A 230,686-nucleotide genomic window follows, 5' to 3' on the forward strand; every position below is an offset into this window, starting at 1 on the left:
TGTAGACGTAACGACCGAGATGCATAAATTAGCATTACCAATTGAAGAATCGATTGTACTCGTGAATATTGAAGATATTATATATGTAGGACTTGTGGACGGAAAGGTGACAGTAAAAACGACGAGAGAAACATATGTAACACACGATACACTTGTAATTTTGGAAAAGAAGTTGCCGCAAGCAAGTTTTATGCGTGTCCATCGCAGTTTTATTGCAAATATTAATCATATTACAGAAATACAACCATGGTTCAATTCTACATATAATTTAATTATGAAAGAAGGATCGAAAGTACCTGTTAGCCGTACATATGCAAAAGAACTCAAAAAGCTGCTTCGTATTTAAGAAGTAGCTTTTTGTATTTCATCTGCCTATTTTTGTAACTAATTTTGTATATTTGACGTTCTATTGTGTAAACGCTTACAAATTTGTTTGTATCTTATACAATTAAGGTACCAAATCGAAAGAGGTGGCCAAAATGAGTACGAAAAAAGTATATAGTTTCTTATCACAAGCATTCATATTTTCAGCTATTATGTTAGTTTCTAATATTATTGCAACGCATTTACCAATTCCGATGCCTTCATCGGTGATCGGATTAGTTATTTTATTTAGCCTATTATGTTTAAAAGTTATTAAATTGGAACAAGTTGAATCACTCGGAACGGCTTTAACAGGTATTATCGGATTCCTTTTCGTTCCATCAGGTATTTCAGTTATTAATTCTCTCGGTGTAATGGGACAATATTTTGTACAAATTCTAACTGTAATCGTTGTAGCAACAATTATTTTACTCGCTGTAACAGGGTTATTTGCACAATTCATTTTAGGAAAAGATGACAAAGAAACAAAAGATACAAAAGAATTGAAAGTAGTAAATAAAGGACGCAAGCACGGAAAAGTTGCGTAACTAATTTAGTATATATTGTTAGGAGGGAATGAACATGGCAAGTACAATGACTCCATATTTCGGAATCGTCGTTTCATTAGTCGCATACGGAATCGGAACATTATTATTTAAGCATTCAAAAGGATTCTTCTTATTCACACCATTATTCGTAGCGATGGTATTAGGGATTGTCTTTCTAAAAGTAGGTAAATTTACTTTTGAAGAATATAATACTGGCGGAAAAATGATTAGCTTCTTCTTAGAACCAGCAACAATCGCCTTTGCTATTCCATTATATAAACAAGTGGATAAGTTGAAAAAATATTGGTGGCAAATTTTATCGGCTATCGTGGTTGGATCTATTTGCTCAGTAATTGTCGTGTTCATTGTTGCAAAAGCAATTGGTCTAGATACAGCGGTAATGAATTCAATGTTACCACAAGCAGCAACAACAGCAATCGCGTTACCGATCTCTGAAAGTATTGGTGGTATACCAGCAATTACATCGTTTGCAGTTATTTTTAACGCGGTTATTGTATACGCATTAGGAGCATTATTCTTAAAAACATTTAGAGTAAAACATCCAATTGCAAAAGGTTTAGCACTTGGAACAGCAGGTCACGCATTAGGAGTGGCAGTAGGAATTGAAATGGGTGAAGTAGAGGCAGCTATGGCAAGTATTGCTGTAACAGTAGTGGGAGTTGTAACTGTAGTTGTCATACCGATGTTTATGCCATTCATTGGCTAGTAAAACTTACTTAAAAAATGAGAAAAGCAAGCTATTTGTAGGACAGATTTCTACTGATAGCTTGCTTTTTATGTTACAGTAGTGGTAAGACCTATCTTAACAAAATGTAAGTTTCCTTAAATCTTCATTAATACTGTGTAGAATACGTTTTGAATTAGGTCATTGTATTGTAAAATAAGAAGTAAGCTACTATAGGATCTGCTAAGGGAGACATATAATAAGCTTATAAAAATCTTCATATGAATGAATAATTAAAAGTAGAAAAGAGAGAAAAATCTACTTATTAACGTTTTACTTTATAGGACAGGAGAGAGTACTCGTCGATTATGCAAATAAAAAACCTGTTTCAAAGCAAAGGATTTCAGAGGTTTCTCGTATTAGTAATACTTGCTCTCGTGTTATACGGGCTGCAAAGTATGTTGAATTTAATTTTAATTACGTTTATTCTCACATATTTAATGGATCGATTCCAAAAGTTTATTTCTCGCAAATTAGATCATTTCATGCCCATTAACCGAAAAATTATTATAGCGTTTCTATATGTAATGTTAATTGGTGGAATTGCCATTACGCTATTTAAATATTTACCAGTATTAACGATACAAATTTCACAATTAATTTATCAATTTAACGTATTTTTAAGAAACCCACCAGATAGTGAATTAATTAAATATGCAGTTAATGCTGTCAATCATATGGAACTTTCGAAATATGTAGGACAAGGCGTTGACATTTTGTATAAATCGATTACGAATGTTGGGAAATTTGGCCTTCAAGTGTTACTTTCTTTAATTTTGAGTTTATTTTTCTTATTGGAGAAAGCTCGGATCGTTGCTTTTACTGCAAAATTTAAAGAAAGCCGACTTGCAATTTTCTATACTGAAATTGAGTACTTCGGTAAGAAATTTGCACGTTCATTTGGAAAAGTAATCGAAGCACAATTTTTAATTGCAGTTGTTAACTGTGTTTTATCCGTTATTGCACTATGGATATTAGGATTCCCGCAATTATTAGGTTTAGCGTTAATGATCTTCTTACTCGGTTTAATTCCAGTAGCTGGGGTTATCATTTCGTTATTCCCGCTTTGTATGATTGCTTACAATATTGGCGGTATTATGTACGTTGTTTATATTTTAATTATCGTAACAGTAATTCATGCGCTTGAAAGTTACGTGTTAAATCCGAAGTTCATGTCGCAAAAAACAAACTTACCGATTTTCTATACATTTATGGTATTAATCTTCTCAGAACACTTCTTAGGTGTATGGGGGTTAATTATCGGTATTCCAATCTTCATTTTCTTATTAGATGTCTTAGATGTGACAAGTGATGAAATGGAGCATGAAGCCAGAAAAAATAAGGTGAAGTAAAGAAAAAGCATCGATGTTCGATGCTTTTTCTTTTATAACATGATGTTTTTTATGCCATACTGTAAGCAGAAGATAAAATAGGGGTGAAATAATGGCTGTAAATGAAAAGGTAGAGTTAGCTACATTTGCTGGAGGGTGCTTCTGGTGTATGGTTTCGCCATTTGAAGAGATGGAAGGAATTATAAAGGTTGTTTCTGGTTATACAGGTGGTCATAAAGAGAGTCCAACATATAAAGAAGTATGTTCAGAAACGACGGGACATTATGAGGCAGTACAAATTACATTTGATGCAAATAAAATGCCGTATGAGGAGTTATTAAATATATATTGGAGACAAATTGATCCGACTGATATAGGTGGGCAATTCCACGACCGCGGACAGTCTTACGAAACAGTGATTTTTTATCATAATGAAGAACAACATAAAAAAGCAAATGCTTCAAAAGAAGAGCTTGCAAAGAGTGGACGCTTTTCAAAACCAATTGCGACAAAAATATTACCAGCAGCTACGTTTTATCCAGCTGAAGACTATCACCAAGGATATCATAAGAAAAATACATTCCGCTATGAGTTATACCGTAAAGGGTCAGGGCGAGATGCGTTTATTAAACAACATTGGCAAAAAGATAATGCTCATTTAAAAGAAAAACTAAATGAGATGCAATTTTATGTAACACAGGAAAATGGAACTGAGCCACCCTTTCAAAATGAATATTGGAATCATAAAGAAGAAGGACTTTATGTAGATATCGTCTCAGGTGAACCATTATTTACTTCTTTAGATAAATTTGATAGCGGGTGTGGATGGCCTAGCTTTACGAAGCCAGTTATGTCAGCAAGTGTGAAAGAAAAAATGGATGTCAGTCATAATATGACGCGTACGGAAGTGAGAAGTAAAGAGGGAGATTCACATCTAGGCCATGTATTCCCGGATGGCCCAGGACCAAATGGTCTTCGTTACTGTATTAATTCCGCAGCCCTTCGATTTATCCGAAAAGAGGAATTAGAGAAAGAAGGATATGGTGATTTTTTAGTCGTATTTGGGAATAAAAAATAACCTCGCAATTAGCGAGGTTATTTTTTTATTTTACTTTTTTCTTTTTGAACTTGCTTAATACTTCATAAACGATTGGAACAATAAGAAGTGTTAATAGCGTTGAACTTGTTAATCCACCAATTACTGTTACACCAAGTCCTTTAGAAATTAAGCCGCTACCTTCAAATCCTAATGCAAGCGGGATAAGAGCCCCAATTGTTGCAATTGCAGTCATTAAAATAGGACGAAGGCGTGTTGCACCGGCTTCCAATAAGGCTTCACGTGTTGATAGCCCTTCATTTTCCTTATGAATAACGCGGTCGATAAGTACGATAGCGTTTGTTACAACGATACCGATTAACATAAGTGCACCAATCATTGCAGAGACACTTAACGTTTCACCAGAGATTAATAAGGCAACAAGAGCTCCGATAATTGTGAATGGTAGCGAGAATAAAATTGCGAATGGTGCAAGGGCACCGCCAAATGTAACGACAAGAACGAAGTATACAATGGCAATTGCAGCTAACATCGCTAAGCCAAGTTGCTTGAATGATTCTTCAATATCTTTTGTCACGCCGCCCATAGAAACATCTACGCCAGAAGGAAGATCCATTTTATCTACTTCTTTTTGAACCGCGGCAGATGCTTTTGAAACGTCATCAGATGTTAGTTTTGCACTTACTTCCGCATAAACACGGCCATCGCGGTGTTTCACTGTATTCGAAGTTTCCCCTTCTTTTACAGTCATAACATCTTTCACAGCCACTTCAGTACCAAGTGGCGTTGTAATTTTACGATTTGTTAAGTCATCGATTGTTTCATAATTTTGTTTTTCAGCTTCGACATATACATTGATATCTTTACCGTCTTTTTTAATTGTTGTCAGAACAGGTCGATCATGTTGATTAGAAAGTCCCATTCCGATTTGTGCAGCCGTTAGACCCATTTTACTTAGTTTTTCCTGATCTGCGACTAAAGTATACTCTGCATACGTTTTTGCAATACTAGAGTCTATATCCTTTAAGTCTTTATTTTTCTTCATGATATTTTGAATATCTTTTACAATAGGTTTAATGTCTTCCGAGCTATCTCCGTAAACGTATAGTTTAATTTCATTACTACCGCCACTCGCTCCGAAGTCTTGGTTTTTCCATTCGCCTTTTCCAGACATCTTCTGTAAATCTTTAACGACTTGCTCTTTTTCTTTTTCGAAGTTTTTCGTGTCGTTATCATATTGCACGAAGAACATTGCTTGATTTGATTGACCAGGACTCATTGGGTTTTCGCCACCTAATGAGAATTGAATTGTTTTGACGTCTTTATTATCTTGGAAGTGCTTCTCAGCTTTCGTTGCAATTTTTTCAACGTCTTCTAACGTTTGACCTGGTTCAGGGTTGTACGTTGTAATGATCATTTTTTCTTCTTCAGATGGTAAGAAACTTACGCCGATAATTGGAACAAGTGCAAGACTACCAACTAATAGAAGGAGAGCGATACTTGATGTAATGATTTTATGATTTAAAGCCCATGCAAGTATGCGTTTATACCGGTTTGCTAATTTACTTGGTTTTTCTTCATGATGTACTTCTTTTTCCCTCATGCTCTCTTTTTTAAATAAAGAGTGAGCTAACATCGGCACGATTGTAACAGCTACTAGTAACGATGCTAATAAAGCGAAGACGATAGTTAAGGCAAATGGTAAGAACATTTCACCAATCATACCTTTTACTAGTCCAAGCGGTAAGAATACAGCAATTGTTACAATGGTAGAAGACATAATTGGGATAAACATTTCCTTCGTAGCTTCACGAATTAAATCTTTTCCGCGCAGTTTCTCTTCTGATAACGACATTCGTCGGTAAATATTTTCAATAACAACAATGGAGTCATCAACAACGCGTCCAATAGCGACTGTCATTGCTCCAAGTGTCATAATGTTAAGCGTAATATCCATTTGCTTTATGACTAATACAGCAATTAATAAAGAAAGTGGTATGGAAACGACAGAGATTAATGTTGTTCGGATATTTCGTAGGAACAGCATAATAATAACAATCGCAAAGATAGCGCCAAAAATGGCTTTGCTCAGCATTGTTTCTACTGATTTCTCAATTGGTGCACCTTGGTCGAATGTTGAAATAATCTCTAAGTCTTTATATTTTTTCTCAAGGTCTTTTACTTTATCTTTCACTGCATTTACAACATCAACAGTATTCGCGTCAGCAGCTTTTACAATTTGAATTCCAATTGCTTCTTTTCCATTTGTTCGAGAAATAGATTCTGCTTTTCCGACTTCTTTAATGTCAGCAATTTCGTCTAATGTAACTGTTGGAATCCCGTTCATAGCCGCTGGATTCATTTGCGGTGTTTGTGTACCGGATCCAGCATTTTGACTACCTTGACCGCTCGGTGATGAAGGTATAGCCGGGATTTTTAACTCTTTTAATGCTTTAATTGTTGTAATATTTCCATCTACAACAACTGATTTTTCTGTGTCTTTAAATGTATATAAGCCAAGTGGTAAAGATACGTCCGATCCTTTAATTACATTTTTTACAGTATCTTCACTTAAACCTAATTCTTTCATCTTATCTTTCTTGAAGACAAGTTGTACTTCATCTACTTGTTGACCTGAAATTTGAACAGATGCAACACCATCAAGTCCTTTTAATCCTGGAACAACATTTTTTTCTACATTTTCAGTTAAGGTAGCTAAAGATTCATTTTTACTTGCTACGCTTAATGAAATAACAGGAAAGGCATTGAAGTTTACACGTGAAACTTTCGGGTCTTTTACACCTTCTGGAAATTTCACATTTGCGAGAGCTTCTTTAATTTCTGTTTCAGCCTTTTCCATATTTTTATCAAAATCATATTCTACCTGAATAGAAGATGCGTTTTGAAAAGATGATGAACTAACAACGTTTACACCACTTAAATTTTGCAGTTGCTCTTCCATCGGTTTTGAAACTTTGTCAGCTACTTCTTCTGGTGTAGCACCAGGATAAACCGTGGTTACCGTTACAATCGGTGTTGTAATATCAGGAATTGTTTCCAGCTTCATGTTCAGCCCAGAATAAATACCTGCAATGGTAACAATAATGGTTAGTAGCCAAACTGCGAACTTATTTTTTAACGAGAAATTAATGAATTTGTTCATGTTTGCGCTCCCTTTTGTATTGTATTGACCAACTGGTCAGTCTAATACATAATATAACTGACTGATTGGTCAGTCGTCAATGAAAAGGGATGGTATAATAAATTCATAATAAGATGCGAGATTAAATTTAGGAGAGACATGATATGAAAGAAAAAGAGCGTTTAATTATAGAGATGGCTATGAAGTTATTTGCGACTAAGGGTGTAAATGCGACATCAGTACAGGAAATTGTTACAGCTTGTGGCATATCTAAGGGAGCTTTCTATTTATACTTTAAATCGAAAGAGGAGCTTTTATTAGCAACACTTCGATATTACTATGACAAGATTCAAAATAAAATGATGGATATTGAAAAAGAATCATTATTACCGCGTGAAAAATTTGCAAAACAATTGCATTGCCAGTTTAACGATATAAAAAAGCATAAAGAATTTATTATTATGCATGCGAGGGAAAATGCTATACCTTTTAATAAAGAAGTAGAAGAGTTTATGATGCGGATGAAGTTAGAGTCTCACGCATTTTATCGGAATAGTTTACTGTCTATTTATGGTGAGAAGGTTATGCCTTATTTATTAGATTTAGTCATTATGGTAGAAGGCATATGCCGTGGATATTTAGAGTTAATTATTTTACAAGCGTCAGAAATTGAATTATCTTATGTTTCTGCTTTTATTTTGAAAAGAGTAGATGATTTAGTAGATGGATTGGTAGGATCTTCGGAAGAACCTGTGTTACATGAAGAAAAGCTTGGAGAATTTCTTTGCAAATCAGAGCTTATTAAGGAGCAGGTTAAGGAACACCTTTTAAAAGAAATTATCATTTTTAAACGTACATTAGCTGATCAATTAGAAGATGAGGAATTGCTTGTGACATTAGATGTTTTGGAGGCAGAAATGAGGTTGCAAAATCCAAGAATCCCGGTCATTCAAGGGATGTTATCTAATTTAGAGATATATCCAAATTTAAAAGAATTTCGTTTGAGGCTTATGGGGTATTACAATATAAAAAGGTAACAATGAGAGTTTTCATTGTTACCTTTTTATTATGCATTCACTTTTTCTTTTGTTTGTGTAGTCTCTTCTTGCTCAATATTGATTGTTTCTTTTACGATATAAATCGGACGGTTTTTACTCTCGTCATAAATACGAGCAATATATTGGCCAACGATTCCAAGACCAAGTAACTGAATACCGCTAAAGAATGTAATAGCAACCATAATAGATGCCCAACCTGTTTGCGTACCAGTACCAATAATTTTTACAGTAATTGTATATAGTAAGACGATTATTGAAATAAGAACTGATAATAAACCTAAAGTCATAACGATACGTAATGGTTTTGTTGAAAATGCAATAATGCCATCTGATGCAAATTTAATCATTTTCTTTAATGGATATTTTGTTTCACCAGCAAAGCGCTCATCGCGTTCATATTCAACATACGTTTGACGGAAGCCAACCCAAGACATCATACCGCGGATGAAGCGATTTCGTTCAGTCATTTGATTGAAAACATCAGCTACTTTGCGATCGATGATTCGGAAATCACCAGTATCTTTTGGGATATCGATATCAGACATGTAGTTTAAGAATTTATAGAAATATTTAGCTGTTAAAAGTTTAAACCAAGTCTCACCTTTACGTTGTTTACGTTTCGCATAAACAACTTCATATCCTTCTTCCCATTTTGCAATAAGTTCAGGAATAACTTCAGGTGGATCTTGTAAGTCTGCATCGATAATTACAATAGCGTCACCTTTTGCAGCAGCAATACCAGCTGTAACAGCTATTTGGTGTCCAAAGTTACGTGCGAAATTAACGATTTTTGTACGGTAATCATTTGCTGCAATCTCAGATAAGATTTCCATTGTACGGTCTGTGCTACCGTCGTTTACAAAGACAAACTCGTAATTAATATCATTTTGAAGCATAACGGACTTTAAACGGTTATAACATTCCTGTGCTACTTCTTCCTCGAAGTACATAGGAACTACAACCGAAATTAATTTTTGCATGTTGTATCCTCCGTATTTTTAATAAGTTGTTCAAGTTTAATTAGTAGCCTTTTCAGTTTGGTTGAATGTCCAAATTTTATTAAGGACAAAGTTTATAACCATTCCGACACCAATTGCGAAGATCTGTGCAATTAATGCATTAAAAGTAAGTTTATCTACCAATATAAATAAACATAATGTATTAAAAGCCAATACAATTAAATTTACAGTTAGAAATTTAAAGAACATTGACGTGCTTTTATTATTAGGTTTAAACACCCAATTTTTATTCCAATAATAGCTATTGGCAACACCAATTAAATAGGCAATGGTATTCGCAATCAGGTAGTTCATCCCGAATTTTAATAATATCCAAAAGCTAATAATTGTAATGAGTGTATTAAAGATCCCTACTAAACCAAACTTTAAGAGTTTCTCCATAATAGTATCCTCAACTTTATAAAATGTATAAATAAAACAGGAATGTAAAAAGGTTATTCGTACATAACAACTATCAATTATATCATAGTTTATGCTAAGATGTTATATGTTTTGGGTAGATATCATTTTAGGATATAAAATAAATCTGTTCATAATAAAATGATTATTTTAAATTGGTATACTAGGAAATATAAAAGCAAACATAGAAATCATGATAATATTAATGTATAGTAGCTGGTAGTGTGATTTTTTTAGGAAATATAATGTTTTCCCATATAAATATGTTAAGGAGTGAGTTTTTTTGGAACGTTTTTCTGGATTGTTTTCAACCTTTTCTACACGTGCCATATACGGCATTTATAGCTTTTTCGTTGCAATATTAATTTTTGATTATTTTTCAGATACTCAAAAATATAATTATGTAATGATATTAGTTGGAGTTTTATTATTATGTACAATTGGAAACTTTATACTTAGCAGTGGATCGCTATACCTTGAAAGAGTAAATGAAAAAATATGTTTTTTTGTACTGCTAATTATTTGTGTAGCAGTGAAAACAGCGTGGATTCTTACATACAAGATTGATCCGATTGGTGATTATGAAGCGTTTTTTAATACGGCAAAAGCATTAGGTGACAACTTTGTTATTCATGATAGATATGTTGCATTATTTCCACATATTTTTGGGTATGCTTCATTCTTAAGTATCTTCCTAAAAATATTTGGGGCAAACTTTATGATTCCACCAATTATTAATGTTGTTTTAACTACAATATCGATGGGATTAATATATTTTATAGCTAGAAGAATTGGTGGAGTGAGAACAGCGATAACAGCAAGTGTTTTATGGATTCTCTTGCCATCACAAACGATGTATAACATGTTTGCACTTTCAGAACCGTTGTATTGTACAATACTGTTATTAGCCTGGGCAATTATGATAATTGTTTATGATAAAATTGCAAATATAACGATTGCAAAGGTTCTTATGTATTCAATTCTAGTAGCTGCATTACTTGTATTAATAAATATGGCAAGGCCAATTGCAGCAGTGCCAATTATAGCCCTAGCAATATGGATGTTTATTATAGATACAAAGCATATTGGGAATAAAAAGCTACTTATTAACAAGGTGGCATATGTAGGGGTTATCATTATTGGATACTTAATGATGTCTTCGGCGGTAAATCATTATGTAACATTACGTTTAGGTGAAGAGATAGCAACAGTGCCGGGATACAATATTCATGTAGGATTTAATAAGGGAGCTTCAGGAACATGGAATCCAGGGGATTCAGCATTACTATATCATTATAGTGGTCAACCAGGATGGAGTGCTCAGGACGTTCAAAAGCAAATGCTTGAAGAAGCGAAAAAGAGAATAAAAAACGATGATATAGATTTCGGGAAACTAATGTATGATAAATTTATTATCTTTTTAGGGAACGATGATCAAGCTGTTAAATATGCAGATCCAATTATGGATCATAAAGTACGATATACTATAATTTCTAATGTTTTCTATTACTTTTTACTAGCTACTTCACTGTTCGGGGCGTTAGTAGCTATAAAAAATAAAAATAAATCTTCACTTCTCATTATTTGTTTATACACGATTGGGCTAACAATGGCACAAATGATAGTAGAAGTAGCACCGAGATATCATTATTCGGCTACAATACCTATGATCTTTTTAGCTGCTTTTGGCATTAATCATATTTACAATAAAAAAGAATATAAATAAAAAGGCATGAGCTCGGTATTGCATCGAGCTCATGCCTTTTTTATTTGGCCTTATCTTATATTTTTGTAGTCTTTCTTTTAGACATGAGACGATAAACTACATATAGTCCAGAACTTTGAATGATTGTAAAGCTAGGGATGATAAAGTATCGGTATCTTGTTTGATATTCGATTAAGAAGTGAATCGTTATATATCCAATTATTAATAATAAAAATAGTGTGTAATGTGTGTTGTTTTGCTTGGTTAGTATGAGATAAAAAGTTGCTAACGTACCAAATAACATAGTTGTAATATATATATATTTATCGTATGTCTTAAGGTCGTCTTGTAAGGTAACCATATCATTCTCTGTGTTACTTAGTGTTGCCAGACTCCATACTGGGGCGGAATCATAATCTGCCCACATAATCGTGAATTTATCACTAAATAAAGATAAAACCTTTTGTGGATCAGCTAGTCGCTCTTGAATCAATTTCTTCTCAACGGCTTCTCGTTCTTTTCCAAGCTTAAAGGACATAACATATTCTACATCTGCTGAAGAATATCCACCTCTTGTTTCGTGATTAAGTCCTACGGTGAATTTCCAGAGAGGATCCCTGTTAGATAGCGGATATTGGGTAATTCCGGCAGATATAAATGAAGAACTTATAATGTAATGAACAAGGTAAAAAATGATGAAAATCCCAGATAATTTTTTTATAGAAGTTAAAATATCCTGTTTTGATTTTCCTAATATACCTTGTAAAAAGACATAAAGAGCTACTGCAATCAAAACTAAAGCGCCAAGTGGACGCATAATATCTCCTAAAGCTAGGGAGATCCCTATAAAAATCCACATATATTTATGGGTTAGGCCTTTTGTAATTAATAAATAAAACCCAAGATAAAATAGGAATGTGGCAATATGTTGATTCGTTAGTAATGAGCTCATTACAATGCTTGGAATATATAATGCATATAGTAATCCAGCCATTCTTCCAGACCATTCATTAAAAACATATGAAGTTATTTTGTAAATTAGCAAGGTTGTTCCTGTGCAATACATTATATTTAAAAGTTTTAGAAGGAAAGGCCCTTCACCGAATAAATTAATAATGAGGGCTTGGTACATTGTAAATCCAAGTTGATAAACCCATGAAGTATAATAGTCATCTTGTGCAAAACTAAAATCGCCTTTAGTAGCTTGAATAGCACTATTGTACATCACTGAAAAATCTGATTCGATAGGAGTTGGAACGTAGAGAACCCAAATTAATCGAACAGAAAAAGCTAAAACAATAAGTGAAACGGTAAATGTAAATGTAGACATATACTTATTAGAAATATAGCCAATAAGCAAAAATAGAAGGCCTATTAGAATAATAATCGGGATGATAATAAAGGAATGTGTGTCAGTTTTTTCTTGAATTACGACTATTGATTGCCACGTTATAGCAGCAGAAATAATTAGACATAGTACTAATAAGCACTTTACAAAAAATATATTAAGCTTTAGGGGGAATGTACGTTGCATTACTAAAAACTCCTTATCAAACTGTATGGTTATTTTAAATCGAAATCCCTTTACACGCTAAATAGTAGTGTAAAGGGATTTTTTTTAGGGGATTAAGAATTTTCTTGGGCCCATTTCTCTACATCCCAAGTTTTTGTTATCCACTCTTCATAAAAGTCTGGTTCGTGGCATACAAGAAGAATTGTTCCTTTGTATGCTTTCATCGCTTTTTTCAACTCTTCTTTTGCTGTAACATCAAGGTGGTTTGTTGGCTCATCAAAGAGTAGCCAGTTACTTTCTTCACCCATTAGTTTACATAAACGAACTTTTGCTTGTTCGCCACCGCTTAATTGATTCAGTGGACGAGAGATGTGTTCGTTTTTTAAACCGCATTTCGCTAACATTGCACGTACTTGATGCTGGTCTAAGCTAGGGAATGTATTCCAAACATCATCAATCGGTGTTATATTATCAGCTTTTACTTCTTGCTCGAAGTATGATGGGTTTAAGAAGTCACCAAGACTTGTTTTTCCGCTTAATGGTTTAATCTTACCTAAAATCGTTTTTAACAGTGTTGACTTACCGACACCATTACATCCAACAATTGCAATTTTTTCACCACGTTCAATTGTCATCGTTAATTTTGGTAATAACGGATGTGTATATCCAATCTCTACATTTTCTCCTTCGAAGACGAATCGACTACTCGCACGACTTTCTTTAAACGAGAATTCAGGTTTAATAGCTGTTTCAGGACGATCGATACGTTCCATACGATCAAGTTGTTTTTGACGACTCTTTGCACGGCCAGTCGTTGAGTAACGAGCTTTATTTTTCGCAATAAAATCTTCCTGCTTTTTAATAAACTCTCGTTGCTTTTCATAAGCGTTTATATGTTGGTTCTTATTCATCTCCGCTAGTTCTAAGAATTTTTCATATGTCGCTGTATAACGCGTCATTTTTGTAAATTCGAGATGGAAAATAATATCAACACATTTATTCATAAACTCCGTATCATGGGAAATTAATAGGAATGCGTGTGGATATTCTTTTAAATAAGTTGTTAACCAATGAATATGTTCAACGTCTAAATAGTTGGTCGGCTCATCTAATAGTAATACTTCTGGTTGCTCAAGTAGTAACTTTGCAAGTAATACTTTTGTACGTTGTCCACCACTTAATGCAGCAACATCACGATCTAGACCGATTGCGTCAATTCCAAGTCCACGTGCTGCTTCTTCAATTTTAATATCTAATAAATAGAAACCGCCGGCTTCAAGAGCATCTTGAATTTCTGCCATTTGTTCAAGAAGTTCTTCTAATTCTTCTGGTGTAGCAGTTCCCATTTTTTCTGCAACTTCATTTAATGCTTTTTCTTTTTCAAATAAAGGTAAAAATGCATCTGCTAATACATCACGAATTGTGCGACCGGGTGTTAAAATTGTATGTTGGTCTAAGTAACCGTAATTTGTGCCAGGTGTCCATTCAACACGACCTTCATCATGGATAAGCTGACCAGTAATTATATTCATAAATGTTGATTTCCCAACACCGTTTGCTCCAACTAATCCAACGTGCTCTCCTGCGAGTAAGCGCATGGATACATCTTTAAATAATGTTCGATCACCAAATGTATGACCTAATTTTTCAACAGTTAATAAGCTCATAATGTCCTCCGTTCATTTCTAAATAGTGTCTTGAATCATGATACTAAATTCTTGGATATAATGCTATCATTTCAAAAATATATAATATAATTGACCAGTGAGGGATGCGATTATAAAAGAATGATGGGTTACTTTGCAAGAAATAAGAGATGCAAGAGAAATAAAAAAACAAGGTGTAACCATTTAATAAAAGTGGTTACACCTTGTTTTTTATTTTAAATATCCACGAACAATTCCGCGTAAGCGATTTGCGTGGAATTTGCGCTTATCATTAGAAATATTTTGTGTCATACGGAATGTTGCCGCAGCGACAGCACGTAAGAAATAAGGGAATCCATAGTGTAGGCGAATAACCCTACCAAAACCACCAGCATAAGAAATGGCACGTTTTAATGATTGTTCATTAATAATTTCCTCTTTTACAGGATGGTATACGAACAGATCTTTTCTAAATAAACCAGTATAATTTTGTTTCATACCACGTAGTACAAAGTCAGTTTCTTCACCAGCTCCATAAATCGTGCCAGAACCAACACCTAAATCTTCATCAAATGTACCTACATCTTGTACAAATTGCTTTGTGAAGAATAGTGTGAAAGAAGGTCCCATGAATCCATACTTATTATTTAAAATAATGTCTGTATTCGGTGCGTGTATTAAAGAACCTGTTCCTTCAACATTTGTAGTGTTTGTTGAGATGAAATGAACATCTTTATTAGAGTTGAAAGTTTCTAATATACTCTCTAAAACATTTGTTTCATAAATACAATCATCATCTGGAAAAGCGATGACATCGCCATCCGCTACTTTTAATCCTGCATTTCGCGCTCTCGATAGTCCTTTAATAGGTGTATAAATGTAATGAATAGAAAATTTTTCTTTATATTCATCAAATAAATCAGAGATTGGTGTATCATTTTGATCTACTACGATAAGTTCGAAGTTTTTGTAAGTTTGTTGTTCAAGTGATTTTAGTAAGTCAAGAATATCATCACGTCTGCCACAAGTAGCCATGATTAAAGAAAATTTCAAGTTTAACAGCTCCTTTTAGAGATTGCGTTTAAGCTTTTTTGAATCGTGCCAGTATCTTTTCAAGTAGTGAAAATAGAATTTCATCCTTTGTTATAAAGAGGATAAGGGCATATGTTAATCCACATGTCATTATTACTAGGATAACTTGTAGTATTTGCCCAGATACGAGCATATCAATAACGAATGCTATTGGTACAAATGTTAGTGAATAAAATAGATATTTAAGTTTGTGTATATCGAATAACGTATAATTCACTTTTAGTTTCTTTTTCACATAAATATATTCAAATGTGATTAAGAAACAATTCGCAATTGTTGTTGTGAAAATTGCGGTTGTTGGTGTAAGCACATGTAAGTATATTAGTGCAATATTGGATGTTAAGTTGATAAATCCGCAAATAAATAAAAATCGCACTAAAATGCTTTCTTTCTTTTTCACATAGATAATTTGATTCGATAAAATGGACTCAATACCGACTGTAATCATATAAAAAGCAAAAACAATTAGTGTATTACCAGCCCCAGCGAATTCTTGTCCACCGTAAATAACAACAGCTCCATGAGCAATGAGCATTAAACCAATTGCAGCAGGGAATAGGGTAATGAAATATACTTTTGAAATTTTGTTTAATAATGATTCGTATTCCATTTCAGATGCGTTCCCTGATAAATAAGACAGTCTTGGAACGGTTACTTGTACAACACTTAACATAAGTGTATTAATAATCATCATAATTTGAAAAGCCATTACGTAATATGCAACTTCTATCTTTCCAACATATACCCCTAAAACAAGACGATCTAATTGAGTATATAAAATATTAGCATTTGAAAAAATCACGACTAATAGTAACGGTTTTAAATGAGGAATAATAGTTAAGTCCGAAAAATCAAATTTAACTTGGCGTTTCACATATACAAAGCTAATAGAGTGGTTTAAAAATGTTGATAATACTAATAAACCAGCAAATGTTTTGTAATCGTCGGCCCCATGAATGAAAGAGAAAAGAAGCACAACATAGATTAATCGAACGATAACTGTTTTTTTAGTGATGAAGTCATAATTTTCATATGCTTCATTGAACCATTCCACATAAAACATGTTAGAAATAAAATTGAAACCGAAAATAAGAAGAACAGGAAATAGACTTTCATGTCCATACCCAATATAACTAAAGAGCACAAAGGCTGATAAAGCCAAAATACTAGTTGTGAAATTAATTACATAGAGACTTGTAAATAACTTAGAAACTTTCTTTTTATCATTTTTAATTAAGCTAATTTCACGTAAACCATATTGATATACACCAAATACGGCGAACACGAAGAAGTAATTGAAAAAAGTTTCAGCAACGTTAACGGTTCCAATTGAATTTGCTCCTAATGTTCGATATGCGTAAGGACCAACTAAAATTGGCAGTATAATATTAAACGTGTTGAGTAGTATTTTATAAAAAATATTTGAAGCAATTGATTTCTGCATAATTTCACCTTTCCATTAAAATAATCCAGTTTCATTAAAACACTTGCTATGTCATAGTAAGTGTTTTTACTAGAGTTAATTCTCTCAATATAATGGAAGTGTAAGGTGTTTTCTACACTGTTTACAAATCCTTAAATTGTTTTGTTAACCACCCGTATAAGTGTACCCTACATAAACTTTGTAAAGCAACTGTTGATGGGATCGAACCGTATTATAAAGTGAAACTTTTATCAGTGGGGGATGTACATTCCCGATTGATTATCAGTCCTCATCAATCGGGCGTTTACGGGAAACAAGGCTCCCGCCTAACGTCTTTGCTCCAGACGAATTTTGACGCGGGAGTTTTACAGCCCGTAAATAGCAGGATAAATGAGATTTTATTAATTAGAAGAAGTTAATAGTGAACGGATATGTATAAAAATATTACATAATATGTATGAAAAGGGGTAATGGTTGTATGAAGGTGTGAAATTGTTTATAAAAAATGAGCGAATATGTGATAGCTATTCGCTCAAAAGATGTTTTAATGGTGAAGGTCTATATACTCCAAGGTTTACTTAAAGTTAGAACTTCAGCCATTTCCTTGCTTTTTATACGCCCCTTTTTTCTACTTTCTGCACGCTCAGAACCAGTTGTGTGTAGCCAATGTTCTTCTTCCGTTTCAGGTAGTACTTGTGGAACAGATGAAGGTTTTCCATCTTTTAATGCAACGAATGTAATGAAACATGTTGCAGCTATTCTACGTTCGCCTGCTAATAAATTCTCTGCAATTACTTTTACGAACACTTCCATTGAAGATTTTCCTGTATAACATACGAATGCTTCGTAACAAACGGAATCTGCTTGGTGAATTGGAGTTAAAAAATCAACAGAATCGATAGATGCCGTTACGCAATGTTTACGGCTATGTCTTGCAGCTGCAATTGAAGCGATACTATCAATTTCCGCTAATAATTTTCCTCCGAAAAGTGTTTGATGATTATTTAAATCATTCGGAAAAACACGTGTTGTTTTAATTGCTTTGGATTCTCGCATGAATTTCTTTTCCATATGGTCAGCCCCTATTTTCTGTTTTCAATCAGAATGACATGTATTGTAAGTGGAGTACAAAAAATTAAAAATCGATAGATATTTAATGAAGTAAAGAATTCCAGAAGAGGGTTAGTAAAACTTCTGTATTTGTATTCATGTAACTGAAAGAAAATTTATTACTATATAAAGTGTAGTGTAAAAGAGGATTCGCTTACATTGCAAGTGAAAAAATTAGGACCCTGTATTTGTCATAGAAATTCCCTATCAGCTGTGTACCTATTCATGATAGAATCGTTTTGTTATGAATGGAAATAGAGGTGCAATGGACATATGAATCATATACAAACAAATTTTTCGTCTTTTTTTAGTAAAATAATGATTGGTGCGATGCTCGCATTTTTTGTTTATAGTTGTTGGTCAGCGTTTGAAACCAGTAAACAATTTTTTGGCGACAGTACGACAAGTGTACCAATCGTATTAGTTATTTTTGTTATTCTCATGCTGTTAGTGGCATCGATTTTACAGTATCGTTTTACAGATAAACAATTTCTTGTTTTTCTTATAAGTACATCTATAATTGTGAGACTTAGTATGGTTCTATTTGTAGACGTTCCGATAATTGGTGATATGAAAGCTATGTTTGAGTCTGCAAAGCAGATTGCAATTGGTAATAACGTAGAGAACATAGCGCAGTTACCTTTTATTATTTATGAATCAATTATTATTCGTGTATTTGGTGATACAGTATTGGTATTGCAGTTATTCAATATTTTATTTTGCACAGGGACTGCATTTTTCATTTATCGTATTGCAGCAATGGTTTTCGGAGAAGAATGCGGCCGTATTGCGTCTGTATTTTACGCTTTATATATTCCGAATATATTTATGAGTTCCTTATTAACATCAGAATCGCTCGCAATATTTTTATTTTATTTGGCTTGCTACATACTTTTATATAAAGGTTTAGATCATCCTTATATGTGGGTACTTTCAGCAATTTTATTTGCATGCAGTAATATGATTTTCCCAATGGGATTATTTCTTCCTATTTTTATTGCTGTATATGTGTTGTTAATTGAACTCTTTCAATCAGCAATGAAGCAAAAAGTATTATTAAAGATGATAGGGATACTTATTCTATTTTATAGTGCTCATTTTGGTGTGAGTTATGGAATTCAGACAATGGGAATGTCACAATATACAATTTCAAATGAGACGTATGTTCAATCTGTTTTAATTGGAAAAGGTAAAAATGAGGAAAAAGTAACAAAGAATCAAAACGTAACAGAGCATATTGATCAAAAGCTAAAAGAGATTGAAGAAGAAAGATTTAAACTTTTAAAGCCAGTAATTAATCAATTCTCAGGTGAGGGAATACATTCTATTCTATTTAAATGTGAAAAACTTATATACATAGCGGTAACATTATTTATGTCGATAGCTTTATTACACTTTCTTATTAAGAAACAACAAAACGAAGGATATATGTTGTTCGTTTTGTTAATTGGCGGATACGTATTGTTAAGGCTCTTCCAAGTAGATATGGCATATTACAATCTTATAGTGCCAGCTTTGTTTATTTTGCAAAGCTTTGGTGTTTATATGAGTTATGTGTATTGTCAAAAAATATTCTTCAGAAAATAAAAAGAATCCAGTTTGGATTCTTTTTTTATGGGTGGAAGATGAGGACTATGAGTCAGCGGAGATGAAGAACCTCTACTGACATAAGCTTCACCTTAGCGGTTCAGTTCTAGTTGTAAACTATCAGCTGTTAGAGCCATTTTTGAGGAATCGTCTTGAATTCCTTTCACTACTTGTGAAATGGTTTCTAACTCATTTTCAATTTTTTTATTCTGTTCTTTCGAGTTAGACATGTCTTTTACAATTTCTTGGAAGTATTGATCTGTCTCAGACATACCATCCGTTCCTTCAGATACGAGGGAGCTAATTTGTTTCACGGAAGAAGAGACACGAATAATTTGTTCATTTGTTTTTTCAACGAGCTTTGTAACGTTAAATATAGATTCTTTCGTTTGCTCTGATAACTTGCGAATTTCTCCAGCTACAACAGAAAAGCCTTTGCCAAATTCCCCAGCACGTGCAGATTCAATAGCCGCATTTAGTGCGAGCAAATTTGTTTGCTCTGCAATTGATTTTACAATATCTATAATCTCGTTAATTTTGTTAGAAATATCGAGAAGTTCATGAGTATCTGTAATAATCGTTTCCATGTTTGTTTGAATATATTCCATTCGTTTATTTTGCTGATTTAATTGTTCTTTCCCTTTATTCGCTTTTTCTTCTGATTTTGTAGCTAATGATGTACCTGTTTTGGCAATTTCTACAATCGTTTCAGATTTAGCGGTTAACTGTTGAATAGAAGCGCTCGTTTTTTCAGATACAGATGCTAGTTCTGTTGCAATATGCGTAATGGTCATAGCTGTTATTTCTTTTTCTTTTTCATGTTCTTTTTGTATTCTTTCATATTCAGATTCATAAGCCGCAATAACGAGTTCTTGTTCAAGAGTAAATAATTTGTTTATTACGTTTATAGAATAAGAAAAATCGTCAATTGTTGTAATTTTTGTTTGCAAAATCTTCATGATAGAGCGGAATAATTCTTGATAAGCGGCAGTATACCATTTTCTATGTAAACCAATTTGTACATGTCTTTTGGCAATTCTAACACGTTGTTCAATAAAATCTTCATGCATATCGCCGCTGAATAATTCTTTTATATGTGTTTTTAAAGTTTGCTTTAGTTTTGGAATAGAGCTATAACGTTCAATAATAGTAGTTAAATTAGGCTGCTTTGTAATATTGGCATAGAATTTTTCCGTAATCCAATCAATTTCTTCATAAATAAAGGGCTGTAGTACCTTTACGATTTGTAAATCTTCTTTTGAAATATGTAGCATATCCATTTGAATTTTCAGTTCAGAATTAGTAGGCACGTTAAAAGTGATTTTTTGATCCTTACTTAATTCAAGTATACTGGCGTTTGTTTTATTTGTATGTTTTTTAAAAACCCCAAGCATCGTTCTTCCCCCCTGTGTATAAAGCGTTTTCATTTTTAGTCCTAATATAATTATATATTTTTATATACAATTACTCTATATTAGTGTGTAGAATAGTATATAAATTAAGAGAATTCTATGTAGAATTCTCTTAATGGCCTTTATTAATTTTAGCATGTGTTTTAAAGAAAACTGGGAAATGTACATTATATATTACAGTGACAACACGAATAATGAATGTTACTAATAAACAAACATAGAAAGCTAATACGTGTGCCCCCATTGCATATGTGATTAGGAAACTAATTGCTCCTAAGATAGAAGCGATTGCGTAAATCTCTTTTCGGAATACGTAAGGGATATCTTGAGCGCAAATGTCACGCAAAATACCGCCTCCAATACCTGTAATGACTCCCATTGAAACAACTAAAAATGAGGCGTCAACATGATGTGACATTGCCGCATTTGCACCAATAGCTGTAAAAACACCTAAGCCAACAGCATCAGAAAGCATGATAACGACTTGCAGTTTATTGATACGCTCAAAAAACATACAAGTAAATAATGCTGATAATACACTTACGAAAAAGTAAATGGGTTTAACAAATGCGACAGGAGGCAGGTTACCGATCATAATATCACGAATAATACCGCCGCCGAGCGCAGTGGCTACAGCTAAACAAAGGACACCAAATAAATCTAAATCTTTTTTTAAACCAACTAATGTACCAGAAATAGCAGCGGCGATAATGCCAAGAAACGTAAATATGTCGATTAATAACATTGCTGTAATCCCTTCCTCCTAAAGATGTTCCAGAGAAAAAATATACACTAAAGTTATGTAAATAACAATGCATTTTCTTTACATGTAGAAAAAAAGAAAAAATGAGGAAAGAAAGCGCTTGAAAATGCAAATATGCTTTTTTCTATAAGGTAAGGTTGGGGAGAAATGTGAGGCGTTTAATTAAAAAATATATGTTATAATAAATATTTGAGATAAGAAAAAAATATTAACAGTATAGATTGAAATTAGGTAATAGTTATGGAGGTTCTAGATGTTAAGCGAAAATAGTAAAAGTAATAAATTTGAAAATTTTCTATTAATCTTTATTTTGTTGCAACCAATTTTAGATTTGCTCACGGCATTCTGTATAATGGTTTTAAAAATTGATACGACCATTGGAGTTATTACACGCTTATTCGTTATGTTCCTAAGCGGGATATATATTTTAATTCAAACGAAGAAACAAGGAAATATAAAATATATATTGTATATAATCTTAGTAGGAATAGTCTTCACCATCGGATTGGTAAATAACAAGCTTACAAAAGATCCTATGGTACTTTCAGAGGAAATTAAGTTTATAGCAAAAGCATTATATCCGTTTGTTATGCTTACTTGTTATGTGTTTGTATTTAAGTCTTTAAAAGAGAAAAGCCATTCAAATTCAAAAATGCGTGACTATATTACGTATGCATCGCTAATTATAGGAGTAGTCATGGTAGCTTCGATTACTACTGGAACAGATTATAATAGTTATGAATGGGTAAAGTTAGGATCACGCGGTTGGTTTTATGCAGGTAACGAGCTAGGATCTATTTTAGCCATCATGTGTCCAATTGTTATTTTGTATTCAATTGAAAGAACAAAAAGTATAGGTAAAGCGTACTATTGGATTCCTTCAATTTTAGTTGTTTATTCACTATTTGCAATTGGGACAAAGGTTGGCGTAGGAGCAATCTTTGGATCAATGGCTATCGCAGTTGTTATGTGCTTTATTCAGGCATTTACACAGCGTAAAGATAAAAAGAAACATGCCTATTTATTAAATGGTTTTCTTGCAATAACTGTATTTGTAGGCATATTGGCATATACACCTTTTTCACCGTTTATGAAAAATATGGGATTTCATTTCCAATTAATTGAACAAGAGCAGAGTGCGAAAAAGGAAGAGAAAAAGAAGGAGGAAGCTAAAGAGCACAAACCTCCTGTGACAGAGCAAGAAAAAGAGAAAGAAAAAGCAAAAGAAAAAGTAGCGGAGAAGAAAGAAGAAACGCAAGCTCTTATTTTTAGTGGGCGTCAATTATTTGAACAGATGTATAAAGATTTCTATAATGAAGCCCCAATGTCTCAAAAATTATTAGGAATGGGTTATGCTGGTAACTATAAAGAACAGCCGAAATTAATTGAACGTGACTTCCACGATTGGTTCTATTCTTTCGGAATCATAGGGTTCATTTTACTTGTAATTCCATTCTTATACTTTGGTATTAAATTTATTGCATGTATATTTACTAAATTTAAACAAATATTCACAGTGAAATATGCAATGATGATTGCAGCAATATTTCTCGGATTAGGTATCTCATTCATGGCTGGTCATATTTTAATTGCACCTGGAGTGAGTTTCTACTTAGTATTAATCATGGCATATTTAATAGTTGACTTGGAAATTGAATGATAGAAAAATAAAAGCTAGCATATGTTAGCTTTTATTTTGTTATAGTAAATAAAAAGAAAAAAAATGGGGGATGTAAGAAATGAAAGTGTTGCATATGAATGCTGGTGCAGAAGAAGGTGGGGGGAAAACGCATATTATTTCACTTTTATCTCAATTTTCAAAGGAAGAAGTGGAATTAATGGTATTTGAAGAAGGTGCGATTGCTAGAGAGGCGAGAAACCTTGGTATTCAAGTGCATGTTTTTACCCAATCATCTCGGTACGACCTATCAATTCTTTCAAAAATAAAAGCATTTATTAATGAAAATCAATTTGACATTGTGCATACACATGGCGCACGAGCAAATTTCTATCTCTCCCTCTTGAAAAAAGGTATAAAAGCGAAATGGATAATGACTGTCCACAGTGATCCAACTTTGGATTTTATGAAGAGGGGATTAAAAGGATGGGTATTTACAAAGTTAAATTTACGTTCTTTCAGGAAGGTAGATTTATTCTTTGCAATTACAGAGAATTTTAAGAGAAACATAATAAAACTAGGTGTACCAGAAGAGAAAATTTGTACGGTTTATAATGGAATTGAGTATGATAGTACTCCAGTAAAACCTTATGATAAGAGTGAATTTGGCATCGATGAAGGAGTATTTACAGCCATTCAAGTAGCACGTCTTCATCCTGTTAAAGGTCATGATATTTTATTTGAAGCGTTACAAAAAATTAAAATTCAAAATATAAAGGTGCTCTTGCTTGGTGATGGACCTATAGAAGCAGAATTAAAAGAGATGGTGAAACAAAAGGGCTTAGAGGATAAGGTGATGTTTCTAGGTTTTCGTACAGATTCCAAAGAATTATATGCATCTGCAAACATTAATTTGTTAACCTCTTATAGCGAAAGCTTTCCTCTTGTTTTATTAGAAGCGGCTAATCAGCGCTTAACATCTATTGCAACAAATGTAGGTGATATGAGAAAGTTAATAGTTGATGATACGTATGGATGGGTTGTACCAATTGGTGATGCAGACTCGTTAGCAAACGCGTTAGAAAATGCTTATGAAAAATGGTTGAATGGTGAATTAGAAGCGATGGGAAATCGTTTATATAATCATGCATCTACTCATTTCTCGCTAAAAAATTTGTATGAAGATACTTATAATGCATATAAAAAACTTTTACTGAAATAGAGAGGATAGTTAATCATGGAAGTAAAAACGGTTGATATTCTAGGTGTTCCTTTTTCTACAATGACAATGGATGAAACAATCCAATATTTGAAGGGACAACTAGAATTGGAGCGAACTCATACTTTTCAGGTAGTAACAGCAAATCCTGAAATTGTTATGTGTGCAAAAAAGGATGAAGCATTCCATAAAACATTATTAAATACAGATTTAATTACACCTGATGGTATTGGAGTTGTAAAAGCAAGCGGTATACTTGGTACACCTGTAAAGGAACGTGTAGCAGGTTTTGATTTAATGTGTAATCTACTTGCAAAGTTATCAGAGGAGAATAAACCGGTATCTGTTTTCTTACTTGGTGCAAAACCGCATGTTGTACAAGCTGCAGCAGAGCATTTAACGAAGACATATTCAGCTGTATCTATTGTAGGTACACAAGATGGGTACTTTAAACAAGAAGAAGAAGAGAGTATCGTTTCTCGTATTCAAGAAGCAAAACCAGATTTATTACTTGTCGCGCTTGGTTTCCCAAGACAAGAGAACTTTATCCAAACTAATAAGCGTCGTTTAGAAACGAAGATGGCTGTTGGAGTGGGCGGAAGTTTAGATGTATGGGCTGGAGAGGTAAAACGTGCACCAAAATGGATTCAAGCGATTAACTTAGAGTGGTTTTATAGATTGTGTAGTAATCCAACGCGCTGGCGTCGTCAGTTAGTATTAGCGGAATTTTTAAAAGAAGTCATGCGTTCGAAAAAGTAGCGGAATATCGCTACTTTTTTATTTGGTCATTTTTAATAAAGTGAGGTTTTACTCATCCACCACTGATGGTTAATCCTCACCAATCGGACGTTTAACGGCAGTTGATTTTCCATCTAACCTCTTTGCTTCAGCTGAATTTTGAGGTGAGAGTCTTACTGCCCTCAAATAGTGGGATGAGTATTTTACTTTTTGGGCATGATGAAGGAGAATTTTTTGTACGAAAGTATTTTACTTATACAATTCACACATGTAAAATGATGTGTAAAGACAGCTGTGTAAGGAGGACTTCTTATGGGCAAGGGGAAAGAAATTTCGAAGCGAAAGCTACTTGGTATAGCAGGGCTTGGATGGTTATTTGATGCAATGGATGTTGGAATGCTTTCATTCGTAATGGTAGCATTGCAAAAAGATTGGGGATTAAGTACGCAAGAAATGGGCTGGATAGGCAGCATTAATTCAATTGGTATGGCAGTCGGAGCACTTGTTTTTGGAATACTATCAGATAAAATAGGACGTAAATCAGTCTTTATTATTACATTATTACTATTTTCTATCGGTAGTGGTTTAACTGCTTTAACGACAACACTTGCGATGTTCCTTGTTTTACGATTTTTAATTGGTATGGGGCTTGGCGGAGAACTTCCAGTTGCTTCTACATTAGTATCAGAGAGCGTTGAAGCGCATGAACGTGGCAAAATAGTTGTGCTATTAGAAAGCTTTTGGGCAGGTGGATGGTTAATTGCAGCTCTTATCTCGTATTTTGTTATTCCGAAATATGGTTGGGAAGTTGCAATGGTATTGAGCGCGGTTCCGGCACTATATGCTTTATATTTAAGATGGAATTTACCGGATTCTCCGAGATTTCAAAAGGCTGAAAAAAGACCATCTGTTATCGAAAATGTAAAGTTGGTTTGGTCTGGTGAATATCGTAAGGCAACAATTATGTTATGGATTCTATGGTTTTCTGTTGTCTTTTCTTACTATGGGATGTTCCTTTGGTTACCTAGTGTAATGGTATTAAAAGGATTTAGTTTAATAAAAAGTTTCCAGTACGTACTTATTATGACGTTAGCTCAATTGCCAGGATATTTCACGGCTGCTTGGTTTATTGAACGACTTGGTCGTAAGTTCGTTTTAGTTACGTATTTGATCGGTACAGCATGTAGTGCTTACTTGTTTGGAGTGGCGGAGTCATTAACCGTATTAATCGTAGCAGGCATGTTACTATCCTTCTTTAATTTAGGTGCTTGGGGTGCATTATACGCTTATACACCGGAACAGTATCCAACGGTTATTCGTGGTACAGGTGCAGGGATGGCAGCAGCATTCGGCCGTATTGGTGGTATTCTTGGTCCGCTATTAGTAGGATATTTAGTTACTTCACAGGCTTCACTATCACTAATATTTACGATTTTCTGTGGATCAATTTTGATTGGCGTAGTTGCTGTAATTGTACTTGGGCAAGAAACGAAGCAACGAGAATTAGTATAAGGTGAAACTTTAATCGGTGAGGGATTTATCCCCCACTGATTATTAGCCAGCACCAATTGCGTTTTCGGGGAAGTAACAATTCAGTGAGTGTTACTTCCTACAAATAATGGAATAAAAGGGCAGGGGAACCGTCGTGGTTTCCTTTTTTCTGTTTTTTTAGATAAATAATGGTATAGTAAGAAAAAGGGAATGTTTCTTATAAAAGCGAATGTATACAACAAGACATATGGACAAAAGAATTAGGTGGTTGAAGAAATGAAAATTTTACTGATCATGGAAGAAGCAGAAGAGCGAAGAAGTTTAGCGGACAAATTTACTGAAAATATAAGGAATGTAGAATGTTTTGAAGCGAATACGGGAACAGAATCATTATTTATTATGAAAAAGCATACACCAGATTTTGTTTTCTTGAATTCAAAATTACTAGATGGAACTGGTTTTGAATATGCGAGTTTATTACGGGAAGTAAATTGTTATACGAAATTGATTTTTATGGGTGAAGATATAGAAGAGTCGATTACGGCATTTCGTTTTCAAGCATTCTATTATTTACTACGCCCATTTCGTGAAGAAGATTTGCAATTCCTTTTATATAGAATGTGTAAAGAGCAAGGCGAGAAAGCAAAGAGTTATTTGCGAAAGCTACCAATAGAAGGTCAAGAGGGAATTCGGTATATTTTCCCTGAAGATATTGTATATGTAAGCAAAAATAAGGAAAACAAAACGGTTTCAATTTATACAACAAATAATCAGTATATTTCAACATATACACTTCAGGAGCTGGAAAATAAGCTAAATGCATATGATTTTTTACGTGTGCATAAAAGTTATTTAATTAATATGTCATATGTACAAGAACTAAAACCCTATTATAATGGCACATATAATCTGTATTTAGATAAATATGATGAGCAACCGATTCCAGTTAGTCGTAATTATGTGAAACGACTTCGAAATAAGATTGAATTATAGTAGGTAATGCGAGTTTTTTAACATGATAAACTAAAAATCCTTCATGATAAGGAGGATTCAAATTAAATATTCAGAAAATTTAGTACAATCCCACTAAGCAATAGTATTGGGGGGATTGTATGTGAAAACATTGAAGTCGATTTTACTATGGGGGGTTATTGCAGCAGTAGGCGCAGGTGCATTTGGTGTAATAGCTTTATCACAAGGTGAAACTATTAATGCCGTGTGGCTCTTAGTAGCTGCGGTATGTGTGTATGCAGTTGCTTACCGCTTTTATAGTAAATTTATAGCGAGAAAGGTATTTGGTTTAGATAATAATCGGCAAACGCCAGCCCATACATTAAACGATGGAAAAGATTATGTTCCGACAAATAAGTGGGTATTATTTGGGCACCATTTTGCAGCAATTGCTGGGGCAGGCCCTTTAGTAGGACCGATTTTGGCAGCGCAAATGGGATATTTACCAGGGACAATATGGATTATTGTTGGGGTAGTTGTCGCTGGAGCTGTACAAGATTTTGTAATTTTATTTGCTTCGATGAGACGGAATGGTAAATCTTTAGGAGAAATGATTAAAGATGAGATCGGTCCTGTTACAGGGCTTATTGCAATGATAGGCATTTTAGGTATTATGATTATTTTATTAGCAGTATTAGCATTAGTAGTAGTAAAGGCGCTTGTCGGAAGTCCTTGGGGAATGTTTACAATAGCAGCAACGATTCCTATCGCTATTTTAATGGGAGTGTACATGCGCTACATTAGACCTGGCCGGGTTGGTGAAGGGTCAGTGATCGGAATTATTCTACTTATACTGTCTCTTATTGGAGGACAGTATGTAGCAGAACATCCAACGCTTGCAAGCATGTTCACGTTTAGCGGTGAAACGATTGCTATTATGCTTATTGTATATGGATTTATCGCATCGGCCTTACCAGTTTGGATGCTTTTAGCACCACGTGATTATTTAAGCACATTTTTAAAAGTCGGAACAATTGTTGGATTAGCAATTGGTATTTTAATTGTAGCACCAGATTTACAAATGCCAGCAGTTTCGAAATTTATCGATGGAACAGGTCCTGTTTTCTCTGGAAACCTATTCCCATTCTTATTTATTACAATTGCTTGTGGTGCGGTGTCAGGATTCCATGCTCTCGTTTCATCAGGTACGACGCCAAAAATGATTGAACAAGAGGGACACGCACAGCCAATCGGTTATGGGGCAATGTTAATGGAATCATTTGTAGCGGCGATGGCGATGATTGCAGCTTGTGTATTAACACCAGGAACGTATTTTGCGATTAATAGTCCCGCAGCACTTATCGGTACGGATGTCTCGCAGGCAGCTCAAGTTATTTCTTCATGGGGATTTGCTATTACACCAAATGAACTAAAAGATCTTGCTGTAAACGTTGGAGAGCAAACGATTTTATCACGTACAGGTGGTGCACCAACGTTAGCGATAGGTATGGCATATATTTTCTCACAAGTAATAGGTGGAACGGCCATGATGGCCTTTTGGTATCATTTTGCGATTCTCTTTGAAGCGCTATTTATTTTAACAACGATTGATGCTGGAACACGTGTAGGCCGATTTATGATTCAAGATATTTTAGGACATGTATATAAGCCATTTGGGAAAACGGATTCTACATTAGCGAATGTGATAGCTACAACGTTATGCGTATTAGGATGGGGTTATTTCTTATACCAAGGGGTAGTAGATCCGCTTGGTGGAATTAATACGTTATGGCCACTTTTCGGTATTGCAAATCAAATGTTAGCAGGTATTGCATTATTACTTGGAACGACAATTTTGTTCAAAATGGGGAAAAAGGCATATGTTTGGGTCACAATTATTCCAACTGTTGGATTGCTTATTGTAACGATGACGGCGGGTTATCAAAAGTTATTTCATGAAAACCCTAAAATAGGATTTCTATCTCACGCAAAGGTGTTCCAAGGAGCATTAGATGAGGGGAAAGTGTTAGCACCAGCTAAAAATGTTGCTCAAATGAAGCAAATTATTTTCAATGATTATATTGATGCAGCGCTTTGCGGGATTTTTATGATAGTTGTAATCGCTGTATTAATTTCTGCAATTCGAATTTGGATTCAAGTATTAAGAAATAAGCCGATGCCGCTAAAAGAGGCGCCATATATTTCTAGAGATGAAAGTGAGTCGAGGAACTATTATGCTTAAACGACTACGGAAAGTATGGGGACAAAGAAAACACTTTATTAGTTTACTGGTTGGGGTACCAAGTTATGAAACATATGTAGAGCATATGAAAAAGCATCATCCAGAAGAAGAGGTTGTATGTCAAAAACAATTTTTTGCAGAAGCGCAAGAGGCTAGATTTAATGCAAAGGGCGGAAAGATATCACGCTGTTGTTAATGAAAAGGGCGAATTTTCGTCCTTTTTTATTTTTGCTGTTTCACGTGGAACAGCAAAAATAAATAAAAAACTTTGGGAATTATAGGTATCTCGTATACAATAAAATAAGGAAAGGGATAGATAGACAAGTTGGGAGATTATTTTATGTTAAGGGACTTATTTGTAAACACAACCATTATTCTTTCCTTTATTTTTGTTGGAGGTCAGCTTTTAAGAGATAGGCCGTTAAAAGAAGAGTTTTCTCTTTGGCAGAAATGTGTAGTAGGTATTCTTACTGGAATATTAAGTGTACTGTTGATGCATTTTGGTGTACATATTGAAGATATTATGTTGGATCTACGTTATTTAGCTGTTATTTTGGCAATTATAATTGGAGGTCCGATAGCTAGTAGCATAACAGTTACTATTATATTAATTACCCGATTATTTCTTACTGAGTACTCTTTAGCCTCTGAATTGGCTTGTTATACAATTGTATTGATAGGTTTTGGAATTATTTTCATTTGGCGGATGAAAGCTTCTATATTTAAAAGGTGGATCTGGTTTAATGTATATAGTTTATCTATTTTAACGGTGCCACTTTCTATTTTATTTAAGGATATTTCTATAGTAGCATTATATTTAGTTTGTAGTGGTGTTGCAGCATATATCACATTTATAAGCGCAAATTATGTATTACAATCCAATGAGTTATTTCAAACGATGAAGCAATACGCAACGATAGATGCACTGACAGGTTTAGGGAACGTAAGACAGTTTGATTTAGAGATGAATCGTCATATTGGTAATAAGCGCATGAAAAATGATTCACTTTGTTTACTACTTATAGATATTGATCATTTTAAGTGTGTAAATGATACGTATGGGCATCCTGCGGGAGATGAAGTATTAAAACAAATGGGGCATATTTTACGAGAAGTTTCAACGTTTCCAGATTTGGCTTTTCGAAAGGGTGGGGAAGAGTTCGCGCTTTTGATACCGCAGAAAGAATTAGCTTGTGGAATGCGTATGGGGGAACAAGTTCGCACGGCTGTTGAAAACCATCCATTTCAATTGCTAAATGGAACAAAAATAAAAATTACAGTTTCAGTAGGAATTTCAGTGTATGAAGAATCACCAGAGCGATTTATTCAAGCTGCTGATGATGCATTATATTACTCCAAAAGAAATGGTAGAAATCAGGTTAGTTCTGCATCTTAAAGATAAGATGACCAGAAGAGCTTATAAAAAACACCCACAGAGAGGTAATATATATACTCTGTGGGTGTTTTCATTTATATGTTAGACAAGTTCTTTTGATGCAACGAATTTACGATATGCACCGTGATGTGTTGGGCCTACGTATTCGTTGATCTTGAATGAATAACGGATAGCAGCTGTGATAAATTCTTTAGCAGTTTTTACTGCTTCTTTCACAGTTTTTCCTTTTGCAAGTTCTGCTGTAATTGCAGCAGAATATGTGCAACCTGCGCCGTGTGTATTTGTCGTATCAATTTTTTCTGATTCTAGAAGATCGAATGTTTTTCCATCATATAGGACGTCGATTGCAGTTTCCGTACCAAGCTTGCTACCGCCTTTAATTAGGACGTATTTCGCACCTAAAGCGTGGATTTTTTTTGCTGCTTCTTTCATGTCTTCAAGAGAATTAATCTTTACGCCACTTAATTGGTAAGCTTCAAATAAGTTGGGTGTTACAACTAATGCCTTTGGAACAAGAACGTCACGTAAGCAATCGTTCGTTTCAGGATGTAATGCTTCATCAGCACCTTTACATACCATAACAGGGTCAACTACTACATTTTTGAAATTATGTTTTTCGATTGTTTCAGCAACCATTTCAATAATTTCTACTGATCCAAGCATACCTGTTTTTAAAGCATCTACTCCAACACCTTCAATTGTCGTTTCTAATTGTGGTTTTAATGTAGAAGCTGGGATTGGGAATACGTTATGTGCCCAACCGTTATGTGGATCCATCGTTACGATTGTCGTAAGAGATGTCATTCCGTATACACCAAGTTCTTGGAATGTTTTTAAATCTGCTTGTATACCAGCACCGCCACTTGTGTCAGAACCAGCGATAGTAAGTGCTTTATTTAATGTCATTATGAAGTCCCCCTCAAGTGATATAATGAAAACTATGTTTTCACCATTATATCAATGTTACGAATAAGTACAAAGTGAAAAGTAGATGATTTACTTTAGGGGCGATTTAAAATCTTGTATGTAGGAGACGAATTATGTTTCAAGAGAATCGTACGAATGAATTAGTTATATTAAAAGAGATTGCAGAGACGTTGAACACCTCAAATGATACATATCATGTGCTGCAAGCTGTGTTGGAAAAACTGTTGAATGTAACAGGTTTAACGACAGGATGGATATTTCTTGCGGATGAAAATGGTAGATATACAAAATTAATTGATTATCAATTACCAGAGGGATTAAGATTTGAAAATAAACGACCGATGTGTGAGGGGAATTGTTGGTGTTTACACCGATTTGTGGAAGGGAAACTAGAGAAAGCCGTTAATATTATTGAATGTAAGAGAATTAATAATGCGATTGAATATAACTGGGGAGATACAGAAGGGATTGTGCATCATGCGACAGTGCCACTAAAAGCGGGTGGAGATGAATTTGGCGTATTAAATGTGGCTAGTCCAGGTAAAACGCATTTTTCTGAAGAAGAGTTAGTGCTATTACAATCAGTTGCTTTCCAAATTGGAACAGCATTAAAACGCACAAAATTGTATGAAAATGAAAAGAGAAGGGCTCATTATTATGTAAAGTTAGACCGCTTTATTCAAGCTTTAAGGACGATTCATAAATTTAATGAATTGCCTGAGGAGATTGTAAAGCAAATTGGGAAGTTATTTCTATGGGAGCAAGTTGTATTCTTTATTAGAGAAGAAAATGAACTTGCTGTAAGGGCCTCATATAAGATAGATGAGCTACAAGAGGATTTGAAGTCAGCGGCACAGGAAGCTCTGAAAAAAGAAGAGTCTGTTTTGTTAAAGAGTCAGGTTGGGAATATCGTACATCCTAATCGTGCAGTTATTGCCATTCCCATACATATTCAAGATCATATATTTGGCGTACTAAGTGTAAGTTCGAATAATGGAGAATTTGATATAAATACGATAGATGTAGTACAGGCGTTAGCCAATCATATATCGTTAATGATAGAGAACTTAAGGTTAAATGAAAAGCGCCGAGAACTTGTACGAATGGAAGAACGTAATCGTTTAGCTAGAGATTTGCATGATTCTGTTTCACAAAAGTTGTTTTCATTAACTTTCATGACGAAAGGTGCCGAAGCCGTCTTAAAGGGGAAAAACGAAAAGGTAGATCAGTCTTTGCATGAGATACGTGAGTTATCGCAAGGTGCTTTAAAAGAAATGAGGACGTTAATTTGGCAACTACGTCCAGCAGGATTAGAGAAAGGACTATTACCAGCTTTAAAACAATATGGTGAAAGTTTGGGATTGAAAATTCGGGAACAAGTTACAGGTGTGCGTGATTTACCGCGCGTAGTAGAGGAAGCACTATGGCGAATTGGACAAGAAGCTTTAAATAACGTAAGTAAACATGCGAATGTCAGAGAAGCGGCGATTTATTTCAAAGTGACGGAGAAGAATGTATCATTAGAAATAGTCGATCAAGGAAACGGCTTTGTAGAAAAGGATATAAAAGAGAAGAAATCACTCGGTATGACTACGATGCGAGAAAGAGTAGAATTAGTCGGTGGAACAATTAAAATTGTAAGTGATAAGAAAAGAACAAGTGTAAAAGTAAAAGTACCATTATGATGTGAAAATGAGGGAAGTTTGTGAAAATAAAAGTATTGTTAGTTGATGACCATACAGTCGTTTTAAAAGGATTAGCATTTTTCTTAAGTACACAGGAAGATTTAGCGTTAGTTGGAGAAGCAAATAATGGGAAAGAAGCGTTAGTGAAAGTAGGGGAAACGAATCCTGATGTTGTATTAATGGATTTATATATGCCCGAAATGGATGGTGTCGAGGCGACGGCGTGCATCAAAAAAGAATATCCGAATGTGAAAGTAATTGTATTAACTAGCTTTTCTGATCAGGCGCATGTTTTACCAGCGTTAAGGGCGGGGGCAAGTGGGTATATTTTAAAAGATGTAGAACCGGATCAGCTTGTTGAAGCTATTCGAAGCGCATATAAAGGTAATATTCAATTACATCCGGATATAGCAAATACTCTTCTCTCTCAAACATTACCTGTGGAAGAAAAGGAAGAAGAACCTTCTATTCAAGTGGATGTGCTAACGGCGAGAGAAAATGAAGTGTTGCAGCTATTAGCGAAAGGGATGAGTAATAAAGAGATCGCTTCTGTTTTAGTTATTACAGAAAAAACGGTAAAAGCGCATGTAAGTAGTATTTTGAGTAAGTTGAATTTATCTGATCGCACGCAAGCAGCATTATATGCAGTGAAAAATGGAATTGTATAAGACAAAAGTCGTAAGACTAGTTCGCCTTTAGAAGGTGGACTTTTTTTATAGAAAAATACGTCTATGTGAGGACGAAATTGTCTTGATATAAAGATAAAATATGTTTGTAAGCAACAAAACAACAATTACAAGGGATACCTTTTTTGAAAGCATATAACAACAGAAGAGTGAGTACTAGGAGGAAAAACAATGGCAACAGTTTTATTTGTAAAAGCAAACAACCGCCCAGCGGAACAAGCAGTTAGTGTGAAATTATACGAGGCATTTTTAGCAAACTATAAAGAAGCACATCCAAATGATACAGTAGTAGAACTTGATTTATATAAAGAAGAATTACCATATGTAGGCGTAGATATGATTAATGGTACATTCAAAGCAGGTAAAGGGTTTGATTTAACGGAAGAGGAAGCAAAAGCAGTAGCAGTTGCTGATAAGTATTTAAATCAATTTTTAGAAGCTGATAAAGTCGTTTTCGGTTTCCCATTATGGAACTTAACGATTCCAGCAGTGCTACACACATATATTGATTATTTAAACCGAGCTGGCAAAACGTTTAAATATACGCCAGAAGGTCCAGTTGGTCTAATTGGAGATAAGAAGATTGCATTATTAAACGCGCGCGGCGGCGTATATTCTGAAGGTCCAGCAGCTGAAGTAGAAATGGCTGTTAAATATGTAGCAAGCATGATGGGCTTCTTCGGTGCAACAAATATGGAAACAGTAGTTATTGAAGGACATAACCAATTCCCAGATAAAGCAGAAGAGATCATTACAGCTGGTCTTGAAGAAGCAGCTAAAGTAGCAAGCAAATTTTAATTGAAAATAGAATCGTCACTCGAAAAAAAGTAGCATTAACAGGTAAACGTTAATGCTACTTTTTTTATATTTTAAGTTCGTCAGCCAGTTTTTCTAATTGAATTCGATCTAGTATGTAATAGGTTCTTCCGTCTTTTTTTAAGTAATTTTGCTGGCAAAACTGGTTTAATACATATAAAAGATGGCGGTAGCTGACATTTAGGTATTCCGAAGCTTCGGTATGTTTTTCTGTATAACTGTTATTTTGTCCTGTTAATAGAATAAACGCCGCTAATCGATTTTCGAACGGATAACTATTGTTTTTGGCGTAACTTTCTGTTCGGGTAATTGTTTTTTCACCGATAAATTTGCATAGTTTCTGTAGAAAGGTAGCATCTTGCAATAAAAGATGCTGACAATTTTTAAGGGGGAGCGCCAAGCACATACAATCTTCAAGTACTTCCACCGTTTTCGTAACGGATTCAACGCCGATTAAGCCTAATTCCCCAATGAACGAAGGGGCTTGAATAAAGTTAATTAAGGAGACCCTCCCATTTTTGTGGCTCATATATATTTTTGCTTTTCCGGAAATTAAGTAATAAAGATAAGGAACATCAACGCCTTCATTACATATCCTTTCTTTCTTTTGAAAAGAATGTAGTTCAGCATATGATAAGACATCAAAAGAAAAAAGAGTATGGAAGTTGGAAGTTTGCACGTAATGAGAGATTTCCTTGCTATTTTTGCTAACTTTCATGTTTTCACCTCATGTTTAGTATGAGATATCTCCTATTATGTTTACAAGAAGGAATGATACGATTTACGTAAATTTATTTTGTAGAAAAGAGAGTGTGAAGGGATTATGAAAAAATATAAAACATTGTTATTTGATGTAGATGATACATTGTTAGATTTTCAAAAAGCGGAGAAAATGGCGTTACGTATGCTGTTCGAAGAGAACGAGATCCCTCTAACTAGAGAGGTTGAAGCGCAGTATAAAAAAATTAATAAACACCTTTGGGAGGCTTTTGAAGAAGGGGAAATAAATCGTGATGAAGTCTTAAATACACGATTTTCGATTTTGTTTAAAGAATACGGGGAAGAGGTAGATGGGATATTATTCGAAAATAATTATCGTAGTTACTTAGAAGAAGGAAATCAGCTCATGCAAGGTGCATTTGAATTCATAAGTCAAATTCAAAGTGAGTACGATTTATATATAGTGACAAACGGTATTTCTCAGACGCAAGATAAACGTTTACGTAATGCAGGATTACATGCCTTGTTTCAAGATATTTTCGTTTCTGAAGATACAGGATTCCAAAAGCCGATGAAAGAGTACTTTGATTATGTTTTTGAACGAATTCCTAATTTTGCTCCTGAAGAAGGGCTTATTATTGGAGATTCGTTAAGTGCTGATATGAAAGGCGGATATGTAGCAGGAATTGATACTTGTTGGTTTAATCCAGAAATGAAATCAAATCATAGCGAGATTGTGCCAACATATGAAGTGCAAAATTTTGAAGAGTTATATGCATTATTGAAGCAACGTGTGTAATAAAAATAGGCAGTGGAACTTTTGTCCCTACTGCCTATTTTTATTCGTTTGTAGCTTCGTTGTTTTTAGGAAGTGGAAATGCATTACCAATCGCTGCTGCTCCAAGCATCGGTAATAGTAAATTGAGCGGGAAAAACATGAGTAATAGTAATGTGATAGCAATTGGTTTTCTTAATGCATAGCTTGAAATTGCTGTCGTGACGATGGCTACCGAAGCGATTGGATCTATCGGGATAATGGAAGCTATAGCATATCCGATACTAGATCCGGCAAATATAATTGGGAAAATATGTCCACCGCGCCAACCTGTATTTAAACAAACGGCAGTAATACATAATTTTAAAACACCTGAAAGAAGTAGTACCCAGAAGGATAAATGACTCCATTCAACGACTAAATCTTTTAATTGGTGTTCTCCTGAGAATAACGTGTACGGGAGAACAGTTCCTGTAATTCCTAATAAAATACCACCGATAATTCCAAGTGATAGTTTGTATTCCCTGAAGGGATGGATTAATTTCTCTAATGTGAATTCAAATTTGAAATAAAAGAAACCAACTATAGCACCAATACTAGCAAGTGGTAGAAAGGCAATCCATTCATTAAGAGAAAGGGAACCTTCCCCAAAATCAACGATAAAGGATCCGCGATTATCGAATTTACTAAGTAATAAATAAATGGAAAAGCCAGCGAAAGTAGTAGCTAAATATACAATTGCTTTTTTTCCTTTAGAAAATTCGTTAATTTGCTCACCCTCATTTTCATTTGGAGCTAAATAACCGAATAATGGCGCGTTAAAAATTACACTTAAAGTAGCACCAATTCCAACCTCTGTTAGTTCATTCATTCCTTTTAATGCGAATGTAAAGCGATCCCCTACCCATGTACAAAGTCCACCGATAATTCCAACAAGTGCTGCTTCGGGACCTAAGCTAGCTCCAAATATTAAAACGATAATTGCAGTTAAAGTAGCTTTATGTACAAAACGGTATTCAATTCTACCTGTTTTTTTATATTCACTCATCACTTCCGGCATAAGACGTGGATATGTGCCGAAGTATTTTTGGGTTAAACCAACGAGAATACCACCGATAGTTGTTACACAAATAGTGTAATACGGGGGAGAAGAGAAAATAGTAGGTAAGTATCCCCAAATAAAGTGAATGCCGATATTTATTGTAACTAAAAATAGCCAGACTGTAGCTCCCACTATAGAGCCTAAAAGAATGCCGTATAGGACGAGTATATAGTGCATGTCCTTTGTGTTTGTCATGTTATACCTCCGTTATGTAAGTTTCAATGTCGAAAGGATTAAATATGCTACTGTGAAAGGAATATGTATAGTATCTTTTTGAGAGGTGGGCTTATTCAATATATTGAGGTCTCGTGAGAATTTGAAATGTATACAGTTAAACTACGTACTTAATTTTATATAGTAATCGTGGGTTTTAAAAGGTCTTTTTCAAATGAATATGGAATATATTTCTTTTGTTATGCATGTTGAATTTTTTTGTATTTAATTTAGAACATTCAGAAAAACTGATTGACATTAGGAAATTATTGCTATAAAATCAACGGTAATTGCATAGTCTTATCAAGAAAAGGTGGAGGGACAGGCCCGATGAAACCTTGGCAACAGCCGTATAACGGAATTGTGCCAAATCCTGCAGGTAATAATCCTGAAAGATAAGAAAGAGCCTTTAGAGCGTGTTTTCAAACTGCTCCTTTCTTGTTTTCAGGAAAGGAGCAGTTTTTTTATTTTGTATAAAAGAAAGGAGAATGAGAGATGGGAGAATCATGGGGAAAAGGAACAATTTGTGTGCAAGGTGGCTATACACCAAAGAATGGTGAACCGCGTGTTTTGCCACTTTATCAAAGTACAACGTATAAATACGATACTTCAGATGATTTAGCAGCGCTATTTAATTTAGAGGCAGAAGGATATATATATACGCGTATTGGAAATCCTACTTTAGCTGCATTTGAGCAAAAGTTAGCGGATTTAGAGGGTGGTGTAGGAGCTGTTGCAACGGCTTCTGGGCAGGCTGCTATTATGCTTGCTGTTTTAAATATTTGTAGTAGCGGAGACCACTTGCTTTGTTCTTCCACAGTTTATGGCGGAACGTTTAATTTATTTGGAGTGAGTTTGCGTAAGCTTGGTATTGACGTTACGTTCTTTAATCCGAATTTAAGTGCTGATGAAATTGTGGCCCTTGCTAATGATAAGACGAAACTTGTTTATGCAGAGTCGTTAGGAAATCCAGCGATGAACGTTTTAAATTTCAAAGAATTTTCAGATGCAGCGAAAGAGTTAGAAGTACCTTTTATCGTGGATAATACATTAGCAACTCCTTATTTATGCCAAGCATTTGAGCACGGAGCAAATATTATCGTTCATTCTACGACGAAATATATTGATGGTCATGCAAGCTCTTTAGGCGGCATTGTCATTGACGGAGGGAACTTCGATTGGACAAATGGGAAATATCCTGAACTTGTTGAACCGGATCCAAGTTATCACGGCGTAAGTTACGTTCAAAATTTTGGTGCAGCAGCTTATATTGTGAAGGCGCGTGTTCAATTATTAAGAGACTACGGAAATTGTATGAGCCCATTCAATGCGTATATTAGCAATATCGGCTTAGAAACGCTGCATTTAAGAATGGAGCGTCATAGTGAAAATGCTCTCGCAGTTGCTAAGTGGCTTGCTAACCATGAACGTATTGAATGGGTGAATTATCCTGGATTAGATAGCAATGAAAATTACTCGTTAGCACAAACGTATTTGAAAAAAGGTGCTAGTGGTGTTTTAACATTCGGCATTAAGGGCGGATTAGAAGCAGCGAAAGAATTTATCGCAAATGTAAAACTAGCAACTCTCGTAACGCATGTAGCGGATGCACGAACTTGCGTTATACATCCTGCTAGCACAACGCATAGACAATTAAGTGCTGAAGATCAGCGTCTAGCTGGCGTTACATCAGATTTAATTCGTTTATCGGTTGGTATAGAAGATGTTTCTGATATTATTGCAGATTTAGAAGCAGCGCTAGTCGGAGGCAAAGAACATGCCGATCATAATTGATAAAGATTTACCAGCTCGCAAAGTGTTGCAGAAGGAAAATATTTTTGTAATGACGAAGGAGCGAGCAGAAACACAAGATATCCGGGCATTGAAAATTGCTATCTTAAATTTAATGCCTACAAAGCAAGAAACAGAAGCGCAATTACTTCGTTTAATTGGCAACACACCGTTGCAATTAGATGTTCACTTACTTCATATGGAATCACATTTGTCTCGCAATGTAGCGCAGGACCATTTAACGAGTTTCTATAAAACATTTCGTGATATTGAGAATGAGAAATTTGATGGACTTATTATTACAGGAGCACCAGTTGAAACTCTTTCTTTTGAAGAGGTAGATTATTGGGAAGAGCTTAAACGTATTATGGAGTATTCAAAAAAGAATGTAACATCTACGCTTCATATTTGCTGGGGGGCACAGGCTGGCTTGTATCATCATTATGGTGTTCCAAAGCATCCTCTTAAGGAAAAAATGTTCGGTGTATTTGAACATGAAGTCTGTGAGCAACATGTGAAATTGTTACAAGGGTTTGATGAATTGTTTTTTGCCCCGCATTCTCGTCATACAGAAGTACGAGAGAGTGATATTAGAGAGGTGACAGACTTAACATTATTAGCAAATTCTGAGGAAGCGGGTGTTCACCTTGTCATTGGGCAAGAAGGAAGGCAAGTGTTTGCGCTCGGGCATAGTGAATATAGTTGTGATACGTTAAAGCAAGAATACGAACGGGACCGCCAAAAAGGGTTAAATATTGATGTGCCGAAAAATTATTTTAAGCATAATAATCCAAATGAGAAACCACTTGTAAGGTGGAGAAGCCATGGGAATCTATTATTCTCTAATTGGCTGAATTATTACGTGTATCAAGAAACCCCTTATGTATTATAAAAAAAGATTGTGTAACACGTGGCAACGTTTTCTTTGTAAAGATTAACTTATATTTTTCCGAATGTTCAAAAAACATTGTTTTTCAGATTTTTTACTCATATAATTTCATCTAAACACAATTTTTGAGGGGTGGACAGGATTATGAAAGAAATTCAAATTGGTTTATTAGGTCTTGGGACAGTTGGTAGCGGTGTAGTTCGTATCATTACAGATCATCAAGAGCGACTTATCCACCAAGTAGGTTGTCCTGTAAAAGTAACGAAAGTACTAGTACAAAATATTGAAAAAGAGAGAGAAGTAGAGGTACCTTCTACTCTATTAACACAAGATGCAAATGAAATTTTAGATAATCCAAATATTGACGTTGTCATCGAAGTGATGGGTGGCATTGATGATGCAAAAGCATATATTTTGCAAGCCTTACAAAGTGGGAAGCATGTTGTGACTGCCAATAAAGATTTAATGGCGTTACATGGGGCGGAACTGTTAGCGGTAGCAAAAGATAATAAAGCAGATTTGTTTTATGAAGCGAGTGTAGCCGGAGGGATTCCGATTTTACGAAGTATCGTAGAAGGACTTTCTTCAGATCTTATTACGAAAGTAATGGGAATTGTAAATGGAACGACAAATTTTATTTTGACGAAAATGTCAGATGAAGGGAGAGCATATAACGAAGTGTTAAAAGAAGCCCAACAACTTGGATTTGCAGAAGCAGATCCAACATCAGATGTGGAAGGTTTAGATGCAGCGAGAAAAATGACGATTTTGGCTACCCTTGGTTTTTCTACAAATGTAGAGCTTGGAGATGTAAAGGTAAAAGGGATTACTTCTATTACAGAAGAAGATATTGAATACAGTAAGAGTTTAGGATACACGATTAAATTAATCGGTCTTGCGAAGCGAGATGGTGAAAAATTAGAGGTGACAGTTGAACCGACACTACTTCCAAATACACATCCTCTTGCGGCTGTGCAAAACGAATATAACGCTGTATATGTGTATGGTGAAGCGGTCGGAGAAACGATGTTTTATGGGCCAGGTGCAGGAAGTTTACCGACAGCAACAGCTGTTGTTTCAGATTTAGTAGCTGTAATGCAAAATATTCGATTAGGTGTAAACGGAAATAGTGCGGTATCCCCGCAGTATAAAAAAGTATTAAAAGAGCCAGACGAAATTGTTGTGAAGAAATTTTTAAGACTTCATGTAAAAGATGAAATTGGTGTATTTGCAAAAATTACTTCATTATTCTCTGAGCGTGGCGTTAGCTTTGAAAAGATTATTCAAATGCCGCTTGAAGAGAAAGGGAAGGCTGAAATTGTAATCGTGACGCATCGTGCGTCTCTTGCTGATTATGATTATATTCTACATACGTTGCAAGGGTATGAAGAAATAGATTGTTTGAAAGCAAACTATCGAATTGAAGGGGATGCTAAGTAGTATCCCTTATCATAAAACAGAAAGAGCCTGTTAAGCAGCTTGCTTAACAGGCTCTTTTCTATTTAAAATCTGCGTACCAATTTGAATAAATGCTTGGATAATCCAGCCTGTTGTAAAGGATAAGATGATTGTTCCAAAATAGATAGGTCCATCTAATAAAAAACTTAATGTTAAAAATAAAAACGCTAATGAAATTTCTGTTCTTCTAAATGTCCATTTCTTTTTCTCAGCAACGGTTAAAACGAAAGCTTCTTGAGGTGCTGCGCAAAGGTTTGTAGAGACGTAAAGACCAATCCCAGCTCCAACGAATAGATTTCCGCAAATAAGTGTTATATATTTTGGAAGAGAACGGATAGTGTCCATAATAGTTGTAATGGAACCAATCCAATCAACAAAAAGAGAAATAAGAACCATCGTTACGATTGTACCAATTGTTATTTGTTTTTTATTCCAAAAGAGAACGATAAGGGTAAAAGCAAAATTAATCATGAAAATCCAAAAACCGATACTTACCCCGAAATTTTGATATAGTGCAATAAAGAAGGAATCATAAGGGCTAAGTCCAAAAGAAGTAATTGTCGTCATCATATTAATACCGATGGCGAGAATGAGTAGACCGCCAATGAAAAATATATATTCTAATTTGAATCGAAGCATAGTTGTATATCCTTTCAAAATGTATTTGCTAGGAAAGGATATATTGTGGAAAGCTTACCAGGTCAAGGGAGAATTTTTTCGAGAAGGGGAAAATGAGATGACGAATATAAGGAAGATTGCTGAACTTGCTGGAGTATCTGTTTCAACTGTTTCACGTGTATTGAATAATCATCCATATGTGAATGAACAGAAACGAAAAGAAATTTTAACAATTATAGAAGAATTAAATTATACGCAAAATGTGAATGCAATTCATTTAGTGAAAGGAAAAACGAATGTCATTGGTGTTTTATTACCGCACGTAAATGATCAATATTATAGCGCTATTATCGAGGGAATATCAAAGGAAACAGCAAAGAATAACTATAATATGATGCTTTGTCAGACGAATTATAGTGAGGAAAGAGAATTAGAAATTTTGAATATGTTAAAAATGAAAAAGCTTGATGGGGTTATTATATGTTCCCGAGCAAATAGTAAGGAAAAGCTTGAAGAATATACGAAATTTGGTCCAATTGTTATGTGTGAAGAAATAGACTCGAATTTCATTTCGAGTGTGCATATTGATTACTATAAAGTCTTTTCGCGCGGCATGAAGAGCTTAATAGATGCCGGCCATACAAGTATTGGGTATTGCATTGGAAGAAGTAATAGCATTAATAGTCAGAGAAGAAAACAAGCGTATGAGGATTCGCTTCAACAGATTGCTGTAACACCGATAGAGGCCTGGAAGTTTAAGGGCTGTTTTACAGTGGAAGATGGACGTAATGTAATCAGGGAATGGGTCTGTATGTCAGTGAAACCAACTGCGTTTCTTGTATCTTGCAACCATATTGCAGCGGGAATGGTAACGGAAGCAAAAAAACAAGGAATTCGTATTCCAGAAGATATTACGATTATCGGTTGTGATGATCAAGATGTCGCAGATATTTTAGGCATTACGACGATTTCGTATTCTAGTAAAAATGTTGGCGTGAAGGCATTTGAATTATTATATGAAAAGATTAATGATGAGAAAATAGATGTAAAGCACGTAGAGTTATTGCCAGAACTAGTACATAGGGAAACAACATAATAGATAAGGTGTGAAAATCGCTTTTCAAAATTGCGTTTGGTATAATTATGGACAATCTATGAGGGCTAAAAGGGGTTTTGATATGAGATCAAAAGTAGTAAAAGTAATTCTACTCATTACAATTGCATCTTTCTGTTTATTTGCATATGGCTTTGTTTCAGGTGTAAATGATATGTTAAATCCGAAAGCTTCAAATTTAATTAAAAAGACCGATGTAGTGGCAAAAGAGAAAAAGAAAACGGGAACGTTACAAATCGTTAGTTTAGGTGATTCATTAACACGTGGTGTTGGTGATAAAGAAGGAATTGGCTATATTGGGCGTATGAAAGAGGATTTACAAAAAGATTATAAGCAAAAGGTTGCATTAACAAACTTAGCTGTTAGTGGTGCAAAAATGCCCGATCTATTAAAACAAATTGAGAGTAGTGGCGCTCAATATTCAATTAAGCAAGCAGATGTAATCGTTTTAACAATTGGAGGAAATGATTTATTTCCAGGTTGGGAATCGCTTGGAAAGATAGATTTAGAAACATACCGTCCGGATACGGCGACGTTCCAAAATGAAGCGAAGAAAATAATAGAAGAAATTCGTAAGTTAAATACAGGTAGCCCTATTTTTTGGCTTGGTTTATACAATCCTTTTGAAGATGTAGAAGATTTAAAAGGTTCTTCAAACATCGTTGTAGACTGGAATGCATCTTTAGAAAAATTAGCGCTAAATGATAAAAATGTGTATATTACACCGACATTTGATTTATTCCAAAATCGTGGGAAAGAATTATTATACTCCGATCATTTTCATCCGAATGAAGTAGGGTATACATATATGGCAGACCGATTAGTTCAAAATGTTGTGAGTAAATTAAAACTAGAACAAGGAGGGGTAAAATGACGACGATACTTTCCGTACGAGACGTGAAGAAGGTAATTGGAAAGAAGACAATTGTAGAGAATATTTCCTTCGATGTAAAACAAGGGGAAGTGTTTGGCTTCCTAGGGCCGAATGGTGCCGGAAAAACAACTACAATTCGAATGTTAGTTGGATTGATTAAAGAAACAGAAGGTACGATTTCTATCGGTGGTTATTCAATTAAGGAAAATTTCAGAGAAGCGATGCGTCAAATAGGGAGTATCGTTGAAAACCCAGAACTGTATACATATTTAACTGGATGGGAAAATTTAAAGCAATTTGCCCGTATGCTAGGTGATATATCAGATGAACGTATTATTGAAATTGCTCAAATGGTTCATTTAGATGAAAGAATTCACGATAAGGTAAAAACGTACTCACTTGGTATGAAACAGCGCCTCGGCATTGCGCAAGCGCTTCTTGGAAATCCAAAATTGCTCATATTAGATGAGCCGACAAATGGTTTAGACCCAGCTGGAATTAGAGAACTTAGGGAATTTATACATAAGCTTGTGAAAGAAGAAAATATGAGTGTGTTTATTTCAAGTCACTTGCTAAGTGAAGTACAAATGATATGCGATCGGGTTGCGATTATTCATAAAGGAAAAATGATAACAGTTGCCAAGATTGAGGATTTAATTAAAACAGCAAGTGATCGTGTAGAATGGATTGTTACACCGATTTCTAAAGCGAAAGATATGCTAGAAGATGCTAAGGAAGTAAGAGAAGTGAGTATAGAAGATAATCGATTACTATGCCGCATGGATATTGCATCTATAAGTAGTTGGAATAAAAACTTTGTAGAAAATGGGATAGATGTGCATAGCGTTAAGGAGCTTGTATTTACGCTAGAAGATTTATTTATTGAACTCACAAGGGGTGAGCAGCATGCGTGAATTTGCGAATCTAGTTTTAAATGAATCGGAGAAAATTTATCGTAAGAAACGTATTTTTGTTGTCATGCTTATTTTAGCAATCTTGATCCCACTTTTTGTGTATGCGCAGTATCGTGAAGTAGAAACGACACAAAAAAGGCTAGGTACAACGGATTGGAAAGTTTCGCTGCAACAACAAATTGTTGATTCTCAAAACCGCTTGAACAATTCTAGACTACCAGAAGAATGGCGTGATTGGCTAAAGGTAAGAGTGGAGCAGCAACAATATTATTTAGATCATGATATTAACCCGATGGCACCGGGCGCACCCACTTTTGTAAGGGCGTTTATTGAGCAAGGAATTACATTGTTTATTCCGCTTCTTGTAATGATTGTAGCTATTGATATTGTTTCAGGAGAACGAAGTGATGGAACGATGAAGATGTTACTTACGCGGCCGATTCGGCGCTGGAAAATACTCCTTAGTAAGTACTTGACGATGTTATTTTTCATTTCACTCATACTGCTCCTTGTCGGTTTGTTTGCTTACGTATTATCAGGGCTTGTATTTGGATACTCAGGATGGAATTTACCCGTTTTAACTGGGTTTGTTATTGATAAGGAAACGTTAAATACGAATTTTGTACATCTTATTCCGCAGTGGCAATATATTTTGATGGCGTATGGATTAGCTTGGTTTGTTGCTATCGTTGTCGGAACTATATCATTTATGGTTTCCGTTTTAATTCGAAATACACCAGCTGGTATGGGCGTTATGTTAGCCGCACTAATTGCAGGTGGTATTTTAAGCTCATTCGCAACATCTTGGGAAGGTGCGAAATATATTTTTAGTGTGAATTTATCATTAACAGATTATCTATCAGGAAAATTACCTGCATTACAAGGGTTATCGATGGGGTTTTCTTTAATGAATTTAACTGTATGGGCCGTTGTGTCCCTTATTATTTCGTTTGTAGTATTTACAAAGCAGGATATGGTGAATTAATTGGACGGGAAGTGAAAGCATGAAAAATGTTTTAAAAAATGATTGGGGGCCATTATTGGCACTGGAATTTGAGAAAGAATACTATCGCAAACTAGCTGATTTTTTGAAAGAAGAGTACAGCACACATGTTGTTTATCCGAAAGTAGAAGATATTTTTAATGCTCTAGAATATACAAGTTATGAAAATGCAAAGGTCGTTATTTTAGGACAAGACCCATATCACGGACCGGATCAAGCGCATGGTTTAAGCTTTTCAGTACAACCTGGTATTAAAACGCCGCCGTCATTGCTAAATATGTATAAAGAACTTCGGGATGAATATGGTTATGAAATCCCGAATAACGGTTATTTAGTAAAGTGGGCAGAGCAAGGAGTTTTATTATTAAATACTGTACTAACAGTTCGACAAGGTGAAGCAAATTCTCATAAAGGGAAAGGATGGGAGCATTTCACAGATCGCGTAATTGAGCTATTAAATGAACGTGAAAAGCCGGTTATTTTCATATTGTGGGGACGCCATGCACAGGCGAAGAAAAAGTTAATTACGAATAAGAAGCACCATATTATCGAATCTGTACATCCAAGTCCACTATCAGCAAGACGTGGTTTCTTTGGTAGTAAACCATATTCTAAAGTAAATACGATTTTAGCTAATATGGGCGAGAGAGAAATTGATTGGGAAATTCCAAATCTATAAATAGAAAAGGTAGTTAACAGTCGTTAACTACCTTTTTGTTATTATTGTTGTTCGTTCTTTAATTTTGCATCTAGTACAAACGTACCGAATGGGATAATTGATGAAACGAATGCTCCAAGTGCCCATAAAATTGATTTACGGTGTACGATTGTTACTTGAATTACCGCAAAGATGAATAGAATAAATAAAACACCATGAGCCATGCCTGTAATTTTAACGGCTGTAGCAAATCCTGCAAAATATTTTAATGGCATTGCTACAAATAATAGTAGTAGGAAAGAAATCCCCTCAACAAGTCCAATTGCTCTTAATCGTCCGATTGGTGTAGATAACATGAAGTAGCCTCCTTTAATGTATGCTTGTATATAGTAAATTTGTATTCTTTTTCAAAATAAAATAGTTTATTTTGTTTCATTATATACAAAAAGAAAGTTTACACTACGAGAATAGTGCAAAGTTCAAAATATAGTCACAAAAGCGTGGTAATTTAAATAAAAACCTATTTGAAGTATTTGACTTCAAATAGGTTTTGTGAATGAAAATATTAAACAAGTACTTCGTTTTTTAGTACAAATTTCTCTACGACTTTTGCAACGCCATCGTTCATATTTGTATCTGTTACGTAGTTGGCAATTTCCTTAATATCATCTGGTGCATTGCCCATTGCAATGCCAAGACCAGCAAATTCAATCATTGCTTGGTCGTTATAGCTATCGCCCATTGCGATAACTTCTTCACGCTTAATGCCAAGCTTTTGGATCAGTTTGTTTAAGCTCGTTCCTTTTGTAACACCGGCTTCAGTAAATTCTAAGAAGAATGGTTTCGAACGCATCACGCTTAATTGACCTTCTAGTTGTTGTTGTAGTTTTGATTCTACCGTTTGTAAATGTTCTGGATTTTCTACCATTAACACTTTTACAACTGGTTGTTGTACAGATTCTTTCAGGTTATTTACTTCTACGATTGGCATACCCGTAATTTGACCTTCAATTTCTGTATAAGAGTTGTTTTTTTCAGTGATAATATCGTCACCAATGTATGTGTGAATCCATACATTTTCTTCTTTACTAATATCGTAAAGACTGTGAACGATTTCAGGGGATAATGTACTACTGAATAACTCTTCATCTGTTTTACAGTTAATAATTTTTGCACCATTAAATGAAAGAATAAAGCTACCGTACTCCTCTAATTGCAATTCTTTTGCGATTGCACGCATTGCGAATGTTGGACGCCCAGAAGCAAGTACAACTTTTACACCTTGCTCTTGTGCAGTCATTAGAGCCTCTTTCGTACGGGGTGAAATAGTATGGTCGTCACGTAATAAAGTATCATCTAAATCTAAAACAATCATTTTATAAGTCATATTGAAAATTCCTCTCTTTGTTGAAATAGAAATAAAGTTTTATGAAGATATTGGGGAATATATAGTAAGACATCGAACTTCTTTATGTGAAGTTAGGAAAATTCCTATATTGTTAGTATAAATTACCATGAGCGTGTTGCCCACGATAATTTATACCGCTAACGCCTGATTAGCTTGCACTTTATCATTATCGTAACAACTCTAAAGGTAGAGTGCAATAATGGAAGTTTTCCAATTTACGATGGTTGTTTTTCTGTTGAACGAGAAAATAGTATTTCGAGCAAAATTGCCATTACAGATCCAAGAACGAGACCGTTACTTAAAAACGATGCTAAAAATGGTGGGAGCGTAGAAAATGCTTCTGCTGGAACAAACATAACCCCGACTCCTGTAAAGATCGAAAGACCCGCCACTTTAAATAATCGTTCTTTATCTTGTACTGTTTCGTATTCGCGAAAGGCAAGACCAATCATGCTTGCAAATACAGGATAAATGGCAGCATATCCGACTGCGACAGGTATCGCCGCAAAGAATGAAGTAATCTTTGGGAATATACTAACGAAAATAATAAAGCTTGAACCTAACATAAATGGGAGTCGTTTATAAATATTAGTCGTTGCAATAAATCCTGCTGATCCAGAAATCGCGACAGGTCCAATAGCTGAAAAAAGGCCTCCTAGCAATTGATTGATTCCTGTTATAATGCCGGCTTGTTTAAAACGATCTGGTGCTGCATTCTTTTCATACTTAGAGACAATCCTTTGCACAACGCGAATACTTGCTAACATATTTGTTAGAAGTAATAGTGTAACGAAAACGACTGTAATTGCCATGTTCCATTCAATACGAGGCATTCCGAAAACAAATAGAGACGGAAAACGGATTATATCTGTCACAGGCGTTACTGGATTTGATAATCCGAAGCATGCGAATAATATCCAGCCGCAGACGATACTGAAAAGAACGGAATATTGTCCAATAATAGGTAGCTTCATGATGAAAAAGGATAGTAAAATAACAATGAGTGAAAGAATAAATACGTCAGCTTGTACTTCTGTATGTTGTCCGTCAAGGCCGAACATTCCCTTTAAGAAGGACCCGCTAAGTTGCGCGACAAGAAGAAATAAATATATTCCAATGACTGTCGGTGTAAAATAGCGAACTAGTTTATCGATGATTCCAAAAATGCTAAGAATAATACAAATGATACCACTTAATAGGAAAGCATACTGAAGGACTTTAAGCGTTTCATTGCTGGATCCAAATAATACGACACCTAAACTTGCATAAAGGGAGAAAATCCCCCACCAAAGTCCAGCAGGACCTTCTTGAATAGGAAGTTTATGCCCAAATATGGCTTGCAGTAGGCCAGCAAAGCCAAGAACAAATAATGTTCTTTGTACAAATGCAATAGCTTCAGCGCCATCGAGACCATAACTAGTTGCGACGCTAATTGGTACGATAAGGCTTCCAGCTAAAATAAATAGCGCCCATTGTAAGGCGGAAAGAAATGTTTTCATTATATCAACCTCTTTCATAGATTCCGTATCTAGTATATATGTATTTCATTTCCGCTGGCAAAGATTGTAGATAGAGAAAAGAGTTGAAACACGATATGAATGCACGTAAGCAATTATGGATAGCAGTTATATGTATGACCTTTGTTGTAATTCTAGGAACGGTAGGATTTATGACGATTGAAGAGATTAGTTTGTTTCAAGCATTTTGGATGACGATGATTACTGTATTAACTGTTGGATACGGAGATGCCGTTCCTGTAACACAGGCAGGAAAAGTTTTTGCGCTTCTTATCATACCGGTCGGGGTCGGTATCGTTACGTATGCAATTGGTGTAGTGGCAGCTATGATTATTGAAGGGAATTTATTTCATGCAGTGCGGAGGAAGAAGATGGATAAACAAATAGCGCAGTTACAAAATCATATTATCGTATGTGGTTGTGGTAGAGTAGGGCTTCAAGTTGTACATGAATTGCAAGAAAAGAAAATTCCATTTGTCGTTGTGGATAAAGATGAAAGCATATTAGAGAAGGAAAAACTTTTGTATATACACGGAGATGCAACGGAAGACCAAGTGTTACATCATGCTGGAATTTCAAAGGCAGCTGGTTTAGTTGCCATCGTAGCAAATGATGCTGAAAATGTATTTATTACATTAACGGCTAGAGGATTAAACGATGCAATTAAAATTGTGGCAAGAGCAGAAAAACCAGAAACTGAAGACAAATTAAAGCGGGCTGGGGCGAATAAGGTGATTAATCCATCTAGCATGGCAGGAATTCATATTGCAAAAGGTATTGCGAATCCGCTAACAGTTCATTATATTGATACAGTACTGTATGGCGTGGAGCAGTCATTTGTAATTGAAGAGATTGCAGTAGGAAAGGGCTCTATTTTAGCTAGTAAATCATTACTCGAGAGTGATGTGAGAAATCAATTTGATGTAACAATTTTAGCGATTTTGAGAAATGGGAATGTTATACATAATCCAACGGGGCAGGAAAAACTACAAGAACATGATATGATAATAGTGTTTGGTTCAGTAGAGAAGCTAGGACAATTTGAGAAAGAACTACAAAGTAAGAGGTGACAAGGAATGCAAATATCGAGCGATAAGATTTTAAATAAAATGGCGAATGAAATTGCAAAGGCAAAAAGCAGTGAAGGGCAACAATCAAAAGCGCATTTATTAGTTGTGCGAGCGTTATGTGATTTATTATTAGATGAACAAGCTGAGCCTTCTATGTATAGAGAACCTGAGATTCCATCACAAGTAATTGGATCTCAGCCTATGACGACAGTTCAACCAGTTATGCCGGTTTCTGGAGAACCTGTTTATATAAAAGAAGAAGGCGCAAACGGTAATTCTTTATTTGATTTTTAGAAGATAAATCGTTTGGCTTATATGAAAAAATTGCTTATGATAAAGGTAAAAAAAGGGGAATTAAGATGAAAATTTTCTTTTTACTAGGTTGTATTGCGGCAGGGCTATCTGTTGCGCTAGGGGCTTTTGGAGCACACGGTTTAGAAAATAAAGTTTCTGCAAAAATGTTAGAAGTTTGGAAAACAGGCGTTACATATCAAATGTTTCATGCAGGTGGACTATTCGTAGTTGCTTTATTAATGGATAAAATTCAATCATCACTTTTAACTACTGCTGGCTGGCTTATGGTAGCTGGGATTATTATGTTTTCAGGTAGTTTGTATGCATTAAGTACGACAGGTATTAAGTTCTTTGGCCCAATTACACCTCTTGGTGGTGTAGCGTTTATCGTGGCATGGATCTTAGTCGGAACTGCAGTTGTAAAAGGGTTATAAAAAACAAAAGCTGGCATATGCCAGCTTTTTTTTATGGTCTTGGAGCATAAGTTGCTTGTTGACTAGGTAAATACGTAATTTCTTCTGGGAATTCTACATAATCTAAGTAAATCATTAATAGTAAATAGCGTTTCCCAGATTGGGGCTCACTAATTACGATATGGTCACGGCCAGCTGCCTCAATAATACCTGTATAAGATTGTGTACCGAGTGAACTACCACGCTCATAAGTCATTACAACGGTGGCTTGCTTGCCTTTGTTCAAGCGAAGAATATTTTCAATATACGACTGTTCTAATGGTAACATGCCTTGAGAAACGGCATATTGAGCTTGCGCAGCTTGTTGTTGCATCGCTTGCTGTTGTTGCTGTTGTTGTTGGGTCATTTGTTGCGGTTGTACATAAGTTCCAGATGGTTGATAGAAACCTGTTCCGTAATACGGGTTTTGTTGCTGTGCCATCCAAAAATCCCTCCTCATTATCAATCCTTAATATACGCCAGGACAATCCTCGCCAGATGGCTGGAAGAAGCAGTGCTTTTTGAAGCGACCAGAGTTTTGTTGATTATACCAAGTTGGTGGACAAGGGCCTTCCGGTCTAAAAAACCATAAGGAAAAGTTGGCGGGCCAAAAACGTTGTCCTTGAATCGTTCGCCTTGCTAATGCGATATCTTGTTCTCTTGCACGCTGATAAAAATACCCTTTTTGCGTTGCTTCAAAACCGCCAGGATTTTGATAAACCATTTGACGTAAATTACGTATTTTTTTAAAATCTAAACAATTTCCGCGGACACGATTTACTCCTACGTTTCCGACCATTAACATTCCTTGTTGTCCTTCTCCTTCGGCTTCAGCACGCATCAGTCTAGCTAATAACTTTACATCTTCTTCGTTATAAGCAATAACACCCATTATGTGTCACCTCTCTTTTTGGAATACCTTGTGGAAAGAGGTTTATTTCTAGATGAAGTGTGTAACGATTACTAGTTCATACGTATGAGAAAAAGGACTCAGATATGACAACCAAACGAAGTTTTACATGGAGAGAGGAAAATAAAAAAGCTAGCGTGAGCTAGCTTTCCATCATTAAAATACTTTAGACCATAAGTTTGAGAAGAAATCTCCGATAGAGCGCATTGTTAATACGAACCAATTTGCCTTTTCAACTTCTTCTGTCGTTTTTGCAGTAACTTTCATGTTTTTATTTCCATCTAAAAATCCATATTTATCAGTTGGTTCTAGAACGATGGAACCTACCTTTGCATCCTTTTTAACAGGAGCGACTAAATGTCCATCTTCAGCAAGGGATTTATCTACTTCAGTCCCAATTTTATAAGGATCTTTGCTACCTTTTTTCGCAATTACTGTTATTTCTTTTTCAGGTGCAATAGTTACTTGATCTTCTTTACCTTTTACTACAGAGATTGTGTTGTTTTTATCTACTTTTAATTTTTGTTTTTCAAAGTTATTAAATCCATATTCAATTAATGCACGAGATTCAGTGAAACGCTCGTCCATTGATTTTGTTTTAATAATTACTGAAATAAGGCGTAAGTCACCACGTTTTGCTGTAATGGTGAATCCGTATCCAGCCGTATCAGAACTACCAGTTTTTAAACCATCTGTTCCTTCATAAGAAAAAGCAGCACCTGGTAACATCCAGTTCCAGTTTTCCATACGAATTGGTTTCGGATGATTATCTGGGAAGTTTCTAAATCTTTGTTTTGTATCCTCTAGCATTTCTGGATACTTTGTAATCATTGCTTTTGAAAGCATACCCATATCGCGAGCTGACATGGAATTTTCTCCATTCGGATCCGTTCCCTCAGGGTGTTTTCCCTTTAAGTCAGCGTTATTTAACCCAGTAGCGTTTACAAATTTATATTTCTTTAACCCTAGTTTTTTTGCATGTTCATTTGCAAGATTTAAGAAGTTTTTCTCACTTCCTGCAAGAAGTTCTGCTAAGGCAATACTAGATCCGTTTGCAGAGAAGATAACGATAGAATGATATAATTCTCTTACAGTATATTGACGTCCCTTTTCAAACGGAACGTTAGAGAATTCATTATTACGTGAAACTTCATAAGCGTAATCAGAAATGTTTACCTTTGTATCCCAAGTGATTTTTCCTTCTTTAATTGCTTCTAATACAGCATAAACAACAATTAGTTTTGACATACTAGCGATAGCTAGTAATTCATCTGGATTTTGTTCATGCAGTATTTTTCCTGTATCTGCATCAAATAGAAGTGCAGCAGCTGCCTCAATGTGTATTTTTTCTTCCGCATGGGATGTTGTTACTCCTAAGGAAGAAATTGACAATAAAAGCACTAGTAAAATAGACAAGATTTTCTTCATATAGATTATCACCTTCGCATCGTTATTAGCATGTAGCTCGTACCATTTTAGCATAAATTTGGATATAGAAAGGTTACAATTTTGTAAGGGATTTGAAAGGAATTTGTCGATTTTTGTTCAAATTTGCGGAGAAAAGAAGTTTTTTGAAGAGAAATATAGAGGGTAATAAAAAAAAAGAACGAATTTCGTTCCTTTTTCACGATTTGCCCCGCTATTTGCCGGGCAGTAAGATCCCCACCTCAAAATTAAGCGAAAGCAAAGAAGTTAGGTGGGCGATCAACTGCTCGTAAAAGCCCGATTGGTGAGGGCTGATTAAAGTTTCACTTTATATGTGTAAAAATTTCTCTACCTTTTCGTCTGGTAAAATGTTTCCAACGAAAAATGTTCCGAATTCACCATAACGAGCACTTACTTCATCGAAGCGCATTTCATATATAAGTTTTTTAAATTGAAGAACATCGTCAGCGAATAATGTTACGCCCCACTCAAAATCGTCGAATCCAACTGATCCTGAAATAACTTGGCGTACTTTACCTGCGTACTGGCGACCGATTTTACTATGACTGTACATCATTTTTTTGCGTTCTTCCATAGGAAGCATGTACCAGTTGTCATCACCTTGGCGACGCTTGTCCATTGGGTAGAAGCAAATGTGATTTGCTTTTGGTAGTTCTGGATATAAGCGAGCTAAGATTTGTGGGTTTTGATATGGATCTTCATCAGCTGGAAGGTAGTTGCTTAGTTCAACAACAGATACGTAAGAGTATGCAGGAACCATATATTCAGCTAATGTTGTTTTATTCAATTCTGTCTCAATTTCATTCAACTCTTCCATTGTTGGACGTAAAATCATAAGCATGATATCAGCTTTTTGGCCAACAACTGTATACATTGCATGACTACCTTTTTTCCCGGTAGCTACTTCATTCCATTTTTCAACGACATTTAAAAATTCAGACACAGCTTGTCCGCGTTCGTCGCTAGATAATGTTTTCCATGCAGCCCAATCAATAGAACGTAAATCATGTAAACAATACCAGCCATCTAACGTTGTTGTTGCTTCACTCATTCTATTCACCTCAGTTAATGATAGTTTTACACGTTAACTATAGCATATATAGTTTTAAAATCATCTATATAAAGCCTTAGCGCATAAAATTGTCACATTTAAATTTACTTGAAAATAGGAGAAGATAAGGCTTAAAGGGGATTTATTTCTAGGCTGAATTTTATGAAAATATAATCATTTTCATTTTATCTATTTTTTGGGAGCTATAAGTTTAAAATATAGAGGAAAAGCAGTATTCTTAAAGATAGAGTTTTTTAACATATGTAGGAGGGTTTATTCGTGAGCAACTTATTTACAACAGTAAAAGAAAAAGTTCAAGGAAAAGGCATTTCTATCGTACTTCCTGAAGGAACTGATGAAAGAATTTTAGGCGCTGCAGAGCGTTTAGCAAAAGAAGAGTTAGTACAACCAATTTTAGTTGGTAATAAAGAAGAAATTAGCGCAAAAGCTGCTAGCATGAATTTAACATTAGCAGGCGTTGATATTTATGACCCAGCTACATACGAAGAAATGGATGCAATGGTAGCATCTTTCGTTGAACGCCGTAAAGGTAAAGCAACTGAAGAAGACGCTCGTAAAATCCTTAAAGACGAAAACTACTTCGGTACAATGCTTGTATACATGGGTAAAGCACACGGCTTAGTAAGTGGTGCAGCTCACTCTACAGCTGATACAGTTCGTCCAGCACTTCAAATTATCAAAACAAAACCAGGCGTTACAAAAACTTCTGGCGTATTCATCATGGTACGTGAAGAAGAGAAATATGTATTCGCTGATTGCGCAATTAACATTGCACCAAACAGCCAAGATTTAGCTGAAATTGGTATCGAGAGTGCGAAAACTGCTGAACTATTCGGTATTGATCCACGCGTTGCTATGTTAAGCTTCTCTACAAAAGGTTCTGCGAAATCTCCAGAAACAGAAAAAGTTGTAGAAGCAACTCGCATTGCGAAAGAAATGGCTCCTGAATTAACTTTAGATGGAGAATTCCAATTCGATGCTGCATTCGTACCGTCTGTAGCTGAGAAAAAAGCTCCAGGTTCTACAATTAAAGGTGATGCTAACGTATTCGTATTCCCAAGCTTAGAAGCTGGTAATATTGGCTACAAAATCGCTCAACGTTTAGGTAACTTCGAAGCAGTAGGACCAATCTTACAAGGTTTAAATATGCCTGTAAATGATCTATCTCGCGGATGTAACGAAGAAGAAGTGTACAAGTTAGCTTTAATTACAGCAGCTCAAGCACTTTAATTCTATAATGAATTGAAATAAAGACCGTCGCTATTATAGCGACGGTCTTTATTTTTCTAAGCCAAGTGCTTTATTGTTACGATCAATAATACGTTGTAAATTCGTCTCATATAAAGGTATTTCATCTATTGTTAATTGAGATGGTGTTAACTTTGGAGCGAATTGCTGCAATGTTTTTAAAAGGCGCATCATTAAATCTTGTACTGTAATGGTTTCGCCAAGTAATTCTGAAAGTGAAGCCATCGTACTCGGTACAATTTCAGGATACGTAAAGCGTGTTTCTTCTCCTTGAATGGCTAGGTTGTAGAAATCACGAACGAGTGCGGCACGCTCAGAGCCACTTCCTGTAGCGCAGAGATAAATTTGGACAGCGACACCACCGCGAATACGGCGCTGTGAAATGCCAGCAAATTTTTGATTGCGAATACTTAAGTCATAGCTACCAGGACAGTAAGAACCAACAATTTCTTTTGCCTCGATTGTAACATCGTAATCGTTTAACATTTCCTTAATTAAATGCCACATTGTATCGTATCCAAGATCAATATCGATACCTTTTTCGGTCTCTTGGAATAAAAGTGATACGTTTAAAACACCTTCATCAAGTACGACTGCAAGTCCACCGGAATTACGAACGATAACATTGAAGTTGTTTTCTTGTAAAAAGGAAATACCTTCTTCCAAGTGTGGTAGGCGTGAATCTTGAATGCCAAGAACAATTGTATTGTGATGAACCCAAGAACGCATTGTTGCAGCTGATTGACCATTTCCAATGCTTGTGCACAGTGTGTCATCCATTGCGAATGACTGCAATGCATGGAATGTTGGTCCCAAACTAGACTGATCTACAATACGCCACTCTGGCTGAGATAAAATGGAACGGGAATTGCTCATATAACTAACCCCTTATCTTTAAAATGACAATCTCTATTATAGCAAAAAATGTAGAAAGTAGTTTTAGGAAGAAATCTTACTAAATTGTAATATTGTTGTAAGGAAAGTGAATTGGTTAAACGAGCTGCAATAGTTAAACTAAGAGATGCAATTATGCTTTTAGGAGGAATACAAATGAAAAAAGTTAAATTAGGAATCGTAGCAATTATGTCCGCTGCTGTATTTAGCGGTTGTTCTATTATGGATATAATCGCACCACAAGCAACAGGAGTTGTTATGTACGGAGATGAAGCAGGCGTTCAAAAAACAATGGATCAATATAAAGATAAAATTGAATCCCAAAATACATTTGAAGCAAAATTAGGAACTGTTAATGAGAAAAAGGTTTTAATTATGAATAAAACAACAGCTGAAAAGATGATAAAAGAAAACATGCTGAAAAAAGTAGTGAAAGAAGATGTAGAACCTATTAAAGTATTGCCGTCTGTTTCAGGTGAAGTGGGAATAGTGTTTGCTAAAGATACACAAAATGATGTAGTAATTGATGGAAAGAAAATGAAGTATGAGGGTAATATAGTAATCGGTGATGCTCGTAAATATGCGGATATGTATGCAGTTGTTAGTGATGCCGAATATACAAAGATAAATGAACCGGTAAAAACGATTGGATTAGCAGCTTTTAAAGAGAATCCAAAGGAAAAGATTTTCCCAGATATAAAGAAAGGTTCTAACGTAGAAGAAGTGCATATGGTGGAAGTGAAATAATAAAAAAGGATGCATTGCATGCATCCTTTTTATTCTGCAATCTTTTCTAAATTACCATTTCGATCCATTCGGAAAGATGTTTGTGAGCGTTCCTCATCATCCATTACTGCTAATTTACGAGCACGGTTCATAATATTCATAAGTGTTTCGTAATCCTCTTGTACAGTATGAGATTGTTGTTCTAATTTTTCTAGTTTCTTTTCTAGTTCTTCATTTCGCAAGATTTGCGCTTTAATTTCTTGCTTCAATCTCGTATTCTCGTTTTCAAGAGCTGTTACTTTTATATTTGAAGATCCGACTGTTTGTAAAAAATAAATAACATCTTGCATGGTCATAGAGCTTTTTGCAGCAGGAACAGTAGATTCTTGATATGGAATAACTTCTTTATATTGTACAATTGATTCTTCTTGTACGAATTCTTCGTAATCAGTTATCGAATCTGAAGCTGGTGGTGTATAAAGTAAACGTTTTTTCGCTTGTTCACCGCTTGCAGCGCGCATTTTATCTTTACGATGTTTTTTTGCTAGTTGAAGAGCTTGTTCATAACTATAGCGAACAACAGCATTCCAACGGAAACCACAGGCAGCCGATGTACGATTTAATTGATCACCCACTTCTTCAAATGCATTTAATTGAGTACTTCCTTCTCGAACGTGACGAAGTACAGTTTCAGCAAGTAATAAATCATCCTCATCCGTCCAAGCATCTTGTCTTACTTTCATAGATTCAACTCCCTTTCTTTTTATGAACTTCCTATTTTTATAATGGGCAAAAAAATGAGCTTTTATACAAAGCTTTTAAAAATATGGTAGATTTCGATGAAAGGTATAAATTTTGCCAAGAATGACGTAAGCTTCTGTAGGAGAACATATAAATATGTAGCATTAATATGAAGAAAGAGCTTTATAGGGAAACTTGCAACGAGCTTCAAAGAGCGGTAAAATACCATTTAGTGTTTATTTTTAAATGTACTTGAGAAAAGTTTAAAATAGAGGAAGTGTTATATAATGGGGAACGAATTTCGTGTGTGTGATGATTGTCAGGCAACGAACGTTAAAACGTTGATTCCAAAGTTAAAAAAAGTAGATTCATGTGCAACGATTGAAGTTGCGTGTCAGTCTTACTGTGGCCCTGGCCGTAAAAAATCATTCGCATTTGTAAATAATCGTCCAGTCGCGGCTCCAACAGAAGATGAATTAATTATAAAAATTGAAGCAAAGTTAAATAAGTAAGAAAAAGAAGAGTGAATAGATTACTCTTCTTTTTTATGCCCATAAGAGGAATGAGTTATTCTACGAAAATACAATTGAGTAGATTAACATTCAATGAAGGAGAGGCATCATCTGTTCATTCAAATTTCAATTTATATAAATTTGTATTTCAAAATAATGGTTGACAGTCTTTTGAAGCGATAGGTAGAATAGAAAGTGTCTGATTCTGAGAATCATTATCAGGAAAAGATCAATTAACCTAATTTTTTTATTACTATTTGAGAATAAATTTCATTTTATTAAATATATGTTGTTGGTTAGGATGGTTGAGGTATGGAAGCGAGCGCAAGGAGTATAGAACATCAAGATGTGAATGTTAAAGAGATTAAGAGCAGACCGCTCGTTGCTTCTATTATTTTAGTAGCAGGTACAGTTTTGTTAGCTTTAAGCATGGCAGTTTCTATTTCGTTTGGTGCTGCAGATATTAGTTTAAAGACTGTATGGCAAGCTGTGTTTCAGTTTGACGGTTCTATTACGCATCATAACGTAATTCAAGAACTTCGCATGCCTAGAGCAATAGGGGGCGTAGTTGCAGGTGCCTTTTTAGCGGTATCAGGGGCAATTATGCAAGGTATGACGCGAAATCCACTTGCTTCACCATCGTTAATGGGAATTACAGATGGAGCTGTATTTGGAATTGCAATTATGTATGCATTCTTCCCTAATTCACCTTATTTAATGTTCGTTATCGCATCTTTTATTGGAGCTGCGTTTGGAGCGAGCATTGTATATGGAATTGGGTCTTCTTCACCAGGTGGATTAACACCTGTGAAGTTAGCTTTAGCCGGTGCAGCAATTAGTGCTTTATTAGGGGCCATTTCATCTGGAATTGCGCTATATTTCAACCTTGCCCAAGAGGTGAGTATGTGGAATGCAGGCGGAGTTGCGGGAGTGAAATGGGAAAGTATTAATATGTTAGTACCGATTGGCCTTGTTTGTCTCTTTATTGCAATTATGATGTCGAGGTATATTACAATTTTAAGCTTCGGTGAAGAAATTGCGATTGGACTTGGTCAAAATACGACATTAATTAAATTTATCGGAACAGTACTTGTTCTCGTGTTAACAGGTTCTGCGGTTTCTATGGCAGGATCGGTTGGATTTGTTGGTCTTGTAATCCCGCATATGACTCGTTTCCTCGTAGGCTCAGACTATAGATGGGTTATTCCATGTTCTGCGGTCTTAGGTGGGCTGTTAATTGAATGTGCAGATATGTTATCTCGCGTTATTAATCCACCGTTTGAAACGCCAATTGGAGCAATTACAGCGCTAATTGGGGTCCCATTCTTCCTCTACTTAGCACGTAACGAAGGGAGAGGGAAAATGTGAGGACAAGTGTCTTAACAAAAAAGAACGTTTCTGTTTTAACAATCTTAGTAGGATTAATCATTACTGTATTTTTAGTAAGTTTAAATACAGGGACATTTAAAATCCCGCCAATGGACGTATTAAAGTCATTGGTTGGACTTGGGGCTGAAGATCAGTCTGTTATTTTATTTGAATTCCGTATGCCGCGTATGGTTATTGCTATATTAGTCGGATCTGCTTTAGCGATGTCAGGTGCGATTTTGCAAGGATTATCACGAAATCCACTTGCTGATCCAGGTATTATCGGTATTAACGCTGGAGCGGGATTAACAGTTGTTATATTCGTCTACTTTTTCTTCGGAAAAGTTGGGACTGGTACATTTTTATCTGTATTTATCCTTCCATTCTTCGCGTTAGTTGGTGCAATATTAGCGGCGGTTATTATTTATTTACTAGCATGGAAAGACGGCGTTTCATCAACGAGATTAATACTAGTTGGTATCGCTGTTGCAGCCGGGTTTGGTGCTGTTAGTTTAATTTTTTCTATGAAGATGACATCTAACGATTTCCGTTTTGCTACGATTTGGTTAGCAGGAAGTCTGTGGGGCACAGATTGGAAGTTCGTGCTAAGTGTACTTCCATGGATGGTTATTTTCTTGCCACTTGCTATTAGTAAGGCGCACATATTAAATGTAATGAACCTAGGCGACTCGACAGCTGTTGGTCTTGGTTTAAATGTAGAAAAAGAAAGACGTAAATTATTATTTATTGCAGTGTGTTTAGCTGGCGCATCTGTCGCTGTTGCCGGAGGAATTGGTTTTATCGGTTTAATGGCTCCGCATTTAGCGAGGCGCCTTGTTGGTGGTAAACATCAAATTATGCTGCCTACTGCTGCACTAATAGGGACGTTTTTACTTTTATTCGCAGATGTAATTTCAAGAAGTGTGTTAACAACTTCAGAAATACCGGTCGGTCTTGTTATTTCTGTAATTGGTGCACCATATTTCATATACTTACTTATGAGGACAAAATAAAGGGAGGCTTTTTGTATGGCAACTTTAGCAGTTGATGCGGTATCTGTTGGATATAATGAAGGGTTAATTATTGATGGATTAACAGTTGAAATTCCGGAAGGGAAAATTACAACAATTATTGGACCAAATGGTTGTGGGAAGTCCACATTATTAAAAACGGCTTCTCGTATTTTGAAGGCGAAAAAAGGTACTGTTTATCTTGACGGAAAAGCAATCGAGAAACAACCAACGAAAGAAATCGCAAAGAAAATGGCGATTTTACCACAGACTGCAGAAGTGCCAACTGGCCTTACTGTGTTTGAACTTGTTTCATATGGACGTTTTCCTCATCAAAAAGGATTTGGAACGTTGAAAGAAGAGGATTATCGTTACATTCATTGGGCACTTGAAGTGACTGGAATGACAGAATTCGCAAATCGTTCAGCGGAGGCGTTATCAGGCGGGCAACGTCAACGTGTATGGATTGCGATGGCCCTTGCACAAGGAACAGAATTACTCGTATTAGATGAACCAACAACGTACTTAGATATGGCGCATCAATTAGAAGTATTAAATTTATTGAAAAAGTTAAATGAAGAAGAAGGTAGAACGATTGTTATGGTTATCCATGACTTAAACCATGCTTCTCGTTTCTCAGATCATATGATTGCATTAAAAGCAGGTAAGTTAATGAAACAAGGAACGCCAGATGAAGTGATGACAAGTGAAACACTTCGTAACGTATTTGAGATTGAAGCTCAAATCGTTCCATGTCCAGTAAACTGTAAACCGATTTGTTTAACATACGATCTAATGATGATTAATAATCAATTACGTAAAAAAGCATAAATAGAACCCCCTCTAGAGAGGGGGGACTTCTAATGGACGTTGAGCTTCTTATATATGAATGGGAAGTTGAACGCCCGTTAGAATGGGTTATTAACAACAGTTAATAAACATATATTGATTGATTGTTATACTCGTTTCTTATAGTTCATTGTAACTTATAAGAGAAATACAGCTAGAAGGAGTGGGAACATGAAGAATTTTAAAATGGCACTATTAGCAATGGTACTAGTCGTTACTTCTGTACTATTTGCAGCTTGTTCTAACAAAGAAGAAGAGAAGAAAGCAGATGCGAAGGATGCGAAGACTGAAGAGCGCACTGTACAACACGCAAAAGGGGAAATTAAAATCCCTGCAAATCCAAAGAAAATTGCTGACCTTAGTGGTTCAACAGAAGAATTATTAATTTTTGGTATGAAACCAATTATTACTGCTAATACATCTCAAGAAAAAATTGATACACATATTGAAAAGAAATTAAAAGACGTAAAACCAGTTGGTTCTGCTTGGGGCGATAAAATTAACATCGAAGCAGTGGCTGCTGCAAAACCAGACTTAATTCTTGTAAACAATCGTCAAGAAAAGATTTATGATCAATTATCTAAAATTGCACCAACAGTTATGTTAAAAACTCCATTAGATCAATGGCGTCCAAAATTCGAAGAAGTAGGTCAAATCTTCGGTAAAGAGAAAGAAACAAAAGAATGGTTCAAACAGTATGATGAAAAAGCAAGCAAATTACATGATAAAATCGTTGCGAAAACTGGCGATGCTAAATTTATGAAAATGGCTGCATATCCAAATGCTTTCCGCGTATACGGTGACTACGGTTACGGTAGCGTAATCTTTAATGATTTAAAATTACCAGCAGTTAAAGGTACACCAACGGATAAACCACTAGTACAAGTACAAAAAGAAGCTTTAATCGATTACAACCCGGATTACTTATTCGTATTTACAACTGGTGACGGTTCTCAACGTCTAAAAGAATTCCAAGAAGAATCAATTTGGAAAAACATGAACGCTGTTAAAAACAACCACGTATTTACAATTAAAAACGAAGACGTAAACAAAGGTTACTTCCCTCTAGGTAAAGAAATGATCTTAGATGAAGTTGCTGAATTCGTTTTAGGGAAATAATGTATAAACAGAAATCACTTTTACTTCGGTAAAAGTGATTTTTTCTTTATATAAGGGCAATTAATATAGTCTTTCATTTCTTTCTGTTTCCTATTTCGTTTATAATATATAGTAAGAATGCAGTAAAGAAAGGGGGATGTCGGAAGGTGGTATATTTAAACGACAAACTCAGCGAAACAAAAGTGTTTAAAGACCCGGTACATAAATATGTGCACGTACGCGATCGTGTTATTTGGGATTTAATCGGAACGAAAGAATTTCAACGCTTGCGCCGTATTAAGCAGCTTGGAACGACATTTTTTACATTTCACGGTGCAGAGCATAGTCGCTTTACTCATTCGTTAGGTGTATATGAAATTATTCGTCGTATGATTGATGATGTGTTTGATGGCAGACCGAACTGGAATGCTGAAGATAGATTGTTATGTTTATGTGCGTCATTACTTCATGATGTCGGTCACGGCCCATTTTCTCACTCGTTTGAAAAAGTATTTTCATTAGATCATGAGAAATTTACGCAAAAGATTATCGTTGGAGATACGGAAATTAATCGCATATTAAGTCGTGTGGATAAAGACTTTCCGCAAAAGGTAGCCGATGTAATCGCGAAAACATCTACTAATAAATTAGCGATTAGCATGATTTCCAGTCAAATTGATGCAGATCGTATGGACTATTTATTAAGAGATGCGTATTTCACTGGCGTAAAGTATGGAAACTTTGATATGGAACGTATACTACGTGTCATGCGTCCATATGGAAATCAAGTAGTCATTAAAAATAGTGGTATGCATGCTGTTGAGCATTATATTATGAGTCGTTATCAAATGTATTGGCAAGTATATTTCCATCCGGTAACGCGCAGTGCCGAAGTTATTTTAACGAAGATTTTACACCGTGCAAAATCATTGCATGAGAAGTATTATACATTTAAAAATCATCCGGTTCATTTCTATTCTTTATTTGAAGAAGAAGTAACAGTAGAGGATTATTTAAAGTTAGACGAGAACGTTATGTATTATTACTTCCAAGTATGGCAAGACGAAGAAGATCCAATTTTAAGTGATTTATGCCGTCGTTTTATGAATCGAAACCTATTTAAATATGTAGAGTTTACAGATAAGCACGGTTTAGATAATTGGATGGAATTAAGTAGCTTATTTAAAAAGATTGGACTTGATCCAGAATACTATTTAGTAGTTGATTCAACATCAGACTTGCCGTACGACTTTTACCGTGCTGGTGAAGAAGAAGAGCGTCTGCCAATCTTACTCCTTATGCCAAATGGAGAGCTTAGAGAGCTTTCGCGTGAATCGGATATTGTTGAGGCAATTACTGGTAAGAAGAGAAGGGATCAAAAACTATTCTATCCGCATGATTTAATCTATGAAGATGGAAGAAAAGGAAAATATAAAGAGAGAATCATCGAGTTACTAGAAGGAAAAAAATAAGAAGCAGCTAAGAGCTGCTTCTTATGAAAGAACTTGAAATTATTTGTCGCTTAAGCGTTTTCCGCCAACTGCATAATGGTTTTTAGACATTTCTTCGATGAAAACAACGATGTTTTCTTCAGGAGCACCAGTTGTTTCGCTTACTGCTGCTGTTACTTTCTCAGCAAGAGCTTTCTTTTGTTCCTCTGTGCGTCCTTCTAGCATTTTCACTGTTACGTATGGCATATATAATCGCTCCTTTTATGTAAGTTACACTCTTATTATAGCGGATTATGGGGAAGAACAATCGAAAAAACAAATATTTTCTTTTTTGACAGATTGAAGAGGAGATGAATCATGGATCAGTTATTTAGATACCCATTGCAACAAATTCCGTTGGTAGCAATGGCCATTATTATTGCGTTATCAGTGCATGAATTTGCGCATGCATATGTTGCATATAAATTTGGAGACGATACAGCAAAGAAGCAAGGCCGTTTAACATTATCACCGATGGCGCACTTAGACCCTATTGGGATGATCGCTGTATTAATTCTTGGTTTTGGTTGGGCAAGACCTGTTCCTGTTAACCCATATAACTTTAAACGGCCGCGTCTTGCAGGTATATTAGTTTCAATTGCAGGCCCAATTAGTAACTTAATTTTAAGTGCAATTGGTTTAATTATTTGGTATAGCCTATTAACATTTGGTGTATTAGACTCAATTCCATTTGCAGTAGCAGATACATTGGCTCAATTCTTCCGGATTTTTATTATGCTTAATATCGTATTACTTGTATTTAACTTATTGCCAATTCCGCCACTTGATGGGTATCGAGTTGTGGAAGATCTAGCACCAACAAATATTCGTGCGAAAATGACACAGTATGAAAAGTATGGAGCAATAGCGTTATTAATTCTTGTTATTACACCGCTTAGCAATTATACAATTCAACCTATTTTTAATGTTGTCATTCCATATGTATTTGTATTTTTAGACAGTATCATTGCGCCTATTTTTGGCCTTTTATAATCATTAAGTGAGGAGGAATTTTCATATGACAGAGAAAAAGAAAAAAATCGGTTTTAATATCGTGAAAAATGATTCAACAGATGGACATGGTGGTTTTGGTGTTGGAGCATTAAGTCTAGAAAACATTTCACCTGTATTTGTCGATGTACTAGAGAAAACAGCATTTGTCGATATCGGTGCAATGCATGCACGTAGTACAGTCGAAAAAGGTATTAAGTTTTTAACAAATAAAGATGAAGTTCCAAACGGAAAACCATTTTGGCTTGTGTGGGTAACGATTGAAAGAACGGCGACAGGTGCTTATTATGCAGGTGTAACAGCTTGTGAAATGACAGTTGACCGTGAAATTCGTCGCGGATATAAATCACTTCCAGAGCACGTAAACAAAATGGATAAATCAATGAAGCGTTACATTATGGTTGACCATATGGATGAAGTATCTAAAAAAGTACTTGGTACGTTCTTGAAAGAACATAATGAAGCGATTTGGAACGAATCTAGTGAAGAATTGCGCCGTGCATTATTAAGTGAATAAAAAATAGCTGACGGATGCCCGTCAGCTATTTTTTTTACCAAGGAAGATATTTTTTCCACCAACTTGTTTTTTTCTTTTCTTCAGTTGTCTTTTCAAATTCTTCTTTATCATCAACATGATCCATACAATATTCAGTCGGTTCTGTACCTTTTGCGAAATACATTTTCACTGAAATTGGACAATTTTTTGTAGCGATTTTTCCGTTTTCAGGGTTAATATCGACTGCAACGACGTCACTTGGTTGTTTAAACTCTTTTTTAGGCTGTCCATCTAATCCCTTTTCCATCGTATCGGTCCATATTCTTTTTGCATATCCTTGTTCTGCTACGTTTGAAATCGATTTAGGTTGATCGTATCCAACCCATACACCCGTTACGATTTGCGGGGTAAATCCAATCATCCAACTATCTGTTTCAGTAGAACCGGATTTTCCGGCATATGTTCTTGATAGTTTAGATAACATCGATTGACCAGTTACAGCAGCATAGCTGCTCAGTTTTTTATTAAACATGCCCGTCATCATTTCTTCCATCACAAACGCTTTGCTTTTATCGAGAACTTGTTTACTCTCCAGATGAGCATCGTATAACATGTTTCCTTCCTGGTCCATAATGCGGCGAATAAACATCGGTTTTACTTCTTTTCCACCGTTTGCGAACATGCTATAAGCATTCGCCATTTCAATTGGTTTTACAGGAGATGTGCCAAGAGCAAGAGATGGAACATCTTTTAATGCGCTCGTAATTCCGAATTGTTTCGCTGTTTTTGTAAGGATATCTTCACCTAAAAACAAATTCGTTTTCACAGCATATATGTTATCAGAAACTGCGAGAGCTTGTGCCATCGTTACGAAATCATCTGCATAATAATCTTTATAGTTTTTTGGTTTATACTTTGAAACACCGTCGCCTAAAGTAAATACCGTATATTCGCTTTTTAAGCGCGTAGCAGGGGTGAATCCTCGTTCTAGTGCCGCATAGTATAGAAATGGCTTAAATGTAGAACCAGGCTGACGAACGGCTTGTGTAGCCCTGTTAAATTGACTCTTATTATAATCGGTTCCTCCCACAAGGGCAGCCACTTCACCTGTTTTTGGATTCATAGAGACGAGTGCGGTTTGTATGTTTGTTGTGTCAGGTATGTGATCTTTTACAGCTTGCTCTGCAACAGATTGTAATTTAGGGTCTAGTGTTGTATAAATACGCAGGCCACCCTTTTGTAAGGCTTGTTCATCTAATCCGATATCACGAAGAAGAGAAGCTTGTACAGCATCTTGAAAATAAGGTGCAATCTCTGCCACTTTTTTTGTATCTAATGAGGCAAAAGTTAGTGGCTCTTTTTTTGCTGATATTGCTTGTTGCTTCGTAATATAACCTTGTTCTACCATTTCGTCTAATATGAGAGATTGTCGTCCTTTCGCACGATCCTCTTTTAAAAAGGGAGAGTAGACACTAGGTCCTTTCGGAATGCCTGCGAGCATACTAGCTTCCGCTAATGTTAATTCTTTTGCTGTTTTATCGAAATATAGACGGGACGCAGCTTCGATACCATAAGCACCATGTCCGTAATAAATTGTATTTAAATATCCTTCTAAAATATGATTTTTATTATAGTTCACTTCAAGGCGGATTGTGTACATCGCTTCTAATAGTTTACGTTTCCACGTTTTATCATGATCTAAGTATAGGTTACGAGCATACTGTTGTGTAATCGTACTAGCACCTTGGACTTTTGCCATCGCTTTTAAATCGGCAACAATAGCACCAGCAATACGTTTCATATCAAAGCCATGATGTTTGTAGAATCGTTGATCTTCTATAGATAGTGTCGCCTCTTTTACATAAGGAGAGATTTCATTGAGAGATACATTGTAACGTTTTTGCATTTCATTATTTTGTCCGATAACAGTGTCATCATTAGCGTAAAAGACACTCGTTTGCGGGACAGCAACAGGAGGAGGTCCCATAATTTTTGCAACTATAATAATAACAAAAAAGGAAAAAACGAAAAAAAGAACAGAAGAAAACATTACGGTGAAGAAAAGACGTTTATATTTTTTAAGTTTCGGATTCATAGTTTGATCCATCTTTTTCAGCCCCTCAATACTAATACAAACATTATTGTATTAGTATTGAGGGTTTTCGGTTATTTTAAACAATGAAATTTCGAAAACAAAAAGCTCCTTCAATTAAGAAAGGAGCTCAAAGGCACGTGCTGGCCAATCGGTAATAATAACATCTACGCCATAGTCAATCATAATTTGTAAATCTTTGTATTCGTTAATTGTATAAGGGCGGAAAGCGTACCCTTGATTTTGTGCAAATTGGACAAATTCTTTTGTTAATAATTGAAAGTTTGGGTGTAAACCAGTTGCGTTTCTATTTTTTGCTTCAGCAATCGGATCAGCAAGTGGTGTGTCATATAAAATTGCTCTTGGGATTTCAGGAGCTATTTCTGCTAATAATGAAATAGAGTCGTGGTTAAATGATGAGAATACAATTTGATTAGATAGATGATATTCACGAACGAGAGCGATAGCTTTTTCTTCAATAGTTGGATAGTGAATGACATCTGTTTTTAACTCAATGTTGAGCTGTAACTTTGTTGTAGATAGCCAAATGAATACTTCGCGTAACGTTGGGATTTTTGCTTCATGGAAAGAAGGGTCTTTATGGCTGCCAGCATCTAAAGCTTGTAATTCCGCTACCGTTTTTTCAGAAACAAGACCGATACCATTTGTTGTGCGATCTACTGTTTCATCGTGAATCACGACAAGTTCACCATCTTTTGATAGGTGGACATCAAGCTCGATGCCATGGGCTCCAATGCGTTCGGCTTCTTGGAAAGCAATCATCGTATTTTCAGGATGTGTTCCTTTTACCCCGCGGTGGGCGAAAATAAGTGGTTTATTCATAGGGAAATCTCCTTATCGTTTCTTTTCTTTCATTATGAAACTGCTTTTGGAAAAATACAATTGAATGGGAAAAACATTTACAAAAGTCTAACAGTTGCACAAAAGTTAACGTTAACGTAAAATGTAATAATTGAGTGAAGGGAGGAATAAACATGTATAAAATTGATGAAGTCACAAAGCAAGTTGGTTTAACAAAACGTACACTTCGTTATTATGAGGAAATTGGTTTAATTCATCCCCCTGAACGTAGTGAGGGGAACATTCGCCTGTATACAGACGAGGATATCGCCAGAATTAAAAGAATTGTGGAAGCGAAAGAAGTGTTAGGAATTACGCTTCAAGAAATGCAACATTTCTTATCGTTAAAAGAACGAATGGAGCAAAGAAGAAATAGTGAGAACCCTCGTGACCGCGAAGTGATTCAAGAAATTAAAGAGATGCTTGAAAAACAAGTGCAAACGCTAGACGAGAAAATGGAGCAAATGCAGCGCGTAAAGGCGGAACTCGAGGATAGTTTACATCGCGCAGCGACATTTTTAGAGAATACAAAAGGAGAGTAATCAAAATGGAGAGCAAACAAAAACTAGGGAGATTGATTACAGTGGTGGCTACCTTTCTTGCCTTTTCGGGTATAGGGGTAGTCGATCCAATCTTGCCAAGCATCGCTGAGCAAATTGGTGCATCGCATTGGCAAGTAGAGATGTTATTTACAGCATATATTTTAACGATGGCAATTATGATGTTACCAGCTGGAATATTCGCATCGAGATTTGGTGATAAACGAATGATGACGATCGGTCTTGCGATCGTGACTGTATTTGCGTTTATATGCGGTATATCGCAAACGATTGCTCAATTATCTCTTTTCCGCGCTGGATGGGGATTAGGAAATGCGATGTTCTTTGCAACGGCGATGACATTATTGATTGCATTAAGTAAAGAAGTTCATGAAGCGGTAGGGTTATATGAAGCAGCTATCGGTTTAGGGATGGCAGGCGGACCGTTATTAGGCGGTATATTAGGTGGACATTCTTGGCGTTACCCATTTTTTGCGACGAGTATTTTAATTTTCTTAGCATTTATTTTAGTTTTCTTTTTTGTAAAAGAACCGGAGCGAAAAGTGAAGCGTAAAGCGGCAGGCGTAGGAGAATTACTTAACCTAGTGAAATATAAACCGTTTATGCAAGGTGCGATTTCAGGAATGTTATACTACTACGGATTTTTCGTTGTATTGGCATATTCACCACTTATTATGCATTTATCTGCTATTCAATTAGGGTTTGTATTTTGCGGATGGGGATTAGCGTTAGCTTACGGTTCAGCAATTTTAGCTCATAAGCTGGAAGGTAAATATGAGCCGAAAGCATTGTTGAAAGGCAGTTTACTCGTATTTGCGCTTTTCTTAATCGCGCTATTCTTCGTGAAAGTTATGTGGTTACAAATTGTATTAATTGTTCTATCAGGATTAGCATCTGGATTAAATAATGCATTATTTACAAGTTATGTAATGGATATTTCACCTTATGAAAGATCTGTTACATCAGGTGTTTATAACTTCGTTCGTTGGTTGGGTGGCGCAATTGCTCCAATCTTATCAGGAATCATCGGCCACACTGTTTCACCACAAAGTCCGTTTTTAGTCGGTGGAATTGTTGTGTTAGTCGGTTGTGTAATGATTTTAATTCCGGTTCGAAAACCGGTAGAAGTAGAGAGAAAAGCCCTTTCTTAAGAAAGGGTTTTCTTTCCTATTACAGGGCAATCCCTTTTCGTATATATGTTAGAACCCTCTGACTAAAATATATTTTCGGTATTTTTGTACTTTTAACTATACTTTTTGGATGTTTTGTTTTATTTTTGTTAGGGGACATTAATGATGTCCCTATTATAAATTTGCATTGAAAGGCGTGATTGTACGATGGAACTATGGTTCACTGAAAAACAAACAAAACATTTTGGGATTACGGCGCGTATTAACCGCACATTACATACGGAGCAAACAGAATTCCAAAAACTTGATATGGTTGAAACGGAAGAGTTCGGAAACATGCTTATTTTAGATGGCATGGTTATGACAACAGAAAAAGATGAGTTCGTTTATCATGAAATGGTAGCGCACGTACCTTTATTTACACATCCAAACCCTGAAAACGTATTAGTTGTAGGTGGTGGCGATGGTGGTGTTATTCGTGAAGTGTTAAAACACCCAAGTGTAAAGAAAGCAACTCTTGTTGAAATCGATGGAAAAGTAATTGAGTACTCTAAACAATACTTACCATCAATTGCAGGTGCATTAGATAATGAGCGTGTAGAAGTAAAAGTAGGAGACGGTTTCCTACACATCGCAGAAAGCGAAAATGAATATGACGTAATTATGGTAGATTCTACTGAGCCAGTAGGACCAGCAGTAAACCTATTTACAAAAGGCTTCTACGCTGGAATTTCAAAAGCGTTAAAAGAAGATGGTATTTTCGTTGCACAAACGGACAACCCTTGGTTCACACCAGAACTAATTACAACTGTGTTTAAAGACGTAAAAGAAATCTTCCCAATTACTCGTTTATACACAGCGAACATTCCAACTTACCCAAGTGGACTTTGGACATTCACAATCGGATCTAAACAACATGATCCACTAGAAGTAAGTGAAGAGCGTTTCCACGAAATCGAAACGAAATACTACACAAAAGAATTACACAATGCAGCATTCGCATTACCGAAATTTGTTGGCGATTTAATTAAGTAAGAAATCGAGTTTGAACAAATAAAGTGTAGGTAGCTCATTTAAGGTGTTTGTCCAGAAGACTTGAACATGCTAGCTACTTACACTCCTGTAAAGAAAATCGTCTTCTTATTGTTAAAAAAGAAGACACCGGTAAATCGAGAAAGAGGAGCAGCTCGCTCCAAATTTGAGAAATAATGAAAGGTTGGGATACCTTAAGTTCCACATAAGGAGGAAAAGAGTATGCGTTTTGATGAAGCTTATTCAGGTAAAGTATTTATTAAAAGTCATCCAAGTTTTGAAGAGTCAGAGGCAGTTATTTACGGGATGCCAATGGATTGGACAGTAAGCTACCGTCCAGGTTCTCGTTTTGGCCCTGCACGTATTCGTGAAGTATCAATTGGTCTTGAAGAATATAGCCCATATTTAGATCGTGAACTAGAAGAGGTAAAATATTTTGATGCGGGTGATATTCCATTACCATTTGGAAATCCACAGCGTAGCATAGACATGATTGAAGAGTATGTATCAAAACTTTTAGATGCCGATAAGTTTCCACTAGGTCTCGGCGGTGAGCACTTAGTGTCTTGGCCAATTTTTAAGGCAATGGCAAAAAAATATCCGGATTTAGCAATCATCCATATGGATGCTCATACTGATTTACGTGAATCGTATGAAGGGGAGCCTTTATCGCACTCTACACCTATTCGTAAAGTGTGCGATTTAATTGGTCCGGAAAACGTATATTCTTTCGGTATTCGTTCTGGAATGAAGGAAGAATTCGAATGGGCAAAAGAAGTAGGTATGAACTTATATAAATTTGACGTATTAGAACCGTTAAAAGAAGTATTACCGAAACTTGCAGGACGCCCAGTTTATGTCACAATCGACATTGACGTATTAGACCCAGCTCACGCTCCAGGAACAGGAACGTTAGAAGCTGGAGGTATCACATCTAAAGAATTATTAGATTCCATCGTGGCAATTGCAAATTCAAATATAAATGTAGTTGGAGCAGACTTAGTAGAAGTAGCTCCTGTCTACGACCATAGTGATCAAACACCAGTCGCAGCAAGCAAATTCGTGCGGGAAATGCTGCTCGGTTGGGTGAAGTAAAAGTGAAGCCGACTGTTTAGATCCGGTGAATAAGGTTCTTAGACGCAAGGGTCTAGGAGGCGTAACTGGATAAAAAAAGAGCTATTCTCATCGTTTGAGAATAGCTCTTTTTCTTATGCAACCTTCTCTTCCGAAGTAATGCCGCGAATTTCATCAGCAGAACGAATTGGATATTTGCGGAATACGATTGATCCGATGTATCCAACAATAGTGGTAACGATTCCACATAATACAGCAGCAATTGTTACTTTTACAACGTCATTAAATCCGAATAAGACAAGAAGTCCTGGGATTGGTGATGCTGTTCCTGGCGCATTATTAACGAGCTGGAACAGAGATGTAATAATACCAGCAAGCGCACCGCCAACGAAGTTTGTCGCATAAATTGGAATTGGATTTGCTGAAACAACATCGGCTTGTGTTAAAGGCTCGATTGCTACAGCAATTGTATCTTTCTTTGAACAAATCTTTAGTCGTTTAAAGAAAATAAAGTTCATTGGGGCTGAGGCTGCTACGGCAAGACTACCAATTGCCATTGGTAAACCTGTTAATCCAAGCATTGCAGTTAGTGCCATAGAACTTAATGGAGAGGTAGAAATAACTGTTATTAATCCACCAAGCATAATACCCATAATGATAGGACTTTCTGTAGTTGCAACTGAAATCATAGAACCGATTTTACCGAGTGTTGCGTTCACGAGCGGATCCATAAGCATGGCCATGCCGCGCGAGATTGGTGCAGCAATAAATAAAATTGCTAAGAATTCTACACCAGCCGGTAATTTCTTTTCGAGAAATTTCACGACGAAAGCGCAAATGTATCCAGCGAAAAATCCTGGTAAAATACCGAATCCACTAGTAGCGATACCGATTAAAACAGCATATACGGGTGAAACACCGATTGCTAATGCGACTAAAATTGCCGCTGCGACACCGCTCATACTACCAGAAGCTTCTCCTACTGATTGTAAAAAGTCATTATGAAACATTTCTCCACCGATATAACGGTGAAATGCTTCAATAAGAAAACTTGCGATTGCTGCATTAGCTAAAGCACCCATTGCTTTCATGCCGTAAGGAGCACGGTAACTAAAAAGTGTAAATAGACAAAGTACAACAAGTAATAGTGCTAAACCTTGCAAGATAGCCATTTGAAAACTGTCTCCTTTGATTTTTGTAATAAAAATTCGTATCATTCAATAATAATATAAAAGTTTGGTAAACGGAAAATTTTTTTGATGGGAATTTGCTATAAAGGGAAAAACTCTTACAATAATGTAAGGAAAGTGTAAGGCGTTTCGATAGAGTATAGTATGTTGTTTTTCGTATAATACATGTATAGACATAAGGTTAGTGAGAAAGAAGTGCAAACAGGAGGCGCATTTATGAAATTGGTAATTAAAGTTTTAGCTGTGTTCGCCATTATTTTAGGGGGAACAGCATATTATTTAAACACAAAAACAGAAGGTGTACATGCTTTTGTAGACAACTTCTTTTCAAATAAAGAAATACAAGATTATTATGCGGTTATAGATAAAGGTGAGAAAAAAGCCGGTGAATACTTGTATACATTTAAAGGGTATACAGAAGACGGAAAGTTACAAGTTGTGAAAAGAATGATGAACCGTGAATTGCATACGGGGGAATTTATAAAAATTTATGCAAAAGGTACGCAAGGAAAAGGATGGGCTGAAATCTCAAAAGAATCAATTCCGCAAAAAGCATTGGAGAAAATAGAAAAACCATAAAAGGAGCGACTCATTCGCTCCTTTTATGGTGCGTTAAAATGGTGATCGATGTCTTTTCTTTGTTAGAAATGATTTTTGCACGTCCACCAATTGGGAAAGTGAAAATCGGGGTTGTATGCCCGAAACTTGCGTTTGCAATGATAGGGGTATGTGCAAGTTCAGGTTTTGAAGCGATCATTTCTTGAATGTCTTCTATCGTACATTGTGCACCTTTTTGCATCTTTCCTATGACGATGCCTTTTATATGTTCAAAGTTAGGTTGCTGCATAAGAGAATGTAAATAACGATCAAAAGTGTTAAGGGTAGCTTTTCCAGTTAAACTATCCTCCTCAAGAAATAATATTTTATCCTGTAAGTTTGGCATATATGGTGTACCTTGTAGTAAATTCAATGTGCTCATATTACCACCGATAATCTCTCCAGTTGCTTCGCCTTCATGAATTGAAACATAACCTTCATTTTTAATAAATTCTCGATTTTCTTGATCGATGTACCAAGAATCATCGCTCCATGTTTCAGATGGCAGGACTTCAATAGGTTCATTAGAAGTTAAGCATTTTAAAAAATAATCAGTCGTATATTCGAGACCTTTCTCCATTCCAAATGAAGAGAAATGGGGGCCTGAATATGTAACAAGTCCTGTTTTTGTGTAAATTGCATTATTTAAAGCGGTAATATCAGAATAGCCACAGAAAAACTTCGGGTTTTCTCGAATTAAGTCATAATCGAGATGTTTCAATAAACCATTAGAGTTATATCCGCCAAGTGTCGTCAAAACGGCTTTTACATTAGGGTCTCTAAATGCATCATGAAGATCTTGAACACGTGAAGAAATAGAAGAGGAAGCAAATCGATCGATCTCATCAGCATATGTTGAGAATGTAACTTGAAAGCCCATGTCGGTTAATCTTTTTATTGCAAGCTCTTGGTTCGTATTTGAGACAATACTTAAACTACAAGAGGGTGAAATAACTCTAATTTCATCACCTTTTTTCAATTTTGTCGGTAGCACATAACTCACCTCTTTAAATAAAAGAATATTTAGATTTAAAAAACATTTTATCATATGAAATAAAGTGGAAGTGAATTATTTTTTGAAATAGAGTTTTCCTGATTTTTCAGCAGACAGACAGAGGTTTTTTTTGATATGATAGGAAAAGTGATTTATTATAAGTAGTATTTAATATCTATAACATTTGAAAGGTGTGCAAGACGTGGAGAAACAACTTGCAGGCTTGCCGGTACACGTTCATTTCGTAACAGAAATCCGTGAAGGGGCGAGGAAGGAAACCGTTGCTTTTGAAGCAAATGGTCAATACTATGTAAAAGGTCAAGGTACATATGTAACATTCCAAGAGCCGAACGAACAGGGCGAAGTGAAAACAATTATTAAAATTCAAGGTGAACAAGTTCTCATTATGCGTTCAGGTGCTGTTTCAATGCGTCAAACGCATGTGAAAGGTGAATGGACAACTGGTACGTATACGAGTGAACTTGGTACGTTTGCATTGCAAACGAAAACTGATAACGTTCTTTTTAAATGGTCGGATGAAAAGAAAAAAGGACAACTCTTCTTAACGTACGCATTGCTTCTAAGTGAACAAGAAGCTGGCAGATATACAATTACACTTAATTTGAAGGAGGCAAAATAATGAATTCTTTAGAACAAGTAAAAGGATTAATTAAAGAAGAAATTCAAGCTGCTGTATTAAAGGCAGAATTAGCGACAGAAGAACAGATTCCAAACGTTGTATTAGAATCTCCAAAAGATAAAACAAATGGTGACTTCTCTACAAATATGGCAATGCAACTTGCACGTGTTGCGAAAAAAGCACCTCGTATGATTGCAGAAGAATTAGTTGCAAACTTCGATAAAGCAAAAGCTTCTATTGAAAAAATTGAAATCGCAGGACCTGGTTTCATTAACTTCTACATGGATAATAGCTATTTAATAGACTTAATCCCAACAATCGTTAACGCTGGCGAAGCTTACGGTGAAACGAATACTGGTAAAGGTGAAAAAGTACAAATTGAGTTCGTATCTGCGAATCCAACAGGTGACCTTCACTTAGGACATGCACGTGGTGCGGCAGTAGGTGACACTTTATGTAACGTATTAGCAAAAGCAGGATACGATGTATCTCGTGAATACTACATTAATGACGCTGGTAACCAAATTCATAACTTAGCTCTTTCTGTTGAAGCTCGTTACATGCAAGCTTTAGGCCTAGAGAAAGAAATGCCAGAAGACGGATACCATGGTGCGGACATCATTGGAATCGGTAAGCGTTTAGCTGAAGAGTTTGGCGATCGTTATGCAAAAGCTGATGCTGAAGAAAGCTATGAGTTCTATCGTTCATACGGTTTAAAATATGAGTTAGCAAAACTTCAAAAAGACTTAGAAAGCTTCCGTGTTAAATTCGATGTATGGTTCTCAGAAACATCATTATATAAAAACGGAAAAATCGATGCTGCACTTGCAGTATTAAAAGAGCGTGACGAGATCTTTGAAGAAGGCGGTGCAACTTGGTTCCGTTCTATGACTTACGGTGACGACAAAAACCGTGTATTAATTAAAAACGACGGTTCTTACACATACTTAACGCCAGATATCGCTTACCACCGTGATAAATTAGAGCGTGGTTTCGATAAGTTAATCAACATTTGGGGTGCTGATCACCACGGTTACATTCCTCGTATGAAAGCTGCTATTCAAGCACTTGGTTACGATAAAGAAACACTTGAAGTAGAAATCATCCAAATGGTACAACTGTACCAAAATGGTGAAAAAATGAAGATGAGTAAGCGTACAGGTAAAGCAGTTACACTTCGTGAGCTTATGGAAGAAGTAGGCGTGGACGCAATGCGTTACTTCTTCGCAATGCGTAGCGGTGATTCTCATTTAGACTTTGATATGGACTTAGCCGTATCAAAATCTAATGAAAATCCAGTATACTATGCACAGTATGCTCATGCTCGCGTATGCAGTATCCTTCGTCAAGGTGAAGAGTTAGGATTAGCTGCAGGCGGAGACGTGAATTACAAGCTTGTTACTTCGGAGAAAGAAGTAGAGTTACTGAAAAAACTTGGTGAATTCCCAGCTGTAGTTGCGGATGCAGCACAAAAACGTCTGCCACACCGCATTACAAGCTATGCATTTGAATTAGCAGCAGCATTACACAGCTTCTACAATGCAGAAAAAGTATTAAACCAAGATAACTTAGAATTAAGTAAAGCTCGCTATGAGTTAATGAAAGCAGTACGCACTACACTTCAAAATGCATTAGCAATCGTAGGAGTATCTGCACCAGAAAAAATGTAATAAAGAAAAGCGGAAGCGACTCGTTCAGAATAGGAGGGGGATGGAGCTCCTGACAGAGAGGCGTACTTTACCTCGGAGGAAGGCGCGAAGCCACCGAGTATTCTAGCCGATTTTTCGTTTTCAGTAAAAGGCAATCACACGATGTTGTGATTGCCTTTTTGTATGGAGATAATAAAAAAATAAAATTTTATCAAACAAAGGGAGAAATTGCGTCGTCTTATATAAATGACAGGAGGTTTAAGATGGAAGAAAAGGTAGAAGAATTAATTGATATATATAAGCAGCAAATATATTCCTTATGCTATAAATTAGCGAAAACGAAAGAAGATGCAGAAGATATTTTTCAAGAGACTTGGATAAAAGTTTTTTCCTCTAGGCACCAACTTTCTTGTGTGGAAAATTATAAAAAATGGATTACTACAATTTGTGTTCGTACATTTTATGACTTTTATCGTAAGAAGAAAAGGTGGAAAGATCGCGTATTGGATTTATTTCATAAAGAGGATGGGAGAGAAATAGATTTCGCAGATGAAGTGAATATATCAGAAGAATTTATTCAAAAAGTGGAAGTGGAAATGATACGGGAAGTTATACAGCTATTGAATGAAAAATATAAAACCGTGCTCGTACTCTACTATTATGAACAATACTCTTATAAAGAAATGAGCGAAATATTAAATATACCGATTGGTACGGTGAAATACCGCCTTAATTATGCGAAGAAGCAAATGCGGGAACATTTGGAGGGGTTCGTTTATGACAGAAGATAAGTTTGATCAGAAGATAAGGAGCAGCTTAGCTGAAGACACGATTCCAAGCGAAGAGCTGATAAATAATACGAAACAGAGCGTACGAAATGCTCGAAAATTAGAGAAGAGATGGGTTATTTGTATTCATGTTATTTGGATTATTTTATTAACAGTTGTTATGGAGCAGTTTGTCACTCATTTGAATCATAAAGTCCCTATGTTGATAGCAAGTGTGATTATGATGCATCTATACGTTCCTATATATGTTGTCATACAGTCATTTTTAAAGAAGGAGTATAAATTACATGATAGAGTTCGCTAATCCATTTGTAGTATTTGAGATAGCTGGGATTACAATGCTTTTGACTTTTATAGCACTTTTAGTATGTGTAGCATCATGGGTGTATACAGATGCGAAAACGCGTGGAATAAGTAAGTGGTGGAGTGTTATAGCGATTGTATTGCCATTTTTTATTGGAGTTTTGTTATATATGATAAGAAGAAGTACCAAGAAAATAGAAGGACAACATACGATGAAGGCTATGAAAAAACAAAAGATAACATTAGTTGTCATATTTGCAAGTGCGATGTTTGTATTACTGAGCGGCTTTGCTTTCGTTCAAACGTTAGATGATATGTGGAGAGCTGGTGATATATATTTAGAAAATGAGAAGAAAGGGGAGACCAGTTACGAGGCAAAATTTTCATCATGGGATATCGCTGGGAAAGATATTGAACTTGAGTATGCAAAAGATACAGAAGTAACATTTTCTTATGAGACAGATGCAAAACGTGGGAGTTTATGTTTTAGCTTGTATGAAAGGCAAGGAGAAGGTATAAGAGAATTAAAAGAGATCTGTGAATCGAAAAAAGGTACTTTCAAAGCTACATTAAAAGCAAATGAAAAGTATGTATTTAATATAAGTGGTTTAATGGTGAAAGATGGTTTTGTAAAAGTGAATTGGGAAATAAAATAAAGGGCCTTGAGAAAGGCCCTTTATTTTATCCCGCTTTAATGGGCAGTAAGACCCCCACCTCAAAATTTAGCGAAAGCAAAGAATTTAGGTGGGGGATCAACTGCCCATAAAAGTCCGATTGGTTCAACTAATAATCAGTGGGGGATGAAGAAAACCCCCACTGATTAAAGTTTCACTTTATTGGATTGTATACGTAACGGAAAAGCTAACAGGACTATAGTAAACGAAAGGTGCATGAAATTGAACATACATATTTCCATCTGTTTTTGCAGTGAAAATTCGGCCGTAACCATCAGAATAGCGTCCAATAAGGTTATGATTTGAGTCATAAACACTGTAACTAGGAGTTTTACTGTTAGGTTGAATTGTTAGTTCCTGTCCTTTTTGAAGGAAAATAGGTTCTTGTTCAGAACTACTTCCAGTTTGCAAAGAATAAAATTTTGTAAAGCTTTGTTCTTGAGTGGCAGCAGCGACTTTTGTTTCAGGAATAAAAGCGGTAGCGCCAGTAATTCCTGCTAAAGTTAAAGCACTGGCTAAAATCATTTTTTTCATAGTAGAAAAGGCCTCCTTATTAGTTGTAATCATTTTTATTACACTTAATATTGTATAGGATAATGAGCAGGAGGAAATATGCTTTTATGCATATATATATTTTCTCAATAAAAGACCACTGATAAAAATCAGTGGTCTTTTAAATGATTAAGCAGCTTTCTGTTCAGTTTGAGCAACAGATTTTTGAAGTGTATTATAAACTCCTGTCCCGATAACTTCTAATGCCATTTTCATACGTTCAGGCGAAATGTTTTCTAACACATTATCTTGAGGCGTATGGTATACCTTCTCAATATGATAGATTAATGGATTCCAACTATCGACACCCATCCAAATAAATAGGGCGGCAGGAATACCAACTTCAGCAAATGGTACGTGATCACTAGAGCCGAATTTACCTTGTAGTATGAGGTCATTATTTAATTGTTTACCTGCTTGTAAGGCTGCGTCTGTTACAAGGTTTGGAGAACCGTTAGGGGTCATAGCATATAAATTCTTTGCTTTATCGTAATTTGTTGCAACCATGTCTGCGTTAAAGACACCTAAAATTCGATCGCGTTCTTTTTGGGATAGACTATTAACGTAATAATCGGAGCCAAGTAAGCCAGTCTCTTCAGAACCGAAAGCAATAAAACGAATTTCTTTATCAGTTTCTACATTTTGAAAAGCACGAGCCAGTTCTAATACTAACCCTGTACCAGAAGCATTATCGTTTGCTCCAGGTGCTCCAACGACACTATCATAGTGCGAACTTACAACGACAGCTTTTTCATTACCTGTGCTGTTTTTTGGTTTCTTTTTAGCGATGACATTAAGTGATGTTAAGCTAGATTCATGTCTCGCTTTTAGAGAAAGAAGAGTGGTCCCTTTTTTAGTGATTTCCTCTTTAAATGCATTTCCTTGCGCATAAGCAAGACCAAAGACAGGGATAGACTGCTTTTTCGTTAGGCGGGGATTGAAGGTTTGTCCATAATTTCCACGTCCGCCAATTAAACTGTATAAAAGGACACCTTTTGCTCCTTTGCTAACAGCATTTTCAACTTGTTTATTATAGTCTGCGACTGTTATTCCTCTTTCAAACAGAACAATTTTTCCGTTTACTTCATTTGGGATATCCTCTAATTTTGTTCCACCTTGAACAAAGATAAGAGGAGCTGTAACAGCTTCTGTAGAAATTAGTGCGTTAGGGGCAGCGCCGACTTGCCAATTACGTTTTGTGGATAATGGTGATTCAATAAATCCAACGTATTGATCCGGCACTTGAAATGGTTGATATTCTACTTCATAGCCCATTGATTTAAGCTGCATACCAACGTAGCGAGAAGCCCATTCTTCTGATTTCGTCCCACCAGGGCGAGGACCAATTGTTTCGGATAAGAAACGGATGTGTTCGATGGCGCGGCTTGCATCAACTTGTTTTGTGATAGGTGAAGTCTGTGTGATTTCTGACGTGGAATCAGCTTTGGCTTGTCCAATTGGAGCTAAGCTAACAGCGAGTGATACAGCAAGCAAAGAGCTTACTATTTTTTGTTTCAAAGATTTTTTCATTTTTTCCTCTCCTATTCTTCTATTCTCTCTGACTGACAAAAGAAGACGGATAATGACTTTATTTTATCTTTATCTTCTTTATTTTTCAATATTCTGACATCGATAAATAAAAAACTCTATATGCATATTTGCATATTTTTGACGGAGATATGTATGCTATCATTTTAAATGAAGGTTCGCTTTCTGATTGGAAAGCTCCTACATTGCATGAATCTAGTGTACCCAAACTTTAGATTATGTAGAGAAAAGAATCCTATAGGGTTTCTTTTCTCATGTTTGAATCATGTGATGATAAATATGTTTCCGCATTTCATACTTATTATCAGTGATATATGTAAGGCATCCATATGAAAATACGAGGCTGTTCAAAGGTTTTCCGTACTTTTGGGCAGCCTCACCCCGTTAAAAGGACGATACTCTATGTATCGTCCTTTTTTGCATAAAAAAACACCTAATCAAATGTTCATTTGATTAGGTGTGAAAAACTATTAATAATATTTTTTTCGTTTTGTAGCTAAAATACTTAACAAACCAGCTAGTAGAAGTAAGATGCCTACTGTTTGAGTAGGATCATTTTTGTGACCTGTATTTGGAAGTTCTTTACCCTTATTTCGGTCATCTTGCTGTTTGTTTATTTGTGTTTCAGGGTTTTCTTTTTCTAGTTCTTCAGAAGTTCCTTTACCATGTGTGTCAGGATTTCCTTTTTCTAGTTCTTCGGAAGTTTCTTTACCATGTGTGTCAGGATTTCCTTTTTCTAGTTCTTCAGAAGTTTCTTTACCTGTTTCCTCTTCTTTATTAGGAGGAGTAATCGGTTTATCATCTCCACCTGATGAAGAATCGATTTTTTTATTTGAAACTGTAATTTGTAGTGGTGTAGCTTGAGCTTTTTCAATTGTAAAGTTTATTGGTGATGCATTTAATTGATAGCCTGTAGGAGCCTTTGTTTCCACTAATTGATAATTACCAGGTTTCAAATCATTTACGATTAATTTACCATGCCCGTCTGTTTGTAGACCTTCTCGTACTACTTTTCCGTCGTGATCTAAAATATTGAAAATGGCACCTTCAAGTGTTCCATGGTGATCAATATCAATTTTAGTTAACTCCATTGAACCTGTTGTTAAACTATTTAAAGCTGTAACAGAAGTAACTTGAGATTGTCCTTTCGTAATTGTGAAAGGAATTGGCTTAGCACTTAAATCGTATCCAGTAGGGGCTTTCGTTTCAATAAACTGATAGTCCCCAGGACGTAAATCAGAAACAGAAATTTTTCCATCTTTATCAGTAGTTAAATTAGAACGAACGTCGTGCCCGTTCATATCGACGATTTTAAATACTGCATCTTTAAGGACCGAACCGTCAACGTCATCCACTTTAGAAAGTTCAACCGCGCCTTTCGTTAAGCTATTCGTAGCAGTAACGGAAGCGATTTTTTCTTGTCCTTTTTTAACTGTGAACTTAATAGGTGTTTCGTTTAAGTCATAGTGATTAGGAGCCTTTGTTTCGATAAACTCATAGTCTCCTGGTGGTAATTCATCCACAACTAAACGGCCGTTTTTATCAGTAGTTAAATCAGTACGGACGTCGTGTCCATCCTTATTAACAATTTTAAATACTGCACCTTCAAGTGTTGTGTTTTCTTCAATGTCGTCAACTTTAATTAACTCCACACTACCTTTCGTTAAGCTGTTAGTAGCTGTAACGAAGACATGTTTTGTTTGACTTCTTTCAATTGTGAACTTAATTGGATCTTCATTTAATTCATAATGTTTCGGAGCTTTCGTTTCAATAAATTGATAGTCTCCAGGTTGTAAGTCTTTAGCGATGATTTTTCCGTCTTTATTGGTAACTAAATTCGTACGAATGTCGTTACCGTTCATATCAGTAATTTTAAATACCGCACCTTCCAGCGTTTCTTTCGCATCTAAAGAGTCAACTTTCGTTAATTCCACGCCACCCTTAGTTAAGCCATTTTTAGCAGTAACAGAAATATGAGTTGGCTGGCTTTTCTCGATAGTGAAAGGAATCGGCTTTTTATTTAAATCATAATCTTTTGGAGCTTTCGTTTCAACGAATTGATAATCTCCTGGACGTAAATTAAAAGCAGAAACTGTCCCGTCTTTATCAGTAGTTAAATCCGTGCGAACAACTTTACCTTTCGCATCAATGATGTTAAATACCGCATCAGAAAGTTTTGTGTCTGGATTTATATCATCAACTTTAATTAACTCTACCGCACCTTCAATTAAGCTGTTAGTGGCAGTGACTTGTAGCTTCTCTGCTTGGCTTTTATTAATTGTAAATTTAAGCGGTGTACTGTCTAATTTATAATGTTCAGGAGCTTTCGTTTCAATAAACTGATAGTCCCCTGGACGTAAATCAGGAACAGAGATTTTTCCATGTACATCTGTTGTAAGCTCAGTGCGAATGTCATTACCATTCATATCAGTAATTTTAAATATCGCATCTTTAAGAGCGGTACCATCAACATCATCCACTTTAGAAAGCTCCACAGTGCCTTTCGTTAAGCTATTTGTAGCTGTAACAGAGATAGGCTCAGCTTGGCTCTTTGTGATTGTGAATGGAATTGGCTCTTTGTTTAAATCGTAGTGTTTCGGAGCCGTTGTTTCGATGAATTGATAATCACCCGGACGTAAGTCAGAAACGTTAATTTTACCTCTTGAATTTGTAGTAAGCTTCTCGCGAATTACAGTACCCTTCATATCAACAATGTTAAATACTGCGCCTTCAAGAGTAGTACCATCGACGTCGTCCACTTTAGTAAGGTCCACGCCGCCTTTTGTTAAACTATTTTTCATAGTAATAGTAGCAATATCTTTCTGGCTTTTTTCAACTGTAACTACAATTGGCTTTTTGTCTAAATCATAATGTTTAGGAGCCGTTGTTTCGACAAATTGATACGTACCAGGACGTAAGTTTTCAACAATGATTTTTCCTTCACTGTTCGTTTTTAAATCCGTTTTAAGTACTTTCCCGTTTTGATCTAGTAAATTAAACACAGCATCGGCAAGTTTTGTTTGATCGTTTAAATCATCAACTTTAATTAATTCGATACTACCTTGTTTTAAACTATTTTTAGCAGTTAAAGAAATAGTTTTTTTCTGTCCTTTTTCAATAGTGAAATTGATTGGTGTTTCATCTAAAACGTAATGCTTAGGAGCTTTCGTTTCGATGAATTGGTAATCACCAGGACGTAGGTCGTTAATTTCGATCTTCCCTTTACCATTTGTAACAAGGCCTTTATGAATTACAGTACCCTTCATATCAACAATGTTAAATACTGCGCCTTCAAGTTTAGTGTCATCGATGTCATCTACTTTAGAAAGTTCCACTGCACCTTTTGTTAGAGCGTTTTTAGCCGTAACGTGAAGAGTTTCAGTTTGGCTTTTCTTAATTGTAAATTCAATCGGTGTTTTATCTAAATCGTAATGTTCAGGAGCAATTGTTTCAACGAATTGATACGTACCAGGACGTAGATTTTCAACAACAATTTTACCTTCATCATTTGTTTTTAAGCCTTCTTCAACTAGCTCTCCGTCTGCATCTAATAAATTAAATACGGCGTTAGCAAGTTTTGTATTTATATCAATATCGTCAATCTTTGTTAGTTCAACGCTACCTTTTTTCAAAGCATTTTTACCTGTAACATTGATCTCTTTCGTTTGACTTCTTTCAATTGTAAATGGAATTTGTGTTTCTTCTAATACATAGTGCTCAGGAGCTTTTGTTTCAATGAACTGATAGTCTCCAGGGCGTAAATCAGAAACGGAAATTTTTCCATTTTTATCTGTAACAAGATTCGTATGAACTTCCTTACCGTCCATATCAACAATCTTAAAGATTGCACCTTCGAGCATCGTACGATCGATGTCATCGATTTTTGTTAATGTTACTGCACCTTTCTTTAAACTGTTAGTAGCAGTAACAGTAATATTCTCTTTTTGACTTTTTTCGATAGTGAACGGAATAGGCTCTTTGCTTAAGGTATAGTCTTTTGGAGCTTTTACTTCAACAAATTGATAGTCTCCAGGACGTAAATCAGAAGCAGTAATTTTACCGTTTTTATCAGTCGTTAAACCTTTGCGAATTACCTTTTTAGTATCATGAGCGTCAACGATTATAAATTCTGCACCTTCAAGAGTAGTGCCATCAACATCATCAACTTTTGTTAAAGTGACGCCACCTGTAAGTAAACTGTTTTTTACAGTAACAGGGATAGGAAGATCTTCCTTACTACCTTTTTTAATTGTGAACTTAATAGGTGTTTGATCTAATTTATAATGTTCAGGAGCTTTCACTTCAATAAATTGATAATCACCTGGTGCTAAATCAGGGATGACTAATACTCCGTGTGCATCTGTTGTTAAATCTTTCATAATTTCTTTGCCAGTTGCGTCTTGTAATGTGAATACAGCGCCAGCAAGAGCTTTCGCGCTCTCCAGGTCATCTTCTTTAATTAATTTGACCTTTCCTTTCGTCAAACTATTTTTGAAAGTAATAGGGATGAGTTTTTGTTGACTCTTTTCAATCGTAAATTCGATTGGCTCTTCATTTACATCGTAATAAGTAGGAGCCTTCGTCTCGATTAGCTTATAATTACCCGGACGTAAGTCTTGTACTACTAATTTACCGTCTTTATCAGTAGTAAGTTCCGTACGAACATCCTCACCTTTGTCATTAACAATTTTAAATACTGCACCTTCAAGGGTTTCCTTAGCATTTACAGAATCAACTTTTGTTAATTCAATACCGCCTTTTATTAAGCTATTAGTAGCTGTAACGTTAATAGCAGTCGATTGGCTCTCCTTAATTGTAAATTCAATCGGTGTTTTATTTAAGGTATAATGCTCAGGAGCTTTCATTTCGATAAATTTATAGTTACCTGGACGTAAACCAGTAGCAATAATTTTACCTTCCTGATTCGTAACTAATTCTGTACGGACATCTTCATTTTTGTTATTAACAATTTTGAATACGGCACCTATAAGTGCAGTGCCATCAGTATCATCGAGTTTTGTTAGTTCAACATCGCCTGGTAATAGACCATTTTCAGCTGTAATAACAATCGGTGTTTTTTGACCTTTCTCAATTGTAAATTCAATTGGTGTTGATCGCAGTTCATAATGTTCAGGAGCTTTCGTTTCAATAAATTTGTATTTGCCTGGACGTAAGTCAGAAGCTTTAACAGTTCCGTTTGTATCGGTAGTTAATTCTGTACGAACGTCTTCGTTCTTATCATTCACGATTTTGAACATAGCTCCAGCAAGAAGAGTCTTTTTATCAAATTCGTCGACTTTTAATAGCTCAACAGCACCTGTTGTTAAACTGTTTTTTGCAGTAATTGAGATAATGCTTGTTTGACTTTTCTCAATTGTAAACGGAATTGGTTCTTTATTTAAGTCATAGTATTTAGGTGGTGTTGTTTCAATAAATTGATAATCACCAGGATCTAAATCTTTAACGGTCAAAGTTCCATCTTTTTCTGTTTTTAAGTTTGTACGGACATCTTCATTTTTGTCGTTAACAATTTTGAATACCGCACCTTCAAGGGTAGTGCCATCAATATCATCCACTTTTGTTAACGTAACGCCACCTTTAATTAAAGCGTTTTTTGCTGTAATAGAAGCGGCTGTAGTTTGGCTTTTTTCTATTTCAAATAGAATAGGCGTTTTGTCTAATTCATAATGCTCAGGAGCTTTTGTTTCGACAAACTGGTATTTACCCGGACGTAAATCTTTTGCTTCTATTTGTCCATGTTCATTTGTTGTTAATTTCTCATATCCAGGAATATTTTTTCCGTTGCGATCCTGAACAGTAAACTCTGCCCCTGCTAAAGTTTTATTATAATTATCCACTTTTGTTAAAAGAGCAGATCCTTTAGTTAAAATATTTGTCGCAGTTCGGTTTACTACTGTTGTTTGATCTTCAGAGATAGTAAACGTAATAAGTTTACTATCTAATTGATAATGCTCAGGAGCCTTCGTTTCTTGTAAGTAGTAAGTTCCTGGTTTTAGTTTATCTATAATAATTTGTCCGTTATTATTTGTTGTTAATTCTTCATGTTCTGGAATTACTTTTTTGTCTTTATCTAGTAGTGTGAAAACGGCGCCTTGTAGTGTTGCGTTTTTGTTCAGGTCATCAGATTTTGTTAAAACTACTTTCCCGACAAACTTCTTATTTGCAAGTTTATATGTTGTAGTCTCTTGTGTACCAAGTTCAACAATTTTCCCTTGTTTTAAATCCCAGCTAATTACATAGCCTTCAGGAGCCTTTGTTTCTTTTAATAAATATTTATCGCGTTTTAAATTATTAAATTTAGCGATACCGTCTTTGTCTGTTGTAATTTTACGGATAACAGTTTTACCTGTACGATCGTATAAAGTAAATTCTGTCCCAGCTAATAGTACGTTCTTATTGTCGTTATCTACCTTTATAATTTCAAGGTTTCCACGACCTTTGGTAGCAGATCCTCCGCCTGAACCAGAAGACATTCTCACTTCAATCGTTTCAGTAGTTTCTGTGTTTTTAACTGTCAACTTATTGCCTGTGATTTTCGCTTTATTACTTACTTTCTCTTTATCGTCTGCATTAATAAGTGAGCGATATTCTAAAATATAAGCTCGATCAATTTTTTTCAAGAAGGCAATTTCGAAATGTTGCTTTCCAGTATTATTGTCTGTTGTTATTTTGAGTTTATAGTCTGTTCCTTCTTTTAATTCGTTTACTGTATCTTTTGTTAAATTTCCATATGGATCAACAGTTGTAGGATATAAGTGGAATGAATCTTCTACAATTACCTGATTTTCGGTTGGGTCATCTGTTACAACCGCATCTGCAATGGTTGATTGGCTTTCGTTAATTGCGATACTCCAATTAATATAGTTGTCGTCTTGCACAGCTTTTTTAGTAACGAAGCTGCCACCTTTATTTACTTGAGTGTCACCTGTAAGGGTGTTAACAATTTTAGAGCCATCTTTTAAATCTGCCTCGTTTTTGTAGGTGCCTTGGATAAGTTCACCATCAAGGCTTGTTTTAAAGATAATATAGTAAGGTGAATTAATTGATTGTTTGAAATGAACCTTTAGGGTGTTTTTATTTTTCTCTGTAGGTTCTTCAAGTTCATATTTCTCAGTTGGTACAGCATTACCAGGTTGTGCATTATCAGGATTTCCATTTAAAATCATATCGCGCACTTCAATGGATCCAGGAACTAACTTTTGTTTATCTTGTATTACGTCTATAACATAAGGATCTTTAATCTCAACATTATTATAGTTAAAGCCTATTATCCAAGTAATTTCCTTCGTTTGGGCGTTATAAGAACCGTATTTATAACCATTTGCCTTTGTGAAAGTATCAGGATCGAAATTAGCTTCAACTTTATTTGATTGTGGCTTAGAATCCGTATCTATCCAAGATAGGTTACCTGTATTTTTAAATGAAGTTTTACCACTTTCTAGCTTTGTATAATCAAAGTCTGTCGTATATTTTACGACTAGTGTCTTTGTCATATTAGACTGATATGTACCTATAAGAGTAATTTTGAAGCCTTTATCTGTTGCATCTAAAACATAGTCAGTCCCAGCTTGAAGGGTATAATTTCCGTCTTTAATTTCTAGTTTTTTATCTTTTAATTGTAATCCACCATGATCAAAGGTGTCCGTAATGATCGCGTTGTTTAATGGATAGTTGTTATTATTTACTATAATTGTCCAAGTTGTTGTTTTGTCTTTATAATTTGTTTCAGCTTTATTATTAGATTTAATAATATTTTGCTGCTTGAAGCTAGCTTCATTTTCTTTACTTGAATCATTATCAGCTGTAACTTTATTTTTTACTTTTCCATCTTCTATAACTTTATTAGTTGGCTTGGTTTTATAGGTAATCACATAAGCACTATTAATATCATCATTAAACTGTAAATCGAATCCATTCTTCTTGTTACTTACAGTGTAATTATTAACAGCGTCTCCTGTTACAAGCGTTCCCTTTTCATTATATGAAGCGTTTTTCACAACAATAGAATTTGCATCTAGTTCGTGTGTATCGTCAAAAATATCTTTTAAAATCGCATCTGCTTTTTTGATTTCTCTTTGATCACCATTGTAAGTAATTGTCCACTCAATTGTTTGCGTTTTTGGATCATATTTACTTGTTTTATTTAAGTGTGTACCACGAGAAACCGTTACAGTAGAGCTTGCGTTTTGTTGCTTTTGATTATCACTCGTTATCGTAACGTTATTTCGGAAACTTTTAATATTTTCATCAGTAATTTTTGTGGCATATTCGATTTGATATGCTCTATTGATAGAATCTTTAAAAGCAATCTCCAATTTGGATCCATCTGATGAAATAATATTGTAATCTGTTGGCTCAGCTTCTGTACCACGCGTTACATTCCCATTAACATCAACTTCTAAATAATAAACTTTAATAGAATCTTTATTTAAGCTTGTACCTTGTGGGATGTTATCTTTAAAAACAGCATTTTTAAGGGTGTCTTTCGTTTTGTTCATCTCTACTTTCCAATTAATTTCATTTGTATTAATTGGTCTATCAGGTAACCCTTTTTTATTCGTAGCTGTTTGTACATTAGGCTTAAAGTCAACTGTAATAGAAACATCCTTATCTTTAATTGGGAAAGGAATTTCTTGTGTTGTTGTACCTTTAATTTCAGCTTTATTAAATTCTGTCTTTAATTGTAGGTTACCAGCAACATCTGGATGCTCTTCAACATAATCGTTGAATGTCATCGTGACTTTTCCGTCTTTTGTAACAGTAAAATTACCAATTTGATTGTTTTCACTATCATATAAAGGACTGTTAATTGTATTGTAAATCTTAAAATGTTTAGGAAGATCAAAGATATAGTAATCTCCGCTTTTCACATTCATTGATTTTAAAAGCTCCCATGTAAATTCAATATTGGCAGGGGAATCTGTACTTGGACGGTTATCCTCTGTAAATGGTTTTCCGTCTTTATCCGTCAACTTTACACCGGTTAAAATGTTTGTTGTTATTTGCTTTGGACCTGAATTTGTATTTTCAGCAGGGTCGCTTGCTAGCTTTCGTTCTGGATTGTCAGTAGCAATTTTAGCTGCTGGGTTTTGTTCTGGATTATCAGTAACAGGTTTAGTTGCTGTGCTTTGTTCCGGATTATCAGTAACAGGTTTAGTTGCTGTGTTTTGTTCCGGATTGTCAGTAACAGGTTTAGTTGCTGTGTTTTGTTCCGGATTATCAGTAACAGGCTTAGTTGCTGGATCTTGCTCCGGATTGTCAGTAACAGGTTTAGCTACTGGATCTTGCGTTTGTTTATTAGTATCCTGTTTGGTGCCATCTTCTTTAGAGTCTTCTACCTGAACAGGAACTGATATAGGCTGAACCATTGTTCCTAAAGGAAAAGCGATTTGAACTGATTTTTCTCCAGTTTTTAAAGTTGAGTTAAACACGGTATCAACTTTAATTTTTCCTTTAGCGTCTTTCAAATTTTCTACTTGATCATTAAATATTAATTTTAATTTATTATCTTTAGCTGTTATAAAATATTGACCAATATTTTTTTGATCTGTTACTAAATCCCCTTGCAAATCTTTAGATACTTTTAATGCAAGTGGTATTTGAACTACTGCTGTATCATTTGCATGTGCAACTTGTTGATCCTTTATTGACCAAGCGTATTCTAATTGAATGGTTGATCCTATCTTTATTAAGTTGGTAGGATTTTTTGCTTCGTCAATAATATGATTCGTTGCATCTTTCATTTCAACAGTGTCAAATAAGGAATCTCCTGTTAAGGTTTCCGCTTTTACTTGATTGTATGGAAAACTAGCAAGTTGCGAAAATAGTACGAATACAATTAAACATACATTGAAAAGTTTTTTCATTTTTCCTCCTCTGAACATTCATTTGTCCATTGGGGACTTATTCCACATGAACAAATGGAATATTAAAAGTATTTGTTATAAGCTATTTGTTTTTGCTATCCCTCCGTTTCTATACGCGTTCTCAGACAAACTGGATTATGTTCAAAGTAATATTATTTAACGTAAAACAAAATGTATATTTACACAGTTATTTGGAAATATACACAATTCGACAAAAAATGTCGAAAAAAATACTGATATAAAGAATGATATCAGACCTTTATATGTGAGATAGTTTTCATGTATATCTAGTAAAAAAGAATGGTTATAAAGGTAAGTTTTACGATACATACTAACCAAGGTAGTGTATCCCCTTGTGAAGGCTTATTTTTGCCTTAAAGTTATGTGGAAATAAAAATCTAGATAGGGTTGTTTTTGGTCAGAATGAAGACAATATGTACTTTGAAAATAGTCATCTATTTTGTCTAAAGAGAGTTGTACGATTAGTGGACCGAAGTTGAAAGACGATAGTTTCTTACATTGTTAGAGGAATATAAGAATTACAGAATATTCGACTAATCCGTTACTACGGTCATTTTTGATACTGTTTAAACAATAAAAAAGAAGGTGTTTTCCTCCTTAGCTACAATATCTTTTTAGTAAAGATAAGCTGAAGTAACCTTCGCTAAAGATTATATACTTAAATGTTAAAGAGTTCAACAGCAGTTTAACAAATATTTTCCAAAAATTAAAAATGACCGTTTTAGTAGAAAAATTCTAAAAAACGGTCATTTTTAATTTTATATTTCTGTTAAGATTATCGGCTCGCCGCGCGTTACGACAACTGTATGTTCACATTGTGCAACAAGGCTTTTATCAGGTGTAACGAATGTCCAACCATCATCGCCACGTTCGATAATGTGATCAGCTTTCATAGAAATGAATGGTTCTACAGCGATAACAAGACCGTCTTTTAGAAGCGCATTATCCATTGGGTCAAAGTAGCTTAAAATGTGGTTTGGTGCTTCGTGTAAGCTAAGACCAATACCGTGACCAGTTAAGTTTTGAATCACATTATATCCATTTTTATGTGCAAAGTTTGAAACAGCACGACCAATTTGGTTTTGTTTGGAACCAGCTTTCACCTTTTTCATTGCTGCCCAAAATGCATCAACCGCTGCTTGGCAAAGCTTTTCTTTTGCTTCATCTTCTCCAAGTACAAATGAAATACCTGTATCTGCATAATAGCCATCAAGTGCAGCAGATACGTCGACATTTACTAAATCGCCTTCTTTTAATACGCGATCTCCTGGAATACCGTGAGCAACTTCTTCGTTTACACTAATACAAGTTACACCTGGGAAATCATATTCTTTTTCAGGTGCAGAAATAGCACCATGCTCATCTAATACTTTTTTACCGATCAAATCAAGCTCTTTCGTTGTCATACCTGGCTTCGCTTCTTTTTTCATTTCTTCACGTGCAAGTGCAACGATGCGGCCGATTTTTCGTAAGCCTTCTAAATCTTGTTCATTACGAATAATCATGAAAACCACTGTCCTTCCTCGAATATATATCTTACCCGATTGTATCATGTTTATTTTCGTCCTGCTACTCGCTTGCGGTATGTAGGTTGATTCCTCTCATAAGGAATACATGACAATTGTCATATCGATGTCATGACGCATCATACTGTTTCCTAAGTTTTCCAACACATACAATGTAAATATAAGAAACAGCGGGGGTGGAGAGATGGAAAAGATTATAGAAGTAAATGGTGTTTCTAAAACATTTAAATATAAAAAGGCAGTAAATAACGTCTCATTTTATGTGAATAAAGGAGAAATTGTAGCACTACTTGGACCGAATGGTGCAGGGAAAACGACGACGATGTCGATGATGCTTGGATTAAAGGATCCGACGGAAGGAACTGTTTCTATATTTGGAAAGAGTCCCAAGCATAGAGATGTTCGTAATAGCCTCGGTGCGATGCTACAAGAAGTAAGTGTGATTGATAGTATTACAGTAGAAGAGGCAATTGAGTTATTCCGTAGTTATTATACGAATCCGGTAGCGAAAGAAACGTTGCTACAGTTATCAAATTTAAAATCGGAGCGAAAGCAAAGATGTGAGAAATTATCAGGTGGGCAAAAAAGAAGGTTAAACTTTGCACTTGCACTTGCAGGAAATCCTGATTTGTTATTTTTAGATGAGCCGACAGTTGGAATGGATATTACGTCTCGAAGAACGTTTTGGGAAACAATTCGAAAGTTAGCAAGTGAAGGAAAAACAATTATCTTAACAACGCACTATTTAGAAGAAGCGGATGCATTGGCGAATCGCATTTTATTATTTGCGAATGGAAAGATTATCGCAGATGGTACACCAGATGAGATGAAGGCGACGATTTCGCGAAAAACAATCAAGTTTTATTCCAAGGAAAGTATTCCTGCAAAATTACTAAAAGAATTACCAAACGTAACAGAAGTACAGTCAAACGCAGGGCACTTCACTTTAACAACTGAAGATACAGATGCAACTTTAAAAGCGATTTATCAAAAGAACTTACCTGTAACAGATGTTTCAGTTGAACGTGGAAGTCTTGATGAAGCATTTGAACAGTTTGTCGCAAATCAGGAGGAGGGAATCGCATGAGAGCTTTATGGATGCAATGCAAAATAGAAATTTTACGTACGTTTCGTAATAAATTGTTTATCTTTTTCTCATTACTAATGCCAGTTATGTTTTACTACATTTTCACAAATGTTATCCAAGTGCCACAAAACGGAGATGCTTGGAAAGCGCATTATTTAATCTCAATGGCGACATTTAGTATTGTAGGGACGGCACTTTTTAGTTTCGGTGTAAGGATTTCTCAGGAAAAGGGGCAAGGGTGGACACATTTGTTAAAAATTACACCACTTCCAGAGGGGGCATATATAACAGCCAAAATCATCGCTCAAACTGTAGTGAATGCTTTTTCAATCTTAGTTATCTTTATCGCAGGAATATTAATTAATCATGTCGAGTTAACAGTAGGACAATGGGTTGGCGCTGGATTATGGTTGTTGTTAGGTGTAACACCATTTTTAGCGTTAGGAACAGTAATAGGTTCTATTAAAAAGGCAGATGCAGCAGCGGGTTTAGCGAATATTTTAAATATGAGTCTAGCTGTGATTGGCGGGCTATGGATGCCAATTGAAGTATTCCCAAAAATATTAAGAACGATTGGTGAATGGACACCAACATATCACTTCGGGAGCGGTGCATGGGATATTGTAGCTGGGAAATCAGTTGGTTGGGAAAATATCGCGGTATTAGGAGGTTATTTCCTTATATTTGTTGTAGTATCAATATATATAAGAAAAAGACAGGAAGCGGTATAAATGATAGAGAAGAAGAGGATTGAGATTTTTCCGAAACATATGGGTTTCTTCCCGTATATGTGGCTTGTGTATCTAGCATTCCCAATTTATGCACTTGTACAAGAGGAAGGTTCGAGGTTAATGTTTGGGGCTGGTATGCTAATACTGTTTATACTAGCATATCGGCAGTTGTATTTTGTTACAAAAATGTTTGCAATGTGGGCTTGTATGCAAATGATTATTGCTTTAGTATTTAGTTTTTTCTATAGCCCGTATCTTATTTTTTTATGCTTCTTTACATCAAACGCCATAGCGTTCGCACCGACGAAAAAAATATTTCGTATATTATTGGGCCTATTAGTTGTAACGCTTATAACATTTGTATATGGTGCGGGTTTTTCATTTACAAGCTTTATAAATACTGTCCCGATGCTTATTTTGATGCTTGTTGCGCCTTTTGGTATGCGTAATTTTAATCAAAAAAAGATATTAAGAAATCAATTAAACGAAGCAAACGAGCAAATTAAAGACTTAGTAAAACGTGAAGAACGGCAGCGGATTGCAAGAGATCTTCATGATACGTTAGGGCATACGTTATCACTCATTACTTTAAAAAGTCAGCTCGTGGAAAAGTTAATTGTAAAAAATCCGGAGCGTGCAAGTGTGGAAGCAAAGGAAATTACACAAACATCTCGTACCGCTTTAAAGCAGTTAAGGGAATTAATTTCTGATATGCGTATGATTACAGTGGAAGAAGAGCTTGAGCAAATAAAAGCGATCTTACAAGCTGCTACTATTGAATTAGCAATAAAACAAGAAACGAATGCAAGTTCGTTATCACCCATTGAACAAAATATTTTAGGAATGTGTTTACGTGAGGCTGTGACAAATGTTGTAAAGCATAGTCAGGCGACGCGTTGTACAGTTTCTGTACTAGAATCACAAGGTGAATTAATTTTGACAGTAGAAGATAATGGAATTGGTTTAGCGGATCAAAACCATGATGGAAATGGCATTCGTGGTATGAAAGAGCGCATCGCTCTTATTGATGGGTTTGTTGAACTGGGCACAATCAATCCAGGGACACTATTAATAGTAAAAGTACCAGTTGTCATTAGAACAGGAAAAGATGAGGTGAGGGCATGATTCGAATTATTATTGCAGAAGATCAGCGGATGCTTCGTGGTGCATTAGGGGCCCTACTTGATCTAGAAGATGATATTGAAGTAATTGGACAAGCTGCCAATGGGGAAGAAGCGTTAAAACTAATTGAATCGCTACAACCTGATGTAAGCATTATGGATATTGAAATGCCAATTCAAACCGGATTAGATGTTGCGGAAACGTTACAGAAAGAAAAATCAGCATGCAAAGTAATGATTTTAACAACATTTGCACGCCCTGGATATTTTGAACGAGCAATGAAAGCTGGCGTGCACGGATATTTATTAAAAGATAGCCCAAGTGAAGATTTAGCTGCATCGATTCGTAATGTAATGAAAGGAAAGCGAGAGATCTCTCAAGATTTAATGTTCGGCTTATGGCAGGAGCAAAATCCGTTATCAGATCGTGAAAAAGAAGTATTGCTACTTGCGAAAGAAGGAAAGACGGCAAATGAAATTGCGAAGGCACTTTATCTTTCGCCTGGTACAGTACGTAATTATATTTCTGAAGTATTAACGAAGCTAGATGCGAAAAATAGAATTGAGGCAATTACAATTGCGGAAGAAAAGGGATGGATATGAAAAGAAGTTTACCTATGAGTGGTAAACTTCTTTTTTCTTATAAACAACGGTTTCGTTAGAGAATTCTGTCTCAGTCGCATCGCTCGGAATTTAAAGTATATCGCGTAATTTAGATTTTACTTCATTTTTCGACAAAAAATTTGTTATAGTAAGATTAGGTTGTTGGTCTAAACTTTGGACAACTTTACCACTAACAGTTGTAATTACTCCATTTTTATCTACTTTTACAATAAGATCTTGGCCATATACTTTATAATTTTTGTAAGTTTGTGCAAGGCGAACTTCGGTTTGATTTTCTTTTGTTTTTTTATTTGTAGGTTGAAAATCAATATTTTTTTCAGTTGTAACTTGCTCTTGTTGAGCTTTAGCCCCGTTTACCTCACCTTTTAAATATTTTTAGCAATATTCTCTTTCGAATCACTTTGAGGTTCTGTTAATTTTCCAATTGTTAAACCAGGCTGAGCAATTTCAACTTTTACTTCATTTCTGTCTAATTCTTGGGTGTGAATAGCTTCTGCAGATAAAGGATAAAGAAGACCGAATGTAAAGAAAAGCACGGGCAAGTTTTCTATAATTTATCTATAAAACTTTTAATCTATTATTGTATGTGAGATGAATTTTATGAAAAATTTGCCGAATTTTATATATATTATGCATTATTTCATATCAAAAATTGTCGAATTCACATTATTGTAGTGGTATGACAACTCAAAAAATTAGATTGTTATAATGGGATGGTGAGTAAGTATGCACGCAGAAAAACTAGGAAGTGAAATTAAAAAAATTAGGGTAATGAGGGGATTAACACAAAAACAGTTATCCGAGAACATATGTCATCAATCGGAAGTGAGCCGAATTGAATCGGGCGCAGTATACCCAAGTATGGATATATTGCAAGGTATTGCAGCAAAGTTACAAGTTCCCATTATTCATTTTTATGAGGTACTCATTTATTCTGATATTGAGAGGAATAAGCAGTTAAAAGATCGAATTATTATGCTTTGTAAGCAAAAGAAATATAAAGAAATTTATAATAAAGTATGGAATGAGTTGAAAAAGGAAGAATATCATCCCGAGCTTCAGCAATTTCTTCAATGGCAATATTATGTCGCTGCCTACATATTGAAAAAAATCGATTACGAATATTGTATTTTAGAATTAAAGAAATTGCTTAATCAACAATTGGCAGGGATAGATGTATATCAGAACCTTTATATTGAAAACGCAATTGCAAATATTTACGCTGAAAATGGCTATTTTAAGAAGAGTATTGAGTTATTTGAAAATATATTAAAACAATTAGAGGCATTACATGATAATAAAGAGTTTGATGTGAAGGTGAGACATAATCATGCAAAAGCATTATACTTAGACAATCAATACGAAGAAGCGCTTTGTCACGCAAATAAAGCCATTGAACTATCGTGCCAAATTAATAGTATGACATTGATTGGACAGTTATACTATCGAAAAGGTGAATGCCTAGAAAAGCTAGAGTGTGATAGAGCAGAAATTGAAGATGCTTACGAAAAAGCGTGCTTCTTTTTCGATATATTAGGAAACCATGCGTTAAAAGAATCAATTATAAAAAAAATGAAGAAATAAAAAATCCAAAAAATAAATATGCATAATTGCATAAAATGTGGATAAATTTTCATGATATATTTAAAGAAAAAATGTGGGTGATGGAATATGAAGAAACTACTTATTGGTAGTCTATTAACGTTAGCGATGGCATGGGGTATTTCATTAGGAGATACAGTTTTAGAGAAAAATCAAGTAATTTCTCATAATGATCAAGAGATACAATTAGCTTCAGATGTACCTTTTGAGTACTAAAAAACAACCGTCTTACTTAGACGGTTGTTTTTTTGTGGAGTAACATCCAAACGTCTTTACTAGAAACAGGCTTGCTAATAAGGAATCCTTGAATGTGGTCACAGTTTTGTTCATATAAAAACTTCCATTGTTCTTCCGTCTCTACACCTTCTGCAATAACTTCTAAATTTAGTTCTTTAGATAGTGTAATGATGGAGGAGATAATCGCTTCCTCTAAAGGACTATTTGTAATTCCACAAATAAACTCTCGAGCAATTTTTAATGTGTTGATTGGATATTTTGTTAAATAAGCTAAAGAACTATAACCAGTTCCAAAGTCATCGATTGAAATTTGAATACCGAGATTTTGAAGCTGTTCTAGTTTGGAAATGACAGACTGATTTTGATTAATTGCGATACTTTCTGTGATTTCGATATCTAGTGCTTCTGATTTTAGTTCGGTTTCTTCTAACACTTTTGAAATAGTAGGGATTAAATCTGCATGGTTAAATTGAACAACAGATAAATTCACACCAACTTTTAAGTGAGAAAACCCTTGATTATGCCATCTTTTTGCCTCTAAGCAAGCGGTACGTAAAATCCAATTTCCAAGTTCAATAATAAATCCGGTTTCCTCCGCTAGAGGAATGAATTGGGCAGGAGACACGATACCGAGTTTTGGGTGCTTCCAACGAATTAATGCTTCAAAACCGATAATTTGTTTTGTTTTTGTGCTTACTTGTGGCTGATATTCTAGGAAAAATTCATTTTGTTGTAATGCTTTTGTAAGTTCACCTTCTAAGAATTGGATTTCATTTTGGGCGATACTTATTTCTTTTGAGAAGAAAAAAAATCTGTTTTTTCCATTTGCTTTCGCGCGATACATAGCCATATCAGCATTTTTCATTAATTCAGTAACATCGGTCCCGTAATCAGGATACATGGCAATTCCGATACTCGGTGTAATAGACAGTTCTTCGTCTTTAATGAAGAATGGTTTGTTTAAAACGGTTAAAATTTGTTCAGCTATAAAAGCCGCACTTTTTTCTGAGTACATATCTGGTAATAGAATTGTAAACTCATCTCCACCTTGGCGAGCAACGATATCTTTTGAACGCAAGCAACCACGTAATCTTTTTGCTACTTCAATTAATAATAGATCTCCGACATCGTGACCAAGTCTATCGTTAATTTTTTTGAATCGATCTAAATCAAGGAACATAACGGCAACATCATTCACGCTAGTTTGAGCTGTATTTAAAATGTTTTTTAAATCTTTTTCAAACTTTCGGCGATTTGGTAATCCAGTCAGTGCATCATGAAAGGCTAAATGTTCTACTTGTTTTTGTTTTTCATATAAAGTTGTAATATCACGTGCTATGCCGAACATCCCAACAACTTCTTTGTTTATGAAAGTAGGGATGAGTGTAACGTGAAGGTAATAGTAATAGCCTTCTTTTTCTTTTGTGCGAACTTCTAAAGTTTGTGGTCTACCTTCTTTTGTTATTTGTAAAGCTTTCTTTAGTAGATCATGGTCTTTTGAGTCAATAAAGTGTAGAAGAGAATAGCTTTCTACTTCACAATAGTAGGCAGTAAATAAGCTTTCACAAGCTGTATTAGATTGTTGGAAAATACCATCCATATTTAAAGAGAAAACGGCATCAGGATGATCTTCGAATAACGATTTATAGCGTTGTTCACTCTTTGATAACGCAGATGCACCCTCTTCTACTTTGCCTTCTAGTTGTGTAGTCAACTGTTCGTATGTATCGATTAGTGCTTGATTATCTTTCCACATGTAAAGTTGTCGTAGGAATAATAAGGTGAGTGATAATACTAGACCGATTAGCATGAACTTATCATCCCAAGGTTGAATAAGAATAAAGGAAAAAGTAATGATTATACTGAAATAGGGTAATATAAAGCGCACATAATCAAATCGATAATACTTTGTTTTCGTTTCATGCTGCATTGGTTTGTCCAAAATGTATAGTATGGAAGATAAACCAATTAATAAAATTGAAGCAGTATGTACTAAATAAGAGACTTCAGAAGAAGTTTTCATCCCCATGTTTAGTTGGAACAGATGTATATACCCGTACACAAGTATGATAGTAAAACCGATAATTAATGAAATTCTGCTAGCAGAATATTGTTCTCGTCTATATAGGCTAATAACGGCGTAAATTACTAATGCTTGTGCAATAAAGTATCCAATTAAAACCCAGTGATCTGTTGTTAACATACGAAAGCTTGAGAGGTCCAAAATAAAAGTTAAGGTAAAATAAATATTCATAATAACAATAAAGATGCTATCGAATGAAAATTGAGCAAGGCCTCTAATAGAATAATGTTTTATGAATTTGATAGCAAACCCAGAAAAGAGCAAAATATATTGTATGATGAAAAAGGGCAATGCCTTATATGAGAATATGACTTGATCATATATAGAAAGTGAATGAAGGAATAAAGTTATTTCCATAGTTAGTCCGCATATGCAAGTGCAGAGTAATAAAACCCAAAATAATTTATCACTACGCTTCATTTTCTTAATAGCTTTATATAAGCAATAGCAAGAAAAGAGTGCAGCAAAACAAAATAAGAAGAGAATTCCAATTTCTTTTATATTCAAGTCCTTAGGGATAAGAAATATCCAAAGGGAAAATATAATTATATACATCGTGACAAAGTGTACATATTTTTTTTGATTAATCATATTATGGCTCCGTTTCAATAAAGTTGAATCGCAGGTGGAAAATGCTAATTCCAATCATAGCATATACAATAGGTTGTTTTTTACTATAAAAATTACTTTTTTTGAAAAAAATAGCTCAACATTACAATTTACCATTGTAATGTTGAGCCATTTATTCTTTTTATCCCTCTTATAGAGGATAATTCATGTATGAATTGCAGCATTGCTAAATCTTTTTGTTTACTTTCAATCATAATATCGAAATTATGGTTGATTTTTTTTGCAATGTGTAAGAAAGGCTTAATAAACTCTAAATCAATATATTCAGAGTGAGCCCTAAATTCTTTTTTTGATTTAGGGGAGGAAATGTGAACTTTAGGAGGGACATTTGTATGTGACCAAGTTTCAAAAATTGCAGGGAGTAATACTTCTAGCGGTTCTTCGCAAAGGTTTGCCATGTGATGATGATAATCAAATACGAATGGAATCTTTTCTTTTTGGCAAATCGATAAAGTTTCAGCAGTTGTATATGTTTTATCATCATTTTCAAGCGTCATTTGCTCTTTTATATGTGCAGGAAGTTTTTTTATGTTTTCATGGAAACGTCCAACCGCTTGTTCTTTATTTCCATAGGCACCACCTACATGGATGTTAATATAAGAAGAATCTGCAATTCCTATTGCATCTAATACTTTATAATGATAGGCCATATCTGTAATAGCGTTAGTTGTAATATGTGGCTTGTCGCTTGTAAATAGCGTAAATTGATTTGGATGAAAGCTTACTCGTAAATTGTGTTCTTTAATTAATGCCCCGATTTTACGCCAAAGCGGTGTAAATGCCCCGATATAATCAAACTCGACTTCGGGATGTGTTGCAAGTGGGACGATGGAAGAGGATAAACGATATAACGGAATTTCATGCGCTATATTGTAATGAAGAATACGTATTGTATGCTCAAGGTTTTGCCTCGTAACATCGTACAATTTATCTTCTCGTTCTTGTTTACTGAGCTTTTGAAAGCTTGTAAATGTCATCGTTTTGGCAGGAGAGCAGTCCCAGAGTGCCATTGCATGTGAAACATATCCGAATCGCATAATCATATGTGATACACCTCTTTTTACTCATTATCTTTCCTATAAGAAGAAAGAAAGTATCGTTCCTAGCCATTCTTTCCCTCTATCAATAAGAGAAAGGGGGCTAACATCTTTAAAGGAAAGTAAGGACGCGTTTTCTAAATCTTTATGGAATCTGTTTTTTACTGTTTGTATAAAATGTTTATCATATAAAAGGCAGTTGATTTCATGATTAATATATAAACTTCTCATATCAAAGTTTGCAGTTCCGATATCACAAATATAATCGTCCGCTATAATAACTTTAGCGTGAAAAAACCCTCGTTGAAATGCGTAAATATTACATCCGGCTTGTATTAACTTTCGGCAATATGGAAATTTTGCTTCTCGAACAAGGGAGTGATCAGCTTTTTCTGGAACGAGAATCGTTATTTGAACCCCACGTTTTCGTGCTTTTAATAATGCGTGCATAATTTTTTTCCCAGGAATGAAATATGGTGTACCGATAAAGAGTTCTTGTTTCGCGCTTTCGATTAAATATAAAAAAGTATGTTGCAAATAGGCACCATCAGTAGGGATAAATTGATGTAGAATGGTTCCTGGTTGTTGCTTAGGAAAATAAAGAGATGAATCTAATAAATTTTGATCCGTATCGTCGAGCCAATCATGTAAAAATTGCTTTTGTAAATCCTGTATTCCTTCCCCAGTAAGACGCAAATGATAGTCGCGCCATAATCCTAATTTTTGATTATGTCCTAAATATTCTTCTCCAATATTAAATCCACCAATATAACCAATTTCCCCATCAATAACTGTAATTTTCCTATGGTTTCTTTGATTTGCAGAAAAGAACGGAAAAGGAAATTTCACTTTATGACAAAATGAAAAAGAGACACCGTGTTTTTGTAGGGAACGAATTGCCTCGTTTGATAAATAATGGCTTCCCAATCGATCGAGTAAAAGTCTTACTTCAATTCCTTCCTGTGCCTTATCGATAAGTAACTTTAAAAATTCACGACTGATTTTATCGTTTTTTACAATGAAGAACAAAACGTGTACATGGTGCCTTGCTTGTTGTATATCAGTAAATAAAGCATCATATAAATCTTGCCCGTATGTATAAAGGTGAAAATTACTTTGACGTAAAGGGAAAGTACGAGAGCGCACACGCTTTAAGTGAAGAATCCTCCCATATAAAAGGTCAATTGTGATCCAAAGAGTAACGCATATTAACAAGAGAGATAAGAAGAACATAAGTGGATTCCCTCCTTTGCATTCTTTTCACCTTCATTTTGCTGGTTGCCTGGAAAAGCCCGATTGGTGAAGCTAATAATCAGTAGGGAATAAACAGCTCTCCACTGATTAAAATTTCACTTTATCCGATATTAATGGGAGGTAAGCCACCTACTTAAAAATTAGGCTTACTTAAAGGAATCAGGCGGGAGGAAACAATCCCCTACTGATTAAAGTTTCACTTTATAGTTTCACCGAAATAAACAGCTTTATTAAAAAATATGTTGTTGTATAACAAAAAACTGTTGACTGAATGCTCACTCATTATATAATGAAGATAGGGGAAAAAATTCAGAAAATTATATGTTTTTGAAGATTCTAAAAAAGAAAGAGGGCTTACAAAGAGAGGGGTAGCATAAAAATGAATAGCTTACTGATCATTAATTGGCTGGCTGCCATTGCTGTTATTGCTTATGCGGGATATTTGTTTGTGTATCTTATACGGACGAGGATGGCCTACATACAGTTAGGAAAAAAGATTGAATTTGACCGTCGTTTTAAAGAGCGTTGGGATCTCCTTAAGGTCAATGTTTTCGGTCAGAAAAAGCTGCTGAAAGATAAGAAGAGCGGCATTATTCACGTTATGTTCTTTTACGGATTTATTCTTGTCCAATTTGGAGCAATTGACTTCGTTTGGAAAGGACTCGCACCAGGATCACATCTTCCACTTGGACCACTATACCCTGCATTTACATTCTTCCAGGAAATTGTCACACTTGTTATTTTAATTGCAGTCTTTTGGGCTTTTCATAGACGTTATGTTGAGAAGCTAGTTCGTTTAAAACGTAATTTCAAATCAGGCCTTGTTCTTATCTTTATTGGTGGCTTAATGATTTCTGTGCTACTCGGTAATGGGATGGGAATTATATGGCACGGCGAGGAGCTTTCATGGAGTGAACCAATTGCTTCTGCAATCGCTTACGTTTTCTCGGGAATAAATGAAACCGCAGCCATTTCTGTGTTCTATTTCTCTTGGTGGGTGCATCTACTAATTTTGTTAACGTTTTTAGTGTATGTTCCACAATCAAAACACGCGCATTTAATTGCGGGACCAGTTAACGTTTTCTTCGGTCGTCTTTCAAATCCAGGGAAACTTGAAAAGATTGACTTTGAAGATGAAACGCAAGAAACATTTGGTGTTGGTAAAATCGAAGACTTTAGACAAAATCAGCTTATTGATTTATACGCTTGCGTAGAGTGTGGTCGCTGTACAAATATGTGCCCGGCAACAGGGACAGGGAAAATGTTATCGCCGATGGATTTAATTTTAAAACTTCGTGATCATTTAACTGATAAAGGAGCAGCAGTGACATCAAAAGCACCGTGGGTTCCAGTAGTTGCCTTTAATAATACACAAGGAAATCAGTTAGCGATGATGGCAGCTGGGAAAGGGCAACAAGAATCAGCAGCTACAACGCTTGCTTACGATCCGAGTTTAATCGGAGATGTTATTACAGAGGAAGAGATTTGGGCTTGTACAACGTGCCGTAACTGTGAAGATCAGTGTCCGGTTATGAATGAGCATGTTGACAAAATTATTGATTTACGCCGCTATCTCGTTTTAACAGAAGGAAAGATGGACGCGGAAGCGCAGCGTGCGATGACAAACATCGAGCGTCAAGGGAATCCGTGGGGACTGAACCGTAAAGAGCGTGAAACTTGGCGCCAAGGTGATGATGAAGTAACAGTTCCAACTGTAAAAGAAAAATCGAAAGCTGGCGAGGAGTTCGAATATTTATTCTGGGTTGGTTCAATGGGATCATATGATAATCGTAGTCAGAAGATTGCGATATCGTTTGCGAAGTTAATGAACGAAGCAGGCATTTCATTCGCGATACTTGGTAATAAAGAAAAGAATTCTGGAGATACACCGCGACGTCTTGGAAATGAATTTGTCTTCCAAGAGATGGCGACAAAGAATATCGAGGAATTTGAAAAAGCAGGAGTGAAGAAAATCGTTACGATTGATCCTCACGCTTATAACACATTTAAAAATGAGTATCCAGACTTTGGTTTGCAAGCAGAAGTCTATCATCATACAGAATTGTTAGCTCAGTGGGTGAAAGAAGGACGCTTAAAACCTGTTCACGCTATTGAGGAAACAGTTACGTACCATGATTCCTGTTACTTAGGAAGATACAACGAAGTATACGAAGCGCCACGCGATATTTTGAAAGCAATTCCTGGTGTGAATCTTGTAGAAATGGCACGTAACCGTGAAACCGGAATGTGCTGTGGCGCAGGTGGTGGCTTAATGTGGATGGAAGAGACAGCAGGTTCACGTATTAACGTTGCTCGTACAGAACAAGCACTAGCTGTAGAGCCATCTATTATCGGTACAGGTTGTCCATATTGCTTAACGATGATTAGCGATGGGACGAAAGCGAAAGAAGTAGAAGAGAAGGTTCAAACTCTTGATGTAACAGAGATTTTAGAACGCTCTGTTATCGGACAGAAGAAAGAAGCGATGTAATCTGCAAGCATGAATACAACTTTAGAGAGAGGTGCAATCATTGCACCTCTTCTCAACGTAAGAACACCGAGCGAGCGCTCGGTCCTAAAAAAAGAGATGGGGGAAATAAATATGAGTAAAACAGTTATTTTAAGTGCTGCAAGAACACCGGTTGGGAAATTTGGAGGATCTTTAAAAGACGTGAAGGCAACAGAACTTGGGGGAATTGCAATTAAAGCAGCGCTTGAGAGAGCAAATGTTCCTGCTAGTGATGTTGAGGAAGTTATATTTGGAACAGTTATTCAAGGGGGACAGGGACAAATTCCATCGCGCCAAGCTGCGAGGGCTGCTGGAATCCCTTGGGAAGTACAGACGGAAACAGTGAATAAAGTTTGTGCATCAGGGCTTCGTGCGGTTACGTTAGCGGATCAAATTATTCGTACTGGCGATCAATCACTAATTGTAGCTGGCGGTATGGAGTCGATGAGTAACAGTCCTTACATTTTACGAGGTGCAAGATGGGGATACAGAATGGGTAACAACGAAATCATCGATTTAAACGTTGCTGACGGTTTAACATGCGCATTTTCAGGTATACACATGGGTGTTTATGGCGGAGAGGTTGCGAAGGAAGATGGAATCTCTCGTGAAGCGCAAGATGAATGGGCATATCGTAGCCATCAGCGTGCGGTTTCAGCGCATAAAGAAGGACGTTTTGAAGAGGAAATCGTGCCAGTAACGATTCCGCAAAGAAAAGGCGATCCTATCGTCGTTGCAAAAGATGAGGCGCCACGCGCGGATACAACGATTGAAAAATTAGCGAAATTAAAACCTGTATTTGATAAGACGTCGGCAGTGACAGCGGGTAATGCTCCTGGACTAAATGATGGCGGTGCAGCGCTCGTATTAATGAGCGAAGACAGAGCGAAGCAAGAAGGAAGAAAGCCATTAGCGACAATTTTGGCACATACAGCAATTGCAGTGGAGTCTAAAGATTTCCCAAGAACGCCAGGTTATGCAATTAAAGAATTGTTGAAAAAAACAGGAAAGACAATTGAAGATATCGATTTATTCGAGATTAATGAAGCGTTTGCAGCGGTAGCAATTGCAAGTACAGAGATTGCAGGAATTGACCCAGACAAATTGAATGTAAATGGCGGCGCTGTAGCGATGGGACATCCAATTGGAGCAAGTGGAGCGCGTATTATCGTTACACTTATCCACGCACTGAAGCAGCGCGGCGGCGGAATTGGAATTGCTTCTATTTGTAGCGGTGGCGGTCAAGGTGACGCAATTATGATTGAAGTTCGTTAATTTACGTGTAGGTGATTTTTGATTTATTAACAATTTATATTAAGGGGGAAGAAAGAATGGGTGTACAAAAAATAGTTGTAATTGGTGCAGGACAAATGGGTTCGGGAATCGCACAAGTATGTGCAATGGCAGGATATGATGTGAAGGTACAAGATTTAAAACAAGAGCAATTAGACAGAGGATTGGCTATTATTACGAAAAACTTAGCGCGCCAAGTAGAAAAAGGACGCATGAAGGAAGAAGAGAAGGAAGCGACGTTAAATCGCCTTACAGTAACGCTTGATTTAGATTGTGTGAAGGAAGCGGATCTTGTTATTGAAGCGGCTGTTGAGAAAATGGACATTAAAAAGAAAATTTTCGCGAATCTAGATGAAATCGCTCCAGAACACGCAATTTTAGCGACGAATACGTCCTCTCTACCAATTACTGAAATTGCAGCAGTAACGAAACGTCCAGAGAAAGTAATTGGTATGCACTTTATGAATCCCGTTCCGGTTATGAAGCTTGTTGAGATTATTCGTGGTTTGGCTACAGATGATGAGGTGTACGAAACAATTGAAGATATTACGAAAAAAATCGGGAAAGTGCCAGTTGAAGTAAATGATTTCCCAGGATTTGTATCGAACCGTATTTTATTACCGATGATTAACGAAGCGATCTATACGTTATATGAAGGTGTAGCGACGAAAGAAGCGATTGATGAAGTAATGAAACTAGGTATGAATCATCCGATGGGACCACTTACATTAGCTGATTTTATCGGTTTAGATACATGTTTATACATTATGGAAGTGTTGCATGAAGGATTAGGAGATAGTAAATATCGCCCATGTCCATTATTACGCAAGTATGTGAACGCAGGATGGTTAGGACGTAAAACAGGCCGTGGTTTCTACGTTTACGAATAAAGTCCTCCTTTTATTAAAATAGTGGTCTTACCAAATTATTAAAAAGATATATAGCAAACGGAGGCGGAGTACATGAATTTTCATTTTACCGAAGAGCAACAAATGATGAGGAAAATGGTTCGAGATTTTGCGCAGAAGGAAATAGCTCCCTTTGTTCCTAGTATGGAACAAGGGGTGTTCCCTAAAGAGATTTTGCAGAAGATGGGTGAGCTTGGACTAATGGGTATTCCAGCGCCTGCAAAATATGGCGGGGCAGAAATGGATTTTATTTCTTACATTTTAGCAATTGAGGAAATTTCAAAGGTAAGTGCAACTGTTGGTGTAATTTTGGCTGTACATACGTCAGTTGGAATGAACCCGATTTTATATTTTGGAACAGAAGAACAGAAGCAGAAATATGTTTCTAAACTTGCGACTGGTGAATATTTAGGTGCATTTGCATTAACAGAACCAAATGCAGGATCAGATGCAGGGAGTTTGAAATCAAGAGCTGTAAAGAAAGGCGATCACTACATTATTAATGGATCGAAAGTATTTATTACAAATGGCGGTGAAGCAAGTACATACATTGTATTCGCTTCTACAAATCCAGAGGCAGGAAAAAGTGGGATTTCTGCATTTATAGTAGAGAAAGATACACCGGGCTTAATTATCGGCAAAGATGAGCATAAAATGGGACTTCTTGGTTCTCGCACGGTACAACTTACGTTTGAAGATATGAAAGTGCCAGCCGAGAATTTACTTGGTGAAGAAGGACAAGGATTTAAGGTGGCAATGGCGAATTTAGATGTTGGACGAATTGGAATCGGAGCGCAGGCATTAGGAATCGCGGAAGCGGCGCTTGCATGTGCGATTGATTATGCGAAAGAGCGTGAGCAATTCGGCAAGCCAATTGCGGCGCAGCAAGGAATCGGATTCAAACTTGCAGATATGGCGACTAGCGTAGAAGCAGCACGACTACTTGTATACAGAGCAGCATCGCTAAGGGCGCAAGGATTACCATGCGGTAAAGAAGCTTCTATTGCGAAATTATTCGCTTCTAAGACGGCTGTTGAAGTTGCGATTGAAGCGGTGCAAGTATTTGGCGGTTACGGTTATACGAAAGACTATCCGGTAGAACGATTTTTCCGTGATGCGAAAATCACGCAAATATATGAAGGAACGAGTGAGATACAGAAACTTGTTATTAGTCGAGCTTTATAAAAGGATAAGGGGGAGACGGGAATGCATTTTAAACTATCAGAAGAACATGAAATGATAAGAAAAATGGTTCGGGATTTTGCTAAGAACGAAGTAGCACCGACGGCAGCTGAGCGTGATGAAGAAGAGAGATTTGATCGTGCACTATTTGATCAAATGGCAGAGCTTGGTTTAACCGGCATTCCGTGGCCTGAAGAATACGGCGGAATTGGAAGCGATTACTTAGCGTATGTAATTGCTATCGAAGAATTATCTCGTGTTTGTGCTTCAACAGGTGTAACGCTGTCTGCACACACTTCACTTGCTGGTTGGCCAATTTTTAAATTTGGAACGGAAGAACAAAAGCAAAAGTTTTTACGACCGATGGCAGAAGGAACGAAAATTGGCGCATACGGTTTAACGGAACCAAGTTCTGGTTCAGATGCGGGCGGAATGAGGACAACTGCGAAACGAGATGGAGACCATTACATTTTAAATGGATCGAAAATCTTTATTACAAATGGCGGTATTGCTGATATTTATGTTGTTTTTGCGTTAACTGATCCCGAATCGAAGCAGCGTGGTACGAGCGCGTTTATTGTGGAAAGTGATACACCAGGATTTTCAGTTGGGAAGAAGGAAAGCAAGTTAGGGATTCGCTCTTCACCAACAACTGAAATTATGTTCGAAGATTGCCGTATTCCTGTAGAGAACCTACTCGGGGAAGAGGGCCAAGGATTTAAAGTTGCGATGCAAACATTAGATGGCGGCCGTAATGGTATTGCCGCGCAAGCAGTCGGTATTGCGCAAGGGGCTTTAGATGCTTCTGTAGAATATGCAAGAGAGCGTCATCAGTTTGGGAAACCTATTGCGGCGCAGCAAGGAATTGGCTTTAAACTTGCAGATATGGCAACGGATGTGGAGGCGGCGCGTCTTCTAACATACCAAGCGGCTTGGCTTGAATCGGAAGGGCTTCCGTATGGGAAAGAGTCAGCGATGTCAAAGGTATTTGCAGGCGATACAGCGATGAAGGTGACGACTGAAGCGGTACAAGTATTTGGTGGTTACGGTTATACGAAAGATTATCCCGTAGAGCGTTATATGCGCGATGCAAAGATTACACAAATATATGAGGGAACACAAGAGATTCAAAGGCTTGTAATTTCTCGTATGTTAACGAAGTAGGAATGAAAGCGTAGGTATTTTCCTACGCTTTTTCCTTCCAAAAAATAATAGGGAGAGGTGAAGGGGATGGTTAAACATAATGTACATGCGTCCGTGAAAGATGAAAAATTAGTTGCGTTAAGACGTGAACAAATGATTAAAGGTGCGGTGCAATTGTTTAAGCAAAAAGGGTTCCCGCGTACAACAACGAGAGAGATTGCGAAGGCGGCTGGGTTTAGTATTGGAACACTTTATGAGTACATTCGTACAAAAGATGATGTTTTATATTTAGTTTGTGATAGTATTTATGAACATGTAAAAGAAAGATTAGAGGAAGTAGTGTGTACAGAGAAGGGAAGTATAGAAAGCTTAAAGATAGCGATAACGAATTATTTTAAAGTGATGGATGAATTGCAAGAAGAAGTATTAATTATGTATCAAGAGGTACGTTTTTTACCGAAAGAATCACTCCCATATGTATTAGAAAAAGAGTTTCAAATGGTCGGGATGTTTGAGAATATTTTAGAGCAGTGTACAGAAAATGGGACATTTACATTAAATAAAAAAGAGATACAGCTTCTTGCACATAACATTTTCATACAAGGACAAATGTGGGGATTTAGACGTTGGGCCCTGCAAAAACTGTATACGCTTGAAGAATATACAGAAATGCAAATTAGGTATGTACTGCAAGGAGCGCATATGTTTCCGAAATAAGGAATAGACAAATTATAATTTTATTACCATATTAAAGTTTCCCGTTTTTTTTGTAGCATATTTGTGCGACTTTTGTTTATAATGAATAGTATGGATTTTTTTAAGCAGACCGTTATATATAAGGTTATATTTGAAGAAAGGAAGTGCCGCATAAGTGAATTTTAAGCAATATTCACCAGAAGAGCTAAAAGAATGTTCAATGATTGAAGTTGTACATAGCGTTTTAGGGGATAAAAGACAAGCAACGACATTCAACGAGTTGGTTCGAGAAATCGCTCAAGTGCTGGGACTATCTCAAGAGCAAGTTAATGCGAAACTCGCACAATTTTATACAGATTTAAACATCGATGGACGTTTCATTAATTTAGGAGAAAATCGTTGGGGGCTACGTAGCTGGTACCCATATGAGCAAATTGATGAAGAAATCTTACCTCAGCCAAAACCGAAGAAGAAACGTAAAGTTGAAGAGGACGGTTTTGACGACTACATCGAAGAAGATGAAGACTTCGAAGATGCAGACGCAAATGAAGAAGAGGTAGAAGATTTGGACAAGGTTCTTGAAGAAGAAGACGGAGATGACGATGATCTTGATGATTTAGATGAAGATGATGACGATGACTTCGCCGAAGAAGAACTTGAGTACGATGAAGCTGAAGCTGAAGAAGAAGAGGAAGAACTGTAGTTCTTGACTTTTCATTATCGTCCATGTAGAATCATTTTTGGGCTCTTTAAAAAAGGACGATAATACTTTTAAAGTGTAAATATAAAAGAAAATTGCTCCCTACTTATTACTTTATGTGATGAGGGGAGCAATTTTCTTTTTTGTTTTTTGTTTAGAAAATAAAAAGAGTCTAACAATAAGATGGATACAGTGTTATCTACATACGTTGCGCTTTGCAACGGTGATTATATAACAGCAAAATAGGAGGGAGCTTTTTCATGACTAAGTATATTTTTGTAACAGGCGGTGTAGTATCGTCTTTAGGAAAAGGTATTACAGCAGCATCTCTTGGAAGACTTTTAAAAAATCGTGGTTTAAACGTAACGATTCAAAAGTTTGATCCATACATTAACGTAGACCCAGGGACTATGAGCCCATACCAACACGGTGAGGTATTCGTAACAGATGATGGTGCAGAAACTGATTTAGACCTTGGTCACTATGAGCGTTTCATCGACATCAACTTAAACAAATACAGCAACGTAACAACAGGTAAAATTTACTCTTCAGTTCTTCAAAAAGAGCGTCGTGGTGAATACCTAGGAGGAACAGTTCAAGTTATTCCTCACATTACTAACGAAATTAAAGAGCGTGTATATCGTTCTGGTCGCGAAACAAACGCGGACGTTGTTATTACAGAAATTGGTGGAACTGTTGGTGACATCGAGTCTCTACCATTCTTAGAAGCAATCCGTCAAATTAAGAGCGACATCGGTCGTGACAATGTAATGTACATTCACTGTACGTTAATCCCGTATTTAAAAGCAGCGGGTGAAATGAAAACAAAACCAACGCAACATAGCGTTAAAGAGCTTCGCAGCTTAGGTATTCAACCAAATATTATCGTTGTTCGTACAGAATTGCCTGTTTCTCAAGATATGAAAGACAAGCTTGCATTATTCTGTGACATTGATACAAAAGCAGTTATCGAAGCACGTGATGCAGATACTTTATATGCGGTTCCATTATCTCTTCAAGAGCAAAATATGGACCAAATCGTTTGCGATCACTTGAAATTAGACAATCCAGCTGCAGATATGACAGAGTGGACTGCGCTAGTTAATAAAGTACGTAACCTTTCTAAGAAAACAAAAATCGCTCTTGTTGGTAAATACGTAGAGCTTCAAGATGCATACATTTCTGTTGTAGAAGCACTTCGTCATGCGGGTTATTCATTCGACACAGATGTAGAAGTGAAATGGGTAAACGCTGAGCACGTAACACCAGAGAACGTACAAGAATTAGTTGGTGACACAGATGGTATCCTTGTACCTGGTGGATTCGGCGATCGTGGTGTAGAAGGTAAAATCGTTGCAATTCAATATGCTCGTGAAAACAAAGTTCCATTCTTAGGAATTTGCCTAGGTATGCAACTTGCATCAATCGAATTCGCACGTAACGTATTAGGATTAGAAGGAGCTAACTCTTCTGAAATTAATCCTGACACACCTTATGCAATCATTGACTTATTACCAGAACAAAAAGATGTAGAAGACTTAGGTGGCACACTTCGTCTTGGTCTATATCCATGTAAGCTTGCTGAAGAAACAAATGCTTACAATGCTTACAACGAGCCGGTTGTATATGAGCGTCATCGTCATCGTTATGAGTTCAACAATCAATTCCGTCCGGATATGGAAAAAGCAGGATTTGTATTCTCTGGTACAAGCCCAGACGGTCGTCTAGTTGAAACCATTGAATTAAAAGACCACCCTTGGTTCGTGGCAGCACAGTTCCATCCAGAACTTGTATCTCGTCCAAACCGTCCACAACCATTGTTCCATGACTTCGTAAGTGCTTCTATTACGAATAAAGAGAGCAAGTAATAAAAAAAGCGCCTGAAATAGGGCGCTTTTTTTAATATTCATTTAACATTTCATCGATTGTAAATTTGATCCCGTGATATGCAAATAAAGCTACCATTAAACTTGGGAATCCGTAGCGATTGCCTTCATCGTCTGGAATAAGACCTTTTAACAGCTTTGTATCAATATGTACATCTGTATATTGTTCTAGTGATTCAGTACCTTCTTGAATAGCAGAGATGCCGACAATAGAGTGTCCATCAGCTTGAAGTTTTTTTGCCATTGCTACAACTTCTTCATCTGTTGAAAAACGGCTAATAAGAAGTACACGATCTGCAGAAGTTACTTCTACTTCTTTACCATTTTCAAATAATCGTTTTGCTTGCTTCATTGGTTCAGCACCGAATAATGCTTCAGCGACAACGCCCTCCATTTCATTTGTACCATGTAAATAAATGAAACCGTCGCCAACTAATGCTTGAGCAAGTAGACGGGCACTATCTTCTATATTCATTTCTTCTTTTTGAGAAACCCTGGAGAAATAACCACTTAATTGAGTTGAAAAAATTTTTAACATAATGTTACTCCCTTTCGTACGTGTTTATCGGCTTTCATTATAGTTTATTTTTTTAGAAAGGTGAAATCGAAGGGTAGCATAACAAAATAGGAAACGGTAAAATAAGAAAGAATAGGAAGGGATTTGCCAAAGAATAGCGAAAATTAATCGTTAAGATATAAGAAGCTTTAAATCTTGTATTTACACAGAAAGGTTGGGAGTTATGGAAGGTAAAATTTTAATTGTTGATGATCAATATGGCATTCGTGTGTTATTACATGAAGTGTTCCAAAAAGAAGGTTATCAGACATTCCAAGCAGCGAATGGATTTCAAGCTTTAGATATCGTGAAAAAAGATAATCCAGATTTAGTAGTGTTAGATATGAAAATTCCAGGTATGGATGGTATAGAGATTTTAAAACATGTAAAGGAAATTGATGAGAGTATTAAAGTAATTTTAATGACTGCTTATGGAGAGCTTGATATGATCCAAGAAGCGAAAGATTTAGGAGCTTTAATGCACTTTGCTAAACCGTTTGATATTGATGAGATTCGTCAAGCGGTGAGAGAACAGCTTGCTGTAGAGGCGTAAAAAATGAATTTTTTATAAAAAATATGGAAAAAAGCGTTTACATGGACTATTGAGTAGGTGAATACGGTTGAGTTTTTGAGTACAAGTTGTTATCCTATTGAGTGTAGAAAAAAGTCCGGTATGTAAATATACATATTTTACCTTATTCTGGTCATACTACCAGCGATAAGAACTTATCGGATACAAAAAACGTTTTTTAGGAGGATTCACCATGCCTTTAGTTTCTATGAAAGAAATGCTAAACACAGCACTAGAAGGAAAATACGCAGTTGGTCAATTCAACATGAACAACTTAGAGTGGACTCAAGCTATCTTAGCTGCTGCGGAAGAAGAAAAATCTCCTGTAATCCTAGGTGTATCTGAGGGTGCAGCTCGTCATATGACTGGTTTCAAAACAGTTGTAGCTATGGTTAAAGCTTTAATCGAAGAAATGAACATCACTGTTCCTGTAGCGATTCACCTTGACCATGGTTCAAGCTTCGAAAAATGTAAAGAAGCAATCGATGCAGGTTTCACATCTGTAATGATCGACGCTTCTCACCACCCATTCGAAGAAAACGTTGAAACTACTAAAAAAGTAGTAGAATACGCACACGCTCGTAACGTATCTGTTGAAGCTGAGCTTGGAACAGTTGGCGGACAAGAAGACGACATCATCGCTGAAGGCGTAATTTACGCTGATCCAGCAGAGTGTAAGCACCTTGTTGAAGCAACAGGTATCGATTGCCTAGCTCCAGCTTTAGGTTCTGTACACGGTCCTTACAAAGGTGAGCCTAACTTAGGATTCGCTGAAATGGAACAAGTTCGTGACTTCACTGGTGTACCTTTAGTATTACACGGTGGTACTGGTATCCCAACTGCTGATATCGTAAAAGCTATTTCTTTAGGTACTTCAAAAATTAACGTAAACACTGAGAACCAAATTGAGTTTACAAAAGCTGTTCGTGAAGCATTAAGCAAAGACCAAGAAGTTTACGATCCTCGTAAATATATTGGACCTGGCCGCGAAGCTATTAAAGCAACTGTTGCTGGTAAAATGCGTGAATTCGGTTCTAACGGTAAAGCGTAAGAATAAAATTCCGTTTTGGAAACCGTCTAGTCTTTTAGACGGTTTCCTTTCGTTGTATAATGAAAGCGTGAACAAGTCTAAAGATTTTTATCATTTTGCTTTTGAAATAGAAAATAATGTGCATAGTCCTATTAATAAATGTGATAATGTATCTAAATTGATAAAGTAAATTCGATAAATAGTTAATCTTTATCTATTCGTACTACTGGAGAAATGAGGATAATGGTTTCCTATTTATTGAGTTTTAGGGTGGAAAGAGTGATTGAGATTCTTAAGGGGAGCTTTCTATAAAGATATAGAAAGTAAATACATTCACAAGAAGGGAGCTCAATATGGAAAAATTGCTAATTGAAGGCGGAAGAGCTTTAAATGGAACAATTCGAGTGAGTGGTGCAAAGAACAGCGCCGTTGCACTAATTCCAGCGACAATTTTAGCAGATACTCCAGTAACTATTGGTGGTGTCCCTAATATTTCGGACGTGAAAATGTTAGGAGACTTGCTAGAGGAAATTGGAGGAAGAGTAACTTATGGACAGGAGGAAGAGATGGTAGTCGATCCTTCTAACATGGTTGCAATGCCTTTACCGAATGGAAAAGTGAAAAAATTGCGTGCTTCTTATTATTTAATGGGTGCGATGCTTGGCCGTTTTAAAAAAGCTGTTATTGGGCTTCCGGGTGGATGTCATTTAGGACCGAGGCCGATTGATCAGCATATTAAAGGGTTTGAAGCGTTAGGTGCACATGTTACGAATGAACAGGGTGCGATTTATTTAAGAGCAGATGAGCTACGCGGGGCACGTATTTATTTAGACGTTGTTAGTGTAGGAGCTACAATTAATATTATGCTAGCAGCTGTGCGAGCGAAAGGTAGAACTGTTATTGAAAACGCAGCGAAAGAACCAGAGATTATTGATGTAGCTACATTGTTAACGAGCATGGGTGCACGCATTAAAGGTGCTGGAACAGATGTAATCCGAATTGATGGTGTGGATTCACTGCACGGTTGTCACCATACGATCATTCCGGATCGTATTGAAGCGGGTACGTATATGATTTTAGGAGCTGCATCAGGAGGAGAAGTAACGGTTGATAATGTGATTCCTCAGCATTTAGAGTCAGTTACAGCGAAGTTAAGAGAAGCTGGTGTCCAAATTGAAACGAACGATGACCAAATTACAGTGAACGGTAATAGAAGGTTAAAAGTAGTTGATATAAAAACGCTTGTATATCCAGGATTCCCAACAGATTTACAACAACCATTTACGACGCTTTTAACAAAGGCACACGGAACGGGTGTTGTAACGGATACGATTTACGGCGCACGCTTTAAACACATTGATGAATTACGTCGTATGAATGCACAAATTAAAGTGGAAGGTCGTTCGGCAATTGTAACTGGTCCAGTTTTATTGCAAGGTGCAAAAGTGAAAGCGAGTGATTTACGAGCTGGAGCGGCTCTTGTTATTGCAGGGTTAATGGCGGATGGAATTACAGAAGTAACTGGACTTGAGCATATTGATCGAGGTTATGAAAATATAGTAGACAAGCTTAAAGGGCTTGGCGCAAACATTTGGCGAGAACAAATGACAAGTCAAGAAATTGAAGAGATGAAGAACGCATAAGTGATACTTCCGCAAGGGGGAAGCGAAGCATCACTACTTGCGGAAGTATACTTTGTAGAGAAACACGGTTCACAAAATACGGCAGAAATATAAAGACTTAAAGGAGAGGGATTATCGTGGAAAGAAGTTTATCTATGGAGTTAGTACGTGTAACAGAGGCTGCAGCATTATCATCAGCGCGTTGGATGGGGCGCGGGAAAAAGGATGAGGCAGATGGTGCAGCAACATCAGCTATGCGTGATGTATTTGATACAATCCCGATGAAAGGTACAGTTGTAATTGGTGAAGGTGAGATGGACGAAGCGCCAATGCTGTATATCGGAGAGAAATTAGGTACAGGATATGGACCACGTGTAGACGTTGCGGTTGATCCTTTAGAAGGGACAAACATCGTAGCAGCTGGTGGATGGAATGCTCTTGCTGTTATTGCAATTGCAGATCATGGTAATTTGTTACATGCTCCTGACATGTACATGGATAAAATCGCGGTTGGCCCAGAAGCGGTTGGGGCGGTCGATATTGATGCACCTATTATCGATAACTTACGTGCGGTTGCGAAAGCGAAAAATAAAGATATTGAAGATGTTGTAGCGACAGTTTTAAACCGTCCACGTCATCAAGCGATTATCGAAGAAATTCGTAAAGCTGGTGCTCGTATTAAATTAATTAACGATGGAGATGTGGCTGGAGCAATTAACACTGCATTTGATCGCACAGGTGTAGATATTTTATTCGGCTCTGGTGGAGCACCTGAGGGTGTATTAGCAGCAGTTGCATTAAAATGTTTAGGTGGAGAAATCCACGGAAAGCTTCTGCCTCAAAATGAAGCTGAATTAGCTCGTTGTAAAAAAATGGGTATTGAAGATATAAATCGTATTCTTCGCATGGAAGACTTAGTAAAAGGTGACGATGCAATCTTTGCGGCAACAGGCGTAACAGACGGAGAACTATTACGCGGCGTTCAATTTAAAGGTAGCGTAGGAACAACACAATCCCTTGTTATGCGTGCAAAATCAGGCACAGTACGCTTCGTAGACGGACGTCATAGCTTGAATAAAAAACCAAACTTGGTTATTAAATAAAAAGCGTAAGCAGCTCGTTCAGAATGGGAGGGGGATGGAGCTTCTGACGTAGAAGCGCTTTTTGCCTCGTAGGAAGAAGTGAAGCCACCGACCATTCTAGCTGCTGAAGCTGGATTGAATAAAAAGTGGAAGCAGCTCGTTCAGAATCGCAGGGCATTGGAGCTCCTGACCATTCTAGCTACTGGAACTAGGTTAAATAAAAGCGAAGACAAATTTTCTTGTCTTCGCTTCTTGTATTTGTGTTTCAACGTATTGATTAAAACTAGATAAAAGGGTTACAATAGTGAATATTACCCTACTTGAACTTATTGCCTTTCATTATTAATTATTTGCCTTCCGTATTTTTTCCCTTTACCCATGTGAAAAGAGAATAATGTTAAAGTGTGGTGTCTGAATGAATTTGTCAATTGCAGCATTAGAAAACATGAAATTAAAAGAGTTATACGAGCTTGCGAAAGAATTTAAGATTTCGTATTATAGCAAATTAACGAAAAAAGAGTTAATCTTCGCTATCCTAAAAGCTCGAGCAGAAAAAGAAGGTTTCTTCTTCATGGAAGGCGTATTAGAAATTATTCAATCAGAAGGATTTGGATTCCTACGTCCTATCAACTATTCTCCAAGCTCAGAAGATATTTATATCTCAGCTTCGCAAATTCGTCGTTTCGATTTACGTAATGGAGACAAGGTTTCTGGTAAAGTACGACCTCCGAAAGAAAATGAACGCTATTTTGGATTATTACAAGTTGAAGCTGTAAACGGAGATGATCCAGAGTCAGCAAAAGAGCGTGTGCATTTCCCTGCATTAACACCATTATACCCAGATCGCCAAATGAAATTGGAAACGGAACCGAAAAAGTTACCGACACGCATCATGGATTTAATCGCACCAGTTGGATTTGGACAACGTGGTTTAATTGTCGCGCCTCCAAAGGCTGGTAAAACAAGTCTATTAAAAGAAATCGCACACAGTGTTACAACAAATCACCCGGAAGCTGAATTAATTGTACTTTTAATTGATGAGCGTCCAGAGGAAGTAACAGACATTGAACGTTCTGTTAAAGGAGATGTTGTAAGCTCTACTTTTGATGAAGTGCCAGAAAATCATATTAAAGTAGCGGAACTTGTGTTAGAACGTGCAATGCGTCTTGTAGAGCACAAAAAAGATGTTATCATTTTAATGGATAGTATTACCCGTTTAGCGCGAGCTTACAACCTTGTTATTCCGCCAAGTGGTAGAACATTATCGGGTGGTATCGACCCAGCTGCCTTCCATAGACCGAAGCGTTTCTTTGGAGCTGCACGTAATATTGAAGAAGGCGGTAGCTTAACGATTTTAGCAACAGCGCTTGTTGATACAGGATCTCGTATGGACGATGTAATTTACGAAGAATTTAAAGGAACTGGAAATATGGAACTTCACTTAGATCGTTCATTAGCTGAGCGCCGTATCTTCCCGGCAATTGATATTCGCCGTTCTGGTACACGTAAAGAAGATCTATTAATTCCGAAAGAACATTTAGACAAGCTATGGGGTATTCGTAAAACAATGCGTGATACACCAGACTTTGTCGAAGGTTTCTTACGTAAACTTCGTCAAACAAAGACAAATGAAGAATTTTTACAAAACATTGTTGCAGACTCAAAAAGATATGTAACAACTAAGTAAAGGGAAAAGATTGGGACTCGCTTATTTTGTGGTAAGCGAGTTTTTTATGTTTTTTTAAGGGAATATTAGGGAGAGTAATATATGGGAAAAATTTTGTTTTTTGAGATGAAAATCATATTTGGGTCGAGAGTTTGAAGTGTCCCGGATTCTGAACGAGCCGCTTGCGCTTTTAATTATATCCAGCTCCAGCGGCTAGAATCTCCGGCCATTTCGCTCTCTCGGTCGAAGCAAAAAGCGCTTCTTGGTCGAGAGCTCCAATGTCCTGCGATTCTGAATGAGCCGCTTGCGCTTTTAAATTTTAAAAAGACAAAAACAGGTAGTTGCAAAATGGAGTTAGCCTTGTTATAATTTCATCATATGTGTTTCATCAATATAGTTGTGTAAGCAGCTGAAGATGAAAAACTCTGTTTCGAAAATGATTCAGGGCGGAAGGAGATGAAAAGAATGAAAGCAGGAATCCATCCAAATTACAATAAAGTTGTATTTATGGACACGAACACAGGCTTCAAATTCTTAAGCGGGTCTACTAAAGGCTCTAGCGAAACTGTTGAGTGGGAAGATGGTAACACTTATCCATTACTAAAAATTGAGATCAGTTCTGATTCTCACCCATTCTACACTGGACGTCAGAAGTTTGCTACTGCAGACGGACGTGTTGACCGCTTCAATAAGAAATACGGTATCAAGTAATAAAGAACATAAAACAGGCAAGTGTATGTATTCGCTTGTCTGTTTTTTTTGCAAAAATATTAAACCTTTACCCTACTTTGGATTAGGAAAGTAGATGAAAGGAGAGCTCAATGTACTTAATGAATCAAAATGGTTGGATTGAAGTGATTTGCGGGAGTATGTTTTCTGGAAAATCAGAAGAGCTCATCCGCCGTATACGCCGTACGCAATTTGCGAAACAACATGCGATTGTATTTAAACCATGTATTGATAATCGTTATAGTGAAGAAGATGTTGTATCACATAATGGATTAAAGGTTAAAGCAGTTCCTGTTTCAGCTTCAAAAGATATATTTAACCATGTAACAGAAGAAATGGATGTTATTGCAATCGATGAGGTACAATTTTTTGATGGGGACATTGTGGAAGTGGTGCAAGTATTGGCAAATCGTGGCTATCGTGTCATTGTAGCTGGATTAGACCAAGATTTCCGTGGTCTACCATTTGGACAAGTTCCTCAGCTGATGGCGATTGCTGAACATGTAACTAAGTTGCAGGCAGTTTGTTCTGCATGCGGATCTCCTGCAAGTCGTACGCAACGTTTAATCGATGGAGAACCAGCGGCATTTGATGATCCAATTATTTTAGTTGGGGCTTCGGAATCGTATGAACCACGTTGTCGTCATTGTCATGCAGTACCTACAAAACAAAGATAAATGAAACTCGCTATGTAGAGCGGGTTTTTTTCGAAAATAAATGAAGATTGGTGGCCGGCTCTTCAAACAGCTAAGAACTTTAGCAGTCAGAGCTGAGCAAGCCGCTTACGCTTTTAAATATTATCTAGCTCCAGCGGCTAGAATGGTCGGTGGTTTCGCTTCTTCCTGCGAGGCAAAGAGCACCTCTCTGTCAGAAGCTCCAACCTTCTCCCATTCTGAGCAAGCCGCTTGCGCTTTTAAATATTATCTAGCTTCAGCGGCTAGAATCTCCGGCCATTTCACTCTCTCGCTCGAAGCAAAGAGCGCTTCAAGGTCGAGAGTTCCAATGTCCTGCGATTCTGAGCGAGCCGCTTACGCTTTTAAATATAATTTGCGTTTTTTTGATTAAGTACCATATACTATTTGTATTAGATACTAGGATGTAGAGGTGAATGGTGTGTTAGATCGTTTGCAAGCTGTAGAAGATCGTTATGAGAAGTTAAATGAATTGTTAAGTGACCCAGAGGTTATTAGCGATACGAATAAGCTTCGTGAGTATTCAAAGGAACAATCTGATATGCAGGAAACGGTAGAGGTGTACCGTGAGTATAAAGATGTTCGTGAGCAATTAAGAGATGCAAAAGCAATGTTAGAAGATAAGTTAGACGCTGATATGCGTGACATGGTAAAAGAAGAGGTTTCTGAATTAGAAGGACAAGATAAAGAATTGTCAGAGCGTCTGAAAATTTTACTTGTTCCAAAAGACCCTAATGATGATAAAAACGTTATCGTAGAGGTTCGTGGTGCTGCTGGTGGTGACGAGGCGGCTTTATTTGCTGGTGATTTATATCGTATGTATAGCCGTTATGCTGAGGTACAAGGTTGGAAAACTGAAATTATCGAAGCGAGCTATACAGAGTTAGGTGGATATAAAGAGATTATCTTTATGATTAACGGTAAAGGTGCTTTCGCGAAGCTAAAATTCGAGAATGGTGCTCACCGTGTACAACGTGTTCCTGAAACGGAATCTGGTGGACGTATTCATACATCTACAGCAACTGTAGCTGTATTACCAGAGGCAGAAGAAGTAGAAATTAGTATTCATGAAAAAGATGTTCGTGTTGATACGTTTGCTTCTAGTGGTCCTGGTGGACAAAGTGTTAATACAACGATGTCAGCGGTACGTTTAACGCATTTACCGACTGGTGTAGTTGTATCGTGTCAGGATGAGAAATCACAAATCAAGAATAAAGAAAAAGCGATGAAAGTATTACGCGCACGTGTTTATGATAAGTTTAGACAAGAAGCGCAAGCTGAGTATGATCAAAACCGTAAACAAGCTGTTGGTACGGGTGATCGTTCAGAGCGTATTCGTACGTATAATTTCCCGCAAAACCGTGTTACAGACCATCGAATCGGTTTAACGATTCAAAAGCTAGATCAAATCTTACAAGGTAAGTTAGATGATTTCATCAATGCCTTAGTGATGGAAGATCAGGCTCAAAAGATGGAGGCAGCTGAGTAATGCGTGTCTATGAAGCCCTGAAATGGGCTTCTTCTTTTTTACAGGAAAATGGACGAGATGAAAATGCGGGAGAAATTGTCCTTTGTCATGTATTAAAGACGAACAGAACCGGAATGCTCATGAATATGCGTGAAGAAATAACTGTGGAACAAGAAACAAGTTTTACGGAGTTTATTCACAAGCATGTAGAAGGTATTCCTATTCAATATATGATTGGTTATGAAATGTTTTATGGACGGTCGTTCTTTGTGAATGAAGAAGTATTAATACCAAGACCGGAAACAGAAGAGCTTATAGTAGGAGTGTTAGAAAGAATCGAGCGTCATTTCGGTGATGAGAAACTGCATGTGGCGGATATCGGTACAGGTAGTGGAGCGATTTCTATTACGCTTGCTTTAGAAAATAAAAATCTTCATGTGTATACGGTAGATATTGCACAAGAGTCGATTGAAGTTGCAAAAGAAAATGCAAAAACTTTGGGCGCAGAAGTAACGTTCTATCATGGTGATTTATTGTCACCATTTTATAAAACAAGTCAAAAGTTAGATGTTGTTGTTTCAAACCCTCCATATATACCGGAAGAGGATTGGCGTGGCCTTTCTCCTGTGGTGAAAGAGCATGAGCCAAAGAGAGCACTTGTTGGTGGTGAAGACGGATTAGATTTCTATCGCCGTTTTATGGAAGAGTTGCCGAATGTGTTGCAGAAGAAAGCAATTGTGGCATTTGAAATTGGAGTAGGGCAAGGTGAGGATGTAAAAGGGTTGTTACAACAAGCTTTTCCACATGCTCATGTTGAGGTTGTTTTTGATATTAATGGAAAAGATCGTATGGTATTTGCAGAGATGGAGTAAGGTTCACACCTTACTCTATTTTTTTGTGGAAAAATTCATATAGATTTTGAATTTAATAGTTTAGAAAGATGAAAGTCTGTCCACACTGTTTGTAGAAGGGACGGTGGAGGAAATGAAAAAACAAGTTATTGCTTATCTTCTTCTATTATTAATTGGTGCACAGTTACTTGTGCAGTTTGGATATATGAAAGCTGATGCAAAAGGGCCTTCAGTTATTCCGAAAGAGGCCGTTCGATTACGAATTTTAGCAAATAGTGATTCAGATAAAGATCAGGTGTTAAAGCGCAAAGTGCGTGATGAAGTAAAAGCACAAATTGATGGATGGGTAGCGGATTTAACTTCATTTGAAGAGGCGCGTAAAGTCATTCAAAGTCATATTCCAGAAATCGAAAAAACAGTGGCAAATACGTTGAAAAAAGAAGGAAGTAAAGATTCATTTCAAGTGAAATTTAGTAAGAATGTAAAGTTTCCTACAAAGGTATATGGGAATTTTATTTATCCAGCAGGGGAATATGAGGCGGTATTGATTACAATTGGGGAAGGGGAAGGGGCAAACTGGTGGTGTGTATTATTTCCACCGATGTGTTTCTTAGATTTTTCAAGTGGTACAGCTGTAAGGAAGGAAGAACATGTTGTGAAGGCTGAATCTCCTGAAGAGGGGGAAGTTAAGGAGCAAGATGAGGAAGTGGTGGATGTACCAGAGAAGAAAGAGGGTAAAGTGAAAGAAACGAAAGTTGTAAAGCAGGAAGCTGTAAAAAAAGTAACAGCTTCTGAAAAGAAAGTAGTAAAAAATGAAACAAAAGTAGAAGAACAACCTGTAAGTAAAGAGGAAACAAAAACTGTGGACAAAGTGGAGAAACCTGTGGAACAAAAGCAAGAAAAACAAAATGAGTATGTAAAAGTAGAGGAGGAAGAAGAAAAGCCAGAAGTTAAGTTATTTATTGTAGAGGCTTTTACATCTTTATTCTCTAAATAGTACTATTAGTAAATCCCTTCTCATATATAAAAAAGAGGAGGGATTTACTATGAAGAAAGTATATTTTGCGACGAAAGCAGATGTGGAAAGATTGCATTCTTTTTTCGGACAAGCTAATAAAAAAGATGATAAAATAAATGAGTTGTACGCGCAATTTATGATTTTGGAAGAGGCGGAAGAGATACGGGCTGTTATCGGATATGAACAAAGTGAAGAACATGCACTGATTCGTTCTTGTTTATTCACACCTAATGTGGATAAACAGACTTTCTTATATTTTTTTGAAATGTTTTTGCAGTATATGAAAGAAAAAAATATTCGACAATTGTACTTACTAACAAATCATCCACAATCTATAACAATCTTTCAGTTTTTTGACTTTGTTACTATAGAGAAAGAAAACGTACCAGAGGGAATTCGACAGTTAGAACACTTTTGTAAAAATATAAAAGAGCCAAATGCAATAATACTAAATTGTCAGCTATTCACAAAGTTATCCACGGATTAATTAGGTTTATCCACATTTTGTGGATAAACCTTGTTTGTCTTTTGGATAAATCTCATAGTAAACTAAAAATAGACAAGTATTTCAGGGTAGAAAAGGACGTGGGAAAAAATGCATACAAATATGTGGGTTGTGGATAATGTTGTGGAAAGAAAAAAATATTATCCACAGTTAGAAGAAGCAGCAAAATTATTAAGGGAAAACGAGGCGATTGCCTTCCCTACAGAAACGGTATATGGACTAGGCGCCAACGCGATGAATGATGAAGCAATCGCGAAAATTTTTGAAGCGAAAGGAAGACCGAGTGATAATCCACTGATTGTCCACATCGGTACAAAATCACAGTTGGACGGGATTGTGAAAGAAATCCCGCCAGTTGCAGAGAAGTTAATGGAGCACTTTTGGCCAGGTCCGTTAACAATTATTTTACCTAGAAAAGAAGGAATTTCAGAGAAGGTGACGGCAGGACTTAATACGGTTGGAGTAAGAATGCCTGATCATCCAGTAGCGCTTGCTCTTATTGAAGAGGCGAATGTACCTGTTGCAGCACCGAGTGCGAATCGTTCTGGTCGTCCAAGTCCGACGTTAGCGTCTCACGTATATGAAGATTTAAATGAGAAAATCGCAGGTATTGTAGATGGTGGTGCGACGGGAGTAGGTGTTGAATCGACTGTAATTGATTGTACGAGCGCTGTTCCAACGATATTACGCCCAGGTGGGATTACGAAAGAACAATTAGAAGAGGTGATTGGTACTGTTTCTTTAGATCCGGCTTTAAAGGACGAGAAAGAAAAACCGAAATCACCTGGAATGAAATATACACATTATGCACCGAAAGCGCCACTGAGTATTGTAGAAGGTTCACGTGAATTTATTCAACGCCTTGTGGATGAGAAGAAAGAAGAAGGGTTCAAAGTAGGTGTATTAACGACAGAAGAGTATCAGCATGTATATAGCGCGGATGTTGTATTGTCTTGTGGTGTTCGAAGTGATTTAGCTAGCGTTGCGACTAAATTATATGATGTACTTAGAACGTTTGATGCAAGTGAAGTGGATGTTATTTTTAGTGAATCATTCCCGAATGAAGGAATAGGGAATGCCATTATGAATCGCTTAACGAAAGCGGCAGGACATCAGGTTATTACGGAATCATAAGGTACGATTAGCAAACCGAATATTTCTCCTCGGATAAGCATATTTTGAAGTAGCACGTCCGAGGAGGGACATGAATGACGTTTGAACAGCTAATACCTTTAATAATTATGGCATTCGCCCTAGGGATGGATGCGTTCTCGGTGAGCCTTGGTATGGGAATGATGACCTTAAAGGGAAGACAGATCCTGTATATCGGTATGACGATAGGGATATTTCATATTATCATGCCATTTATAGGGATGGTATTAGGTCGCTTTTTATCAGAGCAGTATGGAGACATTGCACATTTTGCAGGTGCTATTTTATTAATTGGACTAGGATTCTATATTGTATATTCATCTGTTTTGGAGAATGAAGAGACTAGAACGGCCCCTATCGGAATTAGTTTATTCGTATTTGCATTTGGCGTTAGTATAGATAGTTTTTCAGTAGGTCTTAGTCTTGGAATTTACGGAGCAGAGACAATTATTACGATATTATTGTTCGGACTAATAAGTATGTTACTGGCTTGGATGGGTTTATTGCTTGGTAGCCATGCCAAAAATATACTTGGCACATACGGTGAAATAGTAGGTGGTATTATTCTTGTTGGGTTTGGATTGTATCTCCTTTTTCCTATATAATTTTATGTAGGAGGGAATTATGAACAAGCTATTGGAATGGTATGTTAAGCTTTTAACCTTCTTTCCTCGATGGCTAAGAAGACTTATAATATTGGGTGTTATTTTGCAAATTTCGATGTTAGGTTGGATTAAGTTAATTCGTGAATGGTGAGATAGTTCCTTTCTGTGCATAGTTTCGTTTGTACTATATTGATCACACTAAAAAATTACAAATATAGAAAGGATGAGATGAATGACGAGATTAAAGCAAGTTTTTGGTATTATTATTAGTTTTTTTGTTTTTTGGTTCAGTATGCTCGGTGTACAAATGTTTGCTGAGTTTTTAGATATTGAGTCATTGAAGTTTGTTGCAGGAAAATCAGAGGCGGCGCGTACTTTTTATTCTCCGTATCCGTTTTTAATTGTTTTCCTTATTACGTTACTTTCCTTATATTTCTTTGTAATAAAGCTTGGTAGATCTAAAAAAGAGAAATTCCCGGCATTAGAGGAGAAGAACGAAGAATTACGATAAAAAATCCCCCGCTTTCAGCGGGGGGTTATGTTTAGGTGATGGAAGTGAACGGGCCTCTTGCGCTTTTAGGGGATATATCCAGTTCCAGCGGTTAGAATGGTCGGTGGCTTCGCGCCTTCCTGCGAGGCAAAAAGCGCCTCTACGTCAGGAGCTCCATCCCCTTCTCATTCTGAACGAGCCGCCTCTGCCTTTAAATTGGCCTCACCAATTCAAATTGTTCTCCTAGTTTTGCGTAGTTGTGTCCTGCTAGGCGGCTTACTGGTTTTAGTCCTTCTGCATGAATGCGTCCGTTTTCGTATAGGTGTTCTGCGACGTGGAAACGAACGACGCGTCCGATTAGTAGATCGCAAGCTGGTGAGTCTTCTGTTCCGCCAAGAGGGATTGCGCGTTCTAGTACGCACTCCATTCGAATATTGGCTTCTTTTACACCTGGAACGGAGATAACATCACTTTCAATTGGTGTTAGTTTTGCTAGTTCAATTTCGCTCTCATTTGGCGGGAGGTTAGCCGCTGTTTCGTTAATTGCTTCTACGTAAGATTCATCAGAAATATGTACGACAAACTCACCCTTTTCGATTGCGTTTCGAGAAGTATCTTTCGGTGTTCCTGCTTTTCGTTGTACAGAAACTGAGATAAGTGGTGGATTAGCAGCGACAATATTGAAATAGCTATACGGTGCTCCGTTTAATACGCCATCTTTTGTTACAGAAGTAACGAATGCGACAGGGCGTGGAATGATACTTCCCGTTAATAATTTGTAATTCTCTTTTTCCGTTTGTTCATTTGGATTAATGGATAACATGCGTAAAATCCCCTTTCTAAATATGACGACTTATTGTTTGTTTACAAGATGTTAGTGGAAAACTCCTGCTGAAAATAATATTTTTATTACATAAAAAGAACTTACTTCATTGTGATTGAAGTAAGTTCCGTCTAAATAATCTCGAATTCAAGGTAAAAATTATAATAAAACGTATGCCCCAGGTCCGATTAAAGCTACTCCGACAGCGACAGCGATTAACATTAAATTATACTCAAATCCGTTTTGTGTGATCCAGTAACCATTTTTTCCGTGAACAGTGAAGATTGCCATTAACATTGTTCCAACGATAAATAATGAACCAATTGCAGTGAATATACCTGATGCGAATAAGAAACCACCTAATAATTCAGTTGCGCCAGCCATAAATGCCATGAATACACCAGGGCGTAAGCCAATTGACTCCATCCAGCCGCCAGTTCCCTTTAAACCGTAGCCGCCGAACCAACCAAATAGTTTTTGAGCACCATGACCCATGAATGTAATACCTATAATAAGACGAATAATAAGAAGACCAATATCCATCATTTTAAAAACCTCCTAAAAGTTATTAACTTACCTTATGTAAGTAATAATAAAATAGTTACTTACTTTATTCAAGTGGATTTCGAAAAAAGTTTGAAAATAATTTTACAAATTAGCGACAAAAAGAAAAATGTAGTAAAGACCTCTAGACAAGTTGGGTAAAAAAAGAGAAAATATAAGTAGAAGTTAACTTCTTATTGTTATTCAGACAATCAGAATTGACTGGAATTTTGCAAAGAGCTACAATAAGAGTCTATTAGTAATGACGTAATTTATTTCGAAAGCGTTTTTACAGTATAATATTCGAAGTATGAAGTCTTACATGTATCCCGGGTTTTACTAGGGATTGCCCTATAAACTTTTAGGTAAATTATGAGGAGGACTATCCTATGTTTAAAAAATTATTCGGTTTTGGTTCAAAAACAAATGAAGAAACAATCGTAGCTCCATTAACTGGAGCAGTGAAAAATATTGAAGAAGTACCAGATCCAGTATTCGCTGGTCGTATGATGGGTGAAGGTGTTGCAATCGATCCTACTGAAGGTGTAGTTGTATCTCCAGTTGATGGTGAAATCGTACAGTTATTCCACACAAAACATGCTGTAGGAATTAAAGCGAAAAACGGTACAGAAATTTTAATCCACGTTGGATTAGAAACTGTAAAAATGGAAGGCGAAGGTTTCGAAGCTCACGTTTCTGAAGGCCAAGCTGTAAAAGCTGGAGATAAATTAATCTCATTCGACTTAGAATTAATCCGTGAAAAAGCGAAAAGTACAATTACTCCAATCGTTATTACAAACACAGATGCAGCTGAGTCTATTAAAACAACTGTAGGCGTAACAGCTACAAAAGGTTCAACAGAAGTAATGAAAGTTACAATGAAATAATTATTGTATAAGAGGAGTCCGTTTCATATGAAATGGATTCCTTATTTTGTTTTGTAGTACGCTTGCTATGTATGTTAAAATACTCTAGGCACTTGGAAATAGGGTTTCACATATATGTGGATAAGGCGCATTTTTCTTAGAAAAAATATAAGAGAAATGCGCCTTTCGTATATTCACATTTCTTTTGTTCTATTCTTATGTACGTTATGATGAAAGATAGGAAAAAGAAGAAAAGGGGTGGGTTTGGATGAAACGAGTGTTATTTATTTGCACTGGAAATACATGCCGTAGCCCGATGGCTGAGGCGTTACTTCGTCATCATGGAGAAGGTAATTTTGAAGTGCAATCTGCTGGTGTTTTCGCCTATCCTGGAAGTGATGCGTCGATATATGCAAAGGAAGCTTTAGCTGAAAAGGGAATTACAATCGATCATGCTTCGCAGCAGATAAATGAAGCTTTGATTGATTGGGCAGATATTGTAGTAACAATGACGGAAAACCATAAGCAAATTGTACTTGGGCATTATCCGAGTGTTGAAAAGAAAGTGGATACATTATATGGAGTAACTGAGGGGATAAGTAAGGATATTTCAGACCCATTTGGCGGGTCACTTTCTATTTATAAAGAAACGTTAGAAGAGATGGAAAAACTTGTACAAACTTTACTGAAAAAACATTCAGAAGGTTGATGTTTCGTGTATAATACGATATTGGAGATCACTTCGTTCCGTTAAGGTAACGAGTGAGAAATGAAGATAATTGATTGAAACTTTGGAGGGGTAAAAATGAAAGTAGTAGTAGCATCTGATCACGGCGGTATGAATATCCGTAAAGAACTTGTAAGTTTATTAGAAGAGTTAAATATTGAATATATTGATTTAGGTTGTGAATGTGAAGCTGGTTCTGTTGATTACCCTGATTTTGCGTTTCCAGCAGCGGAAATGGTAGCGAATGGCGAAGTAGATCGTGGTATTTTAGTTTGTGGGACAGGCATCGGTATGTCAATTGCAGCAAACAAAGTAAATGGTATTCGTTGTGCATTAGTTCATGATACTTTCAGTGCGAAAGCAACGAGAGAGCATAATGATACGAACATGTTAGCAATGGGCGAGCGTGTAATTGGTGCAGGTCTAGCACGTGACATCGCAAAAATTTGGTTAACAACTGACTATGAAGGTGGTCGTCATGAAAACCGCGTAGGAAAAATTAAAACATACGAAACAAAGTAATAGATTCTAACTAGAAGTAGTATGAAATATAATTTGGTGAACCAACCTGTGAAAGGAAGAGGCGTAATGACAGAAATCGTAAAGGTAAGAGAACAGTTACAAATTTCGCTTTCTGATTTCCAAGAACAAGCTTCATTACAAAGTGGTCAAATTTTTGTAGTGGGATGTAGCACGAGCGAAGTGCTAGGAGAAAGAATTGGGACATCAGGAACGATGGAAGTAGCAGAGGCGATTTTTTCTGAGTTAAAACAATTTCAAGAGCAAACAGGTATTGAGTTGGCGTTTCAATGTTGTGAGCATTTAAACCGTGCTTTAGTAGTTGAGAGAGAGTTAGCGATGAAATATCAATTTGAAATTGTAACAGTTACGCCTGTTAGATCAGCAGGTGGTGCATTAGCAACATATGCGTATCACAATTTGAAAGATCCGGTAGTAATTGAGTTTATTAAAGCAGATGCAGGAATGGATATTGGTGATACATTTATCGGTATGCATTTAAAGCATGTAGCTGTTCCGGTTCGTACAGGTGTGAAGGAAATTGGAAGTGCGCATGTAACGATGGCAACAACACGTGGAAAACTAATTGGTGGAGCACGTGCTGTTTATGCGGCGAAGGAAGAGACTATCACTTGCCGTTAGACATAAAAAATTATAAAGTCGCATAATGGCTTTATATCGAAAGATAAAAGGTATGTAGTCTGACTTTATAATAGAAGAAAGAAAAGACCGATTTTCGGTCTTTTTTTTCTTTTATGATATAGAAAGTCATGTTAGAATGTAGTTGAAAACATGAAGGTTCGAAAGAATTACAACCTGAATTTTCGTTTTTTCTGAATAAATGAGAAAAAACTATTGGGAATCGATGTAATTCGTTCAGAAAAGGGGGATTTTGGTGAATCATTTAAAACGTCAAGATGAAAAGGTATTTGCTGCAATTGAGGCAGAACTAGGAAGACAGCGTTCAAAGATTGAGTTAATTGCTTCGGAAAACTTCGTAAGTGAAGCAGTAATGGAGGCGCAAGGTTCTGTTTTAACGAATAAGTATGCTGAGGGATATCCTGGAAAACGTTACTATGGTGGCTGTGAGCACGTAGACGTAGTGGAAGATATCGCACGTGATCGCGCGAAAGAAATCTTTGGTGCAGAGCATGTAAATGTTCAACCACATTCTGGTGCACAAGCGAACATGGCAGTATACTTTACGATTTTAGAGCAAGGCGATACAGTACTTGGTATGAATTTATCTCATGGTGGTCACTTAACACACGGAAGCCCTGTTAACTTCAGTGGAGTACAATATAATTTCGTAGAATATGGCGTGGATGCTGAATCTCACCGTATTAATTACGATGATGTATTAGCAAAAGCGAAAGAACATAAACCAAAATTAATCGTTGCAGGTGCAAGTGCATATCCTCGTGTTATCGATTTCAAACGATTCCGTGAGATTGCAGATGAAGTGGGTGCATACTTTATGGTTGATATGGCACATATCGCTGGTTTAGTAGCTGCTGGTTTACATCCAAACCCAGTACCACACGCACATTTCGTTACAACGACAACACATAAAACATTACGTGGTCCACGTGGTGGTATGATTTTATGTGAAGAGCAATTTGCAAAACAAATTGATAAATCAATCTTCCCTGGTATTCAAGGTGGTCCACTTATGCACGTAATCGCTGCAAAAGCTGTTGCATTTGGTGAGACACTACAAGATGAGTTTAAAACATATGCACAAAATATCATTAATAATGCGAACCGCTTAGCTGAAGGTCTTCAAAAAGAAGGACTTACACTTGTTTCTGGTGGAACAGACAATCATTTAATCCTGATCGATGTTCGTAACTTAGAAATCACAGGTAAAGTAGCAGAGCACGTATTAGATGAAGTTGGTATTACAGTGAACAAAAATACAATTCCATTTGAAACAGCAAGCCCATTTGTAACAAGCGGTGTACGTATCGGTACGGCAGCTGTAACATCTCGTGGTTTCGGTTTAGAAGACATGGATGAAATTGCGTCACTTATTGCTTATACATTAAAAAATCATGAAAATGAAGCTGCATTAGAAGAAGCAAGTAAGCGTGTAGAAGCGTTAACGAGCAAATTCCCAATGTACACAGACCTATAATAGATGAAAGAAGGCTGCTGAGACGTAATTGTTTTGGCAGTTTTTTTTTGGACATATATTGTTCTTTAAGTATGTATACAAATGATGAATAAATTTTGGCGATATAATGAAGGATACAGCTCCCATAATTGGTAAAGATACTAGATAGATTCATCGTAAAATCATGATTTTGCCAAATTTGCCCTTGAATATTAGTAGCGTTTTCTTTACAATCGTAAATAGTGTAAAAAAGCGTGCAAACGCATGAATATCATCTAAAGGAGAGATTCACATGGGAAAACTGTATGTATTTGATCACCCGTTAATTCAACATAAGATTACATATATTCGCGATAAGAATACAGGCACGAAAGATTTTCGTGAATTAGTGGACGAAGTAGCAAGTTTAATGGCTTTCGAAATTACTCGCGATCTTCCACTTAAAGACATTGAGATTGAAACACCTGTAAGCAAAGCGACAACAAAAGTGATCGCTGGTAAAAAGCTTGGTTTAATTCCGATTTTACGTGCAGGTTTAGGAATGGTTGATGGAATTCTGAAATTAATTCCAGCAGCAAAAGTAGGGCACGTTGGTTTATACCGCGACCCTAAAACATTGCAACCGGTAGAATACTATGTGAAACTTCCAACGGATGTAGAAGAGCGTGACTTCATCGTACTAGATCCGATGCTAGCAACAGGTGGTTCTGCAGCTGAAGCAATTAACTCTCTGAAAAAGCGCGGTGCAAAACAAATTAAATTAATGTGTATCGTTGCAGCTCCAGAAGGAGTAAAAGTAGTACAAGAAGAACATCCTGATGTTGATATTTATGTAGCAGCATTAGATGAGAAATTAAATGACCACGGATATGTAGTACCAGGTCTTGGTGATGCTGGTGACCGTTTATTCGGAACGAAGTAAGACAACTGACGAGAGGGGGTTCCCTCTCGTTTTTTTGTACCTTGATGAGGTAGGGGAGGGGGGATAAATATACATAGTATATACAACATAAGTTGCATACACATCACATATAATATAGAAGTCTTACGTCTAAAGAGCACTATATTATGGAAGGAAAGCGTTATATCTTAAAAATATAATAGTGACAAACTTGTGAACATTTCCTTCTATTATAAAGAGAAAACTGTTAGAAATTGCATATCTCTAACCAGTATTTAGAAGGGGAACGTTTTCATTTTTGGGAGGAAATGACTAATACTCAAATTTTTTGATTTTTTACGATTTCTCGTTGACACTGTTAATACCCTATTGTATGCTAACAACGGGGATAGATGGTAGGGCTTTCAGTGACAAAAATACATCTATTCCGTGACGAAAATGTAAACTTTTTATTTTGTATAGGATTTATGCAAAAAAATGAGTTATTATTAATACATCGTGAATGAGGGTTACATATTGGAGGGATGAATCCTTGCAAAAAAACGATCGCAGCCATATAAAAGCTTATGCTTTAATGTCAGGTATTCTTGCTCAGTTAGTCGGTTCTATTCTTATTGGAATCTTTGGTGGGCAGTGGATTGATAGTAAGGTTGGAACGTTTCCATTGTTTCTTATTATAGGGTTATTACTCGGATTAGGAACAGGGATATACGCAATGATTCGACTCATTCGACATTACTATTCGGGAGAGCAATGATGATAGACGTACATGGACTTGTCCAAAGACAAAAGAAATATATGTACTACTTGCTTGCGCTTCTAGTGCTAGGATGGGGATTCACCTCTTACAAGGATGTATTTCTTGGGCTGATTATCGGAACGATTTTCAGTTTTCTTAGTTTGCGCATCATTGCACGTAGAACAGACAAGCTGTTGGATCGCGTAACAAATGGAGAAAACGTAAAATTTAAGGCGACAGCAGTAAGTACATATTCGAGATTCGCCACGATTGGATTATTAATTTTATTTGCAGCCAAATATCAAGAGTTAATTGCGATGTGGGGCCTAGGTGTAGGATTGCTGACAGGATACCTTGTCATGATCATAGATTTTCTTTATTTAGAGTATAAGAGCAGGGAAGAGAGGTGAATTACTAGTGGAACACGGTAAATTAGTTGAATTTCTAGGTTTAACGTTCGATTTGTCATCAGTTATGATGGTTACTGTAGCAGCAGTTATTGTTTTCTTAATCGCTGTTATTGGAACTCGCAGTTTAGCCCTTCGCCCAACCGGGATGCAAAACTTCATGGAATGGGTGTTTGACTTCGTGAAAGGGATTATCAATAGTACGATGGACTGGAAAACAGGTGGACGTTTCTTAACGCTTGGCGTTACGCTTATCATGTTTATCATCGTATCGAACTTCCTTGGTTTACCATTCATGTATTCAACAGTTGAGGCTGGCGAACATATTGCATGGTGGAGATCACCAACGTCTGATCCAGCAGTTGCATTAACATTAGCCGTGATGGTAGTTACCCTCACCCATTATTATGGAATTAAGATGAAGGGTACGAAAGAATACGTAAAAGGTTATTTCCAACCTATGAAATTCTTATTCCCATTAAAGGTTATTGAGGAGTTTGCTAACACATTAACGTTAGGTCTTCGTTTATTCGGTAACATTTATGCAGGTGAGATCTTATTAGGATTACTTGCTAAGTTAGGCGGGGCATCGTTCCTCGGAGCATTAGGTGCGCTTGTACCAATGTTAGCATGGATGGGATTCAGTGTATTCGTTGGATCAATCCAGTCATTTATTTTCGTTATGTTAACGATGGTTTATATGGCTCATAAAGTAAGCCATGACCATTAATATAATTTAAGTAAGAAAAAAATTATTTTTTTATAATACAAAGGAGGACAAATTAAATGAGTTTAGGTGTAATCGCAGCTGCAATTGCAATTGGTTTATCAGCATTAGGTGCAGGTATTGGTAACGGTCTTATCGTATCACGTACAATCGAAGGTGTTGCTCGTCAACCAGAATTAAAAGGCGCGCTTCAAACAATTATGTTCATCGGGGTTGCTTTAGTTGAGGCACTTCCAATCATCGGTGTAGTTATTGCATTCATCGTAATGAACAAATAAGGGAGACTCCCCTTACATAGATGGCGAAGAGTGTTTTTCCGAACTTTCTTCGCCATTGCTTTATGAACGAAACGTATGTCTTTTTTTTTCATATGATCAATTTAGATATTTTGAAGGGAGTGAATCCTTGTGCCAACTTTATTATTAGGGGCTTCCATTCCATTTGGAACGATTGCTTATACATTGTTCATTTTCTTACTTCTATTAGTAATGCTACGCAAATTTGCGTGGGGTCCTTTAATGGGAATTATGAAAGAACGTGAAGAGCATGTTACTAATGAAATCGACGCTGCAGAAAGAAGTAACGCTGAAGCGAAGAAATTAGTAGAAGAACAACGTGAAATGTTAAAACAATCGCGTGTTGAAGCACAAGAGTTAATCGAAAGAGCGAAAAAACAAGCTGTAGATCAAAAAGATGTTATTGTTGCTGCTGCGAAAGAAGAAGCAGAATCAATTAAAGCATCTGCTGTACAAGAAATTCAACGCGAAAAAGAGCAAGCGATTGCTGCTTTACAAGAACAAGTCGCTTCTTTATCTGTTCAAATTGCTTCTAAAGTAATTGAAAAAGAATTAAAAGAAGAAGATCAAGTTAAGTTAATTCGCGATTATATTAAAGAAGTAGGAGAAGCGCGATGAGCAATGGGATTGTAGCAAAACGTTATGCTGTCGCTCTTTTTAAAATTGCAAAAGAAAAACACGTATTAGAAATGTTTGAAGAGGAATTACGCCTTGTACAAAACGTTTATGTAAAGAACGAAGAACTACATAGCTTTTTAACGCAACCGAACATTTCAAAGGAACAAAAGAAAACGTTTCTTGCAAACGTATTCGGATCTGTTTCTGAATCTATTTTAAATACGTTATATATTTTAATTGATAACAAACGCATTGATATCTTACCTGAAATTGCAGATGAATATGTTGTTCTTGCTAATGAAGAACGTAACGTAGCCGACGCAACTGTATATTCTACTCGTCTTCTATCAGAAGAAGAGAAGCTTAACATTGCAGAAGCATTTGCAAAGAGAACGGGAAAAGATGCAATTCGCGTAAAAAATGTTGTAGATGAAGATTTACTAGGCGGCATTAAAGTACGTATTGGAAATCGCATTTACGACGGAAGCTTACAAGGAAAATTAGCACGTATTCAGCGTGAATTAATGAAGAATAGATAGGGGTGAAGCACATGAGCATCAGAGCTGAAGAAATTAGCGCACTGATAAAGCAACAAATCGAGAACTATCAGTCTGAAATCGAAGTTAGTGATGTTGGTACAGTTATCCAAGTTGGTGACGGTATTGCGCGTGCTCATGGTCTTGATAACGTTATGGCTGGTGAACTTGTAGAGTTCTCTAACGGCGTTATGGGACTAGCACAAAACTTAGAGGAAAACAACGTAGGTATCATTATTTTAGGACCTTACACAGAAATTCGTGAAGGTGACGAAGTTCGTCGTACTGGTCGCATCATGCAAGTACCAGTAGGAAAAGAACTAATCGGTCGTGTTGTAAACCCATTAGGTCAACCAGTTGATGGTTTAGGCCCAATCAATACAACAAACACTCGTCCAATTGAAAGTCCAGCACCAGGTGTAATGGATCGTAAATCTGTTCATGAGCCACTTCAAACAGGTATTAAAGCGATCGATGCTCTTGTACCAATTGGCCGTGGTCAACGTGAGTTAATCATTGGTGACCGTCAAACAGGTAAAACAGCAGTTGCGCTTGATACAATCATTAACCAAAAAGATGAAGATATGATTTGTATCTATGTAGCTATCGGACAAAAAGAATCAACTGTACGTAACGTAGTAGAAACACTACGTAAGCACGGTGCATTAGATTACACAATCGTTGTAACTGCATCAGCTTCTCAACCAGCTCCATTATTATACTTAGCTGCTTATGCTGGTGTAACAATGGGTGAAGAGTTCATGTACAATGGTAAACACGTATTAGTAGTATATGATGACTTATCAAAACAAGCAGCGGCTTACCGCGAGCTTTCATTACTATTACGTCGTCCTCCAGGTCGTGAAGCATATCCAGGGGATGTGTTCTACTTACATTCTCGCTTATTAGAGCGTGCAGCAAAATTAAGTGATGCAAGAGGCGGCGGTTCTTTAACTGCACTACCTTTCATCGAAACACAAGCAGGGGACGTATCAGCTTACATCCCAACAAACGTAATTTCTATTACGGATGGACAAATCTTCTTACAATCTGACCTATTCTTCTCTGGCGTACGTCCAGCGATCGATGCGGGTACTTCTGTATCTCGTGTAGGTGGATCTGCTCAGATTAAAGCAATGAGTAAAGTATCAGGTACACTTCGTCTTGACCTTGCATCTTACCGTGAGTTAGAAGCGTTCGCTCAGTTCGGTTCTGACCTTGATAAAGCAACTCAAGCGAAACTAAACCGTGGTGCTCGTACTGTTGAGGTATTAAAACAAGGATTACACAAACCATTACGTGTAGAGAAACAAGTTATCATTCTTTACGCTTTAACACGTGGATTCCTAGATGATATCCCAGTAGTAGATATCACTCGTTTCGAAGAAGAATTCCATGCTTGGTTAGATTCTAATGCGACTGACTTATTAGAAGAAATCCGCACAACTAAGAAACTTGCGGATGACGACAAATTTGCAGCAGCTATTAATGGATTTAAAAAAGTATTCGTAGCTTCTGAATAATAAAAGCGGAAGTGGCTCGTCCTGAATGTGAGGGGGATGGAGCTTCTGACGAAGAGGCGGTCTTTGCCTCGTAGGAAGAAGTGAAGCCACCGAACATTCAAGCCGCTGGAGCTAGATAATAATATATAAAAGGCATCTCAAGTTTTGAGATTGCTGACGGTTATGTAAAGGAAAAGAGTAGGTGCACCTATTCTTTTCCTTCAATCATGAGCAAGAATATCTTGCAACGTAGATTAGGAAGAGAATTCTTACTAATCGTGCCAACTTCCGGAAAAAAGGTGGTGAAAACCTGTGGCATCTTTACGCGATATAAAAGCGAAGATTAACTCGACAAAGAAAACGAGTCAAATTACGAAGGCGATGGAGATGGTATCTGCATCTAAGTTAAACCGTGCAGAGCAAAATGCTAAATCTTTCGTTCCGTATATGGAAAAGATTCAAGAAGTAGTAGCGAGCATTGCGCAAGGAAGTAAAGGAATTAATCATCCGATGCTAAATGCGCGTCCTGTAAAGCGTACAGGGTACATCGTTATTACATCTGATCGCGGACTAGCAGGTGGTTATAACAGTAACGTATTACGTACAGTAAGTAACGTAATTCGTGAACGTCATAATATGGATTCAAACCAATATTCAATTATTGTGCTTGGCCGACTAGGACGTGATTATTTAAAACGTCGCGGCTTTAACATCATTGATGAAGTAGTTGGACTATCTGACCACCCATCATTTACTGATATTAAAGATCTTGCTTCTCGAGCAATTGCGATGTTTGCAGATGGTGCTTATGATGAGCTGTATATTTACTACAACCATTACGTAAGTAAAATTTCACAAGAAGTAACGGAAAATAAAATTTTACCGCTTACTGATGTGGCGTCTGACAAACCGACGACAGCTTATGAATTCGAACCTTCTGAAGAAGAAATTTTAAAAGTACTATTGCCACAATACGCAGAAAGCTTAGTGTACGGTGCATTACTAGACGGTAAAGCAAGTGAACACGCAGCGCGTATGACAGCAATGAAGAGTGCTACAGACAACGCAATGGAAGTTATCGATTCACTTACACTTTCATTCAACCGTGCGCGTCAGGCAGCGATTACGCAAGAAATTACGGAAATCGTTGGTGGAGCAGCAGCGTTAGAGTAGTATTAAAAAGTGGAAGCGGCTCGTCCAGAACAAGAGGGCATTGGAGCTCCTGACGAAGAGGCGTAGTTTGCCTCGCAGGAAGGCACGAAATGACCGAATGTTCTAGTCGCTGGAACTAGATTCTATAAAAGCGTAGGCGGCTCTTTCAAAAGAGTCGCGTAAGCTATAAACCAATAAAAAATGAAAAGCTAACTGCTCGTAGCAAGTTGGCTAATTAAAAGAAAGCTAGGAGGGAACCCGATGAATAAAGGGCGCGTTACGCAAATCATGGGTCCGGTTGTAGACGTTAAGTTTGATGGCGGAAAGCTACCAGAAATCTACAACGCCCTTACGGTAAAACAAAGCAACGAAAACGGAGCAAGCATTAACTTAACATTTGAAGTTGCACTTCATTTAGGTGATGATACAGTTCGTACAGTTGCAATGTCTTCCACAGACGGACTTGTTCGTGGTACAGAAGTAGAAGATACTGGTAAAGCAATCTCTGTACCAGTTGGAGATGCAACACTTGGTCGCGTATTTAACGTATTAGGTGATGCAATTGACTTAGATGGTGAGGTTCCTGCCGATGTACGTCGTGATCCAATTCACCGTCAAGCACCTGCATTCGAAGAATTATCTACTAAAGTAGAAATTCTTGAAACTGGTATTAAAGTAGTAGACTTACTTGCTCCTTACATTAAGGGTGGTAAAATCGGTCTATTCGGTGGTGCCGGTGTAGGTAAAACGGTATTAATTCAGGAATTAATTAACAACATCGCACAAGAACACGGTGGTATCTCTGTATTCGCTGGTGTAGGTGAGCGTACTCGTGAGGGTAATGACTTATACCACGAAATGAGCGATTCTGGCGTAATTAAGAAAACTGCGATGGTATTCGGACAAATGAATGAGCCACCTGGAGCACGTCAACGTGTTGCATTAACCGGTTTAACAATGGCTGAGCATTTCCGTGATGAGCAAGGACAAGACGTACTTCTGTTCATCGATAACATCTTCCGTTTCACGCAAGCAGGTTCTGAAGTATCTGCCCTTCTTGGTCGTATGCCATCTGCGGTAGGTTACCAACCAACACTTGCAACAGAAATGGGTCAATTACAAGAGCGTATTACATCTACAAATAAAGGATCTATCACGTCTATCCAAGCGGTATATGTACCAGCCGATGACTATACGGATCCAGCACCAGCTACAACGTTCGCTCACTTAGATGCAACAACAAACTTAGAGCGTCGTTTAACACAAATGGGTATTTACCCAGCCGTAGATCCATTAGCATCTACATCTCGTGCACTTTCTCCAGAAATCGTAGGAGAAGAGCATTATGAAGTAGCTCGTCAAGTACAGCAAACTTTACAGCGTTATAAAGAGCTTCAAGATATCATCGCTATCTTAGGTATGGATGAGTTATCTGAAGAAGATAAGTTAGTTGTACATCGTGCTCGTCGTATTCAATTCTTCTTATCTCAAAACTTCCACGTAGCTGAGCAGTTTACAGGTCAAAAAGGTTCTTACGTACCTGTAAAAAATACAGTTAGCGGATTTAAAGAAATTCTAGAAGGAAAATATGATGACCTTCCAGAAGATGCATTCCGTCTTGTAGGTAGTATTGAAGAAGTTATTGAAAACGCGAAGAAAATGATGGCGTAAGGCCTTAGGAGGGACGAATTATGAAGACATTTCCAGTCAGTATTGTAACTCCTGATGGACCGGTTTACGAAAAAGAAGTAGAAATGGTAAGCGTAAAAGCAGAGAGTGGGGAAATGGGGATCTTACCAGGTCACATTCCAACTGTTGCACCATTAAAAATTAGTGCAGTTCGTCTGAAAAATGGTGGACACACTGATTATGTAGCAGTAAGCGGTGGCTTTATCGAAGTTCGTCCGGATAAAGTAACTGTATTATCATCATCTGCTGAAGAAGCAAACCATATCGATATCCATCGTGCAAATGAAGCGAAGCGTCGCGCTGAACAACGTATGCAAGATAAACAAGCACATGTTGACTTTAAACGTGCAGAAATGGCATTACAACGTGCCGTGAACCGTTTAAACGTTTCTGATATGAAATAAAAAATCCGTAAAGGCTTTGCCTTTACGGATTTTTTATGGAGTTTATGGATAATTTTACAAAAATGGTATAATTATATTGATGCTTGTATAAGTAGAGAATGTACAACAATTTATAAAGGGGATGAATAAATGATCGGTGAAATGAAACGAGAAGCGTTGCACTCTTTAAAGGGAAAATGGGGACTAGGTGTTGGATCAACGATTTTATATTTTATTTTAAGTTATGTTGTTTCAATGGCTGCAATGCTTATACTTTTAATTCCAGGAGTTATTATATTTTTACTATTTGCTGGTTTCACAGGTTCACTTGAAGAGGAAACAATATCAATTGGAGCAGGTATTACATTTGGTATTTTTTATTGCATCATAATAATTTTGAGTAACGCATCGTATGGGATTACATCATACGGTTATACAAATGTGTTTTTACAGATTAGTAAACGAGAAAGTGCTAAAGTAGATCACTTATTCGAAGGATTTCGGGGCTTTAAAAGAATGATGAAAACAATGTGGGCAATGCTTGCGATTTTGTTATATACAGGTACATGGATCCCGATGTTGCTAGTAGCCTTATTTGTATTTTTTGGTGAAGAAGGAAATACGTCTTTTGCTATTGCTTTCTTTGTACTATTAGCTATTTCAATTGTTGGTATGATTGTGATGTACTTTTCTTATGCGATGACGTACTATGTTATGGTTGAAAATCCAGAGTATAGTGTGTCACAGGCAATGAAAGAAAGTAAGCGTCTTATGAAGGGGCACAAATTAGATTTATTTTTGTTGTGGCTGAGTTTTATAGGTTGGGCAATTTTAGCGATTCTTACACTCGGAATAGGATTTCTTTGGCTTAGCCCGTATATGAGTACAACGACAGCGCATTTTTATCGCTATCTTTCAAAAGCTGAATTGTAGTAGGAACATGCTATACTAATAGAGTTATTACGTATAGGAGGAAGAATATGATTAGTGATTTAAAAGGAGAAGCGTTAGATTCATTAGAAGGGAAATGGGGATTAGCTGTCGGGGCAACATTACTGATTTCGATTCTTATTTCAGCTTTTAGTTTTAGTATTGATTTCATTTTCTCTCAATTTTGGGATTGGAAAGAAGTAAATAACTCACTTTCAATAGACGTTATTACAATATTGATGGTAGGTCCATTAACGCTAGGTGGTTATTATTTAGCTCTGCATATCATTCGTGAAAAAGAAGCGCGTATTGGGCATATATTCAGATGGTTTACAGAAGGAAGTAAGTTTATAAAGTCATTTTTATTATATATAGTAGTGAACATTTATATCTTCTTATGGTTTTTACTATTTATTATTCCAGGCATTATTAAATCATTTTCTTATGCGATGACGTACTTTATAATAAATGATCATCCTGAGTATTCCATAAATCAAGCTATTACAGAAAGCCGTCGTATGATGGATGGACATAAGATGGAGTATTTCATTTTATGTTTAAGTTTTATTGGTTGGTTTATATTAAGTTGTATTACACTCGGGATTGGATTCTTATGGCTAATTCCATATTTTTATACGACGTCAGCAGCCTTTTATGAAGAAATTGCAGAGGAGTATTACGAGAAAACAATTCCCACACTATAAAAACACCCAGTATGAGCTATTGGTTCATACTGGGTGTTTTTTGTAGAAATTTTATTAATTGATGACTCGTAAGTGGTTTACTGAAATAGTAGCCTTGCATATATTTACAGTTGTTCTTTTGTAGAAACTTAAGTTGTTTTTCTGTTTCAATTCCTTCAGCAACGACAGAAAGGTTTAAAGTATTTGCAAGGGAAAGGATAGTGGAAACGATAGCTCTTTCCTCAGGTCGATGATCGGCTAGTTGTGTAAATTCTCTCGGTACTTTTAATGTATCGATAGGGAAAATTGATAAGTAAGCGAGAGAAGAATAGCCGGTACCGAAGTCATCAATGGACGTTTGAATACCATATTCCTTTAATTGTTTTAGTCTTGATAATGTTTCTTTTTCATCAATCATTGCAATGCGTTCTGTTAACTCAAGTATTACATGCTTTGGATCGACTTTAATGTCTGTTAGTATTTGTGAAATGTTCTTGATTAAATTCTCTTGCTGGAACTCTTTTGCGGATAAGTTCACACTTATTTTTAAATCTGTGTAGCCGAAAGTATGCCATATTTTTAACTGGCGACAGGATTCTTTTAATACCCAATGACCGAGTGGAACGACTTGTGGCGTCTCTTCTACAATTGGAATGAACTCACATGGCGGAATGTCACCTAGGAGTGGGTGTTTCCAACGTATTAATGCTTCAGCACCAATAATCTTTTTCGTCGTAATATCAACTTGTGGTTGATAGACGAGATAAAACTCTTCGTTTACTAAAGCGAGTGGTAAATCTTTTTCAATTCGAGCTTTTCGTTCCATTTTTTTATACAATTCTTTCGTGTACAGAGAGCTACCGTTTTTTCCTTTGTTCTTTGCTTCGTACATGGCCATATCAGCATGCTGTAAAATAGACAATGGATCTTCACCTGCTTCAGGATATATTGCAATCCCGATGCTCGGTGAGATTTGTAAATGTTGATTTTCGATTTCGAATGGTTCGTTCATGGCTGCTACAATCGTATCAGCCATTTTTTTTACATCGGGTCTTTTTTTATAATTTTCGATAAGGATTGTGAACTCATCTCCAGCTAGCCGGGCAAGCTTCATACTTGGTGTCGATAGTCTTTCGAGTCTTTTTGCTACTGCAATTAATAGAAGGTCTCCTACCCTATGACCGAGGGTATCATTAATAACCTTAAAGCGGTCTAGGTCGAGAAACATAACAGCAAAAGGCCTTTTTGATATTTCGGATCGAGCAATTGCTTGTTCTACATATTGATGAAATGAACGGCGATTTGCAAGCTCTGTTAAAGTATCATGGTATGCCAGAAAATTAATTTGTTCTTGTTGTTGTTTGCTTTCCGTAATATCTTTAATCATTAAATAAACCCCAGAAATATGATTCTTTAAAAAGATAGGAACAGCTGTAACATGCAAGTAGTAAATATCTCTATTTTTATGATATGCCCGTATTTCTAAAGAAATAGATTTCCCCTTTTTTACGCTATGAAAGGCATTAATGATTTCTTCCAAATCTTCTTCATACGTAAGTGAATAGTAAGGTTGATTTAATAATTCATTCGTTTGATAACCGAGCAAAGTAGTACCAGCGTTATTCACTTTGAGAAAATTACCGTACAAATCTAAGGTGAAGATTGGATCTGGATGATGCTCATATAAAGATTTAAACATCTGTTGGTTATGATATAGTTCATTTTTTTGTTCTACTAAATCTTCTGTACGTAGTTCAATTTGTTTTTCGAGTTCCGAGTTGAATTGCATTTGGGCTAGTAATAATATTTTATTTTGTCTTCGAACTAAACTATGGCGTATGAGAACGAAGGAGAAAGTTATTATAAGCCCGATTACTACAATCGGTGCAAAAACATATTCAACTAATATAAAAACAATAAGCATTACTACAGAAATATAAGGTAATGATAATCTGATTGATTCCCCAAGTTTAGGGGTTAATAGTACTTGCTCTTGTTTTTCAGGTTCTTTTGTATGCAGAATACAGGCAATTGCTACTAGTACTAAAGTTACTTGATAGAGAGGAGTAACTGTAAACATAGAATACTCTGGTGTGAAGTATTTGATATAAGCATAAATCGCATCTGTAGTAGCATACAAAATTAAAGCAATGCCAAGAAGCGCACCAACTTTTTTTGATAATAAGGATAATGGCTTGAATAACAGATTGATTCCTATGAGAAGAAAGAGCAAATCGGCCATTGGATAGGTAAGTTGAACAAATATGTCGATATAGGATGTTGAAGAAATGTGAATGGTTCGTTCAATAAGTAAGTAATAACTTAAAGTAAATTGGGCTGTAACAATAATACAAATATCACATATCATAAAAAGCTTTTCTAATAAATCGCGATTATAGATGATTTCATATAGAAAGGCAAATGCAAAGCTAATTAAAAAAAGTAGGTAAAAAAAGTCAGACGGATCAACGAATGTATAGTAATCCTTTAAAATTAAACGTTGATAGGCAACGACTAAATCACCAATGAAATAAGAGAGGGTTCCAACACATAATATGGTCCAAAATAAACGAGGTAACCCTTCTTTCCTATTTGAAAAATAAAGTATATAACTACAAGCGATAATATCAATGAATAAGGTACTCATTCCAATTAATATTTGAAAAGGAAATGAGTATTCATATAGAAAAGGCATTGCCACGTAATGAATCGCTATAGACAACAATATAATGCTTATAAGAATACTTACATGTGTTTGTTTTTTCATTTATCTCACCCACGGTATATACATATAAATTCCTCTTTTTATTTTTTATTGTTTCTTGAAAAACATATATAATTTCTATACTTATTTTGCACAGGTATAGCGAGTTATAAAAATAGATTTTAATAATTCTCGTTTCTGTCCCCAACATATCGACATAGGAATTTGAAGTTTGCTATAATGATTAAAATAGTTGCATTATTTAGAAAAATTTAAAAATAATAATTACTGCAACTAGGACATATTGTTTACTAAGTGAACTTGTTCTTAATTCAGGGGGGAGGGTTTCACAATGGCAAGTGTATATGAAAATAGTTATATGATCGTTTTGATTTTCTTGCTATTAGGTATATTGCTGCCGGTAGTGGCTCTTACATTAGGAAGGATGCTGCGTCCAAACAAACCAAGTGCAGCGAAAGCGACGACGTATGAGAGTGGGATTGAGCCTTTTCATGATGCAAATATTCGGTTTCATGCTCGTTATTATATTTTTGCTTTATTGTTTGTCATCTTTGATGTAGAAACTTTATTTTTATATCCATGGGCTGTTGCATATGACAAGCTCGGTTTATTTGCACTGATTGAAATGCTCATCTTTGTTGTAATGTTGCTAGTTGGATTAGCGTATGCTTGGAAAAAGAAGGTGTTACAATGGTTATAAATTTTGAGGAATTACATCCAAATGAACGAGCGGAATTAGAACGAAATATCTTTTTTTCTACATTGGAGCAGTTGAAAGGATGGGCACGGAGCAATTCTTTATGGCCGATGACATTCGGACTAGCATGCTGTGCAATTGAAATGATGGGAGTAGGTTCATCACATTACGATTTAGATCGATTTGGGTCATTTTTTCGGACTTCACCAAGGCAATCGGACGTTATGATTGTGTCGGGAACGGTAACGAAGAAGATGGCTCCTATTGTTCGGCGCTTATACGATCAAATGCCTGAACCAAAGTGGGTGATTGCAATGGGATCTTGTGCGACAGCAGGTGGCCCATATGTAAATTCATATGCTGTTGTGAAAGGTGTGGATCAAATTGTACCAGTTGACGTGTATATTCCTGGCTGCCCACCAAATCCCGCCGCTTTAATTTATGGAATTAATAAATTGAAAGAAAAAATTCGTTACGAGGCAAAGACAGGAAAGCAGGTGACGAATAAATGAGTGATCCAAATAAAGACCTAGAGGATTTGAAAAGAGAAGCGGCTAGGCGTGCGAAAGAAGAGGCGAGAAAGCGTCTCGTTGTGAAACATGATGCGGAAATAAGGAAACTTGAGGAAGAAGATCAAGAAAAAGAGAAAGCGCTACCAAAAAATGATGGTATGACTGTGGAAGAAGCAAAACGACGTGCAGCCGCGGCAAAAGCAAAAGCGGCAGCGTTAGCGAAGCAAAAAAGAGAAGGAATAGAAGAAATACCGGAAGAAGAAAAGGCGAAAGCGAAGGCAGCAGCCGCGGCAAAAGCAAAAGCGGCAGCGTTAGCGAAGCAAAAAAGAGAAGGAATAGAAGAAATACCGGAAGAAGAAAAGGCGAAAGCGAAAGCGAAGGCAGCAGCCGCGGCAAAAGCAAAAGCAGCGGCATTAGCGAAGCAGAAAAGAGAAGGAACCGAAGAAGTAACGGAAGAGGACAAGGCTAAGGCGAAAGCAAAGGCCGTGGCAGCAGCAAAGGCAAAGGCAGCGGCTCTAGCGAAGCAGAAGGCCTCGCAAGGTGATGGGGAATCGGGAGATGAAAAGGCGAAGGCAATTGCAGCAGCGAAGGCGAAAGCGGCTGCGGCAGCAAGGGCGAAGACAAAGGGCGCTGAAGGTAAAGCGGAAGAGGAGCCGAAGCAGGAAGAGTCATCCGTGAATCAGCCGTATTTAAATCAGTATGTTGAAGTTATTAAGGGGAGAATAGGAGAGGATACATTAGTAGATTCCTATATTAATAAACTTTCAAAAGATGTACCAACTCTTGTGGCGGAGCCCTCAAAATATTATGAAGTAATGGAGTTACTGCGATTCCATGAGGGACTTGCTTTTGATTATATGTCAGAGCTACATGCGACGGATTTTGTGACACATATGGAAGTATATGTTCATTTATTTTCATATGGAAAGAAACAGTCAGTAGCGGTGAAGGTAAAGCTGGATAGGGAAGAGCCGCAAGTAGAATCGGTGACAGCGCTTTGGAAAGGAGCGGACTGGCCAGAGCGAGAAGCATATGATTTGCTCGGCATTGTATTTAAGGGACATCCGAATTTATCACGTATTTTAATGCCGGATGATTGGATAGGGTATCCGCTTAGGAAAGATTATGAACCGTATGATGTGGAGGTGTAGCTTATGATCCGTACGGAAGAAATGCTTTTGAATGTAGGGCCTCAGCATCCGAGTACGCATGGTGTATTCAGGCTTGTTATTAAGATTGACGGGGAAATTATTAAAGAAGCTACACCAGTTATTGGATATTTGCATCGCGGGACCGAAAAGATTGCCGAGAGCTTACAGTATACACAAATTATCCCTTATACAGATCGAATGGACTATTTATCGGCCATGACGAATAATTACGTCATTTGCCATGCTGTAGAGACGATGATGGGGCTTGAAATCCCGGAGCGGGCCGAATACTTACGAGTGCTTGCAATGGAGCTTGGAAGGATTGCAAGCCACCTCGTTTGGTGGGGGACAAATCTTCTTGATATAGGAGCGGTCAGCCCGTTTTTGTACGCGTTTCGTGAACGAGAGATGATTATAAATTTATTAAACGAATTATGCGGTGCCCGGCTTACTTTTAACTATATGAGAGTCGGGGGTGTAAAGTGGGATGCGCCGGACGGTTGGATTGAAAAAGTGGAAGAGTTTGTTCCGTATATGAGAGAGCAATTAGCAGGTTATCATGATCTCGTTAGCGGTAATGAGATTTTCTTAAATCGTGTAAAAGGCGTTGGTATATATAACGCGGAAGAAGCGATTTCGTATTCTTTAAGCGGAGCGAATTTGCGGTGTACCGGAGTAAACTGGGATCTTCGCAAGGATGAACCGTACTCCATTTATGATCGTTTTGATTTCGATATTCCTGTTGGGAGTGTGGGAGATGCTTGGGATCGTTACGTTTGCCGCATGCAAGAGATTGAGGAGTCATTAAAAATTGTTGAGCAAGCTGTCCAGCAGTTTCCAAAAGACGGAGCTGTGCTAGCAAAAGTACCGAAAATCATTAAGGCGCCTAAAGGGGAAGCGTTCGTCCGTATAGAATCGCCGCGAGGAGAGATTGGTTGCTATATTGCTAGTGATGGAAAGAAAGAGCCGTACCGCTTGAAGTTTCGCAGGCCGTCTTTTTACAATTTGCAAATTTTACCGAAGTTATTGAAAGGTGAAAACATCGCCAATTTAATTACGATTTTAGGTGGAGTTGATATTGTACTTGGGGAGGTTGATGGCTAATGATTGAAACGCTCTTACAATCACCTTCAAGCTGGACGAATTTCTTCATTTTTTTCGGATTAGCGGTGCTTCTATTATTTGCAGTCCTTGGCTTCGTTACATATGGTATTTTGGCAGAACGGAAAGTGATGGGTTTTATGCAAGGGCGGATTGGTCCAAACCAAGTTGGGGGCCGGTTCGGCTTACTACAAACGGTAGCTGATGTTTTAAAACTATTACTGAAAGAAGATAGTATTCCGAAAGCGGCAGATAAACCGTTGTTTATATTAGCGCCTGTTATTGCATTCGCACCGGCATTTATGGTGCTTGCAGTCATCCCGTTTACTGATAAATTTCAGTTCGCGGATATTGGCGTAGGCTTACTGTATTACATTGCTGTTTCTGGCATTACGACGATTGGTGTCGTAACTGGAGGATGGGCATCAAATAATAAATATTCCCTTTTAGGAGGGATGCGTGCGGCGGCGCAAATGATTTCTTATGAAATTCCGCTCGTAATGAGTGTAATTGGCGTCGTTTTGTTAGCTGGTAGCCTGAATTTAAATGAAATTGTAGCGGCGCAGGAGAATGTTTGGTACATTTTCGTGCAGCCAATCGGTTTCGTCGTTTTCTTAATCGCGGCGGTAGCAGAGTTAAATAGGACGCCGTTTGATTTACCAGAAGCAGAATCGGAACTTGTTTCTGGATATCATACGGAATACTCAGGGTTTCGATGGGCGTTTTTCATGCTTTCAGAGTACGTATATTTCTTCGGAATGGCATCTTTAATTACAGTGCTCTTTTTAGGCGGATGGAATCCAGTTATGTTCCTTGGATTTATCCCAGGAGCTGTATGGTTTGCTTTGAAATTTAGCAGTGTAGTCTTTCTATTAATTTGGTTCCGCGTTACGTTCCCGCGTATAAGAGGTGACCAGTTAATGGAGTTTGGCTGGAAAGTATTATTGCCAATTGCACTTGCAAATATTTTCTTAACGGCATTGATTAAGGAGTTGTTCTTCTAATCTATGAGGGGGGTGCCAGTAAGAGATGAAAGGACTATTTAAAGGATTAAAATATACATTAAGCAATTTGAGTAAGAAGAAGGTGACTTATGATTATCCGAATCAACCGTTGCCGCTGCCGGACCGCTTTCGAGGTATTCAAAAGTTTTATCCGGAAAAGTGTATTGTTTGTAATCAGTGCTCCAACATTTGTCCGACAGACTGTATTCAGTTAACGGGAAAAAAACATCCGGATCCTACGAAAAAAGGAAAAATTATCGACACGTACGACATTAATTTTGAAATTTGTATTCTGTGTGATTTATGTACAGAAGTTTGTCCGACAGAGGCGATTGTTATGACAAATAACTTTGAACTCGCGGAATATTCACGTGATGATTTATTTAAAAATTTGCAGTGGCTTGACGAAAACGACGAAAACGTCAGGAAGGAGAATAAAGCATGAATGGCGAGTTTGTAGCATTCTTTATACTATCCTTGTCTGCAATTATCGGCGGTATTCTTATGTTGAACTTAACGAAAGTCATGCATATGATGCTAGCTCTCGTTCTGACATTTCTTAGTATCGCAGGTTTGTACTTTCTTTTATCGGCCGAATTTATCGGAGTTGCACAAATTTTACTTTACTCCGGTGCGATCACAATTATTATGATTTTTGGCATTATGTTAACACAACATAACGCAGAAAATGAATCGCGTCTTACTCTTCGAAAATGGATTATCTTCTTTGCGGTTGTAGCATTTGGGGCAGTTATGTATTTCGCTGTTAACAATATTGATTTTGCAAATGAAAGCACACAAGGAAGTTTACCTCTCCATGAAAAAAACACACTTCAAATCGGTACACTTCTCTATTCGAAATATATTATTCCATTTGAGTTAACCTCAGTTATTTTACTTGTAGCACTTGTTGGCGCGATTATACTTGCGAAGAAGGATGAGAAAGAGGAGGATTCCAATGAGTAGCGTTCCAGCTTCTGCATATTTAACGCTTGCGATTATTTTGTTTTGCATCGGTTTGTTTGGAGCTTTAACGAAGCGAAATACAGTGATTGTATTAGTTTGTATTGAATTAATGCTTAACGCGGCCAATTTGAATTTAGTAGCGTTTAGTAAATTAGGTTTGTTCCCAAATTTAACAGGGCAAATTTTCTCTCTATTTACGATGGCTGTAGCAGCAGCGGAGGCGGCGGTAGGACTCGCCATTTTAATTGCTTTGTATCGTAATCGTACGACGGTTCATGTAGATGAAATGGATACGCTCAAAGGATAACATTGTGACCGAAAAGGGGGAAGGAAACAATGATCGATTATGCATGGCTCATACCGCTTTTCCCGCTTGTTTCGTTTTTTTTATTACTTATATTCGGGAAGAAAATTAGAGAAGGAAGCAGTGTACTTAGTATTTTCCTCGTCTTTCTCTCCTTTATATTTGCCGTACTTGTATTAATAGAAAGATTTTCAGAAGCAAGCGTGAAGCATAAGTGGGTATGGCTTAGAACGGGAGATATTGATATAACATTTGGCTTTGAAGTGACTGCATTAGGGGCTTTAATGCTGTTTATCGTTACACTTGTGAGTTTACTTGTACATGTGTATTCGAAAGGTTATATGAAAGGTGAGGAAAGATTACCAACCTTTTATGCCTATTTAGGGCTCTTTACATTTGCGATGCTCGGGCTCGTTATATCCCCGAATTTATTACAGCTTTATATATTTTGGGAGTTAGTCGGCCTTGGTTCATTTTTACTCATCGGTTTTTATTTCTTTAAAGAAGAAGCGAAGGCTGCTGCGAAAAAGGCTTTTATTATGACTCGTATTGGAGATGTCGGTTTATTTATTGGGATGATCTTAATTTTCTGGCATGCAGGTAGTTTTGAATATGACGCAATATTTAGGGCGATTCATACGGGGGATCTTACCCCTACGATGATTACAATAACAGCGATATTAATTTTTATCGGTGCGATGGGGAAGTCAGGTCAGTTCCCGCTTCATACGTGGTTACCAGATGCGATGGAAGGGCCGACGCCTGTTTCGGCACTTATTCATGCGGCGACGATGGTCGCAGCTGGCGTATATTTAGTGGCGACGATGTTCCCGCTATTTTCAGCAAGTGCGGTGGCGATGCAGACGGTGGCAATCGTTGGAGCCTTCACTGCAATCTTTGCGGCTTCCATAGGTCTTGTACAAACGGATATAAAGAGAGTGCTTGCTTATTCTACAGTGAGCCAGCTTGGGTATATGATGCTTGCGTTAGGATCTGCCGGTTATGTAGCTGGTGTTTTCCATTTAACGACACACGCCTTTTTTAAAGCGCTACTATTTTTGGCGGCAGGAAGTGTCATTCATGCAGTGCATATGCAAGACATTAATAAAATGGGTGGTTTACAGAAGAAGATGAAAGTAACGGGTGCACTATTTTTAATCGGTACACTTGCAATTAGTGGGGTTCCGCTCCTTTCAGGTTTCTTTAGTAAAGATGAAATTTTAGCGGTGACTTGGATGAATGGCAATTACGTTTTATTCATATTAGCAGTAATTGCAGCGTTCTTAACAGCATTCTACATGTTCCGGCTATACTTCCTTGTCTTTACTGGGGAAGCCAAGACGAAGGGAGATGTGCAGGAATCGCCCCGCATTATGACGTATCCGATGATCGTCCTTGGCGTTCTCGCGGTAGTGGCGGGTTATATGAATACACCATGGTTTGGGACATTCCTCGGGGATTGGCTTACGAAAGATGTAGCATTTAAAACGCGAGAGGCACACGGACCAGTTTGGATTATGATCGTAGCGACTATCGTTTCATTTGCTGGGATTGCTCTTGCATATTTCATATATGGCAAGAAATCTATTTCTAGAGATTGGGCTGGTGGTGATGGAACACCTCTTTATAACCTTTTGAAAGAAAAATATTATGTGGATGAACTATACAATATGACGGTGCTCCCTATTACGAAGGGAGTCGCCCATGTGCTTCGCTTATTTGAGGTGTATGTAGTCGAAGGAATTGCCATTTTAATAGGGAGTCTAATTAAAGGGATAAGCGGACTCGGTTCTAGACTCCAAAACGGAAATGTACAAGTGTACGGCACTGTAACAGTTGTTTCGCTTGCAGTACTCGTCATTATTTTGCTCTATACGGGAGGGGATTTACGATGAATGATTTGTTATTAACGTTCTTCATTTTTTCCCCGCTTTTAGGAATTCTCTTACTTGTATTAACACCGAAAAAAGAATCGCGTACAGTGCGAGCGCTTGGTTTATTTGGAACGGCGCTTCCATTTGGAATCGCTATCGTTCTCGCTTGTACATATGCTTCTGGAAAGAGTTTATCGCTATTTGATGAAAAAGTGAAATGGATTAAATTTGGGGATCTTGCAGCGGTGGATAAAAGATGGTTTTCCATTTATTACGAGCTCGGCATTGATGGTTTATCGCTCGTTATGATGGCGCTGACAGCCCTTCTAGCGATGCTTGCAGCAATTGCGGCATTTACTATTAAAAGAAACTTGAAAGCCTTTTATATGCTGCTACTCATGTTAGAAATAGGGATGCTCGGCGTCTTCGCTGCTCAAAATTTAATGTTGTTCTTTATCTTCTTTGAAATTACGTTGCCACCAATGTTTTTATTAATTGGGAAGTGGGGGAAATTGTCGAGTGAAAAAGCTGCTTATAGTTATTTAATATATAACGGTATTGGCTCCGCCATTTTGCTCATCGTTTTCTCGGTTTTATTTGCGAAAACAGGTACAACAAATATTACAGAGCTTAAAGAAATATTAACGAGTGTAGGTGCTGGGGGAGGAATGGCTGTCTCAAGTAGTTTACAGTTCGGCTTGTTTCTTGCCATAATGATTGCTTTTGCGATTAAACTACCCGTTTTCCCGTTACATCGCTGGATGGTCAATGTGCATATTGAAGCGCATCCGGCTGTAGTTATGCTTCATGCGGGCGTTTTACTGAAGATTGGGGCATACGGTATGATTCGTTTCGGAAAGGGGCTATTCCCGGAATACTTTCGCGAGTTTGCAACGCTCATTGCGATTTTAGGAGTCATTAATTTATTGTACGGAGCCTTCTTAGCGCTCATCCAAACGGACTTCCGGAAGGTACTTGCTTACTCTAGTATTTCGCATATGGGCATTGTATTAATGGGCCTTGCGGCGTTAAATGCACCAGGTACACAAGGGGCACTATTCCAAGTTGTCTCTCACGGTTTAATTGCAGCCTTACTCTTCTTCTTACTGGGCGTTATAGAACAGCGCTTTGGAACGTCGGATATTACAGCGCTTGGCGGACTCGCAAAAAGTGTCCCGGTACTTAGCGGATTCTTCTTAGCAGGAGGAATGGCATCGCTTGGATTACCAGGAATGTCTGGATTTGTTAGCGAGTTTCTTGCCTTTCTCGGTTTATTCCAAGGGGAGCCAATCATTGCTACAGTCGGTGTACTTGGCATCATTTTAACCGCTGTATACGTATTGAGAGCGACACTTCAAGTAACATTTGGTAAGAAAGAGTGGGAGGCGAAAGCTGATATACACGGATGGGAGTATGTCCCTATATTGCTACTTATCTTCTGCATTATTGCAATTGGAGTAATGCCAGAAATACTAGGGGATCCGCTTCAAAATACATTGAAAACATTGGGGGTGAAGTAGGATGGATATGAATACGTTACTTAGCTTATCATGGCATCTCATGGTGCCAGAATTCATTATTCTCGGAGCTGCCATCCTTCTTTCCATATGTGATTTGTTTTTTAAGTTGAACCATAGATATGTAGCGCTTAGTGCAATCGCCGCCGTCATATTAGCAATTGTCTCATTAATTACGCTATATGGTGAACCGACAGGAGATATTTTAAACGGATCGTTTGTGTTAGATGGGTTTTCAAAAGGGTTCAAAACGTTGTTGTTAGGCGGAGCGGCCCTCATCTTATGCACCGCAATGAGCGATGATAAGAAGAATCCAATTGAAGATAAGGGAGAATATTATTACTTATTTTTAATGGCACTTCTTGGGGCTATGTTTATGGCTTCTAGTGTCGACTTCATTACACTTTTCATCGGTTTAGAATTGCTTTCACTTTCTTCATATATTTTAGTAGGAATACGAAAAAAGAACCGTGCATCAAACGAGGCGGCCATGAAATATGTCATTAATGGAGGAATTGGAACGGCAATTACGCTCTTTGGAATGAGTTATTTATACGGTATTACAGGATCAACTAATATCGTGGATATGCAAAAAGTATTCACAGGGGAGCTTGCTGGTGGTATTCAGTTATTGTTAGCTCTCGCATTTCTACTCCTGCTCGTTGGACTCTCATTTAAAATTGCGACAGTACCGTTTCATATGTGGGCACCAGATGTGTATGAGGGAGCGGCTACGCCTGTTACTGCTTTTCTCGGGACGATTTCTAAAATTGCAGGGTTCTTACTAATTACTCGTCTGTTTCTCATGGTTTTTGCAAGTGTATCGGTGCAAGGAGACATGCAATCTTTATACGGACGTATGAGCATATACATTGTAGTACTAGCGAGTATTACGATGATTATTGGAAACGTAGTAGCGTTAAAGCAATATAACGTAAAACGTCTATTTGCCTATTCGGGAATCGCACATGCGGGGTATTTACTCGTTCCGCTTGTAGCATTATCACCATTTACGATGGATAGCATGTGGTTTTACATGCTTGCGTATATGCTTATGAATATAGGCGCGTTTGCAATTATCCACGGCTTAATCTTACAAAGCGACAAAGAAAACATTACCATTTTCACCGGATTATATAAGCGGTCGCCATTTACAGCGATAGTGATGACGATTTTTATATTATCGTTGGCCGGGATACCAGGAACAGCTGGTTTCATCGGGAAAATTAACATCTTTTTAGGTGCACTGCATGTAGAGCCAGCTCATTACGTACTAGCTTCTATTATGATGGGGACGACAGTCATCTCATTCGTATATTATTTCCGTATTTTACAGCAAATGTTTTTCTGGACGGGAGAAGTGGAAGAGAAAATTCGTTTGCCATTGAATATAAAGGTTGTTATGAGCCTTTGTGCAATTGCGATTGTAATACTAGGGATTATGCCGATGATTGGATACAATTTCTTTTATGAATATTTTCCATTAATGAAGGATTTCTTCTTCTTAGGGAACGTGGTACAATAGTGAAAATAAAAGGTGTGGAGTTGTTACTCTGCGCTTTTTATTTTGTGTGAATTACAATTGAAAATGCATGTAGGTATATGTTTTTTGAGAGCAAATTATGATGTGAAATGTAAGATGCTTATTTGTATTTGAAAAAGTGTGGCTCCTACTTATTATGGTATCGTTTTTATAGTATTTCGTAAGTAGTAGCTGGGTAAAAAGGGGTCGATTTTTTGGCACATCTTTTAGGGCAACAAGCACTGATTGCCATTGTTTCGCATTTATTGTTTATTACCATTACATGGTGGGCCTTACAAGGTGTTCACATTGAGCGTTTAATGAAGTCTGGAAAGGTGATGCAGACGCGAGTGTTACTCATCCTAATTACAATTGCAATTGGGACATCTGTAAGTAACTTTTTCCTTGATTATTTAGGCTATTCAAAGAGTTTAACGTATTTAGTAAAGTAAGTGTATAGAACCTCATATCTCCGTTAACAATGGGGATAGGAGGGGATGAAATTGAAGCTTAAAGCCATTCTTATTGTTGTGATAAGTGTTGTTTTATTTTTGGTTGGATATAGAGAGATGAAACCGATCAGCGATGAACAGAAAATGGAGAGCATGATTGCAACTTTAGAGAAAAATGATGCTAAAGTAGAGAAGTGGTCATGGTTAGCGCGAGAAACAAAAACAATTTCTAATATACATACGTTTCAAAAGTTGTTAAACGATGTGAAGGACAAGGCGAATGTTCAAAAGTGGGAATTAGAGCAATCTCCAGATGGATATAAAGCTACATCCTATAAAAAATTTTCTTCTTATGAAGAACGAGTAGTAGTAACATGGAGTAAGGAAAATACTAAAGAAAACACTTTCATTATTTTTGAAGTAAGCGGGGCGAAATGGGACCCGAAGTACATTCAGAAAACAAATAAAATTTTTAGTGAAAAACCTATAATTTACACTTGTGTTCAAGGTGTACTGAATGATAAGATTGAAGGTGTTTTGCAAAATAAAACCAATCAGGTTTTGAAAGATCTTTCAGCAAGAGCGATCGAACAGATAGAAGAAAGAGCATTTGTGTCAGTCTCCGCATACAATAAAAAGTGGGATGACGCTCTTTCAACAAATAGAGAGAAAATAAATGTGCAAATAGCAATACGTTCTACAGACAACAAAGATACAATTGTGGTTGGCACACCGATCATAACTTCTGAGTATTGAGTGAATAGATACTGAAAAAAGGACACGGAGGGGAATAATTTGGAAAAGATCATCGTCCGTGGCGGAAAGCGGTTAAACGGCACAGTGCGTGTTGAGGGCGCAAAAAATGCTGTATTACCTATAATCGCTGCAGCCCTATTAGCGAGTGATGGAAAGAATGTACTATCTGAAGTACCAGTTTTGTCTGATGTATACACAATTAATGAGGTATTACGTCATTTAAATGCTGAAGTCGTATTTGAAAATAACCAAGTAACAATCGATGCTTCTAAAGAACTAAACATTGAAGCACCATTTGAATATGTACGTAAAATGCGTGCATCTGTTCAAGTAATGGGACCATTACTTGCACGTAACGGTCGTGCTCGTATTGCACTTCCTGGTGGATGTGCAATTGGTTCACGTCCAATTGACCAACATTTAAAAGGCTTCGAAGCAATGGGAGCAAAAGTACAGGTTGGTAATGGTTTTGTTGAGGCATACGTTGAGGGAGAACTAAAAGGAGCTAAAATTTATTTAGACTTCCCAAGCGTGGGCGCGACAGAAAACATTATGTCTGCAGCTACATTAGCAAAAGGGACAACAATCCTTGAAAACGCAGCGAAAGAACCAGAAATCGTTGACTTAGCTAACTTCTTAAATGCAATGGGAGCGAAAGTACGCGGAGCTGGAACTGGAACGATTCGTATCGAAGGCGTTGATAAATTATATGGTGGAAACCACTCTATTATTCCTGACCGTATTGAAGCGGGAACATTCATGGTTGCAGCGGCAATTACTGGTGGAGACATCTTAATTGAAAATGCTGTACCTGAACATTTACGCTCAATTACAGCGAAAATGGAAGAAATGGGTGTTAAAGTTATTGAGGAAAATGAAGGTGTACGTGTTATCGGCCCAGATAAGTTAAAAGCGGTTGATATTAAAACTATGCCTCACCCAGGTTTCCCAACAGACATGCAATCACAAATGATGGCATTATTACTACAAGCTGATGGAACAAGTATGATTACAGAAACGGTATTCGAAAACCGCTTTATGCACGTTGAAGAATTCCGTCGTATGAATGCTGATATTAAAATTGAAGGTCGTTCTGTTATTATGAACGGTCCAAACAGCTTACAAGGTGCTGAAGTAGGCGCAACTGACTTACGTGCTGCTGCTGCATTAATCTTAGCTGGTTTAGTATCTGAAGGTTACACTCGTGTAACTGAGTTAAAGCATCTTGACCGTGGTTATGTAGATTTCCATAAGAAATTAGCTGCATTAGGTGCAACTATTGAACGTGTAAACGAAAAAGTAGAAGAAGTGAAAGAACAAGAAGTTTCTGATCTTCACGCTTAATTGAAATAGTCTCTACGTCTTTTGACGTAGGGGCTATTTTTTTGGGTTATTACTGTTATAGTCAATAAATTCTATACTTATGCACGTACCAGTAAAAATATTTAGAAAATTTTTGTTTTATCCTGCGTTAACTGCCCGTAAACATTCGATTGGTGCGGCTAATTAAAGTTCCACTTTATATGGTTCCCCTTCAGTATGTTCTAAAAGAAAGAGTTGTTCCATAAGAATGAATGGAGTAAAGCTTTTGGATATTGGGGGAAATAAGATGAAATTTTCAAAGCCACTTTTTATCACAGTAGCGCTTCTAATAGCGCTCGTTATCATTGTACCTGCTGCTCTTGTTATTCCGTTTGCGAAAGCAAAAGTAGGGGAAGAAGCAGCTTCTAAAACTCCTCCAGCGATAGATAGTATACCAGCTCCAGGGAAAGTGGATACAGCGATTCAAGTTGCTGTATATCGTGATCAGCAAAAGAAGGTAGAAACATTACCTATGGAGGAGTATGTGACCGGTGTAGTAGCTTCTGAGATGAATGCCAGTTTTGAAATAGAGGCGCTAAAGGCGCAGGCATTAGCAGCGAGAACATTTGTGGTGCAGCGTATGCTAAGCGGAGGAAAGAAAAACAATGCGGACGTGACCGATACGGTGAAAGATCAAGTGTACAAAAGCAAAGAAGAATTGAAGAAACAATGGGGTAATAACTATGAAAATAATTTGAAGAAAATCGAAGAAGCCGTTTCGAAAACCGCAGGACAAGTTTTAACATACGATGGAAAACCAATCTCAGCATCCTTCTTCTCAACGAGTAATGGCCGGACAGAAAATGCGGCTGATTATTGGGGAAATGATTATCCGTACTTAAAGAGCGTAGATAGTCCGTGGGATCAAGCCTCTCCAAAATTTACGAGCGAGCAAACTTTTACAGTAGCTGACTTTCAAAAACGTCTTGGTGTGAAGGTGTTGGCAGACGGGAAGGTTGGAAATATTAAAGATCTTACGGAAGGAAAGCGAGTAAAAGATGTAGCATTTCAAGGGAAAACATTAACAGGAAAGCAAGTTCGTGAAAAGCTAGATTTACGCTCTTCTGACTTCACGTGGAAACAAGAGGGGGATAAAATCGTCGTTACAACGAAGGGATTCGGTCACGGCGTTGGCATGAGCCAATACGGAGCAAATGGCATGGCAGCGGAAGGTAAGAAATATACAGATATCGTTGCTCATTATTATAAGGGTGTCGAAATAAAGTCGATGAATGATTATGAAGGAAAGTTAATGGTGAAGAAGTAGGGGGAAAAGAGACCGTTCCAAGAGATATATTGGGACGGTTTTCTTTTGTTAGTGGATAGGTTCCTTGTCGAATCGTTGATATATTAAAAAAATCGTCAATGTTCAGCGATGACAGAACTCTGTTTAAAGGGCCCATGGATCGCTGGAAGCTATTATAAGGATGAACGTACAGAAGAATCAATGAAAGACGGTTGGCTCTATACAGGAGACATTGTCACGGTTGATTCGGAAGGATGTATTAAGATTGCTGATTGTACGAAAGACTGAATTAAAAGTGGAGGCGAATGGATTTCTTCCGTAGATTTAGAAAATGCCTTAATGTCGCACGATAAAGTGTTAAAAGCATCTGTTGTAGCGGTGCCGCATGAAAAATGGCAAGAACGTCCCGTTGCTTGCGTCGTATTAAAAAAGGGACAAGCAGTAGAAAGAGAAGAACTGTACGCTTTACTAGAAGTAGAATTTCCGAAATGGTGGATGCCAGATGATATTTTATTTGTAAATCAAATTCCGAAAACATCTGTAGGGAAGTTTTTAAAGAGAGCACTACGTGATCAGCTCGAGACTTATATGGTAGAACAAAACTAGAGAAGAAGGCTATCCTTTCATTTGGATAGTCTTCTTTTTATGGTGCTTCATAAAATATCAAAAATTTCCATTAATTGTTTGGTATAATGTGATAAAAAGCATTTGGGGGAGACAGAATGGCGTTATTGGAGTTGAGACAATTAGGGAAGACGAACCAGTTACCAGCAGTTGAACTGAAGGTTGAGCAAGGACAATGTGTTGTTTTGCAATGTAATAACCATACAGCTAAAGTGTTGCACCGCATTATTATTGGTGAGGAAGAAGCTTCAACTGGCAACGTGCTATTTGAGGGAGAAGCGATTGGAAAGAAAAATTATTCTCGCATCGGCTTTTGTTTTTTGAAAGATGAAGCATACGACCGTTTGAAGGTAAAGGAATACTTCAAGTTTTTAATAGGACTTTATGAATCAAATATGAGCACGGAAGAAGTAGTACAATATGTCGGGCTCTTAGATAAATTAAACGTTAAAATAGAAAAACTATCATTTTCAGAGAAACGTCGCCTTCATATTGGGCGAGTTATGGTTCATAATCCAGATTTAGTTATTTTGGAAGAGCCAGAACAAAATGTAGATACAGAGAGTACGATTATTATTCGAAAAGCAATTATGAAAATGAAAGAGCAAGGAAAGGCCATTTTTATTACGTCATCGTTTCTATCGGACGCTCTTTCGTTAACAGAAGATGTATACATATTAAACAATGCTGGTGTGAAAAAAGTAGAAATCGAAAAAGAGGAAGTAGAAGAAGTTGATGAAGAAAAAGTCGTTCAAATGATTCCGCAAATGAAGTTAGAAAGAATACCAGCGAAAGTGAACGATAAAATCATTTTATTAGACCCGATGGAAATCCATTTCATTGAAACGCAAAACGGAGTGACACATATTCATGTGCGCGAAGGTGATTTCGTATGTGCATTAACATTAAGTGAACTAGAAGCGAGATTAACAGGATTCGGGTTCTTTAGATGTCATCGCTCGTACCTTGTGAATTTACAAAGAGTACGAGAAGTGATTACGTGGACTCGTAATAGTTTTAGTTTAATTTTGGATGACGAAAGAAAAAGTTCAATTCCGCTTTCAAAAGGACGAATGGATGAATTAAAAGGTGTGATTGGGCTATAAAAATTGCTCCAATAAGCTTAAAATACGATTCATTCACTGGTAAAAATACTCCTTTTACTGGTATTTTACTGCGTAACCCCTTTGTTTTTCATATGATTGAGTCAAGAAAAGCGAAACAAACAAACGAAAAGCGCTAAAGCGACTTTCATCTATAAAAAGAAAAACAAAGGGGATGACGGGATGACATTGGCAATTGAAATGAAAGATGTAATGAAAAGTTTCAACGAAAAAACGGCACTTCGAAATGTAAATATTGAGGTGAAGCAAGGAGAGATTTTCGGATTCCTTGGACCAAGTGGATCTGGAAAAACGACAACAGTAAAGATTTTAACTTCTCAATTACTCCATAGTGTTGGAACGGTAAAGGTATTAGGAAAAGATATTACAGGCCCAAGCAGCATCGATTATAAACGAATTGGTATTTTAACAGACAACAGCGGTTTATATGAAAGACTTAGCATTTATGATAACTTACTATTATTTTGTGACTTATACGATTGTAAAAAAGAACGAATTGATGAAGTGCTAGCGCAAGTGAATTTATTAGATGATAAAAAAACACCAGTAAAGAAACTATCAAAAGGAATGAAGCAGCGCGTTACATTAGCTAGAGCAATCCTTCATAAACCAGATATCCTCTTCTTAGATGAACCAACATCCGCACTCGATCCAGTAAACGTACAAAACATTCATAAAATCTTAAAAGACTTAAATAAAGAAGGAACGACGATTTTCTTAACGACTCACAATATGAACGAAGCAGAGACGCTTTGTAACCGCATCGCCTTTCTATGCGGCGGAGAAATTGTAGCGCTTGATACACCAGAAAACCTTCGTCTACAATACGCGAAAGATCAAATACAAGTTGTATTAAAAGATAAGCAAAAAGAAGTCGTGCAAAAAGATGAATTAGGTGCAAAACGTATTTCAGAATGGATGAAAAAAGGTGAATTACTATCCATTCATTCACACGAACCAACGCTAGGCGATATCTTTATTGAAGTTACTGGGAGGGGACTATAATGACATTTTCAATGAGACGTGTATCAGCTATTTTTAGAAAAGAAGTACAGGATTTTAAGACAAATTCACAAGTTTTGTTAATGGCATCTTTACCAATTATATTTGCATTTATATTTAGCCGATTTGGAGAAGGACAGGCAGGAGTTGGCATTATTACTTTAATGTCCTTTCTATTTGTAGCAGGGTTTGTTCAATCAATGGTAATTGCAGAAGAGAAAGAAAAACATACGTTACGTGTGTTAATGCTATCACCAGCTTCTTCTGTTGAAGTTCTTCTTGGGAAAAGTATATTAACAGCATGTTTAACGTTGGGCATTTCCATTGTAAACTTATTCATTTTAGATCAATTAAGTGGCAATCTCTTATTGTTAGCATTTATTTTCTTATGTGGAACAATTCTATTCATTTTAATTGGAACAGTGATTGGATTATTAGCTGAGTCTGTCCCGCAAACATCACTAATTGGAATGCCAATATTAATGACGATGTATTTAGCTGTACAATTTGAGCCAATGGTTGAAAATAAAGTAATTAAGACGATGATTAGTTATCTTCCAACATCTCATCTTGAAAAAGCGATTAAAAGCTTAGTGGATGGTGCTGGGTTTAGTAGTATTAGTGGGCATATGCTAAATGTTGGAGTGTGGCTCGTTATTTCACTTATTGCATGTTTAATCGTATATAAAAAGAAACAATTGGACTAAAAACTGAGCGGAAAGTGCTCAGTTTTTTCTTTTTTCTATCATTTCCTCGGAAATTTTACAATTCCTATACATATTTTTACATATTTTGTCGAAAAGTAATTAGTTATACGTTGTATAGGATACGTGAATATTGTTCAAAATGATTGCTGAGGTGATGATGGAATGCGAGGAAGAAATAATAAAAAGTCGCAAAAGGTAGTACATTTATTTCAAAAAAGATGGGTGTTTCCGGCACTATACATTGCATGTGCAGCGGTAATTTTAATGGTTGCGCTATGGTTCCAAGGAGCTAATCCGAAGAAGACTCCGAACCAAGATCAAGCGACACCGTATACACAATCGGAAGATCCAGCAGTACCAGTAACGAAATCTTCAGAAGTAGTGAAAATGCCAGCTGCCGCTAATGCGGAAGTAGTCGTGCAGAAGAAATTCTATGAAGATGCAGCAACTGAGGCGGAACAAGAAAAAGCACTTGTCTTTTATAACAACACATATTCCCCAAATAAAGGAATCGACATTGCTGCGAAGAATGGAAAAGAATTCAATGTAGCTGCTGCTTTAAGCGGTACAGTAACGAAAGCTGAAAAAGATTCACTTCTTGGTTATGTTGTAACAGTTGATAGTGGAAATGGTGTAGCAGCTTCTTATCAAAGCTTAGGTAGTGTGAAAGTAGAAAAAGGTGCACGAGTTGTACAAGGTGAAGTATTAGGAACATCCGGTCTAAGTGCAATGAATAAAGAAGCAGGTTCTCACGTTCACTTTGAAGTACGTAAAGACAATGTGGCTGTGAACCCTGAGCGCTACTTAAATAAGTCAGTAGCAGAAATTAAAGCTGATGCAGGTGCTGCAAAAGCAACGAATGCTTCTGGTAAAAAGGCTGATGACAAATCTCAAAAAGAAGAGAAGTCAACGAGCACGAAACCAGAAAGTAAAACAGAAGATAAGTCTCAAAAAGAAGAAAAATCAACAAGCGGTTCGACTAGTGACAAAAAAGAAGAGCCGAAGAAAGAAGAAAAATCAACAAATGGTTCTACAGAATCATCTAACAGTTCTTCTTCACAAGAATAAGAAAGTGAAAAAATCAGTTCTCACTAGGAGAGCTGATTTTTTTACTTTTACCCCGCATTAACGGGCAGTAAGACCCCTACTTCAAAATTCAGTGAAAGCTAAGAAGTTAGGCCTGGGGTCAACTGCCCGTAAAAGCCCGATTGGTGAAGGCTAATAATCAGTGGGAAATGGCGCTCACTGATTAAAGTTTCACTTTATATAAAAATACTCAATTTCGAGAAAAAAGTTGCAATAACAAGGAAAAATGACGAGATTCTCGAATATATATTAAAAAAAGGAGGGGATACTGTGTCATTTTTATTTGTTCTGTCGACTGCTATTATTTTATTGTTTGTTTTATTCACTTTATATTATTATATTGCCGGTAAGAAAGAGGTTCCCCACCATCAATTGTTAGAAGAAGAGTTGGAACGAGAAGAATGACACCTTATATACAAGGTGTCATTTTTTTCGCCAAAATAGTCACTGTTAACGTATTTCTCACAAAAAAACGTAATTTTTCTTAACTTAGTCCGCAAAAATAGTGAACATGTAGCATATATCAGTAGTGCGGGCAATACAATGGTATAAACCAAAGCAAAGAGAGTGTTTGAGGTGAGAAATCGTGAATCATTTCATTATAAATCCAAGAATGTTTAACGCTTACAAACAGCACTCACACTTACTTCTTAGTCGTATGCAGCGAGGCTCATTTCACACTTCTCACATCCAATTTAGGGAGGCGAGTGGTGTGCACGATTACATCAAAGAGAGAACTATCAAGATTGGTAAGTATATCGTGGAGACAAGAAAGACAGTGCGTGTCATTGCAAAAGAATTTGGGGTATCAAAGAGTACAGTCCATAAAGATTTAACGGAACGTCTACCAGAAATTAATCCAGAGCTCGCAAATGAAGTAAAAGAAATTCTTGATTATCATAAGTCTATTCGTCATTTAAGAGGCGGAGAAGCAACAAAGCAAAAGTATAGAAAAGAAGATGTAGAAAAGCCGGTCCGTCAATAAATATGCGATCGCAAACATTCCGTTTCAATTCGGTAATATTTTTCAGAAGAATTCTTTTTGCGAATATTACGTTTCTGTTAAATTTATGATAAAATCAGAAATTAGGTGTAAAAGAATTCGGGTGTAACCTGATTTTGAATATCGAGGAGGAAATGACGGGAATGTTTGCGCGAGATATCGGAATTGACCTAGGTACGGCTAATGTATTAATTCATGTTAAAGGCAAAGGTATTGTATTAAATGAGCCATCTGTTGTGGCAATTGATCGTAACACAGGTAAAGTATTAGCAGTAGGTGAAGAAGCAAGAAGTATGGTGGGACGTACACCTGGTAATATTGTAGCAATTCGTCCGCTTAAAGATGGTGTAATCGCAGATTTCGAAATTACAGAAGCAATGTTAAAGTATTTCATTAACAAATTGGACGTAAAGAGCTTCTTTTCAAAACCTCGCATTTTAATTTGCTGTCCAACAAATATCACATCTGTAGAACAAAAAGCAATTCGTGAGGCTGCTGAACGTTCAGGTGGTAAAACAGTATTTTTAGAAGAAGAACCAAAAGTAGCCGCAGTTGGTGCTGGTATGGAAATCTTCCAACCAAGCGGTAACATGGTTGTTGATATTGGTGGAGGTACAACAGATATCGCTGTACTATCTATGGGTGATATTGTTACCTCTTCCTCTATCAAAATGGCTGGCGATAAGTTTGACATGGAGATCTTAAACTACGTTAAACGTAAGTATAAGCTATTAATTGGAGAACGTACTTCAGAAAATATTAAAATTAAAGTTGGTACAGTATTCCCAGGTGCGCGTAGCGAAGAGCTTGAAATTCGCGGACGTGACATGGTAACGGGCTTACCACGTACAATTACAGTATGCTCTGAAGAAATTACAGAAGCACTAAAAGAAGACGCGGCTATCATTGTACAAGCTGCAAAAGGCGTACTAGAGCGCACGCCACCAGAACTATCTGCGGACATTATCGACCGCGGTGTTATTCTAACAGGTGGTGGAGCTTTACTACACGGTATCGACATGCTTCTAGCAGAAGAACTAAAAGTACCAGTATTAATTGCTGAAAACCCAATGCAATGTGTTGCGGTTGGTACAGGTATTATGTTAGAGAATATCGATAAATTACCAAAGCGTGCTTTACGATAAAGTGAAACTTTAATAAGTGGGGGCATCCCCCACTTATTATTAGCTCGCAAAAGGCGGGGAAGATGAGAAGAACTACGGTGTTAACCGTAGTTCTTTTTTGTTTTTTTATTCTTTCATTTTTTTATTTTATTTTGATTTATTGAGAAAATAGAAGAAAAATAAAGAAAAATGAAGAAAACAGGTGAAATATTCATATATATGGTTAAATTTAATATTTCCTTATTTGAAAACGTTTATAATATAATGAGTCGAATACGACATTAAGGCAAATCATGTTTCAGTACATATTGCCTTTCCCTAATTTGGGCATACACTCTTTTCTACCTCCGTGTCAGTTGCTGGAATATGCAGCTATTTTAAGAGAATAGAGTGTGTGCATTTTTTTATATATAAAGCGGAAAAGATAGTAAAGTTATACTTTATAATGACAAACAATAAACAAAATGGGATAATAAACAATATGTCCAAGTGGTAAGACCAATATTACAAAAGGGGCGATTGTTACATGCTAAATATAGAACAAATTAAAGAAATCATTCCTCACCGTTATCCATTTTTACTTGTTGATAAAATATTAGAAGTAGATGAAGGAAAAAGAGCGGTTGGAATTAAAAATGTATCCGCAAACGAAGAGTTCTTTAACGGGCACTTTCCTGACTATGCAGTTATGCCCGGTGTACTTATTGTAGAAGCATTAGCACAAGTCGGCGCAGTTGCGGTATTAAAGAAAGAAGAAAACCGCGGAAGACTTGCTTTCTTCGCAGGTATCGACAATTGTCGTTTCAAAAAACAAGTACGTCCAGGTGATCAACTTCGTTTAGAAGTAGAAATGACACGTGTACGTGGTCCAATCGGAAAAGGAAAAGCAATCGCAACAGTAGATGGTGAAGTTGCATGTGAAGCTGAAATTACATTTGCGATTGGTGATAAAAAGGAATAACAGAAATAAAAAATCTCCTTGTGAAAATGCAAGGAGATTTTTTTATTTCCACTATATATCGGTGTAATCATTAAAATGCAAACTAGTCAGAAAATTACTTGTGTATGGAAGGGGATTACCATATAATTGCTTTATTATTTATTCAAAAATTAGGATAAATGATAAGGGCAGAAAAGAAGTAAAGTCATTGTCATATTGTAAAGGTGTTCATATAAGACAAAGTAGAATGATATTGATTAAGATGAGATGTAGGGAAATCAGTGATACAAAATATTAATTAGACGTATGAAATCGAGCATAGAGAGAAAAAGGAGAAATGTCGCATTTCACAAAAGGAGACTATTAATATGTTCGGAAGAAAGAAAAGAAAACCATTACGACAATTAATTACGCATAAAGAGCCTAAATCACGTGTTGCAGAACAATATCGTAACATTCGTACAAACATTGAATTTACATCTGTAGATAGTCATGTTCGTTCTATTATTGTTACCTCGGCAGATCCAGGTGATGGAAAAACAACGACAATCGCAAACTTAGCAGTTGTTTTCGGACAACAAGGAAAGAAAGTCTTATTAATCGGAGCTGACTTGCGTAAGCCAACGATTCAAAACTTATTTGCCATTCACAATTCAAATGGATTAACGAACCTATTATCAGGACAAGCGAAACTGATGCAATGTATTCAAAAAACAGATATAGAGAATGTATACTTAATGGCGGCAGGTCCAATCCCGCCCAACCCAGCTGAACTATTAGGTAGCCGGATAATGGACGAGACATTACTAGAAGCATATAACATGTTTGATATTATTCTAATCGACACACCACCGGTTCTTGCGGTTACCGATGCACAAATACTAGCGAACAAATGCGAGGGAATCGTACTTGTCGTACGCAGTGAAAAAACAGAAAAAGATAAAATTGTAAAAGCGAAGCAAATATTAGACAAAGCGTCCGGTAAATTACTTGGTGTCGTCTTAAACGATAAAAGAGAAGAAAAAGAACAATATGGATATTATTAGAAAATAATGTATAGAATAGTAAATGAGAAAGCTGATAAATATTTTTATCAGCTTTTTTTGAATTTTTATAAAATTTTTTATTGCATTATACGAAAAAAATGATACAATAGAAATTTTGGAAATTCGTTGGAATGTGTTGTCATATTTAAGATTATTTTGTAAGATTATATGTGCTTGATGTCAATAAATGTAGAACTAAAATATTCAAAATAAAAAATGTAAGATTTATATGTTATAATTTTTCTTATGTGCAAATTTTAGAAAGTTGGAGGAACTTATGGAAGAAACAATTAGTTTGAAAGAGTTATTTCATATTTTAAAAAAACGTTTAGCGATGATCCTCGTAATCGCCTTTGGTGCTGCTATAGTAAGTGCTATCATTAGCTTCTTCTTCATGACACCAATCTATCAGTCTTCTACGCAAATTCTTGTTAATCAGAAGAAGCAAGAGGGTGCAATGATTCAAGCTGGTGAAGTTCAAACGAATATTCAATTAACGAATACATATAAGGTTATTATTAAAAGCCCAGTAATCTTAGATCAAGTGAATGAAAAATTAAATTTAAATATGACACAGCAAGCTTTAACGGAAAAGATTAATGTTGCGAATGAAAAAGATTCACAAGTCATTTCTGTAACAGCTGAGGATAAAGATCCAAAACTAGCTCGCGATATTGCAAATGCAACTGCGGATGTGTTTAAGGGTGAAGTTGCAAAAATTATGAACGTGGATAACGTAACGGTACTATCTAAAGCAGAAGTTGCAGAAAATCAATCTCCGATTAAACCACGTCCAATGTTAAATGTAGCAATCGCCTTCGTTGTTGGTTTAATGGCTTCAGTTGGTCTTGCATTCTTACTAGAATACTTAGATAACACAGTAAAAAAAGAAGAAGATGTAGAAAACTTACTTGGTTTACCAGTGTTAGGTATTGTAGCCCGTATGAATGAAGAAACAACAAGTTTGAAATCGCACGCTCCATCATCAAGAAAAGTGAGGGGACAAACAATTGGCTCTTAATTTATTTAAAAAGAAAAAACATCATCGTCAACGTCGTCAATTAATTGCTCATCAACAACCGAAATCACCAATTTCAGAACAGTATCGTAATATTCGAACGAATATCGAGTTTGCAGCTGTTGATACGAACTTACATTCATTAATGGTAACGTCTGCGAATCCAAGTGAAGGGAAAACAACGACAACAGCGAATATGTCAGTCGTGTTTGCTCAGCAAGGAAAGAAAGTATTATTAATTGATGCAGATATGCGTAAACCGGCAATGCATCAAATGTTCCAAGTGGATAATATTTTCGGGTTAACGAACGTATTAACACATAGTGAACGTTTAGAAAAATGTGTACAAACAACATCGGTTGATAATTTACACTTTTTAGCTTGTGGTCCGATTCCGCCAAATCCAGCAGAATTATTAGGATCAAAATCAATGCAAGAGCTTCTTGCACAAGCATATAGCCTGTATGATTTGGTTATTTTTGATTTGCCGCCAATTTTAGCTGTTACAGATGCCCAAATTATGGCGAATGTATGCGATGCTTCTATTCTTGTTGTTCGTAGTGAATCGACAGAAAAAGAAGCAGCAGTAAAAGCAAAAGGTTTATTAGAATCGGCAAAAGGTAAACTGTTAGGCGTTGTTCTGAATGATCGTGAACGTGAACAAAGCTTATATTATTACTACGGTGCAAATTAATTAAAAGAGTGAGATATGGGAAACATATCTCCTTTTTTCCCTTGAATATGAGATGTCTCATATTCAAGGGAAAAAAGATTTATATGAGAGAGGGAGGATGAAACAAATGATAGATTTACATTGTCACATTTTACCTGGTATCGATGACGGTGCACAGACAGTAACAGATAGTTTAGTGATGGCGCAAAAGGCAATAGAGGAAGGTATTCATACAATTGTCGCAACACCACACCATCAAAATGGAAAATATATAAATGAACGTACCTCAATTCTTCATCAAGTAAAACAACTAAATGATGAACTGCAACAACATAATATTCCACTTACCATTTTACCAGGGCAAGAGGTCAGGTTATATGGTGACATATTAGAAGACTATGAAGCTGGTAAAATCGTTACTTTAAATGAAACAAACAAATACATATTCATTGAATTTCCATCTAATCATGTACCTCGTTATGCAGAACAAATATTTTATGAACTACGTGTAAAAGGAATGATTCCAATTATCGTTCATCCCGAACGTAACGCCGAGTTAATTGAGAGGCCAGATAAGTTATATAACCTTGTCAATAAAGGGGCATTAACACAAGTGACAGCAGGAAGTCTTCTGGATAAATTCGGGAAAAAGATTAAAAAATTCTCACTACAACTTGTTGAACATAATTTAACCCATATGATCGCATCAGATGCACATAACACAACGTCAAGAGGATTTCATCTAGCAGAAAGCTATGAACTAATAGAGAAAGAATTCGGCGCAAGTATTATGAATGATTTAAGAGAGAATCCGTATTTAATAATTAGTGGGAAAGCAATTTATAAAGAAGATCCAGAACAAATTCGTCGTAAAAAGTTGTTTGGCATCTTTTAAATAAAGAACTGGTGATGTCTCCTAACCGTTATCAACGGAGGCACTCGGTCGTGCTGTGGGTAGAAATTTTTATTTCGAACCTACCTTAGACGCTTGTCGTCGGGAGTATGACGTGAGGATGGGTTGGATGCCCATAATTTATTTATAATAGAAACTCTACCTATGGAGTTATAAAAATGACTCTATAGGTAGGGTTTTTGTTATTGTTACATATAAATAAAAGGATTTAGGGGGGCTACAATTGAAAAAAGTAAGAAAAGCGATTATCCCAGCGGCTGGTCTTGGAACAAGATTTTTACCAGCGACAAAGGCGATGCCGAAGGAAATGTTACCTATCGTTGATAAACCGACAATTCAATATATAGTAGAAGAAGCGATAGAATCTGGAATTGAAGATATTATTATTGTTACTGGAAAAGGAAAACGTGCGATTGAAGATCATTTTGATCATTCTTTTGAATTAGAACAAAGCCTTTTAGAGAAGGGGAAGCACGAAATGCTTGAGAAAGTACAAGCTTCTTCAAGAATTAATATTCATTACATAAGACAAAAAGAGCCAAAAGGGCTTGGACATGCAGTATGGTGTGCGCGTAAATTTATTGGAAATGAGCCATTTGCGGTGTTGCTTGGTGATGATATTGTACAAGCTGAAACACCATGTTTACGTCAATTAATGGATCAATACGAAGGTACACAGTCTTCAGTTATTGGTGTACAAACAGTACCTGAAAATGAAACACATCGTTACGGTATTATCGATCCAGTTGAACAAAATGACCGTCGTTATCAAGTGCGCCAGTTTGTTGAAAAGCCAGCAGAAGGTACAGCACCATCAAATTTAGCGATCATGGGTCGTTACATATTAACACCTGAAATTTTTGCGTTCCTCGAAAATCAAGAAACAGGAGCAGGTGGAGAAATTCAATTGACAGATGCAATTCAACGATTAAATGAAATTCAACGTGTGTTTGCGTATGATTTTGAAGGTACTCGTTATGATGTTGGAGAGAAGTTTGGTTTTATTAAGACGACGATTGAGATGGCATTACAGCATGAAGAATTAAAAGAAGAGTTAGTGAAATATATGAATACAATAGTCAGCAAAGAGAAAGTATTTGTATAAAAGAGAGGAAGGTAAAATTTGGAAGAAAGAAATTTAATAAGTAAATCTGCAACTGAAACTATAGATACCGTTAGAAAGCAAAATGTTTTGTATTTATTAATGAAAAGAGCAATAGATATTGTAGGTGCAATTATAGGTTTAATTATATTCTCCCCATTTTTTATTATAATTCCCATTCTTTATATGTGTGGAGAGGGAAAAGGGCCGGTATTTTTTAGACAATCTAGAATCGGTAAAAATGGTGAATCTTTTGGTATATATAAATTTCGTTCCATGGTAATTGATGCTGAAGGAAAGCTAAAGCAAAATGAAGTGCTTTATAAAAAGTATATAGATAATAACTATAAACTTGAACCGGAAGAAGATCCTCGTATTACGAGTGTAGGGCGTTTTCTAAGGAAAACGAGCTTGGATGAATTACCCCAGTTTATCAATGTTCTTAAGGGTGACATGAGTTTAGTTGGGCCAAGACCAGTAGTTCAAGAGGAACTATTAGAATATGGGGAAAGAAAAGATAACTTTTTATCTGTGAAACCAGGAATTACAGGATACTGGCAGGTTAGTGGAAGAAGTGATGTTGGATACCCTGAAAGAGTAGATTTAGAATTGCATTATGTATACAATGCATCATTATTTTTCGATATAAAAATTCTATTTTTAACTGTAGTAAATGTGATACTGAGAAAAGGCGCTTATTAATTAACTTTATTGTTGTAAAATGGGAAGGGTGTTACAGATGAATGAAAAGATTTGTGTAGTAGGATTGGGTTATATTGGATTACCAACAGCAAGTTTATTGGCCACTAAAGGATTTCAGGTATATGGTGTAGATGTAAATGAATCTGCTGTAGAAATGATTAATAGTGGAAAAGTACATATTTATGAACCAGATTTAGATATTATGGTAAAAGCCGCTGTGCAAAGTGGAAATTTAAAGGCAGGAATTGTACCAGAAGCTTCAGATATTTTCATATTAGCTGTTCCAACACCGTTTAAGGGTGATCATAAGCCAGATTTAACTTATGTTGAACAGGCAACGAAAACAATAGCACCGTACATAAAACCAGGTGATTTAGTAATTTTAGAATCTACAAGTCCAGTAGGAACAACAGAAAAAGTGACAGAATGGATTTTAGAAGAGCGTGAAGATTTAACTGTGACAGAAGAAATTAACTCAAATAAAGGAGCTTTCTTTGTAGCACACTGTCCTGAAAGGGTATTACCAGGGCATATTTTAAGGGAATTAGTAGAAAATGATCGAATAATAGGTGGCATTAACCAAAATTCTACGAAGAAAACAGTAGATTTTTACAAGAAATTTGTCAAAGGTAAAATACTTGAAACAAATGCTAGAACAGCTGAAATGGCAAAGTTAACAGAAAACTCATTCCGAGATGTGAACATTGCATTTGCTAATGAATTATCTATGATTTGTGATGAACTTCATATTAATGTTTGGGAGTTAATAAATTTAGCCAATAGACATCCTCGTGTGAATATTTTACAACCAGGACCAGGCGTAGGTGGACATTGTATTGCTGTAGATCCTTGGTTTATTGTAGACGCAGCGCCAGAACAAGCTAAACTTATACATACAGCTCGACAGGTAAATGATTATAAGCCAGGTTATGTTATAGATAAGATTCGTGAAAAAGCAGATAAATTTAAAAATCCTATTATTGCTTGTTTAGGTTTAGCATTTAAGGCTAATATTGATGATTTGCGTGAAAGTCCGTCTGTTGAAATTGTGGAGCATTTAGCCAACCAGCAATTAGGGGAAATTATTGTATCTGAACCAAATATTCAACAACTACCTGAAAAATTAAGCAAATTAGGAATTAAATTAGATTCAACAGTTTCTACTATTTTAAAGGCAGATATAATTGTGTTATTGGTAGATCATGACGCTTATAAAGATATTGACCGTTTAACATTAAATGAAAAAGTTGTTATTGATACAAGAGGCGTTTGGAAATGAAGAAGAATAAATATTTTTTAATTGGCCCTTATCCCCCTCCTTTAGGGGGAGTAAGTGTCTATATTTATCGTTCGAAAAAAAGATTGGAATCAATGGGTGTTAAGGCTGAAGTAATAGATTTCTCGAGGATGTCAATTTATGAGAAGATTAAATTTTTGTTAATCACGAGTTTTCTGTCACCTTCGTATCATACATTTCATTTGGACGGATTTAAATTTCCTTTAATGTTAATGTTAATATTTAGGCCATTTAAATCTCATATCATTTTACATCATCACTCAATTCGAAGATTAGATAACCTAGGTAGGATTCAAAAATGGATTGCTAGGATATTTGTAAGAAAAATAGATGAATGTATTATGGTAGGAGCCCATTTGAAGGATGGTTATGTGAAAAATAACCTTCAATTACCAAAGAAAATAACTATTCAATCACCTTTTGTCCCTCCCCCAATGGAAGATGAACAAAAAATTATGGATACTTATTCATATGAAACTAAAAAATTTATAGCACAAGCACATCCTCTTATAGTGGGAAATGCTTCTGTAATTACATTTCATAATGGGTTTGACTTATATGGTTTAGATATAAGTATTAAAATGATTGATAAATTAAAAGAAAAGCATAAAGATATCGGATTAATTTTTGCTCTTGCAGAAATCGGTGACGAGGCTTATTTTGATGAAATTAAAAAAAAGATAAATTTAAGTGGGCTTGAAAATAATATTCATTTTATTACAGGACAAAAAGAATTATGGCCGCTTTTTAAACATGCAAATTTAATGGTGCGCCCAACATATAGTGACGGATATGGAATTAGTATAGAAGAGGCGTTATATTTGGAATGTCCAGCAGTTGCTAGTGATGTGTGTAAGAGACCGGAAGGAACGGTACTGTTTAAAAATAGAGATTTAGATGATTTTATAACTAAAGTAGAAAATAGCATAAGCCAGATGAATGGGGTATCGAAGGAGAAAGTATAATATGAAGCATCGTTTAATAACCCTTATTAACAAAATACGTAATAACCTAGTACAGTTAGGTAAAAAGGGTTTTTTTAGTTTGTTACTTACTAAATTCTTGATTCAATTTTTAGGATTCGGAAGTATTATATTAGTTGCTAAATTTATTAATCCTGAAAGTATGGCACAAATAAGAAGCTTACAAACATATTTAACACTAGCTGTTATACTAGGAACTTTCGGTCTAGATACCGCTATATTAAAGTTTTGTGCTGAGAAGAGAGAAGACAACCAAAAAGAGAAAATCCTTTCTTATTCTGTTCGGAATAGTTTGTTATTTTCTTTTGTATCCATTCTGTTATTTAATTTGTTTTTAATATTTATCTCTAAACAATATTCGATCCATTGGGTCATATATACTTTATGTGTACCAATATTAACTTTAACAAATATATTAATTAATTATCTCTTAGCTTTAAAAAAGGTTAATAAAATGGCTAGTATACAAGCGATTATAAAAGTGCAGGGTGCATTGTTTATAATTATTGGTACTTGGTTATTTGGTGTGAAAGGTTTTATTATCTCTACGGTTTTAGGATTGGCTATTGGTTTGTATCCTCTATTTAAAGAGGCGAATCCTGTGAAGAGATTAGACAATTCAAACATAGATATACCTAAGCAATTTTGGGGAATTGCTTTTTTTAGTTTTCTGGCTAATTTTGTAAATAACATAGGGAACTATGCAGATATTATTATTATGGATAACTTTATAACTGATCGTGTTGAAATGGGATATTATTCAATCGCAACAATATTTCTTCTAGGTGCTACTCAAATCACAGCAACTTTGCAAAATATATATACACCTTATTTGACAGAAAAAAGCAATGATTATAAAGGTTTAAAAGAGATGGCCTTTAATCTGCAAAAGAAGGCTATTATTTTAAGTGTAGTTGCAGGATTAGCGGTGTATATTGGTTCTTTAGTATTCGTTCCTTTCTTTTATGGGGAATCATACAAAAGTACAATCACATATACAGGAATACTCATGATTAAATATGTGTTGTATTCATCGTATGCTATTATGGGTGTTACCTTATTAGCGATGGGTAAGATGAAAGAAAATTTTTATGTGACATTTATCTCAGCACCTATTGCCTTATTGATTAATTATGTAGCTTCACAATACTTTGGCATTATAGGAATTGCATGGGCGCAAATAGCTAATGGTTTCATTATGTTGACTTTACAATATACAATAGTAATCCGTGTCTTTAAGAAATTAGACCAAAAAACCACTTTTAAAATTTAGAGAGATTATATAAATAGGAGAAGAATCTTTTATGCCTTATTATTTAAAAAAGGTTAAGGAATTAACCCCTAAAGAAGTAGTAGATAAAGTTAGCAAGAAAGTGAAAAATAAAATACTAAAAAAAACAGAGGAGTTAGTAGATAGGCATGCTTCTACTTATTCTAAAAATACTAATAGTTATGAAATTGAAAGTTTATTATCCGAGTACGTAATATATAATTTTTCTGATGCAGAAATCTTACAAACCCAAGGGATATCATCATTATATCTTAATCATTACTTTGACTTATTAGGATCTGGTTGGGAGAATATAAAATATAACATGGACTGCAAAGGAATAGAAGAGTTTAAATATAACGCTCCTGTAGTAGATTTAAATAATGATATCACATGCCTTATTAATGAGAAAAATAGGGGATACAGTAAATATTTGAGGGGTATGATATCGACTCACTATATTCCAATTGATTGGCGCTTAGATTTTAAGTCAGGTTATTATTGGGATTCACAGTTACATTATTCGAAAGTTTCCTATGGAAAGCATGTAGGAGTAGATGTTAAGGTCCCGTGGGAATTATCACGTATGCAGCATCTAGTTCAATATGTTTGGGCATATTTACTAGCCAAGCAAGGAAAAAAGGGTTTCGAAGAACCTGAAATATATGTGAATGAGTTTCAGGATGAAGTATTAGATTTTATCTCTATGAACCCTCCTAAATTTGGTGTGAATTGGGTTTGTACTATGGACGTTGCAATCCGAGCAGCAAATTGGCTACTGGTTTATGATTTATTTAGGGTACATGGTGTGAGTTTTTCTCAAGAATTCCAAAAAGTATTTAGTCTTTCTATATATGATCACGGAAAATTTATTTATAATCATTTAGAACGTGATGGCGAGGTACGCAATAATCATTACTATTCCAATATTGTAGGGTTATTTTTTATTGCAGCATATCTACCTGTAACAGGGGAAACAAAAGAATGGCTGTGTTTCGCATTTCAAGAAAATATTCAAGAGATGCAGAAACAATTTTATAAAGATGGAGCAAATTTTGAGCAATCAACAGCATATCATCGCTTATCAGGAGAATTAGCACTATATGCGACTTCTTTAGGATATGCATTGTCAGAAACTAAAAAAGACATTTTAAGAAAATATAGTATAGAGAAACACCTTTCAATTTGTAAGAAGAAAGGTTTTAATCATGATAAAAAAGGTTTTTGGAAAGTGCGAGAAGATGTATTGTTTCCCGATTGGTATATAGATAGATTAGAAAAAATTGCAGAATTTACTATGGATATAACTAAGCCTAATAAAGAAATTATCCAGTTTGGTGATAATGATAGCGGGCGATTTTTTAAGATACAACCAACATACCAGAAAATGTATGTGAAAAATGCCAAAGAGTTATATTTAAATTTAAAAAATTATAATGCACTTGGTGATGATAAAATCTATTGGGATGAGAAATTCTTAGACCATCGTTATTTAGTAGCTGGAATTAATGCATTTTTTGAGAGAGCTGATTTTTACCAGTATGTGAATGGGGAATCGATAGAATATAAGATAGTAAAAGATTTAATACAAGGAAGAATTAAAGAGAAAAATAAACAAAGTCAACATATAAGCTATAAAAATACGTCGATAAATCTATTAAATAAAGTAGATGAGAAAAATATACGTTTATTTAAAGAAAGATCGCAATTTGTTGAATATGTCTATCCAGCAAATTTGAACCTGATAGATAACCTGAAAATTATTTCTTATCCCGAGTTTGGTATGTACATTTACACTTCCAATAATTTATATTTAGCAATTAAATGTGGACCTCTTGGAAGTAGTGGAAAAGGTAGTCATGATCATAATGATCAACTTAGTATTGAATTGACGATTGATGGGAAAGAAATTATAAAAGATCCTGGAACGTATTTATATACAGCTATTCCTGAAAAAAGAAACTTATTTAGATCTACAGGTGCACATTTTACACTTCAAATGGATAGTAAAGAACAAAATGATTATTATCAAGGGTTACCAGGATTATTTATGCTAAAAGAAAATACACAAAGCAAGTGTCTAGAGTTTGATTTAACAAGATTTATAGGATGTCATAGTGGATTTGGAGAGAAAGTATATAGAGTTATAGACATTTTGCATGATAGAGTAGTTATTTCTGATTATGGTTCTAATCAAAGGATTAAATATTTTAATTATTATTCGAGTGGTTATGGGAAAATAATTTGCTTAACTGGGAGATAATATGATAAAGATCAATAATTAGATTGTTTATAGAGTAAAAATAGATGGGGTCTAAAGTAATGATTATCAAGTAATTGTATACATGTATGTTTTAAATATGCTTCTTTCTATTACGTAAAAGTATATTTTTAGGAAAGGGAAGTTATATTTATGGTATTTGTCATAAACAGATTCATTATTTATCACATCCATAGCTCAATATTTTATTGAAAAAGGCAATAAATATAGGTGACTATTGTTTACCAGGATAAGAGTTTAAATAATTTAATTGTAGTTAGGATGATTAATTTGCAAAACCATAAAGTTATTACAAATAAACTGGCTTTAAAAATCTACGTATTCTTAGCTGCTTTTTTAGCTTTTTTAACGCTAGAACCTTTTTTTGTATGGGGAAATAAATTAAAAGAGATAGTAGGGTGTTTTTATGTCGCTTATTTTCTGTTGATTTCCGTTAAATATAAGATTATTTCAAGAGAAAATATAAAATTAGCATTTTATACAATTTTTTTAGTGATGTTATATAGTTTTAGATATGAGGAAATATATAAAATTTTGTATAGCTTTTTATTTTTATGCGCTGTACTTATACCTTTTGTATTATTAACAAACAAAATGAAGTTAAAAATTTATGATTTTTTTATTAAAATAATAGCTGTTTCGTATATTCCTGCAATAATCGTTGCCTTTTTACTACTATTAGGGATTGACTTGAGTTGGGATAATTTAATTAGTTACTCTACAAGTAAATCCCATTATCGACAATATTTATGGAGTGCTAACTACGCAGTATATTATGGATTTTCTGAGCAATACTTTTTTTCTTATGGAGGAAGTATTGATAGAATATGTGCGATGTTTAATGAACCTGGTGTAGTTGGAACAGTAAGTGCTTTAATTTTAATTTCCAAGAGATTCAAATTGGATAGATTATACGAAAAAATAATTTTAGTGGCGGGAATTCTGTCTTTATCTATGGCTTTTTATTTGCTAATAGGTTTGTATATTATAGTAAAAAATAAAAAATATTTTGCCCTATGTTTTATTGCATACATTTTAATTTTTACATTCACGCCAAAGGATTCATATTTATATAATAGAATACTTTATCGCTTTGAAATAAATTCAGATGGTGTAGCGGGAAATAACCGAACAAACGAAGGGTTTGAGTATCTATATAAAGATTTTAAGGCAGGAGGTATAAAAGAACAGTTATTTGGAATGGGAGAAAAGGAATACTTCCAAAAAGCTCTAAATTATAAATCAGAGGCATTATCTTGGAAGACTTTTACCGTTATCAACGGTTATTTTCTTTTAATAGCCCATTCATTGTTCTTTTTATATATTGGCCTTAAAGAAAGATGTAAAATAGCATTTGTTTTTACCATGTTTTATTTTATGTCTTTATATCAAAGGCCTTTCGACTTCTCATTAGGATATTGGTTAATATTCTTTGCTGGTATTCTATACAGTTTAAATAAAGAAAAAAGTACAGTTGATAATAAAAGTTTATCGAGGGGAAATTTAAATGAAGAAAAAAGCATTATTTGCAACCAGTAATTATTGGAATTCACCGTTCCAAGTAGGTACTCATCATATTGCTAAAGAATTAGTGAGAAAAGGGTGGGAAATTGCTTATATTTCAGCACCAATCTCACCTATTCATCGAATGTTTTCACCTACTAAGGAATTTTATGATCGATATGAGATTTACAAAAAAGGTGGAGAAACTTTTGAGAACGGAAAGGTCTGGTCGTACGTACCTGGGGCGTTATTGACACCAAATAATAAACCCATTTTAAGAAGTGAAATTATATATAATCACTGGAGTAAACTCGGATATCCTAATATGAAAAAGTTAATAGAACTTAAAGGTTTTAGGGAAGTGGATTTACTTTATTTTGATAATGGTCTCCAAAATTACTTGTTAGATTTTATAAGTTATAAAAAATCAGTTTTTAGAATGGCAGATAAAAATTCTGGTTTTTCTAATAGTACAAAAGCACTAGAGAAAGCAGAAACAAAGTTATCTCAAAGTGTAGATCGAGTTTTATATACTGCACATACGTTAGAAAATCATGTAAATAGTTTAAAACCTAAAGATACATTATATTTCCCAAACGGTGTTAACTTAGCTCACTTTTTAGAAAAAAAGGAGCAACCTGTTGAATATAAATCTATTGATAAACCAATTATTGTTTATGTAGGTGCTATAGAAGAATGGTTTGATTTTAACTTATTTAATGAGATGGCTAAAAGAATGCCAGACTTTGCGTTTGTAGTAATAGGTCCTGATAAATTGGCTAAGCAGCACATTAATGAAATTGAGAATGTTCATATTTTAGGTAGAAGAAGTTATGATCAACTCCCAGCATACCTTCAACATGCTAACGTGGGGATTATACCTTTTAATGTTAAAGAGTACGCTAGTTTATTAGATTATGTAAATCCATTAAAGTTGTATGAATATATGGTTTCTGGTATTCCAGTAGTTAGTAGTAAGTGGAAAGAATTGGAGTTAATAAATAGTCCAGCACAATTAGCTGAAAACCTAGATCAATTTATAGACGCTATTAAAGAAGCGGCGAGAGATATGGATAAAGAAAAATATATTAGCTTTGCAAAGCAACATAGCTGGACTAGTAGGGTAGATAATTTGCTAGCAGAAGTATTAGAATAGGTGATTAATTTTGAAAAAAAAGGTGCTATTAATAACAGTTAGAGCAGATTATGGTGGAGGACCTGAACATGTATATCGGTTGATAAAAAATATGGATACCAATATAGAATATTATGTCGCTTGTCCAGAAGAAGAACCGTATTGGGATAGATATACAGAACTATTAGGTAAAGAGAAGTTAATAAAAATTCCGCATAGAAAATTCATATTGAAATATTATTTTGAAATGCTAAATTTCGTAAAAAGAAATAATATTGATATTATTCATTCGCATGGAAAGGGAGCAGGTATTTATAGTCGATTATTAAAAGTTTTTTCTCCCAAAAATATGAAGATAGTACATACTTTTCACGGTATACACTTAGATTATAAGAATCTTATAAATAAGATTTATATTTTTATAGAGAGATTTTTATCTTATTTTACAGATGCTTTTATTTGTGTGTCGGATGGGGAACGAGATAAAGTAAATAATGTAAAATTAGTTCAAAATAGTAAACTCAACGTTATTGTAAATGGTGTAGAAATTCCAAAGGATTGCTTAGTTAATGATAATCAAGTTCTTAACATTGTTTCAGTCACGAGATTTGATAATCAAAAAAACTCAAGAAAATCTATAGAAATAATGGAAAATCTCATTAAAAAGCATGGATATGAAGAATCTACCTTAACTTTTATAGGTCAAGGACCTCAAGCGAGAGAATTACAAGATTATGTGAATATGAGGAAGTTGGAGAGGAATATTATCTTTTTTGGCCCTACTCAAAATGTAATAGAAGAAATGCAGAAGTATAATATGTACTTGTCATCCGCAAAGTGGGAAGGTATGCCTTTAGCGGTATTAGAGGCAATGTCATTGGGATTACCTGCAGTCTTGTCTAATGTAGTTGGAAACCGTGATATTGTAGAACATGGTAAGGATGGTTATTTATACGAATTAGATGATACGGATAAAATAGCTGACCTGATAGTTCAATTAAAAGATGAAAAATGGACTTATATGTCGACTAAAGCGAGAGAAAAGATTGTTAGTAAATATAGTGTGCAACAAATGGTAAAAGGTACAAAACAAATATATTCTAAGATTAGTGGTGTTTCTAAATGAAGATAGCAATTGTACATGATTGGTTCGTGACATATGCGGGAGCTGAAAAAGTTGTAGAACAAATGTTAGATGTTTTTCCAGAAGCGGATTTATTTAGTGTTGTAGATCATCTAGGAGAAAATAGAGGGTTTATAAAAAATAAGGAAGTAAAAACTACCTTTATTCAAAAATTACCTTTCTCAAAGAAAAAATATAGAAATTATTTACCATTAATGCCTTTAGCAATTGAACAATTAGATTTATCTCAATATGATGTAATTCTTTCCAGCTCACATGCTGTAGCAAAAGGTGTCTTGACTGGTCCAGATCAGATACATATTTCATATGTACATTCGCCTATCCGTTATGCTTGGGATTTACAACATCAGTATTTGAGAGAATCTAAATTAGACAAAGGGATAAAAGGGTTAATAACGAAATCCATTTTACATAAGGTTAGAAATTGGGATTACCGTACTGCAAATGGTGTTGATTATTTCATTGGGAATTCAAATTTTATTGGGCGTAGAATATGGAAGGTATATAGAAGAGAATCAGAGGTAATATATCCGCCTGTTGATATTTCTGCATTTACGTTACATGAACAAAAAGAAGATTTTTATTTAACGGCATCACGTATGGTTCCATATAAAAAAATTGATTTAATTGTAGAAGCCTTTGCAAATATGCCAGATAAAAAGCTGGTTGTTATTGGAGATGGTCCAGATTTTGAAAAAGTGAAAGCGAAGGCTAAAGGTAATATTCAAATTTTAGGTTATCAATCATTTGAGGTACTTAAAGATCATATGCAACGTGCAAAAGGCTTTGTATTTGCTGCAGAAGAGGATTTTGGCATTACACCAGTAGAAGCACAGGCTTGTGGTACACCTGTTATTACATATGGTAAGGGTGGTGCTACAGAAACTGTTTTGGATTTAAATCATGAGAAACCAACTGGTCTATTCTTTAAAGAGCAGACTGTTGAAAGTATTATTGAGAAGATTGATGAATTTGAAAGAAGTTATAATAAGTTTACTCCATCTAACTGTAGGGAGAATGCTATAAGATTTTCTCCAGAGAGATTTAGAGAAGAGATTAGAAGTATTGTGGAGGAAAAATATAAAGAAAAATTTCTAGGGTGAGGAGATAAAATCTTCACCCTTTTTATTTCTTGTAAGGGAGTGGAAATATGAAATTAATACTACTATCTGGTGGTTCAGGAAAACGTCTATGGCCATTATCAAATGATTCACGTTCTAAGCAATTTTTAAAAGTACTTAAAAATGAGAATGATGAAATGCAATCTATGGTTCAAAGGGTATGGGGACAATTAACAAGCTTAGGAATTGAAAATAATGCAGTTATTGCCACAAGTAAATCTCAAGTAGATATGATTAATAGTCAACTAGGAAATGATGTACCTATTATTATCGAACCAGAGCGTCGTGATACATTCCCAGCAATCGCTCTTGCTGCTTCATATCTATACTCTAAAGAGCACGTTGATTTGGATGAAGTTGTAGGTGTATTACCTGTAGATCCATACGTAGAAAATAGTTTCTTTGAAAGGCTATTGGATTTAGAAAAGGCATTAAACTCTTCAAACGCAGATTTAGGTTTAATGGGGATCACTCCTACATATCCATCTGAAAAATATGGTTATATTGTTCCAAATGTAGAGGAGAGCACACAAGAACTAATTCAAGTAAGTCATTTTAAAGAAAAGCCAGCCACTGCCGAGGCAGAAGAGTTACTAAAACAAAATGCACTTTGGAACAGTGGTGTATTTGCATTTAAATTAGATAAAATTATCTCCTTATTAGATCAAAAGGGACTGCCTGTTCAATATGATATGTTAGTTCAACAATATGCAAGTTTACCAAAGATAAGTTTTGACTATGAAGTAGTAGAGAAAACAGAAAATATTGTTGCGCTTCCTTATAATGGTTCATGGAAAGACCTTGGAACTTGGAATACTCTTACAGAAGAAATGGGGACGAATATCCTCGGTAAGGGAAATATGGGGATTGAATGTGAGGAAAACCATATTATTAATGAGTTAGATATCCCAATTTCTGTATTAGGTCTTTCTAACATAATTGTAGCTGCTAGCCCAGATGGTATTTTAGTATCAGAAAAAGAGGCGAGCCCTCGAGTGAAAGAATTAGTAGGGGATTGGGATCAAAGACCAATGTATGAAGAACGTCGCTGGGGTTGGTACCGTGTACTAGATCATACAAAATATGATGATGGAAACGAAGTATTAACAAAGCGCATTGGTATTACTGCTAGTAAAAATTTAAGCTATCAATATCATAATAATAGAAGTGAAGTTTGGACAGTCGTAAAAGGTGAAGGTATTTTTGTATTAGATGAAGAAATACGAGTGGTTCGCCCTGGGGATGTGTTGGAAATTCAGCCAGGACAGAAACATGCGATTAAAGCTGTTACAGATTTGGAGTTTATCGAGGTGCAATCAGGAAGTGAATTAATTGAGGAAGATATTGTTCGCATTTATATGCAATGGAACGAGATAGAGGAAGCTTGTTATTTAAAAAAGTAAAAATTAGTAGTAAGTGCAACTAGAGGTGGAGTTATTTTGTATAAAGAACCATTATTTTTTCAACCAGTACTACAGGAGCGAATTTGGGGAGGAGAATCTTTAAAAGAATTTAATTATGAGTTACCTTCACAAACTACTGGTGAATGCTGGGGAATTTCTGCTCATTTAAATGGACCAAGTATAGTAAAGGGCGGTAAATATAAAGGTTTAACGTTAAAGCAACTATGGGATGAACATAGAGCATTATTCGGGAACTATCAAGCTGAGCAGTTCCCGTTATTAACTAAAATCCTAGATGCAAAAAAAGACTTATCTGTACAAGTACATCCTAATGATGAGTTTGCTAATATATATGAGCATGGTGAATTAGGGAAGACAGAGTGTTGGTATATTATTGATTGTAAAGAAGATGCTGAAATAGTATATGGGCATACTGCTCAAACCAAAGAAAAATTTAAGGAAATGGTTGAGCGGGGGAACTGGGATCGATTACTTCAGAGAAAAAAAATCCAACCGGGTGAATTTTTTTATGTACCAAGTGGAACCATCCATGCGTTATGTGAAGGTACATTAGTATTGGAAACGCAGCAAAGCTCAGATACAACATATCGTGTGTATGATTATGATCGTGTCGATAGTGCTGGGAATAAACGAGAACTACATGTTGAAAAATCAATTGCTGTATCGATGATTCCTCATGAGGATTATGAAGTTTATCCTGAAATTGAAAAAGAAAATGGTGCTATTGTTACTAAATATGTACAAAAAAAGTATTTTTCAGTTTATAAATGGGAGATTCAAGAGGAAGCATCTTTTCAACAAAATCAACCATTTCAATTAGTAAGTGTAATTGAAGGTGAAGCGACGTTAAGAACTGTGAGTGGGGAATTTAGTATAAAAAAAGGAGATCACTTTATTCTTCCTGCTGGAATTGAAAGTTTTGTTGTAAAAGGAAATGTGACTTTAATTGTCTCTCATCCGTAGGGTAGGTCATATTAATTTTGTGATTTAACTTTATCATTTAGTATTATTGCTATAATATAATGAAGAAGTCTTGGTATTTTATTTGTAATTATAAGCAAAGAGGGTATAGAAATGAAAAAGAAAATTTTATTTTGGATTCTTGGTATAATAGGAGTACTCATTATTGGTGGCGGAGCGTATGCTTATCATGTGTATTCTAATGTATCTAACACATTAGATGCAGTTCATAAGCCTTTAGACCGTGATAAATCGGATAAACGTTCAGAAAAAGTTGATGTGTCTGATAAAAAGCCTATTTCAATTTTAATGATGGGTGTAGATCAACGTGGTGAAGATCAAGGGCGTTCGGATTCTTTAATGTTATTTACACTAAATCCAACCAAAAAATCGATGAAAATTACAAGTATTCCACGTGATTCTTATACAGAGATTGTTGGAAAAGGTAAAAAAGATAAGATTAATCACGCTTATGCTTTCGGTGGAATTAACATGTCAGTAAAAACAGTAGAGAATTTCTTAAATGTTCCTGTTGATCATTATATTGAAGTGAATATGGAAGGATTTAAAGATATTGTTGATGCTGTTGGTGGAGTAGATATTAATAATGATATGGACTTTACAATTGATGGTGTTCATTATGCAAAAGGTGATTTGCATTTAAATGGCGAGAAAGCCTTGTTATATTCTAGAATGAGATACCAAGATACTCGCGGTGACTTCGGTCGACAAATGCGCCAACGTCAAGTCATACAAGCTGTAATTAAAAAGGGTGCAAGCGTATCTTCTCTAGCAAGTTACGGTGATGTTTTAAAAGCGATTGAGAAAAACGTTAAAACAAGTTTAACGCAAGATCAAATGTTTGATATTCAAAAGAACTATAAAGATTGTATGCAAAACAGTGAAGAAATCCAAATCCCAGGTGACGGACACAAAGCCGCTGATGGTATTTGGTACTACTATGTTCCAGATGCAGCAAAACAGGATTTAACGAATAAGTTAAGATCGCATCTTGAATTGACTAAATAATATGTAATAACCCAACTCCTTTGGAAGGAGTTGGGTTTATTTTTGCATAGATTTATATTAATATTATATATTGTGAGATTAATAGATGAGGTGAATCGATGAATAAGAAAGCAGTACTTGTCCTAGTTATTTTTGTATTGTTTGTCGCTTCGGTTGTGAGCGGTAAATTGTACTGGAATAAGAAGATTGCGCATGCGACGGGACAGACGAGTGAAGTAACGAAAACGAAGTCTGAAGTGAAAGATAGTGGAGAGAAGAAAACAGAGAAAAAACAAGATGCGAAGTCATCTTTTAATGAAGCATATGCGAAGAATTTACCAGATGAAGTGAAAGAGAAGTTAAAGAAAGCTGCTGAGGATAAAAAGGCAGTAAACCTTGTAATTGTTGGTGATGAAGCTTCTTCATCTGAAAAAGATGCTTGGGCAGCTAAGTTAACGGCTAATTTAGAAACTGCTTACGGTAAAGGGTTATGGAATGTGACAGTAAAGGAATATAAGGGTGAAAGTACAGACGAGTTAATCACAAATAAACGTGATAAAGAGATTGCGAAAGAAAATCCAGATGTGATTTTATTCGAGCCACCGTTTATTACTGACAATGGTAAAACTGGTAATGGAAACTCTGTTGCGAGTACACAGAAATTTGTACAAGCACTTTCTACTAGTGCAAAGGGTGCTACGATTATGATTCAACCACCAAACCCAGTGTATGGTGCGAAGAATTATCCGAAGGCAATTGAGGCGTTAAAGCAACTTGCGACGCAAAATGGTTATACATATGTAGATCATTGGGGAGCATGGCCTGATGCATCAACGAAGGCTATTCTGCCATATTTAACAGAAGAGTTCGGTTTCCCAAGTGCTAAAGGGCATGAAGTTTGGGCACAATATGTAACGGATTATTTCGTTGCTAAGTAATAAAGGTACACAAAAGGTATACGAGCAATCGTATACCTTTTATAATAAGAGAGTGAATAAGAAATCCTAATATATGTAGGAGGAAGACGATGAATTCAATTCTAATCTGCGGCGGAGCTGGTTATATCGGTTCTCACGCTGTGAAAAAATTAGTAGACGAAGGTTTATCTGTTGTAGTAGTAGATAACTTACAAACGGGTCATGAGGATGCAATTACGGAAGGTTCGAAGTTTTATAATGGAGACCTTCGTGATAAAGCATTTTTAAGAGATGTTTTTAAACAAGAAAATATTGAGGCGGTTATGCATTTCGCAGCGGATTCTTTAGTTGGAGTTAGTATGGAGAAGCCTCTTCAATATTATAATAACAATGTGTATGGTGCACTTTGCTTATTAGAGGTAATGGATGAGTTTAAGGTAGATAAGTTTATTTTCTCTTCTACTGCGGCGACGTATGGTGAGGTAGATGTAGACCTTATTACTGAGGGAACGATGACAAATCCAACGAATACGTATGGAGAAACGAAGTTAGCAATCGAGAAGATGCTCCATTGGTATAGCCAAGCTTCTAATTTACGTTATAAGATTTTCAGATACTTTAACGTGGCTGGTGCAACTCCAAATGGTATTATTGGGGAAGATCACCGTCCAGAGACACATTTAATTCCTCTTGTACTGCAAGTGGCGTTAGGTCAACGTGAGAAAATTATGATGTTTGGTGAGGATTATAATACACCAGATGGTACTTGTATCCGTGATTATATTCATGTTGAAGATTTAGTGGCAGCTCACTTCTTAGGGCTTAAAGACCTACAGAACGGCGGAGAGAGTGATTTTTATAACTTAGGAAATGGTAATGGTTTCAGTGTAAAAGAAATCGTTGATGCAGTTCGTGAAGTTACAAATCATGAAATTCCAGCTGAGGTGGCACCGCGCCGTGCGGGAGATCCAGCACGTTTAGTTGCTTCTTCTCAGAAAGCGAAAGAGAAGTTAGGATGGGATCCTCAGTATGTAAATGTGAAGACAATCATTGAGCATGCTTGGAATTGGCATCAGAAGCAACCTAATGGGTATGCTAAATAAATATAATAAGTGAAAGAGAGGGTATTGTCGTTCAACATATGTTCGACAATACCCTCTCTTTTTTTGTATGATTTTTGCTATACTAAACTGTACTATAATACGGGATGAAAGGAGGAGAATAATGAAAATACTTGTAGTTGATGATGAATCGAGTATTCGTAATTTGATTCGGATGCAGTTGGAGATGGAAGGGTATGAAGTGCTCACGGCGGCTGATGGAAGAGAAGCTTTAGAGAAATGGAATGAAGGGCCGGATGTATTGATTTTGGATGTTATGCTACCAGATACAGATGGGTATGAGTTGCTTCGCTTGTTCCGTGAGAAGAATAGGGATATTCCAGTGCTCATGTTAACTGCAAAGAGTCAGATGAATGATAAATTGCTTGGTCTGCAGCTTGGTGCGGATGATTATGTGACGAAGCCATTTAATTATGCTGAGCTTATTCTTCGGGTCAAGAATATGACGCGGCGTGTGAAGAAGGCAGAGGTAACGGTAAGTCATGAAGTAATTGGGGCAGGAGAGATAACGATTTGTCCTAAGGAAAGAAAAGTGCATGTTAGTGGACAAGAAATTCAGTTAACGTACCGAGAGTTTAATTTATGTCAGTTGTTTGCTTCAAATCCGCAGCGTGTATTTATGAGAGATGAGTTACTTGAGAAAGTATGGGGGTTTGAGTATATCGGAAATACGAGAGCGGTTGATATTATGGTGCAAAGACTGCGGAAGAAGCTAGGGAATAGCGGGGAATATATTAAGACAATTTATGGCGTTGGCTATAAACTGGATTGTTAAGTGGTGATGGTATGTCTTTAAAAAGAAATATGGTGTTTGGAATAGTGGGACTGTTAATCCCGATTTTTGTTCTTTTGTACGCAGTTGTTTATATTACGTTAGAAAAGAATATGTATCATAACGCGGCAAATTCTTTAGAGAAATTAAGTGTAGAAGCACAAATTTATACGATGAATTATTTAGAGAAGGAAGCAGAGGTAGAGACGCTCGGTCCAAATTCACTTTTAATTGCTTCGTATTTAGCGAAGCGTATGGATGTCCGTGTACAGATGATTGGAAAGAATGGAGATGTTGTTGCGGATACGCAAAAAGGAGCACTTCTTCATCGGAACATTGATATTGAGAGCTCTTTGAAGGGGAAGAAGTCTTATGTTTTTGAAGAAGGAGACCCAGCTCCAATTCTTTTGTTTTCAAGCCCAGTTTATTATGGAAACGATGTCATCGGAAGTGTTCGTTTTATAAATGAGTTAACGGGTGAGAAGGAAGTTTTAACAAATGTTGGCTGGACGTTTTTAATGACGTCTCTTTGTCTAGTAGCTGCGGGTATTTTCTTTGCAATTCGTTTGGCAAAGTCTCTTCATAAGCCAATCGATCAGTTAAGACAAATGGCAAAGCGGCTTGCGAATGGGGATTATAAAAGCAAGATTGAGCTAAATGAATATGTGGAAATTGCTCAGCTGTCAGCGTCTTTTAATGCGATGGCGGATGGAATTGAACTACATATTAAGCAATTGAAAGAGGAGAAAGAGAAGCAGAAAGATTTCTTAGACCGTATTACACATGAGTTGAAAACACCGCTAACGGCGATTATTGGCTATGTGGATTTAATTCCAAAGTTGAAGGTAAAGGAAGATGTACAGGAGAGCCTGCGTTATGTGGCTGTAGAAAGTGAGCGTCTATTATCACTTGTAGAGGAATTACTTAAGTCTTCAAAGTACGGGACGAGTACGTTTGAAGTGTCACCTACAGTTGTGAATATAAAGGAATTAGCAGAAGAAGCAGTTTCAATTGTGAAACCTCGCCTGCAGAAATTTGAGATTGAAGTGATAAATGAGTTAACAGATGTACATGTTGTTGCGGATTTCGATAAGACGAAACAGATTTTCTTAAACGTGCTTGATAATGCGATAAAATATAGCGATGCTACGCAAATTCGTATGAATGTAATTGTAAATGAACGTGAGGCAAAGGTTTTTGTTCATGATGATGGCATTGGTATAGATGAAGGTGTGCTTGCAGAGTGGAATGAATCGCCAGAAGGGAAGGTACTGCCTTCTAGTTACGGGAATGGTTACGGTTTGTATATTTGTCAGGAGATTATGAATAAGCAGGGCGGAAGTATGCGAATTGAGAGTAGTGAAAAAATAGGCACTACAATATTTATTACATTCTTGCTTCCGAGACGAATGGAAGACATAAAAAACTTGAAAGCGGTTAAATGATACATTTATGAAACAATTATGCGGTATTTTCGAAACAACGTTTTTTTATCTTGGAGGTAGGCAGAAATGAAAAGGCTATCATTTCAAATTCTTATGTTTGTTCTTTGTATAATTGTTTCTCTTATTTTGTTTTATGTGATGGAGAAGCAAATATATAATCGGATCACAATAGTGAATGACAAACAAACTGTTTTACAAAGAGTGAATGAATCCCTGCCTACTGAAATGAAGGTTAGGCATGAAAAGTGGGGAGAAATTGTTATAACGGATGAAGTTCGTTTGCATACGATTGTTTCATTCTTTGACCGAATTCAAATAGAACCGAGAGAAGCTAAGAATCAAGAACAAGTATTTACTGGAGAAGTAACGTACTTGAATGGACATAAACGTACTTTTGCAGTAGGTGACTTGTTCCAGTACGGGGCTGATATGTACGGAAAGAATGGTACGGACCCAATGATTTCAGCATTTCAAACGTATTTGTTAAGCCTGTATTACACACCAGAACGTATTAGTGATTTTTTTGCGTCAGCACAGGATGTCATAGTACGCCAAGGTGATGTAGAACGTGCGATGAATCTTACGCACATACTTGATTCGATTCGGTACGCAAAGCAAATTACAGATTACGGAGAAATACAGAAATTATTACAATCACAGAATGAACCAATTGCTTATATTACCGCTTATAAAACAGGGAAGCGTATAAAGAATGAGCGAGAAGACATTCTTACTATTTCTGTGTATCCATCTTACTTTGTTGTGCAATATCTCGGCGATAATAACGGGAATGTTATGTATATGAAAAGCTCCCTCGCAAATTTATTTGTAAAGGAGAATGTGTCATGAGAAAGATAGCCTTTTTCTTCTTTTTGCTAGTAATTGGAGGAGCGATGTCTAGTTGCTCTCGAGATACAACCGCTATTAAATATAATAAAAGTGGTCTCCCTATTTTGGATGATCGTCATCTTGTTGCGTATGTAGCAGCTCGTGAAGAAGTTGGTGAAGCTCTGCTGTCATCATTTTGTAAACCACGCGGCTGTACATATGAATTTATTCGTCTTTCGACAGAGGAGCTTCTTCGGAGGGTAGAAGAGGAAGCTGGAAATCCGAAAGCGGATATTATTATTGGTGGTACGGTAGACGCGCATCAAATGATGAAGCAAAAAAATCTATCTATTCCTGTTACGAGTCAGCATGCGAATCGTATTTCAAAAACTGTTAAAGATAAAGACGGTTATTGGTACGGTTATGAAGTGGAGAAACTGGCAATTGCAATTAATAAAGAGCGGTGGAATGAAGAAATAGCACCGCTCGGACTTCCCTATCCATCAAGGTGGCAAGATTTATTAAATCCAGTATATAAGGGAAAGATTGTTATGCCAGATCCAAATGTCTCAGGAACAGCATATACGTTTTTTCAATCACTTATTGATACTTTAGGTGAAGGGAAAGCGAAGGAATATGTTAAGAACTTGGCAGGACAAGTTGGAGAAGTAACGGTGAATGGTTACATACCGGCAGAACTTGTTGCAAGCGGTGAATATATGATAGGCATCAATTTCATGGGAGATCAGAGAATGCTTCAAAAACGAGGCTTTCCTATTTTAAGTAACGAACCTGAGCAAACAGGATTATCTGTTAATGCGATTTCGAAACTAAAACGTGCACCGAATGGTATTATTTCGGATTTATTTATTGATTATTGTTTATCAGAAGAAGCGGGTCACATTTTAGAAAAGGTTTCGTTTGGTGTACCAACGATGTTTGCGAAGAATGAGCAAGAAATAGAAGGACAGCCGGTTAGAAGAACAAACAAAAATATATCAAATAGCGGAATAATCGAGATATGGAATAGACAGCGTCTCTCTCAGAAGTGAGAAAAGGAGACGAAAATATATGTTTAAATGGCTTAAGCCAGCACCTGCAATTGAGAGATTGCCAGCGGATATGATTGATCGAGTATATAAATTATTACGTATTCGTGTATTAATGGGAATTTCAGTTGGGTATGCTGCTTATTATTTAGTTCGTAGTAACTTTACGTTATCAAGTACGTATTTAGTACAAGAATATGGATTTAGTACAGCTGAAATTGGACTACTAGGTTCAATCATGGCAATTGTTTATGGATTTAGTAAGTTCTTTATGGGGAATTTGTCAGATAAAGCTTTCGCCCAGCGCTTTATCGCAGTCGGTTTATTCTTATCAGGGCTTGTAAATATTTGTTTCGGTTTTGCATCGTCATTTGGAATGATTGTTACACTACTTGTTCTAAACGGTATTGTACAAGGTATGGGAGCACCCCCTTGTAGTATCGTTATGACGAAATGGTTCTCGAAGAAAGAACGCGGTACGAAAACGGGTATTTGGAATATTTCACATAACGTTGGCGGAATGCTCGTACCACCACTTGTCGGAATTGGTGTAGCTATTTTTGGTGAAAATCATTGGCAAGGCGGCGTGTTTATTTTCCCTGCGATTATCGCAATGGTAATTTCAGTTCTTGTTTGGATTAATGCGAAGGATACACCAGAATCAGAAGGTCTTCCTCCAATTGATGAGTATCGTAATGACTATGAAAATCTTGAAAAAGCAGATAATGCTAACAAGATGTCACCAAAAGAAATTTTAATGAAGTATGTAGTGAAAAATAAATTTGTATGGTTCTTATGTATTGCAAATGCATTTGTGTATTTAATTCGTTTCGGCGTTATTAACTGGGTTCCACTTTATTTAACGACAGTTAAAGGCTTCTCAAAAAATGAAGCACACGCGGCGTACGCAATCTTTGAAGGTATGGCAATTCCAAGTTCATTAATCGTTGGTCTTTTAAGTGATAAATTATTTAAAGGAAAACGTATGCCATTATGTATCATTAGTATGGTCGGAGTTGTTATTGGTACGTTTGTATATTGGCAAGCAACTAGCATACTTGTTGTAAGTATTGCAGTTTCTATCATCGGTTGTTTAATTTATGTACCACAGTTCTTAATCGGTTTAAGTGCGATGGAATTAGTACCGAAATTTGCAGTAGGTACGACAGTTGGTATGTGTGGTCTGTTCGGTTATGTGGGCGGAAGTCTTGTAGCTAATGCAGCGATTGGTATTATTGTTGATCGTTCTGGCTGGGACGGTTGCTTCATCTTACTATTAACAGGTGCAATTTTATCAACAATCTTCTTGTTCATCGTTCAACGTGGACATGAGGGGAAAAAAACTAAAGTAGCATAATATTTTGCCTGAAAAGCTATCCAATTGTTATATTGGATAGCTTTTCTTATATTAATATAACCTTTCCTTAAATCTATCTTAAAAGACAATATGTCATATTTCTAATCATTGGAATTTTTGTTACAATATAAATGGATGTGTAAAACTTTGTAAAAAGAATGTAATAATATGTAATTCGTTTTCAGAAAGTTTTATACAATTTTTATATTAAACTATTAAGTTATAAAGGGAGAGAGAATATGGTACCAAATACGGTTCGTACTCCAAGCAAGAAGAAGAAATGGATTATTATCGGGGTTATTGCACTAATTGTTATTGTAGCGGCGGTTAATATTTTTATTATGCAAGGCAAGAAGAAGGGGGCATCAACATCTGCTGATGCTGTGAGGTTTGAGAAGGTAACGGAGCGAAAGCTTAATAATACGAAATTAATTTCTGGCCAGGTGAAACCAGGGAATATTGAAAGTTTCTATGCGGATCCGACTAAAGGGAAAGTGAAAGATATTGCAGTGAAAGAAGGACAAGAGGTAGAGAAAGGTACGAAGTTATTCTCTTATGATAATGAAGAGATTAACTTGCAAATGAAGCAAGCTGAGCTTGATCAGAAGATGGCGGATATGCGTTATGATCAAGGGAAGAAGAAGATTGATTCGTTGAAGAAAGAAATTAAGAAGGCAAAGGATAGCGGAGCTGGGAAAGAAGTAACGGATCCGATGGACGAGCAAGTAAGTGAGTTAGAGATGGCACAAAAGACAACTGATCTTGAGAAAGAAAAAGGGAAGTTGCAGAAAGAAGAGTTAAGTAAAAAGCAGAAAGAGCTTACGATTTATAGTAATTTTACTGGTGTCGTTCAAAAGTTAGATAAAGATGCGGCGCAAAGTTCATCTCAAGCGTTAGGTGGTCAAGGGAAAGCATTTTTACAAGTGGCGTCTAAAGATCCATTCCAAGTGCAAGGGACGTTAACTGAGCTTCAGAAGTCACAAATTCAACCAGATCAAACATTTACTGTAACTGCTAAAGCAAATAATAAGAAGAAGTGGACAGGTAAAATTACAGAGGTAAGTGAATTCCCAACGAGTGCAGAGATGGCTCAAGCTGGTGGTATGGGTGAAGCGACTCAAAATATGTCTCAATATACATATAAAGCAAGTCTTGATAGTCAAGATGGTTTATCTCCAGGTTATCATGTTTCATTGCAAGTAAATTTAGAGAATAAGACGATGATTGCTGTTCCAACTAAGAGCATTGTAGAAAAAGATGGTGATGCATTTGTTTATGTTGAGGATAAAGGAAAGCTTCGTAAACAAAATGTGAAAAAAGGTTCTACTGATGGAGACTGGACAGAGATTGTTGAAGGCGCAAAAGTGGGGCAAAAGGTGGTTAAAAATCCTTCCGACGACGTGTATGACGGAATGGAAGTGAAAGAGAAATGATTACGTTAAATAATATTGCTAAAACGTATTATCAAGGAAAATTGGCAGTGCCAATCTTACATGATATTAGTGTAACAATTCAAAGCGGTGAGTTCGTTTCGATTATGGGACCGTCTGGTTCTGGTAAATCAACGCTTATGAATATTATCGGTTGTTTAGATCGTCCGACAGAAGGCGAATATATGCTGAATGATGTGAATATCTTAACAGCAGACGAGTCAAAGCTTGCTTTAATTCGTAATGAATATATTGGCTTTGTGTTTCAGCACTTTAATTTGCTTCCACGTCTTTCGGCAGTAGAAAATGTTGAACTTCCGCTCGTATACGGTGGTGTGAAGAAAGCAGAGCGTCGTCAAAGGGCTCTGGACGCGCTTGGTAAAGTCGGTTTGTCAGATAGGGTTCACCATTTGCCGAATGAATTATCAGGTGGACAGAAGCAGCGTGTAGCGATTGCAAGGTCGATTGCGAATAATCCAACGTTCATTATGGCTGATGAGCCTACTGGCGCGCTTGATACGAAGTCTGGTGAGCAAGTGATGAATATTTTCACGAAGCTTAATGCAGAAGGTACAACGATTGTTATGGTTACGCATGAAGAGGAAGTAGCAGCGTATTCTTCCCGCCGTATTGTACTGCGAGATGGGAAAATTACAGAAGATAGAAGGTGTGCGGTATGAGTTTACTAGATAGTATAAAAATTGCCCTATCTTCTATTTTAGCTCATAAACTGCGTTCGGCATTAACGATGCTCGGTATTATTATCGGCGTTGGTTCTATTATTACTGTCGTTGCGATTGGGCAAGGCGGGGAAGCAATGCTGAAGTCGAAATTCGCAGGTTCTGGTGGTAATAACCTTATGCCAATTCAATTTAAACCAGATATGAATGATGAGTTTGCTATAGGCGGATTTGAAATACCGAAGTTAACGGAGGAGGATATTTTAGAAGTAAAACAAGTGAAAGATGTTTCACATGTTATTACGACAAATTCGACGACAGAGATACTAGATGTAAATGATAAAAAAGCAAATCTGAATGTTATTGGTCTTGATAATGAATATTTTGCGGTTAATAAAGTAAAGGTCGTAAAGGGACGTACTTTAAATGAATCAGATATTTCTCATGCAAATAACGTTGTGATGATTAGTACAAAAACAGAAAAGACGTTATTTAAGGACGTAAACCCAGTTGGGCAAATTATTGAGATGAAAGGACAACCGATGCAGATTGTCGGTGTGTATACATCTGATAATGAGTTTATGGGATTTGAAATGGAAGAAGCGTTAATCCCCCTTACATTATGGCCTGTTTTATTCGGAACAGATGATATTCAAAATATCGCAATTCAAGCTAAAAATGTAGACGATTTAGAAGCAGCTGGTAAACAAGCTGTTGATGTATTAAATAGTCGTAAGCCAAGTGAAATTCCAGGTAAATATGAACTAGTGAATTTAAAAGAATTCCAAGAAAATGTTTCTAAAGTAACTGGTATTATGACGATGATTATCGGTGGTATTGCGGGTATTTCATTAGTCGTTGGTGGTATTGGTGTTATGAACATTATGCTCGTATCTGTAACGGAGCGTACGCGCGAAATCGGGATACGTAAAGCACTTGGGGCAACACGTAGTAAAATTTTATTACAGTTTTTAATTGAAGCAGTTATGTTAACACTTCTAGGTGGTTTAATCGGAATTGGTCTTGGATATGGCGGGGCCTATATCGTTTCCACATTTGCGAAATGGCCACCACTCGTTTCATGGGAAGTTGTCGTTGGAGGCGTACTATTCTCTATGACACTTGGTATTATTTTCGGATTAATTCCAGCGAACAAAGCTGCGAAATTAGATCCAATTGAAGCATTACGTTATGAATAAGTTAGTAGTGTAATAGAGAGGGAGCTCTCTACTACACATTACCGTTCTAGTGGGCGGTTCGTAGCCTCTATGTTGAGGAAGTGAACCGCCCGTTAGAACGGGTTATATAAATAGAAGGAGGCGTTATAATGGAAGCGAATTTGAATACGCAAAAAGCTGGTGGAGAGAAGCCATCATTGTTCGGAATGATTACTTCTCCTGGTTTACAGTTTGAGAGAATGAAGACGACTGAGAAAGTTTGGGGTATGTTCTTCATAGTGGCGCTATTACAAGGACTTGTAGGTGGTTTAAATTCGTATATTACGTATACATCACCTGAGATGATTGAAATGCAAAAGAAATTAGGTGGTGCACTTGCAGAGCAGGGCTCGCTTGTATCAAATTTAATTTCTAGTACGATATGGGGAATAGTAGGTGTTATGATTGCAACATTCGTTGTTGCAGCTATTTATAAAGTGTTTATGATGTTTTACGGGAATGATACTTCTTATAAAAAAATAGTAATGATTATTGTATACACGGATATTATTGTTATTATTGGTGGACTCATTAATGGTATTATAGCTTTAATTTTAGGTGCTGCACCAACTGCGTATACAAGTTTAGGTCCGTTATTTGAGAAAGGCTCACTTGCATATGGAATCGCTAATTCAATTGAAGTGTTCTATTTATGGAATTTAGTTTTAATTTGGTTAGGATTACAAGTTACAGCAGGATTAAGTAAAGTGAAAGCAGCTATTCCAATTATCGTTTTATTCATTATTAAGGCGGTATTCTTAGCTGCGATTGTTGTATTGATGGCAAAGTTTTTACCTGGTTTGCCGGTATAATATGATTGGACTAAAAGGTGACTCTCCCAAGAGTCACCTTTTTTATTTTTACCCTTATTTCAAATAAGACAAGCAGAATTTCAAATTCTACTTCATGTAATTTCAAATTTCGGCGGTAGTATTTAAAATTACTCACAGTGAAATCGCTTCTTTATTTTTATATTGTGGAGGTACCGGCGGAATAACAAAGAGGTATACCTTTTAGAAACAGGTACTGTGTGAAGCCAGCGACTTTTACAGAGACAGTTGTTTTATATGAAGGAATGATCGTAAATCAAATAAAGAAGCTAGGTATTTATCAAGATCATGAAGAGTATTATCAATGTGGTTTAATTGGTCTTTGGCATGCGTATGAAAGATTTGATGCGGAGAAAGGAAGTTTTCCTGCATATGCAGTTGTAACGGTGCGTGGTTATATATTGGAAAGATTGAAGAAAGAGTCTGCCTTGCAAGAAAGGAATGTTTATGTAGGTGAATATGAGGAGATTTTTTCATTTGAAGATGTTGGATTGAGAGTACAGGATTTTATGAGTGTATTAGATGAGAAGGAGAAGTATATTATTTTCGAACGTTTTTTTGTAGGGAAGACGATGGGGGAAATCGCTAGCGAGATGGAAATGACCTATTATCAAGTGAGGTGGGTGTATCGGCAAGCACTTGAGAAAATGCGAAATAGCTTAAGAGGATAAATAGGATTATAAGAATGGAAGGCAAAGGATATTGCTTTCCATTCTACTTATTCTGTTAAGGTAGTAAATGTAATAAGAGGTTTTTAAATTGTAGTGAATCTTGCATGTTCATACGTGATAATACGTATCCAGCTTTTAATAATTGCTGTTTTAACTTATGGGGACTGATATGTATTGTTGTAGTAGTGCCATTTGAAAAATGAATGTTAGATTTTTTACTCTTTTTGAAAAATTCTATGTCATCTATATGGTTATAAAATAGCCATATACAGTTTGGAGAAGAAGGAGATTCTGTTGGAAAAGCACAAATATATTCTCGATGATTAATCGGAATTGGGACATTTTGTTTAAATTTAAAATTTGTTTGGACTGCATTACGTCTGCCTTGATAAGTAGAATGAACATTGGTTAGACAAGATTGCTTGATGAGTTGGAGAGCGGTTTGACAGGAGTAAAGATGGTTCCCGCTACTGTCGATAATTTTGGTGCGATAATAAGGGTGCTTGTAAGGTTCCAGCATCATTGTAGAATTAGAAATAATAATATCATTTTCGTCATTCATAATTTTGATTCCTCCCTTATAAATGATTTTAATTCCAAATATAATTATATACGAATTAAGTAAAGTGATTGTTAATATTCCGTTTCATATTGTAAATTTTGGCTATTCGTTTACAATCAATAGATGTTAGTCTTTCTAATTTGCATCGCTTGTACATATATATGAAAATAGAAAAGAGTAGGCGGTGAGATAGTATGAAGAAAAGGTATATTATTATGGCTCTAGTTGTTGTTCTTCTAGTATATTTAGCAAATAGTAATCCGAGTAAAGGAGAATATACGGACTGGGCAGCAAAGCAGTTTATGAAACGTAATGATGTAAGTAAGAAGCTAGACGAAGTTCAAAAAGAAAATGAAGAGGGCCTCCTTGGCGATTTAGCATCGGCTGGTAAGAAGTTGGCGAAAAAATATGTTGAGCCACAAGTTGGATTATTAATCGAGAATTATACAAAGCGAAATGATTATATTTTCTTCTCAACATATACGACCGAGTTTGATATAGGCGGAGAGCACTATAAATATGTATGCGTCGGTTTTTCAAAAATCTTTATTCCGATTGAAATGCCGAAGAAAAAAGACGAATCTGCAAAATGATGCAGATTCGTCTTTTTGTTTATAAGGTAATAGGAACTTCAGATACATTCTTTTCTACGAGACGGGCTCCTTTTTTTCGGGTATTATCATTAATTGTTGAAAATACAGATGAGGCAAGGATGGTATCCATTACTTGATTTACGACTTGTGCATCGACAGGTGTAATAGGTTTCTCGATAGAAAAAACAACTGTTTTTCCATCTTCTTTCGCGAAAATTAATTCTAGTACTTGCATACGTTATTTCCTCCTTTTTATTTATCCCGCTATATTGCGAGTAGGGTGTTGGTTCATACTTAGGGGGGATGAACACCCCCACTGAGTACAGTTTAACCTTATAGGGTAGAAAGATCTGATGTGCTAACAAGCTGTATAGCGTGAAGCGGTGATGCTTGTAAAGAAGCAAGAGCACGTGCTACGTTGTGTACTTGCTCTAAGTTTGCGTTTGTTTTAACACGCTTAAATTGTTTTTGCTTAAAAGCTGTTTTTCCGTTCTTATCTAATCCATTGTTTAAGACAAGACGTAAAGTTAAGTCCGTTACGATTGTTTCGACTGCCATGTTTATCACCCCCTTTCACTTTATAAATAGGTTGCAAATGTCATGTTTTGGCGTGAAATTTATTCTTTTTTTTGGTACTCTTAAAAGATTAAGAGAGGGGCTTCGGAAGAATGAAACGTAAATGGTTATTTTGGATTCCTGTTTTACTATGGATGGGGTTGATTTTCTATTCCTCGGCACAACCATATAAAAAGCAGGATATGCGCTCGGATATTGAACAATATGTAAATGTGGAGTTTGTGAAAGATCATTTTTCATGGGTATCTATTGATTATGGCGGTGGTACACCTGTTAGCATTGCAAATAAAGGTGTAGGCGGATTTATTGAGTTTTTCCTTCGTAAAGGTGCTCATTTTATGGTGTTCTTTATGCTAGGTTCATTGACGTATTATGCTTTTCATCGATCGGGTCATTCGAGAAAACGGTGCTTTATATACGCTCTTCTTTTCGTTGCGGGATATGCAACATTTGATGAAATTCATCAATGGACTACGGGAGATCGTACACCGATGTGGCAAGATTCATTACTGGATACGTGCGGCGGATTAACAGGGATTATAATAAGTAATTGGTTTTGGAATAGAAAAAGAAGCTAATCTTTTGAGATTAGCTTCTTTTGTTTATACACCAAGTAATTCTTTTAGTTCATCTGTAGATAGTTCGGTCATCCAACTATCGGTTGTAATGACAGCGTTGTTTAATGATTGTTTTCTTTCTAACATTTCATCAATTTTCTCTTCGAGTGTCCCCGTTGTAATCAGTTTATGAACGTGAACGAAGCGTTTTTGACCAATACGATATGCGCGGTCTGTTGCTTGGTTTTCTACAGCTGGATTCCACCAACGGTCGTAGTGAATGACATGGTTGGCAGCGGTTAAGTTTAAGCCAGTTCCACCTGCTTTTAACGATAAGATGAAAATGTCATACGTTCCGTTTTGGAATTGCTCGATCATTTTGTCACGTTCTTTCTTCGGTACACTACCGTTTAAGAAGAGGACGCGCTGACCGAAATGTTCTTCTAACACATTTTTTAGCATGTTCCCCATACCGATGTATTGTGTGAAGATTAAACAACTTTCATTTTGATCTTTTATATTTTCAATTAGTTCCATTAGGGTGCTTGTTTTCATGGAACGTTCGATTATGTCTTTTGGTTCTGTTTCTTTTAAATAAAGAGCGGGGTGATTACAAATTTGTTTAAGTTTGTTCAGCATGAGTAATATAAATCCGCGTCTTTCAATCCCGCTTAATCCTTCTACATTTTGCAATGTATCTTGAACAAGTTGTTCATATAAGGAAGCTTGTTCACCAGTAAGTGGACAGTAAGCTTTCTGTTCTTGTTTATCTGGTAAGTTTAATGCGACGGTTTGATCTTTTTTCGTACGACGCAGTAAAAACGGCGAGATAAAACGTTGAACTTGTTGGATTTTTCCTTCGTCACGGTCCTTTTCAATCGGTGAGACGAAGCGGCGCTGGAATTGTCCTAAGCTGCCGAGATATCCATGATTAATGAAGTCGAAAATAGACCAAAGCTCGGCAAGTCGGTTTTCCATCGGTGTACCGGTTAAAGCGATTTTGTGATTTGCTGGCAAGTTTCGTACTGCTTTCGATTGTTTCGTATGTGGGTTTTTAATATTTTGTGCTTCATCCAAAATAACAGCATCCCAGCATAACGTACTAAGTTCCTCTTCATCAAGCTGAGCTAATGCATAAGATGTTAATACAACATCTGCTGATTGAAGGAAGTCTTTAAATAATTCGCCTTTCGCTCGGTTACTTCCATAATGTAACTGAACGCGTAAATTTGGTGCGAAACGCTCAAATTCTTTTTGCCAATTTCCAAGAACAGATGTCGGTGCCACGATTAAAGCAGGGCCTGTTTGGAGATTGTTCTCTTTTATATATAGTAAGTAAGTGATCGTTTGAATGCTTTTTCCAAGTCCCATGTCGTCAGCTAATAATGCTCCGAATCCAAGCGTTCTTAAATATAATAACCACTCAATGCCATGTTGTTGATACGGACGGAGTGTTGCGTTTAGTGCAGAAGGAACATCTACTTTTGGAATATCTCCAATGTGCAATAGTTTTTGGAATAGCTCTTCATAATATCCATCTAGCTCGATTTCAATATCGGTAAATGGACTATCTTCTTCTACAATTTCTGTTTCAGCAGTGTTTGATAAATGTTGCTGAAGGACATCTTTCATTTCTAGTCCATATTTATCGGCACGGTTCATAAGCTTTCGTACTTCTTCAATAAAGGCTGGATCCAGTCTCATCCATTGACCATTTATATTGAATAACCGTTTGTTTTGTTCAACGAGTTCGAAAAATTCGCTTTCGGATAAATCAATGCCGTTCGTTGAAATGCGCCAGTCAAAGTTAACGAGTGTATTCATGCCGAAGAAAGATTGCGTTTGCGTGGCATTTTGCTTCAACTGCACACGTAATTTTGGTTTTGTCGCTTTTAAATTTTGCCACCAGGATGGCAGTAAAATCGTAATACCTGCAGCGAGTAATTCGTTACTTGCTTCTGTTAAGAAGTTCCACGCTTCTGTTTCAAAGAGCTCACTTCGGAATGTATCGCCTTCTTTTAACCACGGTACGAGCTTACTGAATCCTTCTTGTGTTTCAAGAATACGTTCTTCATAATCGTGCCATCGTTTTGGCAAAGAATCGATACTTTCATATACATATATGCGATGTGCCCCGCGCTTTGGTGTAACAATTGTCTCAAGCTTCCACATTTCAAATTCTTCTTGCGGCTCTTGTAGCCGTAGTCCGATTGTAAAGGGAAGGTCATCTTCAATGTAACCAATTTTTCGAAGCCAATCTTCTTCATGTAGTGCTGCATCCAATTGTCTTTTCGTAAAGTCGTAATGTTCATAAAGTCTCTTGGCATCTTCCCATCCATCGTTTGAACGGTTATCTTGTAATATGCTTTCATTTACCGCGGCGGAGAAAAGAGATGCCAATGTGTCATCTTCAATTGGGCTATTTTGCACTTTCCAAGATGGTTGCTGAGACCAACGCTCCATATCAGGTACGAAGCTACCGCTTGTGAAGGCATCCCATAATTCATTCGCATCTTTCGTAAGTGCTGTAATAGGGCCATTCATTTGAATATGGGCAAAGGAGTTCATCGGTTTATTAGCGATGTATTCAAATGCTTGTGCGTTTGTTAGCATAACACCTTGTTTTCCTTCAAAGGTCGCTTCTTTTAGAAACGTGCCGTAGAAGGAGGTAGAGTGCCATGTAAATGCATTTCGTTTCCAACTTGTTACGGATAATGGAGTACCGCTGTCATCTTCTCCCCAAAGGAACCAACCTTGACTAACGTGCTGGAGCCTAATTGTTACTTCAGTTTGATTGATCATCAATTAATTTTCCTTTCCGTAATTCCTCTTGTAGTGCACGCAGACGTGAATGTAAGTTTGCGATGTGAATAATGAAAGCATCCCATTCATCAGTACGCTTTAATCGTTTATATAATGTACGTAATTTCTTTAAGTAACGAACTGCACGTCTATATGATTTGCGGTTTCGCTCTTCAATGGCCTCGGTAGCAGCAAGGTGATAAAGAGGAAGGGCTGCTTCTGGTGCTTCCTTTTCAATATCTTTCAGTGGCTCTTTCAAAAGTTCAATTGCTTCAAACCCATGTAAGAGCTGAAGTTCTGCCCATGTACGATATTGCTTTTTCGCGAGTACGTATTGCTCATAGTTTGCGAAACTATATGGTAATAGTTCTTGCAAAATCATTTCGAGTCCGGCTTGTTCATTTGTATGGTTTGCATACGTTTCATACATGATGACAAATAAGCGAACGATATCTTTTATGAAAATCGTATTTTCGTGCTCATGTATCGTTTTCTTCACTTGTTTATACGTAAAGGAAAGCCAGTTTTTCGCACGATCCCACTGCATTGTATTTAATAGCTCTTCTAACCAATAGAAGTACAGACTTACAACAGAAGCAGGCTGTTTCTTTAGTAAGTCCATAGCTATTAGGTCTTCGTCATTTAAAAAGAGTAGATGAGAAGATGCTAATGCTTTGGAAAGTGGATTGATTTTCGTATCGATTCGCTTTTCTTCTTCTTGCAGTTTCTCTTTATTGTGTAAGAGTTCACTCCATATGTGACGATAAATAAAAAATCTTTCTTGCGTATAGGCGTCGGTGGAGAAGAATACTTCGTGAACGAGACGAGCTGTTTCTTGCAAAATTGCTTCAGACTCTGAAGGAATCGCTTCTGATTGTAAGTCCCGAACGATGGATTCCACTTTATCTACAAATAAGCGAACGACGTTAACAGGCTGGTGATAAGAATACGTTTTATTTGCTTCGAAGTCCTGAATGTCTTCTAATAATTTTTGAAAGCAATAAAGCGCTGCATGTAGCCTGAACAACTCATGTATCACAACGATACGCGGAGCTTTCCGCTCCAGTTTCGTATAGAAGTCTGTAAAAATACTCATAAGAAAATACATTTGTTTATAAGTAAGCCGAGCTTGTTCTTTTTTAAATGATTCATATTCGTTGTCAAAATACGATTGCCAACTTTTATAATCCGTTTCTTCAAACGCTGATGATTGCAATACTTGTCTTGCAGTTCGAATAGGAGGAAGGGAAGGTTTCGTATTATTTTTAAATAAAGTTAATACATCTCCTACTTGCCCGAAACTAGATGCTGCAGATAGTAAAACAGCGAGCATATGCTCACATTGCGTTGGTGCAAAGCAATCGCAATAGCTTTCAGCGACGTTACGAATCGGGATATGGACGCTATATACGCTGCCTCCAGCATCTACAGTTCCTGATAGCGTATAACCATCAAAGTCAACGTTGTAGACAACACCACTACGATATAGGTGCCGAGCTGTAGCGACATGTTCCTGATCAGCTGTTTGCTGTGGATCTAGTCCTTGAACGAACTCATTCGCAATCATCATAATTTCATCTTTCGTAATTGAGTGTTGCAGCATAATATTCCTCCGTACACATATTTCTTTCCTTTACCATTATAAACAAAAAATGCTCAAAACAGAAAAAATGAAATTTGGATTACATAAATTGAAAATCATGGTAATATATATAATGTTAATTTCGCATATTACTATATATGTATAGGGGGAGAAATGATTTGTCAGATTTACAGACGAAGTTAGGCAGTGGAATGAATAAGTTACAAGAAGGAATTGAGCAAGGGAAGATGAAGTTACAAGTTGCGCAAGAAATCGCTCAACTGAAAAAAGAAATGCAAGTGCAAATGCAGAAAAAGGCAGAGGTTCTATTAGAGATTGGACAACGAGTCTATGTTCAATTAAGAGGAAATGGAGTAGATGAAGCGAGCTTAAAAGAAATGATTGCTCCAGTTCAAGAATTTGATGTAGCTATTTATCAAGCAAGAAAACGCATTGTTGAACTGCAAAAGCAACAAGGCGAGAAAGCTACATGTGAATGTGGTGGACCTTTATCAATAAATGATAAGTTTTGTGGTTCGTGTGGAAAGCCTAATCCAATGTTAGCGATAGAAAATGAAGGTGAAACGACAAATTGTATTTCATGTAATGAACATATCGATCAAAACTCTACTTACTGTCCGGTTTGTGGAATTAAGCAAAGTGGGGAGTGAATTAGATGTATTGTCGCACATGTGGAAATCAACATGGTGAAGAGGTAAACTATTGCCCTAATGAAGGAAGTATGGAGATTGCAGGAGCTATAGATGCAGTAACGTTAGAACAAGATACTGCAAAATACTGCAAAGGTTGTGGCGGTGAAAATGCTCCGCAAAATTTATATTGCCAAAAGTGTGGGCATTCCTTATTTATTGTGAAGAAAAAAGAACAATCTATTAAATTGCCTACAATGGACGGTACTCCTGAAGTTAAATTTACAGCAGATAAAGCCGTTTTAAAAACAGGTTTTATTGGTGGGATTGTTGCAAGTATTCTCATGTTAATTGCTGGTTGGATTGGTAGTGTATTATTTGCTTCTATATTAAGTGAGATGTTTAGTAAATTTGCGAAAGAATTAGAAATGTTGCCAAGCTTTTATTCAAGTGCAACTTCTACGATGTTAAGTTATCATTTACTTGGTTTTACAGCTAGCGACGAGAGTGGATTGATATTTTCTTTATCTTGGCATACTCCATTTACATTACTATTAATCATTCCATTTATGATTTTCGCTGGTACAGGAATTTGGTTAGGAAAGCAGCGTGTTGCAAAAACGATTAAGGATCAAATCTTTATAGCAGCAACAGTTGGTATTATTTATGGTGTCTTTTTATTCATTATAAGTTTTATAGCATCACAATCTTTCGCAATTCCATTCTCAGAAGCAGGTAAGATTACGGTTGGCTATTCAGCGATTAAGAGTTTATTGAGTGGTTTTGCATGTGGGACATTATTTACCTTAATAGGATTTATTGCTCATACAAGCAAAAATAATATGGCAGCAGCATTTCAAGAGTTAATGCCATATGGAGCGTCTGTTTATTACGGTATTTCAGCCATGATAAAAGGACTTTTAATAACAGCAGTAGTGGTTTGTATTATGGCGTTAGTAAATAAGGAAGACAGTATTGAACCGTTAAAAGAAATAACAACTTTAAAATCTGAAAGTACATTATTAGCATTAGAGTTAACACCTCAATTATGGAGTATGGCTCATTTTGCTCCGTTAGAAGTATCAAGTCCAGCACTTAGTAAGGAGTTTACTGGAATTGGTAAGAAATCAAAATCATCTGAGAGCACATTATCATTTTCATTTATATCAGGCATCTCTGTAAATGGCGTAGTGGTTAGAGATATAATGATTTCAAAAGGAGCAAGTCAGGAAAGCCTTGCTGAATTTGATGAAGTGAATAACGTATTCCATTACGGTTTATTACTGCTTATTATTCCATTGTTCCTTATGTTTAGAGCGGGAAGAAAGTTAGCTGAATTATCGACTGCCAATATATATATTACATTAGTAGTATGCAGTGGTTCTTACACGATTATGATGATTGTAATGAATATGATTTCTAAGTTCCAAATTGATGTTTCAGGGACTGTAACAAGTTTGTTTGGAACAAGTGGAACGGTATTATCTATGCAAAATTCATTTGTATATTTAACTATATGTAGTTTTATTGTGACATATGTAGCAGCATTTGTTGGAATGAAGTTAGCTAAAAAGTAGGAGGAGAGCACGTTGAAGTTTTGTGGAACATGTAAAAAGAACGTTGCAGACCATTTGAACTTTTGTCCCGAGTGTGGGAGTAAAGTAGAAGTAATCGTCGATAACACCGCCGCTTCATATACAGAAGTGCAAAGCGAGACAAAACCAGCCAAAAGTAAGAAAAATTTATTTTTAATCATTGGTTTCGCCATCATTGCCATTTTATTATTTGGGGCATATAAATTTGGAGCATACAAGTTTTCAAAAGAAAAGCAAATAAATGTAATGATTGAAGCATTCCAAAAGAAAGATATTACTGCAATTGATGAGTTTGTGAAAGCGAATGATTCAAGCTTAAAGATTAAGACAGAGGATATTAAAGCGTACATGCGTTACTTAAAAGAGAACCCTTCTTACAATAAACAATTATTGTCTTATTTACAGAAAGAGACAGTAGATCAAAAGTTAACAAAGGATAAAAATTCGTTTAAAGATGGGGAAATTGTAGAAGAGGGAAAAGAGTGGTTCTTATATCCAAAGTATAAGTTTAGCATGAAATCTTATTATATGAGTGTTAGTACAACTGCAAAGAATGCGGAAATATATGTGAATGATAAAAAAGAAACAGAACTTTCTAGTGATAAAACTTCGAAAGAGTTGGGACCATACTTCCCAGGTACGTATGTTGTCAAGGCAACAACGAAGACAGAACTTACTGAATTAGAAACAGAGAAAGAAGTAGATTTAGCAGATGAACAGGGCGAGAAAGTGAATGTAGATTTATCACTTGAAGGAAAGTATGTAAGCATTTCTTCTGATGAAAATGATGCAACCGTATTTGTAAATGGTAAAAAACGTGGGAAATTAAGTTATGGTAATTATAAACTGGGTCCTGTATCCACAGATGAAACAGTAGAAGTACATTTAGAGAAAACTACTGATTTTGGTGTAATAAAATCTGAAAGTATTAAAATTGGAGACCAAAGCACGTATTACTTAAAATTCCCGAAAGAAACATCAAGCTCAGCAGTGGGTGATTTTGTACGAAATCACATTTATAATAACGTACGTGCGATTTCGTTAAATGATTTTAGTTTAATTGAAAATGATTATGATAAGAGCGGGAAATCGTACAAGGAAGACCGTGATTACATACAGTATCTACACAAAAAAGGAATTACAGAAGACTTATTAACGATGGATGTTCGTAATGTAGAACGTCAAAGTGCTACGAAATATAAAGTAACGACATATGAAGAGTACCATATTCGTTACGGTGATGGGTCTGTAAAGTTCAAAAGTTTTAATAATGACCATATCGTTACTGTTAATGGAAATGGAAAGGTGCTATATCATTCTCTGGGTGCCAATGATACGTTGAAATCAGAGGAAGTATCTGGTCCGACTCGTTAATAAAAGAGAGAGGTTGTTCAATATTGTTGAACAACCTCTTTTTTATAGTTTACTTCTTTTGTGAATTTTTGCCGGTAAAATGATATCCCTTTTTTACAATTATGAGCGCGTTTCCTTTAATATCGCTTGCACATATGGATCATGTAATATTTGTTCTATAATTGGTAACATGTTTTGTTTGAATGGAATATCAATAGGGAATGGCTTTTGAGAGCCGGGTTTGATTCCATATTGGACAATTTTGTAATGTGTATTTTCTTCAGAGCTGAGCACAACTAATTTATATCTATTGTCATCGCCAGCGAGTGAAAAGTCGATGGAAGTAGCGTCGTATGTTACTTCATCTTTATATATATACGGTTTTGGGGTACCGATCCAGTCTATTTTTGCTTGTACATTCATGAACATAACCTCCTTATAGTTATTATAAAAAAATAAAAGCCAGCTCTCAACAAAGAGAACCGGCTTTAGCAGTCATTGGTTATTTTAAAATTTTCACTTTAACAGTTTTGCGTCCCCATTTTTGAGCAGCGCTATCTGATCCAAGTAGGATGTCGATACGGTTACCTTTAATTGCACCGCCAGTATCTCCAGCGATAGCTTCTCCGTAACCTTCTACCCATACTTTAGATCCTAATGGGATTACTTTCGGATCAACAGCGATCATTTTCATGTTTGGGTTCGCTGTTAAGTCATGACCCATTGCAGTTAATACACGGCCACCGTATGTGCCACCGTTTTCGCTCGGATGAGCTGTATATGCTGTAGCTACAACTGTTAACTCACGACCACCAGAAGGTGTGCTAGTTTCAGCAGCTTTCACAGCAGGCTTAGCAGCTGGTTTTGCTTGTGCTGCAGGTGCTTGTGCTTTAGCTGGTGCTACAGTTTTAGCAGGAGCAGGTTGTTCTTGTTTCTCAATAACAGGCGCTGTGCCTGTTAAGAAAGGAACGTGAACATAAGCTGTTTTCCCGTTATATTCAAATTGTAACCACTCATTTTGTACTTGGTTCGTTGTTTCGATCATATCGTCTTTCTTCAACGTTCCAAGAATTTCTGAGTTTGTGTTCGCTTCAGCACGTACATTTAATACGTTAGCTGTTACATAGTAAGAGTTCTTTGTAAACTCTGCACTTACGAATGCGTCTTTACCATCTAATTTGATTTGTGACCATCCGTTTTCTGTATTTAGAACATCTAATTTATGACCATTCTGTAATTTACCGACAACTTTTGATTCAGTAGTAGGGTTTTCTCGTACGTTTAGTACGTCTGTTGTTACAACAGTTTCTGCATTAGCAGATGCGGTGAAAATCCCAAGACCAAAAACTGCTGCTGTTGCTATTCCAATTAATTTTTTCATGATAGCCTCCATTGCGTTTGTTTTCGTGTCCTCATTATAGCAACAGATTTTTTCGGATTTCGGGAAAACACACAATTACAAACCATTCGTAATCAGTCGTTAACATCCTGTAATATAACAAAAGATATAGGAAAGCGTTTTTCATTCTATGTGATTAGTAGGTTTCTACTTATATTCAAAATATTTAATACAACATATATTTTTCGGCGTAAATAAAAATGTTACAGGAGTGTTACATAATATTTACTAAACGATTACATTCCTTGAGTATTTTGCCGTTTTATGGGTAATATAGTTATATAAACATAAACATTTCGTTTGTGAAACTATAAACACGTGCTATATACTAGCAAAAAAACCGCATAATTGTTACAAAAAGAAAGGGTTGCAAGGAAGAAAAATGCCCTTTTTTACATCTGTAACACATCCTTTTTTGGGAAAATACATTCCCATCCGCATTTTTCTCACACAATTTGACAGCAGTATTTCGATCTTGTAGCTCTTGCAGAGTGAAAAGGTTATACGGAAGGTAAGGCTGTCTATAAGAATTCGAATTGGTGAAGGTGAAAGTAAGAAAATCACCGTAAAATTATAGTTTTCTATCCGATTTTACATATCGGAATTTATGTTATTTACAAAAGTGAAACCTAAGAAGGGGGATTTGATGAGGAAACTGACAAAAACATTCATCGTATCATTAACATTATGTATTGCATTTACACTTTGGGGGATTATTCCCGAATCTATTATTGGAAAAGGTAGCTTAGGAAATGTAACAACCGCAATTCAAACTGCATTAGTTAGTAAGTTTGGATGGTTCTATATTATTTCTGTTTCTATTATATTAGGTGTGTCTATCTTTTTAATTGTTTCGAAATACGGTTCTATTCGTTTAGGTAAAGATGATGATGAACCTGATTATAGTTATATGACATGGTTTGCTATGCTATTTAGCGCTGGTATGGGTATTGGTTTAGTTTTCTGGGGCGTTGCCGAACCATTAAACCATTTGTACGCACCTCCGTTTGGAGAAGGTGCAACTGAGGAAAGTGCGCGTCTTGCACTACGTTTTTCATTTTTCCATTGGGGATTACATCCGTGGGGACTATATGCATTTGTAGCGCTGTGTATTGCTTACTTTACTTTTAGAAAAGGAAAAGCAAGTACGATTAGTGCGACAGTAGGTCCGTTATTTAAAGGCGGGGAGCATGGACGTATTGCTCATTCATTTGATGTGTTAGCTGTTTTCGCAACTGTGTTTGGTGTTGCAACATCATTAGGTCTTGGTGCGAAGCAAATTGCAGGTGGTGTTAGTTATTTAACATCTATCCCGAATTCATTGCCGACACAGTTAGTTATTATTGCAATCGTAACCGTTCTTTTCATGTTATCTGCGCAAACAGGTCTTGATAAAGGAATTAAATATTTAAGTAATGCGAATATTATTTTGGCGTTTGCACTTATGATTATTGTATTATTTGCAGGTCCAACAAACTTTATTATGAATTACTTCACTTCAACAATCGGTTCTTATATTCAGGAATTGCCAAGCATGAGCTTCCGTTTAAGTCCATTAGATGAAGGCGGAAATCAATGGATTCAGTCATGGACAATTTTCTATTGGGCATGGTGGATTGCATGGTCACCATTCGTAGGTACGTTTATTGCCCGTGTTTCACGAGGACGTACGATTCGTGAGTTTGTTATCGGTGTGTTACTCGTACCGACTGTAATCGGTGCGCTTTGGTTCTCTGTTTTCGGCGGGACTGGTATTCATATGGAGCTGTTTGGTGATGCTCATATCTTCGACAAAGTGAAAGAGATGGGAACAGAAGTAGGGTTATTCGCTATGTTTGATCAGATGGGAAGCTTTGGATCAGCTTTATCGGTATTAGGTATTCTGCTTATTGCAACATTCTTTATTACATCTGCAGACTCTGCGACATTCGTTTTAGGGATGTTAACGACACATGGTAGTTTAAATCCACCAAACCGCATTAAAATGGTTTGGGGTATCGTTTTAGCATCGATAGCTTCTACCTTATTATATGTTGGTGGATTAGAAGCACTGCAAACAGCAGCTATTATTGCGGCATTCCCATTCGTCTTCGTTATTTTCTTTATGATGGCAGCATTATTTAAAGAGTTACAAAAAGAGGGGCGTATGAAGCGTCATTAATAATAGAAGGAAAAAGGGCTGATTATGTATCAGCTCTTTTTTATATAGAAGGAATTTTAAACACAAGTAAGGGAAATAAAATACTTTACTATATAAGTAGTATGCCTTTTATATAAAGAAAAATCGATACGTTTCGACAAATTACGATATTTTGTAAATTCTATTCATATTTTTGACAAAAAATTGTCGGAAATGTGTTGTCACGTTTATGTATATGTGCTATATTATTTCCTGTAAGCGATTTCAAATAGTTTTAAAGCGCATTCAAGGGGGACATCTAGAATAATGAAACGTTACGAAAGAAAGTGGAAGCATATTTGTTTGAAACGTGTGGCACATCGTAGTGTCCAAGAAAGCACGGAACCTAAGACTGAAACGCGCAAAGAACAGCAAGAGAAGCAATTGGTTCTACAAAAATAGCAATCACTTTTTCGTATATAAATGAAGGTCAATCGTTCGTTGGGGGATGGACGTGAAATTACTTTCAGCTAAGGGGTATTGTCTGATATATAATTTATACGGCAATAAATCAGCACAGAGCATACGGCGCTCTGTGCTGATTTTTATTTTGTAAATAAAAATCAGTGGGAGAACCCCACTGATTAAAGTTTTACTTTTCTTTTTTGAATCGAACTGTTTTATCCCAGCCAATGACTTGTTTCTTGCTCTTCGCACGTAAGTATAAAATTAAGCTGCGAATGAATAAGTACGTAAAGAGCTGTGCGTACGTAAAGTACATGATAACACTAATAAAAATATTAGTTGGTGTAAAGGTTCGTTCCACACTCTGGGCACTAAATAATTGAGAAACGTATGTAATATATGCGACATACCACATAAATAGTAGCGGAATGCTATATTGAATTTGGAATATCCCGAGTAACCCAATTACAAACCAAACGTTCGAAATGATTAAGAATAGCCAAAATACAACATACACTAAAACTTGTTGTAAGGAATGGACGAGAAGTTTTCCTTTAAAGAAACTTAAGGAAGAAAACATTTTTTCTAAAATGTACAAGTTCCCTTGGAGCCAACGTGTACGCTGCTTAATAAGGATCCTTAAATGCTCGGGTTCTTGTTCCCATGTAATCGATTCTGGAACGATTGGTAAGAGATAGCCTTTTTGTGTAATTCGTAATGTTAATTCAGCGTCTTCTGCAATTGCATACGGGTCATAGCCGCCAAGTTCTTCTAATGCAGAGCGACGAAGAAGCATATTTGTTCCTGTTAGTGAACCTGTTTGGAATAGTAACCAGCGTCCGGATTGCATAAGGAGCTGGAAGATTTGAAATTCTAATGAAATCATTCGTGTTAGCCAGTTTCTATTTTCATTTACAGTACGAACGTGACCAACAGCTCCAACGGCATCCTCGGTTGTTTCAGCGTGTTCTACAAGCATTCGCAGAGCATGTGGTTCAGGCTGGTTATCTGCATCATACACACAGAAGTATTCACCATCTGAAATACTAAGACCATAGTTTAATACACGTGATTTCCCTTTTGGTTCACCCGCCGGAACACGAATGTGACGAATATGAGCATAAGCTTTGTCAAAATCGTCACCAATTTCAGGTGTCTCATCTTGCGAATTATCGTTTAATAAATAAACAGTTAGTTTACCTGGATATTCAATCTTCGCCATCGCCTCTAAAGTATCTTTAATAACGACACCTTCATTGTGGGCAGGTATTAAAATGTCGACGCTTGGATAATGTTCTAGCGTACGATCTTTTCGTTTACTATTTCGGTGAACTAAACCTGCGAGTGTTAAGAAAGAATAGTAAACAAGTAAGGCAGAGAATAGAAAGGCTGTAAAAATAAGTATATACTTAATCGAAAATGTGATGCTAATCCAAAACACGAGTACGCAAAATAGAAGGAATAAAAGAAGTATAACGAGTGTCATCATAATAACGTCTGTCCTTTGTTCCCAATTTGCTCGCGTGAAATTTTTATATCTTGGATCGCTTCAGCAGCAAGCCATTGCTCCATTTTTGGCTTTAGGCGATTCATTACAATGTCAGCACCGGCTTCATTTGTGTTTTGTAATAAAATAACGAGCTTATTATTATCATATTCAGCAGCAAGGTCAAAGTCAGCTCTTATTGTTTCAACTAATAATGAAGCTACACGGTCCATAACACTTTCCTTCGTATATTTACTAAAGGAAGTAAAGTCAAAATAAATAATAACGCCTGTTTCATTACGGCGATTCATTGCATTTATTAATAATGCTTGTCGTCTTTCGAATTCTTTTCTTGTTAATAATTTTGATTCTCCAATGTATTGTTCTAACGTTCTCACACGTTCGGTTAATTCTTTATTTTCATGAATAACCTTCTTTAATAAATGAGTTGAGATATATACGATGAAGAAGTTTGCTGCCATTAGGAAGTGAGTAATAATGTATTCCCATTGTTCTGATGTACTCCATAAGTAAAGCCATGCTTGGTAGAACAGGTAGAATACCGAAATAATGGTTCCTAATATAAAGAGAACAAATGCGGTTTTATCAGTCAATAATAGAAATAGTACATTAACAATTACATATATAATTGTAAAAATGAGAGCATGCTCATATTGCGTTACATGTACAGTTGTAAAATAAAATAAAATTTGTAAAATCCACATAGAGAGGACTTTATAGAAGTTATCTTTCACAAAATTTTCCTCCTTAAAGGTAATTCATGCAAGGATACTTGTAGTATGCGCAATTATTAAGAAATAGACCGGATGACTAGGTTATTTTGGAGAGCAACCACAAGTAGTGTCTCTCTTTTGTAAGAAAAAATAAACAGACTTACTAATTATTGTATCATAATGTTCTTATATTTAAGCATAAAGTATTTAATATATACCGAAAAAATATACAACATATAATAAAAAGCCCCCTCTTTAGAAAGAGGAGACTTTGCATCATTTTATAGGAACATCATACCTGCAACTGCTGCATTTAAGAAGTTTGCTAATGTACCAGCGATAACTGCTTTAATCCCTAACTGTGCAATTTGTTTACGGCGAGTAGGAGCTAACGTTCCTGTTACACCTAATTGAATTGCGATAGAAGAGAAGTTTGCGAATCCACAGATTGCGAATGTTAAAATTAAGTTTGTTTTTGCAGAGAACTCTGCCATGTGTGGTCCTAAGTTTGCGTATGCAACGAATTCGTTGATTGCAAGTTTTTGACCGATAAAGCTTGCTGCTTGTACAGCTTCACCAGGAGAAACCCCGATTAAGATTGCAAATGGTGATAGTAAGTAACCGAAGATTAAATCAAGGCTAAGTTTAATATGGAACAGAGAGCCAATTAATCCTAATAGACCATTTAATAAAGCGATTAATGCGATGAAAGCCATTAACATTGCTGCTACGTTAATAACAAGTTGCATACCTTCAGATGCACCACGTGCAGCTGCATCAATAACGTTTGCATCTTCACGTTCTGTAGAAAGTTCAACGTTATTATCTACTTTTTCTGTTTCTGGCATAATTAATTTCGCAATTAATAAACTTGATGGAGCTGCCATAATTGCTGCTGCTAATAAGTGTTCTAACGGAATACCCATTGCTGCATAGCCGACAAGAACCGATCCGGCAACAGCTGTCATACCGCTTACCATAATAGTGAAGAATTCACTATTTGTTAAACGTGCTAAGTAAGGTTTGATTAAGATTGGAGCTTCAGTTTGTCCTAAAAATACAGTTGTTACTGAGTTTAAACTTTCTGCTTTAGATGTTCCAAGAAGTTTACTTAATGCGCCACCAACGACACTAACAAATTTCTGCATAATACCGAAATGATATAAGATTGCTACTAATGAACTAATAAATACGATTGGAAGTAGTGCTTGAATAAAGAAGACAAATCCCCAAGGGCCTTTTGCGTTGACTAAATCCCCAGCAACGAACTTAATTCCCTCGTAAGAAAAATTAATTAATCCTTGAACACCATCAGCAGCGTATTTTAAACCTGCTTTTCCGGCATCCCATCGTAATACGATAAATGAAAATGACATTTGTAATGCTAGCGCGATTAAAATTGTGCGCCAATTAATAGCTTTGCGGTTGGAAGATAGTAAAAAAGCAATTGCTAATACTCCAATCACGCCGCCAATTCCCCATAAAAGATTCATGCAGTGTATGCTCCTTCCTCATAGTAAAAAAGTGTATAAACCAGTTGTCTATACTTTTGCGAATATAACATCTTAAGTAACTTATCATAATGGACATCGGAGGTCAAACGTCTAACAAAAAGTTTAAATAAAAAGAAAATTCTTCAAAAAAACACATATAAAATGATTAGACATGAAATAGGTTATGTTTTTTATGTGAAAATATACATTATGATAACGTTATGGAGTGTTTTTGTAGAATATAGTGTATGAAATAGGGAAATAGATACACTATTTTTTCGGGGATATAGGTGACATATACTAAAAAGAGCCTTCTAGTAATCTAGAAGGCTCTAAAATATAACTTAAGGTGCTTTCGTATAACCTAAGAAGTGCTTACTCCAATAAGAATTGCTTAATGAAGCGATTGCGACACCTTTATCTCCAGATTGGATAAATGATCCGCCGCCAAGGTAAATACCCATATGAGAAGGACCTGCTTTATAAGTGTCTTTGAAATAAATTAAGTCACCTGGTTGTGGACTTGAAGTTTGTGGTAAGCTGCTCCAATATCCTGCAACACTTTGACGACTAATGTTATGACCAAATTTCTTAAATACGTGGTAGATGTAACCACTGCAGTCAACACCAGTAGCAGAAGTACCGCCCCAAACGTATGGTACACCTTGCATTGATTTTGCATATGCAAGTATGGAAGAACTATCACCACTATTATTGCCTGTATTATTGTTGTTATTGTTTTGATTGTTATTTTGGTTGTTGTTAGGCTTATTATCTACTGCGCCCCCAACCGGTGTTTTAGAAAGGTAACGTGTTCCGATGTAACCAGTTTGACCGTTGTAGTTAATTTTGCTCCATCCAGAGTTTTCAGAGATTACTTGAACCTTCTGTCCTTGTGGAAGTGCCCCTATGATTCTATAATTTGTACCTTCGCCGCTACGTACGTTTAGTGCAGAAGCATTAATGTAGTAGTCACCAATTGCACCATGATTCGGTTGTTCAGGCTGTTTCGGTTGTTCAGGAGTAGCAGTGCCACCTTTAACGAATTTTACAAATTCGCTACTAACGAAGCCTGTTTTCCCTTGATAGTTTACTTTAAACCAACCGTTTTCAGATCCAACTACGTTTAATGTAGTACCATTTAACACGCCACCAATTACACTATGGTAAGCAGCAGGGCCTGTACGAACGCGTAGAGATGTTGCGTTAACAACGTAAGTACCACCAGTTTGAACAGTTACATTATTGTTTTGTTCTTGTTTGTTATCTTGATTGTTACCTTGTGTAACGTTGTCGCTAGAACCGCCTTTTGTTACGTAGTCTTTGCTTACGTATGCAGTTTGTCCAGCGTAATTGATTTTGAACCAATCTTGAACTTCGCCAACTACTTGTACAACTTGTCCTTTTGTAACAGAAGCTACAGTTGTGTGAGAAGTGCTAGGACCTGTACGAACACGAAGGGAAGATACATTTACTGTATAGTTTCCGCTTGCTGGTTTTACAGATTCTTGGTTGTTATTATTCGTATTGTTGTTTGAAGAACCTGCATTAGAAGAAACACCAGATACGAATTCGCCACTTACATAGCCAACTTGTCCATTATGGTTGATTTTCACCCAACCATTTTCTTGACCAATTACGTTTAATGTTTGTCCTGCATATACACGTCCTGAAACAGAACTAGAAGTGTTCGGAGCAGTACGTACACGTAATACATCAGCAGTAACTTTATTGTTTCCACCTGTTGTACTTACATTGGAATTGCTTGCTCCATTTTTTGATACAAATTCGCCACTAACAAATCCTGTTTTCCCATTAATGTTAATTTTGAACCAACCATTTTCTTCGCCAATCACATTTAATGATTGACCGTTATAAACACGCGAGATGATATCGTGAGAAGTACTTGATCCTGCACGAACATGTAATACGCTAGTGTTTACCGTATAAGATGAGCTGTTTGATGCAGAAGCTTGGACAGTTGTAGCAGCTTTTTGTGTATTTTGTTCAGGGGCAGCTTGAACACTATCAAGTGTAGGTGCTGCTCCTCCTGCTACAGACACTGCCGCAAGACCGGCAAGGTATTTTTTCATAATTTGTCGATTCCTTTCTGTCTGTAATGTAGTGAAGAAATATTTACCAACTGTTAAAAATTCTAAAGAGCATGTCGATTACTGTCAAGACTTATGCGGTAATCTGAATATGACAAAAAGATTACAAAAAAAAATCAAGGCATAAATCTATACCTTGATTTCCATTTAAATACATATATTGAATGTAGAAAGGTTAGAAATTATACGTGTTTAAGAAGATGACATATTGGATTGTAACAAGCTTTGAGAAAATGATCTTTGCAGAATTTTTGTGATAGGGCCAACTTGACCATCTTGAATTGCAGTTCCATCAAGGTGAGTCATCGGCAAAATTTCAATCGTCGTTCCTGTAAAGAAGCATTCATCTGCTTGATAAACATCACGAATGCTGAAAAGTTCTTCTTGTACCGGAATGCGAAGGGTTTTCGCTAAAGAAAGGACATATTGACGAATGATTCCATTTAAAATAAGGTGATTGGCTGGATGTGTATAGAGAGTTCCGTTTTTTATGAGAAAGAAATTAGAACAGCTGCCCTCAGTTACGGTACCATTTCGTACGAAAAGGGCCTCTTTACAACCTTTGCGTTCAGCTTTCGTAGCAGCTAATACATTTGGTAATAAATTTAATGATTTGATATCACAGCGTAGCCAGCGTGTATCTGGTTCTGATATAGCACGTACACCATATTCAATCCATAACGCTGGTCTTTCTTTCTTTGTAATATAGGCATAGATTGTCGGAGGGACGTCATATGAGAATGTATGGGTACGAGCTTGTACACCACGAGATACTTGTAAATAAATCGTTCCATCCTCGTGGAAATTATTATTTTCGATTAGTTTATAGAGTAGGATAATCAGTTCTGCTTTTGAGAAAGGGAGTGTTAATTCTATTTCTTCCATGGAGCGATATAATCTTGTGATATGCGGATCTAATAAGTGAAAGTTCCCTTTATATAAGCGAATAACTTCGTAGACACCATCTCCAAACTGCAAGCCTCTTTCTTCAAAATCTATGTACGCGTGATGTTTTGTTGTATCAATAACTGCATCATTCCAGAGTACAAATTTTTCGTATGCCAATTTTCGTCCCATCCTTTCGTAAGTGCATAAGTAAAATGAAGCTTTAATTCGTTTGGTCTGTGTACAAATAGCGGAATAAAGTCCTTATAGTAATTTTTATGTGAGTAATTCTTTACATATGACGTATATGTATTTGTAAATGGTAGAGAAGTAGTAATGATTTACCCCGCTATTTGTGGGCAGTAAAACTCCTGTTAAAAATTCGGCTGGAGCAAAGAAGTGAAGTGGGCGAATAACGGCCCGTAAATGCCCGATTGGTGAGGGCTGATTAAAGTTTCACTTTTACAGCATTTTGTATATACAAATTCGAAAATGAGAAATAAGAATCCTGCTTTTGAATAAAAAAAAGCAACATTCTTATGGAATGCTGCACAAGGAGGGTAGCTATCTTTCATAGGGACATCGTCTTATTGAATGTTTTGTGTATGGAAACAAAACACATTGAAAGACAATTATAAGAAAGTAGAAATAAACGATTCAAATATTTCTTTAAGGGATCTTATTACAGATGAGAGATAAGAAATATAGAGAACCTCGTTTACATATTTTATTATAGAGATGCTTCATTAATTCTATGTGAATATTTGGTAAAGGTTATGTAATGTTAAAGTTAATGAATATAAGTGATTGTATGGAGAAATATAAAAAAAAGAGGCTGAGATTACTCAGCGCTCTTCTTTTCTTCTTTTATAGCCGTCTTTACTTCACCAGTTTTGGTCTTGTTACTTTCAGAGAAGCGAAGTAAGTCACCTTCAATGATTTTGTCAGACATGTTCAATTCATTTTGGGCACGATCAATGAGTGGTTGAGATTCTTCTTTTGGTAATTGTACAACTTCGCCAGTATTACGGTCGTAGAATGTACTGTTCGTGTACATGTACTTATCTGTAACGAAGCTACCGTCACGAAGAACAACGAATCCTTTATTGTCTGGTGAGAATACATCATGACCGAATTGAACTTGATTCGTAGAATCTACACCAAGTAAGTTTAGAATTGTTGGTTTAATGTCAATTTCACCAGTTGGTTTTGAAATTGTTTTACCTTCTTTTTGACCTGGAACGTGAATAAACATCGGTGTTTTTTGTAAGTTCATATGGTCAAATGTAGTGATGTCTTCTTTTCCTAAGAACTGTGCCATTGCACGGTTATGGTTTTCAGAAATACCGTAGTGATCACCGTAGAATACGATAACTGAGTTGTCGTAAATACCTTCTGCTTTTAGACGCTCAATAAAGTGTTTCATTGCTTCGTCTAAATAGCGAGCAGTTACCATGTAACGGTCAAATACGCCATCACCAGAATTGTATTCATCGATTAATTTCGTACTGTCATCATAAGTGAATGGGTAATGGTTTGTTAAAGTAAGGAAGCGAGTATAGAACGGTTGCTTCACTTCTTTTAACATATCGATAGATTGATCGAAGTATTCGATATCTTTTAATCCCCAATTTAATTTCGTTTCTGGCGTAATCTTGTAGTCAAGCTCGTTGTAATAACGATCATAACCAAGTGCCGGATACATAATGTTACGGTTCCAGAATGTTGCGTTGTTCGCGTGGAATACTGATGTGTGGTATCCTTGCTCACGTAAAATTTCTGGAGTTGCTGTATATTCGTTATTACCGTGTGTGAAGAATACAGCACCACGGTCTAGTGGATACATTGAAGTATCTACTAAGAATTCAGCATCAGATGTTTTTCCTTGCCCAGTTTGATGGAAGAAGTTATCAAAGTAATAACTTTCTTTCGTAAATTGGTTTAAGAATGGTGTAACTTCTTGTCCGTTAACTGTTGCACCAATTAAGAATGTTTGTAATGACTCAAGAGAGACAACAATTACGTTTTTCCCTTTTGCAGTACCAAACATATTTGGATCTGGTTTGCTTTGCGTTGTTTTTACGTAGTTTTCTGTTTCCTGTAATTTACTACCGTCAGCAAAAGCTTTTTGTGAACTTGATTTTGCTTGTAAGCCAAGATCATATACTTGGTGTACATATAAACCTAAGTTTTTAACAAGCATAACGCGGTCGAATGAGCGTGTTAATAGTTCAGGACGCTCAGCTTCTGCAAGTCCTAAGTTTGCGAAGAAAATAGCAACTGTTGACACGAAGTATAGGGAACGCATTGGGCGTGCTACACGCTCTGTCGGTGCAAAATTCTTCATCTTCTTCAATAAAATGAAGAATACAATAATATCAGCAAATGCAAGGATAATTTTGTAGTTAAACAATTCTTTCACACTAGAACCTAAACTTCCAAAGTTAGATGTTTGTCCTAGTACTGGTAAAGTAACGAAGTCATTGTAGAATCCGTAGAACATTACGTTACCAACAAGAACGATTGTTAAAACAAAATTAATTCCAAGTGCTATATAGTTACGTTTTTTCCCTTTTGCAAATAATGCAAGACCAACAAGCAGTAATGATGCTGCTAATGGGCTAAGGAATAAAATGAATTCTTGCATGAAAGATTCAAGTTTTAAATCAAAGCTTGTGCGTGTAATAAGGTACGTCTTTAGCCATAAAGCTAAAGCTACGAATACAGTGAAACGCACATTTTGAAATTGTGATCTCAAGGTTTCTTTCATTCATTTCCACCCTTTCTCTATCAGGCTTGGTCGATTTTGGAGCGAAAAATGCTAAAATAAAAAATACATAGTTTTCTTGGCCATAATTAGAGGTTCTATATTCACCCATATACGACTATAACTATGCATACCCTTTTGGTTTCTTGTGTTGCTCATAAGCATAACGTCATTTCTGTATTATACAACAAAATTCATTTCTGAGAAACACTATAACATTTTACATTTTTTGTATAAGATTTGTCACTACCAGAGAAAACTTTAACATTCGTTTTTATGTCCGTCAACTAGAAAATATAACAAAGGTAGAGCAGAATGTTAAGTGAAAGTGAAAATTTTCTTTGTTGAGAAATAAGAAATGACAATGGGTAAGCGGCTATCTAGAAACCTATTATATGATGAGAAATATGTAAAAATTAACGAACACTTGTTCTTTTTTCGTTTGTTTGTTACAATGAAAGTTCATTGATAGATTATGTGTAATTTTGATGAACTTTTACTGATAACATATTGTAGCTTATTTCTTTTAAAAAATAGGGAGGCTTTTACATGGAACAAAAATTTTCAGTTGAAGCGTTTTGGAAGAAAGCAAAACATGTTGCAAAGCAAGCAGGACAGTCGGTTATTTATGCAAGTTTATTATTGTTTTACGTTTTGCAAAGACCTGATGTTCCAAAGCGAGTGAAAATTATTGTGATTGGAGCACTTGCTTATTTTATTGCACCAATTGATGCCATCCCAGATTTTATTGCTGGAGTTGGTTATACAGATGATTTAGGGGCGTTAATGGCTGCTCTATTACAAACGTCGTTATACGTCAATGAAGAGGTGAAAGATAAGGCACGAGTGAAGTTGGCAGAATGGTTTGGTTCGGATATAGACACATCCTTTATCGATCAGAAATTAGATCAATAGGTGAGAACTGTCATATGGTGACAGGGCGAACGTAAGCGAGGAAGTGCATTATGCCATCAGGAAGAACGCATACGAAAATAAACTTAATATCCCTTCCGGTTGTTTTGTTTATGCTCTTTTCGTATGGATTAACAAACTTGGATTTTTTATTAACTTTTGCAATTGGCTTTTTAGTAGGTACTTCATTTTTAACGCCGGATTTAGATACATATAGTAATGCGTATAATAAATGGGGATTCCTACGTATATTTTGGTATCCGTATAAGAAGGTCATGCCGCATCGCTCCTTCTTTACACATACAATTATACTTGGTGATGTGATTCGTATTGCATACATGTTAATTGTGTTTTCTCCGTTTTTATTCCTATTAAATGTAATCGCGCTTGATGGGAATTTAATAGAAATTGCGAAGGAACATGAGGTTGAAATTGTAACGTTCTTAATGGGAATTGTTGTGGCAAGCACGCTTCACATTATAGCGGATAAAGTGAATACGCGCCGCAAAAAAATGATGAGAAAAAAGAAGAAACGCAGAAGATAAAAAAACCGTCCCAAAAGGTATTTTGGGACGGTTTTTTTCTTATTAAAAGATTGTCGTATCGCCGATAAAATTTCATTTATTATGATGCGTGCTGTTTTAATCAAACGTTTGTTTAAACTTAAGCTTTCAGCACTTTAATACCTTTTACGATGTTCCAAATGAAGTAGTATAAGCTAATAATGCCGCAAATACATAAGACAATTATTGCTCCAATTCCAAGTGTTACGTCTGGTTGATCCGATCCGATACCCATAATTCCTAAAATAGTTACGCCAATGAATGTAGCGATACTTGGAATAATGTGTGTCCATAGAGCACGTTTTGCATGTGGTTTTGTTTCAGCATCGCCTACAATCCACACAATAATAGGGAATAAGATAGGGGCAAATAATACACTAAAGTAAGATAAAGCTGCTAATATTTTGTTTCCGTTCATATATATCACCTCATAAATAATGTCCGTTGCTATACTATTATTATGCAATAGTTTTGGCAAGCTTACTATCGATGAACATTACAAGAACGTGACGATTTTGTAAGATTTTCTAGTGAAATAATAAAATTTTCAAAAAAATCTTTTTAAATGAAAATTGTTGTGATAGAATTAATGAAAACGTTTTCTTGGACGTTTTTTTATTTTAGGTTTAAAGGTATGATGACCTGATAGTCTATTGATGAGGTTATTCTATTTAAAAGGGGATTCTTTAGGGGGAGAGAACAATGAACACATGGACACAAGTTTATGATCCGTTCGGAAACATTTGGATTTCGGCAGCGGTCGCACTTATTCCGATTATCTTTTTTTTCTTAGCTTTAGCAGTTTTCCGCATGAAGGGGTATGTGGCAGGATTTATTACAGTTGTACTTACAATTTTAGTGGCGTTATTCGCTTATAAGATGCCGTTCACGATGGCGATGGCAGCGACGGGATATGGTTTCTTATACGGACTATGGCCAATTGCTTGGATTATCATTATGTCGGTATTTTTATATAAAATATCTGTGAAAACAGGTCAATTCGATGTGATTCGTGCATCTGTATTATCAATTACAAATGACCATCGTTTACTCGTTATTTTAATCGGTTTTTCATTTGGAGCATTTTTGGAAGGGGCAGCAGGATTTGGTGCACCAGTAGCGATTACCGCAGCGCTTCTTGCAGGTCTTGGGTTAAATCCTTTATATGCAGCGGGTCTTTGTTTAATCGCAAATACGGCACCAGTAGCGTTCGGAGCGATGGGAATTCCGATTACAGTTGCTGGACAAGTAACAGGTATTGATCCACATAAAATTGGACAAATGGCTGGACATCAATTACCGTTTCTATCATTATTTGTTCCGTTCTTTATCGTATTTTTAATGGATGGATTTAAAGGAGTAAGACAAACATGGCCAGCTCTATTTGTAGCCGGTAGCTCATTTGCAATTACGCAATTCATTACAGCGACGTTCTTAGGGCCAGAACTTCCGGATATTACGTCAGCACTTGTAAGTTTAGTGAGTTTATCGCTATTCTTAAAAGTTTGGCAGCCGAAAGAAATCTATCAGTCTAAAGAAGCAAATAGTGAAGTAGCAGCAACGGCGATATCTATGCCGAAACTAACGGTAGGAAAAGTAGTAAAAGCATGGTCTCCATTCATTATTTTAACTGTGATGGTAGTCATTTGGAGCCAAAGTTTCTTTAAAGCGTTATTTGCTTCAGGTGGTGCTTTGGAAAGCCTTGTGTTTAAGTTTGAAGTTCCAGGCTTACACAATTTAGTAATGAAAGCAGAGCCAATTGTAAATAAACCGACGCCTTATGAAGCAATCTTGAAATTAGATATTTTATCAGCGACGGGAACAGCCATTTTAATTGCTTGTATCATTTCTATCTTTATTTTGAAAATGAGTGCAAAAGATGCAGTAGTAACATTTAAAGAAACGTTACATGAGCTTAAGATGCCAATTCTGTCTATCGGATTCGTATTAGGATTCGCGTTTATCGCAAACTATTCTGGTCTATCTTCTACATTAGCATTAGCACTTGCAGGCACTGGAGGACTATTCCCGTTCTTCTCACCATTCCTAGGCTGGATCGGTGTATTTTTAACAGGATCCGATACGTCAGCAAATGCACTGTTCTCGAATTTACAAGCGATTACAGCGCAGCAAGTCGGTGTATCTGAAGTACTTCTCGTTGCAGCAAATACAACGGGCGGTGTAACAGGAAAAATGATTTCTCCGCAATCAATTGCGATTGCTTGTGCGGCAGTTGGACTTGCTGGAAAAGAATCAGATTTATTCCGCTTTACAGTGAAGCATAGTTTATTCTTCGTAATTATTGTTGGTATTATGACGTATGTACAGGCATATTATTTAACGTGGATGATTCCATAAACAACAAAAGAAATAAACTTTGCATTTTTCAGATTATCGTGTATGATGGGAAAGTATTGAAAATTAAATCAGTGATAAACTAGGGGTGCCTAACGTATGCGTAGGCTGAGAGAGAAGCGTGTGAACTTCTTAACCCTTTGGACCTGATCTGGCTCGTACCAGCGTAGGGAAGTTAACGGCTTTACATAATGATGTCTTTATGAGCCAGGTCCTTATTTTTTTATGGACCTGGCTCTTTTTATTTTGGCATACGCTGGCCATATCTCGTCCTTGTCACGTACAGGGGGGCAACAAAGGTTATGAAACAGTCTGTTTCAGCTGAGCAAATTGAATTGAAATCGAGTTTACCAGGAAGTAAGAAAGTGTATGTGGATGGACCACGCGCGGGTATGAAAGTGCCGATGCGCGAGATTGAACAAAGCGAAACGAACGGTATTCCGAATTCGCCAATTCGTGTATATGATACGAGCGGTCCTTATACAGATCCTGCTTATAAAGTGGAACTGGAAAAGGGGCTGCAGGCGCCGCGCCACTCTTGGATCCTGGAGCGCGGAGATGTAGAAGCATACGAAGGGCGCGAAGTAAAACCAGAGGATGACGGTGTGAAAGTGGCTTTGAAACATACGCCTGTTTTCCCGCAAATGGATCGTCAGCCGCTTAGAGCAAAGCATGGTGCAAATGTTACGCAAATGCATTATGCACGTAATGGTAACATTACGTCTGAGATGGAATATGTTGCGATTCGTGAAGGAGTAGAGCCTGAGTTTGTTCGTAAGGAAATCGCGGAAGGTCGTGCCATTTTACCAGCGAATATTAACCATCCGGAAGCAGAACCGATGATTATCGGCCGTAACTTTCACGTGAAGGTCAATGCAAATATCGGAAACTCTGCTGTATCTTCTTCAATTGCAGAAGAAGTAGAGAAGATGACGTGGGCAACGCGTTGGGGTGCGGATACGATTATGGATTT

The 230,686-nt window shown here is 36.3% G+C and carries 215 protein-coding genes, 3 pseudogenes and 2 riboswitches (2 of these 220 only partly in view); of the genes and pseudogenes, 162 read left to right on the forward strand and 56 right to left on the reverse strand.

What is annotated here, in order from left to right; translation table 11 throughout:
• From ILT06_RS21765 to msrB, 5 genes are all read left to right on the forward strand, one after another.
• Window positions 1–346, forward strand: the end of a protein-coding gene (locus tag ILT06_RS21765) for a LytR/AlgR family response regulator transcription factor (protein ID WP_064476028.1). The gene continues 395 nt to the left of window position 1, outside the view; only the last 346 of its 741 coding nucleotides appear in the window; its start codon lies beyond the left edge, outside the window; its stop codon occupies window positions 344–346.
• Window positions 347–479: 133 nt separating this feature from the next.
• Window positions 480–911 carry an antiholin-like murein hydrolase modulator LrgA gene (lrgA, locus tag ILT06_RS21770; protein WP_016085373.1) on the forward strand — a complete coding sequence of 144 codons (432 nt, stop codon included), beginning with the start codon at window positions 480–482 and terminating at the stop codon, window positions 909–911.
• Between the two features lie 34 nt (window positions 912–945).
• The gene (gene lrgB / locus ILT06_RS21775; protein WP_064476029.1) at window positions 946–1,638 is read left to right on the forward strand and encodes an antiholin-like protein LrgB; all 693 of its coding nucleotides are present in this window, start codon (window positions 946–948) and stop codon (window positions 1,636–1,638) included.
• Window positions 1,639–1,964: 326 nt separating this feature from the next.
• Window positions 1,965–3,008: an AI-2E family transporter gene (locus ILT06_RS21780; protein ID WP_001165997.1), complete on the forward strand. Its 1,044-nt coding sequence runs from the start codon at window positions 1,965–1,967 to the stop codon at window positions 3,006–3,008.
• A gap of 91 nt (window positions 3,009–3,099) precedes the next feature.
• Complete coding sequence (gene msrB, locus ILT06_RS21785) at window positions 3,100–4,065, forward strand: peptide-methionine (R)-S-oxide reductase MsrB (RefSeq protein WP_046958602.1); 966 nt, start codon at window positions 3,100–3,102, stop codon at window positions 4,063–4,065.
• Between the two features lie 25 nt (window positions 4,066–4,090).
• Here msrB and ILT06_RS21790 read toward each other — a convergent pair whose 3' ends face one another.
• Window positions 4,091–7,207 carry an efflux RND transporter permease subunit gene (locus ILT06_RS21790; protein ID WP_222655551.1) on the reverse strand — a complete coding sequence of 1,039 codons (3,117 nt, stop codon included), beginning with the start codon at window positions 7,205–7,207 and terminating at the stop codon, window positions 4,091–4,093.
• A gap of 143 nt (window positions 7,208–7,350) precedes the next feature.
• Between ILT06_RS21790 and ILT06_RS21795 the strand changes: the two genes are divergently transcribed.
• Window positions 7,351–8,223 (forward strand): TetR/AcrR family transcriptional regulator, encoded by an 873-nt coding sequence (locus tag ILT06_RS21795; protein ID WP_222655552.1) that lies wholly within the window; start codon window positions 7,351–7,353, stop codon window positions 8,221–8,223.
• Window positions 8,224–8,252: 29 nt separating this feature from the next.
• Here ILT06_RS21795 and ILT06_RS21800 read toward each other — a convergent pair whose 3' ends face one another.
• Together ILT06_RS21800 and ILT06_RS21805 are read right to left on the reverse strand one after the other, a co-directional pair.
• On the reverse strand, window positions 8,253–9,224 hold the full coding sequence (locus ILT06_RS21800; RefSeq protein ID WP_001170707.1) for a glycosyltransferase family 2 protein: 972 nt from the start codon (window positions 9,222–9,224) through the stop codon (window positions 8,253–8,255).
• A gap of 36 nt (window positions 9,225–9,260) precedes the next feature.
• Complete coding sequence (locus ILT06_RS21805; RefSeq protein WP_000413281.1) at window positions 9,261–9,644, reverse strand: GtrA family protein; 384 nt, start codon at window positions 9,642–9,644, stop codon at window positions 9,261–9,263.
• Window positions 9,645–9,945: 301 nt separating this feature from the next.
• Here ILT06_RS21805 and ILT06_RS21810 point away from each other — a divergent pair, with 301 nt between their 5' ends.
• Window positions 9,946–11,388 carry a glycosyltransferase family 39 protein gene (locus tag ILT06_RS21810; protein WP_064476033.1) on the forward strand — a complete coding sequence of 481 codons (1,443 nt, stop codon included), beginning with the start codon at window positions 9,946–9,948 and terminating at the stop codon, window positions 11,386–11,388.
• Window positions 11,389–11,443: 55 nt separating this feature from the next.
• Here the strand turns inward: ILT06_RS21810 and ILT06_RS21815 are convergent, their stop codons facing one another.
• The 5 genes from ILT06_RS21815 to ILT06_RS21835 all read right to left on the reverse strand — a co-directional run bounded on the left by ILT06_RS21815 (window position 11,444) and on the right by ILT06_RS21835 (window position 18,112).
• Window positions 11,444–12,901 (reverse strand): ArnT family glycosyltransferase, encoded by a 1,458-nt coding sequence (locus ILT06_RS21815; protein ID WP_064476034.1) that lies wholly within the window; start codon window positions 12,899–12,901, stop codon window positions 11,444–11,446.
• Between the two features lie 92 nt (window positions 12,902–12,993).
• Window positions 12,994–14,547, reverse strand: coding sequence for an ABC-F family ATP-binding cassette domain-containing protein (locus tag ILT06_RS21820; RefSeq protein ID WP_064476035.1), 1,554 nt, complete (start codon window positions 14,545–14,547; stop codon window positions 12,994–12,996).
• Between the two features lie 210 nt (window positions 14,548–14,757).
• Entirely contained in the window at window positions 14,758–15,579 is an 822-nt protein-coding gene (locus tag ILT06_RS21825; protein WP_064476036.1) for a glycosyltransferase family 2 protein, read from the reverse strand.
• Between the two features lie 28 nt (window positions 15,580–15,607).
• Window positions 15,608–17,062 carry an oligosaccharide flippase family protein gene (locus ILT06_RS21830; protein WP_088047710.1) on the reverse strand — a complete coding sequence of 485 codons (1,455 nt, stop codon included), beginning with the start codon at window positions 17,060–17,062 and terminating at the stop codon, window positions 15,608–15,610.
• Between the two features lie 537 nt (window positions 17,063–17,599).
• Complete coding sequence (locus ILT06_RS21835) at window positions 17,600–18,112, reverse strand: acyl-CoA thioesterase (RefSeq protein ID WP_064476038.1); 513 nt, start codon at window positions 18,110–18,112, stop codon at window positions 17,600–17,602.
• 312 nt (window positions 18,113–18,424) lie between these two features.
• On the opposite strand from ILT06_RS21835, the gene ILT06_RS21840 reads away from it, so the two are divergent.
• Window positions 18,425–19,738 (forward strand): ArnT family glycosyltransferase, encoded by a 1,314-nt coding sequence (locus ILT06_RS21840; RefSeq protein ID WP_098111023.1) that lies wholly within the window; start codon window positions 18,425–18,427, stop codon window positions 19,736–19,738.
• Window positions 19,739–19,830: 92 nt separating this feature from the next.
• Here the strand turns inward: ILT06_RS21840 and ILT06_RS33150 are convergent, their stop codons facing one another.
• The 3 genes and pseudogenes from ILT06_RS33150 to ILT06_RS21850 all read right to left on the reverse strand — a co-directional run bounded on the left by ILT06_RS33150 (window position 19,831) and on the right by ILT06_RS21850 (window position 21,895).
• Window positions 19,831–20,532 carry a methyl-accepting chemotaxis protein gene (locus ILT06_RS33150; protein ID WP_374453385.1) on the reverse strand — a complete coding sequence of 234 codons (702 nt, stop codon included), beginning with the start codon at window positions 20,530–20,532 and terminating at the stop codon, window positions 19,831–19,833.
• 102 nt (window positions 20,533–20,634) lie between these two features.
• Window positions 20,635–21,165: pseudogene (locus tag ILT06_RS33155) on the reverse strand (protoglobin family protein); the annotation flags it as partial.
• A 97-nt stretch (window positions 21,166–21,262) separates the two neighbouring features.
• The gene (locus tag ILT06_RS21850) at window positions 21,263–21,895 is read right to left on the reverse strand and encodes a trimeric intracellular cation channel family protein (RefSeq protein ID WP_000924376.1); all 633 of its coding nucleotides are present in this window, start codon (window positions 21,893–21,895) and stop codon (window positions 21,263–21,265) included.
• A gap of 271 nt (window positions 21,896–22,166) precedes the next feature.
• On the opposite strand from ILT06_RS21850, the gene ILT06_RS21855 reads away from it, so the two are divergent.
• From ILT06_RS21855 to ILT06_RS21890, 8 genes are all read left to right on the forward strand, one after another.
• Entirely contained in the window at window positions 22,167–23,573 is a 1,407-nt protein-coding gene (locus ILT06_RS21855; RefSeq protein ID WP_064476041.1) for an O-antigen ligase family protein, read from the forward strand.
• Window positions 23,574–23,652: 79 nt separating this feature from the next.
• Complete coding sequence (locus ILT06_RS21860; protein ID WP_064476042.1) at window positions 23,653–24,753, forward strand: glycosyltransferase family 4 protein; 1,101 nt, start codon at window positions 23,653–23,655, stop codon at window positions 24,751–24,753.
• Between the two features lie 15 nt (window positions 24,754–24,768).
• Complete coding sequence (locus tag ILT06_RS21865; RefSeq protein WP_064476043.1) at window positions 24,769–25,509, forward strand: WecB/TagA/CpsF family glycosyltransferase; 741 nt, start codon at window positions 24,769–24,771, stop codon at window positions 25,507–25,509.
• A 291-nt stretch (window positions 25,510–25,800) separates the two neighbouring features.
• Entirely contained in the window at window positions 25,801–27,000 is a 1,200-nt protein-coding gene (locus tag ILT06_RS21870; RefSeq protein WP_064476044.1) for an MFS transporter, read from the forward strand.
• Between the two features lie 255 nt (window positions 27,001–27,255).
• Window positions 27,256–27,972: a LytR/AlgR family response regulator transcription factor gene (locus tag ILT06_RS21875; RefSeq protein ID WP_064476045.1), complete on the forward strand. Its 717-nt coding sequence runs from the start codon at window positions 27,256–27,258 to the stop codon at window positions 27,970–27,972.
• A 121-nt stretch (window positions 27,973–28,093) separates the two neighbouring features.
• On the forward strand, window positions 28,094–30,172 hold the full coding sequence (cstA, locus tag ILT06_RS21880; RefSeq protein ID WP_103655222.1) for a carbon starvation protein CstA: 2,079 nt from the start codon (window positions 28,094–28,096) through the stop codon (window positions 30,170–30,172).
• Window positions 30,165–30,368, forward strand: a complete 204-nt coding sequence (locus tag ILT06_RS21885) for a YbdD/YjiX family protein (protein WP_048560464.1) — start codon at window positions 30,165–30,167, stop codon at window positions 30,366–30,368. Before cstA ends, ILT06_RS21885 begins: the two co-directional genes overlap by 8 nt.
• Window positions 30,369–30,512: 144 nt before the next feature.
• Window positions 30,513–31,568, forward strand: coding sequence for a GGDEF domain-containing protein (locus tag ILT06_RS21890; RefSeq protein ID WP_064476047.1), 1,056 nt, complete (start codon window positions 30,513–30,515; stop codon window positions 31,566–31,568).
• 81 nt (window positions 31,569–31,649) lie between these two features.
• Here the strand turns inward: ILT06_RS21890 and pdxK are convergent, their stop codons facing one another.
• Window positions 31,650–32,474, reverse strand: coding sequence for a pyridoxine/pyridoxal/pyridoxamine kinase (gene pdxK, locus ILT06_RS21895; RefSeq protein ID WP_064476048.1), 825 nt, complete (start codon window positions 32,472–32,474; stop codon window positions 31,650–31,652).
• A gap of 134 nt (window positions 32,475–32,608) precedes the next feature.
• Between pdxK and ILT06_RS21900 the strand changes: the two genes are divergently transcribed.
• From ILT06_RS21900 to ILT06_RS21910, 3 genes are all read left to right on the forward strand, one after another.
• On the forward strand, window positions 32,609–34,180 hold the full coding sequence (locus ILT06_RS21900) for a GAF domain-containing sensor histidine kinase (RefSeq protein ID WP_098111026.1): 1,572 nt from the start codon (window positions 32,609–32,611) through the stop codon (window positions 34,178–34,180).
• A gap of 20 nt (window positions 34,181–34,200) precedes the next feature.
• Window positions 34,201–34,848: a response regulator gene (locus ILT06_RS21905; protein ID WP_000695794.1), complete on the forward strand. Its 648-nt coding sequence runs from the start codon at window positions 34,201–34,203 to the stop codon at window positions 34,846–34,848.
• Window positions 34,849–35,037: 189 nt separating this feature from the next.
• On the forward strand, window positions 35,038–35,664 hold the full coding sequence (locus ILT06_RS21910) for an FMN-dependent NADH-azoreductase (RefSeq protein ID WP_000246726.1): 627 nt from the start codon (window positions 35,038–35,040) through the stop codon (window positions 35,662–35,664).
• A gap of 64 nt (window positions 35,665–35,728) precedes the next feature.
• On the opposite strand, the gene ILT06_RS21915 is transcribed toward ILT06_RS21910, so the two are convergent.
• Window positions 35,729–36,400: a transcriptional regulator YeiL gene (locus ILT06_RS21915; RefSeq protein ID WP_098111027.1), complete on the reverse strand. Its 672-nt coding sequence runs from the start codon at window positions 36,398–36,400 to the stop codon at window positions 35,729–35,731.
• A gap of 105 nt (window positions 36,401–36,505) precedes the next feature.
• On the opposite strand from ILT06_RS21915, the gene ILT06_RS21920 reads away from it, so the two are divergent.
• A complete protein-coding gene (locus tag ILT06_RS21920) occupies window positions 36,506–37,201 on the forward strand; it encodes a YjjG family noncanonical pyrimidine nucleotidase (RefSeq protein ID WP_064476051.1) in 696 nt (231 codons plus the stop codon).
• 40 nt (window positions 37,202–37,241) lie between these two features.
• Here the strand turns inward: ILT06_RS21920 and ILT06_RS21925 are convergent, their stop codons facing one another.
• Window positions 37,242–38,474, reverse strand: a complete 1,233-nt coding sequence (locus ILT06_RS21925) for a chloride channel protein (RefSeq protein WP_064476052.1) — start codon at window positions 38,472–38,474, stop codon at window positions 37,242–37,244.
• 315 nt (window positions 38,475–38,789) lie between these two features.
• A riboswitch (SAM riboswitch) is annotated at window positions 38,790–38,894 on the forward strand.
• Window positions 38,895–38,987: 93 nt separating this feature from the next.
• Between ILT06_RS21925 and ILT06_RS21930 the strand changes: the two genes are divergently transcribed.
• The 3 genes from ILT06_RS21930 (at window position 38,988) to ILT06_RS21940 (ending at window position 42,612) form a co-directional block, all read left to right on the forward strand.
• Complete coding sequence (locus ILT06_RS21930) at window positions 38,988–40,286, forward strand: bifunctional O-acetylhomoserine aminocarboxypropyltransferase/cysteine synthase (protein WP_000504750.1); 1,299 nt, start codon at window positions 38,988–38,990, stop codon at window positions 40,284–40,286.
• Window positions 40,270–41,175, forward strand: a complete 906-nt coding sequence (gene metA / locus ILT06_RS21935) for a homoserine O-acetyltransferase MetA (RefSeq protein WP_064476054.1) — start codon at window positions 40,270–40,272, stop codon at window positions 41,173–41,175. Before ILT06_RS21930 ends, metA begins: the two co-directional genes overlap by 17 nt.
• Before the next feature lie 141 nt (window positions 41,176–41,316).
• Window positions 41,317–42,612, forward strand: coding sequence for a homoserine dehydrogenase (locus ILT06_RS21940; RefSeq protein ID WP_098111028.1), 1,296 nt, complete (start codon window positions 41,317–41,319; stop codon window positions 42,610–42,612).
• A gap of 30 nt (window positions 42,613–42,642) precedes the next feature.
• On the opposite strand, the gene ILT06_RS21945 is transcribed toward ILT06_RS21940, so the two are convergent.
• A complete protein-coding gene (locus tag ILT06_RS21945) occupies window positions 42,643–43,269 on the reverse strand; it encodes a YczE/YyaS/YitT family protein (protein ID WP_064476056.1) in 627 nt (208 codons plus the stop codon).
• 97 nt (window positions 43,270–43,366) lie between these two features.
• Here ILT06_RS21945 and ILT06_RS21950 point away from each other — a divergent pair, with 97 nt between their 5' ends.
• From ILT06_RS21950 to ILT06_RS21970, 5 genes are read left to right on the forward strand one after another with little or no spacing between them, the layout of a single operon-like run.
• Window positions 43,367–44,344 carry a LacI family DNA-binding transcriptional regulator gene (locus ILT06_RS21950; protein ID WP_098111030.1) on the forward strand — a complete coding sequence of 326 codons (978 nt, stop codon included), beginning with the start codon at window positions 43,367–43,369 and terminating at the stop codon, window positions 44,342–44,344.
• 10 nt (window positions 44,345–44,354) lie between these two features.
• Window positions 44,355–45,236 carry an SGNH/GDSL hydrolase family protein gene (locus ILT06_RS21955; RefSeq protein WP_222655554.1) on the forward strand — a complete coding sequence of 294 codons (882 nt, stop codon included), beginning with the start codon at window positions 44,355–44,357 and terminating at the stop codon, window positions 45,234–45,236.
• Window positions 45,233–46,150 carry an ABC transporter ATP-binding protein gene (locus ILT06_RS21960; RefSeq protein ID WP_088047717.1) on the forward strand — a complete coding sequence of 306 codons (918 nt, stop codon included), beginning with the start codon at window positions 45,233–45,235 and terminating at the stop codon, window positions 46,148–46,150. The genes ILT06_RS21955 and ILT06_RS21960 overlap by 4 nt, the downstream gene beginning before the upstream one ends.
• A complete protein-coding gene (locus ILT06_RS21965) occupies window positions 46,143–47,135 on the forward strand; it encodes an ABC transporter permease subunit (RefSeq protein ID WP_154131287.1) in 993 nt (330 codons plus the stop codon). The genes ILT06_RS21960 and ILT06_RS21965 overlap by 8 nt, the downstream gene beginning before the upstream one ends.
• Window positions 47,136–47,154: 19 nt before the next feature.
• Window positions 47,155–47,832, forward strand: a complete 678-nt coding sequence (locus ILT06_RS21970; RefSeq protein ID WP_064476060.1) for a uracil-DNA glycosylase — start codon at window positions 47,155–47,157, stop codon at window positions 47,830–47,832.
• Window positions 47,833–47,873: 41 nt separating this feature from the next.
• Here the strand turns inward: ILT06_RS21970 and ILT06_RS21975 are convergent, their stop codons facing one another.
• From ILT06_RS21975 to ILT06_RS21985, 3 genes are all read right to left on the reverse strand, one after another.
• Window positions 47,874–48,167 carry a DUF3817 domain-containing protein gene (locus ILT06_RS21975; protein ID WP_048542756.1) on the reverse strand — a complete coding sequence of 98 codons (294 nt, stop codon included), beginning with the start codon at window positions 48,165–48,167 and terminating at the stop codon, window positions 47,874–47,876.
• 209 nt (window positions 48,168–48,376) lie between these two features.
• Window positions 48,377–49,198 carry a Cof-type HAD-IIB family hydrolase gene (locus ILT06_RS21980; protein WP_154131286.1) on the reverse strand — a complete coding sequence of 274 codons (822 nt, stop codon included), beginning with the start codon at window positions 49,196–49,198 and terminating at the stop codon, window positions 48,377–48,379.
• Between the two features lie 236 nt (window positions 49,199–49,434).
• Entirely contained in the window at window positions 49,435–50,718 is a 1,284-nt protein-coding gene (locus ILT06_RS21985; RefSeq protein WP_154131285.1) for a purine/pyrimidine permease, read from the reverse strand.
• A gap of 95 nt (window positions 50,719–50,813) precedes the next feature.
• On the opposite strand from ILT06_RS21985, the gene ILT06_RS21990 reads away from it, so the two are divergent.
• The 3 genes from ILT06_RS21990 to ILT06_RS22000 all read left to right on the forward strand — a co-directional run bounded on the left by ILT06_RS21990 (window position 50,814) and on the right by ILT06_RS22000 (window position 52,534).
• A complete protein-coding gene (locus tag ILT06_RS21990; RefSeq protein ID WP_064476063.1) occupies window positions 50,814–51,806 on the forward strand; it encodes a potassium channel family protein in 993 nt (330 codons plus the stop codon).
• A 6-nt stretch (window positions 51,807–51,812) separates the two neighbouring features.
• Window positions 51,813–52,100 (forward strand): YwdI family protein, encoded by a 288-nt coding sequence (locus ILT06_RS21995; RefSeq protein WP_001167358.1) that lies wholly within the window; start codon window positions 51,813–51,815, stop codon window positions 52,098–52,100.
• Window positions 52,101–52,165: 65 nt separating this feature from the next.
• Window positions 52,166–52,534 carry a DUF423 domain-containing protein gene (locus tag ILT06_RS22000; protein WP_000688322.1) on the forward strand — a complete coding sequence of 123 codons (369 nt, stop codon included), beginning with the start codon at window positions 52,166–52,168 and terminating at the stop codon, window positions 52,532–52,534.
• 31 nt (window positions 52,535–52,565) lie between these two features.
• Here the strand turns inward: ILT06_RS22000 and gerQ are convergent, their stop codons facing one another.
• The 4 genes from gerQ to hemQ all read right to left on the reverse strand — a co-directional run bounded on the left by gerQ (window position 52,566) and on the right by hemQ (window position 55,959).
• Window positions 52,566–52,994 carry a spore coat protein GerQ gene (gene gerQ, locus ILT06_RS22005; RefSeq protein ID WP_064476065.1) on the reverse strand — a complete coding sequence of 143 codons (429 nt, stop codon included), beginning with the start codon at window positions 52,992–52,994 and terminating at the stop codon, window positions 52,566–52,568.
• Window positions 52,995–53,021: 27 nt separating this feature from the next.
• Window positions 53,022–53,444, reverse strand: a complete 423-nt coding sequence (gene cwlJ, locus ILT06_RS22010) for a cell wall hydrolase CwlJ (protein WP_000538163.1) — start codon at window positions 53,442–53,444, stop codon at window positions 53,022–53,024.
• 174 nt (window positions 53,445–53,618) lie between these two features.
• A complete protein-coding gene (locus ILT06_RS22015) occupies window positions 53,619–54,890 on the reverse strand; it encodes a serine hydrolase (protein WP_088047718.1) in 1,272 nt (423 codons plus the stop codon).
• Between the two features lie 325 nt (window positions 54,891–55,215).
• Window positions 55,216–55,959 carry a hydrogen peroxide-dependent heme synthase gene (gene hemQ, locus ILT06_RS22020; protein WP_088047719.1) on the reverse strand — a complete coding sequence of 248 codons (744 nt, stop codon included), beginning with the start codon at window positions 55,957–55,959 and terminating at the stop codon, window positions 55,216–55,218.
• A gap of 279 nt (window positions 55,960–56,238) precedes the next feature.
• Here hemQ and pta point away from each other — a divergent pair, with 279 nt between their 5' ends.
• Window positions 56,239–57,210: a phosphate acetyltransferase gene (gene pta / locus ILT06_RS22025; protein WP_000067226.1), complete on the forward strand. Its 972-nt coding sequence runs from the start codon at window positions 56,239–56,241 to the stop codon at window positions 57,208–57,210.
• Between the two features lie 48 nt (window positions 57,211–57,258).
• Here the strand turns inward: pta and lipL are convergent, their stop codons facing one another.
• A complete protein-coding gene (gene lipL / locus ILT06_RS22030) occupies window positions 57,259–58,104 on the reverse strand; it encodes an octanoyl-[GcvH]:protein N-octanoyltransferase (RefSeq protein ID WP_046955490.1) in 846 nt (281 codons plus the stop codon).
• A 174-nt stretch (window positions 58,105–58,278) separates the two neighbouring features.
• On the opposite strand from lipL, the gene ILT06_RS22035 reads away from it, so the two are divergent.
• The gene (locus ILT06_RS22035; RefSeq protein ID WP_154131283.1) at window positions 58,279–58,869 is read left to right on the forward strand and encodes a lipoprotein BA_5634 family protein; all 591 of its coding nucleotides are present in this window, start codon (window positions 58,279–58,281) and stop codon (window positions 58,867–58,869) included.
• 29 nt (window positions 58,870–58,898) lie between these two features.
• On the opposite strand, the gene ILT06_RS22040 is transcribed toward ILT06_RS22035, so the two are convergent.
• Window positions 58,899–59,591 (reverse strand): RsfA family transcriptional regulator, encoded by a 693-nt coding sequence (locus ILT06_RS22040; RefSeq protein WP_064476069.1) that lies wholly within the window; start codon window positions 59,589–59,591, stop codon window positions 58,899–58,901.
• Between the two features lie 285 nt (window positions 59,592–59,876).
• Between ILT06_RS22040 and ILT06_RS22045 the strand changes: the two genes are divergently transcribed.
• The 6 genes from ILT06_RS22045 (at window position 59,877) to ILT06_RS22070 (ending at window position 65,898) form a co-directional block, all read left to right on the forward strand.
• Window positions 59,877–60,101, forward strand: coding sequence for a YuzB family protein (locus ILT06_RS22045; protein WP_002089811.1), 225 nt, complete (start codon window positions 59,877–59,879; stop codon window positions 60,099–60,101).
• 312 nt (window positions 60,102–60,413) lie between these two features.
• On the forward strand, window positions 60,414–61,469 hold the full coding sequence (locus ILT06_RS22050; RefSeq protein ID WP_064476070.1) for a FecCD family ABC transporter permease: 1,056 nt from the start codon (window positions 60,414–60,416) through the stop codon (window positions 61,467–61,469).
• Window positions 61,466–62,482 (forward strand): FecCD family ABC transporter permease, encoded by a 1,017-nt coding sequence (locus tag ILT06_RS22055; RefSeq protein WP_001260766.1) that lies wholly within the window; start codon window positions 61,466–61,468, stop codon window positions 62,480–62,482. The genes ILT06_RS22050 and ILT06_RS22055 overlap by 4 nt, the downstream gene beginning before the upstream one ends.
• Window positions 62,483–62,497: 15 nt before the next feature.
• Window positions 62,498–63,310 carry an ABC transporter ATP-binding protein gene (locus ILT06_RS22060; RefSeq protein WP_000212065.1) on the forward strand — a complete coding sequence of 271 codons (813 nt, stop codon included), beginning with the start codon at window positions 62,498–62,500 and terminating at the stop codon, window positions 63,308–63,310.
• Window positions 63,311–63,499: 189 nt separating this feature from the next.
• Window positions 63,500–64,447: an ABC transporter substrate-binding protein gene (locus ILT06_RS22065; protein ID WP_000787720.1), complete on the forward strand. Its 948-nt coding sequence runs from the start codon at window positions 63,500–63,502 to the stop codon at window positions 64,445–64,447.
• Between the two features lie 146 nt (window positions 64,448–64,593).
• Complete coding sequence (locus tag ILT06_RS22070) at window positions 64,594–65,898, forward strand: HD domain-containing protein (RefSeq protein ID WP_000262747.1); 1,305 nt, start codon at window positions 64,594–64,596, stop codon at window positions 65,896–65,898.
• Between the two features lie 39 nt (window positions 65,899–65,937).
• Here the strand turns inward: ILT06_RS22070 and ILT06_RS22075 are convergent, their stop codons facing one another.
• A complete protein-coding gene (locus tag ILT06_RS22075) occupies window positions 65,938–66,123 on the reverse strand; it encodes a 2-hydroxymuconate tautomerase (RefSeq protein WP_001147171.1) in 186 nt (61 codons plus the stop codon).
• A 111-nt stretch (window positions 66,124–66,234) separates the two neighbouring features.
• Here ILT06_RS22075 and ILT06_RS22080 point away from each other — a divergent pair, with 111 nt between their 5' ends.
• Entirely contained in the window at window positions 66,235–66,909 is a 675-nt protein-coding gene (locus tag ILT06_RS22080; RefSeq protein ID WP_000372469.1) for a site-2 protease family protein, read from the forward strand.
• A 25-nt stretch (window positions 66,910–66,934) separates the two neighbouring features.
• Window positions 66,935–67,444, forward strand: a complete 510-nt coding sequence (locus ILT06_RS22085) for a YwhD family protein (protein WP_064476072.1) — start codon at window positions 66,935–66,937, stop codon at window positions 67,442–67,444.
• Between the two features lie 34 nt (window positions 67,445–67,478).
• Here ILT06_RS22085 and ILT06_RS22090 read toward each other — a convergent pair whose 3' ends face one another.
• Window positions 67,479–69,530: a transglycosylase domain-containing protein gene (locus tag ILT06_RS22090; RefSeq protein WP_088047726.1), complete on the reverse strand. Its 2,052-nt coding sequence runs from the start codon at window positions 69,528–69,530 to the stop codon at window positions 67,479–67,481.
• Window positions 69,531–69,632: 102 nt separating this feature from the next.
• Window positions 69,633–70,358 carry a glycerophosphodiester phosphodiesterase gene (locus ILT06_RS22095; RefSeq protein ID WP_088047727.1) on the reverse strand — a complete coding sequence of 242 codons (726 nt, stop codon included), beginning with the start codon at window positions 70,356–70,358 and terminating at the stop codon, window positions 69,633–69,635.
• A 152-nt stretch (window positions 70,359–70,510) separates the two neighbouring features.
• Here ILT06_RS22095 and ILT06_RS22100 point away from each other — a divergent pair, with 152 nt between their 5' ends.
• From ILT06_RS22100 to speB, 4 genes are all read left to right on the forward strand, one after another.
• Window positions 70,511–70,918 carry a MerR family transcriptional regulator gene (locus ILT06_RS22100; RefSeq protein ID WP_061680054.1) on the forward strand — a complete coding sequence of 136 codons (408 nt, stop codon included), beginning with the start codon at window positions 70,511–70,513 and terminating at the stop codon, window positions 70,916–70,918.
• A gap of 5 nt (window positions 70,919–70,923) precedes the next feature.
• Complete coding sequence (locus tag ILT06_RS22105; protein WP_048560437.1) at window positions 70,924–72,087, forward strand: MFS transporter; 1,164 nt, start codon at window positions 70,924–70,926, stop codon at window positions 72,085–72,087.
• Between the two features lie 186 nt (window positions 72,088–72,273).
• On the forward strand, window positions 72,274–73,101 hold the full coding sequence (speE, locus tag ILT06_RS22110; protein ID WP_064476076.1) for a polyamine aminopropyltransferase: 828 nt from the start codon (window positions 72,274–72,276) through the stop codon (window positions 73,099–73,101).
• Window positions 73,102–73,320: 219 nt separating this feature from the next.
• Window positions 73,321–74,193, forward strand: coding sequence for an agmatinase (gene speB / locus ILT06_RS22115; RefSeq protein ID WP_001209823.1), 873 nt, complete (start codon window positions 73,321–73,323; stop codon window positions 74,191–74,193).
• A gap of 113 nt (window positions 74,194–74,306) precedes the next feature.
• Here the strand turns inward: speB and ILT06_RS22120 are convergent, their stop codons facing one another.
• Window positions 74,307–75,344, reverse strand: a complete 1,038-nt coding sequence (locus ILT06_RS22120) for a PTS sugar transporter subunit IIC (RefSeq protein ID WP_064476077.1) — start codon at window positions 75,342–75,344, stop codon at window positions 74,307–74,309.
• Window positions 75,345–75,578: 234 nt separating this feature from the next.
• On the opposite strand from ILT06_RS22120, the gene ILT06_RS22125 reads away from it, so the two are divergent.
• Window positions 75,579–75,941, forward strand: a complete 363-nt coding sequence (locus ILT06_RS22125) for a YxeA family protein (protein WP_064476078.1) — start codon at window positions 75,579–75,581, stop codon at window positions 75,939–75,941.
• 10 nt (window positions 75,942–75,951) lie between these two features.
• On the opposite strand, the gene ILT06_RS22130 is transcribed toward ILT06_RS22125, so the two are convergent.
• Window positions 75,952–76,953 (reverse strand): S66 family peptidase, encoded by a 1,002-nt coding sequence (locus ILT06_RS22130; protein ID WP_064476079.1) that lies wholly within the window; start codon window positions 76,951–76,953, stop codon window positions 75,952–75,954.
• 202 nt (window positions 76,954–77,155) lie between these two features.
• Between ILT06_RS22130 and ILT06_RS22135 the strand changes: the two genes are divergently transcribed.
• The 5 genes from ILT06_RS22135 to ILT06_RS22155 all read left to right on the forward strand — a co-directional run bounded on the left by ILT06_RS22135 (window position 77,156) and on the right by ILT06_RS22155 (window position 80,989).
• Window positions 77,156–77,593: a YwiB family protein gene (locus ILT06_RS22135; RefSeq protein ID WP_000414871.1), complete on the forward strand. Its 438-nt coding sequence runs from the start codon at window positions 77,156–77,158 to the stop codon at window positions 77,591–77,593.
• Complete coding sequence (gene argS, locus ILT06_RS22140; protein ID WP_222655555.1) at window positions 77,593–79,263, forward strand: arginine--tRNA ligase; 1,671 nt, start codon at window positions 77,593–77,595, stop codon at window positions 79,261–79,263. Before ILT06_RS22135 ends, argS begins: the two co-directional genes overlap by 1 nt.
• A 242-nt stretch (window positions 79,264–79,505) precedes the next feature.
• The gene (locus ILT06_RS22145; protein ID WP_064476081.1) at window positions 79,506–80,033 is read left to right on the forward strand and encodes an RNA polymerase sigma factor; all 528 of its coding nucleotides are present in this window, start codon (window positions 79,506–79,508) and stop codon (window positions 80,031–80,033) included.
• On the forward strand, window positions 80,020–80,334 hold the full coding sequence (locus ILT06_RS22150; protein ID WP_064476082.1) for a hypothetical protein: 315 nt from the start codon (window positions 80,020–80,022) through the stop codon (window positions 80,332–80,334). Before ILT06_RS22145 ends, ILT06_RS22150 begins: the two co-directional genes overlap by 14 nt.
• A complete protein-coding gene (locus tag ILT06_RS22155) occupies window positions 80,318–80,989 on the forward strand; it encodes an ABA4-like family protein (protein WP_064476083.1) in 672 nt (223 codons plus the stop codon). The genes ILT06_RS22150 and ILT06_RS22155 overlap by 17 nt, the downstream gene beginning before the upstream one ends.
• Window positions 80,990–81,166: 177 nt before the next feature.
• Here the strand turns inward: ILT06_RS22155 and ILT06_RS22160 are convergent, their stop codons facing one another.
• The 4 genes from ILT06_RS22160 to map form a co-directional block, all read right to left on the reverse strand.
• A complete protein-coding gene (locus tag ILT06_RS22160) occupies window positions 81,167–81,541 on the reverse strand; it encodes a hypothetical protein (RefSeq protein WP_000738235.1) in 375 nt (124 codons plus the stop codon).
• Between the two features lie 147 nt (window positions 81,542–81,688).
• The gene (locus ILT06_RS22165; RefSeq protein WP_064476084.1) at window positions 81,689–83,089 is read right to left on the reverse strand and encodes a M28 family metallopeptidase; all 1,401 of its coding nucleotides are present in this window, start codon (window positions 83,087–83,089) and stop codon (window positions 81,689–81,691) included.
• A 488-nt stretch (window positions 83,090–83,577) separates the two neighbouring features.
• Window positions 83,578–92,994 carry a SpaA isopeptide-forming pilin-related protein gene (locus ILT06_RS22170; RefSeq protein ID WP_222655556.1) on the reverse strand — a complete coding sequence of 3,139 codons (9,417 nt, stop codon included), beginning with the start codon at window positions 92,992–92,994 and terminating at the stop codon, window positions 83,578–83,580.
• A 779-nt stretch (window positions 92,995–93,773) separates the two neighbouring features.
• Window positions 93,774–94,568, reverse strand: a complete 795-nt coding sequence (map, locus tag ILT06_RS22175; protein WP_002096176.1) for a type I methionyl aminopeptidase — start codon at window positions 94,566–94,568, stop codon at window positions 93,774–93,776.
• A 157-nt stretch (window positions 94,569–94,725) separates the two neighbouring features.
• Here map and ILT06_RS22180 point away from each other — a divergent pair, with 157 nt between their 5' ends.
• The 4 genes from ILT06_RS22180 to ILT06_RS22195 are packed head-to-tail and all read left to right on the forward strand — an operon-like array spanning window position 94,726 to window position 98,083.
• Window positions 94,726–95,628, forward strand: a complete 903-nt coding sequence (locus ILT06_RS22180; RefSeq protein WP_098101714.1) for an ABC transporter ATP-binding protein — start codon at window positions 94,726–94,728, stop codon at window positions 95,626–95,628.
• A complete protein-coding gene (locus tag ILT06_RS22185; protein WP_064476087.1) occupies window positions 95,625–96,359 on the forward strand; it encodes an ABC transporter permease in 735 nt (244 codons plus the stop codon). The genes ILT06_RS22180 and ILT06_RS22185 overlap by 4 nt, the downstream gene beginning before the upstream one ends.
• The gene (locus tag ILT06_RS22190) at window positions 96,360–97,484 is read left to right on the forward strand and encodes a sensor histidine kinase (protein WP_064476088.1); all 1,125 of its coding nucleotides are present in this window, start codon (window positions 96,360–96,362) and stop codon (window positions 97,482–97,484) included.
• Window positions 97,481–98,083 (forward strand): response regulator transcription factor, encoded by a 603-nt coding sequence (locus tag ILT06_RS22195; protein ID WP_098101712.1) that lies wholly within the window; start codon window positions 97,481–97,483, stop codon window positions 98,081–98,083. The genes ILT06_RS22190 and ILT06_RS22195 overlap by 4 nt, the downstream gene beginning before the upstream one ends.
• Window positions 98,084–98,095: 12 nt before the next feature.
• Here ILT06_RS22195 and ILT06_RS32940 read toward each other — a convergent pair.
• Window positions 98,096–98,413 (reverse strand): annotated as a pseudogene (locus ILT06_RS32940) (bacillolysin).
• Window positions 98,414–98,469: 56 nt separating this feature from the next.
• Complete coding sequence (locus ILT06_RS32945) at window positions 98,470–98,640, reverse strand: hypothetical protein (RefSeq protein ID WP_306461235.1); 171 nt, start codon at window positions 98,638–98,640, stop codon at window positions 98,470–98,472.
• A gap of 190 nt (window positions 98,641–98,830) precedes the next feature.
• On the opposite strand from ILT06_RS32945, the gene plcR reads away from it, so the two are divergent.
• Both plcR and papR read left to right on the forward strand, forming a co-directional pair.
• Window positions 98,831–99,688: a transcriptional regulator PlcR gene (gene plcR / locus ILT06_RS22210; protein ID WP_098101711.1), complete on the forward strand. Its 858-nt coding sequence runs from the start codon at window positions 98,831–98,833 to the stop codon at window positions 99,686–99,688.
• Window positions 99,689–99,775: 87 nt separating this feature from the next.
• Entirely contained in the window at window positions 99,776–99,922 is a 147-nt protein-coding gene (papR, locus tag ILT06_RS22215; RefSeq protein WP_071724825.1) for a quorum-sensing peptide PapR, read from the forward strand.
• A gap of 16 nt (window positions 99,923–99,938) precedes the next feature.
• Here papR and ILT06_RS22220 read toward each other — a convergent pair whose 3' ends face one another.
• The 3 genes from ILT06_RS22220 to cls all read right to left on the reverse strand — a co-directional run bounded on the left by ILT06_RS22220 (window position 99,939) and on the right by cls (window position 104,926).
• Window positions 99,939–102,617: a DUF4084 domain-containing protein gene (locus ILT06_RS22220; protein WP_222655557.1), complete on the reverse strand. Its 2,679-nt coding sequence runs from the start codon at window positions 102,615–102,617 to the stop codon at window positions 99,939–99,941.
• Between the two features lie 128 nt (window positions 102,618–102,745).
• Window positions 102,746–103,699 (reverse strand): UV DNA damage repair endonuclease UvsE, encoded by a 954-nt coding sequence (gene uvsE, locus ILT06_RS22225; RefSeq protein ID WP_098101709.1) that lies wholly within the window; start codon window positions 103,697–103,699, stop codon window positions 102,746–102,748.
• Window positions 103,700–103,732: 33 nt separating this feature from the next.
• Entirely contained in the window at window positions 103,733–104,926 is a 1,194-nt protein-coding gene (cls, locus tag ILT06_RS22230) for a cardiolipin synthase (protein WP_149173787.1), read from the reverse strand.
• 400 nt (window positions 104,927–105,326) lie between these two features.
• On the opposite strand from cls, the gene ILT06_RS22235 reads away from it, so the two are divergent.
• The 8 genes from ILT06_RS22235 to pyrG all read left to right on the forward strand — a co-directional run bounded on the left by ILT06_RS22235 (window position 105,327) and on the right by pyrG (window position 115,246).
• Window positions 105,327–107,438 carry a (Fe-S)-binding protein gene (locus ILT06_RS22235; protein ID WP_048542718.1) on the forward strand — a complete coding sequence of 704 codons (2,112 nt, stop codon included), beginning with the start codon at window positions 105,327–105,329 and terminating at the stop codon, window positions 107,436–107,438.
• A 9-nt stretch (window positions 107,439–107,447) separates the two neighbouring features.
• The gene (locus ILT06_RS22240) at window positions 107,448–108,731 is read left to right on the forward strand and encodes an acetyl-CoA C-acetyltransferase (protein ID WP_098101706.1); all 1,284 of its coding nucleotides are present in this window, start codon (window positions 107,448–107,450) and stop codon (window positions 108,729–108,731) included.
• Window positions 108,732–108,787: 56 nt separating this feature from the next.
• A complete protein-coding gene (locus tag ILT06_RS22245; RefSeq protein ID WP_000538863.1) occupies window positions 108,788–109,639 on the forward strand; it encodes a 3-hydroxybutyryl-CoA dehydrogenase in 852 nt (283 codons plus the stop codon).
• Between the two features lie 72 nt (window positions 109,640–109,711).
• Window positions 109,712–110,842 (forward strand): acyl-CoA dehydrogenase, encoded by a 1,131-nt coding sequence (locus ILT06_RS22250; protein WP_001009066.1) that lies wholly within the window; start codon window positions 109,712–109,714, stop codon window positions 110,840–110,842.
• A 21-nt stretch (window positions 110,843–110,863) separates the two neighbouring features.
• Window positions 110,864–112,003 carry an acyl-CoA dehydrogenase AcdA gene (gene acdA, locus ILT06_RS22255; protein WP_000545531.1) on the forward strand — a complete coding sequence of 380 codons (1,140 nt, stop codon included), beginning with the start codon at window positions 110,864–110,866 and terminating at the stop codon, window positions 112,001–112,003.
• 66 nt (window positions 112,004–112,069) lie between these two features.
• Entirely contained in the window at window positions 112,070–112,699 is a 630-nt protein-coding gene (locus ILT06_RS22260) for a TetR/AcrR family transcriptional regulator (RefSeq protein ID WP_000238598.1), read from the forward strand.
• A gap of 154 nt (window positions 112,700–112,853) precedes the next feature.
• Window positions 112,854–113,381 (forward strand): DNA-directed RNA polymerase subunit delta, encoded by a 528-nt coding sequence (rpoE, locus tag ILT06_RS22265; RefSeq protein ID WP_222655558.1) that lies wholly within the window; start codon window positions 112,854–112,856, stop codon window positions 113,379–113,381.
• A gap of 257 nt (window positions 113,382–113,638) precedes the next feature.
• A complete protein-coding gene (pyrG, locus tag ILT06_RS22270; RefSeq protein WP_222655559.1) occupies window positions 113,639–115,246 on the forward strand; it encodes a CTP synthase in 1,608 nt (535 codons plus the stop codon).
• A gap of 31 nt (window positions 115,247–115,277) precedes the next feature.
• Here pyrG and ILT06_RS22275 read toward each other — a convergent pair whose 3' ends face one another.
• Complete coding sequence (locus ILT06_RS22275) at window positions 115,278–115,802, reverse strand: DUF2529 domain-containing protein (protein ID WP_064476097.1); 525 nt, start codon at window positions 115,800–115,802, stop codon at window positions 115,278–115,280.
• A 202-nt stretch (window positions 115,803–116,004) separates the two neighbouring features.
• On the opposite strand from ILT06_RS22275, the gene spo0F reads away from it, so the two are divergent.
• The 15 genes from spo0F (at window position 116,005) to ILT06_RS22350 (ending at window position 129,322) form a co-directional block, all read left to right on the forward strand.
• Window positions 116,005–116,373 carry a sporulation initiation phosphotransferase Spo0F gene (spo0F, locus tag ILT06_RS22280; RefSeq protein ID WP_000398593.1) on the forward strand — a complete coding sequence of 123 codons (369 nt, stop codon included), beginning with the start codon at window positions 116,005–116,007 and terminating at the stop codon, window positions 116,371–116,373.
• A gap of 211 nt (window positions 116,374–116,584) precedes the next feature.
• The gene (locus ILT06_RS22285; protein ID WP_048542703.1) at window positions 116,585–117,442 is read left to right on the forward strand and encodes a class II fructose-bisphosphate aldolase; all 858 of its coding nucleotides are present in this window, start codon (window positions 116,585–116,587) and stop codon (window positions 117,440–117,442) included.
• 332 nt (window positions 117,443–117,774) lie between these two features.
• Window positions 117,775–119,064 carry a UDP-N-acetylglucosamine 1-carboxyvinyltransferase gene (gene murA / locus ILT06_RS22290; protein ID WP_064476098.1) on the forward strand — a complete coding sequence of 430 codons (1,290 nt, stop codon included), beginning with the start codon at window positions 117,775–117,777 and terminating at the stop codon, window positions 119,062–119,064.
• A 116-nt stretch (window positions 119,065–119,180) separates the two neighbouring features.
• Window positions 119,181–120,146, forward strand: a complete 966-nt coding sequence (gene glpX, locus ILT06_RS22295; protein ID WP_000442336.1) for a class II fructose-bisphosphatase — start codon at window positions 119,181–119,183, stop codon at window positions 120,144–120,146.
• Between the two features lie 394 nt (window positions 120,147–120,540).
• On the forward strand, window positions 120,541–121,812 hold the full coding sequence (gene rho / locus ILT06_RS22300; RefSeq protein WP_001053898.1) for a transcription termination factor Rho: 1,272 nt from the start codon (window positions 120,541–120,543) through the stop codon (window positions 121,810–121,812).
• Window positions 121,813–122,256: 444 nt separating this feature from the next.
• On the forward strand, window positions 122,257–122,502 hold the full coding sequence (locus tag ILT06_RS22305) for a type B 50S ribosomal protein L31 (protein WP_000643447.1): 246 nt from the start codon (window positions 122,257–122,259) through the stop codon (window positions 122,500–122,502).
• A 110-nt stretch (window positions 122,503–122,612) separates the two neighbouring features.
• Window positions 122,613–123,197, forward strand: coding sequence for a thymidine kinase (locus ILT06_RS22310; protein WP_000281086.1), 585 nt, complete (start codon window positions 122,613–122,615; stop codon window positions 123,195–123,197).
• 40 nt (window positions 123,198–123,237) lie between these two features.
• Window positions 123,238–123,585 carry a hypothetical protein gene (locus tag ILT06_RS22315; RefSeq protein ID WP_103655212.1) on the forward strand — a complete coding sequence of 116 codons (348 nt, stop codon included), beginning with the start codon at window positions 123,238–123,240 and terminating at the stop codon, window positions 123,583–123,585.
• A gap of 48 nt (window positions 123,586–123,633) precedes the next feature.
• Window positions 123,634–124,701, forward strand: coding sequence for a peptide chain release factor 1 (prfA, locus tag ILT06_RS22320; protein ID WP_002096180.1), 1,068 nt, complete (start codon window positions 123,634–123,636; stop codon window positions 124,699–124,701).
• Complete coding sequence (gene prmC, locus ILT06_RS22325) at window positions 124,701–125,552, forward strand: peptide chain release factor N(5)-glutamine methyltransferase (RefSeq protein WP_064476100.1); 852 nt, start codon at window positions 124,701–124,703, stop codon at window positions 125,550–125,552. The genes prfA and prmC overlap by 1 nt, the downstream gene beginning before the upstream one ends.
• A 112-nt stretch (window positions 125,553–125,664) precedes the next feature.
• On the forward strand, window positions 125,665–126,528 hold the full coding sequence (gene spoIIR, locus ILT06_RS22330; RefSeq protein WP_064476324.1) for a stage II sporulation protein R: 864 nt from the start codon (window positions 125,665–125,667) through the stop codon (window positions 126,526–126,528).
• A 49-nt stretch (window positions 126,529–126,577) separates the two neighbouring features.
• Window positions 126,578–127,036: a GNAT family N-acetyltransferase gene (locus ILT06_RS22335; protein ID WP_000758431.1), complete on the forward strand. Its 459-nt coding sequence runs from the start codon at window positions 126,578–126,580 to the stop codon at window positions 127,034–127,036.
• A gap of 108 nt (window positions 127,037–127,144) precedes the next feature.
• Complete coding sequence (locus tag ILT06_RS22340) at window positions 127,145–128,188, forward strand: L-threonylcarbamoyladenylate synthase (RefSeq protein WP_064476101.1); 1,044 nt, start codon at window positions 127,145–127,147, stop codon at window positions 128,186–128,188.
• Window positions 128,189–128,262: 74 nt separating this feature from the next.
• A complete protein-coding gene (locus ILT06_RS22345) occupies window positions 128,263–128,811 on the forward strand; it encodes a manganese efflux pump MntP (RefSeq protein WP_098111044.1) in 549 nt (182 codons plus the stop codon).
• 232 nt (window positions 128,812–129,043) lie between these two features.
• On the forward strand, window positions 129,044–129,322 hold the full coding sequence (locus ILT06_RS22350) for a DUF3935 domain-containing protein (RefSeq protein WP_002034899.1): 279 nt from the start codon (window positions 129,044–129,046) through the stop codon (window positions 129,320–129,322).
• Between the two features lie 190 nt (window positions 129,323–129,512).
• On the opposite strand, the gene ILT06_RS22355 is transcribed toward ILT06_RS22350, so the two are convergent.
• Window positions 129,513–130,124, reverse strand: a complete 612-nt coding sequence (locus ILT06_RS22355; protein WP_073517195.1) for a flavin reductase family protein — start codon at window positions 130,122–130,124, stop codon at window positions 129,513–129,515.
• Between the two features lie 159 nt (window positions 130,125–130,283).
• Window positions 130,284–130,670: a DoxX family protein gene (locus tag ILT06_RS22360; RefSeq protein ID WP_064476105.1), complete on the reverse strand. Its 387-nt coding sequence runs from the start codon at window positions 130,668–130,670 to the stop codon at window positions 130,284–130,286.
• Between the two features lie 386 nt (window positions 130,671–131,056).
• Here ILT06_RS22360 and ILT06_RS22365 point away from each other — a divergent pair, with 386 nt between their 5' ends.
• From ILT06_RS22365 to ILT06_RS22455, 19 genes are all read left to right on the forward strand, one after another.
• The gene (locus ILT06_RS22365; protein ID WP_000473649.1) at window positions 131,057–131,554 is read left to right on the forward strand and encodes a PTS sugar transporter subunit IIA; all 498 of its coding nucleotides are present in this window, start codon (window positions 131,057–131,059) and stop codon (window positions 131,552–131,554) included.
• A 247-nt stretch (window positions 131,555–131,801) separates the two neighbouring features.
• Window positions 131,802–132,242 (forward strand): low molecular weight protein arginine phosphatase, encoded by a 441-nt coding sequence (locus ILT06_RS22370; protein WP_064476106.1) that lies wholly within the window; start codon window positions 131,802–131,804, stop codon window positions 132,240–132,242.
• A gap of 96 nt (window positions 132,243–132,338) precedes the next feature.
• Window positions 132,339–132,782, forward strand: coding sequence for a ribose 5-phosphate isomerase B (gene rpiB, locus ILT06_RS22375; RefSeq protein ID WP_000869917.1), 444 nt, complete (start codon window positions 132,339–132,341; stop codon window positions 132,780–132,782).
• A gap of 21 nt (window positions 132,783–132,803) precedes the next feature.
• Window positions 132,804–133,421, forward strand: coding sequence for a TIGR01440 family protein (locus ILT06_RS22380; protein ID WP_098101704.1), 618 nt, complete (start codon window positions 132,804–132,806; stop codon window positions 133,419–133,421).
• A 253-nt stretch (window positions 133,422–133,674) separates the two neighbouring features.
• Window positions 133,675–134,916 carry a serine hydroxymethyltransferase gene (gene glyA / locus ILT06_RS22385; protein WP_064476109.1) on the forward strand — a complete coding sequence of 414 codons (1,242 nt, stop codon included), beginning with the start codon at window positions 133,675–133,677 and terminating at the stop codon, window positions 134,914–134,916.
• A 271-nt stretch (window positions 134,917–135,187) separates the two neighbouring features.
• Window positions 135,188–135,817, forward strand: coding sequence for a uracil phosphoribosyltransferase (gene upp / locus ILT06_RS22390; protein WP_000517539.1), 630 nt, complete (start codon window positions 135,188–135,190; stop codon window positions 135,815–135,817).
• A gap of 371 nt (window positions 135,818–136,188) precedes the next feature.
• Window positions 136,189–136,302: a DUF4024 domain-containing protein gene (locus tag ILT06_RS22395; RefSeq protein ID WP_075309829.1), complete on the forward strand. Its 114-nt coding sequence runs from the start codon at window positions 136,189–136,191 to the stop codon at window positions 136,300–136,302.
• A gap of 26 nt (window positions 136,303–136,328) precedes the next feature.
• Window positions 136,329–136,553 (forward strand): AtpZ/AtpI family protein, encoded by a 225-nt coding sequence (locus ILT06_RS22400; RefSeq protein ID WP_001171220.1) that lies wholly within the window; start codon window positions 136,329–136,331, stop codon window positions 136,551–136,553.
• A complete protein-coding gene (locus ILT06_RS22405) occupies window positions 136,553–136,945 on the forward strand; it encodes an ATP synthase subunit I (protein WP_000567600.1) in 393 nt (130 codons plus the stop codon). The genes ILT06_RS22400 and ILT06_RS22405 overlap by 1 nt, the downstream gene beginning before the upstream one ends.
• A 7-nt stretch (window positions 136,946–136,952) precedes the next feature.
• Window positions 136,953–137,672, forward strand: coding sequence for a F0F1 ATP synthase subunit A (gene atpB, locus ILT06_RS22410; protein WP_000399874.1), 720 nt, complete (start codon window positions 136,953–136,955; stop codon window positions 137,670–137,672).
• A 56-nt stretch (window positions 137,673–137,728) separates the two neighbouring features.
• On the forward strand, window positions 137,729–137,947 hold the full coding sequence (atpE, locus tag ILT06_RS22415; RefSeq protein WP_000052064.1) for a F0F1 ATP synthase subunit C: 219 nt from the start codon (window positions 137,729–137,731) through the stop codon (window positions 137,945–137,947).
• A gap of 129 nt (window positions 137,948–138,076) precedes the next feature.
• On the forward strand, window positions 138,077–138,583 hold the full coding sequence (gene atpF / locus ILT06_RS22420; protein ID WP_001142625.1) for a F0F1 ATP synthase subunit B: 507 nt from the start codon (window positions 138,077–138,079) through the stop codon (window positions 138,581–138,583).
• Window positions 138,580–139,122 (forward strand): F0F1 ATP synthase subunit delta, encoded by a 543-nt coding sequence (gene atpH / locus ILT06_RS22425; RefSeq protein WP_046960138.1) that lies wholly within the window; start codon window positions 138,580–138,582, stop codon window positions 139,120–139,122. Before atpF ends, atpH begins: the two co-directional genes overlap by 4 nt.
• Before the next feature lie 11 nt (window positions 139,123–139,133).
• Complete coding sequence (atpA, locus tag ILT06_RS22430) at window positions 139,134–140,642, forward strand: F0F1 ATP synthase subunit alpha (RefSeq protein WP_000027511.1); 1,509 nt, start codon at window positions 139,134–139,136, stop codon at window positions 140,640–140,642.
• A 291-nt stretch (window positions 140,643–140,933) separates the two neighbouring features.
• On the forward strand, window positions 140,934–141,794 hold the full coding sequence (atpG, locus tag ILT06_RS22435; protein WP_000157696.1) for a F0F1 ATP synthase subunit gamma: 861 nt from the start codon (window positions 140,934–140,936) through the stop codon (window positions 141,792–141,794).
• A 240-nt stretch (window positions 141,795–142,034) separates the two neighbouring features.
• On the forward strand, window positions 142,035–143,444 hold the full coding sequence (gene atpD / locus ILT06_RS22440) for a F0F1 ATP synthase subunit beta (protein ID WP_002113041.1): 1,410 nt from the start codon (window positions 142,035–142,037) through the stop codon (window positions 143,442–143,444).
• Between the two features lie 20 nt (window positions 143,445–143,464).
• On the forward strand, window positions 143,465–143,866 hold the full coding sequence (gene atpC / locus ILT06_RS22445; protein WP_000847214.1) for a F0F1 ATP synthase subunit epsilon: 402 nt from the start codon (window positions 143,465–143,467) through the stop codon (window positions 143,864–143,866).
• A gap of 129 nt (window positions 143,867–143,995) precedes the next feature.
• Window positions 143,996–144,778, forward strand: coding sequence for a DUF975 family protein (locus ILT06_RS22450; RefSeq protein WP_088047736.1), 783 nt, complete (start codon window positions 143,996–143,998; stop codon window positions 144,776–144,778).
• A 47-nt stretch (window positions 144,779–144,825) separates the two neighbouring features.
• Window positions 144,826–145,479, forward strand: coding sequence for a DUF975 family protein (locus ILT06_RS22455; protein ID WP_098111045.1), 654 nt, complete (start codon window positions 144,826–144,828; stop codon window positions 145,477–145,479).
• 16 nt (window positions 145,480–145,495) lie between these two features.
• Here ILT06_RS22455 and ILT06_RS22460 read toward each other — a convergent pair whose 3' ends face one another.
• Window positions 145,496–148,225, reverse strand: coding sequence for a putative bifunctional diguanylate cyclase/phosphodiesterase (locus tag ILT06_RS22460; protein ID WP_149173783.1), 2,730 nt, complete (start codon window positions 148,223–148,225; stop codon window positions 145,496–145,498).
• A 289-nt stretch (window positions 148,226–148,514) separates the two neighbouring features.
• Here ILT06_RS22460 and nuoA point away from each other — a divergent pair, with 289 nt between their 5' ends.
• The 53 genes and pseudogenes from nuoA to ILT06_RS22725 all read left to right on the forward strand — a co-directional run bounded on the left by nuoA (window position 148,515) and on the right by ILT06_RS22725 (window position 202,154).
• Window positions 148,515–148,883 (forward strand): NADH-quinone oxidoreductase subunit NuoA, encoded by a 369-nt coding sequence (gene nuoA / locus ILT06_RS22465; RefSeq protein ID WP_000179273.1) that lies wholly within the window; start codon window positions 148,515–148,517, stop codon window positions 148,881–148,883.
• Entirely contained in the window at window positions 148,874–149,392 is a 519-nt protein-coding gene (nuoB, locus tag ILT06_RS22470; RefSeq protein ID WP_000236331.1) for an NADH-quinone oxidoreductase subunit NuoB, read from the forward strand. Before nuoA ends, nuoB begins: the two co-directional genes overlap by 10 nt.
• Entirely contained in the window at window positions 149,389–150,543 is a 1,155-nt protein-coding gene (locus ILT06_RS22475) for an NADH-quinone oxidoreductase subunit C (RefSeq protein ID WP_222655560.1), read from the forward strand. Before nuoB ends, ILT06_RS22475 begins: the two co-directional genes overlap by 4 nt.
• Window positions 150,544–150,546: 3 nt before the next feature.
• Window positions 150,547–151,647, forward strand: coding sequence for an NADH-quinone oxidoreductase subunit NuoD (gene nuoD / locus ILT06_RS22480; RefSeq protein ID WP_098101694.1), 1,101 nt, complete (start codon window positions 150,547–150,549; stop codon window positions 151,645–151,647).
• Window positions 151,647–152,648 (forward strand): NADH-quinone oxidoreductase subunit NuoH, encoded by a 1,002-nt coding sequence (gene nuoH, locus ILT06_RS22485; RefSeq protein ID WP_000573437.1) that lies wholly within the window; start codon window positions 151,647–151,649, stop codon window positions 152,646–152,648. The genes nuoD and nuoH overlap by 1 nt, the downstream gene beginning before the upstream one ends.
• 25 nt (window positions 152,649–152,673) lie before the next feature.
• A complete protein-coding gene (gene nuoI, locus ILT06_RS22490) occupies window positions 152,674–153,093 on the forward strand; it encodes an NADH-quinone oxidoreductase subunit NuoI (protein ID WP_000677191.1) in 420 nt (139 codons plus the stop codon).
• Window positions 153,090–153,614: an NADH-quinone oxidoreductase subunit J gene (locus ILT06_RS22495; RefSeq protein WP_064476115.1), complete on the forward strand. Its 525-nt coding sequence runs from the start codon at window positions 153,090–153,092 to the stop codon at window positions 153,612–153,614. Before nuoI ends, ILT06_RS22495 begins: the two co-directional genes overlap by 4 nt.
• A complete protein-coding gene (nuoK, locus tag ILT06_RS22500) occupies window positions 153,607–153,921 on the forward strand; it encodes an NADH-quinone oxidoreductase subunit NuoK (protein ID WP_000100078.1) in 315 nt (104 codons plus the stop codon). The genes ILT06_RS22495 and nuoK overlap by 8 nt, the downstream gene beginning before the upstream one ends.
• A gap of 29 nt (window positions 153,922–153,950) precedes the next feature.
• Complete coding sequence (gene nuoL, locus ILT06_RS22505; RefSeq protein WP_222655561.1) at window positions 153,951–155,813, forward strand: NADH-quinone oxidoreductase subunit L; 1,863 nt, start codon at window positions 153,951–153,953, stop codon at window positions 155,811–155,813.
• Window positions 155,810–157,312, forward strand: coding sequence for an NADH-quinone oxidoreductase subunit M (locus ILT06_RS22510; RefSeq protein ID WP_222655562.1), 1,503 nt, complete (start codon window positions 155,810–155,812; stop codon window positions 157,310–157,312). The genes nuoL and ILT06_RS22510 overlap by 4 nt, the downstream gene beginning before the upstream one ends.
• 7 nt (window positions 157,313–157,319) lie before the next feature.
• A complete protein-coding gene (gene nuoN / locus ILT06_RS22515) occupies window positions 157,320–158,834 on the forward strand; it encodes an NADH-quinone oxidoreductase subunit NuoN (protein WP_327940812.1) in 1,515 nt (504 codons plus the stop codon).
• A gap of 212 nt (window positions 158,835–159,046) precedes the next feature.
• Complete coding sequence (locus ILT06_RS22520) at window positions 159,047–159,283, forward strand: DUF1146 family protein (RefSeq protein WP_000940744.1); 237 nt, start codon at window positions 159,047–159,049, stop codon at window positions 159,281–159,283.
• A gap of 51 nt (window positions 159,284–159,334) precedes the next feature.
• A complete protein-coding gene (locus ILT06_RS22525) occupies window positions 159,335–160,039 on the forward strand; it encodes a YwmB family TATA-box binding protein (RefSeq protein ID WP_370458093.1) in 705 nt (234 codons plus the stop codon).
• A 39-nt stretch (window positions 160,040–160,078) separates the two neighbouring features.
• The gene (gene murA, locus ILT06_RS22530) at window positions 160,079–161,383 is read left to right on the forward strand and encodes a UDP-N-acetylglucosamine 1-carboxyvinyltransferase (RefSeq protein WP_000411269.1); all 1,305 of its coding nucleotides are present in this window, start codon (window positions 160,079–160,081) and stop codon (window positions 161,381–161,383) included.
• Between the two features lie 265 nt (window positions 161,384–161,648).
• The gene (gene spoIID / locus ILT06_RS22535; protein ID WP_222655564.1) at window positions 161,649–162,668 is read left to right on the forward strand and encodes a stage II sporulation protein D; all 1,020 of its coding nucleotides are present in this window, start codon (window positions 161,649–161,651) and stop codon (window positions 162,666–162,668) included.
• Between the two features lie 108 nt (window positions 162,669–162,776).
• A pseudogene (locus ILT06_RS22540) lies at window positions 162,777–163,253 on the forward strand (AMP-binding enzyme); the annotation flags it as partial.
• A gap of 116 nt (window positions 163,254–163,369) precedes the next feature.
• Complete coding sequence (locus ILT06_RS22545) at window positions 163,370–164,377, forward strand: LytTR family transcriptional regulator DNA-binding domain-containing protein (RefSeq protein WP_064476121.1); 1,008 nt, start codon at window positions 163,370–163,372, stop codon at window positions 164,375–164,377.
• A gap of 180 nt (window positions 164,378–164,557) precedes the next feature.
• Window positions 164,558–165,400 (forward strand): ABC transporter ATP-binding protein, encoded by an 843-nt coding sequence (locus ILT06_RS22550; protein WP_064476122.1) that lies wholly within the window; start codon window positions 164,558–164,560, stop codon window positions 165,398–165,400.
• On the forward strand, window positions 165,400–166,104 hold the full coding sequence (locus tag ILT06_RS22555; protein ID WP_000144455.1) for an ABC transporter permease: 705 nt from the start codon (window positions 165,400–165,402) through the stop codon (window positions 166,102–166,104). The genes ILT06_RS22550 and ILT06_RS22555 overlap by 1 nt, the downstream gene beginning before the upstream one ends.
• A 162-nt stretch (window positions 166,105–166,266) precedes the next feature.
• Window positions 166,267–167,172, forward strand: a complete 906-nt coding sequence (gene spoIIQ / locus ILT06_RS22560) for a stage II sporulation protein SpoIIQ (protein ID WP_088047747.1) — start codon at window positions 166,267–166,269, stop codon at window positions 167,170–167,172.
• A gap of 288 nt (window positions 167,173–167,460) precedes the next feature.
• Window positions 167,461–167,595 (forward strand): hypothetical protein, encoded by a 135-nt coding sequence (locus ILT06_RS22565; RefSeq protein ID WP_000008903.1) that lies wholly within the window; start codon window positions 167,461–167,463, stop codon window positions 167,593–167,595.
• 307 nt (window positions 167,596–167,902) lie between these two features.
• Complete coding sequence (gene spoIIID / locus ILT06_RS22570; protein WP_000544012.1) at window positions 167,903–168,175, forward strand: sporulation transcriptional regulator SpoIIID; 273 nt, start codon at window positions 167,903–167,905, stop codon at window positions 168,173–168,175.
• Between the two features lie 161 nt (window positions 168,176–168,336).
• Window positions 168,337–169,338: a rod shape-determining protein gene (gene mreB / locus ILT06_RS22575; protein ID WP_000457990.1), complete on the forward strand. Its 1,002-nt coding sequence runs from the start codon at window positions 168,337–168,339 to the stop codon at window positions 169,336–169,338.
• Between the two features lie 505 nt (window positions 169,339–169,843).
• Window positions 169,844–170,278: a 3-hydroxyacyl-ACP dehydratase FabZ gene (gene fabZ, locus ILT06_RS22580; RefSeq protein WP_000931959.1), complete on the forward strand. Its 435-nt coding sequence runs from the start codon at window positions 169,844–169,846 to the stop codon at window positions 170,276–170,278.
• 347 nt (window positions 170,279–170,625) lie between these two features.
• Window positions 170,626–171,303, forward strand: a complete 678-nt coding sequence (locus tag ILT06_RS22585; protein WP_149173779.1) for a CpsD/CapB family tyrosine-protein kinase — start codon at window positions 170,626–170,628, stop codon at window positions 171,301–171,303.
• A gap of 277 nt (window positions 171,304–171,580) precedes the next feature.
• Window positions 171,581–172,324: a YveK family protein gene (locus tag ILT06_RS22590; RefSeq protein ID WP_098111976.1), complete on the forward strand. Its 744-nt coding sequence runs from the start codon at window positions 171,581–171,583 to the stop codon at window positions 172,322–172,324.
• Window positions 172,314–173,015 carry a CpsD/CapB family tyrosine-protein kinase gene (locus tag ILT06_RS22595; protein WP_149173778.1) on the forward strand — a complete coding sequence of 234 codons (702 nt, stop codon included), beginning with the start codon at window positions 172,314–172,316 and terminating at the stop codon, window positions 173,013–173,015. Before ILT06_RS22590 ends, ILT06_RS22595 begins: the two co-directional genes overlap by 11 nt.
• Before the next feature lie 106 nt (window positions 173,016–173,121).
• Window positions 173,122–173,889, forward strand: coding sequence for a tyrosine-protein phosphatase (locus ILT06_RS22600; RefSeq protein ID WP_098111977.1), 768 nt, complete (start codon window positions 173,122–173,124; stop codon window positions 173,887–173,889).
• Window positions 173,890–174,130: 241 nt separating this feature from the next.
• Window positions 174,131–175,012, forward strand: a complete 882-nt coding sequence (gene bpsC, locus ILT06_RS22605) for a UTP--glucose-1-phosphate uridylyltransferase BpsC (protein WP_098111978.1) — start codon at window positions 174,131–174,133, stop codon at window positions 175,010–175,012.
• 18 nt (window positions 175,013–175,030) lie between these two features.
• A complete protein-coding gene (locus tag ILT06_RS22610; protein ID WP_149173777.1) occupies window positions 175,031–175,711 on the forward strand; it encodes a sugar transferase in 681 nt (226 codons plus the stop codon).
• Window positions 175,712–175,748: 37 nt separating this feature from the next.
• On the forward strand, window positions 175,749–176,990 hold the full coding sequence (gene wecC, locus ILT06_RS22615) for a UDP-N-acetyl-D-mannosamine dehydrogenase (protein ID WP_088113902.1): 1,242 nt from the start codon (window positions 175,749–175,751) through the stop codon (window positions 176,988–176,990).
• Complete coding sequence (locus ILT06_RS22620) at window positions 176,987–177,973, forward strand: glycosyltransferase family 4 protein (protein WP_088113901.1); 987 nt, start codon at window positions 176,987–176,989, stop codon at window positions 177,971–177,973. The genes wecC and ILT06_RS22620 overlap by 4 nt, the downstream gene beginning before the upstream one ends.
• A gap of 1 nt (window position 177,974) precedes the next feature.
• Window positions 177,975–179,264 (forward strand): lipopolysaccharide biosynthesis protein, encoded by a 1,290-nt coding sequence (locus ILT06_RS22625; RefSeq protein ID WP_179196810.1) that lies wholly within the window; start codon window positions 177,975–177,977, stop codon window positions 179,262–179,264.
• 31 nt (window positions 179,265–179,295) lie between these two features.
• A complete protein-coding gene (locus ILT06_RS22630; protein WP_098111062.1) occupies window positions 179,296–181,524 on the forward strand; it encodes an alginate lyase family protein in 2,229 nt (742 codons plus the stop codon).
• A gap of 279 nt (window positions 181,525–181,803) precedes the next feature.
• Window positions 181,804–183,081 (forward strand): polymerase, encoded by a 1,278-nt coding sequence (locus ILT06_RS22635; RefSeq protein ID WP_098111120.1) that lies wholly within the window; start codon window positions 181,804–181,806, stop codon window positions 183,079–183,081.
• The gene (locus ILT06_RS22640) at window positions 183,050–184,201 is read left to right on the forward strand and encodes a GumK N-terminal domain-containing glycosyltransferase (protein ID WP_149173776.1); all 1,152 of its coding nucleotides are present in this window, start codon (window positions 183,050–183,052) and stop codon (window positions 184,199–184,201) included. The genes ILT06_RS22635 and ILT06_RS22640 overlap by 32 nt, the downstream gene beginning before the upstream one ends.
• 10 nt (window positions 184,202–184,211) lie before the next feature.
• Window positions 184,212–185,306, forward strand: coding sequence for a glycosyltransferase (locus ILT06_RS22645; RefSeq protein ID WP_098094136.1), 1,095 nt, complete (start codon window positions 184,212–184,214; stop codon window positions 185,304–185,306).
• Window positions 185,303–186,427, forward strand: coding sequence for a glycosyltransferase family 4 protein (locus ILT06_RS22650; protein ID WP_098094137.1), 1,125 nt, complete (start codon window positions 185,303–185,305; stop codon window positions 186,425–186,427). The genes ILT06_RS22645 and ILT06_RS22650 overlap by 4 nt, the downstream gene beginning before the upstream one ends.
• Before the next feature lie 47 nt (window positions 186,428–186,474).
• Complete coding sequence (locus ILT06_RS22655; RefSeq protein ID WP_098094139.1) at window positions 186,475–187,848, forward strand: sugar phosphate nucleotidyltransferase; 1,374 nt, start codon at window positions 186,475–186,477, stop codon at window positions 187,846–187,848.
• A 36-nt stretch (window positions 187,849–187,884) separates the two neighbouring features.
• The gene (gene manA / locus ILT06_RS22660) at window positions 187,885–188,832 is read left to right on the forward strand and encodes a mannose-6-phosphate isomerase, class I (RefSeq protein WP_098111064.1); all 948 of its coding nucleotides are present in this window, start codon (window positions 187,885–187,887) and stop codon (window positions 188,830–188,832) included.
• Window positions 188,833–188,943: 111 nt separating this feature from the next.
• Window positions 188,944–189,858 carry a polyisoprenyl-teichoic acid--peptidoglycan teichoic acid transferase TagU gene (tagU, locus tag ILT06_RS22665; protein WP_088113892.1) on the forward strand — a complete coding sequence of 305 codons (915 nt, stop codon included), beginning with the start codon at window positions 188,944–188,946 and terminating at the stop codon, window positions 189,856–189,858.
• A gap of 98 nt (window positions 189,859–189,956) precedes the next feature.
• Window positions 189,957–190,775, forward strand: a complete 819-nt coding sequence (locus ILT06_RS22670) for an SGNH/GDSL hydrolase family protein (RefSeq protein ID WP_149173775.1) — start codon at window positions 189,957–189,959, stop codon at window positions 190,773–190,775.
• 89 nt (window positions 190,776–190,864) lie between these two features.
• A complete protein-coding gene (gene galE / locus ILT06_RS22675; protein ID WP_149173774.1) occupies window positions 190,865–191,857 on the forward strand; it encodes a UDP-glucose 4-epimerase GalE in 993 nt (330 codons plus the stop codon).
• A 121-nt stretch (window positions 191,858–191,978) separates the two neighbouring features.
• A complete protein-coding gene (locus ILT06_RS22680) occupies window positions 191,979–192,650 on the forward strand; it encodes a response regulator transcription factor (protein WP_088047769.1) in 672 nt (223 codons plus the stop codon).
• Between the two features lie 11 nt (window positions 192,651–192,661).
• Window positions 192,662–194,092 (forward strand): HAMP domain-containing sensor histidine kinase, encoded by a 1,431-nt coding sequence (locus ILT06_RS22685; RefSeq protein ID WP_149173773.1) that lies wholly within the window; start codon window positions 192,662–192,664, stop codon window positions 194,090–194,092.
• A 66-nt stretch (window positions 194,093–194,158) separates the two neighbouring features.
• Window positions 194,159–194,941, forward strand: coding sequence for a DUF3919 family protein (locus ILT06_RS22690; protein ID WP_000826638.1), 783 nt, complete (start codon window positions 194,159–194,161; stop codon window positions 194,939–194,941).
• Window positions 194,938–195,972, forward strand: coding sequence for an ABC transporter substrate-binding protein (locus ILT06_RS22695; RefSeq protein ID WP_098111066.1), 1,035 nt, complete (start codon window positions 194,938–194,940; stop codon window positions 195,970–195,972). The genes ILT06_RS22690 and ILT06_RS22695 overlap by 4 nt, the downstream gene beginning before the upstream one ends.
• Window positions 195,973–195,991: 19 nt before the next feature.
• Window positions 195,992–197,326 carry an MFS transporter gene (gene pgtP / locus ILT06_RS22700; protein ID WP_046960113.1) on the forward strand — a complete coding sequence of 445 codons (1,335 nt, stop codon included), beginning with the start codon at window positions 195,992–195,994 and terminating at the stop codon, window positions 197,324–197,326.
• A gap of 239 nt (window positions 197,327–197,565) precedes the next feature.
• On the forward strand, window positions 197,566–198,759 hold the full coding sequence (locus ILT06_RS22705; protein WP_222655565.1) for an efflux RND transporter periplasmic adaptor subunit: 1,194 nt from the start codon (window positions 197,566–197,568) through the stop codon (window positions 198,757–198,759).
• Window positions 198,756–199,436: an ABC transporter ATP-binding protein gene (locus ILT06_RS22710; protein WP_064476150.1), complete on the forward strand. Its 681-nt coding sequence runs from the start codon at window positions 198,756–198,758 to the stop codon at window positions 199,434–199,436. The genes ILT06_RS22705 and ILT06_RS22710 overlap by 4 nt, the downstream gene beginning before the upstream one ends.
• Window positions 199,433–200,635 (forward strand): ABC transporter permease, encoded by a 1,203-nt coding sequence (locus ILT06_RS22715; protein WP_000054368.1) that lies wholly within the window; start codon window positions 199,433–199,435, stop codon window positions 200,633–200,635. Before ILT06_RS22710 ends, ILT06_RS22715 begins: the two co-directional genes overlap by 4 nt.
• A 128-nt stretch (window positions 200,636–200,763) precedes the next feature.
• Window positions 200,764–201,465 (forward strand): YknW family membrane protein, encoded by a 702-nt coding sequence (gene yknW / locus ILT06_RS22720; protein WP_064476151.1) that lies wholly within the window; start codon window positions 200,764–200,766, stop codon window positions 201,463–201,465.
• A 218-nt stretch (window positions 201,466–201,683) separates the two neighbouring features.
• Entirely contained in the window at window positions 201,684–202,154 is a 471-nt protein-coding gene (locus ILT06_RS22725) for a sigma-70 family RNA polymerase sigma factor (protein WP_098111070.1), read from the forward strand.
• Between the two features lie 55 nt (window positions 202,155–202,209).
• Here the strand turns inward: ILT06_RS22725 and ILT06_RS22730 are convergent, their stop codons facing one another.
• On the reverse strand, window positions 202,210–202,716 hold the full coding sequence (locus ILT06_RS22730; protein WP_088047775.1) for a competence protein ComK: 507 nt from the start codon (window positions 202,714–202,716) through the stop codon (window positions 202,210–202,212).
• 194 nt (window positions 202,717–202,910) lie between these two features.
• Between ILT06_RS22730 and ILT06_RS22735 the strand changes: the two genes are divergently transcribed.
• On the forward strand, window positions 202,911–203,309 hold the full coding sequence (locus ILT06_RS22735) for a DUF4359 domain-containing protein (RefSeq protein WP_016085527.1): 399 nt from the start codon (window positions 202,911–202,913) through the stop codon (window positions 203,307–203,309).
• A gap of 19 nt (window positions 203,310–203,328) precedes the next feature.
• Here the strand turns inward: ILT06_RS22735 and ILT06_RS22740 are convergent, their stop codons facing one another.
• Complete coding sequence (locus tag ILT06_RS22740) at window positions 203,329–203,544, reverse strand: DUF2922 domain-containing protein (protein WP_001197601.1); 216 nt, start codon at window positions 203,542–203,544, stop codon at window positions 203,329–203,331.
• Between the two features lie 98 nt (window positions 203,545–203,642).
• Window positions 203,643–203,867: a DUF1659 domain-containing protein gene (locus tag ILT06_RS22745; protein WP_064476154.1), complete on the reverse strand. Its 225-nt coding sequence runs from the start codon at window positions 203,865–203,867 to the stop codon at window positions 203,643–203,645.
• 110 nt (window positions 203,868–203,977) lie between these two features.
• Here ILT06_RS22745 and ILT06_RS22750 point away from each other — a divergent pair, with 110 nt between their 5' ends.
• Complete coding sequence (locus ILT06_RS22750) at window positions 203,978–204,463, forward strand: VanZ family protein (protein ID WP_064476155.1); 486 nt, start codon at window positions 203,978–203,980, stop codon at window positions 204,461–204,463.
• 24 nt (window positions 204,464–204,487) lie between these two features.
• Here ILT06_RS22750 and ILT06_RS22755 read toward each other — a convergent pair whose 3' ends face one another.
• Both ILT06_RS22755 and ILT06_RS22760 read right to left on the reverse strand, forming a co-directional pair.
• Window positions 204,488–207,244 (reverse strand): DEAD/DEAH box helicase, encoded by a 2,757-nt coding sequence (locus tag ILT06_RS22755; RefSeq protein ID WP_088047777.1) that lies wholly within the window; start codon window positions 207,242–207,244, stop codon window positions 204,488–204,490.
• The gene (locus ILT06_RS22760) at window positions 207,228–208,847 is read right to left on the reverse strand and encodes an SWIM zinc finger family protein (RefSeq protein ID WP_222655566.1); all 1,620 of its coding nucleotides are present in this window, start codon (window positions 208,845–208,847) and stop codon (window positions 207,228–207,230) included. The genes ILT06_RS22755 and ILT06_RS22760 overlap by 17 nt, the downstream gene beginning before the upstream one ends.
• A 158-nt stretch (window positions 208,848–209,005) precedes the next feature.
• Here ILT06_RS22760 and ILT06_RS22765 point away from each other — a divergent pair, with 158 nt between their 5' ends.
• Genes ILT06_RS22765 through ILT06_RS22775 form a run of 3 tightly spaced genes read left to right on the forward strand, consistent with a single transcriptional unit; the run spans window position 209,006 to window position 212,445 of the window.
• On the forward strand, window positions 209,006–209,497 hold the full coding sequence (locus ILT06_RS22765) for a zinc ribbon domain-containing protein (protein ID WP_064476158.1): 492 nt from the start codon (window positions 209,006–209,008) through the stop codon (window positions 209,495–209,497).
• Between the two features lie 5 nt (window positions 209,498–209,502).
• Window positions 209,503–211,053 carry a zinc ribbon domain-containing protein gene (locus ILT06_RS22770; RefSeq protein ID WP_064476159.1) on the forward strand — a complete coding sequence of 517 codons (1,551 nt, stop codon included), beginning with the start codon at window positions 209,503–209,505 and terminating at the stop codon, window positions 211,051–211,053.
• A gap of 12 nt (window positions 211,054–211,065) precedes the next feature.
• Window positions 211,066–212,445 (forward strand): zinc ribbon domain-containing protein, encoded by a 1,380-nt coding sequence (locus ILT06_RS22775; protein WP_222655567.1) that lies wholly within the window; start codon window positions 211,066–211,068, stop codon window positions 212,443–212,445.
• Between the two features lie 99 nt (window positions 212,446–212,544).
• Here ILT06_RS22775 and ILT06_RS22780 read toward each other — a convergent pair whose 3' ends face one another.
• Both ILT06_RS22780 and ILT06_RS22785 read right to left on the reverse strand, forming a co-directional pair.
• On the reverse strand, window positions 212,545–212,847 hold the full coding sequence (locus tag ILT06_RS22780) for a DUF3910 family protein (protein WP_098103004.1): 303 nt from the start codon (window positions 212,845–212,847) through the stop codon (window positions 212,545–212,547).
• Between the two features lie 79 nt (window positions 212,848–212,926).
• Window positions 212,927–213,805 (reverse strand): cell wall-binding protein EntA, encoded by an 879-nt coding sequence (locus tag ILT06_RS22785; protein ID WP_002167369.1) that lies wholly within the window; start codon window positions 213,803–213,805, stop codon window positions 212,927–212,929.
• A 664-nt stretch (window positions 213,806–214,469) separates the two neighbouring features.
• Here ILT06_RS22785 and opuD point away from each other — a divergent pair.
• Window positions 214,470–215,984, forward strand: a complete 1,515-nt coding sequence (gene opuD, locus ILT06_RS22790) for a glycine betaine transporter OpuD (protein ID WP_064476162.1) — start codon at window positions 214,470–214,472, stop codon at window positions 215,982–215,984.
• Between the two features lie 610 nt (window positions 215,985–216,594).
• Here the strand turns inward: opuD and ILT06_RS22795 are convergent.
• The 6 genes from ILT06_RS22795 to ILT06_RS22820 form a co-directional block, all read right to left on the reverse strand.
• Window positions 216,595–217,896: a glycosyltransferase family 2 protein gene (locus ILT06_RS22795; RefSeq protein ID WP_154131443.1), complete on the reverse strand. Its 1,302-nt coding sequence runs from the start codon at window positions 217,894–217,896 to the stop codon at window positions 216,595–216,597.
• Complete coding sequence (locus ILT06_RS22800) at window positions 217,893–218,648, reverse strand: GGDEF domain-containing protein (protein ID WP_064476163.1); 756 nt, start codon at window positions 218,646–218,648, stop codon at window positions 217,893–217,895. Before ILT06_RS22800 ends, ILT06_RS22795 begins: the two co-directional genes overlap by 4 nt.
• A gap of 260 nt (window positions 218,649–218,908) precedes the next feature.
• On the reverse strand, window positions 218,909–220,120 hold the full coding sequence (locus ILT06_RS22805) for a NupC/NupG family nucleoside CNT transporter (RefSeq protein WP_064476164.1): 1,212 nt from the start codon (window positions 220,118–220,120) through the stop codon (window positions 218,909–218,911).
• A 344-nt stretch (window positions 220,121–220,464) separates the two neighbouring features.
• Window positions 220,465–222,213 (reverse strand): C40 family peptidase, encoded by a 1,749-nt coding sequence (locus tag ILT06_RS22810; protein WP_154131444.1) that lies wholly within the window; start codon window positions 222,211–222,213, stop codon window positions 220,465–220,467.
• Between the two features lie 210 nt (window positions 222,214–222,423).
• A complete protein-coding gene (locus ILT06_RS22815) occupies window positions 222,424–223,308 on the reverse strand; it encodes a D-amino-acid transaminase (RefSeq protein ID WP_081257338.1) in 885 nt (294 codons plus the stop codon).
• A 649-nt stretch (window positions 223,309–223,957) separates the two neighbouring features.
• On the reverse strand, window positions 223,958–225,886 hold the full coding sequence (locus tag ILT06_RS22820; protein ID WP_222655568.1) for an LTA synthase family protein: 1,929 nt from the start codon (window positions 225,884–225,886) through the stop codon (window positions 223,958–223,960).
• A 546-nt stretch (window positions 225,887–226,432) separates the two neighbouring features.
• Between ILT06_RS22820 and ILT06_RS22825 the strand changes: the two genes are divergently transcribed.
• Both ILT06_RS22825 and ILT06_RS22830 read left to right on the forward strand, forming a co-directional pair.
• Window positions 226,433–226,798, forward strand: a complete 366-nt coding sequence (locus ILT06_RS22825; protein WP_064476168.1) for a YkvA family protein — start codon at window positions 226,433–226,435, stop codon at window positions 226,796–226,798.
• Window positions 226,799–226,848: 50 nt separating this feature from the next.
• Window positions 226,849–227,340 carry a metal-binding protein gene (locus ILT06_RS22830; protein WP_064476169.1) on the forward strand — a complete coding sequence of 164 codons (492 nt, stop codon included), beginning with the start codon at window positions 226,849–226,851 and terminating at the stop codon, window positions 227,338–227,340.
• Window positions 227,341–227,458: 118 nt separating this feature from the next.
• Here the strand turns inward: ILT06_RS22830 and ILT06_RS22835 are convergent, their stop codons facing one another.
• Window positions 227,459–227,776, reverse strand: coding sequence for a magnetosome magnetite crystal formation protein family (locus ILT06_RS22835; protein ID WP_064476170.1), 318 nt, complete (start codon window positions 227,774–227,776; stop codon window positions 227,459–227,461).
• Between the two features lie 284 nt (window positions 227,777–228,060).
• On the opposite strand from ILT06_RS22835, the gene lldP reads away from it, so the two are divergent.
• The gene (gene lldP, locus ILT06_RS22840) at window positions 228,061–229,716 is read left to right on the forward strand and encodes an L-lactate permease (RefSeq protein WP_088047785.1); all 1,656 of its coding nucleotides are present in this window, start codon (window positions 228,061–228,063) and stop codon (window positions 229,714–229,716) included.
• Window positions 229,717–229,787: 71 nt separating this feature from the next.
• A riboswitch (TPP riboswitch) is annotated at window positions 229,788–229,903 on the forward strand.
• Window positions 229,904–230,015: 112 nt separating this feature from the next.
• A protein-coding gene (thiC, locus tag ILT06_RS22845; protein WP_222655569.1) for a phosphomethylpyrimidine synthase ThiC crosses the window boundary here: on the forward strand, window positions 230,016–230,686 show its beginning. The gene runs 1,090 nt beyond the window's last position; only the first 671 of its 1,761 coding nucleotides appear in the window; it begins with the start codon at window positions 230,016–230,018; the stop codon falls past the right edge of the window.

The sequence above is a fragment of the Bacillus sp. 17RED48 genome, from assembly GCF_019837545.1.
Lineage (GTDB): Bacteria > Bacillota > Bacilli > Bacillales > Bacillaceae_G > Bacillus_A > Bacillus_A wiedmannii.

Bases quoted from the DNA above. Each gene is read 5' to 3' on its own strand.
- rho (WP_001053898.1), top strand. From the start codon at position 120,541: ATGAATTTGTCAATTGCAGCATTAGAAAACATGAAATTAAAAGAGTTA.
- nuoI (WP_000677191.1), top strand. From the start codon at position 152,674: ATGAAAGGACTATTTAAAGGATTAAAATATACATTAAGCAATTTGAGT.
- ILT06_RS22835 (WP_064476170.1), bottom strand. From the start codon at position 227,776: ATGAACGGAAACAAAATATTAGCAGCTTTATCTTACTTTAGTGTATTA.
- ILT06_RS22760 (WP_222655566.1), bottom strand. From the start codon at position 208,847: ATGCTGCAACACTCAATTACGAAAGATGAAATTATGATGATTGCGAAT.
- ILT06_RS22715 (WP_000054368.1), top strand. From the start codon at position 199,433: ATGAGTTTACTAGATAGTATAAAAATTGCCCTATCTTCTATTTTAGCT.
- ILT06_RS22340 (WP_064476101.1), top strand. From the start codon at position 127,145: ATGCATACAAATATGTGGGTTGTGGATAATGTTGTGGAAAGAAAAAAA.
- ILT06_RS22550 (WP_064476122.1), top strand. From the start codon at position 164,558: ATGACATTGGCAATTGAAATGAAAGATGTAATGAAAAGTTTCAACGAA.
- ILT06_RS22640 (WP_149173776.1), top strand. From the start codon at position 183,050: ATGAAGAAAAAAGCATTATTTGCAACCAGTAATTATTGGAATTCACCG.
- ILT06_RS22050 (WP_064476070.1), top strand. From the start codon at position 60,414: ATGGAAGCGAGCGCAAGGAGTATAGAACATCAAGATGTGAATGTTAAA.
- ILT06_RS21960 (WP_088047717.1), top strand. From the start codon at position 45,233: ATGACGACGATACTTTCCGTACGAGACGTGAAGAAGGTAATTGGAAAG.
- ILT06_RS22085 (WP_064476072.1), top strand. From the start codon at position 66,935: ATGACAGAGAAAAAGAAAAAAATCGGTTTTAATATCGTGAAAAATGAT.
- ILT06_RS22250 (WP_001009066.1), top strand. From the start codon at position 109,712: ATGAATTTTCATTTTACCGAAGAGCAACAAATGATGAGGAAAATGGTT.
- ILT06_RS22105 (WP_048560437.1), top strand. From the start codon at position 70,924: ATGGAGAGCAAACAAAAACTAGGGAGATTGATTACAGTGGTGGCTACC.
- ILT06_RS22165 (WP_064476084.1), bottom strand. From the start codon at position 83,089: ATGAAAAAATCTTTGAAACAAAAAATAGTAAGCTCTTTGCTTGCTGTA.
- ILT06_RS22060 (WP_000212065.1), top strand. From the start codon at position 62,498: ATGGCAACTTTAGCAGTTGATGCGGTATCTGTTGGATATAATGAAGGG.
- ILT06_RS22825 (WP_064476168.1), top strand. From the start codon at position 226,433: ATGGAACAAAAATTTTCAGTTGAAGCGTTTTGGAAGAAAGCAAAACAT.
- ILT06_RS22690 (WP_000826638.1), top strand. From the start codon at position 194,159: ATGAAAAGGCTATCATTTCAAATTCTTATGTTTGTTCTTTGTATAATT.
- fabZ (WP_000931959.1), top strand. From the start codon at position 169,844: ATGCTAAATATAGAACAAATTAAAGAAATCATTCCTCACCGTTATCCA.
- ILT06_RS21875 (WP_064476045.1), top strand. From the start codon at position 27,256: ATGAAAATTTTACTGATCATGGAAGAAGCAGAAGAGCGAAGAAGTTTA.
- rpiB (WP_000869917.1), top strand. From the start codon at position 132,339: ATGAAAGTAGTAGTAGCATCTGATCACGGCGGTATGAATATCCGTAAA.
- ILT06_RS21790 (WP_222655551.1), bottom strand. From the start codon at position 7,207: ATGAACAAATTCATTAATTTCTCGTTAAAAAATAAGTTCGCAGTTTGG.
- ILT06_RS22820 (WP_222655568.1), bottom strand. From the start codon at position 225,886: ATGAAAGAAACCTTGAGATCACAATTTCAAAATGTGCGTTTCACTGTA.
- ILT06_RS22355 (WP_073517195.1), bottom strand. From the start codon at position 130,124: ATGTTATCCATTAATCCAAATGAACAAACGGAAAAAGAGAATTACAAA.
- ILT06_RS22155 (WP_064476083.1), top strand. From the start codon at position 80,318: ATGATAGAGTTCGCTAATCCATTTGTAGTATTTGAGATAGCTGGGATT.
- ILT06_RS22015 (WP_088047718.1), bottom strand. From the start codon at position 54,890: ATGAAGAAAATCTTGTCTATTTTACTAGTGCTTTTATTGTCAATTTCT.
- murA (WP_064476098.1), top strand. From the start codon at position 117,775: ATGGAAAAATTGCTAATTGAAGGCGGAAGAGCTTTAAATGGAACAATT.
- ILT06_RS22510 (WP_222655562.1), top strand. From the start codon at position 155,810: ATGAATGATTTGTTATTAACGTTCTTCATTTTTTCCCCGCTTTTAGGA.
- ILT06_RS22545 (WP_064476121.1), top strand. From the start codon at position 163,370: ATGGCGTTATTGGAGTTGAGACAATTAGGGAAGACGAACCAGTTACCA.
- ILT06_RS22785 (WP_002167369.1), bottom strand. From the start codon at position 213,805: ATGAAAAAATTAATTGGAATAGCAACAGCAGCAGTTTTTGGTCTTGGG.
- map (WP_002096176.1), bottom strand. From the start codon at position 94,568: ATGATACAATCGGGTAAGATATATATTCGAGGAAGGACAGTGGTTTTC.
- ILT06_RS22195 (WP_098101712.1), top strand. From the start codon at position 97,481: ATGATTCGAATTATTATTGCAGAAGATCAGCGGATGCTTCGTGGTGCA.
- ILT06_RS22365 (WP_000473649.1), top strand. From the start codon at position 131,057: ATGTTTAAAAAATTATTCGGTTTTGGTTCAAAAACAAATGAAGAAACA.
- ILT06_RS22695 (WP_098111066.1), top strand. From the start codon at position 194,938: ATGAGAAAGATAGCCTTTTTCTTCTTTTTGCTAGTAATTGGAGGAGCG.
- ILT06_RS22810 (WP_154131444.1), bottom strand. From the start codon at position 222,213: ATGAAAAAATACCTTGCCGGTCTTGCGGCAGTGTCTGTAGCAGGAGGA.
- uvsE (WP_098101709.1), bottom strand. From the start codon at position 103,699: ATGATTATGCGATTCGGATATGTTTCACATGCAATGGCACTCTGGGAC.
- atpA (WP_000027511.1), top strand. From the start codon at position 139,134: ATGAGCATCAGAGCTGAAGAAATTAGCGCACTGATAAAGCAACAAATC.
- ILT06_RS22235 (WP_048542718.1), top strand. From the start codon at position 105,327: ATGAATAGCTTACTGATCATTAATTGGCTGGCTGCCATTGCTGTTATT.
- ILT06_RS21795 (WP_222655552.1), top strand. From the start codon at position 7,351: ATGAAAGAAAAAGAGCGTTTAATTATAGAGATGGCTATGAAGTTATTT.
- ILT06_RS22740 (WP_001197601.1), bottom strand. From the start codon at position 203,544: ATGCAAGTACTAGAATTAATTTTCGCGAAAGAAGATGGAAAAACAGTT.
- argS (WP_222655555.1), top strand. From the start codon at position 77,593: ATGAATTCTTTAGAACAAGTAAAAGGATTAATTAAAGAAGAAATTCAA.
- plcR (WP_098101711.1), top strand. From the start codon at position 98,831: ATGCACGCAGAAAAACTAGGAAGTGAAATTAAAAAAATTAGGGTAATG.
- spoIIR (WP_064476324.1), top strand. From the start codon at position 125,665: ATGAAAAAACAAGTTATTGCTTATCTTCTTCTATTATTAATTGGTGCA.
- ILT06_RS21800 (WP_001170707.1), bottom strand. From the start codon at position 9,224: ATGCAAAAATTAATTTCGGTTGTAGTTCCTATGTACTTCGAGGAAGAA.
- ILT06_RS22630 (WP_098111062.1), top strand. From the start codon at position 179,296: ATGCCTTATTATTTAAAAAAGGTTAAGGAATTAACCCCTAAAGAAGTA.
- ILT06_RS22475 (WP_222655560.1), top strand. From the start codon at position 149,389: ATGAGTGATCCAAATAAAGACCTAGAGGATTTGAAAAGAGAAGCGGCT.
- ILT06_RS33150 (WP_374453385.1), bottom strand. From the start codon at position 20,532: ATGACCATTACGCATATTGCAACAGAACTAGCATCTGTATCTGAAAAA.
- ILT06_RS22000 (WP_000688322.1), top strand. From the start codon at position 52,166: ATGAAAATTTTCTTTTTACTAGGTTGTATTGCGGCAGGGCTATCTGTT.
- ILT06_RS21860 (WP_064476042.1), top strand. From the start codon at position 23,653: ATGAAAGTGTTGCATATGAATGCTGGTGCAGAAGAAGGTGGGGGGAAA.
- ILT06_RS22360 (WP_064476105.1), bottom strand. From the start codon at position 130,670: ATGATGGATATTGGTCTTCTTATTATTCGTCTTATTATAGGTATTACA.
- ILT06_RS22555 (WP_000144455.1), top strand. From the start codon at position 165,400: ATGACATTTTCAATGAGACGTGTATCAGCTATTTTTAGAAAAGAAGTA.
- ILT06_RS22730 (WP_088047775.1), bottom strand. From the start codon at position 202,716: ATGAATGACGAAAATGATATTATTATTTCTAATTCTACAATGATGCTG.
- ILT06_RS22220 (WP_222655557.1), bottom strand. From the start codon at position 102,617: ATGATTAATCAAAAAAAATATGTACACTTTGTCACGATGTATATAATT.
- ILT06_RS21945 (WP_064476056.1), bottom strand. From the start codon at position 43,269: ATGCTTCGATTCAAATTAGAATATATATTTTTCATTGGCGGTCTACTC.
- ILT06_RS22770 (WP_064476159.1), top strand. From the start codon at position 209,503: ATGTATTGTCGCACATGTGGAAATCAACATGGTGAAGAGGTAAACTAT.
- ILT06_RS21850 (WP_000924376.1), bottom strand. From the start codon at position 21,895: ATGTTATTAATCGACATATTTACGTTTCTTGGCATTATCGCCGCTGCT.
- ILT06_RS22120 (WP_064476077.1), bottom strand. From the start codon at position 75,344: ATGGCTATCTTGCAAGGTTTAGCACTATTACTTGTTGTACTTTGTCTA.
- ILT06_RS21805 (WP_000413281.1), bottom strand. From the start codon at position 9,644: ATGGAGAAACTCTTAAAGTTTGGTTTAGTAGGGATCTTTAATACACTC.
- ILT06_RS22650 (WP_098094137.1), top strand. From the start codon at position 185,303: ATGAAGATAGCAATTGTACATGATTGGTTCGTGACATATGCGGGAGCT.
- ILT06_RS22285 (WP_048542703.1), top strand. From the start codon at position 116,585: ATGCCTTTAGTTTCTATGAAAGAAATGCTAAACACAGCACTAGAAGGA.
- ILT06_RS21890 (WP_064476047.1), top strand. From the start codon at position 30,513: ATGTTAAGGGACTTATTTGTAAACACAACCATTATTCTTTCCTTTATT.
- ILT06_RS21915 (WP_098111027.1), bottom strand. From the start codon at position 36,400: ATGAAAGTTAGCAAAAATAGCAAGGAAATCTCTCATTACGTGCAAACT.
- ILT06_RS22620 (WP_088113901.1), top strand. From the start codon at position 176,987: ATGAAGAAGAATAAATATTTTTTAATTGGCCCTTATCCCCCTCCTTTA.
- ILT06_RS22185 (WP_064476087.1), top strand. From the start codon at position 95,625: ATGAGAGCTTTATGGATGCAATGCAAAATAGAAATTTTACGTACGTTT.
- ILT06_RS22335 (WP_000758431.1), top strand. From the start codon at position 126,578: ATGAAGAAAGTATATTTTGCGACGAAAGCAGATGTGGAAAGATTGCAT.
- hemQ (WP_088047719.1), bottom strand. From the start codon at position 55,959: ATGAGTGAAGCAACAACAACGTTAGATGGCTGGTATTGTTTACATGAT.
- ILT06_RS22670 (WP_149173775.1), top strand. From the start codon at position 189,957: ATGAATAAGAAAGCAGTACTTGTCCTAGTTATTTTTGTATTGTTTGTC.
- ILT06_RS21865 (WP_064476043.1), top strand. From the start codon at position 24,769: ATGGAAGTAAAAACGGTTGATATTCTAGGTGTTCCTTTTTCTACAATG.
- ILT06_RS21925 (WP_064476052.1), bottom strand. From the start codon at position 38,474: ATGACAAACACAAAGGACATGCACTATATACTCGTCCTATACGGCATT.
- yknW (WP_064476151.1), top strand. From the start codon at position 200,764: ATGGAAGCGAATTTGAATACGCAAAAAGCTGGTGGAGAGAAGCCATCA.
- nuoD (WP_098101694.1), top strand. From the start codon at position 150,547: ATGATCCGTACGGAAGAAATGCTTTTGAATGTAGGGCCTCAGCATCCG.
- spoIIQ (WP_088047747.1), top strand. From the start codon at position 166,267: ATGCGAGGAAGAAATAATAAAAAGTCGCAAAAGGTAGTACATTTATTT.
- ILT06_RS22735 (WP_016085527.1), top strand. From the start codon at position 202,911: ATGAAGAAAAGGTATATTATTATGGCTCTAGTTGTTGTTCTTCTAGTA.
- ILT06_RS22655 (WP_098094139.1), top strand. From the start codon at position 186,475: ATGAAATTAATACTACTATCTGGTGGTTCAGGAAAACGTCTATGGCCA.
- atpC (WP_000847214.1), top strand. From the start codon at position 143,465: ATGAAGACATTTCCAGTCAGTATTGTAACTCCTGATGGACCGGTTTAC.
- spoIID (WP_222655564.1), top strand. From the start codon at position 161,649: ATGAAATTTTCAAAGCCACTTTTTATCACAGTAGCGCTTCTAATAGCG.
- atpD (WP_002113041.1), top strand. From the start codon at position 142,035: ATGAATAAAGGGCGCGTTACGCAAATCATGGGTCCGGTTGTAGACGTT.
- ILT06_RS22100 (WP_061680054.1), top strand. From the start codon at position 70,511: ATGTATAAAATTGATGAAGTCACAAAGCAAGTTGGTTTAACAAAACGT.
- ILT06_RS22065 (WP_000787720.1), top strand. From the start codon at position 63,500: ATGAAGAATTTTAAAATGGCACTATTAGCAATGGTACTAGTCGTTACT.
- ILT06_RS22260 (WP_000238598.1), top strand. From the start codon at position 112,070: ATGGTTAAACATAATGTACATGCGTCCGTGAAAGATGAAAAATTAGTT.
- ILT06_RS22460 (WP_149173783.1), bottom strand. From the start codon at position 148,225: ATGAAAAAACAAACACATGTAAGTATTCTTATAAGCATTATATTGTTG.
- nuoK (WP_000100078.1), top strand. From the start codon at position 153,607: ATGAGTAGCGTTCCAGCTTCTGCATATTTAACGCTTGCGATTATTTTG.
- ILT06_RS21820 (WP_064476035.1), bottom strand. From the start codon at position 14,547: ATGAGCTTATTAACTGTTGAAAAATTAGGTCATACATTTGGTGATCGA.
- ILT06_RS22040 (WP_064476069.1), bottom strand. From the start codon at position 59,591: ATGAAAGTAAGACAAGATGCTTGGACGGATGAGGATGATTTATTACTT.
- ILT06_RS21815 (WP_064476034.1), bottom strand. From the start codon at position 12,901: ATGCAACGTACATTCCCCCTAAAGCTTAATATATTTTTTGTAAAGTGC.
- speE (WP_064476076.1), top strand. From the start codon at position 72,274: ATGGAACTATGGTTCACTGAAAAACAAACAAAACATTTTGGGATTACG.
- ILT06_RS22180 (WP_098101714.1), top strand. From the start codon at position 94,726: ATGGAAAAGATTATAGAAGTAAATGGTGTTTCTAAAACATTTAAATAT.
- ILT06_RS22275 (WP_064476097.1), bottom strand. From the start codon at position 115,802: ATGTTAAAAATTTTTTCAACTCAATTAAGTGGTTATTTCTCCAGGGTT.
- lipL (WP_046955490.1), bottom strand. From the start codon at position 58,104: ATGAGCAATTCCCGTTCCATTTTATCTCAGCCAGAGTGGCGTATTGTA.
- ILT06_RS22350 (WP_002034899.1), top strand. From the start codon at position 129,044: ATGACGAGATTAAAGCAAGTTTTTGGTATTATTATTAGTTTTTTTGTT.
- ILT06_RS22080 (WP_000372469.1), top strand. From the start codon at position 66,235: ATGGATCAGTTATTTAGATACCCATTGCAACAAATTCCGTTGGTAGCA.
- ILT06_RS21830 (WP_088047710.1), bottom strand. From the start codon at position 17,062: ATGCAGAAATCAATTGCTTCAAATATTTTTTATAAAATACTACTCAAC.
- ILT06_RS22805 (WP_064476164.1), bottom strand. From the start codon at position 220,120: ATGAATCTTTTATGGGGAATTGGCGGCGTGATTGGAGTATTAGCAATT.
- ILT06_RS22585 (WP_149173779.1), top strand. From the start codon at position 170,626: ATGTTCGGAAGAAAGAAAAGAAAACCATTACGACAATTAATTACGCAT.
- ILT06_RS22305 (WP_000643447.1), top strand. From the start codon at position 122,257: ATGAAAGCAGGAATCCATCCAAATTACAATAAAGTTGTATTTATGGAC.
- ILT06_RS22075 (WP_001147171.1), bottom strand. From the start codon at position 66,123: ATGCCATACGTAACAGTGAAAATGCTAGAAGGACGCACAGAGGAACAA.
- ILT06_RS21870 (WP_064476044.1), top strand. From the start codon at position 25,801: ATGGGCAAGGGGAAAGAAATTTCGAAGCGAAAGCTACTTGGTATAGCA.
- ILT06_RS22455 (WP_098111045.1), top strand. From the start codon at position 144,826: ATGATTAGTGATTTAAAAGGAGAAGCGTTAGATTCATTAGAAGGGAAA.
- metA (WP_064476054.1), top strand. From the start codon at position 40,270: ATGCCGATCATAATTGATAAAGATTTACCAGCTCGCAAAGTGTTGCAG.
- ILT06_RS21920 (WP_064476051.1), top strand. From the start codon at position 36,506: ATGAAAAAATATAAAACATTGTTATTTGATGTAGATGATACATTGTTA.
- ILT06_RS21900 (WP_098111026.1), top strand. From the start codon at position 32,609: ATGTTTCAAGAGAATCGTACGAATGAATTAGTTATATTAAAAGAGATT.
- ILT06_RS21835 (WP_064476038.1), bottom strand. From the start codon at position 18,112: ATGGAAAAGAAATTCATGCGAGAATCCAAAGCAATTAAAACAACACGT.
- lrgB (WP_064476029.1), top strand. From the start codon at position 946: ATGGCAAGTACAATGACTCCATATTTCGGAATCGTCGTTTCATTAGTC.
- ILT06_RS22125 (WP_064476078.1), top strand. From the start codon at position 75,579: ATGAAATTGGTAATTAAAGTTTTAGCTGTGTTCGCCATTATTTTAGGG.
- gerQ (WP_064476065.1), bottom strand. From the start codon at position 52,994: ATGGCACAGCAACAAAACCCGTATTACGGAACAGGTTTCTATCAACCA.
- ILT06_RS21990 (WP_064476063.1), top strand. From the start codon at position 50,814: ATGAATGCACGTAAGCAATTATGGATAGCAGTTATATGTATGACCTTT.
- ILT06_RS22395 (WP_075309829.1), top strand. From the start codon at position 136,189: ATGGTAGGGCTTTCAGTGACAAAAATACATCTATTCCGTGACGAAAAT.
- cwlJ (WP_000538163.1), bottom strand. From the start codon at position 53,444: ATGGGTGTTATTGCTTATAACGAAGAAGATGTAAAGTTATTAGCTAGA.
- ILT06_RS22380 (WP_098101704.1), top strand. From the start codon at position 132,804: ATGAAATATAATTTGGTGAACCAACCTGTGAAAGGAAGAGGCGTAATG.
- ILT06_RS22830 (WP_064476169.1), top strand. From the start codon at position 226,849: ATGCCATCAGGAAGAACGCATACGAAAATAAACTTAATATCCCTTCCG.
- ILT06_RS21950 (WP_098111030.1), top strand. From the start codon at position 43,367: ATGACGAATATAAGGAAGATTGCTGAACTTGCTGGAGTATCTGTTTCA.
- ILT06_RS22780 (WP_098103004.1), bottom strand. From the start codon at position 212,847: ATGAATGTACAAGCAAAAATAGACTGGATCGGTACCCCAAAACCGTAT.
- ILT06_RS22150 (WP_064476082.1), top strand. From the start codon at position 80,020: ATGACAGAAGATAAGTTTGATCAGAAGATAAGGAGCAGCTTAGCTGAA.
- atpH (WP_046960138.1), top strand. From the start codon at position 138,580: ATGAGCAATGGGATTGTAGCAAAACGTTATGCTGTCGCTCTTTTTAAA.
- ILT06_RS21855 (WP_064476041.1), top strand. From the start codon at position 22,167: ATGTTAAGCGAAAATAGTAAAAGTAATAAATTTGAAAATTTTCTATTA.
- ILT06_RS22190 (WP_064476088.1), top strand. From the start codon at position 96,360: ATGATAGAGAAGAAGAGGATTGAGATTTTTCCGAAACATATGGGTTTC.
- ILT06_RS21885 (WP_048560464.1), top strand. From the start codon at position 30,165: ATGCTTAAACGACTACGGAAAGTATGGGGACAAAGAAAACACTTTATT.
- nuoB (WP_000236331.1), top strand. From the start codon at position 148,874: ATGGTTATAAATTTTGAGGAATTACATCCAAATGAACGAGCGGAATTA.
- ILT06_RS22590 (WP_098111976.1), top strand. From the start codon at position 171,581: ATGGAAGAAACAATTAGTTTGAAAGAGTTATTTCATATTTTAAAAAAA.
- ILT06_RS22170 (WP_222655556.1), bottom strand. From the start codon at position 92,994: ATGAAAAAACTTTTCAATGTATGTTTAATTGTATTCGTACTATTTTCG.
- ILT06_RS22245 (WP_000538863.1), top strand. From the start codon at position 108,788: ATGGGTGTACAAAAAATAGTTGTAATTGGTGCAGGACAAATGGGTTCG.
- nuoH (WP_000573437.1), top strand. From the start codon at position 151,647: ATGATTGAAACGCTCTTACAATCACCTTCAAGCTGGACGAATTTCTTC.
- ILT06_RS22755 (WP_088047777.1), bottom strand. From the start codon at position 207,244: ATGATCAATCAAACTGAAGTAACAATTAGGCTCCAGCACGTTAGTCAA.
- ILT06_RS22600 (WP_098111977.1), top strand. From the start codon at position 173,122: ATGATAGATTTACATTGTCACATTTTACCTGGTATCGATGACGGTGCA.
- ILT06_RS22795 (WP_154131443.1), bottom strand. From the start codon at position 217,896: ATGATGACACTCGTTATACTTCTTTTATTCCTTCTATTTTGCGTACTC.
- ILT06_RS21940 (WP_098111028.1), top strand. From the start codon at position 41,317: ATGAAAGAAATTCAAATTGGTTTATTAGGTCTTGGGACAGTTGGTAGC.
- ILT06_RS21930 (WP_000504750.1), top strand. From the start codon at position 38,988: ATGGGAGAATCATGGGGAAAAGGAACAATTTGTGTGCAAGGTGGCTAT.
- opuD (WP_064476162.1), top strand. From the start codon at position 214,470: ATGAGGAAACTGACAAAAACATTCATCGTATCATTAACATTATGTATT.
- ILT06_RS22095 (WP_088047727.1), bottom strand. From the start codon at position 70,358: ATGAATAAACCACTTATTTTCGCCCACCGCGGGGTAAAAGGAACACAT.
- ILT06_RS22815 (WP_081257338.1), bottom strand. From the start codon at position 223,308: ATGGGACGAAAATTGGCATACGAAAAATTTGTACTCTGGAATGATGCA.
- ILT06_RS22495 (WP_064476115.1), top strand. From the start codon at position 153,090: ATGAATGGCGAGTTTGTAGCATTCTTTATACTATCCTTGTCTGCAATT.
- ILT06_RS22045 (WP_002089811.1), top strand. From the start codon at position 59,877: ATGGGGAACGAATTTCGTGTGTGTGATGATTGTCAGGCAACGAACGTT.
- ILT06_RS22450 (WP_088047736.1), top strand. From the start codon at position 143,996: ATGATCGGTGAAATGAAACGAGAAGCGTTGCACTCTTTAAAGGGAAAA.
- ILT06_RS21980 (WP_154131286.1), bottom strand. From the start codon at position 49,198: ATGACTTATAAAATGATTGTTTTAGATTTAGATGATACTTTATTACGT.
- mreB (WP_000457990.1), top strand. From the start codon at position 168,337: ATGTTTGCGCGAGATATCGGAATTGACCTAGGTACGGCTAATGTATTA.
- lrgA (WP_016085373.1), top strand. From the start codon at position 480: ATGAGTACGAAAAAAGTATATAGTTTCTTATCACAAGCATTCATATTT.
- upp (WP_000517539.1), top strand. From the start codon at position 135,188: ATGGGAAAACTGTATGTATTTGATCACCCGTTAATTCAACATAAGATT.
- ILT06_RS22310 (WP_000281086.1), top strand. From the start codon at position 122,613: ATGTACTTAATGAATCAAAATGGTTGGATTGAAGTGATTTGCGGGAGT.
- nuoA (WP_000179273.1), top strand. From the start codon at position 148,515: ATGGCAAGTGTATATGAAAATAGTTATATGATCGTTTTGATTTTCTTG.
- ILT06_RS22745 (WP_064476154.1), bottom strand. From the start codon at position 203,867: ATGGCAGTCGAAACAATCGTAACGGACTTAACTTTACGTCTTGTCTTA.
- ILT06_RS21965 (WP_154131287.1), top strand. From the start codon at position 46,143: ATGCGTGAATTTGCGAATCTAGTTTTAAATGAATCGGAGAAAATTTAT.
- ILT06_RS21975 (WP_048542756.1), bottom strand. From the start codon at position 48,167: ATGTTATCTACACCAATCGGACGATTAAGAGCAATTGGACTTGTTGAG.
- pdxK (WP_064476048.1), bottom strand. From the start codon at position 32,474: ATGACATTAAATAAAGCACTTACTATCGCTGGTTCTGACACAAGTGGC.
- nuoN (WP_327940812.1), top strand. From the start codon at position 157,320: ATGAATACGTTACTTAGCTTATCATGGCATCTCATGGTGCCAGAATTC.
- ILT06_RS22710 (WP_064476150.1), top strand. From the start codon at position 198,756: ATGATTACGTTAAATAATATTGCTAAAACGTATTATCAAGGAAAATTG.
- ILT06_RS22345 (WP_098111044.1), top strand. From the start codon at position 128,263: ATGACGTTTGAACAGCTAATACCTTTAATAATTATGGCATTCGCCCTA.
- galE (WP_149173774.1), top strand. From the start codon at position 190,865: ATGAATTCAATTCTAATCTGCGGCGGAGCTGGTTATATCGGTTCTCAC.
- wecC (WP_088113902.1), top strand. From the start codon at position 175,749: ATGAATGAAAAGATTTGTGTAGTAGGATTGGGTTATATTGGATTACCA.
- ILT06_RS22240 (WP_098101706.1), top strand. From the start codon at position 107,448: ATGAATACAACTTTAGAGAGAGGTGCAATCATTGCACCTCTTCTCAAC.
- ILT06_RS22370 (WP_064476106.1), top strand. From the start codon at position 131,802: ATGAAACGAGTGTTATTTATTTGCACTGGAAATACATGCCGTAGCCCG.
- ILT06_RS22705 (WP_222655565.1), top strand. From the start codon at position 197,566: ATGGTACCAAATACGGTTCGTACTCCAAGCAAGAAGAAGAAATGGATT.
- tagU (WP_088113892.1), top strand. From the start codon at position 188,944: ATGAAAAAGAAAATTTTATTTTGGATTCTTGGTATAATAGGAGTACTC.
- pyrG (WP_222655559.1), top strand. From the start codon at position 113,639: ATGACTAAGTATATTTTTGTAACAGGCGGTGTAGTATCGTCTTTAGGA.
- ILT06_RS21780 (WP_001165997.1), top strand. From the start codon at position 1,965: ATGCAAATAAAAAACCTGTTTCAAAGCAAAGGATTTCAGAGGTTTCTC.
- spo0F (WP_000398593.1), top strand. From the start codon at position 116,005: ATGGAAGGTAAAATTTTAATTGTTGATGATCAATATGGCATTCGTGTG.
- papR (WP_071724825.1), top strand. From the start codon at position 99,776: ATGAAGAAACTACTTATTGGTAGTCTATTAACGTTAGCGATGGCATGG.
- ILT06_RS22145 (WP_064476081.1), top strand. From the start codon at position 79,506: ATGGAAGAAAAGGTAGAAGAATTAATTGATATATATAAGCAGCAAATA.
- atpE (WP_000052064.1), top strand. From the start codon at position 137,729: ATGAGTTTAGGTGTAATCGCAGCTGCAATTGCAATTGGTTTATCAGCA.
- ILT06_RS21840 (WP_098111023.1), top strand. From the start codon at position 18,425: ATGAATCATATACAAACAAATTTTTCGTCTTTTTTTAGTAAAATAATG.
- ILT06_RS21970 (WP_064476060.1), top strand. From the start codon at position 47,155: ATGAAAAATGTTTTAAAAAATGATTGGGGGCCATTATTGGCACTGGAA.
- speB (WP_001209823.1), top strand. From the start codon at position 73,321: ATGCGTTTTGATGAAGCTTATTCAGGTAAAGTATTTATTAAAAGTCAT.
- pgtP (WP_046960113.1), top strand. From the start codon at position 195,992: ATGTTTAAATGGCTTAAGCCAGCACCTGCAATTGAGAGATTGCCAGCG.
- ILT06_RS21985 (WP_154131285.1), bottom strand. From the start codon at position 50,718: ATGAAAACATTTCTTTCCGCCTTACAATGGGCGCTATTTATTTTAGCT.
- ILT06_RS22635 (WP_098111120.1), top strand. From the start codon at position 181,804: ATGATTAATTTGCAAAACCATAAAGTTATTACAAATAAACTGGCTTTA.
- ILT06_RS22680 (WP_088047769.1), top strand. From the start codon at position 191,979: ATGAAAATACTTGTAGTTGATGATGAATCGAGTATTCGTAATTTGATT.
- prmC (WP_064476100.1), top strand. From the start codon at position 124,701: ATGCGTGTCTATGAAGCCCTGAAATGGGCTTCTTCTTTTTTACAGGAA.
- msrB (WP_046958602.1), top strand. From the start codon at position 3,100: ATGGCTGTAAATGAAAAGGTAGAGTTAGCTACATTTGCTGGAGGGTGC.
- ILT06_RS22160 (WP_000738235.1), bottom strand. From the start codon at position 81,541: ATGAAAAAAATGATTTTAGCCAGTGCTTTAACTTTAGCAGGAATTACT.
- ILT06_RS21995 (WP_001167358.1), top strand. From the start codon at position 51,813: ATGCAAATATCGAGCGATAAGATTTTAAATAAAATGGCGAATGAAATT.
- acdA (WP_000545531.1), top strand. From the start codon at position 110,864: ATGCATTTTAAACTATCAGAAGAACATGAAATGATAAGAAAAATGGTT.
- ILT06_RS21910 (WP_000246726.1), top strand. From the start codon at position 35,038: ATGGCAACAGTTTTATTTGTAAAAGCAAACAACCGCCCAGCGGAACAA.
- lldP (WP_088047785.1), top strand. From the start codon at position 228,061: ATGAACACATGGACACAAGTTTATGATCCGTTCGGAAACATTTGGATT.
- ILT06_RS22625 (WP_179196810.1), top strand. From the start codon at position 177,975: ATGAAGCATCGTTTAATAACCCTTATTAACAAAATACGTAATAACCTA.
- cls (WP_149173787.1), bottom strand. From the start codon at position 104,926: ATGTTCTTCTTATCTCTCTTGTTAATATGCGTTACTCTTTGGATCACA.
- ILT06_RS22315 (WP_103655212.1), top strand. From the start codon at position 123,238: ATGAAGATTGGTGGCCGGCTCTTCAAACAGCTAAGAACTTTAGCAGTC.
- ILT06_RS22090 (WP_088047726.1), bottom strand. From the start codon at position 69,530: ATGGATCAAACTATGAATCCGAAACTTAAAAAATATAAACGTCTTTTC.
- ILT06_RS22035 (WP_154131283.1), top strand. From the start codon at position 58,279: ATGAAAAAAGTTAAATTAGGAATCGTAGCAATTATGTCCGCTGCTGTA.
- nuoL (WP_222655561.1), top strand. From the start codon at position 153,951: ATGATCGATTATGCATGGCTCATACCGCTTTTCCCGCTTGTTTCGTTT.
- ILT06_RS22685 (WP_149173773.1), top strand. From the start codon at position 192,662: ATGTCTTTAAAAAGAAATATGGTGTTTGGAATAGTGGGACTGTTAATC.
- ILT06_RS22405 (WP_000567600.1), top strand. From the start codon at position 136,553: ATGATAGACGTACATGGACTTGTCCAAAGACAAAAGAAATATATGTAC.
- ILT06_RS22750 (WP_064476155.1), top strand. From the start codon at position 203,978: ATGAAACGTAAATGGTTATTTTGGATTCCTGTTTTACTATGGATGGGG.